We start from the raw sequence: 230686 nt of genomic DNA on the forward strand, positions 1-230686 counted from the left end.
CTGGGACTACCAATCCCTGTTCATCCCTCAACTTCAAACCCCACCACCCCAAACCCCCCCCAAGAACCCTCAACCAATCCCCAACCGCCCAGTACAAGCAGGCCAAGCCCCCCACCCCTGCCTCGCCCGAGTCACCTCAGCGATAGCAATCTGCTCCTCCCGACTAGCAAGATCAGCCCGAGGCGCATACTTCAACCCACCCTGCCGTTCCCAAGTGCTCTGATCGAACTGAATCCCACCGTAATAACCATTGCCCGTATTGATAGCCCAGTTCCCCGTCGACTCACACTTGGCCAACGCGTCCCACACAGCACCGTCACGCACCGGCGGCACCTCGGTCCCCGGCTTCGCACCCTTACGAATCGTCTTGTTCTGCGCCGGGACGAGCACATTCGAATGCACCTGCAGCCGCCCCGCTTCGACCCCGTTCACCATTTTCACCTCGAACGTCGCCTGGTGCAGACCGGGCATCCCCGGGTTCTCCACCACCGTGCGGCTCATGTTCATGGTCACGTCATCGATCACCGTTTCGATGGGATCGAGCGGCAGGGTCTCGGTGCGCTGTTCGGTGTGCTGGCGGGTGACCACCACCTGCATGCCCTCGGTGAGCGGCGTCGTGGCGGCGGGCTGGGTGAAGTCCTCGTCCTTCAACGGAACGCCCGCGGCCGTGAGGAATTCGGCGACGGTCGCGGCGGCGAGGCGCACGTCGACCGGGGCGGCGCCACCGTCGACCAGCGAGATGTTGCGCGGGGTGTACACGCTCAGCGCCGCACCGGCCAGCGGCAGCTTCTCGGTGCGCGAGGGCGATACGTGGGTGTCGGAGGGGATCTGCATCGACGCGAGCGCGTCGCCCGCGGTGGTGCCGGTGGTCCACACCTTGCGCTCGACGCCGTCGACGGTGACCGTGATCTCGCGGCCACGGTTGAAGGTGATGGTGGCGCCGTCGCCGACCTTGGCGCTCGCGGCCGGGATCACCTCGTCGTGTTCGGCGATCTCGTAGCCCGCGTCGGCCAGGATGGCGCGCACGTCGCGTGCCATCGTCGAGTGCTCGATCCGTTCGCCGTCGATGACGATCGCGACCGTTTTGTGGTTCACGATGGCCAGCGAGGCGCCGATGAGCAGGATCAGCAGCATGGCCGCCACCGCTGCGAACAGCAGGGGTGACCGTGACGAGTTGATCCGCGCGAAAGCTGACATGATTACAGGACGATAACGACGAGGTGCGCGCCAGACAACACCAAGACGCCCGAACAGCGGGATCGCAGATCACGATTCCATATAGACAGCGCTGGTAGATAACAACGTGAGGGGCCGAATGTGAGCCGACTCACGTTTAATGTCGAGCCCCCTGTCGAACAGACGAATCGGACTACCGAATCCGATACAGCCTGCGCGCGTTGGCGGTGGTGATCTCGGCCAGCGTCCGCGGGTCCTGTTCCCTGGCTTCGGCGAGCGCGCGGACGGTGTAGGGCAGGCAGTACGACTCGTTCGGCGCACCGCGATACGGATGCGGCGTCAGATACGGAGCGTCGGTTTCCACCAGGATCTGATCGTCGGGCACCAACTTGGCGGCCTCCCGTAGTTCGTGCGCGTTCTTGAAACTCACGGTGCCGGAGAAACTCAGCACGTATCCCTGCGCCACACACGCGTCGGCCATCGTGGCGTCCGAGGAGAAGCAGTGGAAGATCACCGTGTCCGGTGCGCCCTCGTCGAGCAGCACCGTCAGCAGGTCGTGGTCGGCTTCGCGGTTGTGGATCATCAGGGGTTTGCGCACGCGTTTGGCCAGGTCGATGTGCCAGCGGAAACCCTCGATCTGGGTTTCGATATCGGCGCAGCCGTCGAGCTTGCCCGGCCAGTAGTAGTCCAGGCCCGTCTCGCCGACCGCCACCACGCGCGGGTCGGCGGCGAGGTGCTCGAGTTCGGCCTTGGCCTTGTCGTCCAAGGCGTTGGCGCGGGTGGGATGCAACGCGACGGCGGCGTACACCCGCGGATCCCAGTGCGCCGCCTCGACGGCCCACTGCGCGGCGGCCAGATCGTCGGCGACAGTCACCACGTGCCCGACACCGGCCGAGGCCGCCCGGTCCACGATGGCCGTGGTCGACGCGGCATCGGTCGCGCCACAGGCATCGAGGTGCGTATGCGCGTCGATCAGGGGCGCGAGCGGCGTCGGAACTGGCGGAGCCGGACGATTCGTGTTTGGCACCCGGATTAGAGTAGTGCCATCATGAGCGCAACCGAAGGCGCCGAGGCGCCCGCCTTCTACGTCACAACGGCCATCGCGTACCCGAACGGTGCGCCGCATATGGGCCACGCGTACGAGTACATCTCCACCGACGCGATCGCCCGCTTCAAGCGACTCGACGGTTACGACGTGTTCTTCATGACCGGCACCGACGAGCACGGTCAGAAGATGCAGCAGACCGCGGTCACCGAGGGTATCCCGGTGCAGGAACTCGCGGCCCGCAACTCCGATGTGTTCGAGGCGATGGACAAGGCGCTCGACATCTCGTTCGACCGCTTCATCCGCACCACCGACGAGGACCACCAGGCCGCCTGTGTGGCCATCTGGGAGCGGATGCTCGCCAACGGCGATATCTACCTCGGTAACTACTCCGGCTGGTACTCGGTGCGCGACGAGGCCTTCTACAACGAGGACGAAACCACCCTCCTCGCCGACGGCACCCGCGAGTCCACCGAGACCAACACCCCGGTCACCTGGACCGAGGAGTCGAATTACTTCTTCCGGCTCTCGCAGTACCAGGACAAGCTGCTGGCCCTCTACGACGAGCGCCCCGAGTTCATCGCGCCCTCGACCCGGCGCAACGAGATCGTCAGCTACGTCAAGGCCGGGCTGAAGGATCTGTCGATCTCGCGCACCACCTTCGACTGGGGCGTTCCGGTCCCCGGCGAGCCCGACCACGTGATGTACGTGTGGGTGGACGCGCTCACCAATTACCTGACCGGCGTCGGCTTTCCGAACGCCGATTCGGCGGCGTTCGAGAAGTTCTGGCCGGCGAACCTGCACATCATCGGCAAGGACATCACCCGGTTCCACACGGTGTATTGGCCCGCGTTCCTGATGTCGGCCGGGATCGCGCTCCCCGACCGGGTTTTCGTGCACGGGTTCTTGTACAACAAGGGCGAGAAGATGTCGAAGTCGACGGGCAATGTCGTCGACCCGCTGGCGCTGGTGTCGACCTACGGCCTCGACCAGGTGCGGTTCTTCCTGCTGCGCGAGATCTCCTACGGCCAGGACGGCAGCTACAGCAACGAGACCATCGCGGGCCGCATCAACGCCGATCTGGCCAACGAGTTCGGCAACCTGGTCCAGCGCAGCCTCACCATGGTGAACAAGAACTGCGACGCCAAGTCCCCCACGCCCGGCGAATTCACCGACGAGGACCGCGCCCTGCTCGACCGGGCGAACGGGCTGTTGGCCAAGTGCCGCACCGAGTTCGACGCCCAGCAGATGCATCTCGCCCTGGAGGCCATCTGGCTCACGCTCGGCGAGACGAACCGCTACTTCTCCGCCAATGCCCCGTGGGCGCTGCGTAAGTCGGGGACCGAAGAGGACCTGGCCCGCATGGCTACGGTCCTGTACGTCACCCTCGAGGTAGTTCGCATCGTGGCCATCCTGGTCCAACCGGTGATGCCGGGGTCCGCGGCCAAGATCCTCGACCTGCTCGCCCAGGAAGGCCGCGCCTTCGCCGATATCGCCACCGCACTGGCTCCCGGCCTCGACCTGCCCGCGCCGGAACCGATCTTCCCGCGCTATATCGAGCCGAAGGAATAGTCGAACGAGCTGTGGCGCACGGCCTTTCGCCGTGCGCCACAGGCCACGGCCGCTACTTCCAGGCAGCCAGCAGTTCGGTTGCCGCGGCGCCCAGAGCGGCCTGCAGGAACGGGCCGAAGCTGATGCGGGCGACGCCGAGGTCGGCGAAGTAGTCCTTGGCCGGGCTACCCGGTTGGCCGATCGCGTTGATCGGCAACGGCAGGTCGGCGGCGAGTCGGCGCAGGTCGGCGTCGGCGTGCTTGCCCACCGGGTAGAGAACGTCGGCACCCGCTTCGGCGGCCAGGATCAGGCGGGCGATGGCGCGGTCGACGCGGTCGGCCTCGTCGCCGTCCTGGCGCAGGAACAGGTCGGTGCGCGCGTTGACCACGACGTGCACGCCCGCCGCGTCGGCGGCTTCGCGCAGGCCGCGGACCACATCGGCGTGTTCGGCGGGCGAACGAAGGCGCTTGCCCTCGCTGTGCACCGTGTCCTCGATATTGAGGCCGACAGCGCCCGCGGCGAGGAGACCGTCGATCAGTTGCAGCGGTTCGAGGCCGTAGCCGGATTCGATGTCGACCGACACCGGGACCTCGACCGAGTCGGTGACCTGGGCGACGCGGGTGAGGAGTTCTTCGTAACTCATCCCCTCACCGTCGGCGCGCCCGATCGAGTCCGCGACCGGGTGACTGCCCATGGTCAGGGCCGAGAAACCAGCCGCCACAGCGACATTCGCCGACCACGCGTCCCAGACGGTAGGTAGCACCACCGGGTTTCCCGGATGGTGCAGTTCGAGCAGAGTCTTCGCTTTGGCATCCAGTGAAGTCATACCCGCGATGATGCCCGAGGCGGCCGACAAGAGCTACACGCAGCCGGATTTCGGCGGGCAGTTCACCTGAACATCGAGCACGCGCGCACCGGGACCCTCCGCACCGAGACGATCGTGTTCGTTGACGAGTTTGCACGAGCCGAGCGAGAGGCAACCGCAGCCGATACAGCCGGTCAGGTTGTCGCGCAGGCGCACGAGCTGGGAGATGCGATCGTCGAGATCCTCGCGCCACGTGGTCGACAGGTTCTCCCAATCGCGCCGGGTCGGGGTACGCCCCTCCGGCAGTCGGTCCAAGGCCGCGCGGATCTCGCTGAGTGGAATACCGACCCGCTGTGAGATTCGAATGAAGGCGACCCGGCGCAGGGTCTCGCGAGAGTATCGACGTTGATTACCACTGGTCCGACGGCTCGATATGAGACCTTCGCGTTCGTAGAAGTGCAACGCGGACACTGCAACTCCACTACGATCGGATAGCTGCCCGGGGGTCAGCTCCTTCGTTTGCCAATCGGCCATCGTCATCTATAGCTCCTCCCACTACCACCTAAACAATACTTCAGGTATTCGTGTCGTGTACGAAAAATCGGTGGAACGCGCGCACGAGCGGCCGACACCGACGAGCAGCGCGGCCGACCCCAGCGCGTTGCGGCTCGCAGACACGCGGTCCTCGCATTACGGTTTGCAGATGGGAACCGCCCCCGACTCGCGCCTGACCGTCACCTCCGAGGTCGGTCGGCTACGGACGGTGCTGCTGCACCGCCCCGGGCCCGAACTACGTCGACTCACCCCGAGCAACAACGACCAACTGCTTTTCGACGGCATCCCCTGGGTCGAGCGCGCGCAAGCCGAACACGACGCCTTCGCCACCGTACTGCGCGACCGCGGCGTAGAGGTGCTGTTGCTGGCCGAGTTGCTGACCGAAACCCTCAGTGCCAGTGGAGCAGCCAGGATCCAGGGCATCTCGGCGGCGGTCGACGCCCGCAGGCTCGGTCACGGCCTGGCCGACCAGCTCGCCGCCGAACTGCGCAAATTCGATCCCCCCGCGCTCGCCGACATCCTGATGGCCGGGATGACCTTCGACGAGTTGCCGTTCGGCCCAGACGCCACCTCGCTGGTGCGGCGCATGCACCACGGCGGCGATTTCGTCGTCGATCCGCTGCCGAACCTGCTGTTCACCCGCGATTCCTCGTTCTGGGTCGGCCCGAAGGTCGCGATCACCTCGCTGGCATTGCCCGCCCGCAGCCGGGAGACCTCCATCACCGATCTCGTCTACGCGTTCCACCCGCGCTTCCTCGGCGTGCGCCGGGCCTACGAGTCACACACCGCGCCGATCGAGGGCGGTGATGTGCTGCTGCTCGCCAAAGGTGTCGTGGCCGTGGGTGTCGGCGAACGGACGACGCCCGCGGGCGCGGAAGCGTTGGCGCGCAGCCTGTTCGACGACGATCTCGCGCACACCGTGCTGGTGGTGCCGATCGCGCAGAACCGGGCCACCATGCATCTGGACACCGTCTGCACGATGGTCGACACCGACGCGGTGGTGATGTACCCCGGCGTTCGGAAATCATTGGAGGCGTTCACGATCCGCCGCGAAGACGGCTTCTCCGGCCGCGGCGACCTGGAGCGCATCAGCATCGCCGGACCCGAACCGTTCCTGCCCGCCGCCGCGGCGGCGATGGGCATCCCGACGCTGCGCGTGATCGACACCGGCCGCGAGGGCCCCGACGCCGAACGCGAACAGTGGGACGACGGCAACAACACCCTCGCCCTCGCGCCCGGCGTGGTCGTGGCCTACGAACGCAACGAGATGACCAACTCGCGCCTGGCCGAGGCGGGTATCGAGGTGGTTACCATCAGCGGCTCGGAGCTGGGCTCCGGTCGCGGCGGTCCCCGCTGTATGTCCTGTCCGCTGTCCCGAGACGAGGTGTGAGCATCGTGTTCCACGTCGAGCTGTCCGCCGATTCCACCCAGCCGCCCTACGAGCAGCTGCGTATGGCCGTGATCGAACAGGTCCGCGCGGGCACGCTCACGGCGGGCACCAAGATCCCCACGGTCCGCGCGCTGGCCGCCGAACTCGGCATCGCCCCCAACACCGTCGCCCGCGCCTATCGTGAACTGGAAGCCGACGGCGTGCTCGAAACCCGTGGCCGCCAAGGCTCTTTCATCGCGTCCTCGGGCGACCCCACCCGCGACATCGCCGGCCGCGCCGCCGTCGACTACGTGACAACGATCCGACGACTCGGCCTCGACGACGCCGACGCGATCGCATTCGTCCACCGCGCCATGGACTGACTACTCCGCGCTACCGCCAGCTGGGCAGCCAGAGATGGTCCTGCCAGTTCTGCGGCGTGATCGCCTGACCTGTGAGGATCGGCCACAGCCAGACGAAGTTCGCGATCACCACGCCGAGATAGATGCTCACGATCAACAAACCGAGCGCGTATCGCTCGTTCACCGGGGCGGGCAGATAGGTGCCCGTCGGACTTCGCGGTATGCCTGCGGGTCTCGCCGATCCGAGGATGTCGCCCAGCGCCAGCGCCATCCCCATCGCCAGGAACGGGGCGAGCACCACCGCGTAAAAGAAGTACATCTGCCGGTCCAGCGTCAGGAACCACGGCAGTAGCCCGGCGCCGTACCCCACCAGGACCGCCGCGTAGCGCCAGTCGCGGCGCACCACCGAACGCCACACCATCCAGCCGATCAGCGGCAACGCCAGCCACCACAGTGCGGGCGTGCCGACGGCCATCACGGCCTTGACGCACTGCGCTTCGCCGCAACCGGTGACGGTGCCGTCGGCGTAGTAGTAGAGCATCGGGCGCAAACCCATCGGCCAGGTCCACGGCTTGGATTCCCAGGGATGGTGGTTGCCCGCCGAATTGGTGAGCCCGGAATGGAAATCGAGGGTCTCGCCCTGGTAGTACCAGAGCGAGCGCAGCGCGTCGGGCAGGAAGGAGAACGGGCCACCGCTGCCGACCTGATTGCCCACCGCGTACCGGAACACCCCGTTCTCGCTGGCGAACCACGCCCAGTACGAGGACAGATACACGACCAGCGGAATCACCACCAGCGCGTACAGCGCGGGGCCCGCATCACGCACTAGCGCGCCCAGCCACGGCTTGCGCACCCCGTACGCACGGCGCGCGCTCACGTCGAAGGCCACGCTGAGCAGGCCGAAGAACATGATGTAGTAGACGCCGGACCACTTGGTGCCGCACGCCAGCCCGAGCAGCACGCCCGCGCCGAACCGCCACCAGCGCACGCCGAGCCGCGGACCCAGGACCGAGACACCGACCCGTCCGGCCAGATCCGCGCGAGCCATGCGCTCGCGCACGTCGTCGCGGTCGACTATCAGACAGCCGAACGCCGCGGTCACCAGCAACGACATGAAGATGTCGAGCATGCCGATCCGCGAGGAGACGAAGGTCAGGCTCTCGGCGATGAGCAGCACCCCAGCGAACGCGCCGATCAGCGTCGAGCGGGCCATCCGGCGCACGATCCGCACCACGAGCAGCACCAGGATCGTGCCCGCCAGCGCCGCGGTGCCACGCCAGCCCCACGCGTTGTAGCCGAAGATCGCCTCGCTGATGGCGATGAACTGTTTACCGACCGGTGGGTGCACGACCAGGCCGTAGGCGGGGTTGTCCTCCACCCCGCCGCCGGTGACCATCTGCCAGGCCTGTGGCGCGTAATGCTTCTCGTCGAAGACGGGAGTGCGCGCGTCGGTCGGGTAATTCAGGTTCACGAACCTGGTCAGCGCGGCGATGACGGTGAGCACCCCGGTGACCAGCCAGCCGCGCGCGGTGTCGAGCGGGCCGAAATCCGGGGCCGGCCGCAGCGGCGCGGGACCGACCGCCGCCGACGCGGGGCGCGACGGGGGCATCACGCGCTCATCGGTCACCGGGATCACGCCCCGATCGTAGGCGGTACCGCCCACGAAGTCCGACCCGACACTTGTGCCCCCTCGTTTCCCCACCTACGCGCCCTCGGGCGTGGCTCCCCCGCCTGACAGAATGACCGGGCGCCATCTACTCACGCGGCTCGCGGGCGCCCGGCCGCATCGCTGCCCGCACTCGATCGCCCGCGGGGAGAACTTACCGGAGAGGTCGGACAACACAGTGTTGGTCTTAGCGGCAACCCCCATGGGCGACATCGGCGACGCGTCGCAGCGACTGCGCGACGCGCTCGGTTCGGCCGACGTGGTAGCCGCCGAGGACACCCGCCGCACGAGATCGCTCGCGAAGGCGCTCGGTGTCGAGATCACCGGCCGCGTCGTGAGTTTCTACGACCATGTGGAAACCGCGCGCATCCCCGCCCTGCTCGACGACATCGCGAGCGGCCTGACGGTCCTGCTGGTCACCGACGCGGGCATGCCGTCGGTGAGCGATCCCGGCTATCGGCTGGTCGCCGCCGCCGTCGAACGCGACCTCCCGGTTACCTGCCTGCCCGGCCCCTCGGCGGTCACCACCGCGCTGGCCCTGTCCGGCCTCCCGGTGGAACGCTTCTGTTTCGACGGCTTCGCTCCGCGCAAGGGTGGTCAGCGCCGAGAGTGGTTGCGCACCTTGACCTCCGAGCAGCGCGCGGTCGTCTTCTTCGAGGCGCCCCACCGGCTGGCCGACTGCATGGCCGACGCGGTCGCGGTGCTCGGGCCCGACCGTCGCGCCGCCATCTGCCGCGAGCTCACCAAGACCTACGAGGAAGTCGTGCGCGGCACTCTCGGCGAACTGGCCGCCTGGTCCGTCAAGGGCGCGCGTGGCGAGATCACCGTGGTTCTCGAAGGCTCCCAACCGGTGTCGGCCGAGCCCGCCGAATTGGTCGACGAGGTGGAGACATTGGTGGCGGGCGGCATGCGGCTCAAGGACGCCTGCGCCGAGGTTTCGGCGGGCCGGGGCGCGTCCCGCCGCGAGCTCTACGACGCCGTGCTCGCGGCTCGCTCACAGAGCTGAGCCCGATCGCGGGCCGGATCAGCGACCGAGCACCGCGAGCATCCCCGCGACCGCGCGCGGCCAGCCGAATTGTTCGGCGCGTGAACGGGCGGCCAGCCGGCGCCCCGAGGTCGGCATCGCCAGTACGTCGGTGACGGCTCGCGCGAACGCGCGGGGGCGATCGGCGGCGATGGCCCCGCATTCGGCGGTGACGATATCGGCGAGGGCGGAGGAGCGGCTGGCCACGACCGGAGTGCCCGCGGCCAAGGCCTCGAGGGCAGCGAGACCGAAGGTCTCGTGCGGACCGGGCGCCAGTGAGACATCGGCGGTGGCAAGGAGTTTCGCCACCATCGCGCGGTCGTTGATGAAGCCGGTGAAATGGACCGCCGGTTCGCCACCGGGCAGCGCGGGCATGGCGCGGGCGCGGCGTTCCAGCGACTCGCGGCGCGGTCCGTCGCCCGCGACGACCAGCCGGGCCGGGACCCCGGCGCGATGCAGGGCGCCGACCGCCTCGATACTGCGGTCGACGCGCTTCTCCACCGACAGCCGCCCGCAGTGCACCAGCAGCGGATGCCCGGCCACACCGAGATCGGCGCGCAGGCCGCTGTCGCGACGGCGTGGGCTGAACAGATCGAGGTCGACCCCCAGCGGTACCAGTTCCACGTTCGGCGCGCCGATCCGCAGGAATTCCTCGCGCGCGAACGCGGTGGTGCACACGACCATGTCGTAATCGGCGGCGGTGCGCCGGTTGGCCACGTCGGCGCAGCGCCGCGCGACGGGTCCCGGCAGGAACTGACCGAGCAGCCGGTCGAGGCGCTCGTGCGAGATCATCACGCTCGCCACCCCGCGCCGCCCCGCCCACCGGCCGAAACCGCGCAGCGTGAGCCGGTCCGACACCTCGAGCACATCCGGCGACAACCCGGACAGTACATCGGCCACCCGCCGCGGATCAGCCGCGCGATAACCACCGGTCCAGGGAATTCCCAACGCGGGCAAAGTGATTCGCAGCGCACCCGTGGGGAGAACCTCCTCGGAGCGCCGCGCCCCCGGCACGATCAGCACCACTTCGTGCCCGGCCGCCACATAGCCCTCACCGAGGTGGTGCAGGGCGGTGCGCAACCCACCCGATCGCGGGCCGTAGAAATTGGCGAGCTGCACAATGCGCACACGCCGATCGTCGCGCCGCGCGGGTTACCCACGGGTCCCGCCCGAGGAACAGCAGGTGAACAGCATCGAAAGATGCGGCTCAGCGGTCCACCGGCGAACCGTCACCGGCCGACCACACCCGCAGCAGCCCGTGCCCCGTACTCATGGCCACCAGTTCGGCCTGCGCGGTGACCCACCCACTCGCCGCGAACCGTACCCGCAGCGTCAGCCGCCGGCCGGTGCCAGGCGTACGGGCCAGGTCGTGACAGGCGGCCCGCAACGCGGCGAGATCATCGGGATCGACGCTGGGTCGCTCCACCAGCCAGCGATCCAGCGGCGGCAGCGGCGGACCCGCCCATTCGTAGATCAGGGCGCTGGTCAGCTCGATGATGCCGACGCCGACCCCGCTGCGCTGGGAGACGGCGCGCAACATGGCCGCGTCGGGATCGGTGGCGGGCACGGCTGTGTCGAGCTCGGGAATCGCGTGCATCAGCGCGCTGATCCGTCGTCGCGCCGGCACCGCCCTGGTGATCATCTGGAAGTGGCGGACCTCGTCGTCGTCGCCCGCCATGTCGACCTCGCCCTGCCACTGGCCGCCGTCGTCGAGGCGCGCGACCATCGCGAAGTAGTCGATCCGCCCGTCGAAACGCGTCATCCGGCCGAACGCCTCCGGCGGCGTGCGGATCACCCGTACGTGCTCGGGGGCCCTGGCGAAGACGAGTTCCTCCAGCCCCGGGCCGTGATGGGCGAGCTCGGTGTCGGCATCCCAGTCCCAGGCCGCGACCCGGCGCGGTGGCGGAATCGGAGCATCGACAGCCCCGACCCACAGCCGCACTCCGTGGATGCCTGCGTACGCGCACGGCACCGGCTCGGTCACGACCAGCGTGTCCGCCTCGACCGTTCGCTGGGCTCGCCCGTCCGCGTGGCAACGCCGCACAGCCTCGGTCGCGATCCGCGCGCGAGACGGGCCGAGCACGCGGCGCAGCGAGCCGAGCCCGGACCAGTGCCGCGGGTGCGCGCCCGCGGCGACCACCGTCGGTTCACCACCGCAGCGCAGAGTCTCCACGAGCAGCCAATCGTCGGACGGCATCGCCGCGATTCAGCTCGACGCCACGCCCCGGCCCGCGCGCGGCAGGTCGAGGTCGAGCGGGATACGTCCTTCGCGCAGATGCGCCTCGACGGCCTCGCCCGGCATCGGTCTGGCGATGAGGAACCCCTGCGCGCGGTAGCAGCCGAGACCGACCAGCGTTCTGGCCGCCATCGGCGTCTCGACGCCCTCGCCCACCACGCCGAGGCCGAACGACCCGGCCAGCCCGATGATCGACTTCACGATCGCCAGGTCGTCGTCGCTGTCACCGAGCCGCTGCACGAAACCACGGTCGATCTTCACGGCGTCGACGGGCAGCGCCTTGAGGTGCGACAGCGAGCTGTAGCCGGTGCCGAAATCGTCGATGGCGATCTGCACGCCCATCCGCTTGAGGCCGCGCAGGGTGAGCCTGGTTCGCACCAGGTCCTGCACGACGACATGCTCGGTGATCTCCAGACAGACCGAACTACCGTCGATGCCGTACAGGCGCAGAATGTCCTCGATGCGCTCGACGAAGTCGGCGCTCACCAGCTGGACCGGCGACACATTGATCCGGATCACCACATTGGCGGCCAGCCCGCGGCGGCGCCAGTCGGCGAATTGCGAACAGGCCGAACGGATTACCCACCGGCCGAGCTCACCGGCCAGGTTGGTGGCCTCGGCGACGGCGACGAACGCGCCGGGCGGCAGGAGCCCCCGCGTGGGGTGCTGCCAGCGCACCAGCGCTTCCAGCGCCACGATGCGACCGGTGCGCAGGTCGACCTCGGGTTGATAGTGCAGCACCATCGACCCATCGGACACCGCGGTGCGCAGGTTGACCTCGACGTCGTCCTGTAGCTCGAACTGGACCCGCATGGCATCGGTGAACACCGCGATGCCGTTGCCGCCGCCGGACTTCGCCGAGAGCAACGCGTGGTCGGCACGGCGCAGCACGTCCGATACCGTCGTCTCGCCGGGCACGCCGAGCGCCACGCCGACGCTGACCCCGCGGCTCACCGACTCCTGCCCGACCGAGACCCGGCGCCCGACCAGTTCCTGAATCCGGTTCGCCTCCAGTTCGGCGGCCACCGCGTCCATCGTCTCGGCGGGCACGATGACGAACTCGTCGCCGCCGAGGCGAGCGATCATGTCCTCGGGTGCGAAGTTCTTGCGCAACCTGGCCGCGAGCGTGCGGATGAAATTGTCGCCCGCGTTGTGACCGAGGAAGTCGTTGAGCGCTTTGAGGCGATCGAGATCGAGGAAGAAGGTCGCGACCGGACCCGCGTTGCCCGGCGCGAGCCGTTCCTCCATGTGCTCGAGCAGCGCGCGCCGATTCGCCAGGCCGGTGAGATCGTCGTGCGAGGCGATGTAGCGCAGCCGGTCCTCGGCCTCCACCCTGGCCTGTAGCTGCGCGAACAATGCCGCGATCGCCTTGAGCACATTGACCTCGCGGGTCGTCCAGGCCCGGTCGCCACGCCGGACGAAGCCGAGCGCGCCGGTGGACACCCCGCGCGAGATCAGAGGGACGCACGCGGTCACCATCGAGGGCATGCCGGTGGACTGCCGGATCATCTCCTGATAGTCGGGGTACTCGTCGCCGCGACTGACGATGATCGGCTCGACGGCGTTCTCGCTGGCCAGGAACAGCGAATCGGCCTCGGCGAAGTCGATGACGCGGAGGGGGTCGGGATCGGGCACGTACGGCCGAGGCGGCCACTCGGCGATCAGCACTGTCTGGCGCTGCTCGCGCTCGGTGTGGCGCAGATAGGCGAACTCCACGTCGAAGTAGTCCACCAGGCTCGCGAGCACGCGTTCACTGGCCGCGACCATGGTCGTGGCGTCGACACCCATCAACTCCGAGGCGACCTGCGTCACCAACGAGTCGAGGTTTCGCCGAGGCACCGTTTCTCCGATCGTGCTATCTGTCAGTTCCCTGAACCGAGTACCGGGAGCCTGGCGCTCCGTACTGTCGGGGCGGGCGCGTAGCTCAGTCGCAATACTGCCGTGACCGTCTCGTGCCCGGGAATTCCCATCAGTGCGGAGAACCGTTTGTGGATCGAGGCCAGTGTATCCGTGAATCCTGCGGATACGTTGCGCAAATCGTTGTCGTCACGGACGTAGAGGAAAACCGGGGACATCGGCTGGACCGCGAGGCCCAGCTTCTGCGCGGCAATCCACACGCGCTCGACGGCGGAACCGCCGCGCACATAATCGGTGAGATCGGCGTCGGCTCCGGCCGGGCAGGTGACCGCGATCAGCGCGGAACTGGACGAAATCCGCTGGTGCGCGTAGTCGCCCAGCGCCGCACCGCCGGACCAGTCCCGGAGATGGGCCATCACATCGGCGCGCCCACCGATGGCCAGTTTGGCGTACTCGTCGGAGGCCAGCTCCATGGTCCGCAGGTCGAGACCGGTCCGCACATCGTCAGCGGGCCAGCGCAATTCACCGAACATCTCGGCGTGTAGCCGGGGGGTCAGGTACCGGATGCGGTCGGATTCGGCAAGCAGACCCGCGACCTCGCCGAGTCCGGCGCGATCGGTGACCCCACGCACGAACGCGCCTTCCGCGGCAGCCGAAACGGCCAGTGTGTCGAGCACTTCCGGGGCGAGCGGGCGGCCGTCGCCGAGGTGCCGGTTGGTGGCGCGAGTGAGCATTCCCGGGTAATCGGCGGCCAGTTCCGGGTCGGCGAGCGTACCGAAGCGCAGGAAGGCCGACACGGGAGCCGTACCGCCGAGCACGATCTCGTGCGTCCCCAGCAAACCCTGAGCTGCCGCGGCGACGCGGGCGTTGTAGAGGGCGGCGCCGAGGGCCACCGCACTGCCACGGAACCCGATATCCATCCCGGAAGTGCGTGCGGGGTCGACGGCGAGGTGCACGGCGGAATCACCGACGCGCACCACCCACGGTTGCGCGTTGCCGCCCGACGGCGCGCGTTCGATGCCGTGCAGGACCCGTGCGAGCGCTGTACGCGGCTCGTCGTACTCGTCGAGTGGTGCGGTGTCGGCCGCGAATCTCCGGTCATCTCGATCCGGCTCGCCGAGGCCGTCGAGTTCACGCTCGAGATCGATCCGGATTCGACCGGACGGCAGCGCGTGACCGAGCCCGATCCGGCGCACCGCCGTGGCGATGGTGGCCGCGCCGAGTCCGACATCGCTGCCGAGCTGGGGCCACGTGGTGACCGTCTCGTCGATCTCGGTCAGGCTGGCGGCGAGCCGGGACGAGAGCTGTTCCGGATCGAGGATCCGCATCACGTGCGGGGCCTTGTCCCGGTTGGACAATCCGCGGAGGTCGGCTCGCGTCGTCTCGCCGAGTAGTCCGTGGAACGGCGGCCGATCCGGATCGAGATCGAATCGCTCGACATCGAACAGACCTCGATCGTTGGTCTCCATCAGCACCGGGATGCGGTGGCGCCGTGCCGCCTCGCGGGCGGCGAGCTTCACATCGAGGGAATCGCAGACCTCGACCACCACCGACAGCCCGGTCAGGAATTCGTCCATCGTGGACTCGTCGACACCCGCCGGGTAGATCTCGACGGGCAGGTACGGGTCCAGTTCGGCGATCCGACGGCCGGTGACGACGCATTTGTTGAGCCCGATGTCGAACAGCCCACCCGGTATTCGATTCAGATTCGACAGTTCGACGGTATCGAAGTCGGCGATCCGCAGCAGCCCGCAGGCACCCTCCAGCGCCGCGATGTAGGCGATCTCGTGCCCCGCGCTCTGCCCGATGACGCCCACCGACTGTTCACTCAGCTGCCGCTGCTCGGCGATGGTCAGCTTGTTGCGGTTGCGGTCGTGCCGAATAGCCCGGAACGCGGTAGCGCCCACGATGGCGACCAGCGCGGACCGCCACGGGTAGTACACCCAGCGGTCATCGGCCGGGTCCGCCTCGGGCGCGGCCTTGAGCCGGGCCAGCTCCGTTCGCATCCCCGGACGCAGATCGCTCACCGAGATACCGGGAAGCCCCCGCAGGCGCGCCAGCTCGGCCGCGTCGGCGGGAATCGCGTCGTCGAGCACCGACGCTCGAAAGATGTCGGCGGGGGCGAGATCCTGCCTCATGTGCTCCGAGCTTCTAACAGTTGCGCGCGCTCGACCGCGATCAGGTCGCGCTGCGTGCGGGTCGCCGCCGAGAGATCGGCCAGATCCCACCACACCGGCACCGTGGTGTAGCGCTCGTCCGGGTAGGAGACGGCGGGAATGCCGGGATCGGGTCGCGCCCCGCTCGATCGATAGGAGTCGAGCTGGTGCAGCGGGCTCACGCCGAAGCCGTAACGCACGCCGAGCAGCCAGGTGACGTGCACGACGCCACGGGCGACCAACGCGCCGAGTTCCGGCCTGCGCGGGTCCGATCGGATCGACCATCCGCCCTTGGACTCGGCGACGCCGAGCGGCACCTTGGCCTCGACGGAGGACCGCAACGCGGCCTCACCGGGGGTGCCGAGCCACGGTTGGAACCCCGCGATCTCGTCGGCCGTCGCGTGTGGTCCGTGCGCGCGCAGGCCGGCCACCACCGAACCATCGGGGTCGATCGCGACGAGGAACAGCGAGGTCGAACGGCCGTCGGCGAGCAACTTCACGTCGATCGCGCCCTGAACTCCGTAGTGCCGGTAACCATTCAGCGCACCCTCGAGATACTGGTTCCACAGCGCCGGATCTTCGCCCGGCGAACAGACGCGGACATGACATCCGGAACTGCTGTCGAGGTACCGCAACCCGCCCGCATTCGCACCGACCGCCCGGTTATCCGGGCCGGTGTGAGCCGACACCCTCATACAACTCCGTACCTACACCCACGTCGGTTTGCCCGACCAGCCAAAGTTTGCCTACGCAGTATCCGTCATTCCGACGGTTTGCACCATACGAGTGGCTAATTTTCCGGAAACCTTCTGAGCCAGTTGAAATAACCCCAGGTCAGAGTGGGTGAATACCCGAAGGTCGATGGAGTCGAGACCGATCGGTTCGAATTCGGCTAACTTTTAGCTATCGACCGTGATCGACACGAACAGTTCCACCGTGTCGGGGCCGTGCCACACCTCGATCTCCTCGCGGTAGGCGCGGGAGATCTCGGCCGACGCCGTCGCGTCGTCGACCTGGGCCCAGACGTCTTCCACCGGGTCGTGATAGTCGCCGTTGGGGGCGAAACGGGCGTAGATGCCCCTCGGGACACGCAGCATGAGATCGCCGACCGGGACGTCGTCCGGGGACACGTATTCACGGGCGACCAGCGCGTTCCAGTTGCCCGCCGGATCGGGAACGTAGACCGTGTGCAGCGGTTCGCCGCCGTCGGGGCGGTCGCGCAACCGGTCCTTGAGGAACTCGATCAGATCGCTGTTGCTCACCTTGAAGCTCGGGTGCACCTTCGGCACCGCCAGGCCGCCGTACAGGGCCGCGCCACGAACCACGATCGAATAGGTCATCGCGGATCGACCGCCAGGTACAGATCGATCTTGTAAGCGTGCGGATAGCACTCGAAATCACCGGTGAAGGTGCGCCTGATCTGGTTGTGTTCCTCGGCGTAGGCGATCTGGGTCCACAGATCCGTCATCACCCGCGGGAAGTTACCGACCGAGGAGAAGCGCGCGTAGGTGCCGCGCGGCAGTCGAGCCGCCAGATGCCCACGGGTGACCTGTTCGAGCGAATCGCACTGATACCCCACGATCTGGGTGTTGTAGGTGCTCAGCTCGCCGGTGTAATCGGTGTAGGCGCTGGCCAACGGCCCGCCCAGATCCTGATGCAGAACCGCCGACCATGCCGCTTCGAGGTCACGGTCGCGGAGCTCACCGAGTGCGCGTTTGGGACTACGAACCGGAAGACCGGCCACCCAGGTCTCGTCCCGCTCGACGATTTCGAACTGCAATTGACGACTCTCTCGAAGGGTCCTGCTCGGGTTGCGCAATGCTATCAAACCCCACCCTAACCATATCTGAGCTGGACAAACGTCCACCACGTCGGAGTGGACACCCGGAGGTCTTGTCCGATTCACCTGCATGCCCTAGGCTCCCGCGCTCGTGTGGGTACGCGCGGAGCTCGAACCGCGAAAACAAGTGATGCGGTGGGCCGGGATCGTCATCGTCGCGGTCCTGATCGGGTATCTCGCGGTGCTGCTGGGAGATACGCGGCACTTCTATACCGACGACACCGAGGCGCAATACGTGCCGATGTGGCAGCTGCTCGGTACCGAATTGCGGGCGGGGCGGTTCCCGGCGATGGTGCCGTGGGAGTGGATGGCCGGCAACTACAGCCTCGAGGAAGCCGGGCTCTACAACCCCGCGCAGTTGCTGGTCTACCTGCTGGCACCCTCGTTCGACAACCTCGCGTTGTACGCCACCGCGGTGAAGTTCGTGTTCTCGACGATCGCCGCGCTCGGCGTGTTCCGTATCTGCCTGGCCTACGGCGCCCGCGCGCCGTGGGCCGCGGTCGCCGGCGTGGCGTTTCCGTTCAGCGGGTGGTTCCTGTTCTTCGACGAGGCCAGCTGGTTCACCTCGCAGACCGGCACCGCCTGGCTGGTGCAGGCCTGGGCATCCGCCGTCCTCTACGCGCGAGGGCGCACCGGGCCGATTCCACTGTTCGTGTTCCTCTACCTCGCACTCAGCGTCCAATACGCCTTTCCCGCAGTCGAATCCGGCTTGATGATCGCCGCCGTGGCGACGGGGGAATACCTGCATCAGCGCCAGTGGGCGCCGGTCCTGCGGCTACTCACCGCGTCCGGGCTCGCGGTGCTCGCGTCGATGATCGCCAACCTGCCGGTCCTGCTGTCCTCCCAGGCCACCTGGCGCGGCGACGTCTCCACCATCCACAACGACCCGTTCCTGACCGTGCCGTGGTCGGAATCGCTCAACGCGAGCCTGCCGAGCACGGTGCCCGCGTTCACCGCGTGGTGGGGGCACGTGCAGCCGCTGCCGATGGTCTACATCGCGTGGTTCGTGATTCCCGCGCTCGCGTTCATCGACTGGAAGGCCGCGGCCCGTCATGCCGCCTCGTGGAGCGGCATCGCGCTGTTCGCGGTGGCGACCCTGATGTGGACGGCGGGGCCGGGCGCGATCGGTCCGCTACGGTGGCCCGCCCGCGTGTTGCCGATGCTCGCGATCGCACTGCTGGTGCTGGTGTGCGTGCTGATCAGTCACTACGGGGATTTCGCGTCGTCGCGGCGGCGGTACGCGGCGGCGGGCGCGCTGATCGCGTTGCTGTTCGTCCGATCGTTCTCCGCCGCACCGAAACTCGTCGAACGCCATGCCCTCGCCGTGTTCGTGGTGGTCGGACTCGGGGCCGGGGTGGTGTGGCTGGCGCGCACACGCGGCACGGCCGCCGCGGCGGTGCTCACCATCATCGCGACCTTCCCGATCGCGTTCGTCCAGGTGGCGTCCGCGCCGCGCACCCCGCTGTCGTACGGATTCGCCGAACACCGCTCCGACATGACCGCCGCGTTCCCCGATTTCGGCGGCCGCACACTGCAATTGGCGGACCGGATCCTGGTGCGCGACGAAGAACGAACGCTCGCGGACACCTACGGCTCCCTCGCGCTGGGCAGCTACGCCAAGAACCTGGGCCTGCAGTACGTGAACGGATACACGCCCGTCGGGCACGCCGCCTTCGCCGGGTTATTGTGCATGGCGTGGGACGGCGGCACCTGCCCCGACGCGTACAGACGAGTCTTCGCCGTCGAACCTTCGACCGACACCCCGATCGTGGATCTGATGCGTTTGGATCGCATCGTTCTGCAACGCAGTCAGTATCCCCAGGCGGGAGACGAACCCGCCCCCGCGGGATGGAAGTTCGTCCACTACCCCGGTCACGAACACCAGATCTGGGTACTGGAGCGGGTCAACCCGCTGCCCTCCCCCGGCGACCTGATCGCCCATGAATCAGGGGTCCACGCCACCGTCATGCCCGAAGCGGGCCTCACCAACCGCGCCACCGTCTCCTCCGGCACCGGCGGCCGGATCGTGCTGTCCCGCCTGGCCTGGCCCGGCTACACCGCCACCCTGGGCAACAGCGAAATCCCCATCCGAGCGGTCGCGGGAACCTTCGTCGCGGTAGACATTCCCCCCGGCACCCGCAACGCGACCCTGACCGTCACCTGGCGCCCACCCGGCCTCCCCATCAGCCTCACCACCGCTCTACTGGCCCTGATCGGCATCGGCGCGCTGCAGTGGTGGTACCGCCGAACCCGCCGAGCCACCACACTCCCGACTCCCGTCCCCACGAACCACGTTCTCGATGCCCGCAGCTGCCCGGTACCCCCGCATTCCGGGTCCACTCCGGGAGCACACCAATAACCGGAATCGGACAGTGACCAGGCTCACCATCGACCCTGCGATCGACTCCGATATCCCACGGACCTGCGTCTTTCACCGTGTCCAGGTCGACGCGGCGGCGAAAAACCGGGTGATTTGTGTCGTACCCGCCCGGAATACTGACCGGCGCCCGATGAGTTGGACTCACCGAATCCGTCTTCTCTCCTGTGGTGCCGGGACGTCGACGACCCGGCATCGGGCCACAGCTCACGCCCTCGCCGTTCCCCCTGTTTCCGGAGGTTACCCCGATGCCAGCCGATCTATCCACGTCGACGACGAAGGGCAGGACACCGACCGTCATCCGCGTGCTGGTGCTCGCGACCTTCGTCGTCATTCTCAACGAAACCATCATGATCAACGCGATCCCGCGGCTGATGAGCGACCTGCACGTCACCGAGGTCGCCGCGCAGTGGGTCTCCACCGCGTTCATGCTCACGATGGCGGCCATCATCCCCACCACCGGCTGGTTCCTGCAGCGGGTCACCACCCGTCAGGCCTATGCCGCCGCGATGGGCGTGTTCATCGCGGGCACCGTGATCTCGGCGCTCGCGCCGACGTTCGCGGTGCTGCTGATCGGTCGCGTCATCCAGGCCGGTGGCACCGCGGTGATGATGCCGTTGCTGATGACCACCCTGATGACCGTCGTGGCGGAGCAGGACCGCGGCCGGGTGATGGGCAACGTCACCCTGGCCATCTCGGTCGCGCCTGCCATGGGCCCCGTCATCTCGGGCCTGATCCTGCAGATCGACGTCCCCGGTATCGACTCGTGGCGCCTGCTGTTCGTGGTGATGCTGCCGATCGCCGGTCTGGTCACCTGGCTGGGCCTGCGTCAGCTGGAGAACGTCGGTGCGCCGCAGCCGGGCACACTCGACCTGCCCAGCGTGGCGCTGGCCGCGCTCGGCTTCGGTGGCCTGGTGTTCGGGCTCAGCAAGTTCCACGGTGACAGCTACTCCACCGCCGCGCTGATCACCGGGGGCGGTGTCGCGCTGATCGCCGCGTTCGCGCTGCGTCAGATCAGCCTGCAGCGCAAGGGAACCCCGCTGCTGGACCTGCGGGTCCTGCTGCAGGGCACCTACACCAAGGCGCTGGTCCTGATGTCGGTCGCGTTCCTGGCGATGATGGGCTCGATGATCCTGCTACCGCTGTATCTGCAGAACCTGCGCGGTCTGAGCCCGTTGGAGACCGGCCTGCTGGTGATGCCGGGTGGTCTGGCGATGGGCCTGCTCGGCCCGACCGTCGGCAAGCTGTTCGACAAGTTCGGTGGGCGCGCGCTGGTGATTCCCGGTTCGATCGGTATCGCCGCTTCGCTGGCCGGTTTCACCCAGATCTCGATGGACATGCCGTACTGGCAACTGCTCGGTCTGCACATCCTGCTGATGGTGTCGCTGGCCGGGGCGTTCACTCCGGTGTTCACCCTTGGCCTCGGCGCACTGCCGATGCACCTGTACTCGCACGGTAGCTCGATGCTGGGCACCATCCAGCAGGTGGCCGCGGCCTTCGGTACCGCACTGGTGGTCACCGTGATGTCGGCCCGCAGTACCTCACTCATCGAGGAGGGCACCCCGCATGCCATCGCCACCCTCGACGGCATGCGTCTGGCCTTCCTGGTTTCGGCGATCCTGGCGCTGATCGTGATCGTCATGGCGGTCCTGCTGCCCAACCGTGCGGCGACCGACCCGCACGCCGCACCCGTGCAGGACGCCGCGGATGCGCCGGAGCTGGTCAAGAACTGACACCCCCGCGACAACGAACCCCCGGCCGCCGTTCGGTGACCGGGGGTTCGTCGTGTCGTGCTCGCTCAGTGCGTGGGGCGGGTAGTGGTCCGGTCGTCTCGCCAGAGGCCGAGGTCGAAATACAGCGTGGTCATGGAATCCCACATGGTCGACCACTGCTGCTTCGGGCCCTTGCACACCCACACGGTGGTCATGCGATCGATGCCGGGGATGCCCATCGGGTCGTCGAGGTGGACCACCCGCTCCACCTCGGTGAATCGGGTGCGCAAGTCGTGTTCGGCGGTGTCGAGTCCGACGTAGACCACCGACGTCGCCGAGTCCGGTGGCGGGCCGAAGAAGCCGAAACCACGGCTCGGGCTGTACGTGGCGGGCAAACCGTACTGCCTGCCGAACTGTTCGACGGCGCCCGCCTGCGGGTAGCCCTGCGCCACGATGACGGCGTTCGTCTTTTCCGCGGGCGTCAGAGTGAGGTAGCCGACATTCACGGCGGCGACCATCGACGACCAATTGGTATTTCCGAAGAATGCCGTCCGGAGTCCGAGATCGATCGCGTCCTCGGCTTGAGTGCGCCAACTGGGCGCGAGGGGTATCACCGTGAGGGTGACGATGGTCGTCAGCACCGAGATTCCGACAATGGGGATCAGCGCCATATTCATCCACCGTTTCCGGTCGTACTGCCAGAGACCGACTGCACCGAAGGCGAATATGGCAGGGAAGAGGCCGCCCGGGTAATAGGGCCGTCCATGCGTGATCATGACGAATGCGGTCATGATCACAAGCGTCACCGCGATAAAGCGATACGGACGTAGCGACTCCTGCTTGAAGGCCGCCCAGAGTCCGATAGCGAGAAGCAGGGTGCCGAGGATGCCGGCCAGAATGGGGAACTGCGGAAGGAATCCCACCTGACCGTAGCCGGTCGCGTCCTGCTCGGCTCCGATGACCGCGCCCATGGCCAACTGCGGCCAATTGTGTTGGGACTGCCAGTAGAGAATCGGGATCAGGGACGAGGCGAGAATGCCGGTCGCCACCCACAGCGCGGGGCGGCGCAGGAGCTCGCGGGGGCCACACACGATGACCGCGATGCCCAGACACGCCCAGACGATCGGGATCATCCACTTCACCTGCATGTCCAGGGCGGCGGCCAGTCCGGCTACGACGATCAGCCAGTCCTGGCGAGTGCGCACCCAGCGAACGAACAGCCAGGTGATCACGGCCGTGAGGGTCGCATCGAACGAGAACGTGCTCAGCACAACCTGATTGGCTGCCAGCCCCGACAACGCGTACGCGATCGCGGCGAGCATCTGGACGCGGTGGTTGCCGCGGAGTTCGTAGGCGATCAGCGCGGCTACCACCACCGCGCCCACGCACATCAGCACGGCAGGCAAGCGCAGCGCGGTCACCGAACCCGGCGCGAGCTGGTCGGCGAGCCACGCGAAGACGGGCACCACCACGCCCTGATCGGCGTAGGTGTAGTCGAGTCGCCTTCCGGCGGAAAGGAAGTAGAGTTCGTCACCGAAGTAGTCGTATCGGCCCGCCGTCGCCGTCAGCACGATCGCGGAGATCGAAGCGATCAGCGCGACGCCACGAAAAGCGAACGACGGATAGGTATTCGGTACGTCTTCTGGCTCGGTGCGAGCCTCGATGACCGCTGTCATGAACTGCCCCTGATGCTTTCCAACAGACGCGTTCGACGCCCCCTCCCGTGGTGGCATCACATCTGTTCGCTGGTGAAACGATTCCTCCCCGGCAGCGAACTTGTGTGAGCGCGCGGCGCTCGCGGTACTGCGCGGATCATGTGCTTTTCCGAAACGCTACTGCTATCGGACAGGGTCCGCAAATGCACTGCCACGCACGGTAATAGCCATTTTCGGTGTATCGGCAATCAACTGGGCAGCGTTACCGATGTGACCGAGCTAACGGTTTAACCGATCGACGCATCAGTAATTCCGCCGCTTTACAGCAAAATGAATCTTTCATAATGCGAGTCCGCACGTGGAGCCAGCTTCGATTGAAATGTTCGGTCTTCTGAAATGGAAAAACCTATTACTCGCCGGTATTAATTCACCTGGCGATCGTGCCAAAAGAATTGGGGGCATGCAAGAGGTCGCGGCCGCGCTTACGATCCGCGCTACTGAGGCGGGACGGCGACTATCGTCGAACACGAAGAGAGGGCCCGGTCTGTGACCGGGCCCTCTCGGGTGTGGAGCTAAGGGGAATCGAACCCCTGACCTTCTCGATGCGAACGAGACGCGCTACCAACTGCGCTATAGCCCCGTGCGGCCCTGGCGAACCGCGCTGTGACACTGTATCAGGGGTTGCGCCCCGATACCGAATCGGTACTCTGACCTGCTGTTTTGCGGGGTTGTCACCAGTTACTCGCCGACGGCTTGACCGAGGTCCTCGACCCGGTTGCGGAGCGCGCGAGACGTGGCCGGATCGAAGATCTCGAGGAACTCGAACCTCGGATCCTCGTCGTCGGTATCGAGCAGGGTGGAGCGGCGGCGCAGGGCACGCGCGGTGTCGCGGTCCATCGTGCGACGGGTGGTGGCCGCCTCCGGGGTGACCTCGGCGGCCTCTTGCCGCTTGCCCCGGGTGAGGCGGGCAGCGCGCCTGCGGCGGATCTCCTCTTCCACGGTGACCTGCTTGCGCAAGTACGCGAGGTAGCCCGTGAGCACAGCGGCCGACAGCCCGCACGCCCACCAGAACACCGCGTTGAGCAGCAGCCCGAACGCGGCGAACAGGATCAGGCCGATGACCAGACCCATGACCGCGCGCTGGCGGAAACTGTAGCGGGCGGCGCGGGCGATGGCGTCGGCCTCGGGGTCGTAGCCGCCGCGACCGCGACGCGTCGGGGTGAAGTCGTCGTCATCGTCGAATTCGGCGTCCTCGGCCACGAGGTCGTCCAGCCGCGCGGGCGGCGCGGGCGGGATGCGAGCGGCGACAGGTGGGTCCTCGTCGGCATGCGCCGAAAGCGGTTCCGCCGCGGCTGCTTCCGGTTCGTTGTCGTCGACCTCGGCCGTCGCGGTCGGGTCACCGACGGCGTCGGTGATCACCTCGGCGGCTGCCTCGAGTTCGGGTGTGGGGGTCAGCTTTTCGTCGTCTTCGGTGACGGGCTCTTCGGTCGTCATCCGATCCTCCGAATCAGTTCGGTGGGAGCGCTTGCGAAGCACACGGGGTCGGTAGTCGGGGTCACTCTCGTGACCGCCTGCCGCGCCGATGCGGATCCGCCGTTCGGCCCCGCCACGGTGCAGCACGCGTGTGGCGAGCGCGGCATCGGTGGTGCGGCGGATCCGGGGATGCCGGTCCGCCAGGATGGGGAACAGGACGAAGACCCACAGCACCACCAGCCCGATCCACAGGATCGAATTCGGCATCGCGGTCATCACCTCCCGTCCCCACCTACGTGTTGTCCCTCTGTGGACGCACCACTGACGTCCGTAGGTTAATTCGGGTGAACGCACCCGTGTGGCAGGCGCGCCGAGCACACCTGCCACATGAGTAACAGAATTTTCACGGCAGCGCCGCTCGACCTTCCCTGACCAGGCGATCCACCACGGTGCCCATAACTTCCTCAACGGTGAGCCCGACCAGGAGATGATCGCGCCACGCACCGTCGACATCGAGGTAGCGGCGCAGCAGACCCTCTTCGCGGAAGCCGACATTGCGCAGAACCGCCTGGCTGGCATGGTTTTCCGGCCGCACCGTCGCCTCCACGCGATGCAGTCCGACCGGGCCGAAGCAGTGGTCGAGCCCGAGCGCCAGCGCGGCCGTCGCCACACCCTGGCCGCCGAGATCCTTGGCCACCCAGTACCCGATCCAGCCCGAGCGCAGCGCCCCGCGCACGATATTGCCGATGGTCAGCTGACCGCTGAACTGCCCGTCGACCTCGATGACCAGCGGGATCATCGCCCCGCGCCGGGCCTCGGCCTTCAAACTCGTCCACAGTGACGGCCAGTTCGACGCGTGATTGCGCGCCTCCCAGCTGCCACGCCCGGTCGGCTCCCAGCGCTCCAGGTGCTCACGGTCGCGCAGCCGGATCCGGCTCCACGCGGCAGCATCGCGAAAGCGCACCGGCCGCAGCGTCACCCGGCCGCCCGCCACCATCACCGGACCGAGTCGAGCCGGCCAGCCGGGATGCTGGCCGGCCCGGAATACGTTCATGGAGTCCACTGTTCAGCCGCGCTGCGCCAGGAAAGCGACTTGCACTTCGTCACCGGTGCGGAAATCGGTGTCCTCGGGCTCCACCACGATCAGGCTGTTGGCCTCGGCGAGGGTCGCCAGCAGGTGCGAGGAACCCGCGTTGCTGCTGCCGAGCGGCTGCACCAGGTAGTCACCGGTCGCCTCGTCGCGCAGCAGCTGCGCACGCAGGTACCCCTTGCGACCCGGCATCGAGGTGATGGGAGTAATGGTGCGCGCGCTCACGATGCGCCGCATCGGCTGACGACGGCCCAGCGCGATCCGGATCAGCGGACGGACCATCACCTCGAACACCACCAGCGCGCTCACCGGATTCGCGGGCAACAGGAAGGTGGGTACCTCGTCGCGCCCGAGCCGCCCGAAGCCCTGTACCGAGCCCGGGTGCATCGCCACCCGGTCGACCTCGAGTTCGCCGAGTCCGTCGAGGGCCTCGCGCACCTGATCCGATGCCCAGCCACCGACCGCGCCCGCGATCACCACGACCTCCGAGCGCACCAGTTGGCCCTCGACCACATCACGGAGCCGACGCGGATCGGCACTCACGATGCCGACCCGGTTCACATCGGCGCCCGCGTCGCGCGCGGCGGCCGCCAGAGCGTAGGAGTTCACGTCGTAGACCTGGCCGGGGCCAGGGGTGCGATCGATGTCGATCAGCTCGCCGCCGATCGAGATCACCGACAGCCGGGGACGTGGGTGCACGAGCACCTTGTCCTGGCCGACCGCGGCGAGTAGACCCACCTGCACCGCACCGATGATCGTGCCCGCGCGCACGGCGACATCGCCGGGCTGCACGTCGTCACCGACGCGACGCACGTAATCGCCCGAGCGAACCGGCTCGAAAACCTTGATCCTGGCCCGTCCACCGTCGGTGAAGTCCACCGGAAGCACCGCGTCGGCCAGGGTCGGCATCGGTGCGCCGGTATCGACCCGAACGGTCTGACGCGGCTGCAACCGGATGGGCTGGCGCGAACCGGCCACCACTTCACCGACCACCGGCAGCGTGAGGTCGATCAGCTCGCCCTCCTCGTCGCGCACATCGACGCCCGCGGCGGTCACATCGACGCTGCGCACCGCGTACCCGTCGATGGCGGCCTGATCGAAGCCGGGCAGCGCCCGTTCGGTGACGACGTCCTCCGCGCACAGCAAACCCTGGGCTTCGGATATCGCCACCCGGACCGGCCGGGGTGCGACCGCAGCCGCGGTGACCTTGATCAGCTGATCCTCAACCGAGCGCATCGAGCTCCTGAATCTTCGGCGGCGGCGTATCTACCGCGTTTAGGCGATGGGTGACTGTGGATCCCACTCCGGACTGAGCCTGAATTTCAGCCACTCGCGCAACTGCGGGCCGTATTCGTCCCGCTCGAGGGCGAAATCCACAGCAGCTCGAAGATAACCGCCCGGGTTACCCAAGTCGTGGCGCGACCCACGATGGACCACCACGTGCACCGGGTGCCCCTCGTCGATCAACAGGGCGATCGCGTCGGTGAGCTGCAGCTCACCGCCCGCGCCCGGTGTGATCCGGCGCAGCGCGTCGAAGATCACCCGGTCGAGCAGATAGCGGCCGGCAGCGGCCAGAGTCGACGGCGCGTCGGCGAGATCGGGCTTCTCGACCATGCCCTTCACCCGCAGCACATCGGTCTCGGCATTGTCGGCGCATTCCTCGACATCGAAGACACCGTAGGCACTGACCTGGGATTTCGGCACGTCGATGGCACAGAGCACCGAGCCGCCGCGCTCGCGCCGGACCCGGCTCATCGTCTCGAGCACACCGCACGGCAGCACCAGATCGTCGGGCAGCAGAACGGCGATGGCCAGTTCGTCGTCGTCGAGCACGGCTTCGGCCTGGGCGACCGCGTGGCCGAGGCCGAGCGGCTCCTCCTGCACGACCGAGGTCACATCGAGCAGACCCGGTGCCTTGCGCACCTTCTCGAGCAGCGCGAATTTCCCGCGCTCGGCCAGTGTGCTCTCCAGCACCAGGTCCTCGACGAAATGGGCGACCACACCGTCCTTGCCCGGCGAGGTCACGATCACCAGCCGGTCGGCGCCGGAGTCGGCGGCCTCCGCGGCGACCAGCTCGATGCCGGGGGTATCGACTACCGGCAGCAATTCCTTGGGCACCGTCTTGGTGGCAGGCAGAAACCGCGTCCCGAGTCCGGCCGCGGGTACCACCGCAGTGCGGAAACCGGAAGTCTTGTCTGTCATGCGCATACCCTATCCATTCAGTGCCGTCCGATCGTCTCTCCGCGACGATCCGGCGTCGGCAAGAGCTTAGGCGGCTGCCGGCTCCCCGGCCGTGCGCGCTCGACATCGGATCCGCGTGCGCCTGTGCAGACTATGGTGGTCGCTGTGAATATGCCCGGTGAGCGCACCAAATATGCGTGGCGCGGCGAGATACTCGCCACTCGCGCACAGGTGGGCTCGGCCGAACACGCCGTCGACGCGGCGGCGCTCGCCGTCGCGGTGGCCGGGCTGGCCACCGAGGGTGACATCGTGTGCGCCTACGTTCCGATCCGCGGCGAACCCGGCGATCCGCGCATGCTCGACGCGCTGCGCGGGCATGGCGCCACGGTGTTGCTGCCGGTGACCGGCGAGCCGGGTCCGTTGAGCTGGGCGCGCTACGAGGGTGCGGACTCCCTGCGCGCAGCCCGCTACGGCCTGCTCGAACCGGTCACCGAGACACTGCCGCCCGAGGCGGTGGCCGAGGCCACCACGATCCTGGTGCCGGCCCTCGCCGTCGATCGGCGCGGGGTCCGGCTCGGGCGCGGCGCCGGGTACTACGACCGGACGCTGGGTGCGGCCCGCGCGGACGTGCGCCTCATCGCCGTTGTCCGGGATAATGAACTGGTCGACCGGCTTCCCGAGGAACCGCACGATCGGCGAATGGGTTGGGCACTCACCCCCGGCGGCGGACTGGCGCGGCTGGGCCGCGACCTCCCCGTTTCGCCGGAATGAAACGGCGATTCGCGACGTTGGCAGTGTCGGCGGTAGAGTGCTAGATCGACGAGAGACTTGCGGAGGATCCTGTGCCAACCTATTCGTATGCGTGCACCGAGTGTGACAACCGCTTCGACATCGTTCAGTCCTTCTCCGACGACACACTGACGGTCTGCCCGCAGTGCTCCGGGAAGCTGCGCAAGCTGTTCAACTCGGTCGGCATCGTGTTCAAGGGCAGCGGTTTCTACCGCACCGACAGCCGTGGTGGCGCGTCCACCGCGAGCGAGCCGGCGAAGACCCCGTCGGAGGGCAACGGTTCGACCGGCAACGGATCCGGCGGCACCGCGGATTCGTCGTCGAGCGCCTCGACCAGCTCCACTCCGGCCGCCGCCAGCTGACTTTTCGACAGTTGTCCACAGCCCCGCGGTTATCCACAGGCGGGGCTTTCTCCGGCATTTCCGCGCAGCCACGGCTCTACGCTTTCGCCCATGACTCGCAGTCTCGCCGATCTGGGACGTGGCAGCTCCTGGCGTTACGCCCTCGGTAATCGTCCGGCCTGGGCCGACGCGTTGCTCGCCCGCCGGATCATCGCCGCCGTGCTCGCCGTGGCCGCCATGGTCCTGTTCGTGCGCGGTGACCCCGGTGGAGACAGGGTCGCGGTGGTGGTCGCCGCCCGCGATCTCGCGCCCGGCCGATCGCTCACCGCCGATGATCTGCGCATCGACCATCACGAATCCCATTTGCTACCAACAGGTTCGGTCAGCGAGACCGCCGCGCTGCTCGGCGCCACACTGACCGGCGCCATGCGTGCCGGGGAGACTTTCACCGATCTGCGCGTCGTCGGCCCCCGACTGGCCGCCGCGGCGGCGGGTAGCGCCGATGCGCGGATCGTGCCGATCAGGTTGGCCGATGCCGCGGTGGCTGATGTGTTGCGGGCCGGCGATCGGGTCGATGTCGTCGGCGTGGAAGACGCGGGTGGGCCAGGTGCCACCAAGCCCGCACGCACGCTGGCCACCGACGCCGCGGTGGTACTCGTCACCGCGACGGGTGATCGGCGCGGGACGGAACGGGTGGTCCTGCTCGCGCTGGACACCGCTTACGCCACCGCCGTCGCCGGTGCGTCGCTGCGGACAGCCCTGACCGTCGTCTTCCACTGACGATCGCGTCGGCGACCCCGATGAAAGTTCGCGAGAAATTTGCCCGAACTCTCGTTAGCATCACAGAGGAACCAAGTACACCGTTTCGCATCATTCGATATGGAGCGCAGCGCCCCGGGCCGGCTCCTGTACGAAGGAGACATCGGCAATGGTCAAAGGTTTCAGGGACTTCCTACTCCGTGGCAACGTGGTCGACCTGGCGGTCGCCGTCGTCATCGGCACAGCGTTCGTCGCGATCGTCACCGCGTTCAGCGAGGGGATCATCAATCCGATACTCGCGGTGTTCGGCGGCTCGAACGAGATGGGGCTTGGGTTCCAGCTCGTCGCCGATAAACCGGCCACGTTCATCGAGATCGGGCCGATCATCACCGCGGCGATCAACTTCATTCTCGTCGCCGCGATTCTCTACTTCGTCCTGGTGATCCCCGCGACCAGGATGAAGAAGCGATTCCCCCAGGGCGACGAGGACCTCACCGAGAACGAGTTGCTCATCCAGATCAGAGACCTGCTGGCCGAGCAGCGGGTCAGCTCGAACGGCAAGCACGGCCGCCGGGCCGAGTCCCCGCAGCACTCCGACGGCGACAACGCTTACTGATTCGACGCCGACAACAGCAATTCCGCACTGCCACAACGAGTTCGGGTCCTGCACACCGCAGAGTGCAGGACCCGAAGCCGGTGTTGTTTCGCTCAGCCGAGGCTGAACGGCGCACCCCAGAGCGTCACCCAGCTGATGACGTTGTCGGTTTCCACCTCGACGCTCACGAACGAACGAGCCTGGGCGTAGCCGCCGCAGCCGGACAGGCCGATGGTCTCGTCGGCCCAGGTCACCGAGCCCGAGCCGCCCTTGAAGGCGTTGCGGGTCTTATGGGATTCGTTGCCGTAATCGTCGGGCATTTCGAGATCGAGGACGTAGAAGGACCTCGCCTGGCCGGGGCCGACGGTGAGCTCGCCGCCGCTGTTCATCTCGCCGAAATCGTCACCCTCCAAGACCACCCCTCCGCTGTCTCCGAGCGCATCACCACCGGAGATATTGACCTGGCAACCCACGGTGTAACCGGGGAAGATCTTGCCACCGCCATCACCGGACACCGAGACCTGCGCACTCCCGGAGACCCAGGCGTTGCGATGCGCGGGGGTGGACCCCATGGACGGATTGATATTGGCGGATTCGCCGACCAGGCTGATATCGACGACGGTGCCGTCGGACAGCGTCTTGGTGATGTGGCCACCCGGCAGCGGAACGACGGTGTCGGCATCGGCCGCACCCGTGAACAGCAAACCCGATGCCATGGTCGCCGCCACCGTGAATCCGGCTACACGCGCCATGCTCTTACGGTTGATCATCACAAGTGTCCCCTCGAGGGTGAATTCGTGTGAGCGAGAAAGAGTTTCGATTCGGCTGACGTTCAGCCGATGCTGAATGGCGCTCCGTACAGCGTGGTCTTGGAGTAGTGGTCACCGATGATCTCGACCACGGTGTAGGCCCGGGCCTGCGCGTAGCCGGCGCAACCTTGGATCTCGATCTCCGCGTCTTGGTACTCGACCGAATAGACGCCGGGCTTCAGAATGTCCTTGGCATCGATCTGCACGAAGGTGACCTCGCCGGGGCCGAGGTGCAGACCCACCGCACCGCCGGCCGCGGGGCCATCGGTCGACAATCCCACGGACAAACCGGCAGCGATCGCGTCGTCACCGATGCTCACCTGGCAACCGACGATGTAACCCGTATTCAGCTGGGACGCACCGTGAGTCGAGGAATTGTTGGAGCCGGAACGGTTCCTCGGCCCGTTGTTCGGCCCCACCTCGCCCTCCGGCGTGACCTGCACATCGGCGCGGGCGTTGCCCGACACCCACACGACGCGACCAGCACCGTTGGCGGCCAGCGACGGGGAGACGAGAGCATGCTCGCCGCTACGGCTCAACGTGACGCCGGGGCCCAGCTTCTGACCGTCCGGCAGCGGTACGAAGGTATCGGCATCGGCGGCACCGGCCGACAACAGGCCGATCGTCACGGCCACCGCGGCACCCGCGCTCCACGCGCGGTAATGCCCGCGGTTGGTGCGATTCTCGCTCATTCTTCCCCTCGAGTTTTACGCACATCCGACCTCGACCATCGAGGTCGATACCTGTGGTGCGCCCGGACCCAGCTGGGGTGTGTCGCTCGGGACAGGCACCGCTGGCAACAGGACAGACGCGCCCTGCCGGGAGGTGGATCGAGAAGCTGGTCGTCACCGGATCGGCGCGACTCTCAGCCGATCGGCGAACGAAAACGCAAGATGACTTCGACTGCCGGAGCGGTCGATTCGGATTCAACATAGTGAGACAGGCTCACATTGTCCAATGCGACAGCGCCGAACACACAACAAAAACGGGCCGGTCGCGACAAGCGACCGGCCCGTTTCAGTGCGGGTTGCGAACAGCTCAGCCGAGGCTGAACGGAGCGCCCCACAGGGTCACCCAGGAGATGACATTGTCGGTCTCGACCTCGACGGACACGAAGGCACGCGCCTGCGCGTAGCCGGCGCAGCCGGTCAGGCCGATGGTGGTGTCGGACCAGGTCACCGAACCGGCACCGTTCTTGAACTTGTTGTTCTTGCTGTGCGATTCGCTGCCGTAGTCGTCGGCCTGCTCGCGGTCGAGGATGTAGAACGAGCTCGACTGGCCGGGGCCGAGCGTGAGCTCGCCGCCGGTGCCGACCCCGACATCGCCGGTGTCGCCGGAGACCGAGCCCGAGGCGTCGCCGCTCACGCCACCACCGGCGATGTTGACCTGGCAACCGACGGTGTAGCCCGGGTAGATCTTGCCGGATCCGCCGTCGGAGACGGTGACCTGAGCACTACCCGAGACCCACGCATTGCGGTGGACCGGGGTGGAGCCCAGCGACGGGTTGATGTTGGCCGACTCGCCGACCAGGGCGATATCGACGACGGTGCCGTCGGACAGCGTCTTGGTGATGTGTCCACCCGGCAGGGGAATGAAGGTATCGGCATTGGCCGCGCCCGTGGAGAACAGGCCGACGGCCACGGTGGCCGCGGCACTGACGCCCGCCACCTTCGCCATGAACTTACGGTTGATCATAGGATTTGTCCCTCGAGGATTGAGTTCGCCGCAGCGAGAAGAAGATTCGTGCCGGATCGAAAGACGTCAGCCGATGCTGAACGGCATGCCGTACAGGGTGGTCTTCGAGTAGTTGTCGCCGATGACCTCGACGACGGTGTAGGCCCGGGCCTGCGCGTAGCCGGCGCACCCCTGGATCTCGATTTCCGCGTCCTGGTAATCGATCGCGTACGTACCGGCCTTCAGAATGTCCTTCGAGCTGATCTGCACGAACTTGACCTCACCGGGGCCCAGGTTCAGGCCGATCGAACCGCCGACGCTGCCGCCGGTGGTGTTCACGCTGGCGGAAACACCCGCGCCGATCGCGTCATCGGCGATGCTCACCTGGCAACCGACGATGTAGCCGGTGTTCAGCTGGGAGGTGCCGTGCGTCGACGAGTTGTTCGAGCCGGGACGGCCGGTCGGGCCGTTCCAGGGGCCGACCTCGCCCTCGGGAGTCTCGGCGACCTCGGCGATCGCGGTGCCCGAGACCCAGACGACGCGACCCGCGCCGTTGGCGGACAGCGACGGCGAGATCAGTGCGGACTCATGGGTGCGGGTGATAGTCACGCCAGCAGGGCTGACCTTCTGACCGTCCGGCAACGGCACGAAGGTATCGGCATTGGCGGCACCGGTCGACAGCAGGCCCAAGGCCACGGCGGCCGCGGCAGCGCCGACGCCCGCGGCACGGACGCCACGGCGCACACCGGTGGTGCGGTTCTCGCTCATACTTCCCCTCATCAGGTGTCTAACAGCCGACCTCGACTTTCGAAGCCGGACAAATGGACCTCACAGGGCCCAGATCAGTGTGTCGCCCCTTTGTTGCCGTTGCGTAACCAACTGTTATTTCGACGATACGGCCGGGGCCGGTGTGGCGAACCCGAGCCAGGGTTCCACCGGGTTGTTCAACGCACAGAGATGGGAGTACTGCGGGGACCGATAGTTGATGGCTCAATGGCGAACATTAAACGCAGATACCGGTATACGGCAACGTAAGAGTTCGTAAATTTCACTGTGAGGCACAGCACACATTCGCACATCGCCACATGCCTTGACGTGCATTGATACAGTCGCGAACACTGCCGTCATGATGTCTTGACAGGAACTGGTCGCGAGTAGCGATTCGGGTCATCCAACGACAAAAGACCACGCTTTCGCGTGGTCTCCAGTATTTGTCCGTACTGTGTTCTCGTGCCGAAATCGACTATTCCGATGTCGCCTATTACGTAGCGGCTACGTAGATAACGGGGGGATCACCCGTGGTGCGGTGGAACTTGCGAACGCAGCCAATCATCGGTGCCGGAGCCGCCCGATCGCTCGCCACGTTCGTCACCGGTGGTCTCCGGGAGCACATCACCGAAGATTTTCGCCAACCGTGCCGCCTCGGCCGCCTTGCGTCGCAACTCGTCCGCCGAAGTAGGTTCCCGGCGCTGATCCTCAGGGCCGGGAACCGCGTCGTGCGGGGTGGAGGTCATTCGTCCAGACCGGACAGTTCGCCGATCACCTTGCTGGCCAGCGGGCCGAGGGTGGCCATGCCGTCGCGGATCGACGCGCGGGTGCCCGGCAGGTTCACCACCAGGGTGCTGCCGGAAATGCCCGCCACGCCACGGGACAGACCGGCGTCGAGCGAGCCGGCGACCCGGCCGGACGCGCGCAGCGCCTCGGTGATGCCGGGCAGTTCACGATCGAGGACCTGGGTGGTGGCCTCGGGGGTGATGTCGCGCGGCGACATACCCGTGCCGCCGACCGAGATCACCAGGTCGACACCGCCGATTACCGCGGTGTTGAGCGCGTTGCGGATCTCGACCTCCTCCGCCTGCACCGTCACCGAGGCGTCGACGAGGAACCCGGCCTCGTTGAGCAGTTCGGTGACGAGCGGGCCGAGCGAATCCACGCCGCCATGCGCCGTCCGATCGTCGACGACAACAACCAGTGCGCGCCCTGCCACGGGGGCATCGATGTCCATGGTCATCACCGTAGCGCCTACGCACGACAGGTTCGCGCTCGATCGCATCATCGGCCGCCTTCCGCCGCCGCCGCGCTGAGCGTGACCTCGACGGTCTTGGCGTTACCGCCCTGTTCGTCGGTATAGGTCACCTTCACCTTGTCTCCTGGCTGGTGTGAGCGAACGGCGGCGATCAGCGCGTCGCCGGAGTCGATCGGACGGTCGTCGAGGCGGGTGATCACGGCGCCGGCGGGGATGCCCGCCTTGGCGGCCGGACCTTCGGGGGTGGCCTCGAGCACGCGCGCGGCGGTGTCCTGCGGGCGCAGTTTGATGCCGATCTGGGCGTAGGTGGCGTGGCCGGTCTTGATCAGCTCGTCGGCGACCCGGCGCGCCTGATCCACCGGGATCGCGAACCCGAGGCCGATCGAACCACTCTGGGTGCCACCGGCCGCCTCGCCGCCGAGGCTGGCGATGGCGGTGTTGATGCCGATCAGCTTGCCCTGCCCGTCGACCAGGGCGCCGCCGGAGTTGCCCGGGTTGATCGCCGCGTCGGTCTGGATCGCGTCGATCACCGGGTTCACCTGGCTCGGCGTGCCCTCGCCGCTGGTCGAGACCGGGCGATTGAGGGCCGAGACGATGCCGGTGGTGACCGTGCCCGCCAGGCCGAGCGGCGAGCCGATCGCGATCACCGGCTGACCCACGGCCAGCCCGTCGGAGGTGCCGAGTTCGATCGGGGTGAGGCCGCTCTTGCCGCTGACCTTGATGACGGCCAGGTCGGACACCGGATCCGCGCCGATCATGGTGGCGGGCGCGGTGCTGCCGTCGCTGAACACCACTTCCATCTTCGCCGCGGCGCCGGCGCCCGCGGCGACGTGATTGTTGGTGAGGATCAGACCGTCCGTGGACAGCACGACCCCGGAACCCTCGCCGGACGCGCGACTGCCCGCGACTTTGATCATCACGACGCTGGGCAGGACCCGCTGCGCCACCGCCTGGGTGGACCCGGCGGGCGCGTTGGCGACATTGTTGACCGCGGGCTTGGGCGCCTCGAGCGCGTTGGTCACCGGCGCGGAGCCCGAATCGGCCGCGAGCACTCCGACCACGCCACCGACACCACCGCTGACCAGAGCCAGCGCCGTCGCACCGGCGATCAGACCCAGCCGCAACGGCTTCCGCTGCGGAACGGGCGCCGGACCGAACGCCTGGGGCGGCGCGCTGTGGGACGGTTGCCCACCCTGCGGCGGCCTGCCACCGAAGAACTGGGGATCGCCGTAGGGCGCAGAACCTGCGTGGGGTGCGGAACCGCCGTGGGGTGCATGGTCGCTGTGCGCCTGGTGTCCGCCGAAGGGCGCCGACCCGCTGTGGGACGCGGACCCTCCGTAGGGCGCGGTGCCTCCGTAGGACACGTGGTCGCTGTGCGCCTGCTGTCCGCCGAAGGGCGCCGACCCGCTTCCTGGCGTCGGCCCGCTGTGAGGCGCCGGTCCGCCGAAGGATGCCGGTCCGCTGCCGAACGCCGACCCGCCGTCGGACGTCGGCCCGCTGGGGGACGCCGACCCGCCGAAGGGTGTTGTTCCGCCGTGGGGCTGGTCGCGGTGGATCGGCTGGTCGCCGAAGCCTGGCGCCTGCCCCTGCTGCTCGGGCAGCCCCGACTCGGCATCGCTCGGTCCGGTAGCGGCGGGCCGGTCAGCAGGCTGCTGGGGATCGTCGGTCATGGTGTCTGTCTCCTCACGCTTGCTGACCAGCTTCCTGACGGCTACTGAGAGGCGCCTGAGATCGGACTATCAGTTCGCCGTGACTGCGGCGATCACTCGGCGCCGGACTCGTCGAGCACGGTCGGCGCCTCGCCCGGCAGCACGATGCGCACCAGCGCGCCGCCCCGATCGGAAGTGTCCACCGCGATGGTGCCGCCGTGTTTGGTCACCACCTGCTTGACGATGGCGAGCCCGAGCCCGGAACCGGGCATAGAGCGCGAGGCGGTCGTGCGGTAGAAGCGTTCGAAGACCAGTTCGCGCTCGCCGCTGGGGATACCGGGGCCCGCGTCGCCGACCGCCAGTTCCAGCAGGCCGGGACCGGCCGGGCGCATGCTGATCCGCACGACCGCCTCGGGCGGACTCCACTTGGCCGCGTTGTCGAGGACGTTCAGGACGGCCCGTTCCAGGCCCGCCTCGTGCCCGTAGACGAACCAGGGCGCCAGATCGGCAACGAAGGTGATCCCCACCCGCCTGCGTCGCGCACGCTCGAGCGCGCGCTCGGCCACCTCGCCGAGATCCACCCGCTCGTACACGGTTTCGGGAGCGTCCTCCCTGGCCAGGTCGACCAGGTCGCCGACCAGGGTCGACAACTCACCGATCTGGGCCACCACATCGGCGCGCAATTCGGCCATGTCCTCGTCGGGCAGCCGGGGCGCGCCCGGCCTGCCCGAGGCGATGAGCAGCTCCATATTGGTGCGCAGCGAGGTGAGCGGGGTGCGCAACTCGTGACCCGCGTCGGCGACGAGCCTGCGCTGGCGATCGCGTGATTCGGTCAGCGCCCGCAGCATCGTGTTGAAACTCTCGGTGAGTCGGGCCAATTCGTCGTCGCCGGTCACCGGGATGGGCGTCAGGTCGTCGGTGCGGGCGACGCGCTCGGTCGCCGCGGTGAGCCGGGCGATCGGGCGCAGACCGGTGCGGCCCACCGCGGTGCCCGCCGCGGCGGCGAGCACGACACCGCACGCGCCGACCACGAACAGCAGCCACGCCAGCTGATCGAGCACCTCACGGGTGCGGTAGAGCTTCTGCGAGATGATCAGCGTCGCGCCGCTGTGCGTGCGCGCGGCGAGTACGCGCTGGTCACCGACGGTGCGCAGCGAGGAGTTGTTCTTGCCGTCGGCCACCGCGAGCTCCTGGGCGCCGACCGGCGGAATCGTCTGCTGAGGTGGCATATACGGCTTGTGGCCCGCGTAGATCAGCGCGACGCCGACATCGTTGGAGAACAACCCGGCCAGCACGATCGATTGAAAACCGGCGGTCTCGAAGTTGTTGTTGATCATCGTCGCCGCGCGGGCCTCCAGCTGGGCGTCGACATCGGCGTAGAGCGCCCGCGCCACCATCGCGTAGGCGGCGATCGAGGTGACCGCGACCGCGATCAGCACCACCGACGCCGCCAGCAGGGTCACCCGCCAGCGCAGCGATACCGAGCGGGTCAGCGGGGTCGGCGGACGCATCTCACTCGCGTCCAGCGGGCGACCGAGCACGGCGACCGCGGGTTCCTTGGATGCCATGTCTTCCGCCTACGGAGGGGTCTCGCGCAGCACGTAGCCGACGCCACGCACGGTATGGATCAGTCGTTCCTCACCATCGGCCTCGGTCTTGCGGCGCAAATAGCCGATATAGACCTCCAGCGCGTTGCCGGAGGTCGGAAAGTCGTAACCCCAGACCTCTTCGAGGATTCGGCCGCGAGTGAGCACCCGGCGCGGATTGGCCATCAACATCTCGAGCAACGAGAACTCGGTGCGCGTCAGACTGATCGCGCGTTCGCCGCGCGAAACCTCGCGGGTGACCGGATCCAGCGACAGATCAGCGAACACCATCGCCTCCGACCCTTCACCGGGATCAGGCGTTCGGCGACGCAGCAACGCCCGTAAACGCGCCAGCAATTCCTCCAACGCGAAAGGTTTCGGCAAATAATCGTCGGCGCCCGCGTCGAGCCCGGCCACACGTTCGGACACCGAATCGCGCGCGGTCAAAACGAGAATCGGCAGATCGTCGCCGGTACTGCGCAGCCGCCTGCACACTTCGAGGCCGTCCAGGCGCGGCATCATGACGTCGAGAACAAGGGCATCGGGCCTGGCAGCGGTCACTTTCTCGAGTGCGTCGAGACCGTCTACGGCCAGGTCGACGGTGTAGCCGTTGAAGCTCAGTGACCGGCGCAGTGATTCCCGCACCGCGCGATCGTCGTCGACTACCAGAATGCGCATGTGCTGTAGTTTGCCGTGACCGACTGAGAACGTACTGAGAGGGTTCGGCGCGCCGAACGTCGTGTTCGCCGCGATGTACGCTGTGGGTCTTGACAAATCCGAACGAATCGTCGTTGTGTCAGCGCATATTCGGCGAATTACAGACCGCATGGCCCGGATTGCCGTTGCCCACTCGGCACGGTATCTTTCCTGCGGTAAAAGAAGACCTCCAGTTGGTTCTGCGCTCGCATCGCTCCGCGACCTCCCCGCGCGGGCCGGGGTCACACGTGGAAGCAGAGGCAACGCACGCGGATGGAACCTGCATCGCGCTCCTGGCAATTCAGCCTGTCCAACTGGTCGGTTACGCGCAAGGTCGGTGTGGTGCTGGTGCTACCGGTGATGCTCGCCACCACCTTCGCCGTACTGCGGATCAACAACGAGCTACAGACGATGACGCAGCTCGGCGCGGCCAGCGAACAGGCCACCGTCATCCGTCCCGTCATCAAATTCGCCACCGCGACCGAGCAACTCGCCGTCGCCGCGACGGCCAACTGGGGTGCGATCGCCGACCCGCAGACCGACGCCGCGCTCACCACCTATGACCAGGCGCTCGCCGAGGTGCAGAGCGCCCTGCGCTCGGCCCGCATCGACTCCGGCGTCGCCAGTGAACTCACCGCGGCCACCACCACCGGCGCCACGCTGCGCAACACCGTGCGTGGCGGCTCCCCGGCGATGGTCGGTGAGCAGACCGACGAGATCGGGGAGCGGATCGGCAACGCGCTGGCGAAGACCCCGCAGGTCGAGGACTTCGTCGTGCAGCGCTACTTCTTGCAGCTCACCGCGCTGCACCAGGCCCGCCGGGTGCTCACCCGTGAGCGCACCCTGGTCGTCTCGCCCGAGTCGGGTCGCAGCCAGAGCGCGCGCGCGAAGATGCTCGTCGAGCTCGGCTCCGAACTGAACATGATCAAGACCTACGGGATCATCCTGCCCGAGCACGCGGTCAGCCAGGCGGCGCTGATCGACGCGGTGCAGACCCGGATCAGCGTGTTCAGCCAGAACAACGGCGACCCGACCACCAACGCGGCGGTGCTCAACACGCTCCAGGTCAGCGCCGACACCTACTCCTCCACGATCTCCGCGCTGCTCGACAACATCGACCGCACCCTCGACAGCAATACCGCGACCGCGCAGACCGGCGCGCTGCGCGAGACCACCCTGGTACTCGGCATGCTGCTGGGCGGTCTCGCGCTCGCGCTCGCCGTGGCCCGCACCCTGGTGGTGCCGGTGCGCAGGCTGCGCCGCGACGCGCTCGAGGTCGCGCATGTGAAGCTGCCCGACGAGCTGGCCGTGGTCCGCAGCGGCGGCGCCACGCCGGAGATCAGCCCGGTGGGCGTGCATTCCACCGACGAGATCGGTCAGCTGGCCCGCGCCGTCGACGAGATCCACGAACAGGCCCTGAATCTGGCAGGCGATCAGGCCCGCCTGCGCCTGCAGATCGGCAATATGTTCGAGACGCTCTCGCGGCGCAGCCAATCGCTGGTGGAGCAGCAGCTCGCGCTCATCGAGGAACTCGAGCACGACGAGGACAACCCCACTCGCCTGCAGACGCTGTTCCGGCTCGACCACCTCGCCACCCGCATGCGCCGCAACGGCGACAACCTGCTCGTGCTCGCGGGCACCGTGCTGCGCCGCGGTCACCTGCCGCCGGTACCGCTGTCGGACATGCTGTGGAGCGCGGTCTCCCAGGTGGAGGACTACCAGCGAGTCGAGATCGGCAATGTGCCCGACGGTGTCGTCGCCGGTGAGTCCGCGGTCGATATCGAGCACCTGCTCGCCGAGCTCATCGACAACGCCCTGCGCTACTCCCCGCCGAGCACCTCGGTGGCGGTCATCGTCGGCCGGGCGGTCGACAGCGGCTATCTGATCGAGATCACCGACCGCGGCCTCGGCATGTCGGCCGACGATCTGCAGACGACCAACGACCGGCTCGCCTCCGGTGGCGAGGTCACTATCGAAACCGCTCGCCGAATGGGCCTTTTCGTGGTCGGCAGGCTCGCCAAGCGCCACACCATCACCGTGAGCCTGCGCCGGACCAGCGGTGCGGCTCCCCAGCCCGGCATCACGGCCAGTGTGCATCTTCCCAGCGCGCTCGTCGCGCCGCCGCCACCCATGGCGTCGGGTCCGGCCACCGGCCCGAACCCGCTGGTCTCGCCCGGAACGAACCCGCTCGCGCCCGCTGGGATCGGCCCCTACGCGCTGACTCCGGCCGACATCACCGGCCCGAATCCGATCATGGCGGCCGGACCGCGCCCCTTGGTCTCGCTCGACGCCGCGACCGAACTCGACCTCCCGGTCTCCCCGTTGCCCGCGCTGCCGTCGTTCGCGAGTCACAGTCCACTTTTCCCGTCCGCCGACCTGCCCACTACCAGTATGGTTCTGCCGCAACGGGTTCCGGCTGCGGTGCCGGCACCCCTGCCGGAACCGGTCGCCGTCGAGCCAGAGGACGACGCGGCCCCGGTCGGCATGTGGGCCGAGCACGATCACGACGCCGATGATCTTCCGGAGGCGACCGATCCGACGACGCCTGCCACCGACTCACCTTTCGGGCTGCCGCAGCGCATCCCCGCGAGCGCGCTGGCCGAGCTCGCCGCGAGCTCCGCACCGGCCGCACCCCCGGCGCCGCCGGAACCGGTGCCGAGCCCCATCGACGTCGACCCGATGCCGACGACGAGCACCCGGTTGCAGCCGGTCTCCGGTCCGGCACCGACCCCGATCTACCAGCGCATGGTCTCGGAGTGGCTCGTCGAACCCGCCTCCGCCCCGACCGAATCCGGAAACGGCGACGCGGCCTCGTGGAGCGCCCCCGGCGACGCGGGCTGGTCGGCCGCCGCCGAGGCGGACCACCCACCCACGTCCTCGCGAACGAGCGGCGGGCTGCCGATCCGCAAGCCGGGCGCCCAGCTCGTCCCCGGCGGGCTCACCCCCGCGGAGGAGGCGGGCGCTCGCGACCCCGAGGAGATCCGCAACAACCTGACCCGACATCTCAGCGGCGTCCGCAGCGGCCGTGCCGAGATCCAGCACAACGATGGAGGCCTCGAATGAGCAACGCGCACCCCACCGACGAGAATCTGAACTGGTTGGTCGCCCGCTTCACCCGCGACGTACCGGGCGTCTCGCACGCGGTGCTCGTCTCGGCCGACGGGTTGCTCCAAGCGACCAGTCCCCACCTACCCGCGGACCGCGCCGAGCAATTGGCCGCGGTCACCGCCGGACTCGCCAGTCTGTCGATGGGTGCCGCGCACCTGTTCGACGGCGGCAAGGTGATGCAGTCGATCGTGGAGATGCAGCGGGGCTATCTGCTGGTGATGAGCGTCGGAAATGGTTCGCACCTGGCGGTTCTGGCCAACAAGAGCCACGACATCGGCCGCATCGGCTACGAGATGGCGTTGCTTGTCGACCGGGTGGGCTCGGCGGTTACCGCCACTGCCCGCTCCGCCGGCTGAGGTGAGATGTCGAGCCCTTACGGATCCGATCAACGGCCGACTACCAGGGTCAGGCCCTATGCCCTGACTTCCGGCCGCACCGAGCCCGCGATCGCGCTGCCTTTGGAGGCGGTCGTCGAAACGGTCTCTTATACAGCGCACAATGACTGGTCCGCAGGTGATTTGCGGATCGAAATCGTGCGTCTTGCCACACATCGGCTTTCTGTCGTCGAGATTGCCGCATACCTTGGACGCCCACTGGGTATGGTCCGGGTGATGATCGGCGATCTCGTAGTGGGCGGGATTCTTCGAGTGCATTCGACGCTGACCGAACAGGCGAGCTACGACGAACGCCGATCACTGATGGAGAGGACTTTGCGTGGACTCCGTGGCCTCTGATGGCATGCGCGCGCCGGCACAAGAACAACGGGTCGCATCGACCAAAATCGTCGTCGCCGGCGGATTCGGCGCGGGCAAGACGACTTTCGTCGGTGCGGTGTCGGAGATCGTGCCGCTGCGCACCGAGGCGATGGTGACCCATTTCTCCGACGGCATCGACGATCTCGCCGAAACGCCGGAAAAAGAAACCACCACCGTGGCCATGGACTTCGGGCGCATCGTGCTTCCCGGCAACCTGGTGCTCTACCTGTTCGGTACCCCGGGCCAGAAGCGCTTCTGGTTCATGTGGGACGACCTGATCCGTGGCGCCATCGGCGCGGTCGTGCTGATCGATACGCGCAGGCTGGAAGACAGCTTCGCCGCCGTCGACTTCTTCGAGGCGCGCGGACTGCCCTTCCTGATCGCGGTGAACCGCTTCCCCAACGCTCCCCGCTTCCCGATCGCCGAACTGCGCGAAGCGCTCTCGGTGCGCGAGGGCATCCCGATCGTCGACATCGACGCGCGCAACGCCGTCGAGGTCCGTCAGGCACTGGCGGCGGTGACCGAATACGCCATCGCCCAGCTCGAACCGCAGCAGTTCGAAGGTGCGGGCAGGCGTGCCTGATCTGTTCGCCGCGACCGGTGCCGAGATCTTCGCGCACGGCACCGGGATCGCCTGGCTCGCGTTGGATCTGTCGGCGCTCAGCGCGCTGGTGTCGTTCGCCTGCATCCGGCACGCGAAGTACTCGATCCGGTTCCGGCTGATCTGGCTCACGATGGCCGCGGTCTCGCTCGGCGGGGTCGGGCTGTGGCTGGCGAATTCGGTCGCGCTGTTGGCGATGCGGGTGTACGACAGCACCATGCGGTACAACGTCGCGCTCGGCGCGGCGGCGTTGGCCATCGCGGTGGTCGGCGTGCTGGCCGGATTGCTGATCAGCGGCCGAACCCCTCAGATACCGCGACTGATCATCGGCGGGCTGACGATGGGGTTGAGCGTCGGGCTGTCGACCTTCCTGACCCTGGACGCGCTCGCCGTGCAGGGCACAGTCGACGAGTCGCTCGGACTCATCGGGGTGTCGGTGCTGGTGTCGATGGCGCTGTGCACCGCGACCCTGTGGGTGTCGCAGGTGGTTCGACGGGTGCCGATGCGTGTGCTGATGGCGGTGTTGTTCGCGCTCGGCGTCGCGGCTGTGTATTACACGGCCGTCGCGGCGTTGAGCTTCTCGATCGATCCGGGTGTCCGGACTCCGTCCGGGATCCCCCTGTTCGACCTGGTGTTCCCGATGTTCGTGATCGGTGCGCTCGGCTTGACCGTGCCGATCACCGCGGTGCTGGTAGCTCCGGATCGGCGCGACGCCGCGGCCCAGGCGCGTCAGCCCGTTCCGGTCCGCTGAACCCAACCAGCTAACGTCCGGTTTGTCGGAATCTTTCCGGTCATCCGCCCCGGTGATCCGAGTGCTCACGACCTGCGGCGAACTGCCGCGAAAACCGCCCCTGAAGTGGCGATGAGCGGGTTCCCGATACTTTGGGAACCCGCCCTCCCGCACGAGAGTACATACCTGTGCGGGACTCCGCATCAGTGGTTGGGGAATTTTCTTGTGGCGGAAAACAAACCAAGAGTTGGTAATGCGGCCTCCAGCAAATTATCCGCAAGCCGCTGAACGCGTCCACACCAAGTGGCGCCCATCACACGGTTAACGGAACGATTGCCCCGAACCCCCGAACCGGGCCCTGAACAGGCATAACAGCACCGAAGAAAGACCCCTGGACAGGATGGCCGGCGGCACGAACCGCCGAGCCGGTGAAACCACCACACGATGCGTTGACCGAGTTATGGTCGCTGCGGGCACATTCGCCCCGTTCAGCACATCCGAGGTTCGTACGAAGGAGTTCGCATGGCCGTCAATGTGGTGCTCGACAAAGTCCTCGACAAGGAATTCGAGAACAAGAAGCTCGCCGAGATTCTCGCCTCGCCCCCGTCGGCGCTGGCCGGCCTCACCGAAGCGCACGACAAGCAGCTGCTCGAGGCGCTGAAGATCAAGACCATCGCCGACCTGGGCAACAACAAGTACTTCCAGCTCGCCGCGACCCTGGTCGCACTGTCCGAGCGCGAAGGCTGAGTCCGATAGCGGCTGGCGCCGCGGGGTTTGCGGCCCCCTGGTGCCTCGCATCCGAGGGGCGATACTGCGGCTTCGCCGTTACGTCTCGCCCCTCGGATGCGAGGCGGGCCGCAAACCCGGGACTGTAGGGACATACAACGGCCTGCCTGGTGGTTTCTCGGCAGGCCGTGGGGTCGGTGTCAGAGGCGGGTGGGGTCGATCATGCCCTTGCGGACGGCGTTGACTATGCGTCTCGGTACGCGGTATTCGACGCCGCCTACTGTGACCGGGACCAGCTGTGGGACTTGCGCTTTCCACTGTGCGCGTCTGCTTCTCGTGTTCGAGCGCGACATTCTGCGCTTGGGGACCGCCATGATTCAGCCTTCCTTGCTTGCGCGCGAGCGCTTTCCGTACTTGCGCTCGAACTTCTCGACCCGGCCCTGGGTGTCCAGGTTGCGGGCGGTGCCTGTCCAGAACGGGTGCGAGTCCGAGGTCACGTCGACCAGCATGAGTGGATAGGTGTTGCCGTCGGCCCATTCGATCGTGCGGTCACTGGTCGCGGTCGACCTGGTCAGGAACTGTTTCCCGGTGCTCGCGTCCTCGAACACGACGGGGTGATAGTCGGGGTGGATGTTGGCTTTCATGCCGTTTCTCCTCTCGGGTTGGTGCGCTCGCTCGCCGTGGCCTCCGAGAAGGTCGCCTCGGTGGGGTCGGCGCAGGGGTCTCGGTGCCAGTCGCCGAAGGGGTCCTCCCACAACGCGACTCGTTCCGGAGCTCGATCGACGAGCAGCAGTTCGTCGTCCTCGACCAGCGCCCAGTGCAGGGCGTGGCGGATCTCGGCGGGGTCGGCGTCGTGGGCCAGGATCACCAGCGACACGTCGCGATCGCCGAACCGCTCGTCCCAGCCGAGGGCGGCCATCGCCCGCCGAGTCGGATCGGCGGTGGCCTGCTCGTCGGTACTCATCGCGGCCAACCAGCGACCGGCGCCGCCGACCCGCAGTCCGCCACCGGCCGACTCGAGCCAGACCACATGGTCGGGCTGGGTCGCCAGCCAGATCCGGCCGCGGGCGGTGACGACACCGTCGAGGAGCACGTCCAGCGCCTCGTGCAGCCGCGCGGGATGGAACGGCCTGCGGGCGGCGAATTCGACGATCGAGACGCCACAGTCGGTACTCAGCGGCGGCTGCCCGCGCAACAGCGGCGCGTGCGCGTCGAAGATCCGGCCCCGCCGCGACTCGGCGGGCACGCGGGTCAGCAGCGCACCGATCTCGATGGCGTCGAAGCCGGGAAGTTCGGGCAGCCAGGCTACCGGCGCCGCGGGCGCGAGACGGGCGAGAACAGCCGCCAGCCGTTCCCGGTCGAGCGCGTCGGTACCGGCGGTGAGCACGACCAGCGCGTCGGCGAAGTCGACCTGACCGACGGCCACCTGCGCGACCGTCCGCTCGTCATCGGCCGCGGCGAGACCACGATCGGCCAGCACCTCGTCGCCGGTGGCGTCGGCGAGCCACTGCTGCCCGTCCAGGCAGGTCAGCACGGCGTCGATCCGCACGGTGCGACCGGCGGGCCCGTCGACGCGGTCGGCTACCCCACTCACCTCGACCTGCTCGATCGCGTGGCACAGCGCCTCCGCCTCGATCCCGGGATCCAGCGCCAGCACGATCCGCTCGACGTGCTCGCGCGTGGCCAGCGTGCACAGCATCGGCAGCAGGTCGGCGCGCAGCGTGCACGACACGCATCCGTGTGCCAGTTCGAGCACCGTGGTGCTCACGGTTCCCGCGGTCCGCACCGTGCGCCGCACCACGCCCTCGCGTAATTCGGCGAGGTCGTGGTGCACCACCACGGTGCCCGTGTCCTCGCTCAGCGTCGCCGCGATGTGCTCGACGCCGCCCATGGCGGGTCCGGAGAAGCCGGCCAGCAGCACCACGGGCGTTCTCCGGTCTGACTGGTCCAGCACCCGATACCCCTTTCGACAATGATTTTCATTTACCTCACGGCGACTGTACAGTGCGGAATAATCGTTGTCGAAAATGGTTGTCATAACCATGGAAGGAGGTCGCATGTCGGCCCACTGCCAGGTCACCGGTCGCAAGCCCGGCTTCGGAAAAGCCGTCTCCCACTCGCACCGGCGCACCAGCCGACGCTGGAACCCCAACATCCAGCACAAGACCTACTACCTGCCCAGCGAGGGCCGCCGCGTCACGCTGACGGTCTCCACCAAGGGCATCAAGACCATCGACCGCGACGGGATCGAGGCTGTCGTAGCCCGCATCCGCGCTCGTGGGGACAAGATCTAGGAGCTGAACATGGCCTCGAGGACCACCGATATCCGGCCGATCGTCAAGCTGAAGTCCACCGCCGACACCGGCTTCACCTACGTCACCCGCAAGAACCGCCGCAACGACCCCGACCGGCTGGTCCTGCGCAAGTACGACCCTGTCGTGCGCCGCCACGTCGACTTCCGCGAGGAGCGCTGACGCTGCCTGAGCGGGCGTCACCACGTAGGTTCAGTGAAGGGAGCCGATAAATGGCCAAGAAATCCAAGATCGCCCGCAACGAGCAGCGGCGTGCGATCGTCGCGCGGTTCGCGGCGAGGCGCGCCGAACTCAAGGAGATCATCCGCAAGCCGAGCACCGGCGACGCCGAACGCACGGCCGCCCAGGCCGAACTGCGCAACCAGCCACGCGATGCCAGTCCGGTACGATTGCGCAATCGGGACGCCGCTGACGGCCGCCCACGCGGCTATCTCCGCAAGTTCGGCCTCTCCCGTGTTCGTGTGCGCGAGATGGCCCACCGGGGCGAGCTTCCCGGGGTCAGCAAATCGAGCTGGTAGAGACTCCCCAAACTGATTCGTGAGAAGGAATATCCCATGGCAGTGAAGCGAGCACCGTCCAAGAAGGCACGCGCCGACCAGGGGCGTAAGCCGAAGAAGAATCCGCTGATCGCCGCGGGTATCGAGTACGTCGACTACAAAGACGTCAACCTGCTGCGTACCTTCATCTCCGATCGCGGCAAGATCCGCAGCCGCCGCGTCACCGGTCTGACCCCGCAGCAGCAGCGGCAGGTCGCCGTCGCGGTGAAGAACGCGCGCGAGATGGCGTTGCTGCCGTTCACCACCACCAAGTAGCGCCGTGAACGCGAGAATGGCCCCGAAGCTGTTGCCTCGGGGCCACTTTCGTCTGTGTACTACGGGATGGTCAGTACCTGTCCCTCGTTGATCAGATCCGGGTTGTCGATACCGGAGGCCGCGGCGATCTCCTGGTAGCGGTTGCCGTCACCGTAGAAGCGCTCGGCGATGGCCCACAGGGTGTCGCCCGACTCGACCGTGTAGGTCTGCGCGGCCGGCGGCGGCGGGACCTCTTCGGCGATCGGTGCGGCCGCGACCGGCTCGGGCTCGGGCTCGGGCTCCGGAGCGGGCAGCGGGTTGTCGGTGTTGGTGGCGGTGGCCCACGCGGCCGAGCCGTCGGTGCCGTAGAGCACGACGTTGCGGTCGGGCTGCACAACCAGCCTGTCGATCTCCTGGCCGCTGGTGTCGGTCGCCCAGATGCGCGCGCCGCCACCGCCGTAGATGACGAAGTCGCCGTCGTGCTGCAGAGCCGCGCGCTGCGCGTCCTGCCCGTGGGTCATCGCGGCCCAGACGACGTTGCCGTCGGGCTCGGTCAGCACCAGATTGCCATCCGGCTGCAGAGTCAGGGTGTACGCACCGCCGGTCAGGGACTGTCCCAGTCCCAGTTCTTCGCCTGCGCGCAGCGTGTCGCCCACGTTGTTCCTTTCGAAGAAGCCAATTTCAGAGCTGAACAGAAGATGCCGGCCGATTGCCGCAGTGCCGCATCGCAGCCGAATCTAGTCGCCGCGGCGGGGAAATGGAGGACTTATGCGCAGGGTTCGCGGAAAGTTCACGGTCGGGCCGTGCCGCTAGGGTTGACGCCATGAGAACGATGTCGCGCTACACCGCCGCGGCGGCGGCCGTGGCCGTGCTGATCGCGCCCCTCACCGCCTGCGGATCCTCGGATGATTCTGCGCCCCAACCGAATACGTCGAACACCCACACCCGCCCCGAGGATCCGAACACCGGCATCGGCAAACCCTTCACCGCGGATCCGACCCTCGTCAACCCGAGCCCGATCCCCTTCACATCCTGGAACCGACTGAGCGACAACACGATCAGCGTCAACTTCCAGACCGGCAACCCCGAGTGCTACGCCGTCGACGCCACCGTCACCGAAACCGCCGAGTCGGTCACCGTCGCCCTTCGCTCCGGGACCAGAGCGGACTCGGTGAACAAGATGTGCACCATGAACGCCGTTTTCGGCACGCTGGAAATCCCCTTGAGCGCACCACTGGGTAGCCGCGCGGTACTCGACGCCGGATAACCGGGAACGGGTGCCGCACCGAGGATTCGGCGCGGCACCCGTTCCCGGATCAGGACTCAGTGCGCGAAGTGGCGGGCACCCGTCAGGTACAGGGTGACGCCGGCTTCCTTGCAGAGTTCGATGGTGTCCTTGTCACGGATCGAACCGCCCGGCTGCACGATCGCGCGAACGCCCGCGGCCACCAGGATCTCCGGCCCGTCCGAGAACGGGAAGAAGGCGTCGGAGGCGGCGACGGAGCCCTTCGCGCGCTCCCCGGCGCGCTCCACCGCGAGCTTGCAGGAGTCGACGCGGTTGACCTGGCCCATGCCGACGCCGACCGCGGCGCCGTCCTCGGCCAGCAGGATCGCGTTCGACTTCACCGAACGGCATGCGCGCCAAGCGAATTCGAGGTCGGCCAGGGTGGTGACGTCGGCCGGGTCGCCCGCGGCGAGAGTCCAGTTGACCGGATCGTCGCCCGCGGCGTCGAGAACGTCACGGTCCTGCAGCAGCGCACCGCCGCTGATCGGGCGCAGCTCCACGCCCTTGCGCTGGGGCGCTTGCGCCACCAGCACGCGCACATTCTTCTTGCGCTGCAACACTTCCACCGCGCCGGGCGCGTACCCCGGGGCGATGATCACCTCGGTGAAGATCTCGGCGACCTGCTCGGCCATCTCGACGCTCACCTCACGGTTGGCCGCGATCACGCCGCCGTAGGCGCTGACCGGGTCGGTGGCGTGCGCCTTGCGATGCGCCTCGGCGATATCCCCCGCCACGGCGATGCCGCACGGGTTGGCGTGCTTGATCACCGCCACCGCGGGCTCGTCGAAATCGAACGCGGCCCGCCAGGCGGCGTCACCGTCGGTGTAGTTGTTGTACGACATGTCCTTGCCGTGCAGCTGCTCGGCCTGCGCGATCCCGACCGTGCCGTCGTTGCTGGTGTACAGCGCGGCGGCCTGGTGCGGGTTCTCGCCATAGCGCAGCACCGCGGCGCGCTCCCACGAACCGGCGACCCAGCCGGGGAACTGCTCGGTCTCCTCGGCGACGGCGGGCACGGCGACCGAGCCCATCCAGCTCGCGACGGCCACGTCGTAGCTCGCGGTGTGCTGGAAGGCCTTGGCGGCCAACGCGGTCCGCTCGGCGAGGGTGAACCCGCCGGACTTCACCGCGGCGAGCACGTCGTCGTAGTCGGTGACGTCGACGACCACACCCACCGAGGGATGGTTCTTCGCCGCCGCGCGCACCATCGACGGCCCGCCGATATCGATCTGCTCGACGCACTCGTCCACACTCGCGCCACTGGCCACGGTCTGGGTGAACGGATACAGGTTCACCACCACCAGCTCGAACGCCTCGACACCGAGTTCCACGAGCTGCTCGACGTGCTCAGCGCGACGCGTGTCGGCCAGGATGCCCGCGTGCACGCGCGGATGCAGCGTCTTGACCCGGCCGTCGAGGGTCTCCGGGAACCCGGTCAGCTCTTCGACCCTGGTGACCGGAATCCCGGCCTCGGCGATCTTGCCCGCGGTCGACCCGGTGGACACCAACTCCACACCGGCCGCGTGCAGCCCGGTGGCGAGCTCGATGAGCCCGGTCTTGTCGTAGACGCTCACCAGCGCCCTCTGGATCGCCTTACGTTCACTCACCGGCGTGCTCGCTCACTGGTATTTCTGCCTTTCGTCCGTCGGAGACAATGCCTCGCGTCGCGACGGCGGCGATGACCTCCGCCAGCAACCGTCGCTCGACAACCTTGATGCGCTCCTGCAGCGTGTCCACGTCGTCGCCGGGGATCACGGCGACCGCTTCCTGAGCGAGGATCGGGCCGGTGTCCACGCCCGCGTCGACCAGGTGCACGGTGCAGCCGGTGACCTTCACGCCGTAGGCGAGCGCGTCACGCACCCCGTGCGCGCCGGGGAACGACGGCAGCAGCGCGGGATGGGTATTGATGAGCCGGCCGCCGAACCGTTCCATGAACGCCGGACCGAGGATTTTCATGAAACCCGCCAGGACCACCAGATCGGGCTTGTGCTCGTCGACGGCCTCGGTGAGGGCGACGTTCCAGGCTTCGCGATCGGGGAAATCTGTGAGCCCCACCTTGAAGTGCGGCACTGCGGCGGCCTCGGCGTGCGCGGTGGCCGGGCAGTCCCGGTCGACACCGACGGCGACGATCCGCGCCGGGTAGCCCGGCTCACGTGCGGCGGCCAGCAGTGCGTTGAGCAGCGAGCCGGTGCCCGAGGCGAGAACGACGACGGTGGCCGGGGTTCTGGCGGGCTTCCACGGGGCATACGAGGACGTCAGCGCTCTACTCCTGCGTGTGATCGGGCGACGGCGACGGCGATAGGCGCCGGGTCGAGCTTAGCGACCGGGGGTCTCGTCCTCGTCCGGCAGGTCCGACTCGACCACTTCGGCATCGACGATGTCGTCGGCGGGCTCGTCGGTCGAGCCAGGGGCGGCGATGCTCACTTCGAGGTCGTCGTCGAAGTCCTCGACCAGTTCGCCGTCGACTTCGACTGCGGGATCGTCGTATTCGACGGCATCGGTGTGCTCGGCGGGATCATCGTCCTCGTCGTCGTGCTCCTCCTCGTCGTCATACTCGTCGTAGTAGTCGTCCTCGTAGTCGTAGTCGTCCTCGTACTCGTCGTCGTATTCGTCGTAGTCCTCGACCGGCGCGGTCGGTGCGAGGAAGCGGCGGGCGAACACCATGCCGACGAAGCCACCGAAACCGAACCAGGTGACCATCAGCACGACCAGCATCAGCAGATCGACGCCGACCCATCCGATGGCGCCGAGCTGACCGCTGCCGAGGATCGCGAGCATCAGCAACGTCAGCGTGGACAACGCGGCGCAGGTGAGGGTTGCCCACGGCGCGCCGGGCCGGTCGTCGCTGGTGCGGCCGAGTTCGATCCCGCCGAGCACGCCGACCGCGAGCGGAATGAGCAGCAGCGCCGCCCACCACGCGGACGCGGGCCCTTCCGGCACGGGGATCAGCGCGGGCAGCACCGGCATATGCCCGCCGGTCACGCCGAACAGCCCGACCGACCCCGCGCCGAACAGCACCGCGGCGCCACTGAGGATCCCCGCCGCGCCGATCACCACATTCGGCAGATACAGCAGGGAGAGCAAGGACATTCCCAGCACGTCGGTGACGTTGTGCGCCTGCCGGAAAGCACCGTCGAGCCGGGACAGGTGCGCGAAGAAGGAGATCACCGTGGCCAGCGCGGCACAGCCGAGCATCCGCAACACGGTGCGCCGCGCGGCGCGGGCGCCGAGAACCGCCCATTGCGGGATCTCGATCGGCACCAGCGCGCACAGCGAGCCCCACGCCCGACCGCCGATCCCGGCGGCGGCCGCGAACAGGTACAGCACGAACACCCAGCCGAACGCCGCGAACGGACCCGACGATTCCAGCGGGGTGACACCCGCGGCGTCGCCGGTGACTGCCAGGCAGACGGCCGTCATCAGCAGCGGACCTGCCAGCACAGCACCGGCCAGCCAGCCCAGTTCGACAGGGGTCGGGCGGTGGGGGACGGCACGCGCGCATTCGCGGGCGGCCAGCCAGACCAGCACGATCGTCGGCACCAGCGGCAGCAGGCCGAGGGTCGTCCTGCCGACCGTGAGCGGAACCTGATGGGCGGCGAGCCACGTCGCGGCGACCGCGGCGGGGGCACTGGTGAGATCGGTACCGGTGGTGAGCATCACCACGAGGACGAGCAGCACCGTCGCGGCCAAGGCGGTGATCGTCGGCCTCGCCGCGACCAACAGCAGGGTTCGCGCCCGCTCGGGCGAGAGCGACCACCAGACGGGGTCGTGCCCGGGCGGTGACGGGGCGACTGTCTCCCCGGTGCCGCGCGACCCGGAGGTCCGGCGCACGAGGGCGTTACGGGAGCTCATGACAATTCAGCGTGGCAGCTTCCCCGGCAGCCGCGGGTCAGGCGCGCCGCGAGCCCACAGGCGTACCTGTGGGCTCGCGATCGAACCCGGACCACCGTGCGACAGCCGTCGGTTCTACTTGTTGTCGTCGTTCGGACGGAACGCGGTGGTCGCGTCGGCCGCCGGATCGGCGGTCTGCTCGCCACCGAACGGTTGCGGGTGGCCGGGCGAGGACTGCTGCGCGCCACCGTAGGTCGGCGCACCGAACGGCTGGCCCTGCTGCTGCCCACCGAACGTCTGCGTCGCGCTCTCGTCGGGACGCGGCTGCGGCTGCGGCTGCGGCGCCGAACCGTACGGCGAGGGCTGCTGCTGCGGGGCACCGTACTGCTGGCCGTACGGCGACTGCTGCGCCGGCTGGCCGTAGGACTGACCCGGCTGGCCATAGGGCTGCGGTGCCTGTGGCACCGACGGCTGGCTCTGCTGGCCGTACGGCGACGGCGACTGCGTCGGGTACTGGCCACCGGTCTGGGGCTGGCCGTAACCGGCCTGCCCGTAGGGCTGCTGGCCGGTGCTCTGGCCGTAGGACTGCCCCGGCTGGCCATAACCCTGCTGCTGGCCGTACTGACCGTATTGGCCCGGCTGCTGTTGCGGCTGGGGCGGTTTCGGCGCAGGCACCTTCACGATGCCGAGTCCGAACAGCAACGCCAGCACCAGTAGCACGGCGACGATGAACGAGAACGCGGCCACCACGAACGCGCCCCACTGCAGTTCCATGCCTTCGCCCACGCTGATCAGCGACACCACAACGCCGAGGAACGAGGCGACGGCGAGCGCGGCGGCGACACCGAGAACGTTCTGCTTGGGCAGCAGCGACAGCCCGGCCAGTAAGGCAGCGGCCAGGATCAGCGTCGCCAGCGCGGCGGCGCTCGATTCGAACATGCTGCCGGTGGTGGTCTCGCGCAGCGCGGTGAAACCGACATAGGGCGCGAAGCCGAGGAGGAAGGTGACGACGCCGAGTCCGGCGGCGGCAGCGGTCAGAATGAACGGCAGTCCTTTGCCTTCCGACCCGGTCGATGGCGCTGCCGCGGCGGCTCCGGTACTCGGGCCCTGCGGCGCGGCGGGTGTCGCGGGTGTGTTGTACCCGGAGCCCCCGGTCGGGTAAGACATGTCTCGTCGTCTCCTTGTCGAGTCGTGCGCAGTCGAGTCGTGCGCATCGGTCGCGTCGAACTGACTGGTGCCTGATCCAATACTTGACGCTACTGCACGTCCGTCCACCGGTCATCACCTACCGACACCGGCTGTGGATAAACCACCGCCTGTGGATAAATCGACGAAGGCCGCCCAGGTTAAACCTGAAAGCGGCCTTCGACAGTGTGATTTTTCAGATCCCTGACGGGTCAGGCAGAAGCGATGGACGCCTTCTCCAGGATCTCGCGGGCGAGCGCGGCGGTCGCGGACGGCGTCTTGCCGACCTTCACGCCCGCGGCCTCCAGCGCTTCCTGCTTGGCCTGCGCGGTGCCGCCGCCACTGGAGACGATGGCGCCGGCGTGGCCCATGGTCTTGCCCTCGGGCGCGGTGAAACCGGCGACGTAGCCGACGACCGGCTTGGTCACATTGGCCTTGATGTAGGCCGCGGCACGCTCCTCGGCGTCACCACCGATCTCGCCGATCATGACGATGATCTTGGTCTCGGGATCCTTCTCGAACGCCTCGATGGCGTCGATGTGGGTGGTGCCGATCACCGGGTCGCCGCCGATGCCGATCGCGGTCGAGAAACCGAAATCGCGCAGCTCGTACATCATCTGGTAGGTCAGGGTGCCCGACTTCGACACCAGGCCGATCGGGCCCTTACCGGTGATGTTGTTCGGGGTGATGCCGACCAGCGCCTCGCCGGGGGTGATGATGCCGGGGCAGTTCGGGCCGATGATGCGGGTCTTCTCGCCCTTTTCGACGTTGTAGGCCCACGCGTAGGCGGAGTCCTGCACCGGGATGCCCTCGGTGATGACCACGAGCAGCGGGATCTCCGCGTCGATGGCCTCGATGATGGCGTCCTTGGAGAAGGCGGGCGGCACGAACGCGATGGAGGTGTCGGCGCCGGTCTTCTCGATCGCCTCGGCGACGGAGGCGAACACGGGCAGCTCGATCGTGTTGCCGTCTTTGTCGGTGTGGGTGACCGTGGTCCCGGCCTTGCGCGCGTTCACGCCGCCGACGACGTTGGTGCCCGCCTTCAGCATCAGCGCGGTGTGCTTGGTGCCCTCGCCGCCGGTGATGCCCTGGACGATGACCTTGTTGTCCTTGTTCAGGAAGATGGACATGTTCGCTGTTCCTTACTTGGCGCTGAAGGCGAGTTCGGCGGCCTTGTCGGCGCCCTCGTCCATGGTCTGGGCCAGCGTCACCAGCGGGTGGTTGGCCTCGGCGAGGATGCGACGACCCTCTTCGACGTTGTTGCCGTCCAGACGAACGACCAGCGGCTTGGTGGCTGCGGCACCGAGCACCTCGAGGGCGCCCACGATGCCGTTGGCGACCGCGTCACAGGCGGTGATGCCACCGAAGACATTGACGAACACGCTCTTGACCTGCGCATCGCCCAGGATGACGTCCAGGCCCGCGGCCATCACCGAAGCCGAAGCGCCACCGCCGATGTCGAGGAAGTTGGCCGGCTTCACGCCGCCGTGGTTCTCACCGGCGTACGCGACGACGTCCAGGGTCGACATGACCAGACCGGCGCCGTTGCCGATGATGCCGACCTCACCGTCGAGCTTGACGTAGTTGAGGTCGTTTTCCTTGGCCTTGAGCTCGAGCGGGTCGGTCGCGTCGACATCGGCGAACTCGAGGTGGTCGGGATGCCGGTACTCGGCGTTCTCGTCCAGGGTGACCTTGCCGTCGAGGGCGAGGATCTCGTCGGTGGGAGTGCGCACCAGCGGGTTGACCTCGACCAGGGTGGTGTCCTCGTTGACGAAGACCTCCCACAGCTTCTGGATGGTCACGGCCGCGGCGTCGAGCACGTCGGCGGGCAGGTGGCCCTTCTCCGCGATCTCACGGGCGAAGGCCAGGTCGACACCCTTGACGGCGTCGACGGCGATCTTGGCCAGGCGCTCGGGAGTCTTCTCCGCGACCTCTTCGATCTCCATGCCGCCCTCGACCGAACACATGGCCAGGTAGGTGCGGTTGGAACGGTCGAGCAGGAAGGAGATGTAGTACTCCTCCGCGATGTCCTTGGCCTCGGCGACCAGGAGCTTCTTGACGATGTGGCCCTTGATGTCGAGGCCGAGGATGTTCTGCGCGTGCGTGAACGCGTCTTCCGGGGTGGCCGCGTACTTGACGCCGCCAGCCTTGCCGCGGCCGCCCACCTTGACCTGCGCCTTGACCATCACGGGCTTGCCGATTTCCTCGGCAATGGCGCGTGCTTCTTCAGCCGTGTCGCAAACACGACCCTCGGACGAAGGCACTCCGTGCTTAACGAAGAGCTCCTTCGCCTGATATTCGAAGAGATCCATGTACTCACCGTCTCGTCTGCGTTGCTATGACAACGTCTTTGTTGGCGGCCCGACGTCGGTAGCGGGTCGGATCGGACTGTAGCTAGTCACGGGGAGGGCTAAACGACCACGTTCATAGTAAGTGGCGCAGGTCACGACCCATAACGGGAGCCCCGGAAAACCGCTGGCCAAGGCTACTGGCGAGTAGTTTTCGGACGTTTCGCGATGCCTTGGCAGGTAGGGCCACCTAAAGCCGGAACCCCCCGACATCTACTACGTTATGTCGTCGACGAGCCTCACCCGGGAGGCCGGAAAACGGTGAGATATTCCTCCGCGTTACGGTGACGAATGTCACACGTAGGTGTAGGTTTTCGACCAGCGCTTGCCACTCTGCAATCGCTTCGTTACCGTCAATGCGGTCGAAGTCACAACCAGGTCACGACAACCAGGTCACGACTGGCAAGTCAGGACTGAGGAGGACGACAAGCTTGAGGTACTTCAGTACTCGCTTGGAACAGCTGGCGAATCGGCACAGCCGATGAACCACCGCTCTACCCTTCCAGTCGAAAATCGCACGAACTCCGGTCACCGTTACCGGTATGCCGACGAATACACGTCGCATCCGCAGGGCCGCCGAGCCCCCGCCGCCGCATGGCCGCAGGCCGACGACGCGTGGCGCGACCAGAACACCTGGTCCGACGACGCGGCGTGGACGCCCGCCGAGGACGAGTGGACCGCCGACGAGTCCTATGACACCGGCGCCTACACCGCCGACTGGGCGCCCGTGGCCGAGCAGCCCGCCGCGGAGCAAGCACCCGTGCCGCGCCGCGCAGAACGGCGTGGCGGCGCACATCGCGTTCCCGCGCCACCCGCCGCGCTGAAAGGCCGCGCCGCGGTCATCGCCGTTGCCGCCGGCGCGGTTGTCGCCGCGGGTCAGGCGGCCGTGGCCGATCCGGGCCAGCCCGCGCACGGTGTCGATTACGAGGCAGCGGGCCAGGTCCACGAGATCGCCGCCCAGTCGATGAGCACAGCCGACATCAACGACCCCGGCACCGGGGTGGCACCGCAAGTGCTCGACGCCACCGCCATCGCCGACAAGAACCACTTCGACGACATCCTGGCCAAGGGCGCCAAGTTCGCCGAAGACCTCGCCGCCCAGGAATCCGCCAAGCTGCGGCCCTTGTTCGCCAAGTTCGCCGCGGGCAACTACACCTCCGGCTTCGGCGCCCGCTGGGGTGTCCAGCACCTCGGTATCGATGTGGCGGGCCCGATCGGTACCCCGATCTACTCGGTCGCCGACGGCACCATCATCGAAGCGGGTCCGGCCTCCGGTTTCGGCATGTGGGTCCGGGTCCTGCACGACGACGGCACCGTCACCATCTACGGCCACATCGACACCGCCACGGTCTCGCAGGGCGAGCGCGTGATGGCGGGCGACCAGATCGCCACGATGGGCAACCGCGGCTTCTCCACCGGACCGCACTGCCACTTCGAAGTCTGGCTCAACGGCACGGACAAGATCGACCCTGTTCCGTGGCTCGCTACCCGCGGCATCAGCCTGGGCGTACAACGAGACTGACCATCGCCGTAGACACGGGTAGCTCGCTTGTTTGCCCCCGGCGCGTTCGGGCTCGAGGCTGTCCTCCCCGCATAGGCGGCTGCCCGCTGCTTGTGGTCGGTCTCATTGCGTGATCAGCGGCACGCTTCCACTGAGCAGGTGGCGGGGTTAGCGTTTCGGCTATGGCTGGTACGACGAAGTACACGCAGTTCATCGGGCTCGCACCGGAATTGGTGTGGGGGGTGCTCGCGGAGCTCGAGCAGTGGCCGGTGTGGAATCCCGGAGTGCGGTCGGTGCGGATGCACGGGCCGGTTGCCGTTGGCGCCACCGGCGACTATCTCCCCAACGGAAAAGTCTCGGCGCGCATTCACCAGCGGTTCGCGCGACCGTTCACCGTGACCGTGTTCGAACCGGATCGTGAGCTCGGTATCGAGCAGCCCGAACCCGCGGGCACCATGTATCTCACCTGGCGGCTGACGCCGCGCGACGGCGGCACCGAGATCACCCAGGAACTGCGGTTCACCGGCCCCTCCGCCGCGGCGGCCCGCACCCTCGTGCGCCCGTTCATCGAAACCGATGCGCGCGTGAACTTCTCGCGGCTGGCCCGGCTGGCCGGACTCACGCCTGTCGACGACGCGCTGAATGTCGTCATCGCCGGTGGTACCGGGGCGCTGGGTCTCCAGGTCGCCGCCGACCTGACCTGCCGCGGACAACGCGTCACCCTACTGACCCGCCGCCGCAACCCGGATCTGCCGTTCCGCCAGACCGAATGGGACGGCCGCTCGATCGGTCCCTGGTCCGCCGAACTGCGTGAACCCGGGCGGCTGGCGGTGATCAATCTCGCCGGAAAGCTGGTCGATTGTCGGCCGACCGAGCGCAATGTCGCCGAATTGCGCTCCAGCCGAGTCGATTCCACCACCGCCCTGGTCGCCGCGGCAGGACTGCGCGATACTCCCGTCGACTACTGGGTCCAGGCCAGCACCACGGCCATCTGGTCGGACGCGGGCGAAACCCGGTGCACCGAGACAACTCCCCTCCCCGTCGGACTCCCGCAGATGACCGGCGTCGCCCAGCCGTGGGAGGAGGCGTTCGATCCTGCCCGCGCCGACCATTCGACGATCCTGCGTACCTCCATCGTCCTCGACCCCGACGCCCCCGCCCTCAAACGCCTCGGCCAGCTCACCAAGGCCGGTCTCGGCGGCCGTGTCGGTCCCGGCGATCAGTGGTTCAGCTGGATCCACATCGAGGACTGGCTGGCCATCGTCCGCGCCGCCCTCGGCCTCGACCCCACGGTCACCCTCCCCGACGGCATCGTCGTAGCCGCCACCGAATTCCCGGTCCGCAACACCGAACTCATGGCCACCCTCCGCCGAATCCTGCACCGACCCCCATCACCCCCCACCCCCGCGACGATCCTGAGAATCGGCGCGGTGGCCCTGCGCACCGACCCCGCACTGGGCCTGACCGGCCGCCACGCCACCTCCGAGGTCCTGCGCGAAGCGGGCTTCGACTTCCGCTACCCCACCCTCGACGAGGCCCTGACCGACCTCTTCGCGCACTGAACCTCGATCACAACTTCACAATCGTCCGGCTGAACTGCGGAATCAACCGAATCTTGCCCGCGGACCCGAAGTCGATGGTCACCGTAGCCAACGGCCCCACCCCATCAGCCGCCACGACGCGCCCCAACCCGTACTTGTCATCGGTGACCCGGTCGCCCACCGCGAGAACGAGTTCGGTGTTGTTGCGCTTCACGGCCCCGCCCGGCGCGGGCCGACGCTCACCCGATCCCCCACGCACACCGGGCCGCTGATCCCACCCGCTTCCGCTGGTCCAATCCCGATCGAATCCACTGTCCTCACCCCGACGCCGCCCGCGCTGCACCGGCGAGATCACCGGCTCCAGCCTGCGCCAATCCAGCAGATGCTGCGGAATCTCCTGTAGGAATCGAGATTCCGGGTTCGACACCGGCTGCCCCCAGCCGGACCGCACCACCGCGCGCGACAGATAGAGCCGCTGGCGAGCCCGCGTGATCCCCACATAGGCCAGGCGGCGCTCCTCGGCCAGCTCGCTGGGATCACCGAGCGCCCGCATATGGGGGAATTGCCCGTCTTCCCAACCGGTCACGAAGACCACTGGGAATTCCAGTCCCTTGGCCGTGTGCAGCGTCATCATGGTGACCACACCCGTGCCCTCGTCGGGGATCTGATCGGTATCGGCGACCAGCGACACGCGTTCGAGGAACGCCGCGAGCGACCCGGGCTCCGGTTCGCCGTCGCCTGCTTCGGGCACCAGCCCCTCCTCACGCGCGGCCTCGGCGTTGTTGAACGCCTCGGAGCTGAATTCGCGTGCGACGCTGACCAATTCGTTGAGGTTGTCGAGCCGCGCGCCGTCCTGCGGATCGTCGGAGGCTTCCAGTTCACCGCGATATCCGGTGCGATCGAGCACTGCCTCGACGACATTTCCCACATCGGGGTAGTCGCTGTCGGCCCGCTTTCCGGCCACCCGAATCTCATCGAGCAGTTCGAGGAACCCCGCGATCGCCCGCTGCGCGCGGGTGTTGAGCAACGCGACTTTGCCATCGGCCGCGTCACGCAGCGCCGCGGCGAAACCGATGCCGCGCTGTTCGGCGTGCACCGCCACGCACGCCTCCGCGCGATCACCGATCCCGCGGCGCGGGGTGTTCAGAATGCGACGCACACTCACCGCGTCTTCGGGATTCTCCAGCACGCGCAGGTAGGCGACCACATCACGCACTTCCTTGCGCTCGTAGAACCGCACCCCACCGACGACCTTGTAGGGCAGCCCCATCCGGATGAAGATCTCTTCCAGCGCACGCGAATTGTTGTTGGTGCGATAGAACACCGCCACGTCGCCGTAGTTGGCCTCGCCCGTGTCGACGAGCCGGTCGATCTCCTTGGCGACGAAGGACGCTTCGTCGTGCTCGTTGTCGGCGACGTAGCCGGTGATCAGTTCACCTTCACCGGAATCGGTCCACAGTTTCTTCTCGCGCCGACCCTCGTTGCGCGCGATCACCGCGTTGGCGGCGGACAGAATGTGCTGCGTCGAGCGGTAGTTCTGTTCCAGCAGAATGGTTTCCGCGTCCGGGAAATCGCGTTCGAATTCCTCGATGTTGCGAATGGTGGCGCCACGGAACGCGTAGATGGACTGATCGGCGTCGCCGACCACGCACAGCTCACTCGGCTCGACCGCCTGCTCGTCCGCCTCGCTGTGGTGCCCGACCAGTTCACGCACCAGCACATATTGGGCGTGGTTGGTGTCCTGGTACTCGTCGACCAGCACGTGCCGGAACCGGCGCCGGTAGTACTCGGCGACCTGAGGATGGTTCTGCAGCAACGCGACCGTCTCGCCGATCAGATCGTCGAAGTCCATCGCGTTCGCGGTGCGCAACCGCCGCTGATACTCGGCGTAGACGCGGGCGACCAGGGCTGGCAGTTCGGTGTCGTCGGCTTGCGCGTCGACGGCGGCCTTTTCCGGACCGATCAGTTCGTTCTTCAGATTCGAAATGGCGGTCGACAGCAAACGCGCCGAATACTTCTTCGTATCGATCTCGAAATCGCGACTGATCATCGTGAGCAACCGACGCGAATCATCGGCGTCGTAGATCGAGAAATTCGAATTCAACCCGGGCAGCAGGGCCGCCTGCATCCGCAGGATGCGCACACAGCTGGAGTGGAAGGTCGACACCCACATGTTGGCCGCCCGCGGACCGACGATCCCGGCGACTCGTTCCCGCATCTCGGCGGCGGCCTTGTTGGTGAAGGTGATGGCCAGGATCTCGCCGGTGCGGACACCGCGCGCCGCGAGCAGATAGGCGATTCGGCGGGTGAGCACCGCGGTCTTGCCCGAACCGGCGCCCGCCACGATCAGCAACGGGGATCCCGCGTGCATCACCGCGGCCCGCTGGGGCGGGTTGAGTCCGTCGAGCAGACGCTCGATCTCCTCGGCGCGCTCTCGTGCCCGCTCCTCGCGGCGCTGCGACTGTTCGGCGCTGTTGCGGGCCGCCGCCTGAGCCAGCGCGGACGCGCCGGTGCCACCGCCGTCCCGGGGCGGTAGCGCGGCGCCCTCGGGCGCGCGCGCGGGTTCGCTGGGATCGGTGGCTGATGCGTGGGGAGCGACCGTGATATCCATCGTCTGTCCACGCTACCGGCGGCCACCGACAAGCCGCGAACCGCCGCCACCGCGATGACCGGCCGACGACAGCCGCGCGAACGACCGGTGAACCCGGCCAGGTCGACGCGGGCGGCACCTGGTGAACGTTCTCAGCGAATTCACAAATTGAACTGTTTTGCCTACCTACGGCCCCATGGCAGACTGAGCGAGATGGTCAGCGCTCGTCCGCGCGCCGGGGATCGGCAACCGATCCGATATCGTGCGGGCGTACGACTGATCGCGCACTCCCCGGGGGATCGAGTACTGCCCAGCGGGAAAAGTTTCACGGTGACGGAACAGATCGGGTAACAGGCCGTTCGGTTTGACCGATCCAAGTTCTGACACGAGGAGATGAATGATGAGCACCCCAGCTACGGCCACCGGTTCCGATTCGGCACTGCCGCAATCCGAAGCCGAGATCGACAAGCTCCGCCTCGAGATCGATCAGCTCGATGCCACGATCCTCGCCGCGATCAAACGTCGCAGCGAGATTTCCCGGATCATCGGCCGCACCCGGATGGCCTCCGGCGGGACGCGCCTGGTCCACAGCCGTGAGATGAAAGTGCTCGAGCGCTTCAGTGAGCTCGGCCAGGAGGGACACACCCTCGCCATGCTCCTGCTCCGCCTCGGCCGCGGCCGTCTCGGCCGCTAGCCCCAGACCACAGAACCACGCGGCGAACCAGCCAGTTCGCCGCTTCCATGAAGCCGCCCCGGGTGCGACATCATCCCCGGGGCGGTTATTTTTCGGTCCGGCTCAGGTCAGGGCGATGTACTTGGTGTTCAGGTACTCCTCGATGCCCTCGGTACCGCCCTCACGACCGAAACCCGATTCCTTGACCCCGCCGAACGGGGCGGCCGGGTCGGAGATGACACCACGGTTCACGCCGACCATGCCGCTCTCCATCGCCTCCGAGATACGAAGCGCGCGATCGAGATCTCGGGTGAAAACGTAGCTGACCAGACCGTATTCGGTGTCGTTCGCGGCGGCGACGCCCTCGTCCTCGGTATCGAAGGCGACGATCGGGGCAACCGGACCGAACACTTCCTCGCGCAGGATGCGCGCGGTCGGCGGGACGTCGCCCAGGATCGTGGCCGGGTAGTACCACCCCGGACCGCCGGGGACCTTCCCGCCGATCAGCGCTCGCGCGCCCACCGAGACCGCGTCGTCGACCAGATCGCTCACGATCTCGCGCTGGTCCTCGCTCACCAGCGGGCCCAGGGTGGTCGCGGCGTCGGTGCCGGGACCCAGCACGACGGTGTCGGCCACCGCGGCGACGAACTTCTCGGTGAACTCGGCGACCACGCCACGCTGCACGTAGAACCGGTTGGCCGCGGTACAGGCTTCGCCGCCGTTGCGCAGTTTCGCCTGCATCGCCCCGGCCACGGCGGCGTCGATATCGGCATCGTCGAAGACGACGAACGGCGCGTTGCCGCCCAGTTCCATGGACGTGCGCAGCAGCCGGTTCGCGGACGCCGCGACGAGCTTCCTACCGACCTCGGTGGAGCCGGTGAAGGTGAGCTTGCGCAGCCGCGGGTCGTCGAGCAGCGGGCCGGTGACGGCCCCGGAACGCTGGGTGGTGATCACCGAGAGCACCCCGTCGGGCAGCCCTGCCTCGCTGCAGAGCTTGGCCAGCGCCAGCATGGTCAGCGGCGTCACCGAGGCGGGTTTGACGATCATCGTGCAGCCCGCCGCCAGCGCGGGCCCGATCTTGCGGGTGCCCATGGCCAGCGGGAAATTCCACGGCGTGATGGCCAGGCACGGCCCCACCGGTTGCTTGGCGACCATGATCCGCCCGGTTCCCGAGGGCGCGTTCAGATACCGCCCGTGGATGCGCACCGCCTCCTCGCTGTTCCAGCGGAAGAACTCGGCGCCGTACCGCACCTCGTTGCGGCTCTCCGACAGCGCCTTGCCCATCTCGAGCGTCATCAGCAGCGCGAAATCCTCCGCCCGCGCGGTGAGCTGCTCGAACACCGTGCGCAGGATCTCGCCCCGCTCGCGGGCCGGCGTCGCCGCCCACGCCCGCCCCGCCGCGACGGCCGCGTCCAACGCCCGCACCGCGTCCTCGGGGGTCGCGTCCGCCACCTGTGCGATCACCGTCCCGTCGGCCGGATTGCGCACATCGAAAGTCCCACCCCCCGTGGCCTCTACAGGTCCGGAGCCGATCCACAACCCCTTGGGCACGAATTCGAGTACATCGCGTTCAGACACCATGAGCCCAGCCTATGCCCGTCACCCCGGCCGACACCCCAACTCCGAAATCGGACGATCACCGCTTTCCCCACCCACACCCGCGACTCCTGGGGAGCGGCGGCCACGAAGTGGCCGGTCCGCGGCCGGGCCGCCGGTCAGGCGCCGTTGCGTACGCGACGAAGGAGCAAGCAACGGCGCCTGACCGGTGGCCCCTCAGGGCCGCGGACACCCGCGCGCCAGCGCGGCGATAACGCGGTACTCTCGGGCTGTGAGCAGCAGCGATATCACCGCGTCGGCGGCCTGGCAGGCACTGCGCAGCAATCACCGCACCGTTGCGCCGATGCACCTACGGCAGCTGTTCGCGGACGATCCGGCGCGCGGTCGCGAGCTGACGCTGCAGGTAGCCGATCTGCACATCGACTACAGCAAACATCGCGTGACTCGCGAAACCCTGCGCCTACTCATTGATCTCGCGCACACGGCCGGTGTACCGCAACGCCGCGACGCGATGTACTCGGGTCAGCACATCAATACTTCCGAGGACCGCGCGGTCGGCCATATCGCGCTGCGCCTGCCGGTCGGCGATCAGCTCTGTATCGACGGCACCGATGCCGAGGCCGAGGTGCACGAAGTCCTGCACAGGATGGGCGAATTCGCCGATGCGGTGCGCTCGGGAACGTGGCGCGGCGCCACCGGCGAACGCATCGAGACCATCGTCAATATCGGCATCGGCGGCTCGGATCTCGGCCCCGACATGGTGTATCGCGCGTTGCGCAGCTATGTCGACGCGGGCATCGGCGCCCGGTTCGTCTCGAATGTGGATCCCGCCGACCTCGTCGCCAAGCTCGCCGGCCTCGACCCCGCGACCACCTTGTTCATCGTCGCGTCCAAGACGTTCTCGACGCTGGAAACCCTCACCAACGCGACCGCCGCGCGCCGCTGGCTGGTCGACGCGCTGGACGAGAAGGCGGTCGCCAAGCATTTCGTCGCGGTGTCGACGAACGCGGAACGGGTCGCCGACTTCGGTATCGACACCGCGAATATGTTCGGCTTCTGGGATTGGGTCGGCGGTCGCTACTCGGTGGATTCGGCGATCGGGCTTTCGGTGATGGTGACCATCGGCAAGGAGCGGTTCGCGCAGTTCCTCAGCGGAATGCACGCCGTAGACAAGCATTTCGCCACCGCGCCGCTGGCGGAGAACGCACCGGTACTGCTGGCGATGCTCGGCGTCTGGTACTCGAATTTCTTCGGTGCGGAATCCCGTGCGGTCCTGCCCTATTCGAACGATATGGCCCGATTCCCCGCCTATCTGCAGCAATTGACGATGGAGTCCAACGGTAAGTCGGTGCGCGCCGACGGTACCCCGGTCACCACGTCGACCGGCGAGATCTTCTGGGGCGAGCCGGGTACCAACGGTCAGCACGCCTTCTATCAGCTCCTGCATCAGGGCACCCGCCTGATCCCCGCCGATTTCCTCGGCTTCGCCAGGTCCACCGACGACCTGCCGACCCTCGACGGCACCGGCAGCATGCAGGACATCCTGATCAGCAACCTGTTCGCGCAGTCGAAGGTGCTGGCCTTCGGCAAGACCGCCGAGGAGATCCGCGCGGAGGGCACCGACCCGGAACTGGTGCCGCACAAGGTGATGCCGGGCAACCGGCCGAGCACCACGATCCTCGCCGCCGAGCTCACACCGTCGGCGCTCGGCCAGCTGATCGCGCTCTACGAGCATCAGGTGTTCGTCGAGGGCATCATCTGGGGCGTCGACAGTTTCGATCAGTGGGGTGTCGAGCTGGGCAAACAGCAGGCGCTGGCCCTGATGCCGCTGCTGAGCGAGCCGGAAAAGCCGGTGTCGGTGGGTGATTCGTCGACCGATGCGCTCATCGAGTGGTATCGGGCGCATCGCCGCTGACCGGGTTCGCGGCCAAGGCGGCGTGGATCCGGCTGGTGACGCTGGAGGTGATGATGGTGAGCAGGGTGCCGAGCACCACCAGGTCGAAGACGATCTGCACCATCGTCACGATGCGGGCGACCTGACCGACGGCATGGACATCGCCGAATCCGACGGTACCGAGGGTCACCAGCGTGTAATACAGCGCGTCGGTACGAGTCTCGAGGCCGACGAATTGATCCGGATACAGTTGCTGTAGCCGGAAATAGAACAGGGCGAACACCGTGCCGACGACACACACGATCAGCAGCAATCCGTCGACCCGCCCGCCTGCGGCGGTCGGCGCGCGCAGGAAGGTCTCGACCCGCCGCCACACCAGCCATCCCAGCCCGATCACACCGGCGAGGAACATGCACACACCGACCGCTCGCCCGGGCCACGCGTCGATATCGAACACCCACCCCACCGGCACGCTGTAGTAGAACAGCAGCGCGCACAGTGCCGCCGCACCGTTGCGCATCATGTGGCCGGGGACCCGCCGAGGTCGCTTCATCACTCCATGATTGCCCGGCGTCCGTCGAATCCCGCGCCGTACGCGCCGGTAAATCAGTTCTCGCGGTAGCCGCGACCCGCCGCGGTCAGGACGAGATCGGCACGGTGCCGACTCGCGGCGATGAGGTCGGCATTGCGCAGATCGCTGCCCGCCACCTTGGCGCTCGCCTGGTCCGGCGTCCGTCCGCCGACGATGTGCCGGTGCAGCAGTCGCTCGGTGAGCACCGGTCGCGGCGCGTCCAGGTACCAGCACGCGTCCAGCAGCCCACGGACCTCGGCCCAGCCGGGCGCCTCGTCATCGGTCAACAGCAGGTAGTTCCCTTCGACGAGGGCGATGCGTTCGTCGCGCACGATCACCCCGGCCTCGGTGGGCTCGTCGATCCTCCGATCGAACAGCGGCCACGGCACGGCGACGCCGACCGGAGTCTCGCGCAGCAACCGCAGGTCGGCTATGAAACTCGCCGCGTCGAAGGTATCCGGTTCCCCTTTGCGCGCCAGCGCGTTTCGCGCGAGCAACACCTCGTTGCGCAGGTGGTAACCATCCATCGGCGCGACGACAGCGGGCCGCGCGGCGTCGATCAGTGCGCGGCAGAGCAGCTGTGCCAGCGTCGATTTCCCGGCCCCGGGCGGCCCGGCGATCCCGAGCAGGAACCGCTCGTGGCCCGCCGGAACCCGTTGGGCCAGCTCACCCACCGACAGCGTGTCGTTCGCCCAGGTCACCTCCCGACCCTACCGGCGAGCTAGCGCACGTCGACGAACCCGCGCTCGAGGATCGCGCCGGTGTCGACGCCGACGGGCAGGGTGCCGAAGGCGATGCCCCAGTCGGCGCCGAGGCGCGTCGCGCAGAAGGCATCCGCGACGGCAGGATGGCCGTGGCGCACCAGCTGCGCGCCCTGGAGGACCAGCGCCATCAGCTCCACGACGCGGCGGGCGCGGTATTCGATATCGGACAGGTCGCTGAGTTCCTTGCCCACCCGGTCGATCGCGTCGTCGAGGCGCGCGTCGGCACCGCGAGCGAGCCCCACCTCGGCGAAGTACGCCTCGACCGTCTCGGGCTGACGCCCCATGGCACGCAACGCGTCCAGCGCCGCCACATTGCCCGACCCTTCCCAGATCGACATGAGCGGTGCCTCGCGATACAGCCGCGGCATGCCCGACTCCTCGGCATAGCCGTTGCCGCCCAGGCATTCCAGCGCTTCGGCGGCATGCGCGGGAGCGCGTTTGCAGACCCAGTACTTGGTGATGGCCAGCGCGATCCGGCGCAGCGCGGCCTCCGCCGGATCGCCCCCCGCGCGGTCGGTGGCCCCGGCCAGCCGCATCATCACCGTGGTCGCGGCCTCGGATTCGATGACGAGGTCGGCCAGCACATTGCGCATGGCGGGCTGGTCGATCAGCTCGGCGCCGAAGGCTTTTCGGTGGCGCGCGTGGTGGATCGCGGTGACCGCGCCGAGCCGCATGCCGGTGGCCGAGCCGATCACGCAGTCGAGGCGGGTCATGTTGACCATCTCGATGATCGTCTTCACGCCTGCTCCCTCGGCGCCGACGAGCCAGCCGGTGGCGTTCTCGTATTCGAGCTCCGAGGACGCGTTGGACTTGTTGCCCAGCTTGTCTTTCAGCCGCTGGATGCGAAGGGCGTTGCGGGTGCCGTCGGGCAGTACGCGCGGCAGCAGGAAACACGACAGGCCACCGGGGGCCTGCGCGAGGGTGAGGAACATGTCCGACATGGGGGCCGAGGTGAACCACTTGTGCCCGACGACGCGGTACGAACCGTCGGGTTGTGGCGTGGCGGTGGTGGTGTTGGCCCGCACGTCGGAGCCGCCCTGCTTCTCCGTCATCGACATGCCCGCGATGAGACCGGCCTTGGTCGACGGTTCGCGCAGGCCGAAATCGTAGGTGCGCGAACCGAGTAGCGGCTCGAAACGGGCCGCCAGTTCGGGATTGTGGCGCAGCGCGGGCACCACGGCGTAGGTCATCGAGATCGGGCACATGTGGCCGGCGTCGGCGGCGCCCCAGGTGTAGAACTTGGCGGCGCGGGCGGTGTGCGCGCCGGGACGCTCGTCCAGCCACGGCGAACCGTGCAGACCATGCGTGACCGCGACATTCATCAGGTCGTGCCAATGCGGATGGAACTCCACCTCGTCGACGCGATTGCCCCACCGGTCGTGGGTGTGCAGCACCGGCGGGTACTCGTTGGCGAGCCTGCCCCACTCCTGTGCCTCGAAACCGCCTGCCAGCAGGCCGAGTTCGCGCACTTCGGCTTCCGCCCAGCCCGCGCCTTCGCGGTGCAGCCCCTCGAGCAGCGCGGGGTTGCGCGCGGCATCGAAGGGGATCAGCGGGGGCGCCTGGTTGAACACTTCGTGGGTCGACATGTTCGGTGACTCCTTCGACTACGACGTTTGCGGGCGCGCACCGAGGGCGCGCACGGCGAAAGCGACCAATTCGGGGATGACGGTCTCGGCCTGCGGAGCGGCGGCCAGCGGGCCGACCAGCACCTCCCCGATCGCGCCGACGAGGGCGGCGGCGGCGAGGCCGGCGTTCTGGGCGGGTAGGCGGCCCTCGGCCACCCCGTGCTCGATCGCGGTTTCGAACGACGCGGCGAACGCGCGCCGAAATTCCAGCCGCTGCGCGTCGACCACGGCGTCGACGGGCTCGACCAACAGCACGTAGGCCAGTTTCGGATTCTTCATCGCGCGCCCGGCGAAGGTCTCCACCGCTGCGGTGACCCGCTCCACCACGTCACCGTCGGCCACCGCGGCGCGCACCGCGTCGACTTCGCGGGCGACGACCGTCCGAAAGACCGCTGTGACCAACTCGGCCTTGTTCTCGAACTGCTTGTACACGGTGCCCGTCGCTATTCCCGCCGCCACGGCGACCGCGGCCATCGACAGCCCGGCGAATCCGTCACGCGAGAGCACCCGGGTGGCGGCCTGCACGATCAGCGCCCGTTGCGCGTCGAGTCTGGCCTGGACAGCCGGGGTCCTTCGGTACACCATGTGAAGAAGTGAAGCACGGATTCATATCTTCACACAAGGGCTCCGTGGCCGTATGGTCAGAGGAGATGGACCACCTCACAGTCGTCGACGAGATCTTCCTGCGGACCCACCGCGCGATGGGCACGCCCATCGCGCTACAGGGTCTGTGGCGCACCCCTGACGCGATGGAACCCGCGCTTCTGCGAGCGATTCACGATCGCTTGCGCCTGGGTCGGCTCGGCCGCAGGGTCGTCAGCGCCCGGGTTCCCGGCGCGCGCCGAGCCTGGCGGCCCAACACCAGCGCCCACCCCCTCGATCTCCTCCCGAACGTCGGTGCCACCGAAACCGACTGGCCGACGAGGCCGATCGTCCCCACCCCCGTCGATCCCGACCGGGTCGTCGGGCCGCTCGCCGCCCACGCGATCCTGCCGTGGGCCGACAACCTCGGCGCCGATCTCGACCCGGAGTTCGCGCCCGGCTGGCGGCTGTCCGCCGCCCGCCTCGAGGACGGTGGAACCGTTGTCGCGCTGACCTGTTCGCACGTCCTGGCCGACGCCCGCGGCCTGATCCACGCCGTCACGGTCGCCCTGCGATCTCTCGATCCGGCGCACGAGACAACGGTGGGACCGGAGGACGCCCGGCCACCGCGCACCGTCTTACCGACGATCAGCGAAACACAGTGCCCTGCACCTGCTTCGGAGTGGTCGGATGCGGTCTCCCAATGGGTCACCATCGTCGGCGGCACCGCCCGCGCGCTCGCTCGAAGGCCGACCCGGCGGCAGGCACGCCACACCACAGACCACGGACCACGCGGATCAGCATCCGGCGGCCCGAGTTTCGCGGCGACCGGCGACCGACACCTACGCCCACTGCTGCTGACCTTCGATGCCGCCCAGTGGGACACCACCGCGAGCGCCCTCGACGCGACCCCGAACAGCCTGTTCATTCACCTGGTCGCGAACATCCTGTGGCAGAACGGTTTCCCGAACCCGACGATCACCGCGAGCTTGCCCGTCGACACCCGCGACGAACCCCGAGTCGACAACGATCTCGCGATGACCGAGATCGTTGTCCACCCCACCGACACTCCCGCGACCATCCGCGACAAAGCCAGATCCGCCTATCTGCGCCGGATGTCCAGCCCCGCCGACCTGCCGGAGGAGATCCTCCAGGTCATCCCCGACCGATGGGCCTACGCCCTCAGCAAGGGCGCGGGCGAGCGAGACATCCTGTGCTCCAATATCGGATCCATGCCCGACGCCGTGCGAAGAATCGGCCCGCACGACTGCACCCGCGTGGCCGCCCGGGCGATCCACCACGGCATCGCCACCTTCCCGCGCACCCAGCTCGAGGGCTACCTGTCCCAACTCGGCGAGACCTACACCCTCGCCCTGATCGGCCTCACCACCGACAACGACTCGCTGCCCGTTGCCATCGACAAGGCTTGCGCGGCACTGGATTTAACGCCCCGCCCCTGGTAGTCAGCCGGCGGCGATCCCGGTGAGCAGGGCGCGCAACCCCCAGACGAACTGATCCTCGGAGTTCCACGCCGCCATCGCGTCCACCTGTGCCGCGGTGCGTGGCCAGCGATCGACGTCGAGCAGGGCCAGCCCTTCCCGACGTTGCGCGATCCGCTCGGATTCCGGGGTGAGCGGCGGCTTCGCGTCGGTCTCGGCGACGGTGAGCGCGATCGCGCCCAGGACCTGCACGATCACCGCGTACACGCCGTGCGCCTGCTGCGCTTCCGACAGCCCGCCCCTGGCCAGACACCCGAACATCGCCTCGCCGACGTCACTGGCCGCCGGTCCGTCCATCGGCCCCGACATCATCAACATCGCGACCGCCGGATGCGCGAACAGTTGCGCGCGCAGACCGAGCGCGAACCCGATCACCGCGTCGGCCCACTCCACGTCACCACTGCGCAGGGGTTCGAGGGCGACCGCCGAGAGCACGCGCTCGATCACCGCCCGCTCCAGATCGGCCCGGCTCGCCACATAGGTGTACACCGCGTTGGGATTCACCCCGAGGGCGCTCGCCACCGCGCGGATCGACAGCGCCCCGGCCCCGCCCTCATCGAGCAGTCGCAGCGCGATATCGACCACCTGCTCCTCGGTGAACGAGCGCCGAGCCGGACGCGACGCACCCGCACCTGTTGACTTCGCCTTGGACATGCGGTGAACTGTACCCCGTACAGCTACCTGTACTCCGTACAGCCAGAATGGATCATCATGCGAAACAAGCCATGGGCCACCATCACGCTGCTGATCAGCGCCCCGATTCTGATGAACCTCGCCTTCGTCGGTCTCGGGATGGCATTCGACTATCCCGACGTCCTGCAATTGCCCGCCACCGAGATCCTCGCCCGATTCCGGGCCGACCAGCCCACGATCGTCACGCTGTTCACCCTGCTCGCGGCCGCGGCCTGCGCTTTCGTCCCGGTGTCGATCCTGATCGGCCGCCTGGACGACTCCCCCACGATGCGCTGGGCGGTGCGCGTGGGCATCGCCGCCGCTGTGGTGCAAACGATCGGCCTGCTGCGCTGGCCGCTGCTGGTCCCCACCCTGACCGACGCGGACACCTTCGAACGACAGCACACCCTGCTCGGCACGCTCCTCGGCGAAACCGCCGGGTACGCCCTCACCGCGATCTGGACCGCACTGGTCATCGCGGCCCTGCGCACTCCGCGCTGGTTCGCCGCGCTCGGCTACACCAGCGCCGCCGCCATCGCCGCCGGCGTCGTCATCCCGCTCGGACTGGAGCCCGCCGCCATCGTCAACTTCCTCGGCTACCTGCTGTGGAGCGGGTGGCTGGTGGCCTTCGCCGCGCTGCTCGGTCGCGGCGCGTTCGCGCCTCAGGTCGCGGTCATCCCGACGAGCAGCACGCGAAGCCCCCAGACGAACTGATCGACGGAGGTCCAGGCGGCGATCTCCGTCAAGTGCGCGACAGTGCGCGGCCACCGGGTCGGATCCAGCTCGCTCAGTGCCGCGCGACGGGCCGCGATCCGCTCGGATTCTCCAGGCAACGGCGGTCTTCCGTCGGTTTCGGCCACGTCGAGCGCGATCGAACCGAACACGTGCACCAACACCGCGTACACCCCCCGCGCCCGGATGGGCGCCGGTAGGCCGCCGCGGGCGAGGCAGACGAACAGCGACTCGGTCATCGCACGCGCCACCGGTCCGTCGGCCGACGGACTGTCCATCGGCCCCGCCATGATCAGCTCCGCGACCGCGGGGTGCTCGAAGAGCCGACCGCGCATACCGAGCGCGAACTGGATCACCGCCGCGGTCCACTCCACACCGTCATCGGTGAGCGGACCGAGCGCCACCGTCGACAGCACGCTCTCGATCACCGCCCGTTCGAGGCCGTCCGCCCCACCGAAGCGGGTGCGTACGGCGTCCGGGGCGACCCCGAGCCGTCGCGCCACCGCGCCGACGGACAGGGCCCGCGCGCCGTCCGAGTCGAGGACGGCGAGCGCGGCGTCGATCGCCCGCTGCTCGGCGAGTACCCCGTCACCGACGCCCCCACCTGGGTTTTCCGCCTCGGACATGCGTCGAACTGTACCGCGCGGCGGCCCGCGGAATCCTTCACTGATCAGGGTGTCAGGCCGAGCCGGGTGGCCAGCCACGGCAGCTGATCACGCAGCCCGCGCTCCCACAGCGCGAAGTTGTGTCCACCGGGCAGAATCCGCAATCGCACGTCCATCCCCGCCTCCCGCGCCGCCTCGTACATCCGCTCCACCTGCGGTCGATACATCGCGTCGTCGGCGCCGACCACGAACGCACCGGCGGAGTCCGGATACGTCCGCGTTCGCAGCAGTTCGAGCGGATCGACCCGCAGCAGCGCCGCGGTGTCCCCACCGAACGCGGCATCGACCGTGCGCTGACGGTCGCCCAGCGTCGGCTCGTCCTGACCGGACATGTCAAGGAAGGTGGGATAGACCGCGGGATAATTGGTGGCAAGTTGCAGTGCGCAGGTGCCGCCGTAGGAGAGTCCACCCACCGCCCAGGAACGCGGATCCGGGTCGATCTGCAGCGTCGCCCGCGTCCAGTTCGGTACGTCGACGGCCAGGTAGGTGGCGACATTGCCGAGCTTCGAGTCCAGACACAGCGGATTCGCCAGCTGGGAGCCTGTCCCGTCGGCCACCACGACGACCGGCGCGAGCCCGTTGTGCGCGCGGGCGAAGGAATCCATGGTCTGGGCCAGCCGCCCACCCACGAACCAGTCCTGCGGCGCGCCCGGCTCACCGGCAAGCAACACCAGCACCGGCAGCAGCGGCCGCGGATCGGCGAAATAGGCGGGCGGCAGATAGATCTGGGCATCGCGTGCGGTGAATCCGGACGCGGTCGGCGGGATCGCCGCGGTCAGTACCCGCCCGTGGTCGGGCAATCCGTCGGGCGGGTGCCAGGCCGGCTCCAGCGGACGCGCGCTGATCACCTGCTCGCGCCGGGTCAGCTCGGCGGCGTCGACGCGGTCGAGGTGTTCGATCCCGAGCGCCGCTCCCACCGTCGGGTACGACGCGTACTCGAGATTGATCCGCACCCCCACCGCGACCAGCACCGCCAGCGCCGCGAACACCGTCACCACGCCGGTCAACACCGTCTTGCGCACCAGAATCCGCGGCACCACCAGCAGCACTGCGGCCAGCGCGATCCCGATCAGCACGTAGACCGACACGGCGATCGGATCGGGGAACGGCCGCCATATCTCCTCGACCACCAGGTACAGCGCCACGGTCAGCACCGTCGCGGTCAGCAGCACGATCGGCATGGTCGTGGTCACATATCGGCGTGCGCGCGGCAGCAGCAACCAGACCGCACCCACGGCGCCCAGCACCGCCGACGCCACCGGCAACCATCCGGTGAGCAACGACAGATCCGTGATTCGCGTCATCTCTGACCTCCACAGATGCCACTTCGACTGTCCCAGCGCGCGCATCGCGGTCCTGATATGGACGCGATGACATACGGTACACAGACGACGTCACCGTGCCGGTGCGGCGCACTCGCAGCAAAGGGTGGTTCTATGAACGACAGCGCGGCTGCCACCGAACCGGCTATCTCACGCGGCGTCACCATGGCGCACACCGTGATCCGCCGGATGCCGTTCACCCTCGGCTTCCTCGGCGTGGTCGTGATCCTCGGCATCGCGAGCGGTGGGCTCTGGCGCAGACTCGACGAGCGTTCCTGGTTCCCCGATATCGCTTACGGCTGGCCCCCGCTCACCGAGGGCAGATGGTGGACGCCGCTGTCGGGCTCGTTCTTCGGACTCACCCCGTTCCAATACTGCTGCATGGTTGTCATTTTCGCGGCCGGAGTCGGCTGGGCGGAGTGGCGACTGGGCACCCTGCGCACCGCGCTGGTCTGCCTGTCCGGCCAGCTGATCGGCATCCTCGGCGCGGCGGTGACGGTCGGACTGCTGGCCCACACCCATCTCGATTGGGCCGACCGGCTTTCCGAGGTTCGCGATGTCGGCTTCACCACGGCCACGTTCTCGGCGTTGGCCGCTGTCTCGGCGACCCTGCGTTCGCCGTGGCGCCTGCGGGTGCGCGCCGTGCTGAGCGCCCACGTGGCGCTCACGTTCCTGTTCGAATCCACCTTCGCCGATCTCATGCATCTGCTCGCCATCGCCGTGTGGCTGCCCGTGGGCGAAAAGCTGTTCAGCCGTACCGAACACGGCTTCTGGCCACGCACCCGACGCGAGGTCCGCATGCTGGCCTTCATCGGGCTGCTGGTGATCGCGACGGCCTCGGTGGCGGTGTACTTCTTTCCCAGCAACAGCCTGCTCGGCCCCACCGAGAACGAACGCGGCTCGCTGTGGAGCACGATCCTGACCGTGGTCGTGATCACGGTGGTGGCCGAGCAGTTGCGCAAAGGCAGGCGCTGGGCGTGGTGGGGCACCCTCGTCTACGGCCTGCTGCACGTGGTGTTCACGCTGGTGCTGCTCGGCGTGGCCATCGGCACCGACTACGAGACCACCGGTGCGGTGACGGTCGGCACCGGCCTGCTGTGGGCGGTCGAGGTGGCGCTGCTCTACGGCGGTCGCGGCGCGTTCCGGGTACCCGTCCGCCGCAAGATCACCGACGGTGCGCTCAGCGGTACCGATCCGGGAAAAGCGCTGCGCGCGTTGCTCGCCCGCTACGGCGGCAGCACCATGTCATGGATGACCACCTGGCCGGAGAACAAATACTGGTTCGCCGCCGACGGCGAACGCTGCGTCGCCTATCAGCGCCACGCGGGCACCATTGTCGTGCTCACCGATCCGATCGGCCCGGCCGAACTGCTCCCCGCCACCATCGCCGGGTTCACCGATCGCTGTGAAGCCGCCGGCCTCATTCCGTGCCTGTTCTCCACCACCGAGGCGGTCGCCGATATCGCAGGCGAACTCGGTTGGCGCAGTGTGCAGATCGCCGAGGACACCATCGTCGATCTGCCGCAGCTCGAGTTCAAAGGCAAAGCGTGGCAGGATATCCGGTCCGCGATCAACCGGGCGAACAAGGAGGGCATCGAGTTCCGGCTCGTCGAGCTGGCCGACGAGCCGTTCGCGCTGATCGCCCAGGTTCGGGCCATCTCCGAGGAGTGGGTGGGCGAAAAGGGTTTGCCCGAAATGGGATTCACGCTCGGCGGTGTGGAGGAGGCACTCGATCCGGCCGTGCGGGTCGGGCTGGCCGTCGATGCCTCGGGCACCGTGCACGGGGTCACCTCGTGGCTGCCCGTGTACGGTCCCGGCGACGAGATCCGCGGCTGGACCCTCGACGTGATGCGCAGGCGCCCCGACGGATTCCGGCCGGTGGTGGAATTCCTCATCGCCTCGTCCTGCCAGGCGTTCAAAACCGAAGGCGCCGAGCTTGTTTCGCTCTCGGGCGCGCCGCTGGCACGCAGTGCGAGTACCGACGGCGCCGAGCCGATCGATCGACTGCTCGAAGGGCTCGGCGCCGCGATGGAGCCGTATTACGGCTTCCGGTCACTGCATTCGTTCAAGGCCAAGTTCCAGCCCCGCCACGAGCCGGTGTACCTGTGCTATCGAGACGAGGCCGACCTGCCCCGCATCGGCATCGCCCTGACGAAGGCATACCTGCCCGAGGTGTCGGCCAAGGACCTGATGGCACTCGGGGCGTCCGGGTAGTAGCACCAACGGATCTCAGCTCACCGGCACCGCGGTCGGCGCGACCAGGGCGAGCACGTCAGCGGGCACATCGATGCCCGGTTCGAGATCGTCGGCCGGGATCGGCTCGCCCCATACCTGCCGCAGCGGCACCACCCCCGCCCACACACCGCCGGTCGCGATGTCGCCCTCGTCATCGTTCGGGCCGCCCGAGCGCACCTTCACCGACGCCTCGGCGAGGTCGAGCGCGAGCACCATCGTCGCCGCCATCTCCTTGCGGTTGGGCGGGCGAACCCGATCCCAGGCGCCGGGCGCCGCCTGCTCGACGATCGCCCGCAGCGCGGTGTCGCGCTCGGCTCCGTCGGTGACCAGCACCGCCCTGCCCCGGATCACCGCGCAGCGGTAGTTCATCGAGAAGTGCATCGCCGAGCGCGCGTACACCAGCCCGTCGACGTGGGTCACCGTGAGACAGATATCGGTGTCGATCGCGGCGCGCAGATTGCCCGCGCCCGTGGATCCGTGCAGGTACAGCGTGTCGCCGACGCGACCGTAGATGGTGGGCAGGGCCACCGGCGATCCGCCGAGTGGCACCGCGAGGTGGCAGACCACACCCGCGTCGAGCACCGCGTCCAGTGCCGCGCGGTCGGTGGCGCCGCGTTCCTTGGCGCGCGTCAGCGTGGTGCGCGGGGTCGGTGACAGGGGGTTGCGGTTGTCATCGTGCGTGCTCATACACTGAGCTTCGCCGAACAAGTGGACTGCACAAAGGTCCAATCACCAACAATATCAATAGGCCAATTCGAGGTGGACGATGCTCGACGATCTTCCGATTCCGCTCGACCGCACCGCCCCGGAACCGCTGTCGGTGCAGGTGGCCGACGCTCTGCGCGTCGCGGCGACCGGGCGGGTGTTGCGCATCGGCGATCGGTTGCCGTCCTCGCGCGCCCTCGCACAGCGACTCGGGGTGAGCCGGGCCGTGGTGGCGGGCGCCTACGACCAGCTGCACGCCGAAGGCTGGCTGACCGGCAGGCACGGCTCCGGCACCTACCTCAGCACCGCCCCCGCCGCCGCACCACCGGCCACCGGGGTCGACCTCGGCGTCGATCCCGACGCGGGCCTGCTCGATCTCGGTCCGGGCGCACCGTGCGCCGAGGCGATCGACCCCGCGGCCTGGCGCCGCGCCTGGCGCGCGGCGGGCGATCAGGCACCGGAGGCCCGCAAGAATCGCGCGGGCGAACCCGATTTCCTGGCGGCGGTCGCCGATCATCTCCTGCGCCATCGAGGTCTGGCGGCCGGCGCGGGATCGGTGGTGCTGGCCACCGCCGGTACCAGCGCCGCGGTGGGTGAGCTCGCCACCGCGCTGCTTCGTCCCGGCGACACCGTCGCCATCGAGGACCCGGGCTACCTGCGCGCCGTCGGAGCATTGCGGGCAGTCGGCATCGAGGTTGTCCCGGTACCCGTCGATGCGGGTGGTCTGCGCGTGGATCTGCTTCCCGCCGGGGTTCGCGCGGTGTATTGCACACCGGCGCACCAGTTCCCGCTCGGCGCGATGATGCCCGCGGCGCGCCGGGTCGAGCTCATCGAATTCGCCAGAAGCACAGGCACGTTCATCATCGAGGACGACTACGACGGCGAACTGCGCTATGACACAGCGCCATTGCCGCTACTGGCGGCCATGGCGCCCGACGTTGTCGTCCACCTCGGCACCACCAGCAAGATCATCGCCACCACCCTCGGCGTCGGCTGGCTCGTCGCCCGCCCCGACATCACCGACGCCGTGCTCGCCCATCGCGCCGAGATCGGCAGTTCACCGAGCCCCGCCGGGCAACAGATCCTCAGCGAATTCGCCCGCCACGGCGACCTGTCCCGGCATCTGCGCCGACTCCGCCGGGTCGTGCCACCGCGTCGCGCCCTGGTCGTCGACGAACTCGCCCGCCGCGGCCTGCCCGTCATCGGTGACTACGCGGGTTCGCACGTGGTGGTCGAACTTCCCGGCCCCGACGCCGAACGCGGGGCCGTCGACGCCGCCCGTGCCCGCGGCGTCCTGCTCGACGGCCTTGCCCGCCACCACCTCGGCGAACCACACCACTTCGGTGTCGCCATCGGCTACACCGCGCTCAACAGCGTCGACCTCGCCCGAGCCGTGCCCATCGCGGCCGACTGCCTGGCCGAAGCGTGCCGACAGTAGCCGACCGGCACCGATCCGCTCGATCGCCACTGCGAGCTCCCGCGCAGCCGCCCACCGGGCTGTCGCGGTCGTAGCATGGACCAGGACCCGGCATTACCCTCCGACTATCGAAGTGGGTGAGAGCGCATGACCGATCAGGACATTCTGGCGCGGATCAAACAACTGGTCGACGATGAGCACGCCCTGCGAGCCAAGGCCACGGCGGGCGAGATCGACCCGGTAGCCGAACGCAAGCAGCTGGCCGAACTGGAAGTGATGCTCGATCAGGCATGGGATCTGCTGCGGCAGCGGCGCGCCCGCAGCGGCTCCGGCGAATCCCCCGAGGAAACCGGGCTGCGTTCCCCCCATGAGGTCGAGGGCTACCTGCAGTGACCGACGCCGAATACGACGTGATCGTCATCGGCGCGGGCCCGGCGGGTGAGAACGCGGCCGCCTACGCCATCGCGGGCAGCGACCGCACCGCCGCCCTCGTCGAACGGGAACTGTTCGGCGGCGAATGCAGCTATTGGGCCTGCATCCCCAGCAAGGCATTGCTGCGCCCCGGCGCCGTGCTCGGCCTCGGCGAGGCGATGGCAGGAGTGCGCGCGAGCGGCCCCCAGGTCGCCGAGGTCCTCGCCCGTCGCGATGGGTTCGTGCACGATCGCGACGACAGTTCCCAGGTCGAGTGGGCGAGGACAGCGGGCGTCGAACCCGTCCGCGGCGCGGGGCGGCTGGTCGGCGAACGACTCGTCGAGGTCGACACCGGCGACGGCGTGCGGCTCTTGCGTGCCCGGCACGCCGTCGTGGTGGCGACCGGCACCGCCGCCACCATCCCGGACATTCCCGGCGTGCGCGAGGCGTTGCCGTGGACCTCGCGCGACGCCACCAACCTAACCATCGTCCCGCGCCGGGTCGCGATCATCGGCGGCGGTGTCGTCGCATGTGAAACGGCCACCTGGCTGGCCGAACTCGGCGCCCAGGAAGTGACCCTGCTGGTGCGGGGCGACCGCCTGCTGCCGCGCAGCGAGTCGTTCGCCTCGGAGCTGGTGTTGCGGGGCTTGCGCGAGCGCGCGAGCGTCGAGGTGCGGTTCCATACCGAACCGGTGCTGGTCTCGCGCCGCGATCCCGAGGACACCGGAGTCGGACGCCTGCACGGCGGTCCGGTCACCCTGGTACTCGACGACGGCGAACTCGAGGTCGACGAACTCGTCGTCGCCACCGGCCGCACCCCCGCCACCTCGAATCTCGGCCTCGACGCGGTGGGGCTGCCCGCCGGTTACCTCGACGTCGACGACCAGCTGACCGTGCGGGCGGTGCCCGGCGAGTGGCTCTACGCCGTCGGCGACGTGAATCATCGGGTGGCACTGACGCATATGGGCAAGTACCAGGCCAGGGTGTGCGGCGATGTGATCGCCGCGCGCGCGGAGAGCAGGCCGCTCGACGGCACCCGTTTCACCGCGAGCGCCGACCATCAACAGGTACCCCAAGTCGTCTACACCGCACCGGAACTCGCCTCCGTCGGGATCACCGAACACCAGGCGCGCACGGCCGGATACGCGGTGGACACCGTCGAGCTCGAGATCGCCGTCGCGGGTTCGGCGCTCTCGCGCGACGACTTCCACGGCCGCGCGAAACTCGTCATCGACACCGCCGCCGACCGCCTGCTCGGCGCCACCTTCGTCGGCCCCGATATGGGCGAGCAGCTGCACGCGGCCACCATCGCGGTGGTGGGACGGGTACCGCTGGACACGCTGTGGCACGCGGTGCCCGCCTTTCCGGCCGTCAGCGAATTCTGGCTCCGGCTGTTGGAAGCGTGGCGCGAGAAGACTATTTGAGCAGCCGCGACATCCGTCGGTCGGCGAGCACCTTGCCGTCGGTCTGGCAGGTGGCGCAGTACTGGAACGACCGCTCCGCGTAGGACACCTCACGCACGGTGTCACCACAGACCGGGCACGCCTGCCCGGTTCTGGCGTGCACCCGCATACCCGAGCGCTTCTCGCCCTTCAACCGGGCCGCGTCTTGGCCCACCGAGCGGTCGACCGCGTCGAGCAGCACCGTGCGCATCGCGGTGTACAACCGCGAAACCTTCTCCGCCGACATGGTTCTGGTGTTCGCGAACGGGGAGATCTTCGCGGTGTGCAGGATCTCGTCGGAATAGGCGTTGCCGATTCCGGCGATCAGCGTCTGATCCACGATCGCGGTCTTGATCCGCTGCGAAGTACTTTTCAGCAACGCGTCGAATTCGTCCTCGGTGAGCGCGAGCGCGTCGGGTCCGAGCCGCGCGATGCCCGGCACCACCAACGGATCCTCGACGACGTACACCGCCAGCCGCTTCTTCGTCCCCGCCTCGGTCAGGTCGATCGCGGGCGTCGCGCCCTCGGGAGTGAAGAAATGCACGCGCAGCGCCAGCGGGCTCTTCCCACCCGGCTTCGGCGGCAGCGGATTCGGCTCATCAACCCAGCGCAACCAGCCACCGCGCGACAAATGGGTGATCAACCACAGTCCGCCACAATCCATTCCGAGGAATTTCCCCCACCGCCCCGCACCGGTGACATCGCGGCCGGACAACGCGGTGACCGGTGGGTCGAAGGTCTTCACCGCACTCAGGGCCGCCACGTCCACACGGCCGACCACAGCGCCGACGGCATGATCCCGAAGGAACTGCGCCAACGCCTCGATTTCCGGCAGTTCGGGCACGGTTGCCAGTTTAGCTATTCATCGCGCGTCGGCGCGGGATCCATCGCGCAGCAAATAGACATCCATGATCCAGCCTTTTTCCGCGCGCAGTTCCGCGCGGCGGGCCACGATGCGGCTTTCGACCTCGCGCAGCGATCCTTCGATCAGGATTTCGTCGGGCATGCCCAGGTAGGCGCCCCACCAGATGTGGATATCGTCGCCGCGCACCTCGGTGAACGAGCATTCACCATCCAGCATCACCACGGTCGACCCCGGCCCGAGCCCTTCCTCACGCAGTCTGCGCCCGGTCGTGACGTGCACGGGCTCCCCGATCCGGTGCAGCACCATCCGGTGCCGGGCGGCCAGCGCGGCGATGCTGGTGACGCCGGGAATCACCTCGTAATCGAAGCTCGCGCGACCCCGCGCCAGCACGTGCTCGACCATCCGCAGGGTGCTGTCGTAGAGCGCCGGATCCCCCCAGACGAGGATCGCGCCGACGCCGTCCACCTGGTCGAAAGCGGTTTCGAGAAGTTCGGACCGGCGTTCGTGCCAGTCCACGACCACCCCGGCGTAGTCAGCGGGAGTGCGCTCACGCGGTGGATCGGCGATCTCGATGATCCGATGCGGGGTGTCCACGTGTTCGGCCAGGATCGTGGTCCGCACATCGACGAGTTCCTGTTTCTCGGCGCCCTTGCCGATCACGAAGAAGGCCTCCGCCTTTCGCATGGCCTTGATCGCCTGGATCGTCACCTGGTCGGGGTCGCCGGCGCCGATGCCGATCACGTAGAGCTTGCGCATAGCCGAAGAGCTTGCCAGGTGCCGGGCCGCCGAGCCGACCCCCGTAGGATCGCCAGACGTGGCCACCCCTGATACCCAGTACGAGGATCTGCTCCGGCACGTTCTGGAGCGAGGCACGCCCAAGGCCGATCGCACCGGCACCGGCACCCGCAGCATCTTCGGTCACCAACTGCGCTACGACCTGGCCGAGTCCTTCCCGCTGATCACCACCAAGCGGGTCCACATGAAGTCCATCGCCTACGAACTGCTGTGGTTCCTGCGCGGCGACTCCAACGTCTCCTGGCTGCGCGAACACGGCGTGACGATCTGGGACGAATGGGCCGATGACAAGGGTGAGCTCGGCCCCGTCTACGGCGTGCAGTGGCGCTCGTGGCCCACCCCGGACGGCACCCACATCGACCAGATCGCCCAAGTGCTCCACACCCTGCGCACCGACCCGGATTCGCGCCGGATGATCGTCTCGGCCTGGAATGTGGCCGACCTGGACAAGATGGCGCTCGCCCCCTGCCACGCCTTCTTCCAGTTCTATGTCGCCGACGGCAAGCTGTCCTGCCAGCTGTATCAGCGCAGCGCCGACCTGTTCCTCGGGGTGCCGTTCAATATCGCCAGCTACGCCCTGCTCACGCTGATGGTCGCCCAGCAGACCGAACTGGAGCCGGGCGAGTTCATCTGGACCGGCGGCGATGTGCACATCTACGACAACCACGTCGACCAGGTCCGCGAGCAGCTCACCCGCGAGCCCTTCCCGTTCCCGACCCTGCGTCTGCGCCCGGCGACGAGCCTGTTCGACTACGTCTACTCCGACATCGAACTGTCGGACTACGAACATCACCCCGGCATCAAGGCGCCGGTGGCGGTGTGAGGCGGATCGGCCTGATCTGGGCGCAGGCGAACAACCGGGTGATCGGCGTCGACAACACCATTCCCTGGCGGGTGCCCGAGGACATGGCGAACTTCCGCGACACCACCATGGGGCACCCGGTGATCATGGGCAGACGGACCTGGGATTCGCTGCCCGCGAGCTTTCGCCCGCTGTCGGGCCGCCGCAATATCGTAGTCACTCGCCAGACCGATTGGGCTGCCGACGGCGCCGAACGCGCCGCGTCCGTACCCGACGCGCTGACGATGACCGGCGAGTCCGACACCTGGGTCGCGGGCGGCGGCGAGATCTACCGCGCCGCGCTGCCGTCGGCCACGACACTGCTGGTCACCGAGGTCGACACCACCGTGGCAGGCGATGCGTTCGCCCCGGTCATCGGCCCGGAATGGCACGCGGACGAGGCGCCGTGGCTGACCTCGAAAACCGGTCTGCGCTACCGCATTCGCCACTACACTCGCGGCTGACAACACACCGCTAACGGTCGCGGCAAAACGCCCGAACCCGTGGGCGCCGTCGGGCATACTCCTCGCAAGACCCGCCCGCGAGATGCCTGCGAAAGGCCTGATCCATGGACAAGAAATCGCTGACCGCCGTGGCCCGTCAACAGCTCAAGCTGGCGGCGACGTCGACGAGCGGCCGGAGTTCGCAAACCCTGATCGGCGGCCACACCCACGCGCTGCGACAGACGGTCGTCGCGCTCACCGAGGGTCAGAGCCTGGCCGAGCACGACAATGCGGGCGACGCCACCATCCAGGTGCTCTCCGGCACGCTGGTGCTGATCGCGGGCACCGATGAGTGGAAGGGCTCGGCGGGCGATCTGCTCGTGGTGCCGCGTGCCCGGCACAGTGTCAAAGCCGTCGACAACGTCACATTCTTGCTGACCGTCGCGAAATAGCAGGTTGATCGCCCGAATCGCTTGACACCCCAGGTGTCGATCGAACCTGTCGGCGCGGAGCCGTACTGTGGACGCCATGGGTGAGCCACAACCGATCATCGATCCACTCACGCCGTCCGCGATCTTCCTCGTCGCCACCATCGACTCCGGTGGCGAATCCGCGGTCCGCGACCTCTTGGCCGACATCTCCGGTTTGCGCCGTTCGATCGGATTTCGGGTACCCGGTGAAGGATTGAGCTGCATCACCTCGATCGGCTCGGCGGCCTGGGATCGGCTCTTCGTCGGCCCGAAACCCGCTGAGCTGCACGAGTTCCCGGGTTATCACGGCCCGATCCACAGCGCACCGGCCACCCCCGGCGACCTGTTCTTCCACATCAGGGGCGAGACCCAGGGTCCGTGCTTCGAACTCGCCATGGTCATCGGCGCGCGCCTGAAAGGCGCGGCGACCATCGTCGACGAGACGGTCGGCTTCCGCTATTTCGAGCAGCGTGACCTGCTCGGCTTCGTCGACGGCACCGAGAACCCCGAAGGCCCCGGCGCGGCCTCGGCAGCGCTGATCGGCGACGAGGACCCCGAGTTCACCGGCGGTAGCTACGTGATCGTGCAGAAGTACACCCACCCGCTCGACCGGTGGAACGCGCTGTCGATCGAGGAGCAGGAGCGGGTGATCGGGCGAACCAAGCTCGCCGACTACGAACTGCCCGACGATGTGAAACCCGCCGACTCGCACGTCGCGGTGAACACCATCATCGACCCCGACGGCACCGAACGCCAGATCGTGCGCGCCAACATGCCGTTCGGCACCATCGGCACCGGCGAGTTCGGCACCTACTACGTGGCCTACGCCGCCACCCCGAGCGTTACCGAACGCATGCTCGAACGAATGTTCCTCGGCACCGACGAGGCGGCCCACGACCGCATCCTCGACTTCTCCTCCGCCGTGACCGGCACGCTCTTCTTCACTCCCACTGTGGATTTCCTCGATGACCTGCCCGACGCACCGGACGCTTCGGATACATCGGCCATCGAGATCGAGCCGGCGACACTGCCGGAAATCGTCCCCGTCGAACGTGGCGACGCGACGGCGACCGCTCGCTCGGACGGTTCCCTCGCCATCGGCACGATGAAAAGGAGTATCTGAATGAACAACCTGCATCGCGAACTCGCGCCGATCACCAGCGAAGCCTGGTCGCAGATCGAAGAGGAGGCGACCCGCACGTTCAAGCGCAATATCGCGGGCCGCCGGGTGGTCGACGTATCGGGACCGCACGGTTTCGACTACTCCGCCCGCAACCTCGGCCGGGTCACCTCGATCGCCTCACCCACCGACGGCGTGCAGGCCCGCCAGCGCGTGATCCAACCGGTCATCGAGCTGCGGGTGCCGTTCAGTTTGCAACGCTCCGAACTAGACGACATCGAACGCGGAGCGGGCGACGCCGACTTCGACAGTCTCAAGGACGCCGCGCAGAAGATCGCCTTCGCCGAAGACCGCGCGATCTTCGAGGGTTACAAGGGTGCGGGCATCACCGGCATCCGCGACGCCGCCTCGAACTCCCCCGTCGCCCTCCCGAGCAATGTCGTCGACATTCCCGATGCCATCTCGCACGCCCTCACCGGCCTGCGGCTGGCCGGCGTGCAGGGCCCGTACTCGGTGGTGCTCAGCGCCGAGCTGTACACCCAGATCAGTGAGACCTCCGACCACGGTCACCCGATCCGGACCCACATCGAGCGGCTGATCGAGGGTGAGATCATCTGGGCGCCCGCGATTTCCGGCGGTTTCGCGCTCACCACCCGCGGCGGCGACTTCGAGCTCGCGCTGGGTCAGGACCTGTCGATCGGCTACCTCAGCCACGACGCCGAGACCGTGCAGCTGTACTTCCAGGAGACCTTCACCTTCCTCGTGGAGACCTCCGAGGCAGCGGTATCGCTCGGGTCGTGAGTCCGTGGCGGTGCGCACCGCTAGGGTGAGCCACGAATCGTGATTCGCCGATCGGCGCGAGCATCGGGCCCGGCGAGCTGGAGAGGGAGGGTCGCATGTCGGTCGTGCGTGCCGGTGTGGTGCCCACCGGGCGGAGCCTGTTCTACTGCGCGATCGCAGTGCTGGTCACCACGGGCGTCGTCGGGTTGTTCCTGGCGATGTTCGGGGTGAACCGGGCGATCACCGGGCTGCTGGCCGGGGCGATCGGTGGGCTCGCGGTGGGTGTGGGGCTGTTCGTCCGTGATGTCATCGAGCTGCACGAGCACGCGATCTACGCGCGGACCCCGTTCCGCTCGTCGACGGTGCCGTGGGACCGTGTCGTCGCGGGCCGCTTCACCCTCGACGAGCACGCCCGCTGGGCACTGGCGCTCGATCTGCGCGGCGAGTCGGCCGACGAGCTGGTGCTGCTGTCCATCCCGCCGGTGATCCGGCCCGTCGCGGGCGCCTACGACATGCGCAAGCGCGAACAGGTGAGCGAGATCCGGGAGATGCTGCGTGCCAAGCGAATCCCGATCACCGTGCTGCCCGAGATCGCGGGCGCGCTCAACCAGCACTGGCAGATCGCGCCGCCGACCGCTCGCTGAGACCCGCTACGCACTCGCCTCGGATTCGAATCTGCGCCGGTAGTCCGAGGGCGGCACCCCGAGGCGCGCGACGAATGCCCGGCGTAGTGCCTCGGCGCTGGCGAATCCCGCGCCGGAGGCCGCCCGGCTCACCGAACTGCCGGCTTCGAGCTCGGCCCGGGCGAGGTCGAAGCGCACGTTCGCCGCGTACTCGGCCGGGCCGAGCCCGGTCTCCTCGGTGAACAGACGGGTGAGGTGACGCACGCTCACATTGACGTGTCGCGCGAGGTCCCCCACGCTGTGCCGCGCGGCGGGATCACTGGCGATCAAGTCGGTGATCACCCGCACCGGACCGGGCGGCAGGGCGACGGCGCGCAACGGCGTCGAGAACTGGGTCTGCCCGCCGGAACGCTGCAGATAGACCAGCAGGCCCTGAGCGACCTGGCGAGCGATATCGCCGCCCAGATCGTCGGCCACCAAGGCCAGCGCGAGGTCGATGCCCGCCGCGACTCCGGCCGAGGTCGCGATGTCGTTGTCCCGCACGAAGATCCGGTCCGCCTGCACGTCTACCCGGGGATACCGGCGGGCGAGTTCGGCGGTGAACTTCCAGTGTGTCGTCGCGCTCCGGCCGTCCAGCATTCCCAGTTCGGCCAGCACGAAGGCGCCACTGCAAATGGAAACGACCCGGCGGCTGCGCGCGGCGAGGAGGCGGGCGGCCTCGACCAGATCGGGACGCACGAACACCGAGGGACGCACGTCGCTGCCCGGCACCACGAGCGTGTCGAGCAGTGGCGAATCCGCCGCCGAGGTCATCACAGCAACTCCCTGGCCCACCGAACTGTGCACGGGTGCGCCGGTGGGTGAGATCAGCACGATCTCGTAGGCGTCGGCGAACTGATTCGCCTCGACGAAGACCTCCGCCGGACCGACGTAGTCGAGCGCTTTCACCCCGTCGAACAGGAGAAACCCGATACGCCGTGTACCACTGGACGCGCTGTGGCGTAGGCGATTGCGGGGTGTTGACATGGCGTTCAATCTAATATGTGGCCTAAAGGGCTGGATCTTCGGCCGTTCCGGTGGGCGACAGCGCACCGGAGCTCGACAACTATGGGCAACCTACTCATCCGCTTTCCGACGGGAGCACAGCGCAATGCCCTACTTCACCACCTCCGACGGCACCGAGATCTACTTCTCCGATTGGGGCACCGGACAACCTGTCGTCTTCAGCCATGGCTGGCCGCTGAGCTCGGACGCGTGGGCGCTGGAGCGCAAGACCTTCGCCGACGCGGGCTACCGCGTCATCGCCCACGACCGCCGCGGTCACGGCCGCTCCTCGCAGCCGTGGCAGGGCAACGACATGGACACCTACGCGCGCGATCTCGCCGAGCTGATCGAGTCGCTCGACCTGCGCGACGTCATCGTGATCGGGCACTCCACCGGCGGCGGTGAGGTGGTGCGCTACGCCGCCCAGCACGGTGGGGACCGGGTCGCCAAGGTCGTCACCATCGGCGCGGTACCGCCGATCATGGTCGCCACCGAGGCCTACCCCGACGGACTTCCGATCGAGGTGTTCGACAACATCCGCGCCGGCGTGCTCAATGACCGCTCCGCCTTCTATCAGGACCTCGCCCCCTCGTTCTTCGGCTTCAACCGCGACGGCGCCGTGGTCTCCAAGGGCGCGCAGGACGACTTCTGGCGCCAGGGCATGCTCGCGGGCATCCAGGCCGCCTACGAGTGCGTCGCCGCGTTCTCCGCGACCGACTTCACCGAGGATCTGAAGGCCCTGCGGGTGCCGGTCTTCATCGCACACGGCGACGACGACCAGATCGTGCCGATCGCGAACGCGGCGCTGAAGTCGATCGAGCTGGTCCAGAACGGAACGCTCAAGGTGTACCCGGGTGCACCGCACGGCATCTTCGGCGCCTACCAGCAGGAGCTCATCGAGGACGTCCTGGCATTCATCCGGAGTTGAGGTATTCCGGCGCGGCGCCCTGCTCGGGTGCCGCGCCGGCGCCTCAGGTGGGAGCTACTCGCTCAACCGGGCGAGTAGCTCGGCGGCCGCTGCTCGCACCGCACCCATCCCGCCCTGGTAGCCGACGATGCGCAGCACCGCGTCGGGGATGACGCGCTCGGTGTCCACGCCCGCCGCACCCTCGTCGTACCGAATCGCGATCACCGTCTCGACCAGCCGGAACGGCAGAATCCGCGCGTCCTCGCCGGCACCGGCGGCGGCTGCCGATTCGACGGTGAGTCGTTCGTAGTGCGCGCGCAGTTCGTCACGTCGGCGCCGAAACGCCACGAAGCGTTCCGTGCGCAACTCCGGCAGCAGGTACAGCGCGCCCAGATTCCATCGCGCCGTCCGCAATTGGCGCACGTCGAACAGTGCCAGCGCGTACAGCTGCGTCGCCGCGTCCTCCGGTTCGCCCATCATCCGCTGCGCCAGTTCGACCGGTCCCGCCACTGTTTCGGCCAGCAGTGCGTCGAGGATGTCGTCCTTGGCCGCGAAGTGGTGATACAGCGATGCCTGCCGGATGCCGACCGCGTCGGCGACCGCCCGGGTCGAGGTGTTGGCGTAGCCCTTGGTGGTGAACAGCTCCGCCGCCGCGTCGAGGATCTCCGCGCGCGGTGTAGTTCCCTGTCTGCGCCGCTGTTCCAGCCGGGGACGCCCGGGACCGAGATTCGCCACACCGCAGATTCTGTCATCGGGCCACGACCTGCGCCGCGGCGGGCAGCTCACCGACGTGATCACCCGACGGTCGAATTTCTGTCATTTGACAGAAACTCAGGCAACGCAGAAGTTACCGCGCGGTGCCCAGTCGATACACGCACGACACCGTTCGAGCGATCGCGCGCGCAAAACTATCGACTGATAGATATTGGCCGCACCGCTGAAGGACACCGACATGGCCACGACATTCGAATCCCCCGCCGCCCCACCTGAACTCGGTCGCGACAGCGCCGATCTGGCAGCTTTCGGCTATCAGCCGGTCCTGCACCGCAAACTGGGGCGTTACGCGTCCTTCGCGGCAGGTTTCTCGTTCGTCTCCATCCTCACCACGATCTTCCAGTTCTTCGGCTTCGGCTATTCGTTCGGCGGCGCCGCCTTCTTCTGGACCTGGCCACTGGTTTTCGCGGGCCAGTTCCTGGTCGCGCTGAACTTCGCCGAGCTCGCCGCCAGATACCCGATCTCCGGCTGTATCTATCAGTGGTCGCGCCGCCTGGCCGGCGGGCTGATCGGCTGGTTCGCCGGTTGGATGATGGTGATCGCGCAGGTCGTGACCGCCGCCGCGGCCGCCATCGCGCTCCAGGTGGTGCTGCCCTCGATCTGGAGTGGGTTCCAGCTCATCGGCACCGACACCGCCCTCACCTCCCACGACGGCGCGATGAACGCGGTGCTGCTCGGCAGCGTGTTGCTCGTCGTCACCACCACCGTGAACGTGATCGGCATCGATCTGATGTCGAAGATCAATTCGATCGGCGTCACCGTCGAGATCGTCGGCGTGCTGGCGATCATCGCCCTGTTCTTCGCCAATACCGAGCGCGGCCCCGACGTGGTGTTCCAGACCGACCAGGCTTCCCCCGGCCCCTACTGGGCGGCGTTCCTGGTCTCGGGCCTGATGGCCGCCTACGTGATGGTCGGCTTCGATTCCGCCGGTGAGCTTTCCGAGGAGACCAAGAATCCGCGCAAGGTCGCGCCCCGCACCATCCTGCTCGCGCTGGCGGCATCGGCACTGGGCGGCGGCCTCATGCTGCTCGGCGCGCTGATGGCGGCACCGAGCCTGTCCGACGGCGAATTGTCCACCGGCGGACTGGCTTACGTCATCACCGCCAAGCTGAACAGTCCCGCCGGCTCGGTGCTGCTCGGCTGTGTCGCGGTCGCGGTGATCGTGTGCACCCTCGCCATCCAGACCGCGGGCTCACGCCTGATGTTCTCGATGGCCCGCGACGGCAAACTGCCCTTCGCCAAGGCCCTGTCCACCGTGCACCCCCGCTTCGGCACCCCCGTGTGGCCCGCCGTCGTGATCGGCGCCCTCGGCATCGGCCTGCTGGTCCTCAACCTCGGCAACCCCGCCATCTTCGCCACCCTGGCCAGCGTCTGCATCGTCAGCCTGTACCTGGCCTACCTGCTGGTCACCGTGCCCCTGCTGCTGCGCCGCATCCAGGGCCTGCCCGCCCCTGAGGACAAGACCCTGTTCCATCTCGGCCGCGCCGGCATCCCGATCAACGCCGTAGCCGTCATCTGGGGCATCGCCATGGTCATCAACCTCGCCTGGCCCCGCCCCGAGGTCTACACCCCCGCAGGCGGCAGCTGGTGGCAACTCTGGGCAGGCCCCCTCTCGGTAGCGGTGATCCTCACCACCGGCGCCATCGTCTACCGCACGGTAGTAGCACCGCCTAAACCAGCAACCCCCACCACCGAACCAGCCCCCGCCACGCCCTGATCCGAGCGGATCCGCACACCAGCCCCCGTGAACTCCAGCGCCCCCGACACAGGAGGTCAACGATGACAACCACCAACTCCACCACCGCCGCCCGAGCCCACGCCCGCGCCCAAGCCACAGCGGCAACCACAACCACCCCCGTACCACCCCCCGGCGTAGATCCCACCGAACTCTCAGTAGCACAACGCATCCCATCAGGTGGATACGCGAACATCGCACTGGGCCGAGGCACCCGAGTACGCCTGAGCGACCCCTCCGGCACCACCTGCGCCCACGTGTTCCTGCTACGAACCGAATCCCCGTGGGAGCGACTGAATGTCGCCGACACCGTGAAAGTCCCCTGGCAGGCCTACCTCGGTCAAGGCCACCCCCTGCTCTCCGACCAGGGCCGCGTCCTCGCCACCGTCCTCGCCGACTCCGACGGCCACCACGACACCCTGTGCGGCCCCACCCCCGAGGGCCGCCACCAACTCCACCTGGCAGGTGCCAAACAGGGCCTCGAACCCCGCGATATCGGCCCTTCGATCGCCCTGTTCCGCGGAGCGCGGGTCGCGGCGGACGGCGCGATCGAGTCCACCGGCAACGGTCCGGCCGGCGCCACCCTCGACCTGATCGTTCATCTCCCGTCGACCCTGCTGATCGCCAACGCCCCGCATCCCCTCGACGACCGTCCCACCGGCGACCTCGACCTCCTCGCGTGGTCGTCGCCCGCAGACCTCGACACCCGCAACGACGACCCCGAATACCGGCGGGCCGTCGAGAACACCGAAGCCGCCTGGACGGCCGCACTGAACACGGAGGTTCCGGCATGACCACCACCCGCACCGTCGTCCTCGACGAAACCGTCCCCGCCCGGGCGCCGTGGTCGGCCGTCGTCCGCGCCGGCGACCACCTCGACATCATCGACCTGCACGGCAACCAGGCCGTCGATTGCCTGCTGTACTCCGCGGCCGACCACACCGATCGCTACAGCGCCCAGGCCACGATCGCCGCCCAGCGCAATATCTTCCTCACCACCGGCAGTGTCCTGCGCACCGAGGGCGGCACCCCGCTGATGACGGTCGTCGCCGACGAGGTCGGCAACCACGACACCATCGCGGGGGCCTGCTCTCAGGAATCGAACACGCTGCGCTACGGCCATCACACCCGTCACCAGCACGCCTGTGTGGAGAACTTCCTGACCGCCGCGCTCGAATGGGGCCTGGGCAAGCGCGATCTGGTGTCCAACATCAACTGGTTCATGAACGTCCCGGTCGAATCCGACGGCACCCTCGGCATCGTCGACGGCCTGTCGGCTCCCGGCAAGACGCTCACCCTGCGCGCCGAGATCGACACCCTGGTCCTGGTCTCCAATTGCCCCCAGATCAACAACCCCTGCAACGGTTTCGACCCCACCCCCGTCCGCATGGTGGTCATGCGATGAGCCTCACCGACACCCGCTTCCATCCCGCAGCCGACCTGGTCCCGACAGACCGCCTCGCCCCGAACGATATCGCCGACGCCACCGCGAACTCGGCTGTCGGCCCGGCCGAGTCGAACACCGCCGACCAGGCAGGCACTGCCCCCGGCAACGCGAACGATCCGACTTCGGTCACCGGTGTCACTCGACGACGCGTCGAAGTCATCCGTCCCGGAATGCAAACGACCGTGCAGGACTGGCCGGGCCGAATCGGCTACTGGCACATCGGAGTCCCGCCGTCGGGGCCGATGGACGACCTGTCGTTCCGGCTGGGCAATCGCGTGCTCGGCAACCCCGAGGGCGCGGCCGGGCTGGAATGCACGCTGGGCGGACCGGCGTTGCGGTTCGCCGAGCCGACGTGGGTGTGCGTCACCGGTGCGGTCGCCGACGTCCGGGTGGACGGCATCCCGGTGGAGCAGTGGCGGACCGTCGAGGTTCCGGCGGGTGGCGTGCTCGATATCGGCGCGATCCGCGGCCCCGGCATGCGGACCTACATCCTGATCTCGGGCGGCATCGACGTCGACGAATTCCTGGGCAGCGCGGCGACATTCACGCTCGGGAAGTTCGGCGGCGGAACCGGCGCCGCGTTGCGTGCCGGCCAATCGCACACGCTGGGCACACCGTCGACCCGCCTCGCCCCCGCCGTTCCGATGGCCGACCAGCCGGCCTTCGCGCACCGCTGGGAACTCGCTGTCACCGAGGGCCCGCACGGCGCACCGGAGTTCTTCACCCGCGCCGATTTCGACACCATTGTCGGCACCGACTACGAGGTCCACTTCAACTCCGACCGCACCGGCGTGCGACTCATCGGCCCGAAGCCCGAGTGGGCTCGCACCGACGGCGGCGAAGCCGGCCTGCATCCGTCGAATATCCACGACAACGCGTATACCGTCGGCGCCCTCGACTTCACCGGCGATACCCCGATCCTGCTCGGCCCGGACGGTCCGAGCCTCGGCGGATTCGTCTGCCCGGTCACCGTGGTCGCCGCCGACCGCTGGAAACTCGGCCAGCTCACCCCGGGCGACAAGGTCCGCTTCGTCCCCATCCGTGCCGAACATGCCGCTCCCGCAGCCGAACTCGGCGCTCGTCGACGCGCCGGCTTCGGCACTGTCCTCTCAGCGGGTCGCGACGGCGACGACGGTGTCCTTCGACGCACCGAGGTCGACGACGAGACCCGCGTGACCTACCGCCGCCAAGGCGACGACGGCGTGCTCGTCGAATACGGCACGCTCACCCTCGATCTCGGCCTGCGCGCTCGCGTCCACGCGCTGCACCAGCATCTCATCGCGATCGGGCTCCGCGGCGTCGTCGAGCTCACCCCGGGCATCCGCTCGCTCCAGATCAGGGTCGACCCCGCTGTGCTGCCGGTCCCCGCTCTGCTCGACCTGCTCGCCGAAGCCGAAGCGCAGCTGCCGAATTCCGATCAACTGGTCGTCCCGAGCCGCACGGTCCATCTCCCGCTGTCCTGGGACGACCCGGCCACCAGGGAAGCGATCACCCGCTACATGCACGGGGTCCGCGCCGACGCCCCCTGGTGCCCGTGGAACATCGAGTTCATCCGCCGCATGAACGGCCTGCCCGCCGTCGAGGACGTCTACAACACCGTCTTCGACGCCGAATACCTGGTCCTCGGCCTCGGCGACGTCTACCTGGGCGCGCCAGTGGCCACCCCCACCGATCCCCGCCACCGCCTCGTCACCACCAAGTACAACCCGGCGCGCACCTGGACCCCGGAGAACGCGGTCGGTATCGGCGGCGCCTACCTCTGCGTCTACGGCATGGAAGGTCCCGGCGGTTACCAATTCGTCGGCCGCACCACCCAGGTCTGGAACCACCGGGCCCGTCCCACCGGCACCGCCGGACCCGGCGTCGACCGTTTCGCCACCGACCCCGAAACCCCTTGGCTGCTGCGCTATTTCGACCGCATTCGCTGGCACCCGGTGGAGGCGGCGGAATTGCTCGACCTGCGCGCGGATTTCGCCGCGGGCAAGGTGGACATCACCACCGAGGAGGGCGAGTTCCGGCTCGCCGACTACCGCCGGTTCCTGGCGGACAACGACGACTCCATCGCCGATTTCCGCGCGGTCCAAGCCGAGGCTTTCGCGCAGGAGCGTCAATCATGGCGCACTGCCGGAGAACTCACCGACTGACAGCAGCCGAACCGCTCATGCGACGAGAACAGTCTTGCCCGATGCGTGGCCGCGCTCGAACGCCGCGATGGCCGATGCCGTGTCGGAGAGCGGGAACTGTCGCTCGATCACCGGTCGCAGGCTGCCCTCGACTGCCAACCCGGCCAGGTAGTCGAGGTCGGCGGCAGCGGGTCGCATGAGCAGAGCCTTCAGCGTCTGGCGCGCGAACAGGTCGGTGAGTGCCACCTGAGTCAGCCAGCGGACCGGGCCGAACCAGTTGTTACCTGGTGCGGCGGCAGAGGAGATGAAGACGCCGTCCGCGGTCAGCACGCGGCGGATCTCCCGTAATTTGCGGTTGCCCGCCAGGTCGAAGATCACGTCGTAGGGCACCTCGGTCCGAGTGAAATCGTCAGCCGTGTAGTCGATGACCACGTCCGCGCCGATGTCGCGCACCATCGCGAGATGCCGGGTGCTGCACACGGCGCTCACGTGCGCGCCGAGCACTTTCGCGAGCTGGACAGCGAAACTGCCGACGCCGCCGGACGCGCCGTTGATCAATACCCGGTGTCCCGGCCCGACCTTGCCGATGTCGCGCAGGCCCTGCAAGGCCGTCATGCCCGAATCAGGGATCGCCGCGGCCTCCTCCATGCTCAGCGCAGCGGGCACCACGGCGAAAGCCCCCGCATCGGCGCGGACGTACTCCGCGAACGCGCCGTGGGAAACCTCGCCGAAGACCCGATCCCCGACCCTGAAATCGGTCACCGCGCCGCCGACGGCGACCACCTCGCCCGCCAGGTTCTGTCCGATCATCCGGTGCTTGGGCCTGCGCAATCCGAACCCGAGCCGCAGCAGATACGGCGTCCCGGTGAGCAGATGCAGATCACCACTGCACACCGACGCCGCGCGCACCCGGACCACCACATCCCGATCCCCCGGCGCCGGCCGCGGCACGACCTCGGCCCGCAACACCTCACCCCCGCCGTAGCGGGGCGCGATCCACGCGGTCATCGACGTCGTATCCACCTCGGTCATGAGAACTACCCCTCGCTTCGCACTTACAGCGTAAGTCTTCTGATACAGAAGCTACGCTTACGCCGTAAGTAGGTCAAGGAACAGTCAGGAGCTTCCATGCCGCCACGCACCCCACTCACCAGACAACGAGTCCTGCGTGCCGCCATCGACCTCGCCGACCAGCAGGGCCTTGCTGCCCTGTCGATGCGCAACCTCGCCAAGACCGTCGGCGTGGAGGCGATGTCGCTGTACAACCACGTCGCCAACAAGGACGACCTCTACGACGGCATCATCGATCTGGTGGTCTCGGAGATCTACGTCCCCCGGGTGGGCGGCGACTGGCGGGCCGAACTGCGCAACCGCGCCATTTCCGCCCACGAGGTCCTGCTGAACCACCGCTGGGCGACCGGCCTACTGGGCTCGCGCGTCAATGTCGGCCCCGCCATGCTCGGCTACATCGACGCCACCCTCGGCTGTCTGATCACCGCGGGCTTCACCTACGAACAGGCCGATCGCGCCTGGAATGCCATGGACAGCCACATCTACGGCTTCACCATCCAGGCCATCAATTTCCCCCTCGCCCCCGACGAATACGCGTCGGCCGCCCAACGCTTCCTCCCGCTCATCCCCACCGAAACCCATCCCCACATGCACGCGCTGGCCGCCCTCGTCATCACCGGAACCCACTCCGGCGCAGCCGATTTCACGTTCGGTCTCGACCTACTTCTCGAGGGGCTGGCCGGACTGCTCCCCCGCTGACAACGGCGGGACAGAACCGAAGTCCGATTCTGCCCCGCCGGAAACCGATGGATAAACGCCGGACGCGATCAGAAGCAGACTTCCACGCTGCCCACCGGGAAGCAGATCCCCACCGATCCGACTTCTGATGCCTGCGGCGCGGGCACGGCAGCCGAGGCCACGGGAGCGGCGACAGCGCCAAGAGCCAGAACGATGGCGGCCGCGGCGGCTGCCTTGCTCATCTTCACGGACATAGGGGAATCCTTCCCTCGACTGAACTCGGTTGGTTCCTAGCTGCGCGCTCTCTCAGTCTTCGCGGTGCAGTGGGCAAATTCCAGACAAGAAAGCATCACGTCGTTCGCCGTGGCGTCGCGGAAATATCACTGTCGCCATTCGACACCGCACCCGCGAAAGGCACTCATGCCGTACAGCCGACGGTTTTCCCGGCACAGCGTCGGGAATCAGCACGTTACCGCCCCGTGACCTCCGCACCACCGAATTCACCGTTCCGAAAGCGGACCGAGGTCTATCCACTGGAAGCGGGGTGCGCCGCCGGTCAGCCGGAAACCAGGTCCGCGCTCCTGTGCGCCGCACCCGGCAACGGCGACTCCCGCTGTGGAGCCACCTCCATCACCGCTTCCGCCACCGCGAGACAGGCGCCGAGCCGCGGCGGCGTTCGCAAACCCGAATCCCCTTGCAGCAGTAGGCGAACTGCCGCCCACGGCAGATTCACATCGGCGAAGGCGGTGTGGAACAACCCTGCCGACGGCCGTGGATTCACCTCCAGCAGCACCGGTTCCCCTGCCCGATAACGCAATTGAACATTGGTCAGATAGGCGAGCTCGAAATGCCCGACTATTCGACGGGCGATATCGACCAGGGTGGGGTCGTCGAGCAACATGCGGAATCGGCCCTGCTTCGCGCGCGCGATACCGATCAGCAGCTCGCCTCGCGGTGTGGACAGACAGTCGATGCTGACCTCCGGGCCTTCGAGGAACGGCATCACCAGCAGCGGCGGCACGAATTCGCCATCCGCCTGCGCACGGCGCATCGCCCCGGCTACCGCTTCGACCGAGGCCACCGGGCGTGGTGCGACCCGCAGGTGCGCCATGGTCAGCGGGCGGTCGTCCAGAATCCGGAACCCGAACGCCGAGAATTCCCCACTCGGTTTGATACAGAGCGTCTCTCCGGTGAGTGACAACTCGTCGACGGCCGCGTAGAGCTCGTCCGCGTCGGTCGCCTCCCGCCACGGCGGCACGGGAACCCCGGCCGCACCGGCGATCTCATAGGTGAGCACCTTGCTGGTCAACGCCGTCACCGCCGACAACGGCGAACACATCAGGCTGGTGCCGACCGCCGCGAATTCCGCCGCTCGGCCCGCCAGCGCGTCGAGCCGCCGCGGCGGTATCAGGACGTCGATGCGGTGCGTACGACAGAAGTCGAGCGCGAACTGCGCGTAGTCCTCGTTGCTGACATACCGAGGTTCGATCGCCGACACATCACTGGCCGAGAGAGCAGCAGCACTCGGATCCACATTGCTGGCGTAAATAGTGACTGCCACCCCGTCGGGATTCTCCCGTAGCAACCGCATGACCTGCACGGTTGCCGCCCCCGCACTGCTCAGCCAAACCCGAAGCGTAATACCAACCGCTCCCTTCTTGTTCTCGGAGAGAACCGGACCCTATACCGGTTCTGCTTCGAGCACATTTCGAGCAGAAGGAGCGCACGTCACATCGCTGGCGCCGAGTCAGAGTCCGTACTTGCGAACGAACTCCTCGGTGTGATCGACCGCCGGTACACCGTGCTCCGTCGACCTGGTCTCGGTAGCGGTTTCCTCGATCAATTCCGTCGGCTCCGAGGGCAAGTGGCGCCACTGGGCCCGCGGATCGAGTTCCTCGTCGTGCTGATCGGCCATGATTTCCTCCCCATCGATTCCCCTGTCCAGAATAGCCCGCGTGCACGCGGGCACCCCAGACCAACGGCGGCCCATCGTCGTCGCCGATGAGTACGCCGACACCGTCCAGAACCAGGTGGTCGGCGGGAACGCTCGCGTCCAGGACCTGAGTCAGCCGTTTGATCAACCACTGATGCTTCGGCTTCGGTGCGGCATTCCCAACGAGCTGGCCATTCAACACCTCATAACGCAGTCCGTCATCGGGTAGCTGATCCAGATCCGCAGCGGTCCATTCGGCCGAATGCGGCACCGGCATTGCCACGGAAACCACCTCCTACCTCGCTGGACTCATCGGATGTGCGCACAGATTAGGCTCAGTCTGGTTCAGCCATCGTGCTGAACCAACTCCTCACTCGCCCCGGACGATCCGCTCCTACTCGGCGACGATCACCGTGACCTCTCCCTCGGCCGCGTCCGACGACTCACCCGCGGCCACGAACCAGTGCGTGACCTCGCCCTCGGCCAGGTCGTCTTCGACCGAACCGCTGGGCAGCACCGACAGCGCACCGGCGATGGACGAGGCCAGGAATTCCTGGACGGCGGCCGGGCCGGAGGCGTGGGTGGTGTAGGTGGTGCATTCGTAGTCGATGCTGTGTTCGTCGCGCAGGCGCGCGGCGCGAGCCACGGCTTCGGACTGGGTGAGGACCGTGACGTCCTCGCCGGCGACCAGCACGAAGGCCGGGTGGTTCTCGGCGAGTGGGCGGACCCGGTCGGTGTAGGAGACGGGATGGGCCGCGGCCGCGGCGATCTCGTCTTCGATATCGGCCATGACCAACCACTGACCGGCCACCCCGGCGACCGAGGACGCGCTGATCCCGAAACCAGCTCCGGCGGCGGCGATTTCGACGCCGGGGAGTTCACCGACGAACAGCGCCGCGGCGCCCGCCTTCTGTACCGCCCAGGCCGCGAGCACCGAATCCACGCTGCGCGGCAGCGAGATCGCGACCACGTCGCCGGGACCCGCACCGCGCGCGATGAGCACCCGGGCCAGCTGCGAGGACTTGCGATCCAGTGCGCTGTAGGCGATCTCGCTGTCACCGCGCAGCAGCGCCGGTGCCTGCGGATCGGCTTCGACGACCTCCGCGAGCACCTTGGCCACCGTCTGCGCGCCGACACCGGAGACAACCGGCGACGACACCGCGGCGCTCACCCCGGAATCGGCGAGCAGCTGGGCACGTTCGCTCGCATCGAGGATGTCGATGTCACCGACCAGGCCCGACGGGTTGTCGAGCAGCTCGTCGAGCACCCGCAGCAGTCGCTGCGACAGCGTGCGGACCTCGTCGGCGGTGAAGGTACTGGTCAGGTACTTCATCGTGATCTCGATGGTCGACTCGGCCATCACCACCAGCGTGAGCGGGTAGTGCGTCGCGTCGTCGAGGCCGACACCGGTGACCTGCATGCCGTCGATCGAGCTCGCCGCGGTGACCGCGTCCTTGTCCATCGGGTAGGACTCGAACACCACCAGCGTGTCGAACTGCGAGCCCATGCCGGCCACCCGCTGGATATCGGACAGGCCGACGAAGTGATGGCTGAGCAGTTCGGCCTGCTCGGACTGCACCCGCTGGGTGAGCTTCTCCGCGGTCATCCGGTCATCGATCCGGATACGCACGGGCAGGGTGTTGATGAACAGGCCGACCATCGACTCGACGCCGGGCAGTTCCGCCGGGCGACCCGAGACGGTCGCGCCGAACACCACGTCGTCGCGCCCGGTGAGGCGGCCGACCACGATGCCCCACGCGGTCTGCAGCATCGTGTTCACGGTGACGCCGAGCTCGCCGGCGAACTTGCCGAGCGCCCTGGTGCGGTCGTTGTCGATCTCGACGATGACCTTGCCGAGCTCGTAGCGCTCCTCGGTGCGCGGCGCGGGCGCGAGCTGGGTGGGGCCCTCGACCCCGGCCAGCGCGTCGGCCCAGACCTGCAGCGACACTTCGCGATCCCAGCCCGAGAGCCAGGACAGGAAGTTGCGGTAGGACGCCACGCGCGGCAGCGCGGTGAGATCGCCGCGCACCGCGTAGAGCACGAGCAGGTCGCGCATGAGCAGCGGCATGGACCAGCCGTCGACCAGGATGTGGTGGACGGTGATCGCCAGGTGCGCCTGGCCCTCCGCGATCCGGTAGAGACCGAAGCGGATCAGCGGCGCGGTGGCCATGTCGAACTGGTCGGCCTGATCGGCTTGCAGCAGTTGCCGCATGCGCTGCATCCGCTCGTCGACGGGCAGCTCGGTGAGGTCGACCTCGCGCCACGGCACCTCGAGCTCGGAGAGCACCACCTGCACCGGCTGACCGGCCGAATCGGTGACGAACGCGGTCCGCAGGTTCGGGTACCGGTCGAGCACGGCCTGGGCCGCGCCGCGCAGTCGCTCGGTGTCGAGGGTGCCGGTCAGGTCGAGGACGGCCTGCACGGTGTAGACGTCGACGGTCGCCGAGCTGAGCATGGCGTGGAACATCAGGCCCGCCTGCAGCGGCGAGAGCGGCCACACCTCCGACAGCGCCGGGTAGTCGCGCTCCCACAGCTCCAGATCGGACTGGCCGACCCGGATCAGGGACATATCGGACGGGGTGAAACCACCCGCGTCGGCCCGCTGGGCGTGCGTGGCGAGCGCGGTGAGCGCGGCCACGAACAGGTCGGCGAACTCCTGCGCCTGATCGGCGCTGAGCAGACCCTTCGGGAAGGCGATGTTCGCGCCGAGCTGCGGACCCTCGTCGCCGTCGTTGACGATGGCGTTGATGTCGAGGGTCGCGTTGGCCGGCATGTCCAGGTCCATCTCGGCATCGAGCTGACCCAGATCCGCCACCGGCACCCAGCCGAGTTCGACGAGCTCGGCGGGGATCTCGCCCGCGGTCGCGCGACCGAGGTAGTTGAAGCTGACCTGGCCGACGCTCGGCAGATCCGCGCCATCGAGATACTTCAGCATGCCGTAGCCGATGCCCTTGTCCGGCACCGCGAGCATCTGCTCCTTGACCGACTTGATCACGTCGGCGAGCGCGGCGCCACCGGCGAACGCGTCGTCGAGATCGGCGCCGGCCAGATCGAGGCGAACCGGGAAGGCGGTGGTGAACCAGCCGACGGTGCGCGACAGATCCGCACCGGCGACGATCTCTTCCTGGCGGCCGTGGCCTTCCAGCTTGATCAGGGCCGCCGTGCCGGATTCGTCTCCGCGCCAACGGGATACGGCCAACGCGAGTGCGGTGAGCAGACCGTCGTTGACGCCGCCGTGGTAGAGGCCGGGGATCGCGGTGAGGATCGCGTCGGTGACCTCGGTCGAGAGGGTGACCTGCACCCGGTCGACGGTGGCGAAGGTGTCCGCCCTCGGGTCGAACGCCCGCGCGCCCAGCAGCGGATCGGCGGTGGCCGAGACCTCGCGCCAGAACGGCAGCTCCGCGCGACGGTCCGGCGACTGCTCGACCAGGCTGTGCGCCCAGCGACGCATCGAGGTGCCGTTGGCCGGCAGCGTCACCTGCTGGCCCGCCGCGATCTGGCCCCAGGCCATCCCGAGGTCCGGGATCAGGATGCGCCAGGACACACCGTCGATCACGAAGTGGTGGCCCACGATGAGCAGCGCGTCGCGGCGGCGCGGTCCGTCGGCGTTGTCGCCGAAGGCGAACCACACGAACTGCACCATGGCGGCGTTGGCGGGGTCGAGACGACCCATCGCCTCGTCGTATTCGACACTGGCCAGCTTGGACAGCTGTTCGTCGGCGATATCGCCGGACACCTCGACCCGACGCACGAGGGTGCTCGCGTCGATCTCGCCCGGCGCGCACGCCTCGAAGATCCACCCCCGCTCGGCGTCTCGGGCCACCCGCGAACGCAGCACATCGTGGTGGTCCAGGACCGCGCCGATGGTGGCGTGCAGGACCTCGGCGGTGATGTTGTCGGGCAGGCGGAGCACCATCGACTGGGAGAACCGGTCGTAGGTGGAACCGCTCGCCAGGATCTGGCGCATGATCGGCAGCATCGGGATATCGCCGACACCGCCGCCCGCCAGCTCCTCGAGCACGATCTGCTCGGCCTCGCCCGCGAGCACGGCGATCTCGGCGAGCCCGGCCACGCTGCGCTTGTCGAACACATCGCGCGGCTTGAAGAGCACGCCGCGGTCCTTGGCCCGCGAGACCAGCTGAATCGACAGGATCGAGTCGCCGCCGAGGGCGAAGAACGAGTCGTCGAGGCCGACGGCGTCCACCCCGAGCACCTCGGCGAACACCGCGGCGATGATCGCCTCGACTTCGCTTGTCGGCGTACGGAACTCACGCGGCGCGAGGACCGGCTCCGGCAGCGCGCGCCGGTCCAGCTTGCCCGCGGGGGTCAGCGGGATCTCGTCGAGGACCATCACGGCGGCGGGCACCATGTGCGCGGGCAGGTGCTGCGCCGCGTACTCGACCAGGGCGGCCGGGTCGACGGCGTGCCGGGCGCCGTCCTCGGATGCCGCGCCGCGCACGTAGGACACCAGGATAGTGGCGCCCGCGTCGGTCGTGCGCCCGATGGTGGCGGCGAACTCGACATCGTCGTGCGCGGTGAGCACCGCGTCGATCTCGCCCAGTTCGATGCGGAAACCGCGGATCTTCACCTGGAAGTCGTTGCGGCCCACGTATTCCACGACCGGCTCACCGTGCACCGTGCGCCAGGCGACGACGTCGCCGGTGCGGTAGAGGCGCTCACCCGTGGCGTACGGGCTGGCCACGAAACGCTCGGCGGTGAGAGCGTGGCGCGCGTGGTAGCCGCGGGCCAGCGGGACGCCACCGAGGTACAGCTCACCGGCCACGCCCTCGGGGACCGGCCGCAGGCGGCTGTCGAGCACGTACACGGTCGCGCCCGCGATCGGGCCGCCGATGTTCATGGTGTCGCCCGGCAGCAGCGGATCGGACAGGTTGGTGGCGATGGTCGCCTCGGTCGGACCGTAGGCGTTGTAGAACCGGTGCAGCGCCGGGTCGGTGCCCGCACTGTGCCAGTTCGCGACCAGGTCGACGGGAGCCTTGTCGCCACCGACGATCAGCGCTTCGAGTCCGGCCAGTGCCGCGGGTTCCATCGACGCCGCGACCAGCGGGGTGAGGAACACGTGGGTCAACCGCTGGCCCGCGATGATGTCGGCCAGTTCCTCGCCGCCGACCACACCGACCGGCGTGATGACGAGGGCGCCCGCCGAGCCGACGGCGAGCAGGAACTCGAGAATCGAGGCGTCGAACGACGGCGACGCGAAGGCCAGCGTCCGGGTGTTCGCGGTCAGGCCGAACTGGTCGACCTGGGCGGCGGCGAAGTTGGGCACGCCGGCCTGGGTGACCACGACGCCCTTGGGCAGACCCGTCGAACCGGACGTGTAGATCATGTAGGCCGTGTTCGTGGCACGCACCGCCGCCCGGCGGTCCGCGTCGGCGATCGGCGCGCCGGACTGCTCGGCGGCTTCGGCGTGCAGCGCCGCGTCGTCGAGCACCAGCCACTCGCCCAGCGCGGGCGCGGGCAGGTGGTCGACTTCGCTCGACACCGTAATGCCGAGTGCCGCACCGGAATCCGACATCATGTGGGCGATGCGCTCGGCCGGGTACTTCGGGTCGACGGGCAGGAACGCCGCGCCCGACTTGATCACGGCCCAGATGGCGAGGGTGGTTTCCAGCGAGCGCTGCATGGCGACGGCGACGACTGTCTCCGGTGCCGCGCCGCGCGTGATGAGCACCCGAGCCAGGCGCGAGGAAGCCGCGTCGAGCTCGGCGTAGGTCAGCGAGCGAGTCGCGCCCGACTGCGCTACCTCGTCGGAGGGCATCGCGGTCGCGGTGAGTGCGCCGACCAGTCCGGTGTCGATCGATTCACCGGGTGCGACGATCGCCTGACCGGTCGGGTTGGTCGCCACGGCCTGTGCCAGCAGCTCGGGCAGCGTGCTGATCGCGGCGGCGGGACCGCCGGTGCGGGCGAGCAGTTCGGCGCGCTCGGCGGTGTCGAGGAGTTCGAGGTCACCGACCGGGACGGTGGTGTCGGCGACGACCTCGGCGAGCAGACGCTGGAAGCGCTGCGCGAACTTCTCCACCGTCGACTGGTCGAACAGCGCACTGGCGTAGGAGAACTCGGCGTAGGCGCCCGCGTCGTCCCCGGCCGCGGCTTCCCGCACGGTGAGCAGCAGGTCGAACTTGGCGGTGTCGACGTCGAAGTCGACGGCCGAGACCGAAAGACCGGGCAGTTCGAAGCCGGCGTCGGGCAGGTTCTCGAACGACAACGCCACCTGGAACAACGGGTGCCGCGCGGTGGAACGCTCGGGGTTGAGCAGTTCCACCAGTCGCTCGAACGGGATGTCGGCGTGGGCGAAGGCGGCCAGGTCGGCTTCCTTGGCCTGGGTCAGCAGCTCGGCGAAGCTGCGCTGGCCGCCGACCTGCGTGCGCAGGGCGAGGGTGTTGACGAACATGCCGATCACGTTGTCGAGTTCGGCCTCGCCGCGGCCCGCGATCGGGGTGCCGATGACGATGTCCTCGGTGCCCGACATGCGCGCCAGGAACACCGCCAGCGCGGTGTGCACGACCATGAACAGCGTCGCGTTCTGCTCGCGGGCGATGGTGGACAGTCCGGCGTGGATGTCGCCACCGATCGGGAACAGCACCCGGCCACCGGCGAAGGACTGCGTGCTCGGACGCGGCCGGTCCAGCGGGAGGTTGAGCTCGTCGGGCACACCGGCGAGCGCGCGCTTCCAGTAGTCGGCCTGCTGGGCGATGAGACTGGTCTCGTCGGTCTCGGCGCCGAGCACCTCGCGCTGCCAGACGCTGAAGTCGGCGTACTGCACCGGCATCGGCGCCCAGCCCGGGGCCGCACCGGTGGCGCGCGCGGCGTAGGCGATCATCACGTCGCGGGTCAGCGGGCCCATGGACCAGCCGTCGGCGCTGATGTGGTGGGCGACGAAGACGAGAACGAATTCCTCGTCCGCGATGCGCATCAGCTTCGCGCGCAACGGAACCTCGTCGATCACGTCGAAGCCGGTGGTGATCAGCTCGGCGATCCGGTCGCGCACCTGTTCGGGGGCGACGGTTTCCGGCGTCAGGTCCGGCACGTTGCCCTCGACCGGCAGGATCACCTGGTGCGGTGTGCCGTCGGTCGACGGGTACACCGTGCGCAGGGTCTCGTGCCGTGCCAGCACATCGGCGACGGCCAGTTGCAGCGCCGCCACGTCCAGCGCGCCCGTCAGGCGGACGGCGACGGGGATGTTGTTCACCGAGGACGCGGTGTCGAACTGGTTGAGGAACCACATGCGCTGCTGGGCGAGCGAGAGCGGCACCTGGTCGGGACGCGGTCCGGCGACCAGCGCGCGACGCCCACCGGCGCCTGCGCCCTGCTCGACCTTCACCGCGAGACCGGCCACCGTCGAGGCCTCGAACAGCAGGCGCACGGGCACCCGGCTGTCGAGGGCGGCGCCGAGGCGGGCCGCGACCTGGGTGGCCAGCAGCGAGTTACCGCCGAGGGCGAAGAAGTCGTCGTCGGCACCGACGCGCTCGACGCCGAGGACGTCGGCGAACACGCCCGCCACGATCTCCTCGATCGGCGTCGACGGCGCGCGGAAGGTCTGCGCCTCGAACTCCGGCTCCGGCAGCGCCTTGCGATCCAGCTTGCCGTTGACGTTGAGCGGCAGCGCGTCGAGCACCACGAACGCGGCGGGCACCATGTACGACGGCAACCCGGCGGCGAGCGTCGACTTGACCTGCGCCACATCGATTTCCGCGAGGCGACCGGCGGGCGCGGAGGCGGTAGCGGAGCGTGACCACGCAGCGCCCTCGGGAGTATCGCCATTCGATACAGCACCGACGAGGTAGGCCACGAGACGGTCACCGGTGCGCGGGTCGGACTTGGCGATCACCGCGGCCTGGGCGATCTCGGGCAGCGCGAGCAGCGCGGCCTCGATCTCGCCGAGCTCGATGCGGAAGCCGCGGATCTTCACCTGGAAGTCGGTGCGGCCGCGGTAGTCGAGTTCGCGGTTGTTCCAGGCCGCGAGGTCACCGGTGCGATACATGCGAGTACCCGGCGTGAACGGGTTGGCCACGAAACGATCGGCGGTCAGGTCGGCGCGGCCGTAGTAGCCGCGAGCCAGCTGCGCGCCCGCCAGGTACAGCTCACCGGCGACACCGTCGGGCACCGGGCGCAGGCGCTCGTCGAGCACGTAGACCTGGCTGTTCCACTCCGGCGAACCGATGGAGACCGACACCTGGTCGGCGGCGTTCACCCGGTGCGCGGTGATCGAGACCGCGGCCTCGGTCGGGCCGTACAGGTTGAACAGCTCGGTGCGGCTGAACTCGGTACGGAAGCGCTGGGCGAGCGAACCCGGCAGCGCCTCACCGATGGCGAGCACCCGCCACAGCGAATCGGGCAGTTCCGTGCCCGATTGCGCCAGCAGGGCGTCGAGCATCGACGGCACCACGTGCAGGGTGGTGACCCATTCGCGGGCCATCAGCTCGTTGAGGTAGGCCGGGTCGCGATGACCGTCGGCCGAGGCGATCACGAGGCGACCACCGCAGACCGCGGCCGACCAGAACTCCCAGACCGAGAGGTCGAAGGTGGCGGCGGTCTTGAGCAGCACCGCGTCGGCGGCGTCCATGCCGAACTCGAGCACCTTCCACTGCAGCTGGTTGGCGATGGCGCGGTGCGCGACGGCGACGCCCTTGGGGCGGCCGGTGGAGCCGGACGTGAAGATCACGTACGCCGTGTGCTCCGGACGCAGCGGTTCGGTGCGCTCGGCATCGGAAATCGGTGCGGCGCTCAGTGATGCGAGGTCGAGCTGGTCGACGCGGAGCACCGGCGCCACCTCGGTGGCGAACTCGGCGTCGGTCAGCACGCAGACCGGTGCCGCCGTCGCGAGGATGTAGTCGGTGCGCTCGGCCGCCTGATCGGGGTCGACCGGCACGTACGCGCCACCGGACTTGGCCACCGCGTACATCGCGACGACCAGGTCCACCGAGCGGCGCATCGCCAGCGCGACCCTGGACTCCGGGCCCACGCCCAGCGCGATCAGGTGCCGCGCGAGGCGGTTCACCCTCGCGTCGAGTTCGGTGTAGGTGAGCTGGGCGCCATCGTCGGTGACCAGGGCGGTCGCCTTCGGATCGGCGGCCACCGACGCGTCGAGCAGCGAGACCAGGGTGGCCTCGGTGTCGACCGGGTAGGCGGTGGCGTTGCGGGTGTCGAGGATCTGCTCGCGTTCAGCCGGGGCCAGCAGTTCGATGTCGCCGACCGCGGTGCGCGGCGTGGCGACGATCGCGCCGAGCAGCCGGACGAACCGCTGCACGAAGCCTTCGACCGTGGCGTGGTCGAACAGGTCGGTGGCGTAGGTGAACAGACCCGAGATGCCTTCCGGCTCACCGGCATCGCCGTAGCGGTCGGTGGCGATCAGGTGCAGGTCGAACTGCGACAGCTCGGTGGCGATGTCGAGGCCGGAGACCGTGAGACCGGGCAGCTCCAGGGTGGCGCGGCTGAGGTTCTGGAACGACAGGCCGACCTGGAACAGCGGGTGACGCGCGGTGGAGCGAACCGGGTTGAGCACCTCGACCAGGCGCTCGAACGGCACGTCGGCGTTGGCGAACGCCGCGATGTCGTCTTCACGCTGGCGGGCCAGCAGTTCGGTGAACGCCTCGCCGCCGTCGACCCTGGTGCGGAACACCAGGGTGTTGACGAACATGCCGATCATGTCGTCGAGCGCCGCTTCGCCGCGTCCGGCCATCGGGGTGCCGATGGCGATGTCGTCGGTGCCCGACAGGCGGGCCAGCAGCACCGCGAGGGCGGTGTGCACGACCATGAACAGCGTGGCGCCCTCGGCGCGGGCCAGTTCGACCAGCGCGCGGTGGGTGTCGGCGTCGATCTGGACGTCGACCTTGCTGCCCGCGAAGGTCTGTACCGCGGGGCGCGGCCGGTCGGCGGGTAGGTCGAGCTGGTCGGGCAGGTCCGCCAGCGCCTGCTTCCAGTGCGCGACCTGCTTGGACGCCATCGAGTCGGCGTCGTCCTCGCTGCCGAGCAGGTCGCGCTGCCAGATGCTGTAGTCCGCGTACTGCACGGCCAGTGGCGCCCAGCCGGGCTCGGAGCCCATGGAGCGGGCCGCGTAGGCGGTCATCAGGTCGCGGGTCAGCGGGGCGACCGAGGATCCGTCACCGGAGATGTGGTGCACGACCAGAGCGAGCACGAAGTCGCCCGCGATGTTCCCGGCGGCGAAGCGTGACGACGGGGAGGCCTCGTGCGCATCGCCCTCTGCTACCACGTCTCGCACCCGGAACAGCGCTACCTTGAGCGGCACCTCGACGGTGACGTCGAACATCGTCGACATCAGTTCCGCCACCGCCGATTCCACCTCGTCGGCCGCGACGGTACGTTCGATCAGTTCCGGCGCGGCCTGCGCGGGCGACAGGATCACCTGTGCCGCACCGGCTTCGGTCTGCGGGTAGATCGTGCGCAGGATCTCGTGGCGGGTCACCAGGTCGGTGACCGCCGCCCGCAGCGCGGCGACGTCGAGGTCGCCGGTGAGGCGGACCGCGACCGGCACGTTGTAGGCAGCCGACTGGGTGTCGAAGCGGTTGAGGAACCACATCCGCTGCTGGGCGAGCGAGAGCGGGATGTGCTCCGGGCGCGGACCCGCGGTGAGCGCCTTGCGATCACCGGTTTCCGCGTGCTGCTCGACCCGCTGGGCCAGGGCGGCCACCGTGGACGCCTCGAACAGCAGGCGAACGGGGATGCGGGTGTCGAGTGCCGCGCCGAGGCGGGCGGCGACCTGCGTGGCCAGCAGCGAGTTACCGCCCCAGGCGAAGAAGTCGTCGTCGAGGCCGAACTGCCCGACGTCGAGGCGGAGCACCTCGGCGAAGGTCGCCGCGACGAGCTGTTCGCTCGGGCTCACCGGCGCGCGGAACACGGCCTTCTCGATCTCGGGCTCCGGCAGCGCCTTGCGATCGAGCTTGCCGTTGGCGTTGAGCGGCAGCGCGTCGAGCTGCAGGAACACGGTCGGAACCATGTACGACGGCAGTTCGGCGGCCAGCGCGGTGCGCAGGGCCAGCTTGTCGACGGCCGTCTCGGCCACGACGTAGGCGACCAGACGGTCGCCGACAACGGGATCGGTATTGGCGAGAACAGCGGCGGCGGTGAGGCCGGGCCGACGCAGCAGCGCGGCCTCGATCTCGCCGAGCTCGATACGGAAGCCGCGGATCTTCACCTGGAAGTCGGTGCGGCCCCGGTAGTCGAGTTCGCCCTCGGCGTTCCAGGCGACGAGGTCGCCGGTGCGGTACATGCGCTCGCCGGTCACCGAGAACGGGTCGGCGACGAAACGGTCGGCGGTGAGGTCGGCGCGACCGTAGTAGCCGCGGGCCAGCTGGGAGCCTGCCAGATACAGCTCGCCGGAGACGCCGACCGGAACCGGGCGCAGACGCGAATCCAGCACGTAGACACGGCTGTTCCACTCCGGTGCGCCGATCGAGACCGACACCGTGTCCGCGTCGGTGACCGCGTGGCTGGTGATCGAGACCGCGGCCTCGGTCGGGCCGTACAGGTTGAACAGCGCGGCGGCGTTGGCCGCGCGGTACCGCTGCGCGGTGGCGGCGGGCAGCGCCTCGCCGATCGCGAGGACACGGCGCAACGTACGCGGCAGTGCCGCTCCGGATTCGGTGAGCAGCGCGTCGAGCATCGACGGCACCACGTGCAGCGTGGTGACGGCGGTGGCCCGCATCAGATCGTTGAGGTAGGCCGGGTCGCGGTGGCCGTCGGCGGTGGCGACCACCAGGCGGGCGCCCGCGACGGCGGCGGTCCAGAACTCCCAGACCGAGAGGTCGAAGGTGGCGGCGGTCTTGAGCAGCACCGCGTCGTCGGCGCCGATACCGAATTCGGCCGTCTCCCACAGCAACTGGTTGACGATCGCGCCGTGCGAGACCGCGACGCCCTTGGGCTTGCCGGTCGAGCCGGACGTGAAGATCACGTACGCGGTGTTCGCGGGGACCACGGTGCGGGTGATCGCGGCGGCGCTCACCTCGCGCAGGTCGAGCTCGTCGAGGACGACCACTTCGGCTGCCGCCGTGCTGAATTCGGCGTTCGCCGTGGTGAGCACCACCGCGGGCGCGGCCGTTTCCAGGATGTAGTCGGTGCGCTCGGCGGGCTGATCCGGGTCGATCGGCACATACGCCGCACCCGCGCGGGCCACCGCGTACATCGCGATGATCAGCTCGGCGGAGCGACGGATGGCCAGTGCCACCCGATCCTCGGCGCCGATGCCACGCGAGATCAGCTGCCGCGCGAGGCGGTTGACCTCGGCGTCGAGCTCGGCGTAGGTCAGCTCGCGGCGTCCGCCCACGAAGCGACCGACCCGCCGTGCCGTACCGGCGGCGTCCGCTTCCGCGGTGCCACTGTCGAATTCCGGCTCGTCCACGACGAGTGCGATGGCGTCGGGAGTGGCGGCCACGGTCGCGTCGAGCAACGACACCAGGGTGGCGTCGGTGTCGACCGCGTGCGCGGTGGCGTTCCACGCGGTGACGATCCGCTCGGCTTCCGGCGCGGTGAGCAGGTCGATATCGCCGACCGCGATGGTGGCGTCGGCGGCGACCGCGTCCAGGACCAGCAGGAAACGGTCGGCGAAGCTCTGGACCGTCGACTCGTCGAACAGGTCGATGGCGTAACCGAATTCGGTGACCAGCTGAGCCGGTGCGCCGTCGTCGGTGTAGCGGTCGTACAGGGTGACGTGCAGGTCGGTCTTGGCCAGCTGCGAGTCGTAGTCGACGGCGCTCACCGTGAGACCCGGCAGTTCGAAGGTGGTGTCGGCCAGGTTCTGGAACGACAGGCCCACCTGGAACAGCGGGTTGCGGGCGGTGGAGCGGACCGGGTTGAGCACCTCGACGAGCCGCTCGAACGGCACATCGGCGTTGGCGAAGGCCTCGAGGTCGCGGTTGCGCACGTCGGCGAGCAGTTCGGCGAAGGAGGCGCCGGAGTCGACGGCGGTGCGGAACACCAGGGTGTTGACGAACATGCCGATCAGATCGTCGAGTTCACGCTCACCACGGCCAGCGATGGGGGTGCCGACGGCGATGTCGTCGGTACCCGACAGGCGGGCGAGCAGCACCGCGAGCGCGGCGTGCACGACCATGAACAGCGAGGCGTTGTTCGCCCTGGCCAGCTCGTGCAGGGCCGCGTGCCGGGCCGGGTCGATCTCGAAGCGGATGGCCTGGCCCTGGAACGACTGCGCGGGCGGGCGCGGCCGGTCGGCGGGCAGTTCGAGCTGATCGGGCAGCCCGGCGAGCGCGTCGCTCCAGTAGGCGACCTGCTTGGCCGCGAGCGATTCCGGGTCGGTCTCGTCGCCGAGGACCTCGCGCTGCCACAGCGCGTAGTCGGCGTACTGCACGGGCAGCGCTGCCCACTGCGGCGCCTCGCCCTGCACGCGGGCCACGTAGGCGGCCATGATGTCGCGGGCCAGCGGGCCCATCGAGGAACCGTCGGCGGAGACGTGGTGCACGGTGAACGCGAGCACGTGGTCGGTCGCGTCGAGTGCGAACAGCGCGACCTTGAGCGGCACCTCCTGGGTGACGTCGAACGTGGTCATCGCGAATTCGATGACGCTGCCGAGCAATTCGGCCTCGGTGACCGTGATGTGGTGCACCACGGCACGGCTGCGCGAGACCGGCAGGATCACCTGATGCGGGCCGTCGGGCGAGCCGGGGTAGGTGGTGCGCAGCATCTCGTGGCGGGCGAACACGTCGCCGATGGCCTGTTCGAGGGCGGGCACGTCGAGCTCACCGGTGAGGCGAACCGCGAGGGGGATGTTGTCGACCGCGGAGGTGGACGTGTCGAACTGGTTGAGGAACCAGTAGCGCTGCTGGGCGGGCGAGAGCGGGATGACGGCGGGCCGCTCCCCCGCGGTCAGGCGCGGACGGGCGCGGCCCGAGCCCGCGTTGTGCTCGGCGCGGGCGGCCAGCGCGGAGACCGTCGAGGCCTCGAACAGGTCGCGGACCGAGAGCTGGGTGTCCAGAGCCGCGCCGATGCGGGCGGTGACCTGGGTGGCCAGCAGCGAGTTGCCGCCGAGTTCGAAGAAGTCGTCGTCGGCGCCGACCCGGGTCACCCCGAGCACATCGCCGAAGGTGCCGGCCACGATCTCCTCGATCGGGGTGGACGCCGCGCGGAAGACCTTGGCCTCGAACACCGGCGCGGGCAGCGCCTTGCGGTCGAGCTTGCCGGACGCGTTGAGCGGGAAGGCATCCAGGATCACGAACGCGGTGGGGACCATGTACGTCGGCAGCGCACCGCCGAGTTCGGCGCGCACGGCGTCGAGGTCGACGCTCGTACCGGCCACCGGGATCAGGTAGCCGACCAACTGGTCGCCGAGGCGATCGTCGGAGCGCACGACCACGACCGACTGCGCGATCGCGGGCAGCGCGGTGAGCGCGGACTCGATCTCGCCGAGCTCGATGCGCAGACCACGCAGCTTCACCTGGAAGTCGGTGCGGCCCAGGTACTCCAGCTCACCGTCCGCGGTCCACGCGACGAGGTCGCCGGTGCGGTACATGCGCGCGCCGTCGGTCCCGAACGGATCGGCGACGAAGCGGTCGGCGGTGAGGTCGGGGCGGTTGACGTAGCCGCGCGCCAGCTGGACACCGGCCAGGTAGAGCTCGCCGGGGACGCCGACGGGCGTTGGGTGCAGACGCGAATCCAGCACGTACACCTGGGTGTTGAAGACCGGCGCGCCGATCGGCACCGAGGTGGTGTCGGCGTCGGTGACCTCGTGGAAGGTCACGTCGACGGCGGCTTCGGTGGGGCCGTACAGGTTGTGCAGGGCGGCACCGGTGAGGGCGCGCATCCGCTGGGCGGTCGGCGCGGGCAGCGCCTCACCCGAGGCGAACACCAGGCGCAGACTGCTCGCGACCTGCGGACCGTCGGCGAGCGCGACGGCGGTGGACTCGGCGAGTTCGGCGACGAACACCGACATCATCGACGGCACGAAGTGCGCGGTGGTGACGCCCTCGGTGGCGATGATCTCGGCCAGATAGGCCGGATCACGATGACCGTCCGGCTTCGCGACAACCAGACGCGCACCGATCTGCAAGGGCCAGAAGAACTCCCACACCGACACATCGAACGTCGCCGGAGTCTTCTGCAACACCACATCGGCCCCGGTCAGACCGTAAGCCTGCTGCATCCACACCAAACGGTTGACGATCGCGCCATGGCTGACCGCCACACCCTTCGGCCGACCCGTCGAACCCGACGTGAAGATCACATACGCCGTGTTCTGCGGACGCAACGGCGCGATCCGCTCGGCATCGGTGACCGGCGCGTCCGAGTAGCCCGAGAGATCCAGGCGTTCGATGTCGAGCGCGGTGGTCGAGCCCGCGTCGAATTCGTCACCGGCAGTGGTCAATACGCACACCGGCGCCACGGTCTCCAGCACGTAGTGGGTGCGCTCGGCCGGGTGGTCGGGGTCGAGCGGCACATAGGCGCCACCGGCCACACTCACCGCGTACATGCCGATCACCAGGTCCAGCGAGCGGCGCATGCCGAGCGCGACCATGGTGTCCGGGCCGACGCCCTGGGCGATGAGGTGGCGTGCCAAGCGGTTCACCCGGGCGGTGAACTCGCGGTAGGACAGACTCGTCCCCTCGAAGGTGACGGCGGTCGCGTTCGGGCTGGTCGCGGCCTGTGCCTCGAACATCGACACCAGCGTGGCGGCCTGGTCGACCGGGTGCGCGGTGGCGTTCCAGTCGGTGATCACCTGTCGGTGTTCGGCGGGGGCGAGCAGGGCGATCTCACCGATCGCGCGCGCGGGTTCGGCCACGACGGCGGTCAGTATCCGCACCAGGCGCTGCGCGAGGGTGGCGACGGTGCCTGCGTCGAACATGTCCGTCGCGTAGGCGAATTCGGCGGTCATGCCGTCGGCGGACCCGTCGGCGCGGTGGCGATCGGCCAGGTTCAGGTGCAGATCGAACTTGGCGGTGACCACATCCAGCGGCACGCCCGCGACCTCGAGGCCGGGCAGTTCGAAGGAGGCCTCCCCGGTGTTCTGGAAGGACAGCATCACCTGGAACAGCGGATGGCGGGCCTGCGAACGCGCCGGGTTGAGGATCTCGACGAGCCGCTCGAACGGCAGATCGGCATGGCCGAACGCGGCGAGGTCGTTCTCCCTGGTCCGGTGGAGCAGTTCGGTGAACGGCTGCGCCGGGTCGACGGCGCTGCGCAGGACCAGGGTGTTGACGAACATGCCGATGGCATCGTCGAGCACCGCCTCGCCACGACCGGCGACCGCGGTGCCGATGGCGATGTCGTCACTGCCCGACAAACGAGCCAGCAGCGCGGCGAACGCGGCGTGCACCACCATGAACAGGCTGGCGCCGTGTTCGCGAGCCAGCGCGTTGAGGCCGGCCGACAGCGCGGGGTCGATCGAGAACTCGTGGACGCCACCGCGATTGGACGCGACAGCGGGACGGGCCCGATCGGCGGGCAGATCGAGCTGGTCGGGCAGCCCGGCCAGGTTCTGCGACCAGTAGGCCACCTGCTGGGCGATCATCGACGCCGAATCCGCTTCGGAGCCGAGCGTTTCGCGCTGCCACAGGGCGAAATCGGCGTACTGCACGGGCAGCGGGGCCCAGCCGGGCGCCTCACCGCGTGCGCGGGCGGCGTAGGCGATCATCACGTCGCGGGCCAGCGGTCGCACCGACCAGCCGTCGCCGGAGATGTGGTGCACCACGAAGACCAGCACGTGGGTGTCGGGGTGCGAGCCGTCCATCGAGCCCGCGACGCGCAGCAGTTCGGCGCGCACCGGAACCTCGGTGGTCACGTCGAATCCGGCCAGCACGAGTTCGCTGATGCGATCGCGGATCTCGTCCTCGCCGACGGTGATCGGGTGCAGCGAGATCGGCAGCTGACCGGCGGGCAGCACGACCTGCACACCCTGGCCCTCGGCGGTCTCCGGGTAGACGGTGCGCAGCACCTCGTGCCGGTCGACCACGTCGGCGACGGCCTGGCGCAGGGCGTCGATATCGAGGTCGCCGGTCAGGCGGACGGCCAGCGGGATGTTGTTCACGCCGGTCGCGCTGTCGAAGCGGTTGAGGAACCACATGCGCTGCTGGGCGAGCGAGAGCGGGATCTGGTCCGGCCGCGCACCCGCGACGAGCTCACGACGGCTGCCGCTGCCCGCGTGGACCTCGACCTTGGCGGCCAGCGCGGCCACCGACGGCGCTTCGAACAGCGCGCGCACGGGGACGCGGGTGTCGAGCGCGGCACCGAGGCGGGCGACCACCTGGGTGGCGATGAGCGAGTTGCCACCCAGATCGAAGAAGTCGTCGTCGAGGCCGACCGCGCGGTCCCCGGACAGCCCGAGCACCTCGGCGAAGGTCACGGCGACGATCTCCTCGATCGGCGTCCGCGGCGCACGGAACTCGCGCGCCTCGAACACCGGCTCGGGCAGCGCGCGCCGGTCGAGCTTGCCGTTGGCGCTCAGCGGCATCTCGTCGATCACGACGAACGCGGCCGGAACCATGTACGACGGCAGCCGCGCCGCGAGATGCGCGCGCAGTGCGTCGAGCTCGGCGGTCTCGCCGGCGGCGGGCACGACATAGCCGACGAGCTGGTCACCGGTGCGGGCATCCGAACGCACGACCACCACGGCCTGCGTCACGGTGTTGTGCGCGATGAGCGCGGCCTCGATCTCGCCGAGCTCGATCCGCAGACCACGCAGCTTGACCTGGAAGTCGGTGCGGCCGAGGTAGGTGATCACGCCGCTCTCGTCGCGACGCACGAGGTCGCCGGTGCGGTACATGCGGGCGCCGGCGCCTGCGGCGAACGGGTCGGCGACGAAACGATCGGCGGTGAGGTCGGGGCGGCCGAAATAGCCGCGGGCCAGCTGCGCGCCTGCCAGGTACAGCTCACCGGCGACACCGGCGGCCACCGGGTGCAGCCGCGAGTCCAGGACGTGGGCCTGCGAGTTCCAGACCGGCGCGCCGATCGGGACGGCGCCGTCGATCTGGTCGGCGACGGGGCCGTGCGTGGCGTGGACGGTGAACTCGGTGGGGCCGTAGAGGTTGAACAGCGCCGCGTCGCTCACCGTGCGGAAGGCCACGACCGTATCGGCGGTGAAGGCCTCACCGGCGATCAGCAGAGCGCGTAGCGAAGACAGAGCTCCGCCCTCGACGGCAGCCTGATCGATGCTGCCCGCGAAGACCGTGAGCATCGAGGGCACGAACGAGGTCATCGTGACCCGTTGCGCGGCAATGACATCCGCGAGGTACTGCGGATCGCGGTGGCCGTCGGGACTCGCCACGACGATCCGGCCGCCGGTGCTCAGCGGGCCGAACAGCTCCCACACCGACACATCGAAGGTGGCCGGCGTCTTGAACAGCACCACATCGTCGGCATCGATACCGTATTCGCCGGTGATCCAGCGGATCTGGTTGACCACGGCCGCATGCGGCACGGCCACGCCCTTGGGGCGGCCGGTGGAGCCGGAGGTGAAGATGACGTAGGCCGGGTGCTGCGGACGCAGCGGCGCGATCCGATCGGCGTCGGCGACCGGGGTGGCCGGGTACGCCGAGAGGTCGAGCGCGTCGATGACGAGCGTGCGCGGGTCGCCCGCTGCCGTGGCGTTGTCATCGAGTGCGAAGCCGTCTCGGGTCGTGGTGAGCACGACGACCGGTGCGGCGGTTTCGAGCACATAGGCGATGCGGTCGGCGGGCTGGTCCAGGTCGAGCGGGACGTAGCCGCCGCCTGCTTCCTGCACCGCGTAGGCGGCGACGAGCAGGTCGATGCTGCGGCGCAGGCCGAGAGCGACCAAGGCTTCGGGGCCGACACCGGCGTCGATCAGGCGGTGCGCCAAGCGGTGCACGCGAGCGGCGAATTCGGCGTAGGTCAGCGTTTCGCCGGTGGCGGGGTCGACCATCGCGACCGCGTCCGGGGTGGCAGCGGCCTGGCGGGCGAACTCGTCGACCAGCGTGCCCGCACCGGGCAGCTCGCGGGCGGTGTCGTTCCAACCGTGCACGGCCAGTGCGGTTTCCGCCGAGTCGAGCAGCGCGATATCGCCGACGGCGCGGTTCGGGGCCGCCGCGATGCCGGCCAGCAGGCGGGCGAAGCGGGCGCCGAAGCGTTCCATCGTGGCCGGGTCGAACAGGTCGGTGGCGTAGATCAGTTCGGCGACGATGCCGGACGCCTCGCCCGGGTTCTCGGTGAGGACCACCTGGAGGTCGAACTTGGCCACGTCGATCGGCAGTTCCACACCGCTCACGGTGAGGCCGGGCAGTTCCAGGGTGGTCTGACCGGTGTTCTGGAAGGCCAGCATGACCTGGAACAGCGGGTGACGGGCCTGCGAGCGGGCGGGGTTGATGATCTCGACGAGACGCTCGAACGGCAGGTCGGCGTGGCCGAAGGCGGCGATATCGCTCGCGCGGACCGCACCGAGCAGGTCGGTGAAGCTCGCGTCGCTGTCCACCTCGGTGCGCAGCACCAGGGTGTTGACGAACATGCCGATCAGGTCGTCGAGCGCGCGCTCGCCACGGCCCGCGATGGGGGTGCCGATGGCGATGTCGCGCTCGCCGGACAGGCGCGAGAGCAGTAGCGCCAGCGCCGCGTGGGCGACCATGAACAGCGTCGCGCCACGGGTGCGGGCCAGTTCGGTCAGGGCCGCATGGGTTTTCGCGTCGATCTCGAAGGTGTGGGTGGCGCCGCGTCCGCTGGCGACCGCGGGGCGCGGCCGGTCGGCGGGCAGGTCGAGCTGCTCGGGCAGGCCGCGCAGGGTCGATCCCCAGAACGAGATCTGCTGGGCGATCACCGACTCGGCGTCGTCCTCGTCGCCGAGTACGGCGCGCTGCCACAGCGCGAAGTCGGCGTACTGGACCTCCAGGGGACGCCAGGCCGGTTCGGCGCCTTCGACACGAGCGCTGTAGGCGGTCATCACGTCACGGGTCAGCGGACCCATGGAGAAGCCGTCGGCCGAGATGTGGTGCACGACAAGGGCGAGCACGTGTTCGGTGGGGCTCACCTCGAACAGGGCAGCACGGAACGGCACCTCGGCGGTGACATCGAACGCGGTGCGTACCAGCTCCGAAAGTCGTTGCGGCAGTTCGGCGGTGGTGGACTCGATCGGCGCGAGGTCGGGGATGACCTTGCCGGTCGCCACGATCACCTGGTAGCCGGCGCCCGCCACCTCCGGGTAGTAGCTGCGCAGGGACTCGTGCCGGGCGAGCACATCGGCCACCGCCACCTGCAGCGCCTGGCGGTCGAGCAGGCCCGACAGCCGGACGGCGGCGGGGATGTTGTCCACCGCGGACTCGGGGTCGAAGCGGTTGAGGAACCACATGCGCTGCTGGGCCAGCGACAGCGGCACCCGCTCGGGGCGCTGCTGCGGCACCAGCGGCGCGCGGCGTTCGGTGCCGGAGTGCGTCTCGGCCCGCGCGGCCAGTGCGGCGACGGTGGAGGACTCGAACAGTTCGCGCACGCCGATATCGGTGGACAGCGCGGCCGACAGACGCGCGGCGACCTGGGTGGCGGTCAGTGAGTTGCCGCCGAGCGCGAAGAAGTCGTCGTCGAGGCCGACCCGGTCGAGGCCGAGCACACCGGCGAAGGTAACCGCGACGATCTCCTCGACCGGGGTGGTCGGGGCACGGAACACCGCGGCCTCGAACACCGGCGCGGGCAGCGCCTTGCGGTCGAGCTTGCCGGAGGCGTTGAGCGGGAACTCGTCGAGGACGATGATCACCGTGGGCACCATGTAGGCGGGCAGGTTGTTGCCCAGTTCCTCGCGGGCGTCCTCGATGTCGACGGTGCGCCCGGTCGCCGGGATGACGTAGGCGACCAGCTGATCACCGGTGTGCTGTTCGCCGCGAACGACGACCACCGACTGAGCGACTTCGTCGAGACCGGTGAGCGCGGACTCGATCTCGCCGAGTTCGATGCGCAGACCACGCAGCTTCACCTGGAAGTCGGTGCGGCCCAGGTATTCCAGCTCGCCCCGCTCGGTCCAGGCGACGAGGTCACCGGTGCGGTACATCCGCGCGCCGTCGGTCCCGAACGGATCGGCGACGAAGCGATCGGAGGTCAGATCCGGGCGAGCGACGTAGCCGCGCGCCAGCTGCGCACCGGCGAGGTAGAGCTCACCCGCGACACCGACCGGGACGGGGCGCAGGCGCGCGTCCAGGACGTAGACCTGGGTGTTGAAGACTGGCGCGCCGATCGGCACCGTGTCCACGTCGGCGTCGACGACCTCGTGGAAGGTGACGTCGACCGCGGCCTCGGTGGGGCCGTACAGGTTGTGCAGCGCCGCACCGGTCAGCTCACGCAGACGGTGAGCGGGCTTGGGCGGCAACGCCTCACCGGAGGCGAATACCAGACGCAGCGACTCGCATCGCGCGGCCGCGGCGTCGGCGACGAACACCGCGAGCATCGACGGCACGAAGTGCGTCACGGTGACGCCCTCGGTGGCGATGATCTCGGCCAGATAGGCCGGATCACGATGACCGTCCGGCTTCGCGACAACCAGACGCGCACCGATCTGCAAGGGCCAGAAGAACTCCCACACCGACACATCGAACGTCGCCGGAGTCTTCTGCAACACCACATCAGCCCCGGTCAGACCGTAAGCCGCCTGCATCCACACCAACCGGTTGACGATCGCGCCATGGCCGACCGCCACACCCTTCGGACGACCCGTCGAACCCGACGTGAAGATCACATACGCCGTGTTCTCCGGACGCAACGGCGCGATCCGCTCCGCATCGGTGACCCGGGTATCGGTGTAGCCGTCCAGATCGAGCAGGTCGATGCGGACCTGCGCGGTGTCGATCTCGAGATCGGTGCCCGAGGTGAGCACACACACCGGATCCGCGGTCGCCAGAATGTATTCCGTGCGCTCGGCCGGATGGTCGGGGTCGAGCGGCACGTAGGCGCCACCGGCCACACTCACCGCGTACATGCCGATCACCAGGTCCAGCGAGCGGCGCATACCCAGTGCCACAGCGGTTTCCGGGCCGACGCCACGGTCGATCAACCAGCGCGACAGGCGGTAGACCCGTTGCGCGAACTCGGCATAGGACAGACTCGTGCCCTCAAAGGACAGCGCGGTGGCCTGCGGCGTGCGGGCGAGCTGGGCCTCGAACATCGAGACGAGGGTGGCCCGCTGGTCCACCTCGTGCGCGGTGGCGTTCCAGTCGCGTACGACGAGTTCGCGTTCGGCGGCATCGAGCAGCTCGATATCGCCCACGGCGACAGTCGGTTCCGTGGTGATCGCGGTGAGCACGCGGATCAGGCGCTCGGCGATGCGATGCACGGTGGCCGCGTCGAACAGCTCGCTCAGGTAGCCGGCGCGGATGCGCAGCCGGTTATCGAGCTGGGCGATCAGCGACAGCGGGTAGTGGGTGGCGTCGGCGGCGTCGAGGCCGGTGACGGCCATGCCGTCGATGTCGGCGGCCTGGGCCTTGATGCCCTCGGCGTCGACCGGGTAGGACTCGAAGACCACCAACGAGTCGAAGAGCCCACCGATGCCCGCCGCCGACTGGATCTCGGCGAGACCGATGTAGTGGTGGTCGAGCAGGTCGGCCTGCTCGCCCTGGGTGCGGGTGAGCACCTCGCGCACCGATTCGGCGGCGTCGAAGCGCACACGCACCGGAACGGTGTTGATGAACAGGCCGACCATGGATTCCACGCCGGACAGCTGCGCGGGACGACCCGAGACGGTGGTGCCGAAGAGCACGTCGTCGCGGCCGGTCATCCGGCCGAGCACGATCGACCAGGCCACCTGCAGGACGGTGTTCGGGGTGACGCCGAGGTCGGCGGCCAGCGCCACGAGCCGCGCCGTGGTCGGCTCGTCGAGGTCGAACAGGTACTCGTCGGACAGCGCGGCGATCTCGCGGCTCGCGTCGGGGCGGGCCAGCATGGTCGGCTCGGTGACCCCGCGCAGTGCGTGGGACCAGGCCTGGACCGAGACCGCGTGATCCTGACGGCCGACCCATTCCAGGAAGTGACGGTAGGAGCGCACGGCGGGCAGCGCGCTCGCGTCGCCGTGCAGGGCGTAGAGCGCGAGCAGGTCGCGCATGACCAGCGGCGTCGACCAGCCGTCGAGCAGGATGTGGTGGTTGGACACCACGAAGCGCCATTCGTGCTCGGCGATCCGGATCAGCGTGAAGCGGATCAGCGGCGGGTTCGCCAGGTCGAAGCGGGCGGTGCGGTCGGCCTCGACCAGGTCGGCGAATTCGCCCGACTCGATGCGGTCGTGTTCGGTCCAGGCCACGCGGGTGGTGTCGAGGACGACCTGCACGGCGTTGCCGTCGTGGTCGGTGACGAACGCGGTGCGCAGGGTTTCGTGGCGATCCAGTAGCGCCTGCGCGGCGGCGCGCAGACGGGTGGCGTCGACGCGACCGGTGAGCGTGAGCACGGCCTGGGCGGTGTAGACGTCGACCGAGGTGGCGGCCAGGCGTGCGTGGAAGAACAGACCTGCCTGCAGCGCGGCCAGCGGCCACACCTGGGTGAGCTCGGGGTAGCGCTGCTCCCAGGTGTCGATATCGCGCTGGGTGGCGCGCACGAGGGCGAAGTCGGAGGGCGTGTGACCGCCCGCGTCGGCCGAATTGGCATGCCGGGCAACGGCTTCCAGCGCGGTGATCCACAAGTCGGCGAATGCGCGGACCTCGGCTTCGGCGAGCAGGGTGCTCGGGTAGCCGATATTGGCGCTGAGCTTGTCGCCGACGACGATCGCGTTGACATCCAGCGGCGCCATCGCGGGCATGTCGGCGTCGTAGGCGCCGCCGAGCGCGGCCAGCTCCGGCGCGGGGATCCAGCCGAAGCCGCGCAGGGCGTCGGGCACGTCGCTGTCGGCGACGCGGCCGAGGTAGTTGAAGCTGATCTGACCGGGTAGCTGCGTGGGCAGTTCGACCGCGGTCTCGGCGTTCATGTACCGCAGCAGGCCGTAACCGATGCCCTTGTCGGGCACCGCGAGCAGCTGTTCCTTGACCGCCTTGACGGCCTGTCCCAGCGCCGGCCCACCGGCGAGCGCGGCATCGATATCGATACCGGCCAGGTCGAGGCGGACCGGGAAGATCGCGGTGAACCAGCCGACGGTGCGCGACAGGTCGGCGCCGGGCGCGACCTCTTCCTCGCGACCGTGGCCTTCCAGCCGCACGAGCAGCGCGTCACCGCTCTGGTCCGCGCGGTGGCCGTTGCCGAGCGCGCCGGAACCGGTACGGGTGGTGCGCCATTTCGCGGCGGCCAGGGCCAGCGCGGTGAGCAGGCCGTCGTTGACGCCGCCGTGGAACAGCGCGGGGACGGTGGTGAGCAGCGCCTTGGTGACCTCGGCGGACACCTCGACCGGCAGCTTCTCGATCACGCCGGAGACGTCGACCGCCGGGTCCATCGGCCGCGCGGTGAGCAACGGGTCGGGGGTGGCGACGACCGAACGCCAGAAGTCGAGCTCGGCGGCGCGGTCGGCGCTCGCGGCCTCGTCGGCCAGCGCGTGCGCCCAGGCCCGCATGGAGGTCGCGGGGGCGACCAGCTCCGGGGTTCGACCGGCGCTGAGCTGACCCCACGCGGCGACGAAGTCGGGGACGAGGATGCGCCAGGACACACCGTCGACCACCAGGTGGTGCGCGACGACGATCAGGCGACCCGCGCGTGCCGTGTCCCGGGCGACGTCGGCACCGGGGACGGAGACGGTCGGGGTCCGGTCGGCGACCGGCTCCAGCCACACGAAGCGCACGACCACACCGTTGGCCGGATCGAGGCGATCCAGGCTCGCATCCAGTGCGGCAGCGGCGATCTCGACGAGTTCGGCGTCGGAGACGGCCGCGTCGAACGTGGTGTGGTCGATGCGCGCGTCGGCGTCGACGGTACCGGTGGGCGCGGTGTCGACGACCCAGCGGCCGTCGACCTGGTGCAGGCGCGAGCGCAGCATGTCGTGGCGGTCGATGACCGCGCCGACGGTGGCGGCGATGCCCGCGCGGTCGATGCCGACCGGCAGTTCCAGTGCCATGGTCTGGTTGAACCGGTCGAACGAACCGGGCCGCTCGGCCATGAACCGCACGACCGGAGTCAGCGGCATCTCGCCGACGCCGCCGCCCGGCAGCTCGGCCAGGGTGATCGCGGCAGCCGACGCGACATCGGCGGTTTCGGCGACCGAGGCCAGGCCTGCGACCGTGCGCTGTTCGAAGACGTTGCGCGGGGAGAACAGCACGCCGCGCGCCTTGGCGCGGGAGACGAGCTGGATGGAGACGATCGAGTCACCGCCGAGGGCGAAGAACGAGTCGTCCACGCCGACGCGTTCCACGCCGAGCACCTCGGCGAAGACCTCGGCGATGGTCTGCTCGATCGGGTCGCGGGCCGCCCGGAAGGTGACCTCGGTGGCGAACACCGGTTCCGGCAACGCCTTTCGATCGAGCTTGCCCACCGGGGTGAGCGGCACGTGATCGATCACCATGATCGACGACGGCACCATGTAGGCGGGCAGACGATCCTCGACGTGCGCGGTCAGCGCGGCGATATCGATCGAATGACCCTGCGCGGCAACCACATACGCGACCAGCGACACCGCGCCCGTGGCGCTCTTGTGGCCGACGGTGGTGGCGAAGTCGACGGTCTCGTGCGAGGCGAGGGCGGAGTCGATCTCGCCCAGTTCGATGCGGAAGCCGCGAATCTTGACCTGGAAGTCGGACCGGCCGACGTACTCGACCGTGCGATCGGCGGTCCAGCGCACGACGTCGCCGGTGCGGTACATCCGCTCCCCCGCGACGAACGGGTCGGCGACGAACCGGTCGGCGGTGAGCCCGGCGCGGGCGTGGTAGCCACGGGCCAGCTGGATGCCCGACAGGTAGAGCTCACCCGCGACACCCACCGGAACGGGCTGGAGCTGGGCGTCCAGGATCAGCGAACGCATGCCACGGGTCGGCCCGCCGATGGTGACCAGCTCGCCCGGCACCAGCGCGGCGCTGATGTTGGTCATGATCGTGGTCTCGGTCGGGCCGTAACCGTTGTGGAAGGCACGAATCGTGCCGTTGGCCAAGGGAACCGCCCACTTCGACACCAGATCGGCGGGCACCGCTTCGCCACCGGCCACCAGCACGCGCAGCGAATCGAGGCCGCTGGCGTCGAAGGTTGCCAGGGCGGCCGGGGTGATGAAGGCGTGGGTGACCCGCTCGGTGCGGATCAGCTCCGACAGCTCGTCACCGCCGTAGACGCCGGGCGGGACCACGACCAGCGCACCGCCACGGGCCAGCGCCAGCAGGAGCTCGAGGATCGACGCGTCGAACGAGGGCGAGGCGAAATGCAGTGCGCGCGTATCGGAATCGAGCCCGTAGCGCCCGGCCTGCTCCTCGCCGAAGTTGGCGAGTCCGGCATGGGTGACGACGACGCCCTTCGGCACGCCGGTGGAGCCGGAGGTGTAGATGACGTAGGCGGGCTGCTCGGGGGTGGTCACCCGGACGAGCTCGTCGTCGGTGATCGGGCCGCCGTCGAAGCGGGTGAGGTCGAGCTCGTCGAGCACGAGCCAACCGGTCGCGGGCCCCTCCGTAGCCGACCCGCCGACCGTCGCCTCGACCTCGGTCGACGCGATGTCGGGGAGTCCGCCGAGCACCGAAGCCACGGTGATACCGAGCGGCGAACCGGAGTCGGTGACCATGTGGGCGATGCGGTCGGCGGGGTAGGTCGGGTCGACCGGGACGAAAGCCGCGCCGGTCTTGGCGACCGCCCATGCGGCCAGCACCGAATCGGCCGATCGCGGAACGCCGATCGCGACGAGGTCCTCGCCGCCGATTCCCTCGGCGATCAGCAAGCGCGCCAGGCGGTTCGAGCGTTCGTCGAGCTCGGCGTAGGAGACACTCGTCCCCCCGAACACCACGGCGGGCCCGGTCGGGTTCTGGGCCACGGCCTCGGCCAGCAGGGTGCGCAGGGTGCGGGCGTGCACCGGCGCTTCGCCGACCCGCGCGACCAGGTCGGCCCGCTCGGCGGCATCGAGGACATCGATCGCGCCGACGGTGATCGAGGCATCGGCGGCGATGGCCTCGAGCACGCGCTGCCAGCGCACGGCGATGCCGGCGACGGTGTCCTCATCGAACAGTTCGGTGGCGTAGTTCAGGGCAAGGGCCATGCCGCCGTGGCCGGGTTCCCCCAGCTCGGAGAGGGTGAACTGCAGGTCGAAGCGGGCAACGCTCTCGTCGAGATCGAGCGCCGACACCGCGAGGCCTGGCAGCTCCAGGGTGGTGCGATCCAGGTTCTGGAAGGCCAGCATCACCTGGAACAGCGGGTTGCGCGACTGCGAGCGCTCGGGAGCCAGGAGCTCCACCAGTCGCTCGAACGGGACATCGGCGTTGCCGAAGGCGTCGAGGTCGGTCGTGCGCGCCTGGTCGAGCAGGTCGGTGAAGGACTCGGCCGGACGCACGCCGGTACGCAGCACCAGGGTGTTGACGAACATGCCGACGAGGTCGTCGAGCGCCTGTTCGCCACGGCCCGCGATGGGGGTGCCGACGGCGATGTCGTCGGAGCCGGACAGGCGGGCCAGCAGCACCGCGAGGGCGGTGTGCATCACCATGAACAGCGACGCGCCCTGACGGCGCGCGATCTCGTCGAGCTTCGCGATCAGCTCGGGCGAGAGCTCGCGGTGCACGGTGGCGCCGTGGTGCGAGGCGATCGCGGGGCGGGCGCGGTCGAACGGCAGGGTCAGTTCGTCGGGGACACCGGCGAGCTGGGACTGCCAGTAGCCGACCTGTCGCGACATCAGCGAGTCGGCGTCGTCCTCGGTGCCGAGCACGGCGCGCTGCCAGATCGCGAAATCGGCGTACTGCACCGGCAGCGGCGCCCAGCCGGGAGCGGCGCCCTGCGCACGAGCGGTGTAGGCGCGCATCACATCGCGGGTCAGCGGCGCGATCGAGAAACCGTCGGCGGCGATGTGGTGCACGACGACGACGAGCACGTGCTCGACGGCCGCGGGGTGAGCGGCGGACCCGGTCACCGACACCGATTCGGCATCCACGCGCAACAGCCGCGCGCGCATCGGAACCTGTTCGGCCACATCGAAACCGGCGGAGACGAACTCGGCGACGGTGTCGAACAGCTCGTCGCGCGAGATCGCGACCGGGCGCAGATCCAGCGACATACGTTCGGCCGCGACGATCTGCTGCACCGGCGTGCCGCCGTGCTCGGGGTAGCGGGTGCGCAGCGATTCGTGCCTGCGGATCAGGTCGGCCAGCGCCAGCGCCAGCGCCTCGGTGTCGAGCTCGCCGGTGAGCCGGATCGCCACCGGCAGGTTGTAGGCGGCCGAGGTGGTGTCGTACTTGCTGAGGAACCACATGCGCTGCTGCGCGAACGACAGCGGAACCAGTTCGCCTTCGGTCCGCGCACGGGCGACCAGCGCCGCGCGGGCGATACCGCCGGTGTGCGATTCCACCCGGGCCGCGAGGGCTTCCACGGTGGAGGCTTCGAACAGCGCGCGGACCGGCACCGTCGCGCCGAGCGCCGCGCCGATGCGGGCGACGACCCGGGTGGCGATGAGCGAGTTGCCGCCGAGGTCGAAGAAGTCGTCGTCGACGCCGACCCGGTCCACCCCGAGCACCTCGGCGAAGACCGCGGCCACGGCCTCCTGCACGGGCGTGACCGGTGCGCGGAAGGCCCGCGCCTGCACGGCGGGGGCGGGCAGCGCGCGGCGGTCCAGCTTGCCGTTCACGGTCAGCGGGATCCATTCGAGGCGCACCAGCGCCACCGGAACCATGTAGGCGGGCAGCTGTTCGGCCGCGCCGGCACGGATGATCTCCAGATCGGGTTCGAGATCGCCCTCGGCGACCACGTAGGCGACGATCCGCTGGTCACCCGGCTGATCCTCACGCACGATGACCGCGGCCTGGGCGATACCCGGCTGCGCGAGCACGGCGGCTTCGATCTCACCGAGCTCGATCCGGAAGCCACGCACCTTCACCTGGTCGTCGGCGCGGCCGAGGTATTCGAGTTCGCCGAAGCGGTTCCAGCGCGCGAGGTCACCCGAGCGGTACAGGCGCGTGCCGCCCTGGTTCGGGCCCGCGAGCGGGTTGGCGACGAAACGGGTGGCCGTCAGATCGGGGCGACCGAGGTAGCCGCGCGCCAACTGCGGTCCGGCGACGTACATCTCGCCCGCCACACCCACCGGCACCGGACGCAACCGGTTGTCGAGGACGTACACGCCGAGACCCGCGATGGCCCGGCCCACGACCGAACCGGCAGCGGCGGCAATGGTTTTCGCGTCGAGCGCACGGAACGACACGTGCACCGTGGTCTCGGTGATGCCGTACATGTTGACCAGCGTCGGCGCGCTGTCACCGTGGCGCGCGACCCAATCCGACAGGCGGCGCAGCTCGAGCGCCTCACCGCCGAACACCACGTAGCGCAGGGCGAGCGGTTCGAGGCCGGGTCCGGCGTTGCGGTCGGCCTCGGCCAGCTGGTAGAACGCCGACGGCGTCTGGTTGAGGACCGTCACCTGTTCCACGCGCAGCAGTTCCAGGAACTGTTCGGGCGAACGCGAGGTGTAGTAGTCGACGACGATCAGCGAACCGCCGAACAGCAACGGGCCCCACAGTTCCCACACCGAGAAGTCGAAGGCGTAGGAGTGGAACAGCGTCCACACATCGCGCGGACCGAAGCCGAAGTCGCGATCGGTGTTGGCGAACAGGCGCACCACATTGCGGTGCGCGACCGCGACGCCCTTGGGGCGGCCGGTCGAGCCGGAGGTGTAGATGACGTAGGCGACATTGTCCGGCGAGAGCGGGGCCAGCCGGTCGGCGTCGGTGATCGGGGCGTCGTCGGCGTCTTCGATATTGCCGGTTTCCACGGCGAATCCGTCGAGCACCACCGAGGGCAGGTGGTCGGGCACCCGCACCTGGACGGTGGAATCGAGGACGACGCTGGTGGGGCGCGAGTCCTCGAGCACGTAGGCGATGCGCTCGGCCGGATAGGTCGGGTCGACCGGCACATAGCCCGCGCCGGTCTTGACCACGGCGAGCAGCGCGACGACCAGGTCCAGCGATCGCGGCAGGATCACCGCGACCAGCGATTCCGGGCGCGCGCCGTCGTCGATCAGCCTGCGCGCCAGCACATTCGCGCGGCGATCGAGTTCACCGTAGGTCAGCGATTCCATGCCGAACTTGGCGGCGATGCGGTCGGGGTAGGCGGCGGCCGCGGCGTCGAACAGGTCGACCAGGGTCGTGTGCTTGTTACCGAACAGGCCGCGCCGGTAACCGGCGGGGGTGCTGGCGTCGTGGATCACCGGCAGACCGATGGCGTCGACGCCGGAGGACACCCAGCGCTGGGCGACATCGCGCTGTTCGGCCTCGCCGAGCAGGTCGATATCGCCGACGATCACGTCGGGGTTCTCGGCGACGCTGCGCAGGATGCGGACCAGCCGATCGCCGAAGGCGGCGACGGTTTCGGCGTCGAACAGATCGGTGGCGTAGTTCCACGACAGCGCCAGCGTTCCGTCGGCGGCTTCGCCCACGGTGAGCTGAACATCGAATTTCGCTGTGCCGGGGTCGAAGTCGATGACATCGAGATCGAGATCGGGCAGTGCGATGGTGCCGGTGTCGGCGGCGGTGGCCGCTTCGAAGGTGAGCGCCACCTGGAACAGCGGATGGTGCGCCTGCGAACGGGTGGGACTGAGCACGTCGACGAGTCGCTCGAACGGCACTTCGGCATTGGCGAAGGCGGACAGGTCGACCTTGCGGATCTGATCGAGCAGGTCGCCGAAGCTCGCGCCCGCGTCGACTTCGCTGCGCAGCACCAGGGTGTTGACGAACATGCCGACCAGGTCGTCGAGCATGCGCTCGCCGCGACCGGCGATGGGCGTGCCGATGGCGATGTCGGTGCTGTTGGACAGGCGCGCGGCCCAGGTGGCCAGTGCCGCGTGCATCACCATGAACAGGGTGACGCCGCGGGCGCGCGCGATCTCGGTCAGCGCGTGGTGCAGTTGCGCGTCCACCGAGAAGCGGTGCAGGTCACCGGCATTGGTGGCGACCTCGGGGCGTGGCCGGTCGGCGGGCAGCTCGAGCTGGTCGGGGAGATCACGCAACTGCTCGGTCCAGTAGGCGAGCTGGCTCGCGGCGACCGACTCCGGATCGGACTCCTCGCCGAGGACCTCACGCTGCCACAGGGTGTAGTCGGCGTACTGGACCTCCAGCGGCGCCCAGGCGGGGATCTCGCCCCGGGCGTGCTCGCTGTAGGCGATCACGACATCGCGCAGCAGCGGCCGCAACGAGAAACCGTCACCGCTGATGTGGTGCATGACCAACACGACCACGTGGCTGCGGTCGTCGACCCGCAGCAGGCTCGCGCGGAACGGGATCTCGCGGGTCACGTCGAAGTGCACGCTCGCCAGTTCGATCACCCGGGCCACGACCTCGCCCGCGGCGACCGAATGGACGGTCAGCCCCGAGAGGACCTCGTCGGCGGGCAGGATCTGCTGGTATCCGGCGCCTTCTTCCACCGCGCCCGCGGTGGAATCGGCTGCCGGGTAGAAGGTGCGCAGCGACTCGTGCCGGACCACCACATCGGCGATGGCCGCCTCGAGCGCGGCGACGTCGAGGTCGCCGGTGAGGCGGATCGCGACGGGGATGTTGTTGACCGCGGTGCGGTTGTCGAAGCGGTTGAGGAACCACATCCGCTGCTGTGCCTGCGACAGCGGCACCCGCTCGGGGCGCGGGCGCGCGGCCAACGGAACGCGGCTGCCGCGACCGGTGTGCGTTTCGACGCGAGCCGCCAGCGCGGCCACCGTCGACGCCTCGAACAGCGCGCGCAGCGGCACCTGGATATCGAGGGCCTCGGACAACCGGGCCGCGACCCTGGTGGCGACCAGCGAGTTGCCGCCCAGTTCGAAGAAGTCGTCGTCGAGACCGACCTGACCGGCGCCGAGCACCTCGGCGAAGGTGGCGGCGACGATCTGCTGCACCGGGGTGACCGGCGCCTGGAAGGTGCGCGCGGCGAACACCGGCGAGGGCAGCGCCTTGCGATCGAGCTTGCCGGAAGCGTTGAGCGGGAACGCGTTCAGCACCATGTACGCGGCGGGCACCATGTACACGGGCAGCTCGGCGCCGAGGGCGTGCTTGATCGCGTCGGTGTCGACGGTGGCGCCCGCCTGCGGAATGACGTAGGCCACCAGCTGATCGCCGGTGTGCTCGTCGGCGCGGACCACGACCACCGACTGGGCGATCTCGGGTAGCGCCGTGAGCGCGGACTCGATCTCGCCGAGCTCGATCCGCAGACCACGCAGCTTCACCTGGAAGTCGGTGCGGCCCAGGTACTCCAGCTCACCGTCCGCGGTCCAGGTGACGAGGTCGCCGGTGCGGTACATGCGCTCGCCGCCATCGACGGCGTAGGGGTCGGCGACGAAGCGGTCCATCGTCAGATCGGCCCGGCCGACATATCCGTGGGCCAGCTGCACGCCCGCGAGGTAGAGCTCACCCGCGACACCGACCGGAACCGGTCGCAGCCGCGAATCCAGCACGTACAGACGGGTATTGAACACCGGGGCACCGATCGGCACCGTCTCGGTGTCGGCGTCGGTGACCTCGTGATAGGTCACGTCGACCGCGGCTTCGGTGGGTCCGTAGAGGTTGTGCAGCGCGGCGCCGGTCAATGCGCGCAGACGCTGCGCGGTCGGCGCGGGCAGTCCTTCGCCGGACGCGAAGACATTGCGCAGCGAGACACACTCGGCGGCCAGCGGTTCGGTGACGAACACGGCCATCATCGACGGCACGAAGTGCACCGTGGTGATGTGTTCGGCCGTGATCAGGCGGGCCAGGTAGGCCGGGTCGCGATGCCCGTCCGGCTTGGCGATCACCAGGCGCGCACCGACCTGCAAGGGCCAGAAGAACTCCCACACCGACACGTCGAAGGTGGCCGGGGTCTTCTGCAGCACCACGTCGTCGGCGGCCAGACCGTACGCGGCGTGCATCCACACCAGGCGGTTGATGATCGCGGCGTGGCTCACCGCGACGCCCTTGGGGCGACCGGTCGAGCCCGAGGTGAAGATGACGTAGGCGGTGTTGTCCGAGCGCAGCGGGCGGTGCCGGTCGGCGTCGGTGACCGGTTCGGCGCTGTGGCCGGACAGGTCGAGCTGGTCGATGCGCACCTCGCGACCAGCGGCCGCGGGCAGACTCTCGCCGGAGGTGAGCACGCAGACCGGTGTCGCGGTCTCGAGGATGTGCTCGATGCGCTCGGCCGGGTGATCGGGGTCGAGCGGCACGTACGCGCCACCGGCGGCGGACACGGCGTACATACCGACCAGCAGGTCGATCGAGCGCCGCATGCCCAGTGCCACATACGATTCCGGGCCGACGCCGGCGTCCTTGAGCCAGCGCGCCAGCTGACGGACTCGCACCGCGAACTCGGCGTAGGACAGACTCGTCCCCTCGAACGTGAGCGCGACCGCGTCGGGAGTCCGCGCGACCTGCGCCTCGAACAGCGCGTGCAGCGTGGCCGGTTCGTCGTCGCTGGGCGTGCTCAGCGCGGCGTCGACGGCGAATTCGGTGTCGTTCCAGTGATCGAGCACCAGGGCGCGCTCGGCGGAGTCGAGCAGTTCGATATCGCCGACGGGGGCCGAGGGATCGGCCACGACGGCGGCGAGCACGCGCAACAGGCGGGCACCGAAGTTCGCCGCGAATCCCGCATCGAAAAGGTCTGTCGCGTAGACGAGTTCGGCATCCATGTGGCTGTCGTCGTCGGCGGGGACCTCGCTGAGCGCGAGCTGCAGATCGAACTTGGCCATGTGCTGGTCGATGCCGAGCTCGGAGACCGTGAGGCCCGGCAGTTCCAGGGTGGTGCGGCCCAGGTTCTGGAAGGAGAGCATCACCTGGAACAGCGGGTGGCGCGACTGCGAGCGCGCCGGGTTGAGCACCTCGACGAGCCGCTCGAACGGCACGTCGGCGTGCGCGAAGGCAGCCAGATCGTGCTCGCGGACCTGACCGAGCAACTCGGCGAAGGTGGCGCCCGGCTCGACCTGCGCACGCAACACCAGGGTGTTGACGAACATGCCGACCAGGTCGTCGAGCGCCTGCTGACCACGGCCTGCGACCGGGGTGCCGATGGCGATATCGGCGGTGCCGGACAGGCGCGCGAGCAGGACGGCGAAAGCGCTGTGCACCACCATGAACAGCGTGGTGCGGTGCTCGTGGGCGACCCGGTTGAGGGCCTCGACGAGCTCGCCCGGCACCTCGAAGCGGTGGGTGCCCGCCTGGTAGCTGGCCTGGGCGGGCCGCGCCCGGTGGGCGAGGCGGAGTTCGTCGGGCAGGTCGGCGAGCGCGCCGCGCCAGTGCTCGAGCTGCTCGGAGATCAGCGAGGTGGGATCGGTTTCGTCGCCGAGGATCTCGCGCTGCCACAGCGCGTAGTCGACGTACTGGATGTCGAGGGGCGGCCAGCCGGGTTCGGTGTTCGCGGTGCGGGCCACGTAGGCGGTCATCAGGTCGCGCACCAGCGGACGCAGCGAGAAACCGTCGGCGGCGATGTGGTGGACCACCATCACCAGCACGTGTTCGCGCTCGCCGAGTTCGTAGACCCGCAGGCGCACGGGTGCGTTCGCGGTGACATCGAAACCGCGGCGGGCGAACTCGTAGAGCGAGGTCGCCAGGTCGGTTTCGCCGGGGCGAGAGGCGGTAGCGGAGCGTGACCACGTAGGGCCCTCGGACGCCCCGAAATCGGATACGGCCTCGATCAGCTCCACTTCGGGGATGGAACCCGCCGCGGCGAGGACCTTTTGGTACGCGCTGCCGTCGGCCATCGTCGCGCGGCCGGATTCCGGGGCGACGTACACGGGGTAGACCGTGCGCAGTGTCTCGTGGCGGGCGACCACGTCGGCGACCGCGCCGCGCAGCGCGGGCAGGTCGAGCAGACCCTGCAGGCGGACCGCGACCGGGATGTTGTAGGTGCCGGTGTCGGCGACGTCGAAGCGGTTCAGGAACCACATGCGCTGCTGCGCGAGCGACAGCGGCGGGTGCTCGGGGCGCTGACGGGTGGTGAGCTCGGCACGCAGACCGGTGCCCGCGTGCGATTCCACCCGGGCGGCCAACGCACCGACGGTGGGCGCCTCGAACAGGGTTCGCACGCCGACCTCGGCATCGAGCGCGGCGCTCAGGCGCGCCGCGACCTGGGTGGCGACGAGCGAGTTGCCGCCGAGGGCGAAGAAGTCGTCGTCCACGCCGACGCGTTCGGCGCCGAGCAGGTCGGCGAAGATCTCGGCGACGATCTCCTCGATCGGGGTCGAGGGCGCACGGAACACCTTCGCCTCGAACACGGGCGCGGGCAACGCCTTACGGTCGAGCTTGCCGGAGGCGTTGAGCGGGAAGGCATCCAGCACGACCAGGGCCGAGGGCACCATGTAGGTGGGCAGTTCGGCGGTGATGCCCGCCTTCACCGCGGACACGTCCAGCGCCGTCCCCGCCTCCGGCACCAGGTAACCCACGAGTTGATCACCGGCGTGCGAATCGGAGCGCACGACGACGACCGACTGCGCGACACCCGGCTGCGCCAGCAGCGTCGCCTCGATCTCACCGAGTTCGATACGCAGGCCGCGCAGCTTCACCTGGAAGTCGGTGCGGCCCAGGTAGTTCAATTCGCCGTAGGTCAGCCCGTTCTCGCCGGACACACCGGTCCAGGTGACGAGGTCGCCGGTGCGGTACATGCGCGAGCCCGCCGCGCCGTACGGATTGGCCACGAAGCGGTCAGCGGTGAGGTCGGCCCGGTTGAGATAGCCCACGGCCAGCTGATCGCCCGCGAGATAGAGCTCTCCCGCGACACCGGGAGCCACGGGGCGCAGACGCGCGTCCAGCACGAACACCCTGGTGTTCCACACCGGGCGCCCGATCGGCACCGACTCCACGTCGGCGTCGACGACCTCGTGATAGGTGACGTCGACCGCGGCCTCGGTGGGACCGTACAGGTTGTGCAGACGGGCGCCGGTGAGCTCGCGCAGGCGCTGCGCGGTGGGCGCGGGCAGCGCCTCACCGGAGGCGAACACCTGACGCAGGCGCACCGCATGCCCGTTGCCGTTGGTACCCAGCGTCGAGACGAACACCGACAGCATCGAGGGCACGAAGTGCGCGGTGGTGATGCCGCGTTCGGCGATGATCTGGGCCAGGTACACCGGGTCGCGGTGACCGTCGGGCTTGGCGACGACCAGCCGGGCACCGGTCTGCAAGGGCCAGAAGAACTCCCACACCGACACGTCGAAGGTGGCCGGTGTCTTCTGCAGGACCGCGTCGGCGGCGTCGATCGGGTACTCGTGCTGCATCCACAGCAGACGGTTGACGATCGCCGCGTGATCGACCGCGACGCCCTTGGGACGACCGGTCGAGCCGGACGTGAAGATCACGTAGGCGGTGTTGGTGGCCCGAATCGGTTGCACGCGTTCGGCATCGGTGATCGGCGCGCCGCTGAAATCGGCGGGCGAGAAGATGTTCTCGACCGCGTGCACGGTGACGCCGTCGGCCTCGAACGCGTCACGTCGGCTGGTGAGCACCAGTCGCGGCTTCGCGGTCTCGATGATGTGGCCGATGCGGTCGGCGGGCTGATCCGGGTCGAGCGGCACGTAGGCCGCGCCGGTCTGCAGCACCGCGTACATCGCCACGACCAACTCGGTGGAGCGCCGAATCGCCAGTGCCACATGGTCACCGGGGCCGACACCGTCGCCGATCAAGCGGCGGGCGATGCGGTTGGCCCGCTCCTGCAGCTCACGGTAGGACAGTTCTTCCTGCTCGAAGACCAGGGCGAGCGCGTCCGGGGTCCGCTCCACCTGCGCGTCGAACAGCGACATCAGGGTCGCGTGCGGCACCGCGCGCGCGGTGTCGTTCCAGTCGACGAGGACCTGCGCGTGCTCCTCGGGCGTGAGCAGATCGATATCGCCGACGCAGACCTCGGGGTCGGCGACGACCGCGGCGAAGATGTTGTCGAGCCTGCGAGCGAACGCGGCGACCGTCGATTCGTCGAAGAGATCGAGCGCGTACGAGAACTCGGCCGCCATGCCGCCGACGTCACCGTCGGTGTCCTGGACCTCGGTGAGTGAGAGCTGCAGGTCGAACTTGGCCAGCTGCGGGTCGTAGTCGATACCGCTCACCGCGAGGCCGGGCAGCTGCAGTGAGGCCTGCTTGTTGTTCTGGAACGACAGCATCACCTGGAACAGTGGGTGACGGGCCTGCGAACGGGCCGGGTTGAGCACCTCGACCAAGCGCTCGAACGGCACATCGGCGTGCGCGAAGGCCTGCAGGTCGGTCTCGCGGGCCTGGGCGAGCAGGGTGGCGAACGAAGTGGCGCCCTCGACCCGCGAGCGCAGCACCAGGGTGTTGACGAACATGCCGACCAGATCGTCGAGCGCCTGGTCACCACGGCCGGCGACCGGGGTACCGATCGCGATGTCGTCGCTGCCGCTGGCCCGGGCCAGCAGCACCGCGAGCGCGCTGTGCATGACCATGAACAGCGAGGCGTTGTAGCGGCGGCCCAATTCGACCAGGGCGCGCTGGGTTTCGCTCGGGATGATGAAGCTGTACGTGCCGCCCCGGTAGGACGCGGCGGGCGGACGCGGGTGATCGGCAGGCAGGACCAGCTCGTCGGGCAGGTCGGCGAGTTCTTTCGTCCAGTAGGCGATCTCGGAGGAGATCAACGACTGCGGGTCGTCCTCGGAGCCGAGGACCTCACGCTGCCAGAGCGAGTAATCGGCGTACTGGACCGGCAATTCGGCCCAGGTCGGCGCCTCCCACGAGGTGCGAGCCGCGTACGCCACGATCACATCGCGCGAGAGCGGTGCCATCGACCAACCGTCGGCGGAGATGTGGTGCACCACCATGCCGAGCACGTACTCGGATTCCGAGACCTCGAAGAGCCGCGCGTGCAGCGGCACTTCGCTGGTCACGTCGAACGCCATCGACGCCAGGTCGATCAGATGATCGATGAGGTTGTCCTCGGTCACCCGGTAGGGCGTGAGGTCGGGCACGATCTGCGCGGCGTCGAGGACCACCTGCACGGGGCCGGTGCCGGAGTCGGGGAACACGGTACGCAGGGACTCGTGCCGGTCGATCACGTCGATGACCGCCACCTGCAGGGCGGCCACGTCGAGGTCGCCGGAGAGCCGGATCGCGACGGGGATGTTGTTGACCGCCGACGCGGTATCGAAGCGGTTGAGGAACCACATGCGCTGCTGCGCGAGCGAGAGCGGCACCCGGTCGGGGCGCTCGCGGGCGACCAGCGCCTTGCGCGCGCCGTCACCGGCCTGGGACTCCACGCGGGCGGCCAGCGCCGCCACCGTGGGGGCCTCGAACAGCATGCGAACCGGGACGCGGGTGTCGAGGGCGATGCCGATGCGGGAGGCGACCTGGGTGGCGATCAGCGAGTTGCCGCCCAGTTCGAAGAAGTCGTCCTCGACACCGACCCGGCCCAGCTCGAGCACATCGGCGAAGACCTGCGCGACGATCTGCTCGATCGGGGTGGTCGGCGCCCGGAACTCGCGCACCTCGAACACCGGCGCGGGCAGCGCGCGACGGTCGAGCTTGCCGTTGACGGTCAGCGGGATCGCGGCGAGCACCATGATCGAGGAGGGCACCATGTACGCGGGCAGGCGCTGCCCGACATGGTCGGTCAACTCGGCGATATCGATCGAACCGCCCGGCACCGCGACGACATAGGACACCAGCGAGGTGCTGCCGCCCTTGTTCTTGTGGCCGATGCTGACCGCGAAGTCGACGGTGTCGTGCGAGGCCAGCGCGGAGTCGATCTCGCCGAGTTCGATCCGGAAACCGCGGACCTTCACCTGGAAGTCGGAGCGGCCGACGTACTCCACATTGCGATCAGCGGTCCAGCGCACCACGTCGCCGGTGCGGTACATCCGCGCACCGGGGGCGTACGGATTGGCGACGAACCGGTCGGCGGTCAGCGAAGCGCGCGCGTGGTAGCCGCGTGCCATGCCGGCACCGCCGATGTAGAGCTCACCCGCGACACCCACCGGCACGGGGCGCAGCCGGTCGTCCAGGATCAGGGTGTGCACGCCGCGGATGGGGCCGCCGATGACGACCCGCTCCCCCGGGATCAGCCCTTCGCTGAGGTTGGACGCGATGGTGGTCTCGGTGGGGCCGTAGACATTGCCCAGCATGCGGCGCGAGCCGTCGGGCAGGCGCACCGCCCACTTGGCGACCAGTTCCGGCGGCACCGCTTCGCCACCGGCGGCGAGCACCCGCAGGTGATCGAGGCCGCGGGCATCGAAGGTGGCCAGCGCGGCCGGGGTCACGAACGCGTGGGTGACCTGTTCGGTGATGAGGATGTCGCGCAGTTCCTCGCCGCCGTACACGCCCGGCGGGACGACGACGAGCGTGCCGCCGCGACCGATCGCGAGCAGCATTTCCAGCACCGACGCGTCGAACGAGGGCGAGGCGAAATGCAGTGCGCGCGTGCTGGAGTCGAGAGAGTAGAGGTCGATCTGCTCGGCACAGAAGTTCGCGACGGAGGCATGGGTGACCACGACGCCCTTGGGCACACCGGTGGAACCGGAGGTGTAGATCAAGTACGCGGGCTGGGCGGGATCGGTCTGGCGCAGAAGTTCGCCCGGGGCCAGCGGGGCAGCGGAGATGCCGGTGAGGTCGATGTCGTCGACCACCACCCAGCTCACCGCGTCGGGCAGCTCATCGGCTTCGCCGGTGACCGTGATACCCACGGACACACCGGCATCGGCGATCATGTGGGCGATGCGGTCGGCGGGATAGTTCGGGTCGACGGGCACGAACGCGGCACCGGTCTTGGCGACCGACCACACCGCGAGCACCGACTCCAGCGAACGCGGCACGGCGACGGCGACGAAGTCCTCCGCCCCGAGGCCCTGCTGGATCAGCAAGCGCGCCAACTGGTTCGAGCGACGATCGAGTTCGCCGTAGGAGACCGAGGTGCCCTCGAACACCACGGCGGTCGCCTCGGGGTCGCGCACGGCCTGGGCGATCAGCTGTGGCAGGGTGCGCGCCACCGCGGCGGGTGCGCCGAAACGGGCGACCAGGTCGGCGCGTTCGGCGGCGTCGAGCACGTCGATCGCGCCGACGGTGACCGCCGGGTCGGCCAGGATCGCGTCGAGCACGCGGCGCCAGCGCAGCAGCAGCTCTTCGACGGTCGACTGATCGAACAGGTCGATGGCATAGGTGAGCACGCCGGTCATGCCCGAGAGCGAGCCGGTGCCGGTGTGTTCCTCGGTGAGGGTCCACTGCAGGTCGAACTTGGCCATGTCGACCTCGACCTCGTCGGCCGTGACCGTGAGATCGGGCAGCTCCAGGGTGCCGTGCGACATCTCCTGGAACGACAGCACCACCTGGAACAGCGGATGGCGCGCCTGCGAACGCGACGGGTTGAGCACGTCGACGAGCCGCTCGAACGGCACATCCGCGTTGGCGAACGCGCTGAGATCGGTTTCGCGGGTGCGGGTGAGGAATTCGGTGAACGGCTGGGTGGGATCGACGTCGGAACGCAGCACCAGGGTGTTGACGAACATGCCGATCAGGTCATCGAGGGCCTGCTCGCCACGACCGGCGATGGGGGTGCCGACGGCGATGTCGGTGGTGCCGGACAGACGCGCGAGCAGCACCGCGAGGGAGGCGTGCACCACCATGAACAGGGTGACGCCGTTGGCCCGGGCCACGGCGGCGAGCTGTTCGTGGGTATCGGCATCGATCTCGAACCCGACGCGCGCGCCGCGGAAGCTCTGCTGCTGCGGGCGCGGGCGGTCGCTGGGCAGATCGAGCTGGTCGGGCAGGCCCTCGAGGGCGCTGCGCCAGTAGTCGAGCTGACGCGCCGCCATCGAGGTCGGATCGGCTTCGGCGCCGAGCAATTCGTGCTGCCACAGCGTGTAATCGCGGTACTGGACCGGCAGCGGCACCCAGGCCGGGGCCTGGCCCGCGGCGCGAGCCAGGTAGGCGGTGGCGACATCGCGCGCCAGCGGGCCGAAGGAGAAGCCGTCGGCCGCGATGTGGTGCACCACGAAGGCGACCGCGTATTCCGGTGCGCCCGCGCCGTTGGACTCGGCCGATGCGCCGACCACCTTGAAGATCTGCACGCGGATCGGCAGTTCCAGCGTGACGTCGAAACCGGTGGAGGCGAAGTCGATCAGTTCCTCGCGCAGGCGCGACTGGTCGATCGGAGTCACCGCGATGCCGAGGTCGAATTCGTCGGCGCCGAGTACCCGCTGATAGCCGCCGTCGGCATCGGGGAAGATCGTGCGCAGCGATTCCTGGCGCACCACAACATCATTGAGCGCCGCGATCAGGGCGTCGACATCGACGCGACCCTTCATCTGCACCACGAAGGGCAGGTTGTAGGTGGGCGCGGTGGGGTCGAACTGGTTGATGAACCACATCCGCTGCTGGGCCAGCGACAGCGGCACCTGTTCCGGATGCGGCTGCGCGACCAGCGGCGGTCGCGCGGCGGAAACGTCGGCGGGCGTGACGGATTCGACCCGCGCGGCGAGTCCGGCCACGGTCGGGGTCTCGAACAGCGCGCGCACACCGAGCTGGATACCGAAGGCCGCGCCGATCCGGGCGACGACCTGGGTGGCGACCAGGGAGTTGCCGCCGAGTTCGAAGAAGTTGTCGTCGGCGCCGACCCGTTCCTGGCTCAGCACGTCGCCGAAGATGCCGGCCACGATCTGCTCGGCCGGGGTGCGCGGTGCGCGGAAATCGCCCGCGGCAGCGGTGAAGACGGGTTCGGGCAGCGCCTTGCGGTCCAGCTTGCCCGAGGTGTTGAGCGGGAACGCGTCGAGCACCATGATCGACGCGGGCACCATGTAGGCGGGCAGCTTCTCGGACACGAAACGGGTGAGTGTCGCCGGATCGGCGGACTGGCCGGGCGCGGGCACGACGTAGGCCACGAGCTGCTGACCGGTCGCGGTGTCGACCACGAGCACCGCGGCCTGGCTGACGGTCGGGTGCGCGAGCAGGTCGGTCTCGATCTCGCCGAGCTCGATGCGCTGACCACGGAACTTCACCTGGAAGTCGGTGCGGCCGATGTACTCCAGCACGCCCTCGGCGTTCCAGCGCACCAGGTCACCGGTGCGATACATCCGCTCACCAGGGGCGCCGACCGGGTTGGCGACGAAGCGATCCGAGGTCAGATCGGGGCGGCCTCGGTAGCAGCGGGCCAGCTGCCGACCGGCCAGATACAGTTCACCCGGTGCGCCGATCGCGGCCGGACGCAACCGCGAATCCAGTACGTAGACTTCGACATTCCACTCGGGGATACCGATCGGCACCTGCGTGGTGTCGGCTTCGGTGGCCTCCCAGTAGGTGACCGAGACCGCGGCCTCGGTCGGGCCGTACAGGTTGTGCAGGCCGGCGTCGGAGATCGCGCGCAGACCAGCGGCGGTTTCCGGGGGCAGCGCTTCACCGATGACGAAAACCGCGCGCAGCGAGGCACATTGGGCCCGGGTGGCATGGGAGACGAAGACCGTGAGCATCGACGGAACGAAGTCGGTCACGGTCACGCCGTGACGTTCGATCATGTCGGCGACATAGAGCGGGTCGCGGTGGCCGTCGGGGCTCGCGACGACCAGCTTCGCGCCGACCATCAGCGGGAGGAAGTAGCCCCACAGCGACACGTCGAAGGTGGTGGCGGTCTTCTGCAGGTACACGTCGGCGGCGGTCAACCGGTACTCGTCGAGCATCCACAGCTCTTGGTTGACGATCGCGTGGTGGGTCACCGCGACGCCCTTGGGGCGACCGGTGGAACCCGAGGTGTAGATGACGTAGGCCGTGTTGTCCGGGCGCAGCGGGGACAGGCGGTCTGCATCGGTGAGAGGTGTGGCGTCGAAACCGGTCGTGTCGAGTCGATCGATCTCGACGCGGGCGACGGTGTCGGGCAGATCGAGGTCGTCGCCGGTGGTGGTCAGGACACAGACCGGTGCCGCGGACTCGAGGATGTAGGCGGTGCGGTCGGCCGGATGATCCGGGTCGATCGGCACGTACGCGCCACCGGCCCGCAACACGGCGTGCATGCCGACGACGAGGTCGAGCGAGCGGCGCATACCCAGTGCGACGAGCGATTCCGGGCCCACACCGTCGGCGATGAGGAAGCGGGCCAGGCGGTTGACCTTCGCACCGAACTCCGCGTAGGTGAGGGTCTGGCCCTCGAAATCGAGGGCGATGCTGTCCGGGGTCAGCGGGATCTGCGCGTCGAGCAGCGCGGGCAGGGTGGTCGCGGGGACCTCGTGTGCCGCGTCGTTCCACTCGGTGAGCGAGCGTTGCAGCTCCGCCGTGCCGGTGACCGGCAGACTCCACACCGGCAGGTCGGCGTCGGCGGCCAGGAACCGGTCGAAGAACTCCAGGAACCGCCCGTGATGGGTCCGCGCGTCGGCGGCCGAGTACAGGTTCGGGTTGGTCTCGAAGTCGATGTGGGAGCGGGTGCCACCGTGCGACTGATAGAAGTTGACGCCCAGATCCTCGATGCTGCCCGTGGACAGCACGTTGAGCGTGCCCTCCATGTCACCGAAGCTCAGGTGGTTGTCGAACAGCATGATGTTGACCCACGGACCGAAGAACTCCGTGGAGACCATGCCATCGCCCGCCGAATCACGGCGGATGTCCTCGTGCCGGTAACGCTGGTGACGCAGGGCGCCGGAGACCTCGGTGGTCACCGAACGCAGCAGCTGCGCGACCGTGGTGTCGTGATCGACGCGCAGGCGCAGCGGGACGATGTTCGAGGTCGCGCCGCCCGAGCGGCGCATCACCGCGGTGGTTCGGGCGGTCACCGGCAGACTGAGGATGACATCGGAGGTGCCGGTGATCTGGGCCAGATACGCCGCGAAACCCGCGATCAGCAGCGGTGCCGCGGTGCTGTCGTGGCGGGCGATCGCCGCGGTGAGCAGCTCGTCCTGGGCCGGGCTCAGCGCCGCGCTGGTGACGTCGTTGACCGGCGAGGGCGGGGCCGAGCGGCCGGTGAGGCTGCTGCCTTCCTCCAGACCCGCCACGCGCTGGGCCCAGTGCTCTTTGTCGGAGCGGAAACGAGAGCTGTCGCGGTAGACGAGCTCGGACTCGTAGAGCGCGCGCAGATCGGTGGCTTTGTTCGGCGAGATCGGTTCGCCGGTCACCGCCGCGGTGTAGTACTCGGCGGTGCGATTGACGAAGTTGTTGGCGCCGAAACCGTCGAGCACGATGTGGTGGACGCGGGCATACCAGTACCAGCGCTCATCGCTGAGCTGGATCGCGGCGGCCTGGACGAGGCGGTCGGCGACGATGTCGAGCGGGCGGCTGTACTCCGCGCGCATCCACGCGGCGGCGGCCGCTTCGGGGTCGGCCTCGCCACGCAGATCGACATGGATCAGCGTCGCGTCCTGAGTGGGATCGACGGTCTGCATCGGCTCACCGTCGACCTCGACGATGCGCAGCCAGCCCGATTCGAGGTCGGTGGCCGCGTCGGCGCTCGCGCGCTCGAGCACGGCGACATCGAGGCGTCCACGCAGGTCGACGTACTGGGCGATATTGATCGGCACCAGCGGGTCGACATGCTGCGCGTACCAGATACCCAGCTGTGCGGGCGAGAGCGGGAAGTACTCCGAGGAGCCTCCACGTCCGTCACCAGTTTCGCCGTTTCCGCCGAAATCCAGCCGGTCCAACCCAAACCTCGCTTCCGGAACACCCGGTCAGGCGCTCCCCGACGACACCGGAACGCGAGCGCCCACCTGAATAAGCGTGGCGCCCGCGTCTCGGGTTCAGTTCTCGAATCAATCAGGCAAAAATGTCCATTGGCACTATCTGTCGCCCAGGCGGGTCTCGTTACACAGCCGAGACCATGCACCTGACCGCCCGGCCGCCCGCGCCGGTCTACTCGTCGCAAACCATCGCACCAATCTACCGGTGCGCTCGCCTCGCAACCAACCACCTCCATAGCCGTAGCACATCGACGCAGGTACGGCCCCCGATGCCCGTCGAATGGCGCTTGTCCGCGTTCTCACATCCCCCACCGGACGACCCGCGCACCACGGCAACTGAGTGATGGATCACACCGATCGGTCTGCTGTGCCGGAGCAGGCGTCAGCGGGTCCTCGCCGGGTCGTAGAGGTGCGACTGGGCACAGTCGATGGACGTGGCCAGCGCGCGGCCGACCAGGATCACCGCGGCTTGACGCAAACCGGCCGCCGCCACCTGGTCGGCGATGTCGGACAGGGTGCCACGCAGGACGAGTTGTTCGGGCTGGCTGGCGCGATAGACGACAGCGACCGGACAGTCGGCGCCGTACTCGGCGACCAGCTCGTGCGCCAGCACCGCGATCCGGGTGATCGCGAGATGCAGGACCAGCGTCGCGCCGGTGGCGGCGAAGTTCGCCAGTGCCTCACCCTGCGGCATCGCGGTGGAGCGGGCCTGGGTGCGGGTGAGAACCACCGACTGGACCACCTCGGGAACCGTCAGTTCGGTGCCGAGGACGGCGGCCGCGGCCGCGTAGGCCGGGACGCCCGGGGTGATGTCCCACGCCACCCGGTGGGCGTCGAGCCTGCGGGTCTGCTCGGTGAGAGCCGAATAGAGGGAGGGATCGCCCGAGCACAGCCGGGCCACCTCCTTGCCCGCCGCCGTCGCGCGCACGAGGTGGTCGGTGATCTGGTCCAGGTCCAGGTGCTGTGTGTCGATCAGTTCGGTGTCGGGCGCGCAGTGGGCGAGGACCTCCGGGTCGAGATAGGTGCCCGCGTACAGACAGACCTGGCTGCCGCGCAAAAGGTTGACCGCTCGCACCGTGAGCAGGTCGGCAGCGCCGGGGCCCGCCCCGATGAAATGCACAGTCATGCACAGGAGTGTAAGGACGGCGTCGTTGCGTGATTTCGCGCCTGCCGCTTGTCCGACGACCGGAGCAACTCCGCGCCAGCGGTCCGCGCAGGCAGGGCTACGCCCGGTCGGGTCGGGTCGGGTCGGCATGTCGGTATCAGCCCGTCACAGCCCCGCCGCGTTCGCATCGAACGAGGCCCGGCTGGTTGTGGCCACAGCGGCGCGGCCAAGTAGGTTCTGTATCGGATGGCGGCGACGAGGAAGCGGGGGTCCGCGATGCGGATTTCGAGTAGGTCGGGTGGGCTGCGCGGTGCGAGGACTTGCGCGGTGGTGATCGCGGCCGCGACGCTGGCGGCCGGGTGCACGGGCGAGAAGGTGGTCGGTCAGGCCACCGCCACCGCGGACAGCTTCGCGCCGTCCTCGGACAACCGTGACCCCTCGCTCGGGATTCGTGGCATCGTCGTCACCGAGATCGCGCCGGGACAGCAGCACGTGCGCCCGAACCAACGGGTCGCCTACCCCTCGATTCCCCCGGTGGGCGGACCACACGATGCCCAGTGGGCGGCCTGCACCGGCGTCGTCTATCCGAAGGCCCTACGCACCGAGAACGCGGTCCACGCGCTCGAACACGGCGCGGTGTGGATCGCCTACGACCCCGCGAAGGTGAGCGCGAAGGATCAGGCGGCGCTGAGCGCCAGGGTCACCGACCGCCAATACACCCTGATGTCGCCCATTCCCGGCATGTCGCACCCGATCTCGCTGCAGTCGTGGGGCCACCAGCTCACCGTCGACTCCGCCACCGACGAACGCATCGACCAGTTCATCGTCGCACTGCGCGAAAACCCCTACACCACCCCGGAAGTCGGCGCGACCTGTTCGTCCCCGCTCTTCGACCGCGCCGATCCCCCGCCCTACGACCCGACCCCGCCGGGCCCGGACGCGGTCCCGATGTCGGGTATCCGGTAGCCGGACGGGAACGGAGGACGACCATGGAGTTGACCAAGGGTGCGAACACACCGATCCGCGCGAGCGAGGTGCGGGTGACGGTCACCGCCGCGACACCGGTGGATATCGCCGCATTGCTGCTCACCACTGCCGGGAAAGTGCGCTCCGACAGCGATTTCGTGTTCTACAACCAACCGGTCGCACCCGGTGTCGAGGTCGTCACGCCCGACGCGATTCGAGTCGCCTTCGGCTCGGTCCCCCTCGATATCGAAAAGATCGTTCTCACCACCAGTCTCGACGGGACCGGACCGACCGACTGGGGCCAGGCCGGACCGATCCGGATCGCGGTGACCGACGCGGTGACCGACGCACTGCTGGCTACTTTCAGCCCGACCGGACTCGGACCGGAGACCGCGCTGATCGCATGTGAGATCTACCGGCGTGATGGCGGGTGGAAGGTCCGCGCTGTCGGTCAGGGGTACGCGCAGGGTTTAGCGGGAATCGCAGGTGATTTCGGCATCACCGTCGACGATGAGCCGACCCCATCAGCCGCGCAACAACTTCCGACGCCACCTCCGGCGACCCCCGCCGATCCGCCGCAATTCGGGCGACCGACGGTCGACCTGTCCAAGGGCCACGTCACGCTGCGCAAGAACGAGACGGTATCGCTCACCAAGCAGGGCGCGCCGCCGCTCACGCGGGTGCGGATGGGGTTGGGCTGGGACCCTGCCACACACGGCAGCAGGGTCGACCTCGATGCCTCTGTCATCGCCTACGACGACCGGGCGAAGAAACTGACCAACGTGTGGTTCCTGCGACGGGAGGCCTTCGACGGCGCCATCACCCACTCCGGCGACAACCTGACCGGCGAGGGTGACGGCGACGACGAGGTCATCACCGTCGACCTCACCGCGCTGCCGCCGCAGGTCCACGCCCTGCTGTTCACGGTGAACTCCTTCGCGGGCCACAAGTTCGATCAGGTCGGCCGCGCGCATTGCCGTCTACTCGACGAACACACCGGCACCGAGTTGGTGCGTTTCGAACTGTCGAAGGGCGAACCGACCACGGGGGTGTTCCTGGCGATGCTCACCCGCGCCGCGCACGGATGGAACATGACGGCCCTCGGCGAATACTCGAAAGGCGCGACCGTGCGGAAAATGGTCGATCCGGGCAAACAGTTCGTGCTGTCGAGTCGCTAGTCAGCGAAGGTCTATCCGGTCATATCGAACTGCGCGATGATCTTGGTCGGCCGCACCCGGACCACGAGCTCACCGGCCACCCCATTGCGCTTACCGAACTCCTCCGCCTTGTCCGGCCCCATGTACCGGGCGGCAATGTCGGTAGCCGTCCGTACCAGCTCATCGAGGTCTTCGGACAGCGTGACCGTCCCCTGCACCTCGACCAGCCCATACGGCGGCTCCTCGAGATCGACGCACACCGCGACGCGAGGATCACGCGCGAAAGCCCGCCCCTTGGCCGAATTCTTGCCGGTATTGAAAACCAGCTCGTCACCTTCGACGATGAACCACACCGGCGTCACCAACGGACGCCCATCCGCCGCCGCGAACGCCACCTTGCCCGTTCGCGTTCCGTAGGAGAGAAATTCGAGCACCTTGGGATCCGACAGAGAGGCCATGCACTCAGGGTAAACGCAATGCCGGAGGTGACGGCGAAGGCGAAAGCGCATGTCTACGGTCAGATCGCACCGCTTTGTCTAGCCGTCGCGACGGCGGAGGTTCGGGACTTGACGCCCAGTTTGGCGTAGATGTGGACGAGGTGGGACTTCACTGTGGTCTCGCTGAGGAACAGTTGTTTGGCGATGTCGCGGTTGGACAGGCCCGCCGCGACCAGGCGCAGGACTTCTACTTCGCGGGGGCTGAGGGTGGTGTCGGCTCGGCGGACTCTGGTCATCAGGCGGGAGGCGACGGTTGGGGAGAGAACGCTTTCGCCCGCGGCGGCGGCGCGGACGGCGGCGAGGAGTTCGGTGGGTGGGGTGTCCTTGAGGAGGTAGCCGACGGCGCCTGCTTCGATGGCGCCGAGGATGTCGGCGTCGGTGTCGTAATTGGTGACGACGAGGACGTTCGGCGGGGTCGGGAGGGCGCGCAGGTCGGCGGTGGCGGAGGCGCCGGAGCGACCCTCGCCGAAACGCAGGTCCATGAGGACCAGGTCGACGGGGGTCGCGGCGCAAAAAGCCACTGCCGCATCGGCATCCGCGACATCGCCGACAACGGTGATATCGGCGGCGGCGTCGAGCAGCGCGCGAAGGCCGGCGCGGACGATGGCGTGGTCGTCGGCGAGGAGGAGGCGGATCACGAGGCGGCTCCGAGCGGGAAGGACACTGCCACGGCGGTATGGCCGGGTTCGGATTCGACGGTCATCGCACCACCCTGCTGCTCGACGCGACTGCGCATGGCGGCGAGGCCGAACGCGCCGGATCGGGGGTGGCGCAACATATCCGGGTCGATCCCGATCCCGTCGTCGACGATGTCCAGGTGTGCGTCGGTGTCGCCGTAGGTGAGGGTGACCCGCATGCGCTCAGCCCGCGCGTGCTGAACCACATTGGCCACCGCACTCTGCGCGATCCGCACCAGCGCTGCCTCGACCGGCATCGGCAGTCGTTCCGGTTCACCCTCGACGAGCAGTTGCGTGGTCAGGCTCGGCGACTGCGCGCGAAGGCAGATACGTTCCAGCGCTTCGGCGAGCGATTGGCCGTCCAGCGCGGCGGGCGACAATTCGTCGATGAGCCTTCGGGTCTCGGCCAGGTCTTCGGCGGCGGTCTCGCGCGCGAGCCGAATACGATCCAGCGCGGGATGATCCGGTGCGGCCTGCTCGGCGGCGTGTAGGAGCAGTTGGATGCTGCTCAGCCCCTGGGCGACGGTGTCGTGGATCTCCTTGGCCAGGCGTTCGCGCTCGGCGAGCTTGCCCGCTGTTCGTTCCTGTTCCGCGAGAATCGCTCTGGTGCCGATCAATTCGTCGATCAGCCGCTCGCGCTCGACCGCCTCACGATGCAGGGCCTGGTAGCCGAGCCCGATCCCGATCGCCACCAACGCGCCGAGCACCGGCCCCACCACCGCACCCGCGGACCAACCACGATGCGCCGCGAACCCGAGCACACCGATCGCCGTCGCCGAGACCACCGCGACCAGACCCCACGACCGTGGCAGCAAGTGCAGGTAGACGAAGAACAGCCCGAACGCGAGGTAGACCGCATCGGGGGTGAGCGCGAGCAAGACCAGCCACAACACGGTCAACGCCGCCAGCCACACCCACACCGCCCCGTCGGGAACCGTCCGCGAACGCGAGCGAGGAAACTCGGTCCCCGCGAAATAGACCAGCAGCCACACCACCGTCAGCGCGACCACCGCGATACCGTGACCGCCGCCGTCGGGCAGCAACGCACGCACCGCGACCACCACCGCCAGCACCGTCACCAGCACATGCAGGCCGAGGCGCAGCGTGGTAACCACCGGGGTCAGAGGGGACGGGTGCACGTCGACCAGCTTATGTGCGGCAATCACACGGGCATCCATCGAAAGATGTAAACGCCGCCAGACCTTGGATGGACGGCGTTTCGTGCGCCGGTGCGATGGCGTCGGCAGACGGGATCGACAGAGTGGAGTCATGTTCGTCGCACTCCGAGATCTGCGCGCCGCCCGTGGCCGCTTCCTGCTCATCACCACCGTCGTGCTGTTGGTGGCGGTGCTGGTGAGCTTCCTCAGCGGTCTCACCGCCGGGCTCGCGCACCAGAACATCTCCGCGGTCCAGGGCATCGACGCCGACCAGGTGGTCTTCGCCGAGACCGGTGCCGATCCGTCCTTCGACTCGTCGGTCCTCACCGAACAGCAGATCGCGCAGTGGACAGCGGCGGACGCTACCCCGATCGGTATTTCACGCACGAGGGCCGAGCACGCCGGCGCGAGCCCCACGCAGGTCGCGTTGTTCGGCGGCGACCCGTCGGCGTTCAGCAATCGTCCTGCTACCGCTCCCGGCGCCGTGGTGCTGAGCTCGGCGGCGGCTCGTGAGCTGTCGGCGGGTACCGGTGACGTCGTGCTGCTGGCGGCCCACGAGTTCACCGTCGCCGACGTCGCCGGTGACGAGTGGTACAGCCACACCCCTGTGATCTGGACGAGCATGCGGGACTGGCAGGCAGCCAGCCCGCGCGCCGGTGCCGCGACCGTGCTCGCGGTGACCGGCGATGTCCCCGGCGGCCTCGACGCCGAAGCCGGAACGCACGCGCTGCCCGCGAAAGATGCCGTCCAGGCGATCGGCTCCTACCAGGCCGAGAACAGCTCGCTCACGCTGATGACCGTGCTGCTGTTCGCCATCTCGGCGCTGGTGATCGGCGCCTTCTTCACGGTCTGGACCGTGCAGCGCCAACCCGACATCGCCACCTTGAAGGCGCTCGGCGCGACCACCGGCTCCCTGGTTCGCGATGCCCTCGCCCAAGCCGCGATCGTCCTGACCGCGGGGGTCACGGCGGGCCTCGCGATCACCGCCCTCGCCTCGCTGTTCCTGGGCGAGGCAATGCCTTTCGTGCTCAGCCCCGCGACGACCCTGGTCCCCGCGCTGGCCTTGATCGTCCTCGGCCTCGCCGGCGCCGCTGTCGCCCTGCGCTTCCTGTTCACCACCGACCCGCTGACCGCGCTCGGCGCTACCCGCTGACGAACCCATGACGGCCGTCGCCCGCACCGATTCCTCGGTCGCGCCGCCGATCCGGTACACCGCGCGACCAACCGAAGGACCCACCGTGGCAATCACTCTCACCGACGTCACCCTCACCTACCCCGACGGCGCCGACCGTCTCACCGCTCTGGACCGAGTGAACATGCACGTCCCCGGCGGCACCATCGCCGCGGTGACCGGCGCGTCCGGCTCAGGAAAGTCGAGCCTGCTCGCCGTCGCCGCGACCCTGATCCGGCCCGACTCGGGCACGGTTGTGCTCGAAACCGCATCGGCCACTGAGAATCTGGCCGGGCTGAGCCGACGAGCGGCCGCCACGGCTCGCCGGACCTCGATGGGCATCGTCTTCCAGCAACCGAATCTCATCCCGTCGCTCACCGCCGTCGAGCAGCTGGAAGTGACCGCCTACCTCGGTGGCCGGAGGCGGACATCACGTAGTGAAACCAGTTCCCGCGCAATGGAATTACTCGAAGCCGTAGGGCTGACCGAACATGCTCACAAACGTCCCGCCCAGCTCTCCGGCGGCCAACGCCAGCGCGTCAACATCGCCCGAGCCCTGATGAACGACCCCGCCCTGCTCGTGGTCGACGAACCCACCAGCGCGCTGGATTCCGAACGCGGCGCCGCGATCATCGCCCTGATCACCACCATCGCCCGCGAGCACCGCGCCGCCACCATCCTGGTCACCCATGACCCGACCCACCTGCACCGCATGGACGCGGTCTACCGCATGACCGACGGCCGGCTCACCGGCGTCGCCGTCCCCGCGCCTGCCTGACGCCTGGGCGTTCCGCCACCGGGCAGACTGGGCCCATGAGCGATCCGAGGCATCTCATCGTGGTGGACGCGGCCAATGTCATCGGCTCGCGCCCCAACGGTTGGCGGAAGGACCGCGCGGGCGCCGCGCGCAGGCTGCTGTCAGATCGAAGCATCACCCGCTTCGGGTGAGGACAGGACCGAGTCGGGCTGACAAGCTGGCTTGGCTCCTTGTCGTGGGGAATCGGTCATGGAGGTGTGATGGCGGATACGCATGCCCCGGACGTCGATCCGGTCGCGGTCATGCGCTCCAAGCCGTACCTCGTGGCGCTACTGCTGTCGGCGGCGCTCGGCATACCGATCTCTTTGGTCGCGTACGGCTTCCTGGCTGCGGTCACGAAGATCCAGCAGTTCCTGTTCAGTGACCTCCCGGCCGACATCTTCTCCGGTGGCACGCCATCATGGTGGCCGCTGCCCTGGTTGGCGCTCTGCGGCGTGCTGACCGGTGCGACCATCCGCTATCTGCCGGGCAACGCCGGTCACTCTCCGGCATTCGGCCTCCACGCCGGAGGCACGCCGGTCGACAAGGACTTGCCGGGCATCATCCTGGCGGCACTGGCCGCGCTCAGCCTGGGCGCCGTCCTCGGTCCGGAGGCCCCGCTGATCGCGATCGGCGGCGGACTCGCAGCGCTCACGGTGCACCTGCTGAAGAAAGACGCGCCCGCGATGGCGCTGGTGATCATGGCGTCGGCGGGCAGCTTCACCGCCATCAGCACCCTGTTCGGCTCCCCGATCCTGGCAGCGTTCCTGATCATGGAAGCCGCCGGAATCGGTGGCGCGACGCTGAGTCTCGTCGCGGTGCCGGGACTGCTCGCCTCCGGTATCGGTGCCGTCGTCTTCGTCGGACTCGACAGTCTCACCGGACTCGGCACGTTCTCCCTCGCGCTGACGTCCGTTCCGGCGGCGGTGAACCCAACGGTGGCCACGATGTGCTGGGCTGTCGCCGTGGGTGGGATCGCGGCGCTCCTCGGCTGGGCGATCCGCTGGGCCGGGCTGGCACTTCGACCGCTCGTCCACACCCATCGCATCCTGGTGACGACAATGCTCGGGTTGCTCATCGGTCTCGCCGCCACCGCCTACCAACTGATTTCCGGGAACAGCTTCAACCAGGTGTTGTTCTCCGGCCAGGACGACCTACCCGAACTCGTCGCCCACGCCGCCGACTATTCGGTGGGTGTCCTGCTGCTGCTCGGTCTCTGCAAAACGATCGCCTACTCGATGTCGTTGAGTGCGTTTCGTGGTGGACCGGTGTTTCCGGCGATCTTCATCGGCGCCGTTCTCGGCATCGCGATGAGCGGACTGCCGGGTATGAGTATGGGTCCGGCGATCGCGATGGGCATCGGCGCGATGTGCGTGGTGATGCTGCGTCTTCCGTTGACCTCAGCGCTGCTCAGCGTGCTGTTGCTCGGTACCGACGGCATATCGGTGACTCCCCAGGTGGTCGTCGCTGTGGCCGTGGCCTTTGTCCTGATCAATGTCCTGCCGACAACGCCGCCAAAGCCATCTGCCGCAGCACCGGACGGGCCCGCGTAGCGCTCGCCGCCGACGCGCTGTGGGGGGTGGAGTTGATCAGGCCGAAGGCGGCGTGGGCTTGGATGCGGGCGGTTTCCTCGAGGAGCCCGGGAGTCAGTTCGCGCAGGACGCCGACCCAGATCTCCACGTACTGGCGCTGCGTTCGACGCAGGACCCGGCGGTCATCGGCGGGGACGTTGTCGAGGTCGCGGTCCTGAATGCGGATGAGCTCGGGGTTGCCGAAGGCGAAGTCGAGGTGGAAGTCGACCAGTGCGGTCAGCGCCGTCGCGGCCGAGGTCGATTCGTCGACGACGGCGCGGCCGCCCGCGAGCAGGCGCTCACTGATGCCGACCAGGAGTTCGACCAGCAGCGCCTCTTTGTTCGCGAAGTGCCGGTACACGGCGGGACCGCTGATGCCGACCGCCGCGCCGAGGTCGTCGAGGCGCACCCCGAAGAAACCGCGGTCGGCGATGAGGCGAGCGCCCGCGGCCAGCAATTGCTCGCGGCGCTGGGCCTTGAGCTGTTCACGGCGGGTTGCCTGAACAGGCTCGGTAGTCGACATTCTGGCCGCCCCTCTGGACAACTTGGTTAGTCAAGATTAACCTGAATTTCAGTTATTGGAGATTAACCGAATGGGAAGAGTGGTGGGATGACGGTTACGCATGAGACCGACGACGGCACCGTGACCACCGCGAGCAACCGAGACGCGCACGGCGCCCTGCTGGCGGATCTGCGACAGCGGCTGGCCACGGCCGCTCTCGGCGGTCCGCGCAAGTCCCGCGAGCGGCACGTGGCCAGGGGCAAGCTGCTCCCGCGCGAGCGTGTCGACCAGGTGCTCGACCCCGGCAGCCCGTTCCTCGAACTGTCCCCGCTGGCGGGCGACGGCATGTACGACGACGAATGCCCCGGCGCGGGCGTGATCGCCGGTATCGGCCGCATCGCGGGCCGCGAGTGTCTGATCCTGGCCAACGACGCGACGGTCAAGGGCGGCACCTACTACCCGATCTCGGTCAAGAAGCACCTGCGCGCGCAGGAGGTGGCCGCGCAGAACAACCTGCCCTGCGTGTACCTGGTGGACTCCGGCGGCGCCTTCCTGCCGCGCCAGGACGAGGTGTTCCCCGACCGCGAGCACTTCGGTCGCATCTTCTACAACCAGGCGAACATGAGCGCCAGGGGCATCGCCCAGATCGCGGCGGTGATGGGTTCGTGCACCGCGGGCGGCGCGTACGTGCCCGCGATGGCCGACGAGGCCGTGATCGTGCGCGACCAGGGCACCATCTTCCTCGGCGGCCCGCCCCTGGTGAAGGCCGCGACCGGCGAGATCGTCACCGCCGAGGACCTCGGCGGCGGCCTGCTGCATTCGCGCACCTCCGGCGTCACCGATCACCTGGCCGACGACGACCGCGACGCGCTGCGGATCGTCCGCAATATCGTCGCCACGCTGGGCCCGCGTCCCGAGGCGCCGTGGGAGGTCCTGCCGAGCACCCCACCCGCCAAACCCGAGGACGAACTCTACGACGTGGTTCCCGTCGACCCGCGCACGCCCTACGACGTGCACGAGGTGATCGACCGAATCGTCGACGGCGAGAGCGGCTTCCAGGAATTCAAGGCCGAGTACGGCAAAACCCTGATCACCGGATTCGCCCGCATCCACGGCCATCCGGTCGGCATCGTCGCCAACAACGGCGTGCTGTTCAGCGAATCCGCCATGAAGGGCGCGCATTTCATCGAACTGTGCGACAAGCGCAAGATCCCGCTGCTGTTCCTGCAGAACATCACCGGCTTCATGGTCGGGCGCGATTACGAGGCGGGCGGCATCGCCAAGCACGGCGCGAAGATGGTCACTGCCGTCGCGTGCGCCCGGGTGCCCAAGCTCACGGTGGTGATCGGCGGCTCCTACGGCGCGGGTAACTACTCCATGTGCGGGCGCGCGTATTCGCCGCGCTTCCTGTGGATGTGGCCCAACGCGCGCATCTCGGTGATGGGTGGCGAACAGGCCGCGTCGGTGCTGGCGACGGTGCGCGGCGATCAGCTCGACAGCGCGGGCAAGCCGTGGTCGGAGGCGGATCAGGAGGTCTTCAAGGCGCCGATCCGCGAGCAGTACGAGACCCAGGGCAATCCCTACTACGCGACCGCGCGCATCTGGGACGACGGCGTGATCGCGCCGACCGACACCAGAACCATGCTCGGCCTTGCCCTTTCGGTGTGCGCGCAAGCGCCGCTCGAACCCGTTTCCTACGGCGTCTTCCGGATGTGAACGACATGCTGAACAAGAACCACCCTGTCGAATTCGACACCGTCCTGGTCGCCAACCGCGGCGAGATCGCGGTGCGCGTGATCAAGACCCTGCGCGCCATGGGTATTCGCTCGGTCGCGGTGTACAGCGACGCCGACGCCGACGCGCGCCATGTGCGTGCGGCCGATGTCGCGGTGCGACTCGGGCCCGCGCCCGCGCGAGCGAGCTACCTGTCGATCGAGAAGGTCGTCGATGCCGCTGTGCGGTCGGGCGCGCAGGCGGTGCACCCCGGGTACGGCTTCCTATCGGAGAACGCGGCCTTCGCGGCGGCGCTGGCCGATGCGGGCATCGTGTTCCTCGGGCCATCGGCCAGGGCCATCGAGGTGATGGGCGACAAGATCACCGCGAAGAAGACGGTGACGGCATTCGGGGTTCCGGTGGTGCCCGGCATCGCCGAACCGGGCCTGACCGATGCCCAATTGATCGCCGCCGCAGCGGAAGTCGGCTATCCGGTGCTCGTGAAGCCCTCCGCCGGTGGTGGCGGCAAGGGCATGCGCCGCGTCGCCGATCCCGCCGAGCTACCTGCCGCGCTGGTGAGCGCCCGGCGCGAGGCCGGGGCGGCGTTCGGCGACGACACCCTGTTCCTCGAACGCTTCGTCAACCGGCCCCGCCACATCGAGGTGCAGGTCCTGGCCGACAAGTTCGGCAATGTGGTGCACCTGGGTGAGCGCGAATGCAGTTTGCAGCGCAGGCATCAGAAGGTGATCGAGGAGGCTCCGTCGCCGCTGCTGGACGCGCAGACCCGGGCCCGGATCGGCGCCGCCGCCTGCAATACCGCCCGCAGCGTGGACTACGTGGGCGCGGGCACCGTGGAGTTCATCGTCTCGGCCGACCGGCCCGACGAGTTCTTCTTCATGGAGATGAACACCCGGCTGCAGGTGGAACATCCGGTGACCGAGATGGTCACCGGCGTCGACCTGGTGGAATGCCAGGTGCGCGTCGCCGCGGGCCAGAAGCTGGCGCGCACCCAGGACGAGATCCACCTCGTCGGGCATGCGATCGAAGCCCGCGTCTACGCGGAGGATCCGGGTCGCGGCTTCCTGCCGACCGGCGGCACCGTGCTCGCCCTCTCGGAGCCGCAAGGCGCTGGGGTGCGGGTGGATTCGGGAATCTCGGTGGGCACCGTGGTCGGGAGCGACTACGACCCGATGCTGTCGAAGGTGATCGCGCGCGGCACCACTCGCGCCGACGCGCTCGCCGCGCTGGATCGCGCGCTGGATCAGACCGTACTGCTCGGCGTGACGAGCAATATCGAATTCCTGCGCTTCCTGCTCGCCGACGACGATGTGCAGGCGGGCCGGCTCGACACCGCGCTGCTGGATCGTCGCGTCGCCGACTTCGTTCCCGCAGAGGTCACCGACGTCGAATTCATCGCCGCCGCGACACATCACTGGTTGCGACGCTGGCCCGCCGCCGGTGGCGACCCGTGGTCGACCCCCTCGGGATGGCGCCTGGGCGAACCTGCCCCGACGACGATCAGACTGGCCGCGGGCGAGCAGGTGCGCCATGTCTTCATCACCGGCACACCGGCTTCGGCGACGGTGTGGCTGGACGAGTCGGCATCTGGTTCGCCGACATCGAGCACCGAACCGCGCACGCTCAGCGCCACCGTCTCGGCCGACGGTCTCACCGCGACGCTCGACGGAGTGCGACGCGACTACCGCGTCGCCGAGGCCGACGGGCAGCTGTGGGTGAGCCACGATGGCGGGCTCGCCGTCCTTCGCGAGGTCGCCGAGGCGAGCGTGCGCGGCGAGGTCGCCCACGTCGGTGACGCCGAAATCCGCAGCCCCATGCCGGGTTCGGTGATCGCGGCACCGGTCGAGAACGGCGCGAGGGTCGCCGTCGGCGATCCGGTGATCGTGATCGAGGCCATGAAGATGGAGCACACGCTCACCGCACCGGTAGCGGGCACCGTGGAGGTGCTCGCCGTCGCGGGCGCCCAGGTGAAGCTGGACCAAGTCCTGGTGCGCGTCGTCGCTCACCCCGCGGAAACCGTCCCAGCGGAAGCCGCGACAGACATCGCCGCCGCCGATACCGCCGCGGCACCGACCGAGCCTGAAGGAACCCACGCATGACCGACTACCTGTCCACCGGTTCGCTGCCGGACGAGTACCGCCAGCTAGCACTCACCGTGCGTGATTTCGCGAACCAGGTCGTCGCGCCGGTTTCGGCGAAACACGATGCCGAACACAGTTTTCCGTACGAAGTCGTGGCGGGCATGGCCGACATGGGGCTGTTCGGCCTGCCGTTCCCCGAGGAATTCGGCGGCATGGGCGGTGACTACTTCGCGCTGTGTCTGGCGCTCGAGGAACTCGGCAAGGTCGACCAGAGCGTGGCGATCACCCTCGAGGCGGGCGTCTCGCTGGGCGCCATGCCGATTTTCCGCTTCGGCAACGACAAGCAGCGCACCGAATGGTTGCCCCAGCTCACCAGCGGACAGGCGCTGGCGGGCTTCGGACTCACCGAACCCGACGCGGGCAGCGACGCGGGCGGAACCAGGACCACCGCGGTGCTCGACGGTGAGAGCTGGGTGATCAACGGCAGCAAGCAGTTCATCACCAACTCCGGCACCGACATCACCCGCCTGGTCACCGTCACCGCGGTCACCGGGCAGGCCGGTGGCAAGAAGGAGATCTCCACCATCCTGGTGCCGACCTCCACCCCGGGTTTCGTGGCCGAGCCCGCCTACAACAAGGTCGGCTGGAACGCCTCCGACACCCACCCGCTGAGCTTCACCGACGTGCGGGTGCCGCAGGAGAACCTGCTCGGCGAGCGCGGTCGCGGCTACGCCAACTTCCTGCGCATCCTCGACGAGGGCCGCATCGCCATCGCCGCGCTGGCCGTCGGAGCGGCGCAGGGCTGTGTCGACGAGAGCGTGCGCTACGCGAGCGAACGCCAGGCCTTCGGACAGGCGATCGGCCGCAACCAGGCCATCGCGTTCAAGATCGCCCGGATGGAGGCGCGAGCCCACGTGGCGCGCACCGCCTATTACGACGCCGCCGCGCTGATGCTGGCGGGTAAGCCGTTCAAGAAGGCCGCGTCGATCGCGAAGATGGTCGCGAGCGAGGCCGCGATGGACAATGCCCGCGACGCCACCCAGATCTTCGGCGGCAACGGCTTCATGAACGAATACCCGGTCTCGAGGCACTACCGGGACAGCAAGATCCTCGAAATCGGTGAGGGCACCACGGAGGTACAGCTGATGCTGATCGCAAGGGAGCTGGGACTGTGACAAAGCGGGTAGTCCAGCGCGGCTTGTGGTTCGACGAGTTCGAGATCGGCGCGATCTACGAGCACCGGCCGGGGCGCACCGTCACCGAGGCCGACAATGTCCTGTTCACCACGCTGACCATGAACACCCAGGCCCTGCACCTGGACGCGGCCTTCGCCGACGCGCAGCCGCCGTTCAATCAGCGTCTGGTGAACTCGATGTTCACGCTGTCCACCCTGGTCGGGCTCTCCGTCGCCCAGCTCACCCAGGGCACGCTGGTCGGCAATCTGGGATTCTCCGAGATGACCACGCCCGCACCGCTGTTCCACGGCGACACCATGTACGCGGAAACGCTGGTCACCGACAAGCGCGAGTCCAAGAGCCGTCCCGGCGAGGGCATCGTGAGCCTGGCCCACACCGCGCGCAACCAGCACGGCGTGATCGTGGCGACCGCGATTCGCAAGGCCCTGATCCGCAAGGCGCCGACCGCATGAGAGCGACGGCCCCATGCCCGCAGTGCACCCCTCGAGAGGACACAGTATGAGCTGGCAGCCGAGTGGTCCCGCGTGGCTGTTCTGCCCGGCCGATCGGCCCGAACGCTTCGCCAAGGCCGCCGCGGTGGCCGATGTGGTGATCCTCGACCTCGAGGACGGTGTCGCGGCCGGTGACAAAGCCGCGGCCAGGCAGGCGATGATCGACACCCCGCTCGATCCCGCGCACACCGTGATCCGCGTCAACGCGGCCGACACCGACGACTACGCGGCCGACCTCGCGGCGCTCGCGCGGACCGCCTATCGCCGGGTCATGCTGCCCAAATGCGAGTCGGCCGACCAGGTTCGTAGCCTCGACGGCTACGAGGTGGTGCTGCTGGTCGAATCGCCGCTCGGCGCGGTGCGGATCACCGAGTCGGTGCAGGCCGACAACGCCATCGGCGTGATGTGGGGCGCCGAGGATCTGATCGCCGGACTCGGCGGCAACTCGAGCAGGCACGCCGAGGGCGGCTACCGCGATGTCACCCGTCAGGTGCGGTCGTCGACGCTGTTGGCGGCCAAGGCCTTCGGCCGCTTCGCCCTGGACTCGGTGTATCTGGACATCAAGGATCTCGACGGCCTCGCCGCGGAGACCAGCGATGCGGTCGCCGTCGGATTCGACGCCAAGGTCGCCATCCACCCGAGCCAGGTCGCCGTGATCCGCGACGCCTACGCACCCGACCCCGCCGAACTCGACTGGGCACATCGGGTGCTGGCGCAGGTGCCCCACCATCGCGGTGTCTTCGCGTTCGAGGGCCGGATGGTCGACGCGCCGGTGCTCCGACATGCCGAACAGATCGTCCGGCGCGCGGGCGTGCCCGGCTGAGCATCGGGTAACTATCCTCCGACAGACGAATTAGTCCAGTTCGAGGAGGATGGCGCCAGTGCAACCACAGTGGGTCCCGAGCGCGCAGGACATCGCGTCGGCCAGAATCACCGATTTCGCCGCCTTCGTCACCGCGCGAACCGGCGACCGGTACCCCGACTACCAGGCGCTGTGGCAGTGGTCGGTGGACGACATCGCCGGCTTCTGGCAGGCCGTGTGGGACTACTTCGAACTCGGCGCGACCGCCGGTGAGGTGCTCGGCTCGCAGGAGATGCCGGGCGCGCGATGGTTTCCCGGCACCCGGCTGAACTATGTCGACCAGATAATCCGGATGGCACAGTTCGGCCGCCCCGCGGTGGTGGCCCTGCACGAGGACGCCGAACCGCGGGAGGTGTCCTGGGCCGAATTGATCGAGCAGGTCACGGTTTTCGCGCGTACCTTGCGCGAGCAGGGTGTCGAGGTGGGCGACCGGGTGGTCGGCTACCTGCCCAACATCGGGGAGGCGATCGTCGCCTTCCTCGCCACCGCCAGCATCGGCGCGGTGTGGAGCGCCTGCGGTCAGGACTACTCCGCCAAGGCCGCGCTGGACCGGCTCGGCCAGCTCGAACCGACGGTGCTGGTCACCGCCGACGGCTACCGGTTCGGCGGGAAGGACCACGACAAGCGGGCCGACATCGCGGCCCTGCGAGACGGGCTGCCCGGCTTGCGCGCCACCGTCGTCGTCTCGCAGCTCGGTCTCGACGTACCCGACACGCTGTCCTGGACGGACTCGGTCGCCGATGCCGGACTCGGTGTTATCGAGACCGTCGCTGTCGATTTCGATCATCCGCTGTGGATCGTGTTCTCCTCCGGCACCACCGGACTGCCGAAGGGCATCGTCCACGGGCACGGCGGCGTACTGCTCGAACATCTGAAAGCCGTTGCCCTGCAATCGAATATGGGACCCGAGGATACGTTCTTCTGGTACACCAGCCCGAGCTGGATGATGTGGAACTTCCAGGTGGCCGGCCTGCTCACCGGCACCACCATCGTCACCTACGACGGCAGCCCGACCGCGGGTGGGCCGGATGCGCTGTGGCGCCTCGCCGCGCAGGTGGGTGCCACCGTTTTCGGAACCAGCCCCGGCTATGTGCTCGGCTGCGTCAAAGCGGGGTCGGTGCCCCGCGCCGAGCACGACCTGTCGGCACTGCGTTCGGTGGGCATCACCGGTTCGCCCCTGCCGGTCTCGAGCGCGCTGTGGTTGAAAGAGAATGTCGGGGAGCGTGTTCAGGTGAACTCGATCAGCGGTGGCACCGATGTGGTGTCGGCGTTCGTCGGCGGTGCCCCGACCGTGCCGGTCTGGCCGGGTGAGCTGTCGGCGCCGTATCTCGGCGTCGCCCTCGACGCGTTCGACGAGCAGGGCAATTCCGTGCGCGGTGAGGTCGGCGAGTTGGTGGTCACCGCGCCGATGCCGTCGATGCCGGTGAGCTTCTGGCACGATGACGACGGAAACCGCTACCGCGCGGCCTATTTCGACACCTATCCCGGTGTGTGGCGCCACGGCGACTGGATCACCCGCACCGAACACGGCAGCATCGTCGTGCACGGTCGCTCCGATTCGACGCTCAACCGCCACGGTGTTCGCATGGGCAGCTCCGACATCTACCAGGTCGTCGAGCAGTTCCCCGAGATCGCCGAGGCCCTGGTGATCGGCGCCGAACAACCCGACGGCGGCTACTGGATGCCACTGTTCGTCGTGCTCGCCCCCGGTGCGGAACTCACCGACGATCTCGAGACCCGGCTCGCCACCGCGATCCGCACCGAGGTCTCGCGCCGCCACGTCCCCGACGAGATCCGCGAAGCCCCCGGCATTCCACACACCCGAACCGGTAAGAAACTGGAGGTCCCCGTCAAGAAGCTCCTCCAGGGCGCCGACCCCGCCCGCGTGGTCGAACGCAGCGCCGTAGACGACCCCGCACTGCTCGACTGGTATGCCCGGATAGGCCAGCCCGACAAGGGCTAATACACTTGACCTATGACTGTCAGCGAGACTCGTGGGGCGCGTGGGGTAGCTGGGACTGAAGTTCGGCGTCGGCCGAAGAATCGTCGGGCGCAGATCGCGGCGTCGTCGGCGGTGGCGTTCGGGGCCGCCGGGTACCACGGAGTGAGCATGGAGGACATCGCGTCCGGGCTGGGGATCAGTTCGGCCGCGCTGTATCGGCACTACCCCAGCAAGTACGCGTTGTTCCGGGAGGAGTTACTTCGGGTCGGGCAGGCGTTCACGGCATCGATCGTGGTGTCGGCCGAGGAGACGCTGCCCGCGGCACAACGGTTGCGGCACATGCTGACCGGGCTGATCGGCGCGACCGTGGAAAATCGTGCGACCGTGCGACTGGTGCGGTGGGAGGGCCGCTATCTAGAACCGACCGATCGAGTGGTGCTCGACGATCAGCAGGCTTCGGTGCTGGTCGCGCTCGACGAACAGCTGGCGACCTTGCGCCCCGAATTGACCACGGCCGAACTGCGCTTGATCTCCACCGCGATCCTCGGTGTGGTCACCAGCATCGCCGATCACCATGCCGCGCTGCCGCTTCGCACGCTTAACAAGCTGCTCGGTTCGGCGTGCATGGCACTCACCGACACCGCATTGCCGCCTGCCGCAACCGTTTCCGAGCAGGGTGCCCGGGTACAGATTCCCGATTCGTTCAAACACGAACTGCTGCTGCGCAAAGCGGTGGAGCTGTTCCACAAGCGCGGCTATCCCAATGTGAGCGTGGAGGACATCGCATCGGCCGCGGGGTTGTCGGCGGCGTCGGCGGTGTACCGGTTCTATCGCGGCAAGAGCGACATCCTGGCCGCGGCGTTCCGACGCGCGGCGGACCGGGTGTCGGCGGCGATCGGGCCCGCGGTGGCGAGCACGGCCGACAGCAGCGCGGCGCTGGGCGTACTGGTCGACCAGTTCGTCGCCGACACCTTCGACGAGCGGGCGCTCGCCGTCGTCTACTACGCCGAGTTCGGGCACGTGCCCGCCGAGGAACGCGCGGTACTGCGCAACATCCAGCGGTTGAGCGTGCAGGAGTGGGCGCGGCTGGTGCGCGAGATCCGGCCCGAGCTCGCCGCGGCGGAGGCACGTTTCCTGGTGCACGCGGCGTTCGCGATGGTCATCGACCTCGGTCAGCGCTTCGGCGACGACCCGATCGCGGGCCGGGCCAGGGTGGGTTTCCTGATGCGGCGGGTGCTGCTCGGCTGAGGCAGTTCACCCGTCGCGTATGAGGCGGACCGTTGCTGACTCGTCATATGCTCGGCGCCGAGTCCGTCGACCGCTCAGGCAGTCGAACCGCTCGGGCCGTCGAACGGAGCGCGCATGGATCCTCACGCGAGGGCGCTGACCAGGCGATCGCTACTGGGAATCGTCGCCGCGGCAGCCGCCGCGGCGACGTTGCCCGGATGTGACGACGGCGAGACTTCTCCCGCGCCGGTCCGCACCACCGGTCGCCCGGATGCGCTCGCCATGGCGATCGACGCCTACATCTTCGGCTACCCGATGATCCTGCTGGACATGATGCGCGCGTCGAGCGGACCGACCAACAGCTTCGATCACAGCGTGCTGCCCGATCCCTACGATCGTGGGGTGGCCAGGCTCAGCCACGACATGGTGTATTCGCAGGCGTGGCTCGATCTCGCCGAAGAGCCGCTCGTCCTGCAGATCCCGGGGATGGAGCCCGACCGGTTCTGGCTGTTCCAACTGGTCGACGGGTGGGCGAACACCGTGCACGACCTGACCAGCAAGAGCCCACGGACCACCGTGAACGCCGACGGTCCGCCTTTCACCTATGTCCTCACCGGGCCGGAGTGGACCGGCACGCTGCCTTCGAAAATAACGCGGCTGCACATGCCCTCGGCGATGTCCACGATCGTCGCTCGGGTCCAGATCTACGGCGTCGCGGACGCGCCGAAGGTCAACCAGTGGCAGCGGCAGATGAAGCTGATTCCGCTGAGCGCCTGGAATCGCGGCGAGCTCGACAGCACTGTCAGCCGCGTCCACCCGATCGACCGTGGTTCCGAGCCGCCGACGAAGCGGATCGCCACTCTGGACGGCCAGACCTACCTCAACCGCCTGTGCCGACTGATGCTGGCCGATCCTCCCGCGACCGCCGACGCGCCACTGATGGCCCAACTGGCCACGATCGGTATCCAGCCCGGCGGAATCGTCGACGACCAGCCCTCCGACACTCTCGACGAGGCGGTCCGCCAGGCCCAGCGCCGCCTCGCCGAATGGACCGACCCCACGGCACGCTCGGTCAACGGCTGGGAGATCCCGATCGACCTCGGTACCTTCGGCACCGACTATCTCCGCCGCGCAGCCACCACCCGACGCTCCCCCGCCCTGGCCCCCATCCGCGACATCCTCTACGCGAACCGCGATGCCCCCACCACCGACGACCAGGGCAATCCCCTGCGCTACCGCATCCGCTTCGAACCGGACCAGTGGCCTCCGGTCGAGGCCTTCACCTCGATCACCGCCTACGACACCCAGGGCTTTTTGGTCCCCAACCCCGACGCGATCTACTCGGTCGGCCATTTTCCCGCTGTCGTCCGCGCCCCCGACGGAGCCGTGGAACTGGTTGTCCAACACCGAGACCCACGCCCCGCCGTCCCCACCGGCAACTGGCTCCCCATCCCCGCCACCGGCGACTTCTCCCTCACCCTGCGCCTCTACGCCCCTCGCCGAACCGCCCTCGACGGACAGTGGGAACCACCACCGATGACCCTGATCGACTGACCGTGGTCAGCTGCGGCTCGGCACCACAGGTCGCGCGACCGGAACCACAGTCAGCAGGTCGTCCACACCGAGGAAATCATCTGGATTCGTGGTGAACAGCGCAAGCTCCTCGGCGATGGCCACCGACGCGATCATCAGATCAGCGATCCGGCGGCGCGGTGTACGTCCCACACTGACCACCGCCGCGCATACCCGGCCGTAGATGCGAGCCGCATCGGCACCGAACGGAATCGGATCGAACTCGTTCTCGGCTCGCTGGAGCACATCCAACCGACGAGCACGCTCGGCGTGCTCGTCGTATTCGTCCTGCTCCTCGTTGCGCCGGACCTCGTGCGGACCCGCGGACAATTCCGCCAGGGTGACTGTGCTGATGGCCATCGCACCGGGCAGCTGATCCACATCGATCCATCGACGCAAGATCATGATGTTCGTATCGAGCAGACCGAACTGGTGGTCAGCGGGCATAACGGTCACCCGCGTACTGGTCGGACACCTCGTCCTGGTCGGCCCGGAACGCGTCCACAGAGATAGCCGGAGCCGTACGCGACATCGCCGCGAATTCAGCACGCGCCACGAAGCGCCTGCGCCGGCGCAGCGGAATCAGCTCACCGATCTGATGGCCGTCGCGGGTGACCACGAACGCCTGCCCCTGCTGGACGGCGTCCATGATTTCCTTCGACCGGTTGCGTAGATCGCGCTGATTGATCTCGGGTTGCGGCTGCATAAGCCCAGCATAAAGCACTGGTGCCACGCCGTGCTACTGCGTGGCACATTCGGACGACGCGGAGGATGGGGTCAGGGTTTGTTGGACATGGCCGCGATGAGGGAGTTGGGGCGCATGTCGAGCCAGTGGGATTCCACGTAGTGCAGGCAGGAGGTTCGGGGGGCGGCGCCGAAGGCTACCGACCAGCCGCCGGGGACGGCGGCGAAGGTGGGCCAGAGGGAGTGTTCGCCTTCGGAGTTGACCAGGACGTAGAACTGGGCGTTTTCGTCGTCGAACGGGTTGGTCATGGCGTGGCCTTTCCGAGGAGGGTGCCGAGGTGGGCTAATGCCGCTGGGGTGCCTTCGATTTCGTGGTGGGCGAGCTCGCTCGTGCGGAACAAGCGGTCGGCGTGGGTGCTCGCGGGTGCGAAGAGCGGGGTGAAGTCGGTGGTGGTGATGCCGTAGGCGGTGATGAGCGCGGCTAACCGGGTGGGGTCGGGTGGTTCGGTGAGGACCAGGGTCGCGCCGACTCGCAGCGGGAGCAGATAGCCGTGCCAGGCGGTGGCGTCGCCGGTATGGGATTGGTGCAGATAGACATCGCGGGTGGTGAGCCGGTGCCGGGCCTGCATCGCGGTGACCCGATGCACGGCGGCGGCATGGCTGATGGTGACGCTGTGCGTCGCGCCAGGGGGAAACAGCACCAGGGCGGGTTGCTGCGGCAGGATCGGGACGCGATGTTCGCCGCGCGCGATGGGTTCGCTGGAATAGCTCGACAACCTCGCCCGGTCGACCGTCACCGTCGGGATGTCGTAGGTGCCGAGGTGTTCGCGGGCGGCGATGGTCAGGGCCAGTGCCGGATTGACGATCGGCGGGAGCCGGCGGTCGTCGGTGTCGATCGGCACCACGGTCCCGCCGGCTTTGAGGACGGCGTAGGTCGCGACCACGAACTCCACCGAGCGCGGGATATCCACGAGCACGGACGATTCCGGGCCGATGCCGAGCGCGATCAGATATCGGGCCAGCTGGTTGGTGCGCCGGTCGAGGTCACCGTAGGTGATGATCGAGGTCGGGCCGTCGGTCGGCGCATGGACGACGGCCGGGTCGAAAGGGGTGGCGGCGGCCTGTGCTTCGAACTCGTCGAGCAGCAGTTCGTCGACGAGCCCGGTCGGGCGGGCCAACGGCGCGTCATCGACGCGGCCGACGAATTCGATCTCGGCGGTCCAGGCATCGCCCGGTGGTCTGCGGCGCACGAGGTCGCCGGTAGCGAACATGCGGTCCTCCACCGGACCGACGGGGTTCGCGAGGAAGGTCGCCGCGGTGGCCTGTCGGCCGACATAGCCTCGCGCCAATTGCACACCGGAGACGTAGAGTTCGCCGATCTCACCATCGGCGACCGGGCACAGGTGCTCGTCGAGGATCAGCAGTTCGACATCGTCGGCGGCCGATCCGAACGGGACCACCTCCAGGTCGGCCCCGGTCACCTCGTGCGCGACGAACTCGCCCGCGGTCTCCGGCCTGCCGTAGACGTGCCACAGGGTCGCACCGCTCACGGCGCGCAGCGCGGCGGCGGTTTTCGCGAGCAGCGGCCCACCCGAGCCGAGCACCACGCGCAGCGAGTCCAGACGCTGCTCGGCATCGGGTAGCGCGGCCAGCTCCGCCAGTTCACTGTGATCGAAACACGCTGCAGTTACCTGTGTTTCGGCGATCGCGTCGGCGAGCACGGCCGACGGCGAGACCACCAGCGTCGCGCCGGTTTGCAGCGCGAGCAGCATCTGCCCCACGGCCGACTGTCCGGCCAGCGGTGCGTGCCAGAGCACGGTGTCGCCGGCACCGATGCCACAGAGGCGTTGGCGCCAGTTCGAATTCGCCTGTGCCGCGCGATGCCCGACGACGACGGCGGTCGCGGCGACCACATCCACGACCAGGTAGGCGGGGTTGTCCGCGCTCGGCCCCGGTAGCTCATCGGGGGTCACATCGACGGTGGCGTCGGTGTGCAGAACCGGGAATCCGGCGGGGCGCGGTGTCGCGTCGCTGGTGAGGATCAGGGCGGCGCAGGCCAGGGCGGCAGTGTGTCGTTGCAGGTCGGCGGGACCCGCCGGGTCGAGGAGAACGAACGCGCCGCCCGCGGCGAGCACCGCGTGCACAGCGACCACGAGTTCGGCCGAACGCGGAAGCGACACCGCGACGGTGGTCTCGGGGCCGACACCGTGCTCGAGCAGCGCCGCGGCCAGCGCGTCGACGCGCTCGGCCAGTTCGCCGTAGGTGAGAGCGATGTCGCCGTCGCGCACCGCGAGGGTGTCGGGTTCGCGCTCGGCGTAGGTGGAGAAAGCGGCGAGCAGAGTCGCCGGGTCACGTGGTCGATCACCGTCCAGGTCACGCAGGAGCGCGGCGAGGGTGGCGGCGGTCGTGACCGAATCCGTGTGCGACATCAGAGTTGTCCTTCCGAGTCGTCAACCGACGCTGTCTCGGCGATTACCGCGGCAGCATCGGTCACCAGTGTTTGCAGAGTCGAAGTGAGACCGGCCGCGCCGAGTGCGGCGAGCACGCCGGGCACGAGGCCGGCCAGCGCGACGTTCACCAACGCCTCAGGTTTCATCTTCGCGCCCATCGCCCTGCTCACCGCGGTGAGTTTGGCGTCGAGTGCTTCATAGGAGATGGCGTGCTCGCCGTGGGTGAATGCCACGGTCGCCGGCGCGAGCCGAGCTGCCGAGCCGACGAGGCCGGGCAGATCGGCGATTGTGTAGGTGGCTGGGGTCTTCTCGGCATCGGTGCGCAGGTCGATCGCGCGGACCACCACAGCTGGATCGGCGGCGACGGTGGCGAGGATCTTGTGGAATCGGTCGGCCATGGTTCGGACCGTCGACGCGTCGAACAGGTCTGTGGCGTAACCGAAGTGGACGTCGAGGCCGTCTACGGCGCCGTCGGAGCCGTAACGTTGCAGGGCGGTGAGGTGCAGGTCGAATTTGGCTTCGGTGAGTCCGGGGTCCATGGCTCGCACATGTAAGCCCGGTAGCTCGATACCGCCCGGCGGCATGTTCTGGAAGGTGAACATCACCTGGAACAGCGGGGTATAGGCGCCGGTGCGGGTGCGCCCCATGGCATCGACCACCTGCTCGAACGGGACATCGGCGTGCGACAGCGCGGCCAGGTCGCGACGCTTCGCCTGGGCGAGCAGGTCGGTGAACGGTGCGCGGGCGTCGACCTCGGTGCGCAGGGCCACGGTGTTGACGAACATGCCGACGAGGTCGTCGAGTTCGCGGGCGCCGCGACCGGAGACCGGCGCGCCGATGGTGATATCCGCACTGCCGGATTGTTTGGCGAGCAGCACCGCGAGGGCGCTGTGGATCAGTGTGAACAGGGTGGTCGCGTTGGCCCGCGCCACCTCGTCGAGGCGACGAGTGAGCGTGGCGTCGATCTCGAATTCAATTGTCGCACCGCGCATTTCACGGCGGGCGGCGCGTGGCCGGTCGGTCGGCAGCACCAGCATCTCTGGTGCGCCCGCGAGTTCGCTGGTCCAGTAGGTGAGCTGCTCGGTGAGCACGCTGTCGGGATCGGACGCGGAGCCGAGCAGCTCGCGCTGCCAGGCACTGAAATCGCCGTACTGGATGTCCAGTGGCGCCCAGCCGGGTTCGCTGCCCTGACCGCGAGCGACATAGGCCCGCACCAGATCTCGGGTCAGTGGGTCGATCGAGTACCCGTCGGCGCTGATGTGGTGCACCACGACGACGAGCACGTGGTCGTTGTCGCCGAGACGGTAGAGAACGACCCGGATCGGGGGCGCGGCGGTGATGTCGAAAGGCTGCGCGACCAGCGCCGCGATCCGGCTTTCGACATCGGCGGGCGCGACCGGGATGGGGGTGAGATCGACAGCGGCGGACCAGGCGGGCATCACCTGCTGGACCGGGCCGTCGGCGGTGTCCGGGTAGCGGGTGCGCAGAGTGTCGTGGCGCGCCAGGAGGTCGGCGACAGCCGCCTGCATGGCCGGTAGGTCGAGCTCGCCGGTCAGGCGGATGGCGGCCGGGATGTGATAGGCCGAGGACTGGGGCGAGAGCTGGTGCAGCACCCACATGCGTTGCTGCGCGGGCGAGAGAACGGCGGGACCCGCGCCGGTGCGCTTGGCCAGCGGGGGGCGGGCGCTCCCGCGATCGGCGGTGACCAGGTGTGCGGCCAGCGCGCCGACTGTCGGTGCGTCGAAGACCGCGGCTACCGCCACGTGGACCCCGAGCGCGGCGCCGAGGCGCGCGGCCAGGCGAGTCGCCATCAGCGAGTTGCCGCCCAGGGCGAAGAAATCGTCGTCGAGCCCGGCGCTCGCGCAACCGATCACCTCGGCGAAGGTCTGGGCGACCAGCTGTTCGGTCACGGTGACCGGGGCGCGGAAGGCCGCTTCGGCGAACTGCGGTTCCGGCAGGGCCGAGCGGTCGACTTTGCCGTTGGCGTTGAGGGGCAGCGCGTCGAGCACCACCAGCGCGGCCGGAACCATGTACGCGGGCAGGTCGGCAGCGAGCTGACCCCGCAGGCGGGCGGCGACGGTGGCCTCATCGCCCGGGGTCAGGTCGGCGACCGCCGCATAGGCGATCAGGCGGGAGCCCGCGCGCTCGTCGGTCGTGGCGAGCGCGACGGCGGCCCGGACCTCGGCACAGCGCAGCAGCGCTGTCTCGACCTCGCCGAGCTCGATCCGAAAGCCACCGATCTTGACTTGGAAATCGGCGCGCGCGAGGTATTCGAGGGTGCCGTCGGCACGCCAGCGGACGATGTCGCCGGTGCGATACATCCGCGAGCCGCCGGTGCGGTCCGGCGACGTGGCCTCGGCCGCGAAGGGGTTGGCGACGAAGCGGTCGGCGGTCAAGGACCGGCGTCCGTGGTAGCCGCGGGCAAGCTGGTCACCGGACAGGTAGAGCTCGCCGGAAACGCCGATCGGGACCGGGCGAAGTCGACCGTCGAGGACGTATACGGCGCTGTTCCAGACCGGCGTACCGATCGGCACCACGTGCGTCGAGTGTTGTGCCACTTCGTATTCGGTGATCGAGACCGCTGCCTCGGTGGGGCCGTACAGGTTGTGCAGGACGGCCTCGGTGCCACTGGCGTGGAACGCGGCGGCCGTGGCGGCGGGTAGCGCCTCACCGATGGCGAGGACGGCGCGCAGCGAATCGGGCAGTGCCGGTGCGGTATCGGCGGTGAGGAGCATGGCGACGAGAGAGGGCACCGCGTGCAGGACCGTGACGTGGTGTCGGGACATGATGGCGCGCAGCCGATCCGGATCACGCTCGTCGCCGGGCCGGGTGACGATCAGCGCCCCGCCCGAGCTCAACGGCGACCAGAACTCCCAGACCGAGAGATCGAAGGTGGCGGGGGTTTTCACGAGGACGCGATCGGTGGTGGTCATGGCGAAGCGGTCGTGCAGCCAGGTGAGCTGGTTGACGATCGCGGCGTGCGCCACGCTCACGCCCTTCGGACGGCCGGTGGAGCCCGAGGTGAAGATGATGTAGGCCGGGTGCTCCGGACGCAGCGGGGCGAGGCGCTCGGCATCGGTCACTGGTTCGGTCGAAAGCTCCCGCAGTGCGGAGTGATCCAGTTCGAAGACGGGGATGTCCACCGAGATCGGCAGGCCGTCGGCCGCTGTGGTGAGCACGCACAGCGGAGCCGAGGTGGCGACGATGTAGGCGATGCGGTCGACGGGATGATCGGGGTCGATCGGCACATACGCGCCGCCTGCCCGGACCACGGCGTGCATGGCGATCACGAGGTCGACCCCTCGGCGCATGGCCAGCACGACGGTGCGTTCAGGGCCGACGCCCTCGGCGATCAGGAGCCGAGCGACGCGGTTGACCTGCGCGTCGAAGGTGGCGTAGTCCAGGGATTCGCCGGACGCGTCGTCCACCAGCGCCAGGGCGCTGGGAGTGCGCTTCGCCTGGCGGGCAACCAGTTCGGCGAGCGTGGTCCGCTCGACCGGACGATCGGTGTCGTTCCACGTCCCGAGCAGCGTGGCGCGGTCGGCGCCGAGCAGGTCCAGGTCGCCGACAACCACCTCCGCGGTGGTGGCGACCGATTCCAGGACGCGACGAAGCTGACCGGCGAGACGCTCGGCGGTGTCGGCGTCGAACAGGTCGGTGGCGTATCCGAGCGCCATCTCGATGCCCGCGGGGGCTCCGTCGGCGGCGTAGTTGTCCATGGCGAACAGGTGCAGGTCGAATTGCGCTACACCGGAATCGAATTCGATAGCACTGACAGTGAGCCCGGGCAGTTCCAGCTGTGCGCGCTCGTGGTTCTGGAACGAGTAGCCGACCTGGAACAGCGGGTGCCGTGCGGTGGAACGGGCCGGGTTGAGCACCTCGACCAACCGCTCGAACGGCACATCGGCGTGCGAGAAGGCGGCGATATCGGCGATGCGCGTGGTGGCGAGCAGGTCGGTGAACGGCGCGTCGCTCGCGACCTGGGTCCGCAGGACCAGCGTATTGACGAACATGCCGATGACCTCGTCGAGCTCGGCCTCGCCGCGCCCGGCGTTCGGTGTTCCGACGGCGATGTCCCCGGTCCCGCAGAGGCGGGCGAGCAGGGCCGCGAAGGCCGCGTGCACCACCATGAACAGGGTGGCGCCGTTGTCGCGGCCGAGGGCGGACAGCGCGGCGTGCAGGTCGGCGTCGACCGTGAAGTTCACCGTGTCGCCGCGCAGCGTCTGACGGGCTGGGCGGGGGCGGTCGGTCGGCAGGTCCAGCTGATCGGGAAGTCCGGCCAGCTGGGTCCGCCAGTAGCCGACCTGCCGGGCGGCCAGGGAGTCCGGGTCGGCTTCGTCGCCGAGCAGCTCACGCTGCCACAGCGCGTAGTCGGCGAACTGCACGGCGGGCGGTGCCCAGCCGGGGGCGGTGTCGGCGAGTCGGGCGGTGTAGGCCCGCATGAGGTCGGCGACGAAGGGCGCGATGGACGAACCGTCGGCGGCGATGTGGTGCAGGACGCCGGCGAGCACGAACTCGGTCTCCGACACCCGCAACAGCCGCATGCGCACCGGAATCTCGGTGGTGACGTCGAAGGTGGTCTCGGCCAGTTCGCGAATCGCGGCGGGCAGCGCGGCTTCGCTGATCGCGAGCGGCGAGTCGGTCTCGCGCGGTGACGCTTCGGCGTTCGCGAACAGCGTCGACATCGCGTCGGCCGCCGCGACGATCGACTGCGCGGGTGTGCCGTCGACCTCGGGGTATACGGTGCGCAGCGATTCGTGTCGGGCGACCACGTCGGCCATCGCGGCCCGCAACGCACCGGTATCGAGCGCGCCGCTCAGTCGCAGCGCGAACGGGATGTTGTAGGCCACCGAGGCCCGGTCGTAGCGGTTGAGGAACCACATCCGCTGCTGGGCCGGGGAGAGCGGAAGCAGGTCGGGGCGAGCCCGGCCGACCAGCGCGGGCCGGTCGACCTTCACCTCGGCGTCGATCGCGGCGGCCAGTTCGGCGACGCTCGGCGCCTCGAACAGGGTCCGCACACCCACGCGCCGGTCCAGGGCGGCGCCGACGCGGGCCACGGCCTTGGCCGCCAGCAGGGAGCTGCCGCCGAGGGCGAAGAAGTCATCGTCGGCGCCGACCGGCCGGTCGTCGGCACGGCCGAGCACCTCGGTGTAGACGGCGGCGATGATCTCCTCGGTGACGGTGGCCGGCCTGCGGTAGGCGGTGGTCTCGAAGACGGGCGCGGGCAGGGCCGCGCGATCGAGCTTGCCGTTGACGGTGAGCGGAATGCGCGCCACCGACACGATCGCGGCCGGGAGCATGTGCTCGGGCAGGGTCCGGGCCAGCTCCTTGCGCAGCGCGGCGGTGTCGAGGTGGGTGGACTCGCCGACCACATAGGCCACGATGCGCGGTTCGTCGACGAGATCGGTCCGCACCAGCACCGCGACTTCGCGAGGCGCGATCGAGCTGTGCAGTAACGCCGCTTCGATCTCGCCGAGTTCGATCCGGAACCCGCGCAGATTGACCTGCTGATCGGCACGGCCGAGGTATTCGAGGTCGACGCGCGTGGCACCCGGGATCGCCCGGGTGGCATCGTCGGGCACGACCGTCCAGCGAGCGAGGTCGCCGGACCGGTAGGCAACGGATCCGGCGGGACCGTAGGGGTCGGCGACGAAGCGGCTCGCGGTCAGGTCGGGTCGGCCCAGGTAGCCGCGCGCCAATTGGGTTCCGGAAACGTAGATTTCGCCGGGCACCCCGAGCGGAACGGGTCGCAGACGCGAATCGAGCACGCGCACGGTGAGTCCCGCGATGGCGCCGCCGAGCACGCTGGCGGAACCGGTGTTCGGGGTGATCTCCCGGTAGGAGGCGTGGACGGTGGTCTCGGTGATGCCGTACATGTTCACCAGGCGGGGCGAGTCCGGGTAGCGGGCGAACCAGCCGGCCAGACGTTGCGGTTCGAGCGCCTCGCCGCCGAAGATCACCGTGCGCAGCGCGTATTCGGTGGGTGCCGGCGCGGCCAGGTCGGCGGCGATGAGCTGGTAGAACGCCGAGGGGGTCTGGTTGAGAACGGTGACGCGTTCGGTGCGCAGCAGGTCTCGGAACTGTTCGGGCGAGCGGGAGGTGAAGTAGTCGACCAGCACGATCGAGCCGCCGGACAGCAGAGCGCCCCACAGTTCCCACACCGAGAAGTCGAACGCGTAGGAGTGGAACATCGTCCATACGTCGGACGGGCCGAAATCGAAGTGCCGCGCGGTGTTGTCGAGCAGCGCGATCACATTGGCGTGCGGCACGACGACGCCCTTGGGGCGACCGGTCGACCCGGAGGTGTAGATGACATAGGCGGTGTCGGCGGGGTCGAGCGTCGCGTCGGTCAGGGGTTCGGCGGCATAGCCGGACAGGTCTTCCAGGGCCGGATCGATGACCGGGCCACCGAACCAGTCGTGCGCCAGGCCGGTGTCGTTGTTGGTGATCGCGCACTGCGGACGAGCGTCGTCGAGGACGTATTCGATGCGATCGGCGGGATAGTTGGGGTCGATCGGCAGGTAGCCGCCGCCGGCTTTCAGGACGGCGAGCAGGGCGACCGGCAGCTCGACCGAGCGCGCGAGTGCCACCGCTACCAGCGATTCCGGGCCGACGCCCGCGGCGATCAGTCGGCGGGCGAGGCGGTTGGACCAGGCGTCGAGCTCGCCGTAGGTGAGCGTGCGCTCGTCGGCTTTCACGGCGACGGCGCCGGGATCTAGGGCGGCGAGGCGGGCGAAGCGATCCACCATGGTGTCGGCGGCGGCCACCGATTCGCCGGTGGATGACCAGTCGTGCAGGGTGCGCTGTTGTTCTTCGGCACTGAGCAATTGGATGTCGCCGACCACCACGGTCGGGTCGGCGACGACCGCGGCCAGTACCTGGGTGAAGCGGCGGGCCAGCACCGCGACGCTGCTCTCGTCGAACAGATCTGTGGCGTAGGCGATTTCGATGGCCATGCCGTTCGCGCGGCCGTCGATGTCGTCGAATTCACCGAGGGTGAACTGCAGGTCGAACTTCGCCACGGGGGCATCGAAGTCGACCGGCTTCGCGCGCAGGCCCGCGGCCTCGAGCGCGGGCACGGTGAAGTTCTGGAGGACCAGCGCCACCTGGAACAGGGGGTGGCGGTTGCGGGCTCGCGCCGGATCGACGGCTTCGACGACCTGCTCGAACGGGATATCGGCGTGTGAGAGAGCGTCGAGGTCACCCGCGCGGACGGCATCGAGGGCGGTTTCGAATTCGGCCCTCGGGTCGATCTGGGTGCGCAGGACCAGGGTGTTGACGAACATGCCGATCAAGCCGTCGAGGGCGGCCTCACCGCGGCCCGCGACCGGCGTGCCGATCGCGATGTCGCCGCCGCCGGACAGGCGGGCGAGCAGGACCGCGAGCGCGGCGTGCACCGTGCTGAACAGAGTGGCCTCGTGCTTGCGCGCGAGTTCACGGAGCTCGCTGTGCAGATCGGAGTCGATCTGGAAGCGGTGCACCGCGCCGCGGAAGGTCGACTCGGTGGGACGGGGGCGGTCGGTCGGCAGGTTGAGCTGTTCGGGCAGACCGGCCAGGCCGTGCCGCCAGAACGCCAGTTGCGCGTGCGCTCGCGACGCGGGATCAGTTGCCTCACCGAGGTTCTCGTTCTGCCAGAGGGTGTAGTCGGCGTACTGGACGGGCAGCGGTGCCCAGGCGGGGGCGATGCCATCGCGGCGGGCGGCGTAGGCGGCCATCAGGTCGGCGGCCAGCGGGCCGAGCGAGAAACCGTCGGCGGCGATGTGGTGGACCACCAGGACCAGCACGTGATCGGCGCCGAGCGCGAACAAGGCCGCGCGCAGCGGGATCTCCGCGGTGAGGTCGAATCGCACCGCGGCGCAGGCCAACAGACGTTCGGGCAGTTCCGCCTCGGTGATCGCCGCCGGTCGCAGCGAGATCTCGGTGGTGTCGCAGATCAGCTGTTCGGCGCCGTCGGGCCCCTCGGGGTAGCTGGTCCGCAGGGTTTCGTGCCGGGTGAGGACATCGACGAGGGCGGCTTCGAGTGCGGCGATGTCGAGGTCGCCGGTGAGCCGCAGCGCGATGGGGATGTTGTCGACCGCGTCGCCGATGCCATCGACGTCGGCGAGGAAGCGATTGAGGAACCACATCCGGCGCTGCGCCGCGGACAGCGGAATCCGCTGGGGGCGTTCACGAGTGGTGAGTTCGAGCCGCCCGCCGGTGCCGCGCAGAGCGGCGCACCGGTCGGCCAGGTCGGCCACGGTCGGCGCGTCGAACAGCAGCCGGACCGGGATCTGGGTGTCGAGCGCGGCGCCGAGGCGGGCCGCGACCTGGGTGGCGTTGAGCGAGTTGCCGCCGAGTGCGAAGAAGTCGTCGTCGAGACCGACTTCGCGATCGGCGGGGAAACCGAGCACCGTGGCGAAGGTGGCCGCGACGATGCGAGCGACCTCGGTGGTCGGCGCGCGGAAGGTCGCCGCCTCGAAACTCGGTGCGGGCAGCGCCTTTCGATCCAGCTTGCCGGACGAGTTGAGCGGGAACTCGTCCAGGACCATGAACGTCGAGGGGACCATGTAGGCGGGCAGGGTGCGGATGAGGATCGACTTCACCGCGTCCACATCGACATCGCGCGCGGCGACGAGATACGCGATCAGGGTGTCGTCGCGAACGATCACCGCGGCCTGGGCGATATCGGCGATCCGGGCGAGCACGGCTTCGATCTCGCCGAGTTCGATCCGCAGTCCGCGCAGCTTCACCTGGAAGTCGGTGCGGCCCAGGTACTCCAGCTCGCCGTCCGTCGTCCAGGTGACGAGATCGCCGGTGCGGTACATGCGCTCGGCAGGGGTGAACGGGTTGGCGACGAAACGGTCGGCGGTGAGGTCGGCGCGACCCGCGTAGCCGCGAGCGAGCTGGGCGCCCGCCAGGTACAGCTCGCCGGGGACGCCGACGGGGACCAGCCGCAGGCGGGCATCGAGGACGTAGACCCGTGTGTTGTGCACGGGCACACCGATGGGCACGGTGACGGTGTCGGCGTCGACAACCTCGTGGAAGGTCACGTCGACCGCGGCTTCGGTGGGGCCGTACAGGTTGTGCACAGCCGTCCCGGTGAGCGCACGCAGCAGGTGCGCGGAGGCGGGCGGCAGTGCCTCGCCGGAGGCGAAGACCAGGCGAAGCGACGCGCAGTGCCCGGCGGTCGACGGCGCCGTCTCGCCGAGGTCGACACGTGCGCTCGATGCCTCATGGAGGGCCGCAGCGAAGACCGCGAGCATCGACGGGACGAAGTGGGCGACGGTGATCTGCTCGGCGTCGATCAGCTGCGTCAGGTAGGCGGGGTCGCGGTGGCCGTCCGGGCGGGCGAGAACCAGCCTGGCGCCGATCTGCAAGGGCCAGAAGAACTCCCAGACCGATACGTCGAAGGTGGCGGGGGTCTTCTGCAACACCACGTCGTGGGGGGTGAGACGGTAGGCGTCCTGCATCCACACCAGGCGGTTGACGATGGCGGCGTGCGAGACGACGACGCCCTTGGGCGCACCGGTGGAACCGGAGGTGAAGATCAGGTAGGCGGCGTTGCCCGGCGTCAGCGTGGCGAGACGATCGGCGTCGGCGATCGGTTCGGCCGAGTAGTCGGCGGTGTCGAGTTGCTCGAGGTCGAGAATCGCCGGACGCGCGGTGGTGAGTTCGCCGGCGGCGTCCACCGCGGACAGGTCGAGGGCATCGATCTCGCGGGTCAGCACGCAAACCGGCCCAGCCGCCGCGATCACCGCGGCGATGCGCTCGGCCGGGTGATCCGGGTCGAGCGGCACATAGGCGCCACCCGCGGCGACGACCGCGTACATGGCGACGACGAGGTCGGTCGAGCGGCGCATCCCGATGGCCACGGTGCGGTCCGGGCCGACGCCGATCGAGATCAGCAGGCGAGCGAGGCGATTCACCTCGGCCGCGAACTCGGCGAAACTGCGCGACGTGCCTTCGAAGGTCACCGCGGTGGCGTTCGGGCAGCGTTGGGCCTGCGCGGCGAACAGCGAGGCCAGCGTCATGCGCTCGTCGCTCGGGTAATCGGTGGCGTTCCAGGTGTCGAGTAGGCGGGTGCGCTCGTCGGTGTCGAGGAGGTCGATATCGCCGATCACGACATCGGGATCGGCGGTCACCGTGTCCAGCGTCCGCAGCAGCCGGGCGCCGAAATCGGCGATGGTGCGCGCGTCGAAGAGTTCGGTCGCGTACTCGAAGCGCGCGAGCAGGCCCTCGGCGGTTTCCCGCAGCGTCAGGTGGAGATCGAATTTGGCTGTGTGGGTGTCGATCTCGATCTCCGAGGCGGTCAGGCCCGCGAGTTCGAGTGCGGTGTGGGAGTTGTTCTGGAAGTCGAGCATCACCTGGAACAGCGGGTGCCGGGCGGTCGAGCGCTCCGGATTGAGCACCTCGACGAGCCGGTCGAAGGTGACATCGGTATTGGCGAGGGCGCGCAGGTCACTGTCGCGGACCGTGCCGAGCAGCTCGACGAAGGTGGCGCCGGGGCGGACCGGGGTGCGCAGTACGACGGTGTTGACGAACATGCCGACCAGCTCGTCGAGCGCCTGGTCACCACGGCCCGCGACCGGAGTACCGATCGCGATGTCGCGCTGACCGGACAGGGTGGCGAGGGTGGCGGCGAAGGCGGTGTGCAACACCATGAACAGCGAGGCGTTGGCCCGTGCGCCGATGGCCCGCAGTTTCTCGGTGATCGCGGCGGGCACCGTGAACGCGTGGCGCGCACCGCGGCCCGAAGCCACGGCCGGGCGCGGTCGATCGGTCGGCAGCGAGAGCAGGTCGGGCAGGTCGGCCAGTTCCGTCGACCAGAACGCGAGCTGGCGGGACAGGGCGGAATCAGCGTCGTCCTCGGCGCCGAGCGCGGCGCGCTGCCAGAGGGCGAAGTCGGCGTACTGCACCGGCAGCGGCGTCCACTGAGGTCGGGCCCCCGCCAGGTGGGCGGCGTAGGCCACCATCACATCGCGGGTCAGTGGCGCAACAGACCAGCCGTCGGCGGCGATGTGGTGCAGCACGAGCACGAGGATGTGCTCGTCGGCGGCGGTGTGCAGCAGGTGCAGACGGACCGGGGGTTCGGAGTCCACCGCGAACGGGACGGCGGCCAGCGCGCGGATCCGGCTGTCGAGATCGACGGGGGCGACCGCGTGCGGTTCGAGGGCGATCGTCAACTGGTCGGGCGCGAGCACCTGCTGGAACGGGACGCCGTCGACGGCGGGGTAGCGGGTCCGCAGCGCCTCGTGCCTGGCGAAGACCGCCGCGACGGCGGCGTTCATCGCCGCGTAGTCGATGACGCCGGTCAGGCGGATGGCAGCGGCGATGTTGTCGGCGACCGACGCGGCGTCGAACTGGTTCAGGAACCACATGCGCCGCTGGGCGTAGGACAGCGGAATCTGTTGCGGTCGTTCACCCGCCACCAGCGCGAGCCGGGGCGCGACCGATTCCTCGGCGTCGAGCAGGTCGGCGAGCGCGGTGACCGTCGACGCCTCGAACAGCGACTTCAGCGAGACCGCGCGGCCGAGTGCGGCACCGAGCCGCGACGCCACCTGGGTGGCGACGAGGGAATTGCCGCCGAGCGCGAAGAAATCGTCGTCGGCGCCGATTCGCTCGATCCCGAGCACCTCACCGAACACCCGCGCCACCACGGACTCGGTGCCGACGGCGGGCGCGCGGAAGGAGCGCGCGGCGAACACCGGCTCCGGCAGGGCCGAGCGGTCGAGTTTGCCGCTGGGAGTGAGCGGCAGTGCGTCGATCACCACGAACGCGGAGGGGACCATGTGCGCGGCGAGGGTGCCGCGCAGGGCGGCGGCGAGTGCGTCGACCAGGTCGGCTTCGGCTCGCGCCGCTCGGTCGAGGGCGGGCACGACGTAGGCGACGAGCTGATCGCCACGATGCGTGTCGGCGCGCACCACCACCACGGCCCGGTGCACCGAGAGCTGGGCGAGCAGGGCGGATTCGACCTCGCCGAGTTCGATGCGGAACCCACGGAGTTTGACCTGGTCATCGTTGCGGCCCAGGTAGTCGAGGGTGCCGTCGGGAGTCCAGCGGACCAGATCGCCGGTGCGGTACATGCGCTCGGCGGGGGCCCACGGGCAGGCGACGAAGCGGGCGGCGGTGAGGGCGGCGCGGGAGCGGTAGCCGCGCGCGAGCTGGGCACCCGCGACATACAGCTCGCCCGCGACGCCGACGGGCACCGGCCGCAGCCGGGAGTCGAGGACCCACTGGCTGATGCCGCGCAGCGGCGTACCGAGGGTCAGCGGGGTATCGGCGGTGAGCGGGGCGCTGATGTTGGTGGCGACCGTGGTCTCGGAGGGGCCGTAGGCGTTCACGAACGCGCGGGGTACGGGCCCTGCGGTCCAGCGGGCGATCAGGTCGGGCGGGCAGGCTTCGCCGCCGACCATCACCATGCGAAGGGCGTCGAGCGGGGCGGGGTCGAGCACGGCCAAGCCGGACGGCGTCATCAGCGCGTGCGTGACCCGCTGCTCCGAAAGCAGCTGGGCCAGTTCCGCTCCCACGTGTCGCCCGGGCGGGGCGATCACCAGGGTCGCGGCGGAATCCACCGCGAGCAGCAATTCCATCACCGAGATGTCGAAGGACGGGGAACCGACCTGCAGGACCCTGGCGTCGGCGGCGCCGAACATACGCGCCGTTTCCTCGGCGGCGAAACCGGCGATACCCGTCTGGGTGACCAGCACGCCCTTGGGCGCGCCGGTGGAGCCGGAGGTGTAGATGACGTAGGCGAGGTCCTCGGCGCGCAGCGGGCGCACACGGTCGGCGTCGGTGACAGGATCGCTGGAGCGCCCGGCGCATTCGGCCATCAGCTTCAGCTCGTCGAGGACCAGCCAGTCGATCGGGCCGGGCAGCGCGGACTGTGACTCGGACACTGTAAGACCCAGTCGCGCGCCGGAATCGGTCACCATATGGGTGATCCGATCGAGCGGGTAGCTCGGATCGACAGGCAACCAGGCGGCGCCGGATTTGGCGATCGCCCACACCGCGAGAACGGACTCGATGGAACGGGGAAGACCGACGGCGATCACGTCGTCGGGTCCGACGCCGCCGTCGATGAGGACTCTGGCCAAGCGTGACGACGCCCGGTCGAGTTCGCGATAGGTCAGGGTACGGTCACCGTCGGTGACGGCCTCGTGATCCGGTTGTGCCGCGACTGCCGCGGCCAGCAGGTCGGGCAGCAGGCCGGTGGCGGTCACCGGTGCGCCGCGCATCCCGGTGAGCTGGGAATGTTCGGATTCCGACAGCAGCGGCAGGTCACCGACCGCGGTGTTCGGAGCGTCGACGGCCGCGGCCAGTAGTCGCACGAAACGATCACCGAGAGCATGCATCTCGGGCTCGTCGAACAGGTCGGCGGCGTAGAGGGTGACGGCGTCGATGCCAGCGGGTTCGCCTGCGGCACCACGGCGTTCGGCGAGGGTGAGGCCCAGGTCGAACTTGGTGATGTCGAGCTCGATCTCGCGCACCGTCACCGCCGAGCCCGCCAGCTCGAAGGTCGTGTCGAGGGCGGCCTGGAAGTTCAGCGCCACCTGGAACAACGGGTGCCGGGCGGAGGAACGGGCCGGGTTGACGACGTCGACCAGACGATCGAAAGGGACGGTGGCGTGCGCGAAGGCGGCCAGATCGGTTTCGCGGGTGCGCTCGAGCGCGTCGATGAAGCTCGCGGCGGGGTCCACCTCGGTGCGCAGCACCAGGGTGTTGACGAACATGCCGATCAGGTCGTCGATGGCGCGGTCGCCGCGACCGGCGACACCGGTGCCGATGGCGATGTCGGTGGTGCCGGACAGGCGCGCGAGCAGCACCGACAGCGCGGTGTGCACAACCATGAACAGCGAAGCGCCCGCCTGCTGGGCCAGGTCGGCGAGTCGGCGGTGCAGGTCGGCGTCGATGGCGAAGGCGACGCGTGCGCCGCGTGCGCTCGGCTCGACCGGTCGTCTGCGGGCCGAGGGCAACTCGAGCTGGTCGGGCAGACCCGCGAGAGTTCGCTCCCAGAAAGCGATTTCGCGGGAGGCCAGCGACTGCGGATCGGTTTCGGCGCCGAGCAGCTCGCGCTGCCAGAGGGCGTAGTCGGCGTACTGCACGCGCAGCGGCGACCAGGTCGGCTCGGCGCCGTCGGTGGCGGCGCGATACGCGGTGAGGACATCGCGAACGAGCACCTGCAGCGAAACACCGTCTGCCGCAATATGATGCAGCACAACAGCCAGGACACACTCCCCCGCCGCGGCGCTCGATCGCCGCGGTGCCGAGTTGTCCACAGTTGTGTCGGCGGCCTGCGCGACCACGAAAATACCCGCACGCAGCGGTGCTTCGCGTTCGAGATCGAATCCGGCTCGCGCGAATCGGGTCAGCTCCGCGTCGAGGTCGGCGTCCCGCACCTCGACGGGGTCGCCGATGCGGACCAGCCCGGCATCGCACACGACCTGCTCGGCTACCTCACCGCCCGGTGTATCGACCGCCGGGAACACGGTGCGCAGCGTCTCGTGGCGTTCGACCACCGCGTTCAAGGCCGCGACCAGGGCCGGCAGATCGGCGGTGCCGCGCAGCCGGATGACGAACGGCATGTTGTAGCCGGGCGCCGCGGGATCGAAGCGATTGAGGAACCAGATCCGTTGCTGCGCGGGCGAAAGCGGGATCAGCGCCGGGCGGGGCCCTGCGGTGAGCACCGGGAGCTGGGCCGAGGCGCCGGCGTGGTCGCGATCGGCCACGGCGGCGGCGAGACGGGCGACGGTGCTCGCGCCGAACAGATCGCGCACGCCGAGGCGGCAGCCGAGATCGGCGCCGAGGCGGGCCGCGACCTGGGTGGCGACCAGGCTGTTGCCGCCGAGGGCGAAGAAGTCGTCGTCGCGGCCCACCCGATCGAGGCCGAGGACCTCGCCGAACACCCTCGCCACCGCGTGCTCCACCGGGCCGACAGGTTCGGCGTAGGCGACGACGGTGCGGGTGGGGGCGGGCAGCGCCTTGCGATCCAGCTTGCCCGACGCGTTCACCGGCAGCGCCTCGAGCAGCACGAACGCCGCGGGCACCATGTAGGCGGGCAGCGCGCGCAGCGCCGTCTCACGCAGCTCGTCGATCGACACCGAGCCCGGTTCGGCTTCCACGACATAGGCGACCAATTGCTCGCCGACGCCCGCGTCGTCGCGAACCAGCACCACGGCGCGCGCCGTGGAGTCCACGCTCTCCAGCACGGCCTCGATCTCGCCGAGCTCGATCCGCAGGCCGCGCAGCTTCACCTGAGAATCGGTGCGCCCCAGATACTCCAGCTCACCATTGGTGGTCCAGCGAACAAGGTCGCCGGTGCGGTACATCCGCTCACCCGGCAGCGGATGCGACGCGGCACTGCCGGACCCGGGGTCGGTGACGACTACCGCGGGCGCGGCGACGAAGCGTCCGGCGGTGAGCGCTGGACCTGAGACATAACCCCGGGCGAGCTGTACCCCCGACAGATACAGCTCACCCGAAGCCCCGACCGGAACAGGCCGCAGCCGTGAGTCGAGAACATGGAGCCGGGTGTTGAACACCGGCGCGCCGATCGGCACCGAGACCCGGTCGCTGTCGTTCACCTCGTGGAAGGTGACGTCGACAGCGGCCTCGGTCGGGCCGTAGAGATTGTGCAGGCGGGCGCCTGTCAGCAGCCGCAGTCGCTGGGCAGGCGCGGCGGGCAGTGCCTCGCCGGACGCGAAGACCAGTCGCAGCGATGTGCGCTCGGCGATGTCCTGTTGGGCCAGAAAGACTTCGAGCATCGACGGGACGAAATGCGCTACGGTGACGCCATATTCGCTGATGACTCGGCGCAGGTAGCCGGGGTCGCGGTGCCCGTCCGGCTCGGCGAGCAGCAGGGTAGCGCCGATCTGCAAGGGCCAGAAGAACTCCCACACCGAGACATCGAAGGTCATCGGCGTCTTCTGCAGCACCACGTCGACACCGTGCAGGCGGTAGGTGTGCTGCATCCAGACGAGACGGTTCACGATCGCGGCGTGCTCGACCGCGACGCCCTTGGGCAGACCGGTGGAGCCCGAGGTGAAGATGACGTAGGCGCGATGGCCGGGGCGCAGCGGCGCGGTGCGGTCGGCGTCGGTCAGCGGAGCGTCGTCGTAGTCACTCAGTTCGAGGGCGTCCACGGCCAGCACCGCCGGCCCATCATCAGCCACGCCGGACACGCGGTCACGGGTGGTTGTGAGCACGGCGGCCGGTGCGGCGGTCGCGAGGATGTGCGCGATGCGCTCGGCCGGATGATCCGGATCGATCGGGACATAGGCCGCGCCCGCCGCGAGCACCGCGTACATGGCCACCACCAGCTCGGGCGAGCGCCGAATGCACAGCGCCACCAGCGATTCCGGTCCGATGCCGTCCGCGCGCAGCCGCCGGGCCAGCCGATTGACACGCTGAGCCAACTCGCGATAGGTGAGGGTGGCGCCCTCGGTGCCCGACGACGTCGCCATCCGCACTGCCACCTCGTCGGGGGTACGCGCGACCTGGGCCTCGAACAGGGCGGGCAGCGTCGCCACCGGGACCGAACGCTCGGCCAGCGCGGCGTCGACATCGAACCGGGTGGAGTTCCAGATCCGGGTGCTGACCTGCAGTTCCAGCTCGGTCGCGACCTCGATCGCGCTCAGCGCGGTGGCCAGGTCGGTCGCGGCGAGTCGCTCGAGGAAACCGAGGAAGCGGGCATGGTGCCTGGCCAGGGTATCGGCGTCGTAGAGGTGCGGGTTGGCCTCGAAATCCACGTGCACTCGGTCGCGGTCGCCGTAGTAGACGTTGAGGCTCAGGTCCTCGATCGGACCGGTGGACAGCACCCGGTAGCGACCGGTGGTGGTCCCGAGGGTGAGGTCACTCTTGAACAGCATGAAGTTGGCGAGCGGGCCGAACAGCGCGCGCCGAGCGGGACGCCCGTCGTCCTCGGCGTCGCGGCGGATGTCCTCGGCACGGTAGCGCTGATGACGCAGCGCACCCGCCACCTCGACCCGGGCCGCGCGCAGCAGTTCGCCCCAGGTGGCGGGTGAGCCCGCCGCGCCCGTGGGCAGTCGCAACGGCACGATATTGGACAGCATCCCCGCCGAGCGGCGCATGACCGCGGTGGTGCGGGCGGTGACGGGCAGGCTCAGTACCGCGTCCGGTCGGTCGGTGAGGCGGCCGAGGTAGGCGGCGAAGGCGGCGAGGAGCACCGCGGAGATCGTCGAATCATCGCTGGCGGCAATGGTTTCCAGCCGGTCGACCAGTTCCTCCGACAGCCGCCCGCCGGTCACCAGGTTGATCGCCGATCGTGGTGCGGTGCGGCCGTCGAGCGCGGTGGGGCTGTCGAGGCCGGCGATCCGCTGAGCCCAGTGCTCACGATCGCCGACGAAGCGGGTGCTCTCGCGGTAGCGCTGTTCGCCCTCGACCAGCGCCGACAGCTCGCCCGGAACGACCTCGCGTGCCTGGGTACCGAGCATCCGCGCGGTGTAGAGCTCGGCGATGCGCTGGGAGTTGGTGAACGCGCCGTACCCGTCGAGCACGATGTGGTGGCCGCGCAGATACCAGAACCAGCGGGCGTCGCCGACGCGCAGCACCGCGCCCGCCACCAGCCGGTCGGTGAGCAGGTCGATGGGGGCGCCGAATTCCGCGCGCATCCATTCCTGTGCGGCGGCCACGGGATCGTCGTGGTGGCGCAGATCGATCAGCGGCAGCTCCTGCTCGACCGCGATCGTGTGGTCGACGTACTGGTGCGGGACACCGTCGAACTCGCCGATGCGCACCAGCGGCGACCCGTAGACATGCGCGGCCTCGGCCGTAACCTGCTGCAGCACAGCGGCATCGAGCTCGCCGACGATGTCGACGTACTGGGCGATGGTGATCGGGACGTCGGGGTCGAGCAGCTGTGCGTACCAGACACCGAGCTGGGCCGGGGTCAGCGGAAAAGGCAGACCGACGACCCGCGCTTCCTGTGGTCGCGCACTGAATCCACCCAACTCCGTACCGTGCACCAGAGCCTCCTCGAATCGCGAAAGAACAGCAGATCGAATGTTTTCGGGCAGCACGAATACACCTCGCGCAGCGAAAGATTCGATATGAACGCGGTGGGCGTGACGCCACACTCGCGCAAAGATCCCCGACAGATCATGTGGACGAGAACGACGACCGAGGGGGTCGCCGAGGCAACAGACGAGATGTCCGTCGCGGGTGCCTAGCTGTAGATCGTTCCTCCAACGGCTTTGTCAGTTACATCACATGGGCGCCTGTCCATGCAGTGCCGACAGTAAGCCCTAATTTAATAAAAAGGTACTTTTTCAGCTAAAAAATTCGGTCAGTCGTCCAGTCCGTACTGACGAGTACCCACGACCGGGGCATGAGTGTGGGCTCCAACACATCGGTCCCCGACATGTGAGCCACCACACCTTCAGAACGGGACACTATGAGTCGAAACGTTGCATCTGCGTTGCATCGGCGCCGATGCGCCGGTCGAGCACCCGGATCTTGGCTTCTATCTGCGCATACAGCGGTGATTCGCGATCGACGGTCGACCGATAGGCCGCCCACGCCGCGGCGTCGTCGCGCCCTTCGGGGCACGAGGTCCACCGACGCAGCACACCGGCATCGGGCGCGGCGAGCACAGCGGTGCGCAACCGGACCCGGAGCTCGTCACGGATATCGCAGATGCCGGGCGCGGAGGAACGCGGCAGCACCGGCCCCGCGTACAAGCGTAATGCGGATTCGATATCACCGGAGTCGAGAGCGGCCCGCAGGGCTTCTACATCAGTTGCGACATGTACGCGGAGACGGTAAGGGCGCGAACCGACAACCGAGGCGCCGATCACCGTCCGCAGCCGCGACACCGCCGCGCGGATCGTGCCGTTGTCCAGATCGGTGTCGTCCAGTAGCAGCGCCAAGTGATCGGCGCCGAGTCCTTCGGGATGCTCGGCGAGCAGGAGCAGGATCTCGGCGTGGCGTTGCGAGAGCGACACCCGCTCCCCCGCGATGCTCAACTGAGGTTGACCCAGACCCAGGACATCGAGGCCGAGTTTGGCCTGTTCGGAGTAATCGCGGTTCGCCGGGGCCGATGCCCCGTTGCCATGGCTCGCGCGCATGGCTCGCAGCACCAGATCCATCTCGGCCGCGGTCGCGGCGGCTTTGACCAAGGCGAGAATCTCGGGCTTGGCCACCCGCATCCCGCCGGCAATCATCAGCACGCCGATCAGCCGACCGTCCGGCTCGTGCACGGGTGCCGCGGCGCCGGTGATCTGGTGCATCCGATGGAGGAAATGTTCGGGTCCGTGAATCCAGGTGGCGCGGCCGGTGCGCACGACGAGGCCGACGGCATTGGTACCGATCCGGCGTTCGCTGAGATCGTCGCCCTCGCGCACGCCGATCTCGGCGGCCGCGGCGATCTGCTCCGGATGCCCGTGCACCGAAAGCACCCGACCGAACTGGTCGGCCACGGTCACGATCAATCCGGCGTGCGACGCGTCCTGGACCAGCAGTTTGTCGATCAGCGGCATGAGCGCGGCGATAGGGTGGGCGTCGCGATAACGTTCCAGATCGGCACCGCGCAGCCCGCGACCGTCGATGATGTCCGTCGGGTCGACACCACCGCGCACACTGCGCAACCATGATTCGAGGACGAGCGGACGTAGTAGACCGGCCAGCTGGGTAAGCTGTTCACCACCGGCACTGAGAAATCCATGGGCCTGTGCGGCATAGGCTTCCAGAGCACCGAGCTGTGCGCCCGACTCCGATGCCTGCCGTGGGGGCCTCCCACCTGTAAGATTGCTGACCATTTGCCTTTCTTTCCCGATACAAACTGTACCGGGCAGGTATCGGGCCAACCGGCAGAAGTCGGGGTTTGTCCCGCAGGTCACATCGTGGTATCAATCGTGCCTTCGTCACACGACCATGTAGTCCGCGATGGACGCGGCGAGCAGCACGGTGGCGGCCTGTGGACCGCGGCGCAGCGGGACCGGGACGACCGACAGGTCGGCGACGGTCAGTGCGTCGATGCCGTGTACGCGGCCCTGTTCGTCGACCACCGCGCGCTCGTCCCCCGCGGGGCCCATCCGACAGGTACCGGAAAGATGCTGGGAAGTGCCCAGGTTGGCGCGCAGCCAGGAGTCGTCGACAGGTCCGATTCGCCGACCGAGGAGATCCGCGGTGAGTGCTGCTCCCTCACGCAGCCGGGCTCGGTCCCGTTCGCCGCGCAGGTAGCGCTGATCGATGCGCGCGGGGACCGAGGGATCCGCCGAGGCCAGCGTGAGCTCGCCGGTCGACTCGGGATGCATCAGCGCGACCCCGATTCGGCGAAGGCCAGGGGTGAACATCTGGGTGTACGGACGTAGTTCGAGGTCGTCGATGTGGAGGACGTATTCGAGCGGTACCGCGGGCTCGTCCGGCTCGTCGCAGGGGAACTCGACGCCGATCTCGGGGTGATCGGTGCACCACGCGCCGACCGGAGCGGGCCGCACGGTCGCCACCCCGAGTGCGCGCAGGAGCGGTTCGGGGCCGATCCCGGATCTGATCAGCAGTGCGGCCGACTCCACCGCACCCGCGCACAACACCGTCTGATCGGCATAGGTTCGCCCGCGCTCGCGCCCGCGCGCCCACTCCACACCGATCACCCGGGTGCCACGCAGCAGTAGCCGGGTCACTGTGGTCGCGCTGGTGACGGTGAGGTTGGGCCGTGTCATCGCGGGATAGAGGTGGGTGACAGCGGGTCCAGCCCGCGAGCCGAGTGACACCGTCAAGGGCACCGGGCCGAAACCCTCGGCGCGGTTGGCACCTGACATATTGAGGTCGGGGATCTCGGTGAATCCCGCTACCGCGCAACGTCGCGCGAATTCGGCGCTGAACCGGGCGAAGTGACTGGTTCGCGAGATCGGGATCGGGCCGCCGACGCCGTGGCCGGGCGCGTTACCGAAATCCTTGTCGTCTTCGAGGTCGCGAAAGGTCGGGAGAACCGAGTCGAACGACCAGCGCGCACCCGCCACCGCGCTCCAGGCCGTGAAGTCGACAGCGGGTGGGCGAATGAAGTAGCTGCCGTTGATCGCGCCGGACCCGCCGATCAGCTTGCCGCGCACCAGGTTTCTCGCGTAGCGCCACACGAGCCGGGATTCGGGGCCGATCGGGAGATGGCTCGGGTCGAGCAGCTCGACGGGCAGCTCCCCCCTCGTCGGGAACGTCGGCCCGGCTTCGAAGACGCGCACCGAGCGCGCCGGGTCCGCGCTGAGCCGGGCGGCGAGCACGCAACCCGCCGACCCGGCTCCGACGATGAGAGTGTTCGTCACGCAGTCGTATTCAGCGGGGCGGCACGCTCGGCTTGAGCGCTTCGAAACTGCGCGCTCGCAGGACGCCGAGCCACAGGCCCGTGCCGTAGGCCACGTCGTCTAGACGCTTGTAGGCCACATAGCGCACCGGATCGAGCCCGCCCGAGTCGCGATGGGTGAACCAGTCGGCCAGACCGTCGGCGAGTGCCATCGTGATGGCTATCCTGCGGATTCGGCTCGACGCGATCACCGCGAGCAGCGTCACCGGCCAATAGTCGCGGCACATCGCCGAAGCCAGTCGCCACATCCCGGCGAAGTAGCCGCGCGCGAGGTAGACCGCCGCGATCCGGGTCGGGTTGTCCAGTTCGGTGAAGACCCGGCGCAGGCGGACCAGTGCCGTGGCGAGGGTGACGAGTCCACCGAGCAGACCCCATTTCGACAGGGTCGCGAACAGCAGACTGGCCAGCACGGTCCAGGTCGGCACCGACAGCGGCGAGACCAGGCCCGAGTGCCGTTTGCCCAGCGGCGCCGCTCCGGTGCCGTAGAACAGCTTTCGCCCGAACCAGGCGCGGAAGGCCACCCGGTGATCGTGGGCGACGTGCGCGGCGGGCTCGTAGCGCAGCCGCCAGCCCGCGCGTTCGAGCCGCCAGCACAGGTCCACATCCTCGGCCACCTGCATCGATTCGTCGAATCCGTCCTCGCCGAGCAGCGCGGCACGCCTGGTCAGCAGTGCTGCGCTCGGCACATACGACACGATGCCGCGCGCGTGCACCGCCGATTCGCGGCGGCCCAGATCGAGTGAGGAGCGGGTGTGTTCGTAGCGGGCGAGCGCGTTGGATTCGGAATCGAGGGCCACGATGCGCGGCGCGACCAGCGCGACCTGCGGATCACTGAAATGCCCGAGCATGACCTCGAGCCACCCGCTGCGCGGCACCACATCGGAGTCGAGGAACGCGACGAAGCCCGTTGTCGCCGCCTGCAATCCGGCATTGCGGGCGGCCGCTGGGCCGAGCGGGCTCTCGTGCCGCAGCACCGTCACCTGACCACGGCCCGGTCGCGGCGGGATGCGGACCGGCTCGTCGGAGCCGTCGTCGACGACGATCACATTGTGTCCGCGCAGCACCGCCAGCAGACGCAACAGCCCATCGGCGTTGTTGTAGAGCGGGATGACGACGGTGACGTCGTCGAGTGACGGTTCGAGCCGCGGACGCGGGTTGGCCACGCCGGAATCGAGCAGTCGGCGGGCGACGATCGCGGACTTGGTGTCGGTCACCTCCAGGTATCCGTCGCCGATCAGCTCGGCGGCCTCCGGGGCCAGGCGCAGCATCCGTGCGGGCGATCCTCCGATCAGGATCCGACCACCGGAAAATGCGCGCACCCGTGGATCGATCCGTACCCCGAAGCCGTCGGGCAGACGATCATGGCGCATTCCTCGCATGCTATTCGCAGTTGGGCTCTCAGACATCATCACCCCACAAAAAAGGACGAAAGTCTGCCTGAAATGCCGCCATGACCGGTTGCCGGAAGTGCCAACAAGATCGGCAGCGCATTTCCGGCAACCGGACCCGGCTAACCGAGCGGACTCTCGTTGCACGCCTTGGCAGGTGGGCGCTTCACGGTCAGTGGCAGCGACACCCTGCTACGGCTGCGCACCGGGCGGGAATGATCGACGGCAGGGCGCGGGATAGTGCGACCCGGCGCTGTCAATGCCGCTTCACCGTAGCCCTGCACGCATTCGGGATCGGGTCCGTCGGCGGGCAGGCCGGTGAAGAATTTCGCCGCCATGCAGCCGCCGCGACAGGAGTCGTAGTGCGAGCACTTCGTGCACGCGCCACCGTCGACCGGTTCGCGGAGTTCGGCGAAGAGCTCCGAGTCGGTCCAGACCGCCTCGAAACCACCGTCGGCGACGATGTTTCCGGCCTTGAAGCGGTCATGGATGGCGAACGGGCAGGCGTAGACGTCGCCGACGGGGTCGACCAGGCAGACCACCCGGCCCGCGCCGCACATGTTCAAACCCGGTAGGGCCGAGCCGAACGCGGACAGGTGGAAGAACGAGTCGCCGGTGAGCACGCCCTCGCCGTTGCGCACCAGCCAGTCGTAGAGCTCGCGCTGCTGTTCGGGCAGCGGGTGCAGTTCGTCCCACACGTCCGCGCCGCGACCCGAGGGGCGAAGGCGGGTGAGTCGCAAGGTGGCGCCGTATTTATCGGCGATGGCCTTGAACTCGTCGAGCTGGGAGATGTTGTGACGGGTGGCGACCACCGAAAGCTTGGCATCGGTGAAACCCGCCGCAGCGAGATTCGACAGTGCCTTGATCGCGGTGTCGTAGGAGCCGGGACCGCGCACGGCGTCGTTGACCGCGGCGTCGGCGCCGTCGAGGGAGATCTGGACGTCGACGTAGTCACTGGCCGCCAGGCGCGCGGCGACCTCTTCGTTGATGCGAACGCCGTTGGTGGAGAACTTGACCCCCACGTTGTGCGCGGTGGCGTAGTCGACCAGTTCCCAGAAGTCCGGGCGCACGGTCGGTTCGCCGCCGCCGATATTGACGTAGAAGATCTGCATGCGCTCGAACTCGTCGATCAGCGCCTTGCACTGCTCGGTGCTCAGTTCGTTCGGGTCGCGGCGCCCCGACGAGGACAGGCAGTGCACGCACGACAGGTTGCAGGCGTAGGTGAGTTCCCAGGTGAGGCAGATCGGTGCGGCCAGACCCGATTCGAAACGATCGATCAGCCTGCCGCCCTGGGTGGCGTCACCGGGCGCCAAGGCTGTCGGCGCGGGGGTGAGCGGGCCGGGTGCGGCCACGATCATGTCGGTGTCGGCCAGTTGCGCAAGCGCCTTGACGTGGGCGGCGGAGGCGTCGATGCCCTTGGCACGCAGTGCGTCGCGCACGGAAGAGTGCGCGGGCAGCGACCGGACCACGTCGACGAGATCGCGGCTCTTGAGAAACGAGAGCTTGCGGGTTCCGAAGTGGTACAGCAGCGCGCCGAAGGACTCCGGACGCAACGAGACCCGCGGGTGCAGTGTCCACCGGGTGTCGAGATCGAGCATGGTCAGTACACGCCGCACATGCCGTCGATGCTGACCTCTTCGATCAGCGTCTCGGTGACCAGGTCCTCGTCGGATTCGACGGTCGCAGGCGTGGTGTTCTCAGGCATGACTACCTCCATTGTGTTGCCGGTCACCCCGAACTTTAACGTCAGTGACTGCCATAAAGAGGCGGAATCGGAAAATCTTTTCCCTGAGCACACCCCACACCCATCGGTGGCGACCCCTCTAGACTTCCGGGGGCAGAATGGGAAAAGGGCTGATGGCCCAGCGGCAGCAGAGGTGAGGCAAAGGCTTGCGTAACCATGGCGGGGCGGGCAGCGGCGCGAGTTCGACGCTGTCGGAGGCCGAGATCGTCGACGCGGCACTGAAGGTGGTGCGCGAAGACGGGGTCGAGAAGCTATCGATGCGGCGACTATCGCGCGAGCTCGGGGTGTCGCCGATGGCGCCGTACTACTACGTGGCGGACAAGCGCGAGCTACTCGACCTGGTCGCCAGCGCCGCGCTGCTCGGGGTGCGAAAGCCGCCGCGCGAATCCGGCCCGTGGCAGGAGCGCCTGCGCGATCTGATCGATCAGATAGACGATAAACTGCGCACACATCCCGGCCTGGGCGACATCCTGCTCGAGCAGATGCTCGGCAAGCAGCTCGACCTGATCGAAGCCGTGATGGAGATCCTGTTCGACGCGGGCTTCAGCGACCGCAATGTGCTGGCCGCCTACGCGACCATCCACACCTATCTGTTCGGTCGCAGCAGAGTGAACCCGCGCGACCGTTCCGCGCCGGCCGACGTGCTGCTGCCCGAGGCGGTGGCCCGAGCCACGAAGTACATGCCCGACCTGCGCGGCAAGTACTCCTACGACTTCGGGATGGAGGTGCTGGTCGCCGGACTCGAGGCGCAGCTTGCCCTGCAGGCACGTCCCGGCCTAGCATGAAACTGAAACACGTTCTAGTTTTGGCTAGTTCTGCTCGAGAGGACGACATGACCACAGTCGAGGTTCCGCACGGCTCACGCTCGGTGGTACTGCGAGTAGCCGCGGTGATCGCCGAGACCGCCGACACCAACTCCGTGGTCTTCGAGGTGCCCACCGAACTTCGCGAGCGCTTCGCCTACTCGCCCGGCCAGTTCCTGACGCTGCGCATCCCCAGCGAGCGGACCGGTTCGGTCGCTCGCTGCTATTCGCTGGCCAGTTCGCCGTTCACCGACGATCTGCCGAAGGTGACCGTCAAGCGCACCGTGGACGGATACGGCTCGAACTGGCTGTGCGACAACATCACCGCGGGTACCGAGATCGAGGTACTGCCGCCGTCCGGCGTGTTCACGCCCAAGGACCTCGACGAGGACATGCTGCTGTTCGGCGCGGGTAGCGGGATCACGCCGGTGATGTCGATCCTGAAGTCGGCGCTGTCGCAAGGTTCGGGCAAGGTGGTGCTGGTCTACGCCAACCGCGACGCGAACTCGGTGATCTTCGCCGACGAACTCCGCGATCTCGTCGGCAAGCATCCCCAGCGACTCACCGTCATCCACTGGCTCGAACCGCTGCTCGGCCTGCCCACCGCCGACATGCTGGCCACCCTGGTCCGGCCCTACACCTCCTACGAGGCGTTCATGTGCGGGCCCAAGCCGTTCATGGACCTGGTGCACGACGCGCTCGCCACCCTCGAGGTGCCACGCAACCGGACCCACGCCGAGATCTTCAACTCGCTGGCGGGCGATCCGTTCGCCGACCACGCGCCCGCCGAGGTCTCCGAGGCCGAGGCCGCCGACGCGGCGACGGTCGAGGTGGAACTCGACGGCCAGGTGCACGAGATGTCGTGGCCACGCAAGCAGACACTGGTCGACATCATGCTCGACAAGGGCCTCGACGTGCCGTACTCCTGCCAGGAGGGCGAGTGTGGATCGTGTGCCTGCACCGTGCTCGAGGGCAAGGTGGAGATGGCCAATTCGGAGATCCTGGATCCCGAGGACATCGAGAACGGGTACATCCTCGGCTGCCAGGCGCGGCCGGTGACCGATCGGTTGCGCATCCAGTTCTAGCGCATGGCGCGGTAGGCGGCGCGTTGCTCGGGGTCGAGATGTTCGGTCGCGTAGCTCAGCGCGGTGCGGCCGAGTCCGGGTGCGTTCTCGTTCAGGAAATCGGTGAGCGCGGTCCGGTCGACGCGCTTGCCGATTTCACGCAACATCCAGCCGAGCGCCTTCTGGATCAGGTCGCGACGGTCCGCCTGGAGGATCTCGGCCAGTTCCAAGGTGGTGCTCGGGTCGCCCGCCTTGATGAACGCGAACGTGGAGAGCAGGGCCACCCGGCGCTCCCAGAGCGAATCCTGTTCGGCCAGTTCGACGAGCAGGGTGCGGTCTTTGTCCAGTAGCCAGGGCCCGATGATGTGTTCGGCGGAGGCGTCGACCAGATCCCAGTTGTTGATCCGACCCCGCCGCAGGGCCGCCAGATAGAGATCGACCATCTCGCGGCGGGCCTTGTCGTCGAGGGCGCGCGGTTTCGATGCCGCCGCGAAGCGGGCGTTGAGGATGAACAGGGCGGCCAGGCGTTCCTCGTGCAGGGGGCTGTCGAGAAGTTCGTCGATCTGCGAAAGCGGCAGCGTGGGAAACCGTTTCGCCACTTTTCTGGTCACGGGAACTCGGATGCCGAGAAAGATGTCGCCCTCGCCGTATTCGCCGGGGCCGGTCTTGAAGAAGCGTTGCAGGTGCTGCGCGTCGGTAGGGTTCGCCAGGTCGGCGAGGGCCTCGCGCACCTGTGCGGCGGTGGGAAGCTCGGACACACGCACCTCCGGGTCGGCGGGTTTGCTCCGCATTCAACACCGGGGCGGTGACATGTCGGCACACCGCCTGCTGTCCGACGGCCGCGCGCGATCAGGCAGGAAGCGCGCCCAGAAGTCGTCCCGACTCGAATGTCGCGGCACCGGAAGGCAATTCACCCGGCCGTCCGCTCGTGCGGACGGTGACCGTCCCGGTTCCGGTGGCGGGGCGGCCCAGTTCGTCCATCTTGCGGACGGTTTGCGCGGCCACGGCCTGGGCACTGTCGAACAGGCGCACACCGTCGGGCAGGGCGGCGATGATGGCGTCGATGACCAGCGGATAGTGGGTGCAGCCGAGGACCACGCCTTCTACATCGGTCGGGGTGCGAGCGGCGGAATCGGCGATCGACTCGCGAATCGCCGCGATGTCACCACGGTCGATCGCGTCGGCCAGACCGTGGCAGGCCACCCCTACGACCTTCGCGTCACCGCCGAACCGAGCGATCAGATCGGCTTGGTAGCGACTGGCCGTGGTCGCGGCTGTGGCCCACACCGCCACTGAATTACATTGCGCGGCAGCGGGTTTGATGGCGGGAACCGTGCCGATCACGGGCACCGACGCCCCCACCTCGGCCCGTACGTGAGCCAACGCGGTGACACTGGCGGTATTGCACGGCAGCACGATCACCTCGGCCCCCGACTCGACCGCCTGCCGAGCCGCGCCGACGACCCGCTCGACCACCCACTGCTCGGGCTTGGGCCCCCACGGCGCGCCATCGGGGTCGAGTAGCAGCAGCAGATCGACATCGGGCCGCAGCTTGCGCAACCACGCAGCCGTTGGCAACAGGCCGAGGCCGGAATCGATGAGCGCGACGATCACCGCTACACCGTATTACAGGGCGCGGAATCGGCCCCTCGCGACCACAGTCGCACCGTCTCTCGACCCGATGACGCACCGGAACCAGCGCCCGCTCCCGCACCGACGGCCCGCCTCAGCCGCCTCGAGTCGTCGGTCACGGTGCGTCGCCGTTCCCGACCTCGGCGGCGCTGCGCGGATTTCGGACACCGCCCTCGTTCGCGAGGGCGGTGTCGGTGCCGGATGCCGGTCAGCCCGCGGCGGCGAGCAGGTCGGCGACCGGGGTGGGAGTGGCGAGTTTGGCGCGCAGTTTCATCACCTGGGCGGTCAGGCCCGCACCGAGGACGGCGGTGAGGATGCCGTCGCGGGAGTAGTAGACGAGGAACTTGCGGCCGTCGTCGGTGACCACGGTGACGTCGTCGGCGGGCGACGGGGTGCCGAGCGCCTGGATCTTGACGTCGTACTGATCGCTCCAGAAGTACGGAACGCGGGCCATCGTGGGCGATGCGCCGCCGAGCAGGGCGGTGGCCAGCAGTTTCGCCTGTTCACCCGCGCTGGTCCAGTGTTCGACGCGCTTGCGGACGCCGGTGTCGTGCTGCCAGGCGGCGACATCGCCGACCGCCCAGACACCGTCGGCGCCGGTGCGGCCCACCTCGTCGGCGAGCACGCCGCCGCCGGCGGACCGGTCGGCCAGTTCGATGCCGGAGTCGGCCAGCCAGTCGGTGACGGGGACGGAGCCGATACCGACCACGACCAGGTCGGTGTCGATATCGGTGCCGTCGGTGAGAACCGCGCCACCCACCCGGCCCGCGTCGTCGGCGCGCAGGGTGTCGACCCCGACGCCGCAGCGCAGGTCGACACCTTCGTCGCGGTGCAGGCGCGCCACCAGGGCACCGACCTGCTCGCCGAGAACCGAGGCCAGCGGCGTGGGCTGAGGTTCGACCAGGGTCACTTCGACGCCGGCGGCACGGAAGCTCGCGGCGAGTTCGCAGCCGATGAAACCGGCGCCGATGATCAGCGCGCGGCGCGCACCGTCGAGTTCGGTCCGCAGGGTCTCGGCGTCCTCGTGCGCCCGCAGCACATGGACACCCCCCACCTGGGGTAGCCCCGGGAGTCTGCGGGGGCGCAGACCAGTCGCGATGATCAGTTGGTCGTAGGCGATGGTGGCGCCGTCCGCCAGGGTGATGGCGCGCGCGGCGGTATCGACCGCGGTGACGGCGGTGCCGAGACGCAGTTCGATGTTCTTCTCCGCGAAGAACTCCGGCGGGCGCAGCGTGGTGTCATCGGTCTCGCCGCGCACGAACTGCTTGGACAGCGGCGGGCGATCGTAGGGCGGGCGGGTCTCGTCACCGAGCAGCAGCACGCCGCCCTCGTACCCGGCCCGACGCAGTTCCTCGGCCGTGCGCAGGCCTGCCAGACCCGCTCCGACGATCACGATGGGCGCGCTCATATTGTGTCCTCTCGGCGTGCTCGGTCACCGACCGATCAGGCCATGTTCTGCTGTGTCGCGGACCACTACGGCCCCCAGATGTTTGTACCAGTGCGTCGGCCACTTGTGACACCCACGTCGCAACCCAACCGTGTCCGTTCCGGGATAGACCGGGCGGTCAATCAGGAGTAGACCGAGGTCAGAGGTATTTTCGTCTCAACGAGGAGGCACATTCCCATGTTCACCAACAGTCGCGCACAAGACTTCCTCGCCGTGGTGCTCGGCGCGTTCACCGCGCTGTCGCCACTGTGGCTCGACACCAACGACAACGCACGCTGGACCCTCATCGTGCTCGGCGTACTCATCGCCGCGACCGGGCTGATCCAGATGGCACGGGACGAGCTGATCGTCGCCGACTACGCGATGGGCGTCTTCGGCGTGCTGCTGTTCATCTCGCCGTGGGCCATGAACTTCACCGCGTTCGGCGGCGCGTCCTGGACCGCGTGGGTGGTCGGCGTCGTGACGGCGGTGGTGGCTGTCGCCGCGCTGCCCGCGATGAACCAGCGTCTGCACAACATGGCTCCGCATCACTGATGCCGGGCCGACGGGTCGGGCGCCGCAGCGCGAAACGCGATGGCGACGCCCGGCAACTCATCCTGGATGCCGCCGAATCCCTTTTCGCCGCCCGGGGATTCGACGCCACCCCGACCGCCGCTGTCGCCGCCGCGGCCGACGTGCCGAAAGGGCTGGTCTTCTACTACTTCCCCACCAAGAACGCGATCCTGTCCGCGCTGATGCGCGAACGCGTCCCCGAGAACCCGATCGACGACCTCGCCGCCGTGGTCAGCCCCGGCGATCCGGCCGCCAGCCTGATCAACCTCGACACCGCGATCAACCTGCGTGACCACCATTCCTCGGTGCTGCGGGTGATCATGTGGCGCGAGGCCGACACCCATCCCGACGTACGCCGCACACTGCGCGCACTGCGCGATCAGCTCCTCGACCTGACCGCCCACGTCCTGCAGGCCAGCACCCCCGCACCCATCCGCCCTGCCACCCTGCATGCCTGCGCGGCCGCCTGGGTCTCGGCCATGTTCGCCATCGCGGGCACCGACCGCCTGCACGCCCTCGATGGCCTGCCCGTGCCCACGACAGACGACCTGATGAACGTCGCCGAGGTGGTCGCGGCGGGCATGACCCAACTCGGCTGAGGGCAGCCTCGGACCGTCAGCTTCGGATCGCCGCCGGGCGCCGTCGAGCAGATTCCGATCCGCCCGCGGTGCCGAGAACACGGAGGGACACCGCGCCGAGGACGCCGTGCAGGATGGCGGCGGTGGCGGCCACGGCGTGCAGTCCGCTGACGAAGGCGCCGCGGGCGTCGTCGACTATCACCGCGGCGAGGTCGGGCAGATGCAGTGTTTCGCCGAGGGTCGGGGCGAGGTCGGGACCGTCGAGGCGGAAGACGACGGCGGCCAGCGAACCGAACAGGGCGATACCGAGCGCGTTGCCGAGTTCGTTGCCGGTTTCGGCCAGCGCGGCGGCCGAGCCCGCCCGTTCGGCCGGGACCGCCGCCACGGCGATATCGGCGACCACGCTGAACGAGATGCCGTAGCCGATACCCGCCACCGCCGTCGCGGCGATGTACCAGCCGACCCCGCCGCCGGTGCTGGTCGCCAGCAGCAGAGACAGTCCGATCGCGATCGTGAAGTGGGCGGTGATCAGGGCGGCCGAGCGACCGATACGGGCCACGACGGCCGGGGTGAGGACGGCGACCACGGTGAGCACGAGCGCGCCGGGAACCGCGAGCAGCGCGGCGTCGGCGATGGCCGTGCCGAGGACGGATTGCAGATAGGTCGCGGCCAGATACGCGGTCGCCGACCAGGCCGCCAGTGGCAGGAACCCGGTGACGATCGCGATGGCAAATACCGGATTCCGGAACAGGGCGAAGTCGATGAGCGGGTTGTCGATGCGGCTCTGTCTGCGGCCGAACCATCCGAGCAGTGCCACACCGGTCAGTCCGACAATCATCGAAGATGTGGAGAACCCCTGCGCGGCGGCATGTTTCACCGAATACATGACGGTCAGCAACCCGGTTGCCGAGGTGACTACGCTCGCCACATCGATACGGCCCGGACCGGTCGCGCGCACCTCGCCGAGCAGAATCGGGGCCAGCACCAAGAACGCCACCACCACGGGCACATTGATCAGCAGCACCGACCCCCACCACAACCGGCTGAGCAGCTGACCGGCGACGATCGGGCCGATCGCGAAACCCGCGGCGAAGGTGGCGGCGAAGACGCCGATGGCCTGCGCGCGTCGGCGTGGATCGGTGAACAGCGTGCCGAGAACGGCGAGCGCCGAGGGCAACAGCGTCGCCCCGGCCACACCCATCAGGACCCGGAACGCGATCAGCAGCTCGGGGCTCGTGGCGAAAGCCGCCCCCACCGAGCCGAGGCCGAACATCGCCGCGCCGAAGATCAGCAGCCGTCTGCGGCCGTAGCGGTCGCAGACGGCGCCGAACGCGATCAGCAGGGAACCGACCGCGAAGCCATAGCTGTCCAGGATCCAGAGGGACTCGTCGGCGGAAGGCGACAGCGCGTCGGTGATGGCGGGCATGGCCACGAACAGCACCGAGCCGTCCATGGCGACGAGCAGTACGGGACCGAGCACCACCAGCAGGCCCAGCCAGGACCGCAGCTCGACATCGATTCGATTCATGTCACCCACCCTGCGATCGCGGGCGGAAAGCAACCAGGCCCCTGACGTGGGTACACCCAGCCGGGATAGGCAAGACCACCCCGCGGTACCTACGATGGGAACGATGGAGTTGGAAAGCCTCGGAACATTCCTCAAGTCCCGCCGCGACCGAACCACCCCTGAACGGATCGGCCTTCGTACCTTCGGCGTCACCCGCCGCGTCCCCGGCTTACGCCGCGAAGAACTCGCTCAGCTCGCCGGAGTCAGCGCCGGGTATTACACCCGCCTCGAACAAGATCAGGCCGGGACCGTGTCCGCGCAGGTCATCGACGCCATCGCCCGGGTGCTCCAGCTCGACCCCGCCGAAACGGCCCACCTGCACAACCTCGCGGGACAACCGGGGGTGGCGCGCCTGGTCCGCGCCGAACCGGAACAGCCCCACCCTCGGGTGCTCACGCTGCTCAGCTCGCTCGGCGACACCATGCCCGCTGTGGTCCTCGGACGCCGAGGCGATGTGCTCGCCTGGAATCACGCGGGGCACGCGCTCGTGGGCGAGCACCTCGACTTCACCGCGCCCGGCGACCCCGCGCGACGTCCGTCTGTTCCGCGACTGTTCTTCCTCGACCCACTTGCCCGGGATCTGTACCGCAACTGGGACGAGCTCGCCCGCGTTCATGTGGGCTACCTGCGGCTGACCGCGGGGCGTTACCCCACCGACGCGCGTTTGGCCGAACTGATCGGCGAACTCGCCATGCGCAGTACGACTTTCGCGACGCTGTGGGCAGGCGCCGAGGTCGCCGACTGCACCGTCGGGCCGATGGATCTGCGGCATCCGACGGTGGGCCGGGTAGACGTCGACTATCAGGTGTGGTTGCAACCCGACAGCCCTGACCACCGGCTCGAGGTCTATACCGCGCGCGACGAGAGTTCGGCCGACGCCCTGCGCCTGCTGACCACCGGATCCAGCCGGACGCGGGAACGTCCGGCGATGGTCGACTCCGAGACACCAGAGGGAACCCACCCCTAGACCGACGAACCGGTGGCGCCGCACCCGCGACGCCACCGGTCTCGACCAGTACGGGTCCGGCCGGCGCAAGGGCCGCGCGCACCGCCGACGCCCGCGAGACGGAACACCAATTCCGACGAATGTGCGTTCCTGGGACGGCACGGGCGTCGGATCACAGCGTGCCGACGAAATTTTCGCCGCCGGGCATAAACGCGCGGCCACCACGGTTCGTCACAACGAGCAGCCCCGCCACCCCTAGGAGCGCACCGATGCCCGAACTCGACCTGCACGCCCTCATCGCCGACTCCCGCATCGGCATCCTCGCCACCATCAAAGCCAGCGGTCTCCCCCAGCTCTCCCCCGTCACCCCGTACTACGACCGCGCCGCGGGCACCATCTACGTCTCCATGACCGAGGGCCGCGCCAAGACGATCAACCTTCGACGCGATCCCCGCGCCGCGCTCGAGGTCACCAGCGCCGACGGCTGGTCATGGGCCACCGCCGAGGGCACCGCCACCTTGACCGGCCCCGGCACCGACCCGAACGGCCCGGAAGTCGAGGCATTGGTCGACTACTACCGCGCGGCCGCGGGCGAGCACCCCGACTGGAACGAATACCGCGAGGTCATGGTCGCCGACCGCCGTGTCCTGATGTCGTTGACCGTCGAACACGTCTACGGCGCCAAGATCCGCTGATCGCGTGGCACCGCCCCGCAACGACTCTCAGTCCCTTGCCAAGAAGCCTCGGTAGCTTGAGGAACAGCACATTCGTTGTTCATCAGGCAGGAGAAGCCGTTGATTCAGGAATCGTTGTTGCGTCGGGGATTGCAGGGGATGAACGCCGGGGTGGTGGCATTGACCGAAGCGCCGGTCATCGGGAAGTTCCTGGGTAAGTCGTTCGCGCAGATCAGCTATGTGGGTCGGCGTTCCGGGCGGACGTTCACCACACCGGTGAACTATCGCCGTTCCGGCGAGGAGTACGTCATCGGCGCCGCGATGCCCGACAAGAAGAAGTGGTGGCGCAACTTTCTCGACGAGGGTGGTGCAGTAACCCTCCGCATCGACGGCATCGACCACCCCGGCCATGCGATCGCCAGGCGCGATCCCCGCGGCCGGGTAACCGTCCGCGTCCAGCTCGCCGCTACCGACTGACCCTTCCCTGAAACGCCGAACGGCGTCGCTCCCGGGGGAGCGACGCCGTTCAGGTTGTGCAGTGGGTCTTACAGACTCACTTGATGATCTTCGTGACGCGACCGGCACCGACGGTGCGGCCACCCTCGCGGATCGCGAAGCGCAGGCCTTCGTCCATGGCGACCGGCTGGATGAGCTTGACGCTCATCTCGGTGTTGTCGCCGGGCATGACCATCTCGGTGCCCTCGGGGAGGGTAACGACGCCGGTCACGTCCGTGGTACGGAAGTAGAACTGCGGGCGGTAGTTGTTGAAGAACGGGGTGTGGCGGCCGCCCTCGTCCTTCGACAGGATGTAGGCTTGGCCCTCGAACTCCGTGTGGGGAGTCGTGGTGCCCGGCTTGACGACAACCTGGCCACGCTCGACATCTTCACGCTTGATGCCACGAACCAGCAGGCCGACGTTGTCGCCCGCCTGGCCCTGGTCGAGCAGCTTGCGGAACATCTCGATGCCCGTGACGGTGGTCTTGGTCGACTTCTCGCGGATGCCGACGATTTCCACCTCCTCGTTCACGTTGACGATGCCGCGCTCGATACGACCGGTGACGACGGTGCCACGACCGGTGATCGTGAAGACGTCCTCGACCGGCATCAGGAACGGGAGTTCGGTCTCGCGGACCGGCTCCGGGATCGAGTCGTCGACGGCCTGCATGAGCTCGACGATGGACTCAGCCCACTTCTCGTCGCCTTCGAGGGCCTTCAGACCGGAGACACGCACGACCGGCGCGTCCTCGTCGAATTCCTGCGAAGCCAGCAGTTCGCGGACCTCCATCTCGACGAGCTCGAGGATTTCCTCGTCGTCGACCATGTCGGACTTGTTCAGCGCGACCAGGATGTAGGGAACGCCGACCTGACGGGCGAGCAGCACGTGCTCGCGAGTCTGGGGCATCGGGCCATCGGTGGCCGCGACCACGAGGATGGCGCCGTCCATCTGCGCCGCACCGGTGATCATGTTCTTGATGTAGTCAGCGTGGCCCGGGGCGTCGACGTGCGCGTAGTGGCGCTTTTCCGTCTGGTACTCGACGTGGGAGATGTTGATCGTGATACCACGAGCCTTCTCCTCCGGCGCCTTGTCGATCTGATCGAACGCGAACGCGGCGTTCAGATTCGGGTACTTGTCAGCCAGCACCTTGGTGATCGCTGCAGTCAGCGTGGTCTTGCCGTGGTCGACGTGACCGATGGTGCCGATGTTGACGTGCGGCTTCGTCCGCTCGAACTTCGCCTTCGCCACTGTGGGTCCTCCTGGACTTGTTGGTGCGTGCATTTGCAGCAGTGCGTATGTCATCCCCACTGGGGGTGGGGATCGGGTTTCTTCTTGACGTCCAGCACTTGCGGTCCAGTGTGTCACTGGACCGCAAGAGGGTTTTATTCGCCGGTCGCCTTAGCGATGATCTCCTTGGACACGTTGGCCGGAACCTCCGCGTACTGGGCGAACACCATGGAGTAGTTCGCGCGACCCTGGGTCTTGGACCGCAGGTCACCGATGTAGCCGAACATCTCCGAGAGCGGAACCAGCGCCTTGACGACACGGGCACCACTGCGTTCCTCCATGGCCTGAATCTGGCCACGGCGGGAGTTGAGGTCGCCGATCACGTCGCCCATGTATTCCTCGGGCGTGATGACCTCGACCGCCATGAGCGGCTCGAGGATCACCGGACCGGCCTTACGGGCCGCTTCCTTGAGGGCCTGCGAACCCGCGATCTTGAACGCCATTTCCGAGGAGTCGACGTCGTGGTACGCGCCGTCGAGCAGGCTGACCTTCAGGTTCACCAGCGGGTAGCCGGCGAGCACGCCGTACTGCATGGCATCCTGGGCGCCCGCGTCGACCGACGGGATGTACTCACGGGGCACGCGACCGCCGGAGACCTTGTTCTCGAACTCGTAGGTCGCGCCGTCCTCGCCGACAAACGGCTCGAGGGCGATGATGACCTTCGCGAACTGGCCGGAGCCACCCGTCTGCTTCTTGTGGGTGAACTCGTGCTTCTCGACCTTCTTGGTGATGGTCTCGCGGTAGGCCACCTGCGGCTTGCCGACGTTCGCCTCGACCTTGAACTCGCGACGCATACGGTCGACGAGGATGTCGAGGTGGAGCTCGCCCATGCCGCCGATGACGGTCTGGCCGGTCTCCTGGTCGAGCTTGACCGAGAACGTCGGGTCTTCGCGCGCCAGCTTCTGGATCGCGGTGCCGAGCTTCTCCTGGTCGGACTTGGTCTTGGGCTCGATCGAGACCTCGATGACCGGATCCGGGAAGGTCATCGACTCGAGGACGACCTGGTTCTGCGCGTCGGACAGGGTGTCACCGGTGGTGGTGTCCTTCAGGCCGATGACCGCGTAGATGTGGCCCGCCGAAGCCGTGGCGACCGGCATCTCCTTGTTGGAGTGCATCTGGAACAGCTTGCCCAGACGCTCCTTCTTGCCCTTGGTCGAGTTCACGACCTGGGCGCCGGAGGCCACCTGACCCGAGTACACGCGCACGTAGGTGAGCTCACCGAAGAACGGGTGCACCGCGATCTTGAACGCCAGCGCCGCGAACGGCTCGTCGACGTTCGGCTTGCGGGTGATCAGCTCTTCTTCCTTGTTGGGCACGTGGCCGGTGGTGGCCTCGACGTCCAGCGGGGAAGGGAGGTAATCGATGACCGCGTCGAGCATGGGCTGAACGCCCTTGTTCTTGAACGCGGAACCACACAGCACCGGGTACAGCTCGGAGTTGACCGTCATCTTGCGGATGGCGCCCTTGATCTCCTCGATGGTGAGATCCTCGCCACCGAAGAACTTCTCGAGCAGCGCCTCGTCGGACTCGGCGACGGTCTCGAGCAGTTCCTGACGGTACTGCGCGGCCTTCTCCTCGAGATCGGCCGGAATCGCGACGACTTCGTACTCTTCGCCGAGCTTGGTCTCGCCCTTCCAGACCTTGGCGTTGTTCTCGACCAGGTCGACGATGCCCTCGAAGTCGTTCTCAGCGCCGATCGGCAGCTGGATCACGAGCGGACGAGCGCCGAGACGGTCCTTGATGGTCTGCACGGTGAAGTAGAAATCCGCACCGAGCTTGTCCATCTTGTTCACGAAGCAGATACGCGGCACGTCGTACTTGTCGGCCTGACGCCACACCTGCTCGGACTGGGGCTCGACACCCTCTTTGCCGTCGAACACCGCGACAGCGCCATCGAGCACGCGGAGCGAGCGCTCCACCTCGACGGTGAAGTCGACGTGCCCGGGGGTGTCGATGATGTTGATCTGGTTGTCTTTCCAGAAGCAGGTGGTAGCCGCGGAGGTGATGGTGATACCACGCTCCTGCTCCTGCTCCATCCAGTCCATCGTGGCCGCGCCATCGTGAACTTCACCGATCTTGTACGTGATACCGGTGTAGAACAGGATGCGTTCGGTCGTGGTGGTCTTGCCCGCATCGATGTGGGCCATGATGCCGATGTTGCGGACCTTGTTCAGGTCGGTGAGCACGTCCTGTGCCACGAAATTCTCCCTTTTAAGTGACGGGCCGGACTATCACCAGCGGTAGTGCGCGAAGGCCCGGTTCGACTCGGCCATCTTGTGGGTGTCCTCGCGACGCTTCACGGCGGCACCGAGGCCGTTGCTGGCATCGAGGAGCTCGTTGGCGAGACGCTCGACCATGGTCTTCTCGCGACGGGCGCGGGAGTAGCTGACCAGCCAGCGCAGCGCCAGGGTGTTGGCGCGGCCCGGACGGACCTCGACCGGCACCTGGTAGGTGGCGCCACCGACGCGGCGGGGCTTCACCTCGAGGGCGGGCTTGACGTTGTCCAGCGCGCGCTTGAGGGTGACGACCGGATCGGTGCCGGTCTTCTCACGCGCCTGCTCGAGTGCACCGTAGACGATGCGCTCGGCAGTGGACTTCTTGCCGTCCATCAGGATCTTGTTGACCAGCTGAGTGACCAGCGGGGACCCGTAGACCGGGTCGTTGATCAGCGGACGCTTGGGTGCGGGGCCCTTGCGTGGCATATCAGCTCTTCTCCTTCTTGGCGCCGTAGCGGCTGCGCGCCTGCTTGCGGTTCTTCACGCCCTGGGTGTCGAGCGATCCACGGATGATCTTGTAACGGACACCAGGAAGGTCCTTCACACGACCGCCGCGAACGAGCACCATGGAGTGCTCCTGCAGGTTGTGGCCTTCACCGGGGATGTACGCCGTGACCTCGATCGCGCTGGTCAGGCGAACACGCGCGACCTTACGGAGCGCGGAGTTCGGCTTCTTGGGGGTGGTGGTGTACACGCGAGTGCACACGCCACGACGCTGCGGGCTCCCCTTCAGGGCCGCAGTCTTGGTCTTGGTGACCTTGTCGCGGCGACCCTTGCGGACCAGCTGGTTGATGGTTGGCATAGACCGGCTTTCCTTATTGGTAATTGCGCTTGGTGTGCAGTGTCTTGCAGTTCATCGAGCTTTCACCCGCACGTCAAACCACGTTTCCCTTAACCCGTGGTCGGGCGTGTCGCTGTGGCGCTCAGTGCCCTTTTCAAGGCACGTTGGAACGTATCGGCCGCTTTCGCTGGCCTACGTTCACACACGAACTTGCCCGTAGCAATCCGGGCACAGGGATCTACGATACCCGCGTGCCCGATTCGGGGTCAAAGCGGGGGGCCGCGTCAAGCCTTCTACCGGGCGAGATCCAGGGTCAGCTCGACTAATTTCTGTGCGCCCGCGCACGGATCGGGGTGCGCCGAGCCGGGCTTGTAGTTGATCCACCACCCGACCACGCCGACATCGGCGGCCGGGGCGGTGACGCCACAGGAGTCGTTGTCGCCCGGTCGGCGCACCTGCAAAGCCCTGCGGCCCTGCACGGTGATGTCGCCGGAGGTGTAGCCCAACTTGTCGTTGGTGGTCTTCTCGTTGTTCAGTGTACCCATCTCGTACCAGTTGAGGCTGGCCATGGCAGGCCCACCTGGGGCGTCCTCGATCTCCCACATGCAGACGGCGCCGCTGAACGAACTGATGACGAACTTGGCGTTACCGACGATCCCGCCGATCTTGTCGTTGGCCACGACCTCGCACTCGCGCAGCAGTTTGTCGAAGTCGGAGTTGATCGTCTCACCGCCACCTCCCTTGCCCAGCGGCTGGGCGTTGCCCTCGACCTTCTGTCCACAGCCGGCCAGGGCGAGCGTGAGCAGCAGCATCGCCGCGGCGGCGACCTTGCCCGCGCTCACTGCAGCCGTCCCACGGTGAGCTCGGCCATTTTCCTGGCCCGGTCGCACGGGTTACCGCCGATAGGGAACATGCCGGTATTCATCGACCACTCGAAGAAGTCGTCGTCGAGTTGCACAGCCAAGTCGCAGACAGTTCCCTCCGGCGCCAGTGCTTGGAAACCCGGTTTGCCCCCGACATCGATGGCCTCGGGCGGGCGTCCGACGTTGGACACCCAAGCCTTCTCCCGCTCGATCGGACTGCCCCGGTAGGACGCGAAAGTGACGCTGGGGGAATTCATTCCGGCGCCCTGCCAGTTGCACCCGGTCGCGTTCTTGTAGACCCGTGCGATCTGGCCGATGCCGGCGAGGCTGCGCACTTCGTCGTCGGTGACGTGACCGCACTCGCCGACGAAGGGGCCGAGTGAGGCGACCTTCGGCGGTGGTCGGTTCGGCCCCATCGGCGTATCGGAGTCGTCCCCCGATCCGCACGACGTCAGCATGACGACCAAGGTCATGCCGGTGATGATCGCCGGGAGGATCCGCATGGCATGAACTGTAGTAGGTCCGCGCACCCGGTCACAGATTGCCGCGAGCGTCCTGTTCGCGTTCGATGGCCTGGAAAAGGGCCTTGAAGTTGCCTTTTCCGAAACCGAGTGAGCCGTGTCGCTCGATGAGTTCGAAGAAGACGGTGGGGCGATCGGTGAGCGGGCGGGTGAATATCTGGAGAAGGTAGCCGTCTTCGTCGCGGTCGACCAGGATGCCGCGACGCTGTAGTTCGTCGACCGGGACGCGCACGGCGCCGATGCGCGCGCGCAGTTCGGGGTCCTCGTAGTAGGTGTCGGGTGTCGCGAGGAATTCGATCCCCTCGGCGCGCAGGGCGTCGACGGTTTCGACGATGTCGCCGGTGGCCAGGGCGATGTGCTGCACGCCGGGGCCACGGTAGAACTCGAGGTACTCGTCGATCTGGGAACGCTTGCGGCCCAACGCCGGTTCGTTGAGGGGGAACTTCACGCGGTGGTTGCCGTTGGCGACGACCTTGCTCATCAGCGCGGAGTACTCGGTGGCGATGTCGTCGCCGACGAACTCGGCCATATTCGTGAATCCCATGACGCCGCGGTAGAAGTCGACCCAGCGGTCCATCATGCCGAGTTCGACATTGCCGACCACGTGGTCGATCGCCTGGAACACGCGCTTGCCCGGCTCGCGGGCGCAAGTGCGCGCGACATAGCCGGGGAGATAGGGACCCGCGTAGGCGGAGCGATCGATGAGGCTGTGCCTGGTGTCGCCGTAGGTGGCCAGCGCGGCCGAGCGCACGGTGCCGAATTCGTCGGTCTCGTCATGCGGTTCGGTGAGGATGATCGCGCCGTGCGCGCGGGCCCTGGCGACGCAGCGGTCGACGTCGGCGACCTCGAGCGCGATGTCGACCACGCCGTCACCGTGGCGGTCGTGGTGGGCGACGAGCGGGCTGTCGGGGTCGACCGCGCCGGTGATCACGAACCGCGCTCCCCCGCTGCGCAGCACGAACGACTTGTGGTCGCGATCGCCGGTCTCGGGCCCCGCGTACGCCTCCAGCCGCATCCCGAACGCGGACTGCAGGAAGTGGGCGCTCTGGGTGGCGTTGCCGACGACCCAGACGAGGGCGTCCCACCCGATCACCGGAAACGGATCGACACTGTCGTCGTGCTCGATCAGCCCGACGAGCTGCTGCTCAATGGTCATGACCTAGGAAATCGCGCCGGACCGCAGGTGGGCAACTACTCCACCTTTGTCTGAACAGGGCGGCTCGAGAAGCCACCGAAAGCCCACCGATGGTGGACAATTTGACTAGGAACCGGACAGGGAGGTCTTCGCATGCGCACCCCCGCGAAACTGGATGAACTGGACCTGGCGATCCTCACCGCGATGCACCAGTTCCAGAAGGCCGGAATTCTCGAGCTGTCCCGGCGGACGAAGGTCGCCCGGGCGACGGTGCAGGCGCGGATCAGCCGGATGGAGGAATCCGGGGTGATCGCGTCCTACGATCCGCGCATCGATGTCACCGCAGCGGGTTTCGATGTGCAGGCGTTCGTGACCTTGGAGATCGCACAGGGGGCGCTCGACAGCGTGAGCGCGGAGCTGGCGGCGATCCCGGGGGTGCTGGAGGCGTACGCGACGACCGGTTCCGGTGATGTGCTGTGCCGGATCGGGGCCGATTCACACGCGGGATTGCAAGCGGTGTTGTTGAGCATCGATCGGACCGGTTCGGTGGTGCGGTCGCACAGCGTGGTCGTGCTGTCGACGGTGGTCGCGCACCGCACGATGCCGCTGCTGCGCACACTGACCCCGGCGGGCACCGCGAAGGCGCCCGCGTACCGGGATCAACGCCGATGATTCCGGCCGGAGCTGTTCAGTGCCTGGCGAGGCGGGTCAGCAGACCCTGCACGTGTGCCTCGGCGGCGGCGCGGGCCGACTCGGGGTGGCCGGATTCGAGAGCCTCGACGATGCGTCGGTGTTCGCGCAGGGCGACGCGGCGGTTGCGGGCCGAACACCACAGGTCGCCGCGGTAGAGGTGGGCCTGGGCTTCCAGGCGGGCCAGTTCGTCGACAACGCAGGTGTTGCCGGAGGCGTCGCGGATGAAGGTGTGGAATTCCAGGTCGAGCTGGGCGTCGCGAGCGGGATCGGCCCGGTCGTTCAGATGCGCCTGCTGGGCGGTGACGATGCCGGTGAGCGTGTCGAGATCGGCCTCGGTGAGGCGGGTGGCGGCCGCGGCGGCGGCCAGACCGTCGAGGGCGGCCCGGACCGCGAGGACGTCGCGGATCCGGTCGTCGTCGACGGCGGCCACCTTCGCCCCGACATGCGGCGCGCTGACGGCTAGACCCTCGTAGATCAGCTGCTGCACCGCCTCGCGGACGGGACTGCGGCTGACCCCGAGCTCGGTCGCCAGCGCCGGCACGCTGAGCGACTGGCCCGAGGTCAGTTCGCCGGACAGGACCATCTGCCGGATCCGTCGATGGACCGATCGGCCGAGCAGCGAGGCTTCGGTCATCGCGGAATCCTCGGGCATGCTCGGGCGCTCCGACGGGTTACGCGGGCTGCCTCCTGCGGGCGCTGACCGCTCATGCCGTGTCCTTTCCTCGGTTGCGCTGATTATCCCCGGGGGCGATAGTTCGCCTGTACTCGCTGAGTCAGGAAATCGGCCGCGGTGACGGGCGGGTACTTGCCCGCGGGCCCCTGGATGACGGCGTCGCGGTCGGCCTGGGCGAAATAGGCGATGCTGTAGCGCTCGCCCTGGTATTCGCCCTCGCCGGGGCTGCGAACACGGTGGAAGTTCGACGGCAGCAGGTCGTCGCTCCAGCGGGTGAGCATGTCACCGATATTGCAGGTGATCAGACTCGACGACGGGGTGATGGAAGTCCACTGCTGCTCATCCATCTCCTTGCCTGGGCACACCTGGAGCCCGCCCTGACCGTCGCGCTGGAAAAGCAGGGTGAGGCAGTCGAAGTCGGTGTGCGCGCCCGCCCGCCAGCGTCCGGCGACACCGCGCAGTTCCACGGGGACAGCGAAGTAGTGCAACAAACGCAAGGCGCTCTGGTAGCTCGCGGAGCTGGGATCGTGTGCGGTGGTGAAGTACTCACGCTCGAAACCGAGGCGGTCGGCGAAGCAGGACAGCACCCGCATCGCCACTGCCCAGGCCCGACCTTCGAAATCGAGTACGCGGGAACGGAATCCGGCCAGTTCGGCATCGGTGGGCCACAGCGCGTCCATGTGCGGCCGGGTGATCTGATACGACTCCTTCTGGTCGGGCACGCCGATGGACGGGCGCACCTGGCTCAGGCTCTCCCAGCCCGCGTTGTTCTTCTTGACCAGGGGGTACTGCCCCTTGACCTCCTCGGGCAGGGCGAAGAAATCCGCTGTGGCGCCGAACATGTCGTCGATCAGGTCCTGCGGGATGCCGTGGCCGCTGAGCTGGAAGAAACCGATCTCGGTGGCGGCGGCCCAGAGTTCCTCGGTGATCTCGGAGCGCCGGTTCTCGAAGTCGGTGAGGTCGATGACGCGGATCTCCCGGTCGGTGGTCTCCTTGCCGAGACCGCCCATCTGCTTCTCGCGCGAGACTTCGGACAGGTCGTAGCTGGTGGTCATAGCGGTGTCTCCTTAGCCGGTGACGGAAATGGCGGGGTCGAGGAATTCCTTGGTGACCAGGTCCTTCGCGGTCAGGCCGGTGGGCACGTTCGCCCCGCCCGCGCGCAGGATGGGTCCGAATTCGTCGATGATGCGCTGGACGCGGGCCTCGTCGAAACTGCCGAGTACGCCGTCGGTGTCGTTGCCGATCAGGCCGCCGTCGATGAGCGCCCTGGAACCGAAGGCGGCCAACTCGGCGCTGTAGGGGCTGAGTTTGGGGTTGCGCTCCACCACATCGATGACGACATCGTTGACATGGGTGGGATCGGCCTTGAACGCCGCGGTGGCCCGCTGGATCATCGGCACCAGTTTCCGCAGGCACGGGCGCAATTCGGCCAGCTTGTCGGCGCGCACGTTCACGGTACGGGCGTAGCCCTCGTAGCCGACGTCCTTGAGCAGTTGGTAGCCGACCGGCTTGTTCCAGGCCCGCACCTCGTGCTCGTAGGTGAACGGTTCGGCGTTGGCGAAGCCCTGCTGGGCGAAGGACGGATCGGTCACGAAGCGCGAGGGCGAGTTGTCGTAGGAGGCGTCGACCTGCTCCTTGCGCACCAGCCCGCGAGCGACGAGCCAATCCGGGTACAGCTGCCCCTTGGAGACCACGACCGGCTTGCCGGACCTGCCGATATCGGCGATACCAGTCCAGCCGGGGTTGGTCTTCGGGTCCCACATCAACATCTGGGGACTGTTGCGCAGCAGCGTGGTGACGGCGATGATCGGCTGCTGACCAGCGGCGGCGATGGCGTGCTCGGAGTGCGCGAGACCGAGGGTGATGCTCTGGTCGACGTACATCTGCGACGGCACGGTCTGGAAGCCGATGGCCGGGCCGCCCGCCCGGATCTCGAGCCGCACGCCGGTGTCCTTACCCTCGGCCACGAGCGGGCCGGTGATCTTGTTGTTGTCGGCGTCGACCGTGTAGCCGGGTCCGAGCAGACCGAAGAGGGGGCCGGAGTCGGTTTCCGGTGCCCACTGCAGCTGGACGACCACGGTGGCGGGGCAGTCGCCCGCGAGTTGTTGTTCGGCCGGTGCCGGTTCGAGCGCGACCGCGGGAGCGGTGGTGGTGTCGTCGGAACAGGCGGACGCGGTGCCTGCCAGCAGCACAGCCAGCGCGGCGAAACCTATGCGGCGCAAGGGAGATGTCTTCATGGGGAGTCCTGTCGAGCTAATGGGCGGAGTTGTGCCAGCGGCCGACGCTGACCTTCTGGATGACGGTGAACACGGTGAACACGAGCACGCCGAACAGGGCGGCCAGCAGCAGCGCACCGATCAGGTCCTCGGATTGCAGGCGGGCGCGGTAGGTGTCGAGCAAGGTGCCGATGCCCGGTTTGCCCTGCGCGAAGAACATGTCGCCGATGATGGCGCCGGTCACCGAAAGCCCTGCGGCGGTGCGTAATCCGGTGAGTGTCGAGGGCAGCGCGGCGGGCAGTTGCAGTGACCAGAGCCGACGCAGGCGACCGGCTCGGCCGAGGGTGAACAGTTCCTGGAGGTTGCCGTCGACGGATTTGATGCCGAACAGCGTCATCGCGATGATCGGATGGATCGCGATCAACACGCACACGGTGGTGCGGGCGGCGAAGCCGTAGCCCAGCCACAAGCCGATGAGCGGCACCACCGCGAGGACCGGAATCGCTTGGAGCACAACAGCGTACGGATAGACGACATTCTCGATCGGTTTGGCCTGGCTCATCAGCACCGCGATCGCCACCCCGAGCACCGCCGAGATCAGCAGGCCGGTGATCGCGACCCTGGCGGTGACGGCCAGCGCCTCCAGCATCACCTCGAGTTTCCTCGGGTCGGCGAGGGATTCACGCAACACGACGTGCGGCGGCGGCAGCAGGAAGCGGCGCCCCTCGCTGAGGATCAGCATCGACACCGCGTACCAGGCGGCCAAGGCCACGGTGATCGACACCATCGGCGCCACCAGGGCGCCGCCGAATCTGCGCAGGTTCGCCGTCGGCAGCCCGATCTTCGGTGCGGCGGGCGCACGGGTCGCGACACTCACCATCAGGCAGCTTCTTTCAACGAGCGCGAGATGCGCGAGACGAGGTGGGTGAACGCGGGTTCGAAGCGGAGTTCGCGTTCACGCGGGTAGGGCAGGTCGACATCGATCACCTCGTGGATGCGGCCCGGCCTGGCCGACATCACCACCACGCGCGAAGCGAGGAACACGGCCTCGGAGACCGAGTGGGTGATGAACAGGGCGGTGAAGGCGTTGTCGCGGTAGAGGCGAAGCAACTCTTCCTGCATGTTCAGCCTGGTCATCTCGTCGAGCGCGCCGAAGGGTTCGTCCAGCAGCATCAGGCGCGGTTGCAGCGACAGCGCCCTGGCCAGCGAGACGCGCATGCGCATGCCGCCGGAGAGCTGACTCGGCAGTTTGTTCGCGAAGTCGGCCAGGCCGACAGCTCGGATCGCCCGTTCGACCCGGTCGCGGCGGGTCCTGCGGTCGACCCCGGCCAGTTCGGCCGAGAGTTCGACATTGCGGCGCACCTTGCGCCACGGCAGCAACGTGGCTTCCTGGAAGATGAAGCCGATCGAATTCGTCCGCACCGCGACGGCCCCCGAGCTCACCGGCTCCAGACCGGCGGCCAAGCGCAGCAGCGTGGACTTGCCACAGCCGGACGGTCCGACCACCGCGACGAATTCGCCTTCGCGGATGTCGAGGTCGACGTCGGTCAGGGCGAGTGTGCCCGCTTCGCCGCCGAATCGCTTGCTCACGCCGGCGAAAGAGACCTCCATGCCGGACAGCAGCGTTCTCGCGTCGGCGTCGTTCACCGTGTCGTAGAGCGTCACCGTGATCACCTTCTCCTGCGGTATGTCATTGTTGCGTGCAACTTCTGAGTGATTTCAGTTTGAACTAGACGAATTACATGCAATGCATCGTTCATTTCCGACTTATTAACAGTCATCGCATGCGAATCAGACGTCGTGCGAGGTCCTGATGATCGACACGGGTGCTCATTCCGTCGCGGATCACGGGCTCGCCGTCGACCCACACGGTGTCGATCACCCGCGATGACGCGGCGGTGAGCAGGGTGGCGCCGGGGTCGAGTACCGGCAGGCAGGCGAAGTCACGATCGAAGCGCACGAGCGTGAGATCGGCGCGGTCCCCGACAGCGAGGCCGGTACGGGTGGGACCGCCGAGCACCCGGCCCGCGGCGCCGGTCGCCATTCGCAGCATCTGTTCGAAGCCGAGCAGGTCGGCCTGCTTGTTGGCCGCGCGCTGCAGGTACGCGCCGAGACGCAGGGTGAGCAGCATGTCCTGGGTGTCGTTGCTCGCGGCGCCGTCGACGCCGAGCGTGACGTCGATGCCCGCCGCGAGCATCTGCGGAACCGGAGCGACGCCACTGCCGAGGCGCATATTGGAGACCGGGTTGTAGGAGACGGCGACGCCGCGTTCGGCGAACACCGCGCGGCCGTGCTCGTCGAGGTTGACGCAGTGCACGGCCAGGGTGCGATCCCAGAGAAAACCGTGCGCGTCGAGGTAGTCGACAGCGCGGACACCCGCATGCAATCGGCACATGTCGTCGTCGGTGGTGGTCTCGAGTACATGTATCGACACGGTTTTGCCGGTGGCCCGGGCGTACTCACGAGCGGCCGCCATGCCGTCGGGAGTGAGGCAGCGTGGGTTGGGGACGGCCAGCGCGGTGGTGATGCGGCTGCCGACGAGTTGCTTGTCGAGCTCGTCCACGTGGGCGAGGGTCTCGTCGAGCGGCTGCAGCAGGCGCGGGTCGAGGCCCCATTTACGGGTGCTGTCGGCGCGGTCGGCGATGCCGCGCCCGAGGACGACGCGGATGCCGAGCTCTCGCAGCGCGCGGATCATCGCCTGGTGGATCTCGTCGGAGGGGTTCGGCCACAGATGTTCGACAACCGTCGTGACGCCGCTGCGCAGCAGCTCCAGGCCGCCTGCCAGCGCCGAGAGGTAGGTCTGCGCCGGGGTGGCGGCCACGGTGTGTTCGCCGACGCAGCGCAGCCATTCCAGCAGCGGCAGACCCTCGCCGACGCCACGCAGGACCGCCTGCTGTAGGTGCGTGTGCGTGTTGACGAAGCCCGGCAGCAGATAACCACCACCGCCGTCGAAACGGGGCAGATCCGCGTGTTCGGGCGCGGCCCCCAAGGCGACGACCACACCGCCTTCGATCACGACTTCGCCGGGCGCCCAGCCCTGCTCGGTGTAGACGGTGACATCAGTGATGACTACGGACGCGACGGATTCCATGCGCGCACCTCTTTCGGGATGCGGCTGGTTCGCTCGCCGGATTCAGCGGAGCACGTCGTCCGTTGCAGCCATGAACGTCGTGGGCACGACCCTAGGAAGCGGTTGTTGCACTGACGTTAAAGCAATGTCACGGGCGAAGGTCGGCGCCGGGTTCGAGGATCTCGACGACGGGTACGGAGTCGGCCTCGAGGAAGGCGAGCAATGCGCTCGCTTCCGACTCCACCTGCGTCGCTTCGGTTTTCGTCCACGGGCGAGCTGGACTGATCCGCAGCCGCGCGGTCCCGGACTTGACGAAGATCTTGTACACCCCGGCGGTGAAACCGTCGAGCAGGATCGGCGAGACATTGGTGGCGAAGGCGCGCAGGGTCGGCGGGTTGTCGTCGCCGGTGATCCGCGCGCGGTCCTGGTGCGACAGCAGCGCGTTGTCGTACCAGCCGAGCAACCGGACCGGGGCGGGCAGGTCAGGATCGGCGAGGTCGAGATCAGCCGCGTCGTACAGGGTTCGACCGCGGGCATCAGTGTAGGTGCGCACCCGGTCGCCGAGGTCGGCGACGGCCTTCTTCATGGCGGGCAGGCGCGACCACGCCTGCATGTCCATTGTGGTGGCGGGACCGAACGCACGCAGATACCGCAGGATCAACTCCGACACCGGGTAGGTCGGGTCCAGTGGTGCGCCCAGCCAGGGCTGAACTCGTGACCAGACCGGGCGGCTGTTGTCGCCCCAGCGACCGCGCGGGGGTGTTTGCAGGACGGGGAGTTGGTACAGCCACGTCTGCAGGACCGCTCCGGCGTCGCGGTCGGGGTAGCGGAGGGCGGCTTCGGCGCGCAGGTCGGCCGCCGACTTCGGCTCGTCACCGAGCGCCGCCTCCCCGTGCGCGCGCACCTCGCCGGGGTCGAGGCCGACCATCGCGCCGTAGTTGAAACCCTGACGGAACGGAACCTTCTCGAGCTCGGGCTGGATGTGCGGCGCGATCCGCAACGCATCCGGCGGCGTGACGAGATGAATTGTGCCGCGCATCAGGGTGATCCGCACCAGCGACCGGTCGTCGAGACCGTTCGACACCGTCGCCGCATCGAAATCGGTGATCCGGCTCCACAATCCGATGAACGGCGGCGGCACGTCCTGGGCTTGCAGGCCGACCAGGTGATCGCACATCTCGGCGGTGGTCAACGTCGAACGCTCCAGCAAATGCTGCCGGGCGAGCAACGTCCGGTTCAGCACCCGGTTCGACAGCTGCATCCCACTCCTTCGACGACCCGGCCGACGATACCCCCCGACCACGACAGCGTCAGCGCAGCTGCACGACCACCTTGCCGGTGGCTGTGCGGTTGTCCAGTGCCGCAACAGCTTCGGCGGCCTTGTCGAGCGGGTACAACACCGGATCGGGAGCGGGGATCGCACCGGAGGCCAACAGTGGTGCGATCTCGGCCCACTGTTCGGCGAGGTAAGTGGGGTGGCTCATCACCCATTCGCCCCAGGCCGCGCCGACGACCTCGACGTTCTTGAGCAACAGGCGGTTCACCTTCACCGTCGGGATCTCCCCCGCGGTGAAACCGACGACCAGCAGTCGACCCCCGCCCGCCAGCGAGCGAATGCTGTCGGTGAAGCGGTCGCCGCCGACCGGGTCGAGGACGATATCGACACCGCGCCCCTCGGTCAGTTCCTTCACCGCGGCGAGCCAGCCCTCGGCCAGCACCACATCGATCGCGCCGTTGGCCTTGGCCACCTGGGCTTTCGACTCGGTACTGACCACCGCGATCACCCGGCCCGCGCCGAGCGCCTTGGCCATGCGCAGCGTGGAAGTACCGATACCACCGGCCGCGCCGTGCACCAGGACGGTCTCGCCCTGGGCGAGCCTGCCCCGCTCGGTCAGGCAGAAATGGACCGTGAGGTCGTTGAACACCACGCCGGCGCCCGCTTCGAGAGAGACATTGTCCGGCAGGCGGAACACGGCGTTCTCCGGCGCGACCGCCACCTCGGCGACGGCGTTACCGAGCATGGTCAGCGCGGCGACCCGGTCGCCGGGACGCAGCGACGAGCCCTCCGGCGCCTCACGAACGACACCGGCCACCTCGCCGCCGACGACGAACGGCAGGCCCGGCTTCATCTGGTAGAGACCGCGCGTCATCAGCACATCGGGGAAGGCGATGCCCGCGGCGTGCACGTCGATCAGCACACCGCCCGGATAGGCCACCGGCTCGGGCAGATCCACGATCTCGATCGCCGAGGGTCCGTCCAACTTGCTGACCTGGGCTGCGCGCATTTCGACACCTCTCTTGATGACATTGCCCCGCGAACATAACCCGCCGGTGGGATCAACGATGGGCGAACTCGGTGACCGGCTCGCTGGCGAGCACCGAACCAGCCTTGACGATCGTGAGAGCGGACGCGTCGATCCGGTACTGGGTGCCGTCGGTCGGATTGGTCACGGTGTACGCGCCACCACCGTTCGGTACCGGATCATCGAGTTCGATCCCGGCGCCGTCACTGACTCGGAGGCCCTTGTAGTAATACCGCTGGTCGCCGGTGTGGCAGATCACGACACGCGATTTGGTGGTGCGGGCGATCGACATCGCGGCGTCGTTGTCGTTGCAGCGTGGACCCGCGGTCAGGAAGCCCTGCCCGTCGGCCCCGGAGACCGTCGACTGCAGTGGGGGGACGGTCGTCTTCGCCGGTGACGGCACCGTGGTGGGGACCGTCTGGCTGACGGTCTCGATCACGGGAGGATCGACGACGCCGGAGGGGTACGGCGGCGAGACGGCCACATCGCGGCGGTCGCCGACGGTCATCATGAACCACACCCCGATGCCGACCGCCGCCAACACGATCAGCGAACCCAGCGCACCGGCCAGCACCGGCATCGCCGAACTACGCCGCGGGGGAATCGGTAACGGTGCCGACGGATGGGTGTAGCCACTCCCCTGGCCGGGGCCGACCACACCCGGTGACGCGCGCAGGACCGTGGGCTCGTGTTGCGCCGCCCGATACGCGCCGGTGGGTTGGGGTCCGGTCACCCGGCGCGTCGGCTGCGCGCCCGCGGATTGCGGGCCCGTCACGCGGCGCGTCGAATACGGTTCGGCGGAATAGGCGGCCGCACCGTGGGTCATCGGGCGCGATTGCGAGTCACGCGACAGCGCCGCGGAATCCCGGGTCGGGGGCGAAAGGGCCGCCGAGTCCTGAGTCGGCGGGGGTTGCGAATCGGCCGGGACGACAGCCGAACCACGGGTGGTCGGCGGGGCAGCGAGATCGCCGACCCGGCTCGGCGGTGTCTGCGGGCCGGTGATCTCGATCCGGGGTCCGGAAACCGTGGCGGGAGTGGATCGTTCGGCTTGGATCAGCGCCGCTCTGGCGGCCCGGGCCAGGTCGACCGGGGTCGCGTAGCGCTGGTCGGGGCGCTTGGCCATGCCGCGCTCGACAACCGGATCGAACGTGGACAGCGCGGAGTCGGCGGCGCTCGGACGCGGGGCGGGCGCCATCTGATGCGAGCCGATCGCGCCCGCGAGGCTGTTCACCGGGAACGGCACCCGACCGACCAGGCATTCGTAGAGAACGCAGGTGAGCGCGTAGGTATCCACCGACGGCGACATCGGCACACTCTCGAACCGCTCCGGCGCCATATACGCCATCGAACCGACCGCGCTGCCCACGCTGGTGAGCTGCGGATCGGTGGCGGTGTGGGCGATGCCGAAGTCGACCAGGTAGGCGAACAGGTTGCCGGTGAGCAGGATGTTGCCCGGCTTCACGTCGCGATGGACCAGACCGACCTCGTGCGCGGCGTCGAGCGCGAACGCGATCTGCTCGACCACCTGCACCGCCTCGACGGGCGTGAGCCTGCCGTGCCGCTGCAGCCGCTCCTTGAGATCGACACCCTTCACCAGGCGCATGTCGATATAGAGCACGCCATCGACCTCACCCCAGTCGTGCACCGGGATGACATGGGGTTCCTGCACGCTCGCCATGGCCTGCGATTCACGGCGGAAGCGCTGCACGAAGGTGGGGTCGCCGGCGAGTTCGCGATTGAGCATCTTGAGAGCGACAACACGATTCTTGGAGGTGTCGTATGCCTCGTAGACCTCCCCCATACCGCCGACTCCGAGAAGTCTGCGAATTTCATAGCGCCCGAACATCGAGCCCGCCATCGCTCCGCCGGCCATTCCAGCAGGTTACCTGGGCGCCGATCGGTCTGTCATGTAGGACAACCCCGCCGCTACGCCCTTGGTGACCCACACCTGGTACCGCTAGTCCCGACTCGGCGTGAGGGTGTGATCTGCGACCCGTAAAGTCGTGTGCAGAACTACGCAAGAAGTCGCGGCGCACTGGTGTGTCGCGCAAGGAGCACACGTGTCACTCGATCAGCCACTGGCCCCGCTTCCCGAGGAGGGCACGGGTTTCGCCACGGCATGGCTCGTCCGGGCCGGGGACGTGGATCCGTATCGACGACTGCGCCTCGACGCCATAGCGCGCTACCTGTCCGACATCGCCTGGGACGAGCTCAATCAAACAGCGCTGCACCGCACCGATCCCACCTGGATCGTGCGCCGCACCGTCATCGACGTGATCCGTCCGGTCGTCTGGCCCGATCACGTGCGTCTCGAGCGCTGGTGTTCGGCGATGTCCACCCGGTGGACGAACATGCGCACACGGATCACCAGCGAACGCGGCGGGTTGATCGAAACCGAGGGATTCTGGATCAACCTCAGCGAATCGAGCAATCTGCCCGCCCGGATCAGCGACGACGGCCTGGCCTACCTGGCCCGATCCACCGACGAACACCGCCTGCGCTGGCGGCCCTACCTCACCGATCCGGCGCCGCGTGAATCCGACGCCGACCTGCCGTTCCCGGTACGCGCGACCGATATCGACCAGTACAACCACGTCAACAACGCCTGCTACTGGCAGGCCGTCGAGCAGTTCCTGGTCGACTTCCCCAAGCTGGTCGCGGGACCGCACCGCGCCGTGATCGAGTACGTGGCGCCGGTGCTGGCCCGCGAGCACATCACGGTGCGCGCCCGCCACGAACCGGGCGACCGGACCGGACAGATGGTGCTGCGACTGTGGTTCGTGGTCGGCGGCGTCACCACAACCGTCGTCCGAATCATGCCGCTGCCGTAATTTTGGCGGCTGGCGCCGCGGGGGCAGTAATTTTGGCGGCTGGCGCCGCGGGGTTCTCGGCCTGGAGGCCTCGATCTTCCCTCCCTGCGGGCACTCCTTCGTCGCACCCTCCACTCAGTCCAGATCGAGGCGGCCGAGAACCGGGATACTGGTGGCCGGCGCCGCCGGGGTTCGGGCGATCCTTTGGCGCGGCCTGCGCGGGAACCCGGTGCGGTGGGTTCCCGTGCCGGCTCTGCTTCTAGCCCTTTGCCGCTTTCAGGAGGTCGGCGCGGGTGGTGAACTTGACCCTCGGCCTGCCTGCTGCCTTGCCCGCGGTCTTCTCGGCCTGGTCGATGGTCTTCCAGCCCTTGCGGTCGACCAGCTCGGGCTGACGTTGCTCGAGCAGGGCGCGCAGGGCGGCCCGGTCGCCGGTCGGCGCGGTGAGTTTGCCCGCCATGAAGTCGGCGATCACCGCCTCGACGGTCTCCTCGGCGTCGACCCGGTTGGAGCCGATCACCCCGCGCGGGCCACGCTTGATCCAGCCGGAGACGTAGACGCCGGGGACGGGCTCGGTCGCGTCGATGACGCGGCCGTGCTCGCTCGGCACGGTGCCGCGGCGCTCGTCGAAGGGCAGGCCGGCGATGGGTTCGCCGCGGTAGCCGATCGCGCGCAGGACCAGGCCGGTGTCGACGGTCTCGGTGCGGTCGGTGGCGGTGGCCACCAATTGCCCGTTCTCCTCGGTCAATTCGTTGTGCGCGAACTCGATCGCGGTGACCGCGTCGGTGCCGTGCACGGCGGTCGGCGCGGTGAGGTAGCGGAAGACGATCCGCTTGTTCGCCAGGTCGGCCCCCGCCGTCGAATACTCGCGCGCGAGTTCGTACTTCAGGCGCAGCGAGGGCTCGACATCCGGATCGTCGAGCAACGCGCGGCTGTGCGGGTCGAGTTCGATATCGGCGGGGTCGACGATCACGTCGACGCCCTTGCGATGGGTGAGCGCCAGGAACTCCGGCGAGCTGTAGGCCGCTTGCAGCGGACCACGGCGGCCGAGGATCACGACCTCACGAATGTTGCTGTGCCGCAGGGCGTCCAGCGCGTGGTCGGCGATGTCGGTCTTGGCGAGCTCGTCCGGGTCGCCGGTGAGCACCCGCGCCACATCGAGGGCGACGTTGCCGTTGCCGACGATCACCGCACGTTCACCGGACAGGTCGAACGTCCGCTCGGCGAAGTCGGGGTGGCCGTTGTACCAGGCCACGAACTCGGTGGCCGAGTGGCTGCCGGGCAGCTCCTCGCCGGGGATCTCGAGCGCGCGGTCGCTCGAGGCGCCGACGGCGTAGATCACCGCGTGGTGGTGGTCGAGGAGCTCCTGATGATCGATGTGTTCACCGACCTCGACATTGAGGTAGTACTGGAGCGTGTCGCGGCGGAACGCCGACTCGAACATCTCGGCGACGTTCTTGGTGCCGGCGTGATCGGGGGCGACGCCCGCGCGCACCAGACCCCACGGAGTCGGCAGCCGGTCGAACATCTCGACCTCGACATCGCTGCGCCGCAACAGTTCGTCGGCTGCGTAGCAGGCCGCCGGGCCCGCGCCGACGATCGCGACGCGCAGAGTACCTAGACTCTTGGGCGGCCGGGTCGGCGTGCTCAGCGGGTCGAAGTTCGACTCGAGCGGGTGCCGCTGGAAGTAGGCTGCGTTGATATCGCGGTATCTGGACAACGAGGCGAGCAGATCGTCCTCGGAGAAGATCGCGTCCACCGGACACGCATCGACGCAGGCACCGCAGTCGATGCAGGTGTCGGGGTCGATGTACAACATCTCCGCCGTGGCGAACTCCGGTTGATCCGGGGTCGGACGGATGCAGTCGACCGGGCATTCGGTGACGCAGCTGGCGTCGTTGCAACAACGCTGCGTGATGACGTAGGCCATAGTGCGGATCCTCGAAAATGTGTGGACGGTGGCTCGAGACGCCCCCATCAGGGGCCCGCGGCGGGTGAACCACGAGCCCAACAATGGTGACGCAGCTTTCAGTGTGCCTCGAGTGTGACTGTTACCTCATCGCCGCCCGGCATTACGGTGGTCACATGGTGGCGACCCTGATCCTGATGCGGCACGGAAAATCGGCCTATCCCGACAATGTCGACGACCACGCGCGCCCGCTGGCCCCGCGTGGTGAACGCGAAGCGGCACTGGCCGGCGACTGGTTGCGCGCCGCCGCGCCGCCGATCGACGCGGTGCGCTGCTCAACGGCCGAGCGCACCAGACAGACGCTCGCGGCCACCGGCATCGCCGCACCGGTCGAGTACACCGACGACATCTACGACGCGAACCCGCACACCCTCATGGAACTGATCGGGCTCACCGACGACACGATCTCGACGCTGTTGGTCGTCGGGCATGTTCCCGGAATTCCGTGGACCGCATGGGAACTGGCGGGCAACCGCGACTCCGACCAGGCGACCGAACTCAGCCGCAAATTCCCCACCTCGGCACTGGCCGTGCTCGAATTCGATCGACCGTGGGCACAACTCGGCCCCGGCACGGGCGAACTCACCCGGTTCCACGTCCCGCGCTGAGGTCTCTCGGGCAGCTCACTTGAGCAACCTGCCGCCGACGACGATGCCCACCCCCAGCAGCACGAGGAGCACGAACGCGACGAATCCGTTCGTCAACGCCCAGACCACGCCGAGCACGAGCACCACCGGCGCCACCGCGATCGCGGTGATCACCGGGCTCTCCTTGACCGTTTCCCAAGCCGAGCGGGCCCTGACGCGGTCGATGTCCTTACCAGCCATGTGATCCACACTACGTTTCCGTCGGACCCCCGTGCCATGCTCGACCGCATGGATTGGAAAATCGAACTCGTTGCCATCCCGGTCACCGATGTCGACCGGGCCAAGGATTTCTACACCAGCATCGGTTTCATCGCCGATCACGACCACACGCCGTCCCCGGATATCCGGTTCGTGCAGCTCACCCCACCTGGGTCGGGGTGCTCGATCTGCATCGGGCGCGGGCTCACCAGCGCAGAGCCGGGCAGTGTCGAGGGCATGCAGATGGTGGTGGACAGCGCCGACAAGGCCTATGAACAGCTGATCGCCGCGGGGGTGGCGGCCACTCCGGTCGAGGACTTGGCGTGGGGACGGTTCACATTCTTCGCCGACCCGGACGGCAACAAGTGGGCTCTCCAGGAGCTGCCGAACTACAGCTGACTTCACCGTCCCGTGAGAATCGGTCTTGCTTGGAGTGCACTCCAGGTAGATAGCGTTCAGGGAAGTTCCACGGGAAGGGACGGGCACGATGGATCAGGACGCGGCGCTGCGCGCCGAGAGCGGCGACGAACACGACCGCCCTAGGTACTCGATCGGCGAGGTGGCCCAACGATCGGGCCTGAGCCGCGACACCCTGCGCTGGTACGAGCGGATCGGGCTGATGGGCTACGTCGGTCGCGACCACACCGGCAACCGCCGGTTCAGCGACCACGACCTGGAGTGGCTGGCGCTGATCGGGCGGCTGCGGCTCACCGGCATGCCGGTGGCCGACATGATCCGCTACGCCGAACTGGTCCGGGCAGGCGAGCAGACCTACCCGGACCGGCTGGAGATGTTCCGGCAGACCAGATCCGACGTGCTCGACAAGATCGCGGAACTACGACAGACCGTGGCCGTCCTGGACTACAAGATCGCCATCTACGAAGGCCGATCCGATGTGGTCCGCCCGGCCACGATCACCGTGCACACGAGCGAAGGAAGCGACACATGAGCACCACCGCGACACTGCCGACCACCACGCTGGGCGCCGGCGGACCACTGATCGGCACCCAGGGGCTCGGCTGCATGGGCATCAGCGAGTTCTACGGGGAGACCGACGCGACCGAATCGCGGGCCACCCTCGACCACGCGCTGGAACTCGGCGTCACCCTGTTCGACACCGCCGATGTGTACGGATCGGGGCACAACGAGGAATTCCTCGCCGATTTCGTGCGCGCCAATCGCGAAAACCTCCTGATCGCAACGAAATTCGGCATCGTACGCAAGGCCGACGATGCTTCCTTCCGTGGCTACGACAACTCCCCCGCCTATATCCGCGCCTCGGTCGAGGCCAGCCTGCGCCGGCTCGGCGTCGACACCATCGACCTGTACTACATGCACCGGCGCGACCCGGCGGTCCCGATCGAGGAGTCGGTCGGCGCGATGGCCGAACTCGTGACGGCGGGCAAGGTGCGGGCGCTCGGACTGTCCGAGGTGACCGGTGACGAGCTGCGGGCCGCGTACGCGGTGCACCCGATCGCGGCATTGCAGTCGGAGTGGTCGCTGTTCTCCCGCGATGTGGAAGCCACCGCGGTACCCGCCGCGGCCGACCTCGGCGTGACGTTCGTTCCGTACTCGCCACTGGGCCGCGGTTTTCTCACCGGCGCGTTCACCTCGGCGAACGAGCTGAGCGACAAGGACTTCCGTAGGTTCCAGCCCCGCTTCACCGGCGACAACGCCCAGCACAACACCGAACTGCTCGCGCCGTTGGCCGCGATCGCCGCCGCGCACGACATCACCCGAGCCCAGGCCGCGCTCGCCTGGGTGCACGCGCGGGCGGGCGTGCACAACCTCTCGGTGGTGCCGATTCCCGGCACCCGCAAGCGGACCAGGCTGGCCGAGAATGTCGCCGCGGCGTCCGTGCGGCTGTCCGCCGACGAACTCGCGACGCTGGAACCGATCGCCGGACAGGTGGCGGGCAGCCGGTACGCGGACATGTCGTCGACCTCCGCCGGGCGTGAATAGGATCGTGTCATGACCGATTCCGCCACCGCAGAACCACAGCGCCGCGTCGTGCGCAATGTGGAGCAGAACCGTTACGACGTGTTCCTCGACGACGAGCTCGCCGGTTTCGCCGAGTACATCGAGCGCGACAACGACACCGATTTCATCCACACCGAGATCGACGACGCGTTCGGGGGCAAAGGCCTCGGTGGGGTCCTCGCCCGCCAGGCCGTCGAGGACGTGATCGCGCGCGGGCGCACGATCACCGCGCACTGCCCGTTCATCCGCGGGTGGCTGGACAAGCACCCGGAGTACGACGCGCATGTGGTGGGCAAGGGCATCACACCGTGAGCGACTTGGAGATCGACCCGGACGAGGCACTGTGTGAGCCGTCGCCACGGCCGGGTCCGATCACCGAGTTGTACCCGGCCAGGGAGGTCCCGCTCGGTGGGGTGCGCGGGGTGTACGTGGAACGCACCCTGCCGCAACGGGATCTGCCGACCGTCGGCGCGTGGTGTTTCCTCGATCGGTTCGGTTCGGCCGCCGCCACCGAGGCGGGCGCCTCCCCCGACATCCTGCCGCACCCGCACATCGGCTTGCAGACCGTGACCTGGCCGCTCGACGGCCGCATCCGGCATCGTGATTCGGTGGGCTCCGACGTCGAGATCGCGCCGGGGCAGCTCAACCTGATGACCTCCGGTCGCGGCATCGCGCATTCGGAGTTCGGCGTACCCGGCGCCGAATCGGGGCACGGCCTCCAGCTGTGGATCGCGCTGCCCGGCACCGCGACCGGCGTCGATCCACATTTCGAACAGCATCGCGAACTGCCGAGCTACGCGGTGCCGGGACTGCGCGCCACCGTGCTGATCGGCACGCTGGGTGGTGTCACCTCACCGGCGAAGGCCTACACACCGATCGTCGGGGCCGACATCGTGATCGACCCCGACACCGAGGTACTGCTTCCGCTGGATCGCGCCTTCGAGCACGCGGTGCTGGTGATCGAGGGCACGGTGACCGTCGAGGGCACCGAACTCACCGCGGGCCCGCTGCTGTATCTGGGCGCCGATCGCACCGAGTTGCGCTTGCGCAGCACCGACGGCGCGCATTTCGCGTTGGTCGGCGGCGAACCGTTCGCCGAGGAACTGGTGATGTGGTGGAACTTCGTCGGCCGCAGTCACGAGGAGATCGTCGATGCCCGTCAGGCGTGGGAAGCCCGTGACACCAGCCGTTTTCCGCTGGTCGTCGGCCACACCCCCGATGAGCGGATACCCGCTCCGCCACTGCCGCCGTTGCGCTTGAAGCCGCGCAAACGCGCGACGGGCGGCACCCACCTCTGACTCTGCACAAAGATCGTTTCACCTCGCACCCTCGAATCAGGTTGCACGCGAGCCGAAGCGATATCGCTACCCGATGCGGACTCGTCGGCGCCGCATCGGGTGCGCGCGTTCAGCGGCCGTCGGCCAGCAGTGCGTCGAGTGCGCGGTAGCTGTCGTTGAGGCCGCCCTCCATGCCCGAGGCGAGCATGCCCGCGCATTCCTCGGCGGTGTGGAAGATGCTGTCGGTGACGACCCGGGTGCGGCCGTCACCGAGGTCGAGGAATGTGGTCGAGTCGACGGAGATATGCGCCGGCATCCCGTCCCACTCGAAGGACTGCACGATGCGTTCCTTCGGGGTGATCTCACGGAAGCGCCCCTCGAAGCCGTGGGACTGGTCGCCGTCGCGTTCGACGAAGCGCCAGTGCCCGCCCTTGCGGAACTCCCAGCGCTCGACGTCGACCACGTGGCCACGCCCCCACCAGCGCGAGAGCTGCTCGATGCGGCTGTAGGCATCCCACACGCGGTCCAGCGGCGCGTCGAAATCGCGTTCGATATGGACTTCGCGGTCCGAGGTGGAGGTGATGGCGGCGTCGTTGGTGGTTGTGCTCATTGCTCTGGCTCCGTTCGTCGCAGGAATTCATCGAGACGGTCCATTCGGGCTTCGAGCATCTGCCGATAACCCTGCATCCAGGCCACCTCACGATCGAAGACGTGTTCGCTGATCCGGCAATACCGCACCCGTCCACGCTTCTCGGTGACCACCATGCCCGCGTCCTCGAGCAGGCCGATGTGCTTCTTGATGCCGGTCAGGGTCATCTCGAATTGCTCGGCCAACTCGCTGATACTCGCGGGCCCACGCCCGAGCCGCTCGAGGATACCCCGTCGGGTGGGGTCCGCGAGCGCCCCGAACGAGGCATCCAGGAAGTCATACTGAACCATCTAGTTCAGTATTGCGCGGCGATGCGATCCGGTCAACCCCCTTCGGAAAACCCTGGACGCGCCGCGGGATTGACTACTACGCTTTGTCGTAGAACTTGCGGAAATCATCGAGGGGGCACACTCATGGACAAGACCACCTGTTGCATCGTCGGCGGCGGCCCCGCGGGCACGATGGCCGGACTACTGCTCGCCAGGGCAGGCGTAGACGTGACCGTGCTGGAAAAACATGCCGACTTCCTGCGGGATTTCCGCGGCGACACGGTGCACCCGTCGACGGTGCGGCTGATCGACGAACTCGGGCTCGGCGCCGCGTTCGCCAGGTTGCCGCGCTCCGAGCTCACCCGGATGTACATGTACGCGGGCGACCGCGTGGTGGTCGCCGCCGACCTCACCCGCATTCCCGGTAGGTACCGGCACATCGCCATGGTGCCGCAATGGGACTTCCTCGACCTGCTCACCACCGCCGCGGCCGAGGAACCGACCTTCACGCTACGGATGCGATCGACCGTGACCGGACTGATCGACGAGGCAGGCCGGGTGGCGGGCGTGCGCTTTCTCGACAGCGACGGCGTCGAGCACGCGCTGCGGGCCGATCTCGTGATCGCTTGCGACGGGCGTGATTCCGTGACCCGCGAGGCCGCCGGCCTGCACCAGCGCATGGAGGACGTGCCGATGGACATGTGGTTCTTCCGCATCCCCAAAACGGCGGACGACGTCGATGGCGGGGCCGTGCAGGCCCGCTTCACCAGCGGCAACTCCGCGGTGGCGATCGACCGTGGCGACTACTTCCAGACCGGCTACATCATCGAGAAGGGCCGCGACGCGGAGCTTCGCGCCGCGCACGACGTGCGCTGGCTCCGCGATCGCGTCACCGAGCTGTTCGGCTGGTCCGCCGAGGCGACAGCGGCGATCCGGACCTGGGACGACGTCAAACTGCTCGAGGTGACGGTGGGCATGCTCGATCGGTGGTATGTCCCCGGTCTGCTGTGCATCGGCGATGCCGCGCACACGATGTCACCGGTCGGCGGGGTCGGCGTCAACCTCGCGGTGCAGGACGCCGTCGCCGCCGCGCGCATCCTGGCCCAGCCCCTGCTCGACGGCACCGTGCGGCCCGCCGACCTGGAAAAGGTACAGCGCAGGCGGATGCTGCCCGCGAACTTCACCCAGCGATCCCAGCGCGGCGAACACGACATGCTCATCGCGCCGGCCCTGCGGGGAACACTGCGCACCGCGCCCCTGCCGCTGCGCGTCGTCGACGCGGTCCCCGCGCTCGCCGGAATCACCGCCTATCTCGGCGGCATCGGACTGCGCCCCGAGCACGCGCCGGAGTTCGCGCGCCGCCCACGGACCGGCGTGGAACCAGCGGACGTGCGGCGCTGATCCGACCCGACCCTGACAAGCGCGGACTTTCCGAACAGGGCCACAACGGCTAGGTTTGCCGCGACGAACGGGACTGATCGGTCCCGGAGGAAGTAGCGGGAGGCTCGCGGGATGAGGATCGGCACTGGGGTCGGAGCGGCATTGCTCGCGATGGGGATCATGGTGGCGGCAGCCGGAAACGGATACACCGAGCCCGCACCGGTCATCGCCGAGCAACGGGTCGAGGCGCCATCGCTGCGCGGTGTCGACAGGGGCGTGAACTACCAGGTGAGCGCGACCGACGACCGGCGCGCGGTGGTCACCACCATCGACGCGGGTCGGTTCCAGCTCGTCCACGACGCGAAAGTCGTCGCGATCACCGATGAATCGGGTGCGGTCCTGGCCGCGCTGCCGATGGTCGTGCGCTCAGGTGCGCACGCGGTGCCGCTCACGCCGACGATCGACGAGCAGGGCACCCGCCTGACCCTCACCCCGGTCAGCGAATCCACCACGCCGGTGCGTGACATCAGCGCACAGGAACGCTTCTTCGCCGAAACCCAACGCCTGCAACCGAAGATCATCGAAGGTGCCGCCATCGGAGCGGCCATCGGATTCGTTCTCGGCTTCCCGCTCGGCTTGTTCATCCTGGACTTCATCACCGTCCCGGTCGCCACCGTGGCGGGCGCGGCCATCGGCGCGCTCGCCGCGTACGCACTGGCAGGCGGTCAGCCCGCGATCGACACCGCGCTGGCCTACGCGACCGGGGCACCCTGATCACTCGGTGGGGCTGAGGAGTTGGGTGCCGATCACGCGCAGCAGCGCCATCTTCTCCGCCGCTTCGGTGCCGGGCCGCGGCAGATAGACCAGCAGGCGCTGGGCCGCGTTCGGGGTGAGCAGGGTTTCGCAGATCGTGTCGATCAGGCCGATCTCCGGGTGCAGGAACTGCTTGGTGTCGGAGAGCCGCACGGCCACTTCGTGTTCGTTCCACAGCTCCTCGAACTCCGCACTGTTGCCCCGTAACTCACTGATGAACCCGGCGACTTCCGCGTCCTCGGCTCGCCGTGCCGCGGTGGCACGCAGGTCGGCGACATGGCTGCGGCTCATCCGGGGCCAATCCGATTCGGGGAACAGCGTTCTGGCCGATGGATCGGTGAACCAGCGCCAGGAATAGAACCGATCGAGCCCGCGGCGGGTGCCGTGGTCACCGGCCAGCAGGCTGTGCATGCGGTTCTGCACGAGGACCTCACCGAGGTCGGTGATCACAGCAGCGGGGACGTCGTCGAGTTTGTCCAACATGTGCAATAGTCCGGGGCCGACATGCTTGTCGCGTGGCCCACGCTCCGGGGACGGGTGCGCGCACAGGTGGAACAGGTGATCGCGCTCATCGGCGCTCAACCGCAGCGCGCGGGCCAGCGCGGCGAGCACCTGGGTGGACGGGCGTGGACCACGCGCCTGCTCGAGGCGGGTGTAGTAGTCGGTCGACATACCGGTGAGCAGAGCCACCTCGTCGCGGCGCAGGCCAGGGGTGCGCCTGCGCACACCGGGCGGCAGGCCCACATCGGCGGGCGTGAGCGACTCCCGGTGACGGCGCAGGAAGTCGGCCAGCTCGGATCGGTCCATGCCCCCATGGTGCGCCTCGCGGCGGCGCCGAGCCAGGGACCGACGATCCCCCGATGAGCGATCTCTGCCGCGACCGGCGTCGACATGACCGACTCATGCTTGCATTCCAGGTCGAACACCTGGTGTCTGCCAAGGTCTCGCAGCCGTCCGCACTCGCACGCGCGGTGGCAAACGCCATTGTCGGAGCTTCGTCGGTGACACCCACACGGGGCGGCGAAGTTCACCCGCATCGGATGAGTCGGGCCGGCGGGGTGCGGCCTAGCGTCCGGTTGGGTGTTGTCGTCCGTGAGGGAGAGGAAGCCGTGATGTCGGGTGTCGGCGGGTTCGATGGTCCGAAGGTGACGCCGGAGTACGCGAGCGCGATCGGTCGTGCCGCGTATCTGTGGGGTTGGCCGCTGGTGAACCTGCACAACCGGCGCGTGTTCATGGAACAGCTGCCCGCGCCCGGTCTGCTCGCTGGAATCGTGCCCGCCGGTCCGCCCGGAACGATCGGGATGCTGCGTGACTACATCCGGCCCGAGGAACGGGTGGTCGCCTGCCCGAATCAGGATGTGGTCTACGGATTCGGCGTGCTGGACGCCCAGCGTGGCCCGTCGGTGGTGCAGGTACCCGATTTCGGTGACCGGTTCTGGGTGTATCAGGTCGTCGATCAACGCACCGACTCGTTCGTGGAGCTGGGCAAGATGTACGGGACCGCTCCGGGGTTCTATCTCCTGGCGCACTCCTCGTG

170 protein-coding genes and 1 tRNA gene (1 of these 171 cut by a window edge) are annotated in these 230686 nt (G+C 68.4%); 75 read left to right on the top strand and 96 right to left on the bottom strand.

Annotation, left to right across the window (positions count from 1 at the left end):
- Positions 1-69: 69 nt before the first annotated feature.
- Both NA12_RS12730 and NA12_RS12735 read right to left on the bottom strand, forming a co-directional pair.
- Positions 70-1197: a resuscitation-promoting factor gene (locus NA12_RS12730; protein WP_067449547.1), complete on the bottom strand. Its 1128-nt coding sequence runs from the start codon at positions 1195-1197 to the stop codon at positions 70-72.
- A gap of 172 nt (positions 1198-1369) precedes the next feature.
- Entirely contained in the window at positions 1370-2203 is an 834-nt protein-coding gene (locus NA12_RS12735) for a TatD family hydrolase (RefSeq protein WP_067449548.1), read from the bottom strand.
- 21 nt (positions 2204-2224) lie between these two features.
- Here NA12_RS12735 and metG point away from each other — a divergent pair, with 21 nt between their 5' ends.
- Positions 2225-3793 (top strand): methionine--tRNA ligase, encoded by a 1569-nt coding sequence (gene metG / locus NA12_RS12740; protein WP_067449549.1) that lies wholly within the window; start codon positions 2225-2227, stop codon positions 3791-3793.
- A gap of 52 nt (positions 3794-3845) precedes the next feature.
- On the opposite strand, the gene NA12_RS12745 is transcribed toward metG, so the two are convergent.
- Entirely contained in the window at positions 3846-4598 is a 753-nt protein-coding gene (locus tag NA12_RS12745; protein ID WP_067449720.1) for an isocitrate lyase/PEP mutase family protein, read from the bottom strand.
- Positions 4599-4631: 33 nt separating this feature from the next.
- Positions 4632-5117: a redox-sensitive transcriptional activator SoxR gene (gene soxR / locus NA12_RS12750; RefSeq protein ID WP_067449550.1), complete on the bottom strand. Its 486-nt coding sequence runs from the start codon at positions 5115-5117 to the stop codon at positions 4632-4634.
- A gap of 163 nt (positions 5118-5280) precedes the next feature.
- Between soxR and arcA the strand changes: the two genes are divergently transcribed.
- A complete protein-coding gene (arcA, locus tag NA12_RS12755) occupies positions 5281-6522 on the top strand; it encodes an arginine deiminase (RefSeq protein WP_067449721.1) in 1242 nt (413 codons plus the stop codon).
- Complete coding sequence (locus NA12_RS12760) at positions 6519-6884, top strand: GntR family transcriptional regulator (RefSeq protein ID WP_371855990.1); 366 nt, start codon at positions 6519-6521, stop codon at positions 6882-6884. Before arcA ends, NA12_RS12760 begins: the two co-directional genes overlap by 4 nt.
- Positions 6885-6894: 10 nt before the next feature.
- Here the strand turns inward: NA12_RS12760 and NA12_RS12765 are convergent, their stop codons facing one another.
- Positions 6895-8499, bottom strand: coding sequence for a dolichyl-phosphate-mannose--protein mannosyltransferase (locus NA12_RS12765; protein ID WP_132369693.1), 1605 nt, complete (start codon positions 8497-8499; stop codon positions 6895-6897).
- A 103-nt stretch (positions 8500-8602) separates the two neighbouring features.
- Here NA12_RS12765 and rsmI point away from each other — a divergent pair, with 103 nt between their 5' ends.
- Entirely contained in the window at positions 8603-9535 is a 933-nt protein-coding gene (rsmI, locus tag NA12_RS12770; protein ID WP_174551080.1) for a 16S rRNA (cytidine(1402)-2'-O)-methyltransferase, read from the top strand.
- An 18-nt stretch (positions 9536-9553) separates the two neighbouring features.
- Here rsmI and NA12_RS12775 read toward each other — a convergent pair whose 3' ends face one another.
- The 7 genes from NA12_RS12775 to NA12_RS12805 all read right to left on the bottom strand — a co-directional run bounded on the left by NA12_RS12775 (position 9554) and on the right by NA12_RS12805 (position 17582).
- A complete protein-coding gene (locus NA12_RS12775) occupies positions 9554-10681 on the bottom strand; it encodes a glycosyltransferase (protein WP_067449552.1) in 1128 nt (375 codons plus the stop codon).
- Between the two features lie 79 nt (positions 10682-10760).
- The gene (locus tag NA12_RS12780; protein ID WP_067449553.1) at positions 10761-11750 is read right to left on the bottom strand and encodes a GAF domain-containing protein; all 990 of its coding nucleotides are present in this window, start codon (positions 11748-11750) and stop codon (positions 10761-10763) included.
- Positions 11751-11759: 9 nt separating this feature from the next.
- Positions 11760-13577, bottom strand: a complete 1818-nt coding sequence (locus NA12_RS12785) for a putative bifunctional diguanylate cyclase/phosphodiesterase (protein WP_067449725.1) — start codon at positions 13575-13577, stop codon at positions 11760-11762.
- 74 nt (positions 13578-13651) lie between these two features.
- A complete protein-coding gene (locus tag NA12_RS12790; RefSeq protein ID WP_067449554.1) occupies positions 13652-15784 on the bottom strand; it encodes an Rv1355c family protein in 2133 nt (710 codons plus the stop codon).
- Positions 15781-16497: a hypothetical protein gene (locus NA12_RS12795; RefSeq protein WP_174551081.1), complete on the bottom strand. Its 717-nt coding sequence runs from the start codon at positions 16495-16497 to the stop codon at positions 15781-15783. The genes NA12_RS12790 and NA12_RS12795 overlap by 4 nt, the downstream gene beginning before the upstream one ends.
- A gap of 204 nt (positions 16498-16701) precedes the next feature.
- Positions 16702-17142, bottom strand: a complete 441-nt coding sequence (locus NA12_RS12800; RefSeq protein WP_067449555.1) for an AraC family transcriptional regulator — start codon at positions 17140-17142, stop codon at positions 16702-16704.
- Positions 17139-17582: a GyrI-like domain-containing protein gene (locus tag NA12_RS12805; protein WP_067449556.1), complete on the bottom strand. Its 444-nt coding sequence runs from the start codon at positions 17580-17582 to the stop codon at positions 17139-17141. Before NA12_RS12805 ends, NA12_RS12800 begins: the two co-directional genes overlap by 4 nt.
- 190 nt (positions 17583-17772) lie before the next feature.
- Here NA12_RS12805 and NA12_RS12810 point away from each other — a divergent pair, with 190 nt between their 5' ends.
- Together NA12_RS12810 and NA12_RS12815 are read left to right on the top strand one after the other, a co-directional pair.
- Entirely contained in the window at positions 17773-20001 is a 2229-nt protein-coding gene (locus NA12_RS12810) for a glycosyltransferase family protein (RefSeq protein WP_067449557.1), read from the top strand.
- Positions 20002-20267: 266 nt separating this feature from the next.
- Entirely contained in the window at positions 20268-21752 is a 1485-nt protein-coding gene (locus tag NA12_RS12815) for an MDR family MFS transporter (RefSeq protein ID WP_067449558.1), read from the top strand.
- 65 nt (positions 21753-21817) lie between these two features.
- Here the strand turns inward: NA12_RS12815 and NA12_RS12820 are convergent, their stop codons facing one another.
- The 6 genes from NA12_RS12820 to NA12_RS12845 form a co-directional block, all read right to left on the bottom strand.
- Positions 21818-23407 (bottom strand): glycosyltransferase family 39 protein, encoded by a 1590-nt coding sequence (locus tag NA12_RS12820; RefSeq protein WP_067449559.1) that lies wholly within the window; start codon positions 23405-23407, stop codon positions 21818-21820.
- A gap of 546 nt (positions 23408-23953) precedes the next feature.
- Positions 23954-24026, bottom strand: a tRNA-Ala gene (locus tag NA12_RS12825).
- A 98-nt stretch (positions 24027-24124) separates the two neighbouring features.
- Positions 24125-25126 (bottom strand): divisome protein SepX/GlpR, encoded by a 1002-nt coding sequence (gene sepX, locus NA12_RS12830; protein WP_067449730.1) that lies wholly within the window; start codon positions 25124-25126, stop codon positions 24125-24127.
- Positions 25127-25262: 136 nt separating this feature from the next.
- Positions 25263-25913 carry a GNAT family N-acetyltransferase gene (locus NA12_RS12835; RefSeq protein ID WP_067449560.1) on the bottom strand — a complete coding sequence of 217 codons (651 nt, stop codon included), beginning with the start codon at positions 25911-25913 and terminating at the stop codon, positions 25263-25265.
- 12 nt (positions 25914-25925) lie between these two features.
- A complete protein-coding gene (glp, locus tag NA12_RS12840; protein WP_067449561.1) occupies positions 25926-27185 on the bottom strand; it encodes a molybdotransferase-like divisome protein Glp in 1260 nt (419 codons plus the stop codon).
- A 39-nt stretch (positions 27186-27224) separates the two neighbouring features.
- The gene (locus tag NA12_RS12845) at positions 27225-28151 is read right to left on the bottom strand and encodes a UTP--glucose-1-phosphate uridylyltransferase (protein WP_067449732.1); all 927 of its coding nucleotides are present in this window, start codon (positions 28149-28151) and stop codon (positions 27225-27227) included.
- A gap of 150 nt (positions 28152-28301) precedes the next feature.
- Here NA12_RS12845 and NA12_RS12850 point away from each other — a divergent pair, with 150 nt between their 5' ends.
- The 4 genes from NA12_RS12850 (at position 28302) to mscL (ending at position 30635) form a co-directional block, all read left to right on the top strand.
- Positions 28302-28901: a 5-formyltetrahydrofolate cyclo-ligase gene (locus tag NA12_RS12850; protein ID WP_165914777.1), complete on the top strand. Its 600-nt coding sequence runs from the start codon at positions 28302-28304 to the stop codon at positions 28899-28901.
- 71 nt (positions 28902-28972) lie between these two features.
- Positions 28973-29281 (top strand): FmdB family zinc ribbon protein, encoded by a 309-nt coding sequence (locus NA12_RS12855; RefSeq protein WP_067449562.1) that lies wholly within the window; start codon positions 28973-28975, stop codon positions 29279-29281.
- Positions 29282-29371: 90 nt separating this feature from the next.
- Positions 29372-30040 carry an SAF domain-containing protein gene (locus NA12_RS12860; RefSeq protein ID WP_067449563.1) on the top strand — a complete coding sequence of 223 codons (669 nt, stop codon included), beginning with the start codon at positions 29372-29374 and terminating at the stop codon, positions 30038-30040.
- A 148-nt stretch (positions 30041-30188) separates the two neighbouring features.
- Entirely contained in the window at positions 30189-30635 is a 447-nt protein-coding gene (gene mscL, locus NA12_RS12865) for a large conductance mechanosensitive channel protein MscL (RefSeq protein ID WP_067449564.1), read from the top strand.
- Between the two features lie 92 nt (positions 30636-30727).
- On the opposite strand, the gene NA12_RS12870 is transcribed toward mscL, so the two are convergent.
- The 9 genes from NA12_RS12870 to NA12_RS12915 form a co-directional block, all read right to left on the bottom strand.
- Positions 30728-31384, bottom strand: a complete 657-nt coding sequence (locus NA12_RS12870) for an MspA family porin (RefSeq protein WP_067449565.1) — start codon at positions 31382-31384, stop codon at positions 30728-30730.
- A gap of 62 nt (positions 31385-31446) precedes the next feature.
- Positions 31447-32115: an MspA family porin gene (locus NA12_RS12875; protein WP_067449566.1), complete on the bottom strand. Its 669-nt coding sequence runs from the start codon at positions 32113-32115 to the stop codon at positions 31447-31449.
- Between the two features lie 346 nt (positions 32116-32461).
- Positions 32462-33118, bottom strand: coding sequence for an MspA family porin (locus NA12_RS12880; protein ID WP_067449567.1), 657 nt, complete (start codon positions 33116-33118; stop codon positions 32462-32464).
- A 66-nt stretch (positions 33119-33184) separates the two neighbouring features.
- Positions 33185-33865, bottom strand: coding sequence for an MspA family porin (locus NA12_RS12885; protein ID WP_067449568.1), 681 nt, complete (start codon positions 33863-33865; stop codon positions 33185-33187).
- 524 nt (positions 33866-34389) lie between these two features.
- Positions 34390-34611, bottom strand: a complete 222-nt coding sequence (locus tag NA12_RS12890) for a hypothetical protein (protein ID WP_067449569.1) — start codon at positions 34609-34611, stop codon at positions 34390-34392.
- A complete protein-coding gene (locus NA12_RS12895) occupies positions 34608-35102 on the bottom strand; it encodes a MogA/MoaB family molybdenum cofactor biosynthesis protein (RefSeq protein ID WP_243654730.1) in 495 nt (164 codons plus the stop codon). Before NA12_RS12895 ends, NA12_RS12890 begins: the two co-directional genes overlap by 4 nt.
- A gap of 47 nt (positions 35103-35149) precedes the next feature.
- Positions 35150-36487: a S1C family serine protease gene (locus tag NA12_RS12900; RefSeq protein ID WP_067449571.1), complete on the bottom strand. Its 1338-nt coding sequence runs from the start codon at positions 36485-36487 to the stop codon at positions 35150-35152.
- A gap of 398 nt (positions 36488-36885) precedes the next feature.
- The gene (locus NA12_RS12910; RefSeq protein ID WP_067449573.1) at positions 36886-38340 is read right to left on the bottom strand and encodes a sensor histidine kinase; all 1455 of its coding nucleotides are present in this window, start codon (positions 38338-38340) and stop codon (positions 36886-36888) included.
- A 9-nt stretch (positions 38341-38349) separates the two neighbouring features.
- Positions 38350-39036 (bottom strand): response regulator transcription factor, encoded by a 687-nt coding sequence (locus tag NA12_RS12915; RefSeq protein WP_067449574.1) that lies wholly within the window; start codon positions 39034-39036, stop codon positions 38350-38352.
- Between the two features lie 291 nt (positions 39037-39327).
- On the opposite strand from NA12_RS12915, the gene NA12_RS12920 reads away from it, so the two are divergent.
- The 6 genes from NA12_RS12920 to NA12_RS12945 all read left to right on the top strand — a co-directional run bounded on the left by NA12_RS12920 (position 39328) and on the right by NA12_RS12945 (position 44995).
- Positions 39328-42117 carry a sensor histidine kinase gene (locus tag NA12_RS12920; protein WP_067449575.1) on the top strand — a complete coding sequence of 930 codons (2790 nt, stop codon included), beginning with the start codon at positions 39328-39330 and terminating at the stop codon, positions 42115-42117.
- On the top strand, positions 42114-42518 hold the full coding sequence (locus NA12_RS12925) for a roadblock/LC7 domain-containing protein (protein ID WP_056813970.1): 405 nt from the start codon (positions 42114-42116) through the stop codon (positions 42516-42518). The genes NA12_RS12920 and NA12_RS12925 overlap by 4 nt, the downstream gene beginning before the upstream one ends.
- A gap of 6 nt (positions 42519-42524) precedes the next feature.
- Positions 42525-42896: a DUF742 domain-containing protein gene (locus NA12_RS12930; protein ID WP_067449576.1), complete on the top strand. Its 372-nt coding sequence runs from the start codon at positions 42525-42527 to the stop codon at positions 42894-42896.
- A gap of 4 nt (positions 42897-42900) precedes the next feature.
- The gene (locus NA12_RS12935) at positions 42901-43500 is read left to right on the top strand and encodes a GTP-binding protein (RefSeq protein WP_067449734.1); all 600 of its coding nucleotides are present in this window, start codon (positions 42901-42903) and stop codon (positions 43498-43500) included.
- Complete coding sequence (locus tag NA12_RS12940; protein WP_067449577.1) at positions 43493-44269, top strand: MHYT domain-containing protein; 777 nt, start codon at positions 43493-43495, stop codon at positions 44267-44269. Before NA12_RS12935 ends, NA12_RS12940 begins: the two co-directional genes overlap by 8 nt.
- Positions 44270-44770: 501 nt before the next feature.
- Complete coding sequence (locus NA12_RS12945; RefSeq protein WP_067449578.1) at positions 44771-44995, top strand: hypothetical protein; 225 nt, start codon at positions 44771-44773, stop codon at positions 44993-44995.
- Between the two features lie 179 nt (positions 44996-45174).
- Here the strand turns inward: NA12_RS12945 and rpmF are convergent, their stop codons facing one another.
- The 3 genes from rpmF to mrf are packed head-to-tail and all read right to left on the bottom strand — an operon-like array spanning position 45175 to position 46928.
- Positions 45175-45348 carry a 50S ribosomal protein L32 gene (gene rpmF, locus NA12_RS33090; RefSeq protein WP_084472735.1) on the bottom strand — a complete coding sequence of 58 codons (174 nt, stop codon included), beginning with the start codon at positions 45346-45348 and terminating at the stop codon, positions 45175-45177.
- 3 nt (positions 45349-45351) lie between these two features.
- Positions 45352-45618 (bottom strand): type B 50S ribosomal protein L31, encoded by a 267-nt coding sequence (locus NA12_RS12950; RefSeq protein ID WP_067449579.1) that lies wholly within the window; start codon positions 45616-45618, stop codon positions 45352-45354.
- Positions 45615-46928, bottom strand: coding sequence for a ribosome hibernation factor-recruiting GTPase MRF (mrf, locus tag NA12_RS12955; RefSeq protein ID WP_174551082.1), 1314 nt, complete (start codon positions 46926-46928; stop codon positions 45615-45617). Before mrf ends, NA12_RS12950 begins: the two co-directional genes overlap by 4 nt.
- Before the next feature lie 103 nt (positions 46929-47031).
- On the opposite strand from mrf, the gene rpmB reads away from it, so the two are divergent.
- Genes rpmB through rpsR form a run of 4 tightly spaced genes read left to right on the top strand, consistent with a single transcriptional unit; the run spans position 47032 to position 48098 of the window.
- Positions 47032-47268 carry a 50S ribosomal protein L28 gene (gene rpmB, locus NA12_RS12960; protein ID WP_056813991.1) on the top strand — a complete coding sequence of 79 codons (237 nt, stop codon included), beginning with the start codon at positions 47032-47034 and terminating at the stop codon, positions 47266-47268.
- A 9-nt stretch (positions 47269-47277) separates the two neighbouring features.
- Positions 47278-47448, top strand: a complete 171-nt coding sequence (rpmG, locus tag NA12_RS12965) for a 50S ribosomal protein L33 (protein ID WP_067449580.1) — start codon at positions 47278-47280, stop codon at positions 47446-47448.
- A 50-nt stretch (positions 47449-47498) separates the two neighbouring features.
- The gene (rpsN, locus tag NA12_RS12970; RefSeq protein WP_067449581.1) at positions 47499-47804 is read left to right on the top strand and encodes a 30S ribosomal protein S14; all 306 of its coding nucleotides are present in this window, start codon (positions 47499-47501) and stop codon (positions 47802-47804) included.
- Positions 47805-47840: 36 nt separating this feature from the next.
- Complete coding sequence (gene rpsR / locus NA12_RS12975; RefSeq protein ID WP_067449582.1) at positions 47841-48098, top strand: 30S ribosomal protein S18; 258 nt, start codon at positions 47841-47843, stop codon at positions 48096-48098.
- 59 nt (positions 48099-48157) lie between these two features.
- Here the strand turns inward: rpsR and NA12_RS12980 are convergent, their stop codons facing one another.
- On the bottom strand, positions 48158-48733 hold the full coding sequence (locus tag NA12_RS12980) for a LysM peptidoglycan-binding domain-containing protein (protein ID WP_067449583.1): 576 nt from the start codon (positions 48731-48733) through the stop codon (positions 48158-48160).
- 167 nt (positions 48734-48900) lie between these two features.
- On the opposite strand from NA12_RS12980, the gene NA12_RS12985 reads away from it, so the two are divergent.
- A complete protein-coding gene (locus NA12_RS12985; protein WP_243654732.1) occupies positions 48901-49344 on the top strand; it encodes a hypothetical protein in 444 nt (147 codons plus the stop codon).
- A 56-nt stretch (positions 49345-49400) separates the two neighbouring features.
- On the opposite strand, the gene purH is transcribed toward NA12_RS12985, so the two are convergent.
- The 6 genes from purH to sucC all read right to left on the bottom strand — a co-directional run bounded on the left by purH (position 49401) and on the right by sucC (position 56687).
- Entirely contained in the window at positions 49401-50966 is a 1566-nt protein-coding gene (purH, locus tag NA12_RS12990) for a bifunctional phosphoribosylaminoimidazolecarboxamide formyltransferase/IMP cyclohydrolase (RefSeq protein ID WP_067449585.1), read from the bottom strand.
- On the bottom strand, positions 50959-51639 hold the full coding sequence (gene purN, locus NA12_RS12995; protein WP_067449586.1) for a phosphoribosylglycinamide formyltransferase: 681 nt from the start codon (positions 51637-51639) through the stop codon (positions 50959-50961). The genes purH and purN overlap by 8 nt, the downstream gene beginning before the upstream one ends.
- Positions 51640-51675: 36 nt before the next feature.
- Positions 51676-53211: a cell division protein PerM gene (locus tag NA12_RS13000; RefSeq protein ID WP_067449587.1), complete on the bottom strand. Its 1536-nt coding sequence runs from the start codon at positions 53209-53211 to the stop codon at positions 51676-51678.
- A gap of 114 nt (positions 53212-53325) precedes the next feature.
- A complete protein-coding gene (locus NA12_RS13005) occupies positions 53326-54357 on the bottom strand; it encodes a DUF5336 domain-containing protein (protein ID WP_067449588.1) in 1032 nt (343 codons plus the stop codon).
- A gap of 230 nt (positions 54358-54587) precedes the next feature.
- Positions 54588-55505, bottom strand: a complete 918-nt coding sequence (gene sucD, locus NA12_RS13010) for a succinate--CoA ligase subunit alpha (protein WP_067449589.1) — start codon at positions 55503-55505, stop codon at positions 54588-54590.
- Between the two features lie 12 nt (positions 55506-55517).
- Entirely contained in the window at positions 55518-56687 is a 1170-nt protein-coding gene (gene sucC, locus NA12_RS13015) for an ADP-forming succinate--CoA ligase subunit beta (protein ID WP_067449590.1), read from the bottom strand.
- Positions 56688-57204: 517 nt separating this feature from the next.
- Between sucC and NA12_RS13020 the strand changes: the two genes are divergently transcribed.
- A complete protein-coding gene (locus NA12_RS13020; RefSeq protein WP_067449591.1) occupies positions 57205-58245 on the top strand; it encodes a M23 family metallopeptidase in 1041 nt (346 codons plus the stop codon).
- Between the two features lie 161 nt (positions 58246-58406).
- Entirely contained in the window at positions 58407-59786 is a 1380-nt protein-coding gene (locus tag NA12_RS13025) for a DUF1731 domain-containing protein (protein WP_084472736.1), read from the top strand.
- A 7-nt stretch (positions 59787-59793) separates the two neighbouring features.
- Here the strand turns inward: NA12_RS13025 and NA12_RS13030 are convergent, their stop codons facing one another.
- Positions 59794-62376: a UvrD-helicase domain-containing protein gene (locus NA12_RS13030; RefSeq protein ID WP_371855991.1), complete on the bottom strand. Its 2583-nt coding sequence runs from the start codon at positions 62374-62376 to the stop codon at positions 59794-59796.
- Positions 62377-62755: 379 nt separating this feature from the next.
- On the opposite strand from NA12_RS13030, the gene NA12_RS13035 reads away from it, so the two are divergent.
- Entirely contained in the window at positions 62756-63049 is a 294-nt protein-coding gene (locus tag NA12_RS13035; RefSeq protein WP_067449740.1) for a chorismate mutase, read from the top strand.
- 102 nt (positions 63050-63151) lie between these two features.
- Here NA12_RS13035 and NA12_RS13040 read toward each other — a convergent pair whose 3' ends face one another.
- Positions 63152-64609, bottom strand: coding sequence for an NAD-dependent succinate-semialdehyde dehydrogenase (locus NA12_RS13040; RefSeq protein ID WP_067449592.1), 1458 nt, complete (start codon positions 64607-64609; stop codon positions 63152-63154).
- 247 nt (positions 64610-64856) lie between these two features.
- Between NA12_RS13040 and pgi the strand changes: the two genes are divergently transcribed.
- A complete protein-coding gene (pgi, locus tag NA12_RS13045; protein ID WP_067449593.1) occupies positions 64857-66500 on the top strand; it encodes a glucose-6-phosphate isomerase in 1644 nt (547 codons plus the stop codon).
- Here pgi and NA12_RS13050 read toward each other — a convergent pair.
- From NA12_RS13050 to NA12_RS13065, 4 genes are read right to left on the bottom strand one after another with little or no spacing between them, the layout of a single operon-like run.
- Positions 66469-67032, bottom strand: coding sequence for a potassium channel family protein (locus NA12_RS13050; protein ID WP_067449594.1), 564 nt, complete (start codon positions 67030-67032; stop codon positions 66469-66471). The genes pgi and NA12_RS13050 overlap by 32 nt on opposite strands.
- Before the next feature lie 53 nt (positions 67033-67085).
- Positions 67086-67751 carry a nucleoside/nucleotide kinase family protein gene (locus NA12_RS13055; RefSeq protein ID WP_067449595.1) on the bottom strand — a complete coding sequence of 222 codons (666 nt, stop codon included), beginning with the start codon at positions 67749-67751 and terminating at the stop codon, positions 67086-67088.
- A gap of 20 nt (positions 67752-67771) precedes the next feature.
- Positions 67772-69400, bottom strand: coding sequence for an acyl-CoA dehydrogenase family protein (locus NA12_RS13060; protein ID WP_067449596.1), 1629 nt, complete (start codon positions 69398-69400; stop codon positions 67772-67774).
- 18 nt (positions 69401-69418) lie between these two features.
- A complete protein-coding gene (locus NA12_RS13065) occupies positions 69419-70024 on the bottom strand; it encodes a TetR/AcrR family transcriptional regulator (RefSeq protein WP_067449597.1) in 606 nt (201 codons plus the stop codon).
- 65 nt (positions 70025-70089) lie between these two features.
- Between NA12_RS13065 and NA12_RS13070 the strand changes: the two genes are divergently transcribed.
- A complete protein-coding gene (locus NA12_RS13070) occupies positions 70090-71484 on the top strand; it encodes a hypothetical protein (RefSeq protein WP_067449598.1) in 1395 nt (464 codons plus the stop codon).
- Here the strand turns inward: NA12_RS13070 and NA12_RS13075 are convergent, their stop codons facing one another.
- On the bottom strand, positions 71485-72174 hold the full coding sequence (locus tag NA12_RS13075; protein ID WP_067449599.1) for a TetR/AcrR family transcriptional regulator: 690 nt from the start codon (positions 72172-72174) through the stop codon (positions 71485-71487).
- 57 nt (positions 72175-72231) lie between these two features.
- Here NA12_RS13075 and NA12_RS13080 point away from each other — a divergent pair, with 57 nt between their 5' ends.
- Positions 72232-72906 carry a DUF4386 family protein gene (locus NA12_RS13080; RefSeq protein WP_067449746.1) on the top strand — a complete coding sequence of 225 codons (675 nt, stop codon included), beginning with the start codon at positions 72232-72234 and terminating at the stop codon, positions 72904-72906.
- Here NA12_RS13080 and NA12_RS13085 read toward each other — a convergent pair.
- Together NA12_RS13085 and NA12_RS13090 are read right to left on the bottom strand one after the other, a co-directional pair.
- Complete coding sequence (locus NA12_RS13085; protein ID WP_243654733.1) at positions 72855-73550, bottom strand: TetR/AcrR family transcriptional regulator; 696 nt, start codon at positions 73548-73550, stop codon at positions 72855-72857. The two genes, NA12_RS13080 and NA12_RS13085, sit on opposite strands and share 52 nt — an antisense overlap.
- A gap of 44 nt (positions 73551-73594) precedes the next feature.
- Positions 73595-74893, bottom strand: a complete 1299-nt coding sequence (locus NA12_RS13090; protein ID WP_067449600.1) for an alpha/beta hydrolase — start codon at positions 74891-74893, stop codon at positions 73595-73597.
- A 132-nt stretch (positions 74894-75025) separates the two neighbouring features.
- Here NA12_RS13090 and NA12_RS13095 point away from each other — a divergent pair, with 132 nt between their 5' ends.
- Positions 75026-77125: a bifunctional lysylphosphatidylglycerol flippase/synthetase MprF gene (locus tag NA12_RS13095; RefSeq protein WP_084472737.1), complete on the top strand. Its 2100-nt coding sequence runs from the start codon at positions 75026-75028 to the stop codon at positions 77123-77125.
- A gap of 15 nt (positions 77126-77140) precedes the next feature.
- On the opposite strand, the gene NA12_RS13100 is transcribed toward NA12_RS13095, so the two are convergent.
- Positions 77141-77833, bottom strand: a complete 693-nt coding sequence (locus tag NA12_RS13100; protein WP_067449601.1) for a pyridoxamine 5'-phosphate oxidase family protein — start codon at positions 77831-77833, stop codon at positions 77141-77143.
- Positions 77834-77912: 79 nt separating this feature from the next.
- Between NA12_RS13100 and pdxR the strand changes: the two genes are divergently transcribed.
- The 3 genes from pdxR (at position 77913) to NA12_RS13115 (ending at position 81103) form a co-directional block, all read left to right on the top strand.
- A complete protein-coding gene (pdxR, locus tag NA12_RS13105; RefSeq protein WP_067449602.1) occupies positions 77913-79289 on the top strand; it encodes a MocR-like pyridoxine biosynthesis transcription factor PdxR in 1377 nt (458 codons plus the stop codon).
- Between the two features lie 126 nt (positions 79290-79415).
- Positions 79416-79661 carry a DUF2630 family protein gene (locus NA12_RS13110; protein WP_067449603.1) on the top strand — a complete coding sequence of 82 codons (246 nt, stop codon included), beginning with the start codon at positions 79416-79418 and terminating at the stop codon, positions 79659-79661.
- Positions 79658-81103 carry a dihydrolipoyl dehydrogenase family protein gene (locus NA12_RS13115; RefSeq protein ID WP_067449604.1) on the top strand — a complete coding sequence of 482 codons (1446 nt, stop codon included), beginning with the start codon at positions 79658-79660 and terminating at the stop codon, positions 81101-81103. The genes NA12_RS13110 and NA12_RS13115 overlap by 4 nt, the downstream gene beginning before the upstream one ends.
- Here NA12_RS13115 and NA12_RS13120 read toward each other — a convergent pair.
- Both NA12_RS13120 and cobF read right to left on the bottom strand, forming a co-directional pair.
- Positions 81096-81965 (bottom strand): Fpg/Nei family DNA glycosylase, encoded by an 870-nt coding sequence (locus NA12_RS13120; protein WP_067449605.1) that lies wholly within the window; start codon positions 81963-81965, stop codon positions 81096-81098. The two genes, NA12_RS13115 and NA12_RS13120, sit on opposite strands and share 8 nt — an antisense overlap.
- 18 nt (positions 81966-81983) lie before the next feature.
- Positions 81984-82742: a precorrin-6A synthase (deacetylating) gene (cobF, locus tag NA12_RS13125; RefSeq protein WP_067449606.1), complete on the bottom strand. Its 759-nt coding sequence runs from the start codon at positions 82740-82742 to the stop codon at positions 81984-81986.
- Between the two features lie 58 nt (positions 82743-82800).
- Between cobF and NA12_RS13130 the strand changes: the two genes are divergently transcribed.
- The 6 genes from NA12_RS13130 to NA12_RS13155 all read left to right on the top strand — a co-directional run bounded on the left by NA12_RS13130 (position 82801) and on the right by NA12_RS13155 (position 87079).
- Entirely contained in the window at positions 82801-83604 is an 804-nt protein-coding gene (locus NA12_RS13130) for a thymidylate synthase (protein ID WP_067449607.1), read from the top strand.
- Positions 83601-84086 carry a dihydrofolate reductase gene (locus NA12_RS13135; RefSeq protein WP_067449608.1) on the top strand — a complete coding sequence of 162 codons (486 nt, stop codon included), beginning with the start codon at positions 83601-83603 and terminating at the stop codon, positions 84084-84086. The genes NA12_RS13130 and NA12_RS13135 overlap by 4 nt, the downstream gene beginning before the upstream one ends.
- 104 nt (positions 84087-84190) lie before the next feature.
- The gene (locus tag NA12_RS13140) at positions 84191-84517 is read left to right on the top strand and encodes a cupin domain-containing protein (RefSeq protein WP_067449609.1); all 327 of its coding nucleotides are present in this window, start codon (positions 84191-84193) and stop codon (positions 84515-84517) included.
- Between the two features lie 76 nt (positions 84518-84593).
- Positions 84594-85658, top strand: coding sequence for a Dyp-type peroxidase (locus tag NA12_RS13145; RefSeq protein WP_067449610.1), 1065 nt, complete (start codon positions 84594-84596; stop codon positions 85656-85658).
- Entirely contained in the window at positions 85659-86456 is a 798-nt protein-coding gene (locus NA12_RS13150; protein ID WP_067449611.1) for a family 1 encapsulin nanocompartment shell protein, read from the top strand. It begins immediately after the preceding gene.
- 95 nt (positions 86457-86551) lie between these two features.
- Complete coding sequence (locus tag NA12_RS13155) at positions 86552-87079, top strand: hypothetical protein (protein ID WP_067449612.1); 528 nt, start codon at positions 86552-86554, stop codon at positions 87077-87079.
- A gap of 6 nt (positions 87080-87085) precedes the next feature.
- Here NA12_RS13155 and NA12_RS13160 read toward each other — a convergent pair whose 3' ends face one another.
- On the bottom strand, positions 87086-88084 hold the full coding sequence (locus NA12_RS13160) for a GlxA family transcriptional regulator (RefSeq protein ID WP_067449613.1): 999 nt from the start codon (positions 88082-88084) through the stop codon (positions 87086-87088).
- A 124-nt stretch (positions 88085-88208) separates the two neighbouring features.
- Between NA12_RS13160 and NA12_RS13165 the strand changes: the two genes are divergently transcribed.
- Complete coding sequence (locus NA12_RS13165; protein WP_067449614.1) at positions 88209-89030, top strand: alpha/beta fold hydrolase; 822 nt, start codon at positions 88209-88211, stop codon at positions 89028-89030.
- A 54-nt stretch (positions 89031-89084) separates the two neighbouring features.
- On the opposite strand, the gene NA12_RS13170 is transcribed toward NA12_RS13165, so the two are convergent.
- Positions 89085-89744, bottom strand: a complete 660-nt coding sequence (locus tag NA12_RS13170; RefSeq protein ID WP_067449615.1) for a TetR/AcrR family transcriptional regulator — start codon at positions 89742-89744, stop codon at positions 89085-89087.
- A gap of 217 nt (positions 89745-89961) precedes the next feature.
- Here NA12_RS13170 and NA12_RS13175 point away from each other — a divergent pair, with 217 nt between their 5' ends.
- The 4 genes from NA12_RS13175 (at position 89962) to NA12_RS13190 (ending at position 95109) form a co-directional block, all read left to right on the top strand.
- Entirely contained in the window at positions 89962-91500 is a 1539-nt protein-coding gene (locus NA12_RS13175) for an amino acid permease (protein WP_067449748.1), read from the top strand.
- Between the two features lie 62 nt (positions 91501-91562).
- Positions 91563-92312, top strand: coding sequence for a DUF1989 domain-containing protein (locus NA12_RS13180; RefSeq protein WP_067449616.1), 750 nt, complete (start codon positions 91563-91565; stop codon positions 92310-92312).
- Entirely contained in the window at positions 92309-92923 is a 615-nt protein-coding gene (locus NA12_RS13185) for an urea amidolyase associated protein UAAP2 (protein ID WP_067449617.1), read from the top strand. The genes NA12_RS13180 and NA12_RS13185 overlap by 4 nt, the downstream gene beginning before the upstream one ends.
- 212 nt (positions 92924-93135) lie before the next feature.
- Positions 93136-95109, top strand: coding sequence for a 5-oxoprolinase/urea amidolyase family protein (locus NA12_RS13190; RefSeq protein WP_067449749.1), 1974 nt, complete (start codon positions 93136-93138; stop codon positions 95107-95109).
- Between the two features lie 15 nt (positions 95110-95124).
- On the opposite strand, the gene NA12_RS13195 is transcribed toward NA12_RS13190, so the two are convergent.
- On the bottom strand, positions 95125-96120 hold the full coding sequence (locus NA12_RS13195) for an NAD(P)-dependent alcohol dehydrogenase (protein WP_243654734.1): 996 nt from the start codon (positions 96118-96120) through the stop codon (positions 95125-95127).
- Positions 96121-96216: 96 nt separating this feature from the next.
- Between NA12_RS13195 and NA12_RS13200 the strand changes: the two genes are divergently transcribed.
- Positions 96217-96858 (top strand): TetR/AcrR family transcriptional regulator C-terminal domain-containing protein, encoded by a 642-nt coding sequence (locus NA12_RS13200; RefSeq protein ID WP_084472739.1) that lies wholly within the window; start codon positions 96217-96219, stop codon positions 96856-96858.
- Between the two features lie 68 nt (positions 96859-96926).
- On the opposite strand, the gene NA12_RS33640 is transcribed toward NA12_RS13200, so the two are convergent.
- The 5 genes from NA12_RS33640 to cobM all read right to left on the bottom strand — a co-directional run bounded on the left by NA12_RS33640 (position 96927) and on the right by cobM (position 144453).
- On the bottom strand, positions 96927-97091 hold the full coding sequence (locus tag NA12_RS33640; RefSeq protein WP_157106391.1) for a hypothetical protein: 165 nt from the start codon (positions 97089-97091) through the stop codon (positions 96927-96929).
- 302 nt (positions 97092-97393) lie between these two features.
- Positions 97394-98479 carry an ATP-grasp domain-containing protein gene (locus NA12_RS13205; protein WP_341540346.1) on the bottom strand — a complete coding sequence of 362 codons (1086 nt, stop codon included), beginning with the start codon at positions 98477-98479 and terminating at the stop codon, positions 97394-97396.
- 105 nt (positions 98480-98584) lie between these two features.
- Complete coding sequence (locus tag NA12_RS33645) at positions 98585-98752, bottom strand: hypothetical protein (protein ID WP_157106392.1); 168 nt, start codon at positions 98750-98752, stop codon at positions 98585-98587.
- Positions 98753-99164: 412 nt separating this feature from the next.
- Positions 99165-143291, bottom strand: a complete 44127-nt coding sequence (locus tag NA12_RS13215) for a non-ribosomal peptide synthetase (RefSeq protein WP_067449620.1) — start codon at positions 143289-143291, stop codon at positions 99165-99167.
- Positions 143292-143709: 418 nt separating this feature from the next.
- Positions 143710-144453, bottom strand: coding sequence for a precorrin-4 C(11)-methyltransferase (gene cobM / locus NA12_RS13220; protein WP_067449621.1), 744 nt, complete (start codon positions 144451-144453; stop codon positions 143710-143712).
- A gap of 306 nt (positions 144454-144759) precedes the next feature.
- On the opposite strand from cobM, the gene NA12_RS13225 reads away from it, so the two are divergent.
- Together NA12_RS13225 and NA12_RS13230 are read left to right on the top strand one after the other, a co-directional pair.
- On the top strand, positions 144760-145398 hold the full coding sequence (locus NA12_RS13225) for a thioredoxin-like domain-containing protein (RefSeq protein ID WP_067449622.1): 639 nt from the start codon (positions 144760-144762) through the stop codon (positions 145396-145398).
- A gap of 23 nt (positions 145399-145421) precedes the next feature.
- A complete protein-coding gene (locus NA12_RS13230) occupies positions 145422-146576 on the top strand; it encodes a TerD family protein (RefSeq protein ID WP_207905561.1) in 1155 nt (384 codons plus the stop codon).
- Positions 146577-146587: 11 nt separating this feature from the next.
- Here the strand turns inward: NA12_RS13230 and NA12_RS13235 are convergent, their stop codons facing one another.
- From NA12_RS13235 to NA12_RS13245, 3 genes are read right to left on the bottom strand one after another with little or no spacing between them, the layout of a single operon-like run.
- Positions 146588-147013 (bottom strand): PPOX class F420-dependent oxidoreductase, encoded by a 426-nt coding sequence (locus NA12_RS13235; protein WP_067449623.1) that lies wholly within the window; start codon positions 147011-147013, stop codon positions 146588-146590.
- 59 nt (positions 147014-147072) lie between these two features.
- Positions 147073-147690, bottom strand: a complete 618-nt coding sequence (locus NA12_RS13240; protein WP_056814123.1) for a LuxR C-terminal-related transcriptional regulator — start codon at positions 147688-147690, stop codon at positions 147073-147075.
- The gene (locus tag NA12_RS13245; RefSeq protein WP_067449755.1) at positions 147687-148868 is read right to left on the bottom strand and encodes an ATP-binding protein; all 1182 of its coding nucleotides are present in this window, start codon (positions 148866-148868) and stop codon (positions 147687-147689) included. Before NA12_RS13245 ends, NA12_RS13240 begins: the two co-directional genes overlap by 4 nt.
- A gap of 130 nt (positions 148869-148998) precedes the next feature.
- Between NA12_RS13245 and NA12_RS13250 the strand changes: the two genes are divergently transcribed.
- From NA12_RS13250 to NA12_RS13260, 4 genes are all read left to right on the top strand, one after another.
- Complete coding sequence (locus NA12_RS13250; protein WP_067449624.1) at positions 148999-150039, top strand: ABC transporter permease; 1041 nt, start codon at positions 148999-149001, stop codon at positions 150037-150039.
- A gap of 85 nt (positions 150040-150124) precedes the next feature.
- Positions 150125-150835 (top strand): ABC transporter ATP-binding protein, encoded by a 711-nt coding sequence (locus NA12_RS13255; protein WP_067449757.1) that lies wholly within the window; start codon positions 150125-150127, stop codon positions 150833-150835.
- Positions 150836-150870: 35 nt separating this feature from the next.
- Positions 150871-151005 carry a hypothetical protein gene (locus NA12_RS34620; RefSeq protein WP_255284080.1) on the top strand — a complete coding sequence of 45 codons (135 nt, stop codon included), beginning with the start codon at positions 150871-150873 and terminating at the stop codon, positions 151003-151005.
- Between the two features lie 69 nt (positions 151006-151074).
- Entirely contained in the window at positions 151075-152406 is a 1332-nt protein-coding gene (locus tag NA12_RS13260; RefSeq protein ID WP_067449625.1) for a chloride channel protein, read from the top strand.
- Here the strand turns inward: NA12_RS13260 and NA12_RS13265 are convergent.
- Positions 152345-152947, bottom strand: coding sequence for an SACE_7040 family transcriptional regulator (locus NA12_RS13265; RefSeq protein WP_067449626.1), 603 nt, complete (start codon positions 152945-152947; stop codon positions 152345-152347). The two genes, NA12_RS13260 and NA12_RS13265, sit on opposite strands and share 62 nt — an antisense overlap.
- 87 nt (positions 152948-153034) lie before the next feature.
- Here NA12_RS13265 and NA12_RS13270 point away from each other — a divergent pair, with 87 nt between their 5' ends.
- The 8 genes from NA12_RS13270 to NA12_RS13305 all read left to right on the top strand — a co-directional run bounded on the left by NA12_RS13270 (position 153035) and on the right by NA12_RS13305 (position 164010).
- Positions 153035-154642 carry a carboxyl transferase domain-containing protein gene (locus tag NA12_RS13270; RefSeq protein ID WP_243654737.1) on the top strand — a complete coding sequence of 536 codons (1608 nt, stop codon included), beginning with the start codon at positions 153035-153037 and terminating at the stop codon, positions 154640-154642.
- Between the two features lie 5 nt (positions 154643-154647).
- Positions 154648-156756, top strand: a complete 2109-nt coding sequence (locus NA12_RS13275; protein ID WP_067449763.1) for an ATP-binding protein — start codon at positions 154648-154650, stop codon at positions 156754-156756.
- Positions 156753-157913 carry an acyl-CoA dehydrogenase family protein gene (locus tag NA12_RS13280; protein WP_067449627.1) on the top strand — a complete coding sequence of 387 codons (1161 nt, stop codon included), beginning with the start codon at positions 156753-156755 and terminating at the stop codon, positions 157911-157913. The genes NA12_RS13275 and NA12_RS13280 overlap by 4 nt, the downstream gene beginning before the upstream one ends.
- The gene (locus tag NA12_RS13285) at positions 157910-158386 is read left to right on the top strand and encodes a MaoC family dehydratase (RefSeq protein WP_067449628.1); all 477 of its coding nucleotides are present in this window, start codon (positions 157910-157912) and stop codon (positions 158384-158386) included. Before NA12_RS13280 ends, NA12_RS13285 begins: the two co-directional genes overlap by 4 nt.
- A gap of 46 nt (positions 158387-158432) precedes the next feature.
- A complete protein-coding gene (locus NA12_RS13290) occupies positions 158433-159248 on the top strand; it encodes an HpcH/HpaI aldolase/citrate lyase family protein (protein WP_067449629.1) in 816 nt (271 codons plus the stop codon).
- A gap of 58 nt (positions 159249-159306) precedes the next feature.
- Entirely contained in the window at positions 159307-161250 is a 1944-nt protein-coding gene (locus tag NA12_RS13295; protein ID WP_132369695.1) for an acetoacetate--CoA ligase, read from the top strand.
- Between the two features lie 12 nt (positions 161251-161262).
- On the top strand, positions 161263-162477 hold the full coding sequence (locus tag NA12_RS13300; RefSeq protein WP_067449631.1) for a TetR/AcrR family transcriptional regulator: 1215 nt from the start codon (positions 161263-161265) through the stop codon (positions 162475-162477).
- A 114-nt stretch (positions 162478-162591) separates the two neighbouring features.
- Positions 162592-164010 carry a DUF1254 domain-containing protein gene (locus tag NA12_RS13305; RefSeq protein WP_067449632.1) on the top strand — a complete coding sequence of 473 codons (1419 nt, stop codon included), beginning with the start codon at positions 162592-162594 and terminating at the stop codon, positions 164008-164010.
- A 6-nt stretch (positions 164011-164016) separates the two neighbouring features.
- On the opposite strand, the gene NA12_RS13310 is transcribed toward NA12_RS13305, so the two are convergent.
- The 10 genes from NA12_RS13310 to mftA form a co-directional block, all read right to left on the bottom strand.
- A complete protein-coding gene (locus tag NA12_RS13310; protein WP_067449633.1) occupies positions 164017-164475 on the bottom strand; it encodes a type II toxin-antitoxin system VapC family toxin in 459 nt (152 codons plus the stop codon).
- Positions 164465-164734 (bottom strand): type II toxin-antitoxin system Phd/YefM family antitoxin, encoded by a 270-nt coding sequence (locus NA12_RS13315; RefSeq protein ID WP_067449634.1) that lies wholly within the window; start codon positions 164732-164734, stop codon positions 164465-164467. The genes NA12_RS13310 and NA12_RS13315 overlap by 11 nt, the downstream gene beginning before the upstream one ends.
- Positions 164735-164805: 71 nt before the next feature.
- Positions 164806-165021, bottom strand: a complete 216-nt coding sequence (locus NA12_RS13320; protein WP_067449635.1) for an MbtH family protein — start codon at positions 165019-165021, stop codon at positions 164806-164808.
- Positions 165018-167141 carry an AMP-binding protein gene (locus NA12_RS13325; RefSeq protein WP_067449636.1) on the bottom strand — a complete coding sequence of 708 codons (2124 nt, stop codon included), beginning with the start codon at positions 167139-167141 and terminating at the stop codon, positions 165018-165020. Before NA12_RS13325 ends, NA12_RS13320 begins: the two co-directional genes overlap by 4 nt.
- Positions 167141-185122, bottom strand: coding sequence for a non-ribosomal peptide synthase/polyketide synthase (locus tag NA12_RS13330; protein WP_243654738.1), 17982 nt, complete (start codon positions 185120-185122; stop codon positions 167141-167143). The genes NA12_RS13325 and NA12_RS13330 overlap by 1 nt, the downstream gene beginning before the upstream one ends.
- Before the next feature lie 426 nt (positions 185123-185548).
- Positions 185549-186961 carry a GAF domain-containing protein gene (locus NA12_RS13335; protein WP_255284078.1) on the bottom strand — a complete coding sequence of 471 codons (1413 nt, stop codon included), beginning with the start codon at positions 186959-186961 and terminating at the stop codon, positions 185549-185551.
- Positions 186962-187018: 57 nt separating this feature from the next.
- On the bottom strand, positions 187019-188413 hold the full coding sequence (gene mftG / locus NA12_RS13340; protein WP_067449639.1) for a mycofactocin dehydrogenase MftG: 1395 nt from the start codon (positions 188411-188413) through the stop codon (positions 187019-187021).
- Positions 188414-188423: 10 nt separating this feature from the next.
- A complete protein-coding gene (gene mftF, locus NA12_RS13345; RefSeq protein ID WP_067449640.1) occupies positions 188424-189821 on the bottom strand; it encodes a mycofactocin biosynthesis glycosyltransferase MftF in 1398 nt (465 codons plus the stop codon).
- 140 nt (positions 189822-189961) lie between these two features.
- Positions 189962-191437: a mycofactocin radical SAM maturase gene (mftC, locus tag NA12_RS13350; RefSeq protein ID WP_084472744.1), complete on the bottom strand. Its 1476-nt coding sequence runs from the start codon at positions 191435-191437 to the stop codon at positions 189962-189964.
- Positions 191438-191439: 2 nt separating this feature from the next.
- On the bottom strand, positions 191440-191544 hold the full coding sequence (gene mftA / locus NA12_RS13355) for a mycofactocin precursor MftA (RefSeq protein ID WP_101468422.1): 105 nt from the start codon (positions 191542-191544) through the stop codon (positions 191440-191442).
- 185 nt (positions 191545-191729) lie between these two features.
- Between mftA and mftR2 the strand changes: the two genes are divergently transcribed.
- Complete coding sequence (mftR2, locus tag NA12_RS13360; protein WP_084472745.1) at positions 191730-192368, top strand: mycofactocin system transcriptional regulator MftR2; 639 nt, start codon at positions 191730-191732, stop codon at positions 192366-192368.
- A gap of 47 nt (positions 192369-192415) precedes the next feature.
- Entirely contained in the window at positions 192416-193471 is a 1056-nt protein-coding gene (locus NA12_RS13365) for a ferredoxin--NADP reductase (RefSeq protein WP_067449641.1), read from the top strand.
- Here the strand turns inward: NA12_RS13365 and NA12_RS13370 are convergent.
- The 3 genes from NA12_RS13370 to NA12_RS13380 form a co-directional block, all read right to left on the bottom strand.
- Entirely contained in the window at positions 193468-194241 is a 774-nt protein-coding gene (locus tag NA12_RS13370; RefSeq protein ID WP_067449642.1) for a DNA alkylation repair protein, read from the bottom strand. The two genes, NA12_RS13365 and NA12_RS13370, sit on opposite strands and share 4 nt — an antisense overlap.
- Positions 194242-194299: 58 nt before the next feature.
- Entirely contained in the window at positions 194300-195064 is a 765-nt protein-coding gene (locus NA12_RS13375) for a glutamate racemase (protein WP_067449643.1), read from the bottom strand.
- Between the two features lie 226 nt (positions 195065-195290).
- The gene (locus NA12_RS13380) at positions 195291-196490 is read right to left on the bottom strand and encodes an NAD(P)/FAD-dependent oxidoreductase (protein ID WP_067449644.1); all 1200 of its coding nucleotides are present in this window, start codon (positions 196488-196490) and stop codon (positions 195291-195293) included.
- Positions 196491-196706: 216 nt separating this feature from the next.
- Here NA12_RS13380 and NA12_RS13385 point away from each other — a divergent pair, with 216 nt between their 5' ends.
- A complete protein-coding gene (locus NA12_RS13385; RefSeq protein WP_067449645.1) occupies positions 196707-197063 on the top strand; it encodes an SPW repeat domain-containing protein in 357 nt (118 codons plus the stop codon).
- The gene (locus NA12_RS13390; RefSeq protein ID WP_067449646.1) at positions 197063-197680 is read left to right on the top strand and encodes a TetR/AcrR family transcriptional regulator; all 618 of its coding nucleotides are present in this window, start codon (positions 197063-197065) and stop codon (positions 197678-197680) included. Before NA12_RS13385 ends, NA12_RS13390 begins: the two co-directional genes overlap by 1 nt.
- 16 nt (positions 197681-197696) lie before the next feature.
- On the opposite strand, the gene NA12_RS13395 is transcribed toward NA12_RS13390, so the two are convergent.
- Positions 197697-199187 carry an MFS transporter gene (locus NA12_RS13395; protein WP_067449647.1) on the bottom strand — a complete coding sequence of 497 codons (1491 nt, stop codon included), beginning with the start codon at positions 199185-199187 and terminating at the stop codon, positions 197697-197699.
- Positions 199188-199290: 103 nt separating this feature from the next.
- Between NA12_RS13395 and NA12_RS13400 the strand changes: the two genes are divergently transcribed.
- From NA12_RS13400 to NA12_RS13410, 3 genes are all read left to right on the top strand, one after another.
- Positions 199291-200193, top strand: coding sequence for a helix-turn-helix transcriptional regulator (locus NA12_RS13400; protein ID WP_067449648.1), 903 nt, complete (start codon positions 199291-199293; stop codon positions 200191-200193).
- 248 nt (positions 200194-200441) lie between these two features.
- On the top strand, positions 200442-200867 hold the full coding sequence (locus NA12_RS13405; RefSeq protein ID WP_067449649.1) for a PPOX class F420-dependent oxidoreductase: 426 nt from the start codon (positions 200442-200444) through the stop codon (positions 200865-200867).
- Positions 200868-200942: 75 nt separating this feature from the next.
- Positions 200943-201323: a nitroreductase/quinone reductase family protein gene (locus tag NA12_RS13410; RefSeq protein WP_255284079.1), complete on the top strand. Its 381-nt coding sequence runs from the start codon at positions 200943-200945 to the stop codon at positions 201321-201323.
- A 76-nt stretch (positions 201324-201399) separates the two neighbouring features.
- Here NA12_RS13410 and tuf read toward each other — a convergent pair whose 3' ends face one another.
- From tuf to hppD, 7 genes are all read right to left on the bottom strand, one after another.
- Positions 201400-202590, bottom strand: coding sequence for an elongation factor Tu (tuf, locus tag NA12_RS13415; protein ID WP_067449653.1), 1191 nt, complete (start codon positions 202588-202590; stop codon positions 201400-201402).
- Positions 202591-202724: 134 nt separating this feature from the next.
- Positions 202725-204827 (bottom strand): elongation factor G, encoded by a 2103-nt coding sequence (gene fusA, locus NA12_RS13420; protein WP_067449655.1) that lies wholly within the window; start codon positions 204825-204827, stop codon positions 202725-202727.
- A gap of 33 nt (positions 204828-204860) precedes the next feature.
- Positions 204861-205331 carry a 30S ribosomal protein S7 gene (rpsG, locus tag NA12_RS13425; RefSeq protein WP_056814216.1) on the bottom strand — a complete coding sequence of 157 codons (471 nt, stop codon included), beginning with the start codon at positions 205329-205331 and terminating at the stop codon, positions 204861-204863.
- Between the two features lies 1 nt (position 205332).
- Entirely contained in the window at positions 205333-205707 is a 375-nt protein-coding gene (gene rpsL, locus NA12_RS13430; protein WP_056814220.1) for a 30S ribosomal protein S12, read from the bottom strand.
- Positions 205708-205979: 272 nt separating this feature from the next.
- The gene (locus tag NA12_RS13435) at positions 205980-206528 is read right to left on the bottom strand and encodes a DUF3558 domain-containing protein (protein WP_243654742.1); all 549 of its coding nucleotides are present in this window, start codon (positions 206526-206528) and stop codon (positions 205980-205982) included.
- Positions 206525-207052, bottom strand: a complete 528-nt coding sequence (locus tag NA12_RS13440; RefSeq protein ID WP_067449657.1) for a DUF3558 domain-containing protein — start codon at positions 207050-207052, stop codon at positions 206525-206527. Before NA12_RS13440 ends, NA12_RS13435 begins: the two co-directional genes overlap by 4 nt.
- Before the next feature lie 31 nt (positions 207053-207083).
- Positions 207084-208226 carry a 4-hydroxyphenylpyruvate dioxygenase gene (gene hppD, locus NA12_RS13445; RefSeq protein ID WP_067449659.1) on the bottom strand — a complete coding sequence of 381 codons (1143 nt, stop codon included), beginning with the start codon at positions 208224-208226 and terminating at the stop codon, positions 207084-207086.
- Positions 208227-208358: 132 nt separating this feature from the next.
- Between hppD and NA12_RS13450 the strand changes: the two genes are divergently transcribed.
- Positions 208359-208877: an Lrp/AsnC family transcriptional regulator gene (locus NA12_RS13450; protein ID WP_067449660.1), complete on the top strand. Its 519-nt coding sequence runs from the start codon at positions 208359-208361 to the stop codon at positions 208875-208877.
- 16 nt (positions 208878-208893) lie between these two features.
- On the opposite strand, the gene NA12_RS13455 is transcribed toward NA12_RS13450, so the two are convergent.
- The 9 genes from NA12_RS13455 to NA12_RS13495 all read right to left on the bottom strand — a co-directional run bounded on the left by NA12_RS13455 (position 208894) and on the right by NA12_RS13495 (position 219033).
- On the bottom strand, positions 208894-209532 hold the full coding sequence (locus NA12_RS13455) for a GntR family transcriptional regulator (protein ID WP_132369696.1): 639 nt from the start codon (positions 209530-209532) through the stop codon (positions 208894-208896).
- Between the two features lie 101 nt (positions 209533-209633).
- The gene (locus tag NA12_RS13460; RefSeq protein ID WP_067449662.1) at positions 209634-210626 is read right to left on the bottom strand and encodes an isopenicillin N synthase family dioxygenase; all 993 of its coding nucleotides are present in this window, start codon (positions 210624-210626) and stop codon (positions 209634-209636) included.
- A gap of 12 nt (positions 210627-210638) precedes the next feature.
- Positions 210639-211808 carry a substrate-binding domain-containing protein gene (locus tag NA12_RS13465; RefSeq protein ID WP_067449663.1) on the bottom strand — a complete coding sequence of 390 codons (1170 nt, stop codon included), beginning with the start codon at positions 211806-211808 and terminating at the stop codon, positions 210639-210641.
- Between the two features lie 16 nt (positions 211809-211824).
- Complete coding sequence (locus tag NA12_RS13470) at positions 211825-212667, bottom strand: ABC transporter permease (RefSeq protein ID WP_084472746.1); 843 nt, start codon at positions 212665-212667, stop codon at positions 211825-211827.
- Positions 212667-213452: an ABC transporter ATP-binding protein gene (locus NA12_RS13475; RefSeq protein WP_067449777.1), complete on the bottom strand. Its 786-nt coding sequence runs from the start codon at positions 213450-213452 to the stop codon at positions 212667-212669. Before NA12_RS13475 ends, NA12_RS13470 begins: the two co-directional genes overlap by 1 nt.
- 112 nt (positions 213453-213564) lie before the next feature.
- Positions 213565-214878, bottom strand: coding sequence for an amidohydrolase family protein (locus NA12_RS13480; protein WP_067449665.1), 1314 nt, complete (start codon positions 214876-214878; stop codon positions 213565-213567).
- 127 nt (positions 214879-215005) lie between these two features.
- The gene (locus NA12_RS13485; RefSeq protein ID WP_067449667.1) at positions 215006-216118 is read right to left on the bottom strand and encodes a winged helix DNA-binding domain-containing protein; all 1113 of its coding nucleotides are present in this window, start codon (positions 216116-216118) and stop codon (positions 215006-215008) included.
- Between the two features lie 49 nt (positions 216119-216167).
- Entirely contained in the window at positions 216168-217142 is a 975-nt protein-coding gene (locus NA12_RS13490; RefSeq protein ID WP_067449669.1) for an NADPH:quinone oxidoreductase family protein, read from the bottom strand.
- A 52-nt stretch (positions 217143-217194) separates the two neighbouring features.
- Entirely contained in the window at positions 217195-219033 is a 1839-nt protein-coding gene (locus NA12_RS13495) for a serine/threonine-protein kinase (RefSeq protein ID WP_067449671.1), read from the bottom strand.
- Between the two features lie 187 nt (positions 219034-219220).
- Between NA12_RS13495 and NA12_RS13500 the strand changes: the two genes are divergently transcribed.
- Positions 219221-219991 carry an acyl-[acyl-carrier-protein] thioesterase gene (locus NA12_RS13500; RefSeq protein ID WP_067449673.1) on the top strand — a complete coding sequence of 257 codons (771 nt, stop codon included), beginning with the start codon at positions 219221-219223 and terminating at the stop codon, positions 219989-219991.
- Positions 219992-220229: 238 nt separating this feature from the next.
- On the opposite strand, the gene NA12_RS13505 is transcribed toward NA12_RS13500, so the two are convergent.
- Entirely contained in the window at positions 220230-221897 is a 1668-nt protein-coding gene (locus NA12_RS13505) for an FAD-dependent oxidoreductase (RefSeq protein WP_067449675.1), read from the bottom strand.
- Between the two features lie 155 nt (positions 221898-222052).
- Between NA12_RS13505 and NA12_RS13510 the strand changes: the two genes are divergently transcribed.
- Positions 222053-222544, top strand: a complete 492-nt coding sequence (locus tag NA12_RS13510; protein ID WP_067449680.1) for a SixA phosphatase family protein — start codon at positions 222053-222055, stop codon at positions 222542-222544.
- Between the two features lie 15 nt (positions 222545-222559).
- On the opposite strand, the gene NA12_RS13515 is transcribed toward NA12_RS13510, so the two are convergent.
- Complete coding sequence (locus NA12_RS13515) at positions 222560-222763, bottom strand: hypothetical protein (protein WP_067449681.1); 204 nt, start codon at positions 222761-222763, stop codon at positions 222560-222562.
- Between the two features lie 48 nt (positions 222764-222811).
- Here NA12_RS13515 and NA12_RS13520 point away from each other — a divergent pair, with 48 nt between their 5' ends.
- The 5 genes from NA12_RS13520 to NA12_RS13540 all read left to right on the top strand — a co-directional run bounded on the left by NA12_RS13520 (position 222812) and on the right by NA12_RS13540 (position 226059).
- Positions 222812-223180 carry a VOC family protein gene (locus tag NA12_RS13520; RefSeq protein ID WP_067449778.1) on the top strand — a complete coding sequence of 123 codons (369 nt, stop codon included), beginning with the start codon at positions 222812-222814 and terminating at the stop codon, positions 223178-223180.
- An 88-nt stretch (positions 223181-223268) separates the two neighbouring features.
- The gene (locus NA12_RS13525; RefSeq protein ID WP_067449682.1) at positions 223269-223730 is read left to right on the top strand and encodes a MerR family transcriptional regulator; all 462 of its coding nucleotides are present in this window, start codon (positions 223269-223271) and stop codon (positions 223728-223730) included.
- A complete protein-coding gene (locus NA12_RS13530) occupies positions 223727-224743 on the top strand; it encodes an aldo/keto reductase (protein ID WP_067449684.1) in 1017 nt (338 codons plus the stop codon). Before NA12_RS13525 ends, NA12_RS13530 begins: the two co-directional genes overlap by 4 nt.
- Before the next feature lie 9 nt (positions 224744-224752).
- Positions 224753-225073 carry a GNAT family N-acetyltransferase gene (locus NA12_RS13535; RefSeq protein WP_067449686.1) on the top strand — a complete coding sequence of 107 codons (321 nt, stop codon included), beginning with the start codon at positions 224753-224755 and terminating at the stop codon, positions 225071-225073.
- Entirely contained in the window at positions 225070-226059 is a 990-nt protein-coding gene (locus tag NA12_RS13540) for a pirin family protein (protein ID WP_067449688.1), read from the top strand. The genes NA12_RS13535 and NA12_RS13540 overlap by 4 nt, the downstream gene beginning before the upstream one ends.
- 109 nt (positions 226060-226168) lie before the next feature.
- Here NA12_RS13540 and NA12_RS13545 read toward each other — a convergent pair whose 3' ends face one another.
- Together NA12_RS13545 and NA12_RS13550 are read right to left on the bottom strand one after the other, a co-directional pair.
- Positions 226169-226648: an SRPBCC family protein gene (locus NA12_RS13545; RefSeq protein ID WP_067449694.1), complete on the bottom strand. Its 480-nt coding sequence runs from the start codon at positions 226646-226648 to the stop codon at positions 226169-226171.
- Entirely contained in the window at positions 226645-226977 is a 333-nt protein-coding gene (locus tag NA12_RS13550; RefSeq protein ID WP_067449695.1) for an ArsR/SmtB family transcription factor, read from the bottom strand. Before NA12_RS13550 ends, NA12_RS13545 begins: the two co-directional genes overlap by 4 nt.
- Before the next feature lie 123 nt (positions 226978-227100).
- On the opposite strand from NA12_RS13550, the gene NA12_RS13555 reads away from it, so the two are divergent.
- Together NA12_RS13555 and NA12_RS13560 are read left to right on the top strand one after the other, a co-directional pair.
- Entirely contained in the window at positions 227101-228357 is a 1257-nt protein-coding gene (locus NA12_RS13555; protein ID WP_067449696.1) for an FAD-dependent oxidoreductase, read from the top strand.
- A 111-nt stretch (positions 228358-228468) separates the two neighbouring features.
- Positions 228469-229110: a DUF8020 domain-containing protein gene (locus tag NA12_RS13560; RefSeq protein WP_067449697.1), complete on the top strand. Its 642-nt coding sequence runs from the start codon at positions 228469-228471 to the stop codon at positions 229108-229110.
- Here NA12_RS13560 and NA12_RS13565 read toward each other — a convergent pair whose 3' ends face one another.
- Positions 229111-229956 (bottom strand): helix-turn-helix transcriptional regulator, encoded by an 846-nt coding sequence (locus NA12_RS13565; protein WP_067449699.1) that lies wholly within the window; start codon positions 229954-229956, stop codon positions 229111-229113.
- Positions 229957-230261: 305 nt separating this feature from the next.
- Here NA12_RS13565 and NA12_RS13570 point away from each other — a divergent pair, with 305 nt between their 5' ends.
- Positions 230262-230686, top strand: the start of a protein-coding gene (locus NA12_RS13570; RefSeq protein WP_067449701.1) for a DUF1214 domain-containing protein. It continues 946 nt past the right edge of the window; only the first 425 of its 1371 coding nucleotides appear in the window; the start codon lies at positions 230262-230264; its stop codon lies beyond the right edge, outside the window.

The organism is Nocardia alba NBRC 108234 (assembly GCF_001612665.1).
Classification (GTDB): domain Bacteria; phylum Actinomycetota; class Actinomycetes; order Mycobacteriales; family Mycobacteriaceae; genus Nocardia; species Nocardia alba.

Bases quoted from the DNA above. Each gene is read 5' to 3' on its own strand.
- NA12_RS12730 (WP_067449547.1), bottom strand. From the start codon at position 1,197: ATGTCAGCTTTCGCGCGGATCAACTCGTCACGGTCACCCCTGCTGTTC.
- metG (WP_067449549.1), top strand. From the start codon at position 2,225: ATGAGCGCAACCGAAGGCGCCGAGGCGCCCGCCTTCTACGTCACAACG.
- NA12_RS12745 (WP_067449720.1), bottom strand. From the start codon at position 4,598: ATGACTTCACTGGATGCCAAAGCGAAGACTCTGCTCGAACTGCACCAT.
- soxR (WP_067449550.1), bottom strand. From the start codon at position 5,117: ATGACGATGGCCGATTGGCAAACGAAGGAGCTGACCCCCGGGCAGCTA.
- arcA (WP_067449721.1), top strand. From the start codon at position 5,281: ATGGGAACCGCCCCCGACTCGCGCCTGACCGTCACCTCCGAGGTCGGT.
- rsmI (WP_174551080.1), top strand. From the start codon at position 8,603: ATGACCGGGCGCCATCTACTCACGCGGCTCGCGGGCGCCCGGCCGCAT.
- NA12_RS12780 (WP_067449553.1), bottom strand. From the start codon at position 11,750: ATGCCGTCCGACGATTGGCTGCTCGTGGAGACTCTGCGCTGCGGTGGT.
- NA12_RS12785 (WP_067449725.1), bottom strand. From the start codon at position 13,577: ATGGGTGTCGACGCCACGACCATGGTCGCGGCCAGTGAACGCGTGCTC.
- NA12_RS12790 (WP_067449554.1), bottom strand. From the start codon at position 15,784: ATGAGGCAGGATCTCGCCCCCGCCGACATCTTTCGAGCGTCGGTGCTC.
- NA12_RS12795 (WP_174551081.1), bottom strand. From the start codon at position 16,497: ATGAGGGTGTCGGCTCACACCGGCCCGGATAACCGGGCGGTCGGTGCG.
- NA12_RS12800 (WP_067449555.1), bottom strand. From the start codon at position 17,142: ATGACCTATTCGATCGTGGTTCGTGGCGCGGCCCTGTACGGCGGCCTG.
- NA12_RS12810 (WP_067449557.1), top strand. From the start codon at position 17,773: ATGCGGTGGGCCGGGATCGTCATCGTCGCGGTCCTGATCGGGTATCTC.
- NA12_RS12815 (WP_067449558.1), top strand. From the start codon at position 20,268: ATGCCAGCCGATCTATCCACGTCGACGACGAAGGGCAGGACACCGACC.
- NA12_RS12820 (WP_067449559.1), bottom strand. From the start codon at position 23,407: ATGACAGCGGTCATCGAGGCTCGCACCGAGCCAGAAGACGTACCGAAT.
- sepX (WP_067449730.1), bottom strand. From the start codon at position 25,126: ATGCCGAATTCGATCCTGTGGATCGGGCTGGTGGTGCTGTGGGTCTTC.
- NA12_RS12835 (WP_067449560.1), bottom strand. From the start codon at position 25,913: ATGAACGTATTCCGGGCCGGCCAGCATCCCGGCTGGCCGGCTCGACTC.
- glp (WP_067449561.1), bottom strand. From the start codon at position 27,185: ATGCGCTCGGTTGAGGATCAGCTGATCAAGGTCACCGCGGCTGCGGTC.
- NA12_RS12845 (WP_067449732.1), bottom strand. From the start codon at position 28,151: ATGACAGACAAGACTTCCGGTTTCCGCACTGCGGTGGTACCCGCGGCC.
- NA12_RS12850 (WP_165914777.1), top strand. From the start codon at position 28,302: ATGCCCGGTGAGCGCACCAAATATGCGTGGCGCGGCGAGATACTCGCC.
- NA12_RS12860 (WP_067449563.1), top strand. From the start codon at position 29,372: ATGACTCGCAGTCTCGCCGATCTGGGACGTGGCAGCTCCTGGCGTTAC.
- mscL (WP_067449564.1), top strand. From the start codon at position 30,189: ATGGTCAAAGGTTTCAGGGACTTCCTACTCCGTGGCAACGTGGTCGAC.
- NA12_RS12870 (WP_067449565.1), bottom strand. From the start codon at position 31,384: ATGATCAACCGTAAGAGCATGGCGCGTGTAGCCGGATTCACGGTGGCG.
- NA12_RS12875 (WP_067449566.1), bottom strand. From the start codon at position 32,115: ATGAGCGAGAATCGCACCAACCGCGGGCATTACCGCGCGTGGAGCGCG.
- NA12_RS12880 (WP_067449567.1), bottom strand. From the start codon at position 33,118: ATGATCAACCGTAAGTTCATGGCGAAGGTGGCGGGCGTCAGTGCCGCG.
- NA12_RS12885 (WP_067449568.1), bottom strand. From the start codon at position 33,865: ATGAGCGAGAACCGCACCACCGGTGTGCGCCGTGGCGTCCGTGCCGCG.
- NA12_RS12890 (WP_067449569.1), bottom strand. From the start codon at position 34,611: ATGACCTCCACCCCGCACGACGCGGTTCCCGGCCCTGAGGATCAGCGC.
- NA12_RS12895 (WP_243654730.1), bottom strand. From the start codon at position 35,102: ATGGACATCGATGCCCCCGTGGCAGGGCGCGCACTGGTTGTTGTCGTC.
- NA12_RS12910 (WP_067449573.1), bottom strand. From the start codon at position 38,340: ATGGCATCCAAGGAACCCGCGGTCGCCGTGCTCGGTCGCCCGCTGGAC.
- NA12_RS12915 (WP_067449574.1), bottom strand. From the start codon at position 39,036: ATGCGCATTCTGGTAGTCGACGACGATCGCGCGGTGCGGGAATCACTG.
- NA12_RS12920 (WP_067449575.1), top strand. From the start codon at position 39,328: ATGGAACCTGCATCGCGCTCCTGGCAATTCAGCCTGTCCAACTGGTCG.
- NA12_RS12925 (WP_056813970.1), top strand. From the start codon at position 42,114: ATGAGCAACGCGCACCCCACCGACGAGAATCTGAACTGGTTGGTCGCC.
- NA12_RS12930 (WP_067449576.1), top strand. From the start codon at position 42,525: ATGTCGAGCCCTTACGGATCCGATCAACGGCCGACTACCAGGGTCAGG.
- NA12_RS12935 (WP_067449734.1), top strand. From the start codon at position 42,901: ATGCGCGCGCCGGCACAAGAACAACGGGTCGCATCGACCAAAATCGTC.
- NA12_RS12945 (WP_067449578.1), top strand. From the start codon at position 44,771: ATGGCCGTCAATGTGGTGCTCGACAAAGTCCTCGACAAGGAATTCGAG.
- rpmF (WP_084472735.1), bottom strand. From the start codon at position 45,348: ATGGCGGTCCCCAAGCGCAGAATGTCGCGCTCGAACACGAGAAGCAGA.
- NA12_RS12950 (WP_067449579.1), bottom strand. From the start codon at position 45,618: ATGAAAGCCAACATCCACCCCGACTATCACCCCGTCGTGTTCGAGGAC.
- rpmB (WP_056813991.1), top strand. From the start codon at position 47,032: ATGTCGGCCCACTGCCAGGTCACCGGTCGCAAGCCCGGCTTCGGAAAA.
- rpmG (WP_067449580.1), top strand. From the start codon at position 47,278: ATGGCCTCGAGGACCACCGATATCCGGCCGATCGTCAAGCTGAAGTCC.
- rpsN (WP_067449581.1), top strand. From the start codon at position 47,499: ATGGCCAAGAAATCCAAGATCGCCCGCAACGAGCAGCGGCGTGCGATC.
- rpsR (WP_067449582.1), top strand. From the start codon at position 47,841: ATGGCAGTGAAGCGAGCACCGTCCAAGAAGGCACGCGCCGACCAGGGG.
- NA12_RS12985 (WP_243654732.1), top strand. From the start codon at position 48,901: ATGAGAACGATGTCGCGCTACACCGCCGCGGCGGCGGCCGTGGCCGTG.
- NA12_RS13000 (WP_067449587.1), bottom strand. From the start codon at position 53,211: ATGAGCTCCCGTAACGCCCTCGTGCGCCGGACCTCCGGGTCGCGCGGC.
- NA12_RS13005 (WP_067449588.1), bottom strand. From the start codon at position 54,357: ATGTCTTACCCGACCGGGGGCTCCGGGTACAACACACCCGCGACACCC.
- sucD (WP_067449589.1), bottom strand. From the start codon at position 55,505: ATGTCCATCTTCCTGAACAAGGACAACAAGGTCATCGTCCAGGGCATC.
- sucC (WP_067449590.1), bottom strand. From the start codon at position 56,687: ATGGATCTCTTCGAATATCAGGCGAAGGAGCTCTTCGTTAAGCACGGA.
- NA12_RS13020 (WP_067449591.1), top strand. From the start codon at position 57,205: ATGAACCACCGCTCTACCCTTCCAGTCGAAAATCGCACGAACTCCGGT.
- NA12_RS13025 (WP_084472736.1), top strand. From the start codon at position 58,407: ATGGCTGGTACGACGAAGTACACGCAGTTCATCGGGCTCGCACCGGAA.
- NA12_RS13030 (WP_371855991.1), bottom strand. From the start codon at position 62,376: ATGGATATCACGGTCGCTCCCCACGCATCAGCCACCGATCCCAGCGAA.
- NA12_RS13035 (WP_067449740.1), top strand. From the start codon at position 62,756: ATGAGCACCCCAGCTACGGCCACCGGTTCCGATTCGGCACTGCCGCAA.
- NA12_RS13040 (WP_067449592.1), bottom strand. From the start codon at position 64,609: ATGGTGTCTGAACGCGATGTACTCGAATTCGTGCCCAAGGGGTTGTGG.
- NA12_RS13050 (WP_067449594.1), bottom strand. From the start codon at position 67,032: ATGAAGCGACCTCGGCGGGTCCCCGGCCACATGATGCGCAACGGTGCG.
- NA12_RS13060 (WP_067449596.1), bottom strand. From the start codon at position 69,400: ATGTCGACCCACGAAGTGTTCAACCAGGCGCCCCCGCTGATCCCCTTC.
- NA12_RS13065 (WP_067449597.1), bottom strand. From the start codon at position 70,024: ATGGTGTACCGAAGGACCCCGGCTGTCCAGGCCAGACTCGACGCGCAA.
- NA12_RS13070 (WP_067449598.1), top strand. From the start codon at position 70,090: ATGGACCACCTCACAGTCGTCGACGAGATCTTCCTGCGGACCCACCGC.
- NA12_RS13075 (WP_067449599.1), bottom strand. From the start codon at position 72,174: ATGTCCAAGGCGAAGTCAACAGGTGCGGGTGCGTCGCGTCCGGCTCGG.
- NA12_RS13080 (WP_067449746.1), top strand. From the start codon at position 72,232: ATGCGAAACAAGCCATGGGCCACCATCACGCTGCTGATCAGCGCCCCG.
- NA12_RS13085 (WP_243654733.1), bottom strand. From the start codon at position 73,550: ATGTCCGAGGCGGAAAACCCAGGTGGGGGCGTCGGTGACGGGGTACTC.
- NA12_RS13090 (WP_067449600.1), bottom strand. From the start codon at position 74,893: ATGACGCGAATCACGGATCTGTCGTTGCTCACCGGATGGTTGCCGGTG.
- NA12_RS13095 (WP_084472737.1), top strand. From the start codon at position 75,026: ATGAACGACAGCGCGGCTGCCACCGAACCGGCTATCTCACGCGGCGTC.
- NA12_RS13100 (WP_067449601.1), bottom strand. From the start codon at position 77,833: ATGAGCACGCACGATGACAACCGCAACCCCCTGTCACCGACCCCGCGC.
- pdxR (WP_067449602.1), top strand. From the start codon at position 77,913: ATGCTCGACGATCTTCCGATTCCGCTCGACCGCACCGCCCCGGAACCG.
- NA12_RS13110 (WP_067449603.1), top strand. From the start codon at position 79,416: ATGACCGATCAGGACATTCTGGCGCGGATCAAACAACTGGTCGACGAT.
- cobF (WP_067449606.1), bottom strand. From the start codon at position 82,742: ATGCGCAAGCTCTACGTGATCGGCATCGGCGCCGGCGACCCCGACCAG.
- NA12_RS13140 (WP_067449609.1), top strand. From the start codon at position 84,191: ATGGACAAGAAATCGCTGACCGCCGTGGCCCGTCAACAGCTCAAGCTG.
- NA12_RS13145 (WP_067449610.1), top strand. From the start codon at position 84,594: ATGGGTGAGCCACAACCGATCATCGATCCACTCACGCCGTCCGCGATC.
- NA12_RS13150 (WP_067449611.1), top strand. From the start codon at position 85,659: ATGAACAACCTGCATCGCGAACTCGCGCCGATCACCAGCGAAGCCTGG.
- NA12_RS13155 (WP_067449612.1), top strand. From the start codon at position 86,552: ATGTCGGTCGTGCGTGCCGGTGTGGTGCCCACCGGGCGGAGCCTGTTC.
- NA12_RS13160 (WP_067449613.1), bottom strand. From the start codon at position 88,084: ATGTCAACACCCCGCAATCGCCTACGCCACAGCGCGTCCAGTGGTACA.
- NA12_RS13165 (WP_067449614.1), top strand. From the start codon at position 88,209: ATGCCCTACTTCACCACCTCCGACGGCACCGAGATCTACTTCTCCGAT.
- NA12_RS13175 (WP_067449748.1), top strand. From the start codon at position 89,962: ATGGCCACGACATTCGAATCCCCCGCCGCCCCACCTGAACTCGGTCGC.
- NA12_RS13180 (WP_067449616.1), top strand. From the start codon at position 91,563: ATGACAACCACCAACTCCACCACCGCCGCCCGAGCCCACGCCCGCGCC.
- NA12_RS13185 (WP_067449617.1), top strand. From the start codon at position 92,309: ATGACCACCACCCGCACCGTCGTCCTCGACGAAACCGTCCCCGCCCGG.
- NA12_RS13190 (WP_067449749.1), top strand. From the start codon at position 93,136: ATGCAAACGACCGTGCAGGACTGGCCGGGCCGAATCGGCTACTGGCAC.
- NA12_RS13195 (WP_243654734.1), bottom strand. From the start codon at position 96,120: ATGACCGAGGTGGATACGACGTCGATGACCGCGTGGATCGCGCCCCGC.
- NA12_RS13200 (WP_084472739.1), top strand. From the start codon at position 96,217: ATGCCGCCACGCACCCCACTCACCAGACAACGAGTCCTGCGTGCCGCC.
- NA12_RS33640 (WP_157106391.1), bottom strand. From the start codon at position 97,091: ATGTCCGTGAAGATGAGCAAGGCAGCCGCCGCGGCCGCCATCGTTCTG.
- NA12_RS33645 (WP_157106392.1), bottom strand. From the start codon at position 98,752: ATGGCCGATCAGCACGACGAGGAACTCGATCCGCGGGCCCAGTGGCGC.
- cobM (WP_067449621.1), bottom strand. From the start codon at position 144,453: ATGACTGTGCATTTCATCGGGGCGGGCCCCGGCGCTGCCGACCTGCTC.
- NA12_RS13230 (WP_207905561.1), top strand. From the start codon at position 145,422: ATGGAGTTGACCAAGGGTGCGAACACACCGATCCGCGCGAGCGAGGTG.
- NA12_RS13235 (WP_067449623.1), bottom strand. From the start codon at position 147,013: ATGGCCTCTCTGTCGGATCCCAAGGTGCTCGAATTTCTCTCCTACGGA.
- NA12_RS13250 (WP_067449624.1), top strand. From the start codon at position 148,999: ATGTTCGTCGCACTCCGAGATCTGCGCGCCGCCCGTGGCCGCTTCCTG.
- NA12_RS34620 (WP_255284080.1), top strand. From the start codon at position 150,871: ATGAGCGATCCGAGGCATCTCATCGTGGTGGACGCGGCCAATGTCATC.
- NA12_RS13260 (WP_067449625.1), top strand. From the start codon at position 151,075: ATGGCGGATACGCATGCCCCGGACGTCGATCCGGTCGCGGTCATGCGC.
- NA12_RS13265 (WP_067449626.1), bottom strand. From the start codon at position 152,947: ATGTCGACTACCGAGCCTGTTCAGGCAACCCGCCGTGAACAGCTCAAG.
- NA12_RS13270 (WP_243654737.1), top strand. From the start codon at position 153,035: ATGACGGTTACGCATGAGACCGACGACGGCACCGTGACCACCGCGAGC.
- NA12_RS13275 (WP_067449763.1), top strand. From the start codon at position 154,648: ATGCTGAACAAGAACCACCCTGTCGAATTCGACACCGTCCTGGTCGCC.
- NA12_RS13280 (WP_067449627.1), top strand. From the start codon at position 156,753: ATGACCGACTACCTGTCCACCGGTTCGCTGCCGGACGAGTACCGCCAG.
- NA12_RS13290 (WP_067449629.1), top strand. From the start codon at position 158,433: ATGAGCTGGCAGCCGAGTGGTCCCGCGTGGCTGTTCTGCCCGGCCGAT.
- NA12_RS13300 (WP_067449631.1), top strand. From the start codon at position 161,263: ATGACTGTCAGCGAGACTCGTGGGGCGCGTGGGGTAGCTGGGACTGAA.
- NA12_RS13305 (WP_067449632.1), top strand. From the start codon at position 162,592: ATGGATCCTCACGCGAGGGCGCTGACCAGGCGATCGCTACTGGGAATC.
- NA12_RS13310 (WP_067449633.1), bottom strand. From the start codon at position 164,475: ATGCCCGCTGACCACCAGTTCGGTCTGCTCGATACGAACATCATGATC.
- NA12_RS13315 (WP_067449634.1), bottom strand. From the start codon at position 164,734: ATGCAGCCGCAACCCGAGATCAATCAGCGCGATCTACGCAACCGGTCG.
- NA12_RS13320 (WP_067449635.1), bottom strand. From the start codon at position 165,021: ATGACCAACCCGTTCGACGACGAAAACGCCCAGTTCTACGTCCTGGTC.
- NA12_RS13325 (WP_067449636.1), bottom strand. From the start codon at position 167,141: ATGTCGCACACGGATTCGGTCACGACCGCCGCCACCCTCGCCGCGCTC.
- mftF (WP_067449640.1), bottom strand. From the start codon at position 189,821: ATGCGCCATGATCGTCTGCCCGACGGCTTCGGGGTACGGATCGATCCA.
- mftC (WP_084472744.1), bottom strand. From the start codon at position 191,437: ATGCTCGATCTCGACACCCGGTGGACACTGCACCCGCGGGTCTCGTTG.
- mftA (WP_101468422.1), bottom strand. From the start codon at position 191,544: ATGCCTGAGAACACCACGCCTGCGACCGTCGAATCCGACGAGGACCTG.
- NA12_RS13365 (WP_067449641.1), top strand. From the start codon at position 192,416: ATGACCACAGTCGAGGTTCCGCACGGCTCACGCTCGGTGGTACTGCGA.
- NA12_RS13370 (WP_067449642.1), bottom strand. From the start codon at position 194,241: ATGCGGAGCAAACCCGCCGACCCGGAGGTGCGTGTGTCCGAGCTTCCC.
- NA12_RS13380 (WP_067449644.1), bottom strand. From the start codon at position 196,490: ATGAGCGCGCCCATCGTGATCGTCGGAGCGGGTCTGGCAGGCCTGCGC.
- NA12_RS13385 (WP_067449645.1), top strand. From the start codon at position 196,707: ATGTTCACCAACAGTCGCGCACAAGACTTCCTCGCCGTGGTGCTCGGC.
- NA12_RS13390 (WP_067449646.1), top strand. From the start codon at position 197,063: ATGCCGGGCCGACGGGTCGGGCGCCGCAGCGCGAAACGCGATGGCGAC.
- NA12_RS13395 (WP_067449647.1), bottom strand. From the start codon at position 199,187: ATGAATCGAATCGATGTCGAGCTGCGGTCCTGGCTGGGCCTGCTGGTG.
- NA12_RS13400 (WP_067449648.1), top strand. From the start codon at position 199,291: ATGGAGTTGGAAAGCCTCGGAACATTCCTCAAGTCCCGCCGCGACCGA.
- NA12_RS13405 (WP_067449649.1), top strand. From the start codon at position 200,442: ATGCCCGAACTCGACCTGCACGCCCTCATCGCCGACTCCCGCATCGGC.
- rpsG (WP_056814216.1), bottom strand. From the start codon at position 205,331: ATGCCACGCAAGGGCCCCGCACCCAAGCGTCCGCTGATCAACGACCCG.
- rpsL (WP_056814220.1), bottom strand. From the start codon at position 205,707: ATGCCAACCATCAACCAGCTGGTCCGCAAGGGTCGCCGCGACAAGGTC.
- NA12_RS13440 (WP_067449657.1), bottom strand. From the start codon at position 207,052: ATGCGGATCCTCCCGGCGATCATCACCGGCATGACCTTGGTCGTCATG.
- hppD (WP_067449659.1), bottom strand. From the start codon at position 208,226: ATGACCATTGAGCAGCAGCTCGTCGGGCTGATCGAGCACGACGACAGT.
- NA12_RS13450 (WP_067449660.1), top strand. From the start codon at position 208,359: ATGCGCACCCCCGCGAAACTGGATGAACTGGACCTGGCGATCCTCACC.
- NA12_RS13455 (WP_132369696.1), bottom strand. From the start codon at position 209,532: ATGACCGAAGCCTCGCTGCTCGGCCGATCGGTCCATCGACGGATCCGG.
- NA12_RS13460 (WP_067449662.1), bottom strand. From the start codon at position 210,626: ATGACCACCAGCTACGACCTGTCCGAAGTCTCGCGCGAGAAGCAGATG.
- NA12_RS13465 (WP_067449663.1), bottom strand. From the start codon at position 211,808: ATGAAGACATCTCCCTTGCGCCGCATAGGTTTCGCCGCGCTGGCTGTG.
- NA12_RS13470 (WP_084472746.1), bottom strand. From the start codon at position 212,667: ATGGTGAGTGTCGCGACCCGTGCGCCCGCCGCACCGAAGATCGGGCTG.
- NA12_RS13480 (WP_067449665.1), bottom strand. From the start codon at position 214,878: ATGGAATCCGTCGCGTCCGTAGTCATCACTGATGTCACCGTCTACACC.
- NA12_RS13485 (WP_067449667.1), bottom strand. From the start codon at position 216,118: ATGCAGCTGTCGAACCGGGTGCTGAACCGGACGTTGCTCGCCCGGCAG.
- NA12_RS13490 (WP_067449669.1), bottom strand. From the start codon at position 217,142: ATGCGCGCAGCCCAGGTCAGCAAGTTGGACGGACCCTCGGCGATCGAG.
- NA12_RS13495 (WP_067449671.1), bottom strand. From the start codon at position 219,033: ATGGCCGGCGGAGCGATGGCGGGCTCGATGTTCGGGCGCTATGAAATT.
- NA12_RS13505 (WP_067449675.1), bottom strand. From the start codon at position 221,897: ATGGCCTACGTCATCACGCAGCGTTGTTGCAACGACGCCAGCTGCGTC.
- NA12_RS13510 (WP_067449680.1), top strand. From the start codon at position 222,053: ATGGTGGCGACCCTGATCCTGATGCGGCACGGAAAATCGGCCTATCCC.
- NA12_RS13515 (WP_067449681.1), bottom strand. From the start codon at position 222,763: ATGGCTGGTAAGGACATCGACCGCGTCAGGGCCCGCTCGGCTTGGGAA.
- NA12_RS13520 (WP_067449778.1), top strand. From the start codon at position 222,812: ATGGATTGGAAAATCGAACTCGTTGCCATCCCGGTCACCGATGTCGAC.
- NA12_RS13525 (WP_067449682.1), top strand. From the start codon at position 223,269: ATGGATCAGGACGCGGCGCTGCGCGCCGAGAGCGGCGACGAACACGAC.
- NA12_RS13530 (WP_067449684.1), top strand. From the start codon at position 223,727: ATGAGCACCACCGCGACACTGCCGACCACCACGCTGGGCGCCGGCGGA.
- NA12_RS13535 (WP_067449686.1), top strand. From the start codon at position 224,753: ATGACCGATTCCGCCACCGCAGAACCACAGCGCCGCGTCGTGCGCAAT.
- NA12_RS13545 (WP_067449694.1), bottom strand. From the start codon at position 226,648: ATGAGCACAACCACCAACGACGCCGCCATCACCTCCACCTCGGACCGC.
- NA12_RS13550 (WP_067449695.1), bottom strand. From the start codon at position 226,977: ATGGTTCAGTATGACTTCCTGGATGCCTCGTTCGGGGCGCTCGCGGAC.
- NA12_RS13555 (WP_067449696.1), top strand. From the start codon at position 227,101: ATGGACAAGACCACCTGTTGCATCGTCGGCGGCGGCCCCGCGGGCACG.
- NA12_RS13560 (WP_067449697.1), top strand. From the start codon at position 228,469: ATGAGGATCGGCACTGGGGTCGGAGCGGCATTGCTCGCGATGGGGATC.
- NA12_RS13565 (WP_067449699.1), bottom strand. From the start codon at position 229,956: ATGGACCGATCCGAGCTGGCCGACTTCCTGCGCCGTCACCGGGAGTCG.